At 55.4% G+C, this 230,686-nt stretch carries 231 protein-coding genes and 1 tRNA gene (2 of these 232 running past the window's edge); 101 read left to right on the forward strand and 131 right to left on the reverse strand.

Going from position 1 to position 230,686, the window contains the following annotated elements:
* Positions 1-188, forward strand: the end of a protein-coding gene (locus MWU61_RS06030) for a hypothetical protein (RefSeq protein ID WP_247127386.1). It extends 814 nt beyond the left edge of the window; 188 of the gene's 1,002 nt are visible here — the last part of the coding sequence; its start codon lies beyond the left edge, outside the window; it ends in the stop codon at positions 186-188.
* 72 nt (positions 189-260) lie between these two features.
* On the opposite strand, the gene MWU61_RS06035 is transcribed toward MWU61_RS06030, so the two are convergent.
* From MWU61_RS06035 to MWU61_RS06065, 7 genes are all read right to left on the reverse strand, one after another.
* The gene (locus tag MWU61_RS06035) at positions 261-1,904 is read right to left on the reverse strand and encodes an SPOR domain-containing protein (RefSeq protein ID WP_247127387.1); all 1,644 of its coding nucleotides are present in this window, start codon (positions 1,902-1,904) and stop codon (positions 261-263) included.
* Between the two features lie 85 nt (positions 1,905-1,989).
* Positions 1,990-2,625 (reverse strand): uracil phosphoribosyltransferase, encoded by a 636-nt coding sequence (gene upp, locus MWU61_RS06040; protein WP_247127388.1) that lies wholly within the window; start codon positions 2,623-2,625, stop codon positions 1,990-1,992.
* Positions 2,618-3,613 (reverse strand): adenosine deaminase, encoded by a 996-nt coding sequence (locus MWU61_RS06045; protein ID WP_247127389.1) that lies wholly within the window; start codon positions 3,611-3,613, stop codon positions 2,618-2,620. Before MWU61_RS06045 ends, upp begins: the two co-directional genes overlap by 8 nt.
* On the reverse strand, positions 3,610-4,797 hold the full coding sequence (locus MWU61_RS06050) for a phosphopentomutase (RefSeq protein ID WP_247127390.1): 1,188 nt from the start codon (positions 4,795-4,797) through the stop codon (positions 3,610-3,612). Before MWU61_RS06050 ends, MWU61_RS06045 begins: the two co-directional genes overlap by 4 nt.
* Positions 4,794-6,098: a thymidine phosphorylase gene (locus MWU61_RS06055; RefSeq protein ID WP_247127391.1), complete on the reverse strand. Its 1,305-nt coding sequence runs from the start codon at positions 6,096-6,098 to the stop codon at positions 4,794-4,796. The genes MWU61_RS06050 and MWU61_RS06055 overlap by 4 nt, the downstream gene beginning before the upstream one ends.
* Before the next feature lie 3 nt (positions 6,099-6,101).
* Complete coding sequence (locus MWU61_RS06060; RefSeq protein ID WP_247127392.1) at positions 6,102-6,494, reverse strand: cytidine deaminase; 393 nt, start codon at positions 6,492-6,494, stop codon at positions 6,102-6,104.
* A 57-nt stretch (positions 6,495-6,551) separates the two neighbouring features.
* The gene (locus MWU61_RS06065; protein ID WP_247127393.1) at positions 6,552-7,640 is read right to left on the reverse strand and encodes a cupin domain-containing protein; all 1,089 of its coding nucleotides are present in this window, start codon (positions 7,638-7,640) and stop codon (positions 6,552-6,554) included.
* Between the two features lie 132 nt (positions 7,641-7,772).
* Here MWU61_RS06065 and MWU61_RS06070 point away from each other — a divergent pair, with 132 nt between their 5' ends.
* The 3 genes from MWU61_RS06070 (at position 7,773) to MWU61_RS06080 (ending at position 12,871) form a co-directional block, all read left to right on the forward strand.
* Positions 7,773-10,052, forward strand: coding sequence for an NADP-dependent malic enzyme (locus MWU61_RS06070; RefSeq protein ID WP_247127394.1), 2,280 nt, complete (start codon positions 7,773-7,775; stop codon positions 10,050-10,052).
* Complete coding sequence (locus MWU61_RS06075; protein WP_247127395.1) at positions 10,045-10,848, forward strand: hypothetical protein; 804 nt, start codon at positions 10,045-10,047, stop codon at positions 10,846-10,848. Before MWU61_RS06070 ends, MWU61_RS06075 begins: the two co-directional genes overlap by 8 nt.
* A 130-nt stretch (positions 10,849-10,978) precedes the next feature.
* Entirely contained in the window at positions 10,979-12,871 is a 1,893-nt protein-coding gene (locus MWU61_RS06080) for a propionyl-CoA synthetase (protein ID WP_247127396.1), read from the forward strand.
* A 32-nt stretch (positions 12,872-12,903) separates the two neighbouring features.
* On the opposite strand, the gene MWU61_RS06085 is transcribed toward MWU61_RS06080, so the two are convergent.
* Positions 12,904-13,254 (reverse strand): DUF6614 family protein, encoded by a 351-nt coding sequence (locus MWU61_RS06085; RefSeq protein WP_247127397.1) that lies wholly within the window; start codon positions 13,252-13,254, stop codon positions 12,904-12,906.
* A 54-nt stretch (positions 13,255-13,308) separates the two neighbouring features.
* Positions 13,309-14,130 carry an NAD kinase gene (locus MWU61_RS06090; RefSeq protein ID WP_348106681.1) on the reverse strand — a complete coding sequence of 274 codons (822 nt, stop codon included), beginning with the start codon at positions 14,128-14,130 and terminating at the stop codon, positions 13,309-13,311.
* 119 nt (positions 14,131-14,249) lie between these two features.
* On the opposite strand from MWU61_RS06090, the gene glyA reads away from it, so the two are divergent.
* Both glyA and MWU61_RS06100 read left to right on the forward strand, forming a co-directional pair.
* Complete coding sequence (gene glyA / locus MWU61_RS06095; RefSeq protein WP_247127399.1) at positions 14,250-15,545, forward strand: serine hydroxymethyltransferase; 1,296 nt, start codon at positions 14,250-14,252, stop codon at positions 15,543-15,545.
* Positions 15,546-15,615: 70 nt separating this feature from the next.
* Positions 15,616-16,449, forward strand: coding sequence for a DUF817 domain-containing protein (locus MWU61_RS06100; RefSeq protein ID WP_348645573.1), 834 nt, complete (start codon positions 15,616-15,618; stop codon positions 16,447-16,449).
* Here MWU61_RS06100 and MWU61_RS06105 read toward each other — a convergent pair.
* Positions 16,446-16,805 carry a hypothetical protein gene (locus MWU61_RS06105; protein WP_247127400.1) on the reverse strand — a complete coding sequence of 120 codons (360 nt, stop codon included), beginning with the start codon at positions 16,803-16,805 and terminating at the stop codon, positions 16,446-16,448. The two genes, MWU61_RS06100 and MWU61_RS06105, sit on opposite strands and share 4 nt — an antisense overlap.
* Before the next feature lie 61 nt (positions 16,806-16,866).
* Here MWU61_RS06105 and MWU61_RS06110 point away from each other — a divergent pair, with 61 nt between their 5' ends.
* The gene (locus tag MWU61_RS06110) at positions 16,867-17,610 is read left to right on the forward strand and encodes an alpha/beta fold hydrolase (RefSeq protein ID WP_247127401.1); all 744 of its coding nucleotides are present in this window, start codon (positions 16,867-16,869) and stop codon (positions 17,608-17,610) included.
* 105 nt (positions 17,611-17,715) lie between these two features.
* Positions 17,716-18,126 (forward strand): BrnA antitoxin family protein, encoded by a 411-nt coding sequence (locus tag MWU61_RS06115; protein ID WP_247127402.1) that lies wholly within the window; start codon positions 17,716-17,718, stop codon positions 18,124-18,126.
* Between the two features lie 140 nt (positions 18,127-18,266).
* Here the strand turns inward: MWU61_RS06115 and MWU61_RS06120 are convergent, their stop codons facing one another.
* From MWU61_RS06120 to ugpC, 14 genes are all read right to left on the reverse strand, one after another.
* Positions 18,267-19,058: a DUF3800 domain-containing protein gene (locus MWU61_RS06120; protein ID WP_247127403.1), complete on the reverse strand. Its 792-nt coding sequence runs from the start codon at positions 19,056-19,058 to the stop codon at positions 18,267-18,269.
* A gap of 74 nt (positions 19,059-19,132) precedes the next feature.
* The gene (lepA, locus tag MWU61_RS06125; RefSeq protein WP_247127404.1) at positions 19,133-20,932 is read right to left on the reverse strand and encodes a translation elongation factor 4; all 1,800 of its coding nucleotides are present in this window, start codon (positions 20,930-20,932) and stop codon (positions 19,133-19,135) included.
* A gap of 85 nt (positions 20,933-21,017) precedes the next feature.
* Positions 21,018-22,025 carry a hypothetical protein gene (locus MWU61_RS06130; protein WP_247127405.1) on the reverse strand — a complete coding sequence of 336 codons (1,008 nt, stop codon included), beginning with the start codon at positions 22,023-22,025 and terminating at the stop codon, positions 21,018-21,020.
* Positions 21,982-22,635: a hypothetical protein gene (locus MWU61_RS06135; protein WP_247127406.1), complete on the reverse strand. Its 654-nt coding sequence runs from the start codon at positions 22,633-22,635 to the stop codon at positions 21,982-21,984. The genes MWU61_RS06130 and MWU61_RS06135 overlap by 44 nt, the downstream gene beginning before the upstream one ends.
* An 85-nt stretch (positions 22,636-22,720) precedes the next feature.
* Positions 22,721-24,148 (reverse strand): FAD-binding oxidoreductase, encoded by a 1,428-nt coding sequence (locus tag MWU61_RS06140; RefSeq protein WP_247127407.1) that lies wholly within the window; start codon positions 24,146-24,148, stop codon positions 22,721-22,723.
* Between the two features lies 1 nt (position 24,149).
* Positions 24,150-24,845 carry an RraA family protein gene (locus tag MWU61_RS06145; RefSeq protein WP_247127408.1) on the reverse strand — a complete coding sequence of 232 codons (696 nt, stop codon included), beginning with the start codon at positions 24,843-24,845 and terminating at the stop codon, positions 24,150-24,152.
* Positions 24,842-25,534: an alpha/beta hydrolase gene (locus MWU61_RS06150; protein WP_247127409.1), complete on the reverse strand. Its 693-nt coding sequence runs from the start codon at positions 25,532-25,534 to the stop codon at positions 24,842-24,844. The genes MWU61_RS06145 and MWU61_RS06150 overlap by 4 nt, the downstream gene beginning before the upstream one ends.
* Positions 25,531-26,655, reverse strand: a complete 1,125-nt coding sequence (locus tag MWU61_RS06155; RefSeq protein ID WP_247127410.1) for a cobalamin-independent methionine synthase II family protein — start codon at positions 26,653-26,655, stop codon at positions 25,531-25,533. Before MWU61_RS06155 ends, MWU61_RS06150 begins: the two co-directional genes overlap by 4 nt.
* A 59-nt stretch (positions 26,656-26,714) precedes the next feature.
* A complete protein-coding gene (locus MWU61_RS06160) occupies positions 26,715-27,680 on the reverse strand; it encodes an AraC family ligand binding domain-containing protein (protein WP_247127411.1) in 966 nt (321 codons plus the stop codon).
* Positions 27,681-27,730: 50 nt separating this feature from the next.
* Positions 27,731-28,714 (reverse strand): ester cyclase, encoded by a 984-nt coding sequence (locus MWU61_RS06165; RefSeq protein WP_247127739.1) that lies wholly within the window; start codon positions 28,712-28,714, stop codon positions 27,731-27,733.
* Positions 28,714-29,733, reverse strand: coding sequence for a LacI family DNA-binding transcriptional regulator (locus tag MWU61_RS06170; protein ID WP_247127412.1), 1,020 nt, complete (start codon positions 29,731-29,733; stop codon positions 28,714-28,716). Before MWU61_RS06170 ends, MWU61_RS06165 begins: the two co-directional genes overlap by 1 nt.
* On the reverse strand, positions 29,733-30,497 hold the full coding sequence (locus MWU61_RS06175) for an SDR family oxidoreductase (protein ID WP_247127413.1): 765 nt from the start codon (positions 30,495-30,497) through the stop codon (positions 29,733-29,735). Before MWU61_RS06175 ends, MWU61_RS06170 begins: the two co-directional genes overlap by 1 nt.
* A 56-nt stretch (positions 30,498-30,553) precedes the next feature.
* Positions 30,554-31,867 (reverse strand): histidinol dehydrogenase, encoded by a 1,314-nt coding sequence (hisD, locus tag MWU61_RS06180; protein ID WP_247127414.1) that lies wholly within the window; start codon positions 31,865-31,867, stop codon positions 30,554-30,556.
* A complete protein-coding gene (ugpC, locus tag MWU61_RS06185) occupies positions 31,864-32,913 on the reverse strand; it encodes a sn-glycerol-3-phosphate ABC transporter ATP-binding protein UgpC (RefSeq protein WP_247127415.1) in 1,050 nt (349 codons plus the stop codon). Before ugpC ends, hisD begins: the two co-directional genes overlap by 4 nt.
* Positions 32,914-33,181: 268 nt before the next feature.
* On the opposite strand from ugpC, the gene MWU61_RS06190 reads away from it, so the two are divergent.
* The 4 genes from MWU61_RS06190 to MWU61_RS06205 all read left to right on the forward strand — a co-directional run bounded on the left by MWU61_RS06190 (position 33,182) and on the right by MWU61_RS06205 (position 37,445).
* On the forward strand, positions 33,182-34,432 hold the full coding sequence (locus MWU61_RS06190) for an extracellular solute-binding protein (protein ID WP_247127416.1): 1,251 nt from the start codon (positions 33,182-33,184) through the stop codon (positions 34,430-34,432).
* A 78-nt stretch (positions 34,433-34,510) separates the two neighbouring features.
* A complete protein-coding gene (locus MWU61_RS06195; RefSeq protein WP_247127417.1) occupies positions 34,511-35,533 on the forward strand; it encodes a sugar ABC transporter permease in 1,023 nt (340 codons plus the stop codon).
* Between the two features lie 10 nt (positions 35,534-35,543).
* A complete protein-coding gene (locus MWU61_RS06200; protein ID WP_247127418.1) occupies positions 35,544-36,422 on the forward strand; it encodes a carbohydrate ABC transporter permease in 879 nt (292 codons plus the stop codon).
* A 3-nt stretch (positions 36,423-36,425) separates the two neighbouring features.
* A complete protein-coding gene (locus tag MWU61_RS06205) occupies positions 36,426-37,445 on the forward strand; it encodes an ester cyclase (RefSeq protein ID WP_247127419.1) in 1,020 nt (339 codons plus the stop codon).
* 75 nt (positions 37,446-37,520) lie between these two features.
* Here the strand turns inward: MWU61_RS06205 and MWU61_RS06210 are convergent, their stop codons facing one another.
* The 10 genes from MWU61_RS06210 to coxB all read right to left on the reverse strand — a co-directional run bounded on the left by MWU61_RS06210 (position 37,521) and on the right by coxB (position 45,959).
* A complete protein-coding gene (locus MWU61_RS06210) occupies positions 37,521-38,417 on the reverse strand; it encodes an alpha/beta hydrolase (protein WP_247127420.1) in 897 nt (298 codons plus the stop codon).
* 40 nt (positions 38,418-38,457) lie between these two features.
* A complete protein-coding gene (locus MWU61_RS06215) occupies positions 38,458-39,042 on the reverse strand; it encodes a GNAT family protein (protein ID WP_247127421.1) in 585 nt (194 codons plus the stop codon).
* On the reverse strand, positions 39,042-40,310 hold the full coding sequence (locus tag MWU61_RS06220) for a pitrilysin family protein (protein WP_247127422.1): 1,269 nt from the start codon (positions 40,308-40,310) through the stop codon (positions 39,042-39,044). The genes MWU61_RS06215 and MWU61_RS06220 overlap by 1 nt, the downstream gene beginning before the upstream one ends.
* Positions 40,307-41,692: a threonine synthase gene (gene thrC / locus MWU61_RS06225; protein WP_247127423.1), complete on the reverse strand. Its 1,386-nt coding sequence runs from the start codon at positions 41,690-41,692 to the stop codon at positions 40,307-40,309. Before thrC ends, MWU61_RS06220 begins: the two co-directional genes overlap by 4 nt.
* Before the next feature lies 1 nt (position 41,693).
* A complete protein-coding gene (locus tag MWU61_RS06230) occupies positions 41,694-42,389 on the reverse strand; it encodes an SURF1 family protein (protein WP_247127424.1) in 696 nt (231 codons plus the stop codon).
* A gap of 91 nt (positions 42,390-42,480) precedes the next feature.
* The gene (locus MWU61_RS06235) at positions 42,481-43,284 is read right to left on the reverse strand and encodes a cytochrome c oxidase subunit 3 (RefSeq protein WP_247127425.1); all 804 of its coding nucleotides are present in this window, start codon (positions 43,282-43,284) and stop codon (positions 42,481-42,483) included.
* Positions 43,285-43,308: 24 nt separating this feature from the next.
* Positions 43,309-43,908, reverse strand: a complete 600-nt coding sequence (locus MWU61_RS06240; protein ID WP_247127426.1) for a cytochrome c oxidase assembly protein — start codon at positions 43,906-43,908, stop codon at positions 43,309-43,311.
* Positions 43,908-44,117 (reverse strand): hypothetical protein, encoded by a 210-nt coding sequence (locus MWU61_RS06245; protein WP_247127427.1) that lies wholly within the window; start codon positions 44,115-44,117, stop codon positions 43,908-43,910. Before MWU61_RS06245 ends, MWU61_RS06240 begins: the two co-directional genes overlap by 1 nt.
* The gene (gene cyoE / locus MWU61_RS06250) at positions 44,117-45,061 is read right to left on the reverse strand and encodes a heme o synthase (RefSeq protein WP_247127428.1); all 945 of its coding nucleotides are present in this window, start codon (positions 45,059-45,061) and stop codon (positions 44,117-44,119) included. Before cyoE ends, MWU61_RS06245 begins: the two co-directional genes overlap by 1 nt.
* A gap of 67 nt (positions 45,062-45,128) precedes the next feature.
* Entirely contained in the window at positions 45,129-45,959 is an 831-nt protein-coding gene (gene coxB, locus MWU61_RS06255) for a cytochrome c oxidase subunit II (protein ID WP_247127429.1), read from the reverse strand.
* A gap of 194 nt (positions 45,960-46,153) precedes the next feature.
* Here coxB and tldD point away from each other — a divergent pair, with 194 nt between their 5' ends.
* The 7 genes from tldD (at position 46,154) to MWU61_RS06290 (ending at position 54,157) form a co-directional block, all read left to right on the forward strand.
* Positions 46,154-47,575 (forward strand): metalloprotease TldD, encoded by a 1,422-nt coding sequence (gene tldD / locus MWU61_RS06260; RefSeq protein ID WP_247127430.1) that lies wholly within the window; start codon positions 46,154-46,156, stop codon positions 47,573-47,575.
* Complete coding sequence (locus MWU61_RS06265) at positions 47,572-48,075, forward strand: hypothetical protein (protein ID WP_247127431.1); 504 nt, start codon at positions 47,572-47,574, stop codon at positions 48,073-48,075. The genes tldD and MWU61_RS06265 overlap by 4 nt, the downstream gene beginning before the upstream one ends.
* A gap of 64 nt (positions 48,076-48,139) precedes the next feature.
* Positions 48,140-49,273, forward strand: a complete 1,134-nt coding sequence (gene dprA / locus MWU61_RS06270; protein WP_348645577.1) for a DNA-processing protein DprA — start codon at positions 48,140-48,142, stop codon at positions 49,271-49,273.
* A 158-nt stretch (positions 49,274-49,431) separates the two neighbouring features.
* Complete coding sequence (topA, locus tag MWU61_RS06275; protein ID WP_247127433.1) at positions 49,432-52,077, forward strand: type I DNA topoisomerase; 2,646 nt, start codon at positions 49,432-49,434, stop codon at positions 52,075-52,077.
* Between the two features lie 110 nt (positions 52,078-52,187).
* Entirely contained in the window at positions 52,188-52,730 is a 543-nt protein-coding gene (locus MWU61_RS06280; protein WP_247127434.1) for a L,D-transpeptidase, read from the forward strand.
* 104 nt (positions 52,731-52,834) lie between these two features.
* A complete protein-coding gene (locus MWU61_RS06285) occupies positions 52,835-53,530 on the forward strand; it encodes a CoA transferase subunit A (RefSeq protein WP_247127435.1) in 696 nt (231 codons plus the stop codon).
* Between the two features lie 3 nt (positions 53,531-53,533).
* Positions 53,534-54,157 (forward strand): 3-oxoacid CoA-transferase subunit B, encoded by a 624-nt coding sequence (locus MWU61_RS06290; protein WP_247127436.1) that lies wholly within the window; start codon positions 53,534-53,536, stop codon positions 54,155-54,157.
* A gap of 100 nt (positions 54,158-54,257) precedes the next feature.
* On the opposite strand, the gene MWU61_RS06295 is transcribed toward MWU61_RS06290, so the two are convergent.
* Positions 54,258-55,079, reverse strand: a complete 822-nt coding sequence (locus tag MWU61_RS06295) for a transglycosylase SLT domain-containing protein (protein WP_247127437.1) — start codon at positions 55,077-55,079, stop codon at positions 54,258-54,260.
* Between the two features lie 355 nt (positions 55,080-55,434).
* Here MWU61_RS06295 and MWU61_RS06300 point away from each other — a divergent pair, with 355 nt between their 5' ends.
* The 15 genes from MWU61_RS06300 (at position 55,435) to pdeM (ending at position 70,914) form a co-directional block, all read left to right on the forward strand.
* Positions 55,435-55,617 (forward strand): hypothetical protein, encoded by a 183-nt coding sequence (locus MWU61_RS06300; protein WP_247127438.1) that lies wholly within the window; start codon positions 55,435-55,437, stop codon positions 55,615-55,617.
* A gap of 231 nt (positions 55,618-55,848) precedes the next feature.
* Entirely contained in the window at positions 55,849-56,013 is a 165-nt protein-coding gene (locus MWU61_RS06305) for a hypothetical protein (RefSeq protein WP_247127439.1), read from the forward strand.
* 95 nt (positions 56,014-56,108) lie between these two features.
* Positions 56,109-56,981 (forward strand): Flp pilus assembly protein CpaB, encoded by an 873-nt coding sequence (gene cpaB, locus MWU61_RS06310; RefSeq protein ID WP_247127440.1) that lies wholly within the window; start codon positions 56,109-56,111, stop codon positions 56,979-56,981.
* 260 nt (positions 56,982-57,241) lie between these two features.
* Positions 57,242-58,669, forward strand: a complete 1,428-nt coding sequence (locus MWU61_RS06315) for a type II and III secretion system protein family protein (RefSeq protein ID WP_247127441.1) — start codon at positions 57,242-57,244, stop codon at positions 58,667-58,669.
* 14 nt (positions 58,670-58,683) lie between these two features.
* Positions 58,684-59,340, forward strand: a complete 657-nt coding sequence (locus MWU61_RS06320) for an OmpA family protein (protein WP_247127442.1) — start codon at positions 58,684-58,686, stop codon at positions 59,338-59,340.
* Between the two features lie 276 nt (positions 59,341-59,616).
* Entirely contained in the window at positions 59,617-60,864 is a 1,248-nt protein-coding gene (locus MWU61_RS06325) for an AAA family ATPase (RefSeq protein ID WP_247127443.1), read from the forward strand.
* Between the two features lie 17 nt (positions 60,865-60,881).
* On the forward strand, positions 60,882-62,333 hold the full coding sequence (locus MWU61_RS06330; protein ID WP_247127444.1) for a CpaF family protein: 1,452 nt from the start codon (positions 60,882-60,884) through the stop codon (positions 62,331-62,333).
* A gap of 5 nt (positions 62,334-62,338) precedes the next feature.
* On the forward strand, positions 62,339-63,304 hold the full coding sequence (locus MWU61_RS06335; RefSeq protein ID WP_247127445.1) for a type II secretion system F family protein: 966 nt from the start codon (positions 62,339-62,341) through the stop codon (positions 63,302-63,304).
* 9 nt (positions 63,305-63,313) lie between these two features.
* Complete coding sequence (locus tag MWU61_RS06340) at positions 63,314-64,285, forward strand: type II secretion system F family protein (RefSeq protein WP_247127446.1); 972 nt, start codon at positions 63,314-63,316, stop codon at positions 64,283-64,285.
* Positions 64,286-64,300: 15 nt separating this feature from the next.
* Positions 64,301-64,861 (forward strand): tetratricopeptide repeat protein, encoded by a 561-nt coding sequence (locus MWU61_RS06345; RefSeq protein ID WP_247127447.1) that lies wholly within the window; start codon positions 64,301-64,303, stop codon positions 64,859-64,861.
* A 29-nt stretch (positions 64,862-64,890) separates the two neighbouring features.
* Positions 64,891-65,748, forward strand: coding sequence for a tetratricopeptide repeat protein (locus tag MWU61_RS06350; RefSeq protein WP_247127448.1), 858 nt, complete (start codon positions 64,891-64,893; stop codon positions 65,746-65,748).
* Positions 65,749-65,760: 12 nt separating this feature from the next.
* Positions 65,761-66,255, forward strand: coding sequence for a prepilin peptidase (locus MWU61_RS06355; protein ID WP_247127449.1), 495 nt, complete (start codon positions 65,761-65,763; stop codon positions 66,253-66,255).
* A gap of 125 nt (positions 66,256-66,380) precedes the next feature.
* Positions 66,381-67,691, forward strand: a complete 1,311-nt coding sequence (locus MWU61_RS06360; protein ID WP_247127450.1) for an ATPase — start codon at positions 66,381-66,383, stop codon at positions 67,689-67,691.
* Between the two features lie 82 nt (positions 67,692-67,773).
* Complete coding sequence (locus tag MWU61_RS06365) at positions 67,774-70,185, forward strand: ligase-associated DNA damage response DEXH box helicase (RefSeq protein ID WP_247127451.1); 2,412 nt, start codon at positions 67,774-67,776, stop codon at positions 70,183-70,185.
* A gap of 39 nt (positions 70,186-70,224) precedes the next feature.
* Positions 70,225-70,914: a ligase-associated DNA damage response endonuclease PdeM gene (gene pdeM / locus MWU61_RS06370; protein WP_247127452.1), complete on the forward strand. Its 690-nt coding sequence runs from the start codon at positions 70,225-70,227 to the stop codon at positions 70,912-70,914.
* Here the strand turns inward: pdeM and MWU61_RS06375 are convergent.
* The 17 genes from MWU61_RS06375 to ruvC all read right to left on the reverse strand — a co-directional run bounded on the left by MWU61_RS06375 (position 70,829) and on the right by ruvC (position 87,053).
* On the reverse strand, positions 70,829-71,509 hold the full coding sequence (locus MWU61_RS06375; protein ID WP_247127453.1) for a LytTR family DNA-binding domain-containing protein: 681 nt from the start codon (positions 71,507-71,509) through the stop codon (positions 70,829-70,831). The genes pdeM and MWU61_RS06375 overlap by 86 nt on opposite strands.
* A gap of 251 nt (positions 71,510-71,760) precedes the next feature.
* Complete coding sequence (gene folD / locus MWU61_RS06380) at positions 71,761-72,669, reverse strand: bifunctional methylenetetrahydrofolate dehydrogenase/methenyltetrahydrofolate cyclohydrolase FolD (RefSeq protein ID WP_247127454.1); 909 nt, start codon at positions 72,667-72,669, stop codon at positions 71,761-71,763.
* A 117-nt stretch (positions 72,670-72,786) separates the two neighbouring features.
* Complete coding sequence (locus MWU61_RS06385) at positions 72,787-74,463, reverse strand: formate--tetrahydrofolate ligase (RefSeq protein ID WP_247127455.1); 1,677 nt, start codon at positions 74,461-74,463, stop codon at positions 72,787-72,789.
* A 139-nt stretch (positions 74,464-74,602) separates the two neighbouring features.
* A complete protein-coding gene (locus MWU61_RS06390) occupies positions 74,603-75,205 on the reverse strand; it encodes an MOSC domain-containing protein (RefSeq protein ID WP_247127456.1) in 603 nt (200 codons plus the stop codon).
* 99 nt (positions 75,206-75,304) lie between these two features.
* A complete protein-coding gene (gene ftsH, locus MWU61_RS06395; RefSeq protein WP_281501976.1) occupies positions 75,305-77,224 on the reverse strand; it encodes an ATP-dependent zinc metalloprotease FtsH in 1,920 nt (639 codons plus the stop codon).
* 86 nt (positions 77,225-77,310) lie between these two features.
* On the reverse strand, positions 77,311-78,537 hold the full coding sequence (gene tilS, locus MWU61_RS06400; RefSeq protein WP_247127457.1) for a tRNA lysidine(34) synthetase TilS: 1,227 nt from the start codon (positions 78,535-78,537) through the stop codon (positions 77,311-77,313).
* A gap of 4 nt (positions 78,538-78,541) precedes the next feature.
* Positions 78,542-79,360 (reverse strand): tetratricopeptide repeat protein, encoded by an 819-nt coding sequence (locus MWU61_RS06405; RefSeq protein WP_247127458.1) that lies wholly within the window; start codon positions 79,358-79,360, stop codon positions 78,542-78,544.
* A 10-nt stretch (positions 79,361-79,370) separates the two neighbouring features.
* Complete coding sequence (gene pal, locus MWU61_RS06410) at positions 79,371-79,910, reverse strand: peptidoglycan-associated lipoprotein Pal (RefSeq protein ID WP_247127459.1); 540 nt, start codon at positions 79,908-79,910, stop codon at positions 79,371-79,373.
* A gap of 76 nt (positions 79,911-79,986) precedes the next feature.
* Positions 79,987-81,312 carry a Tol-Pal system beta propeller repeat protein TolB gene (gene tolB / locus MWU61_RS06415; RefSeq protein ID WP_247127460.1) on the reverse strand — a complete coding sequence of 442 codons (1,326 nt, stop codon included), beginning with the start codon at positions 81,310-81,312 and terminating at the stop codon, positions 79,987-79,989.
* A gap of 100 nt (positions 81,313-81,412) precedes the next feature.
* Positions 81,413-82,534: an energy transducer TonB gene (locus MWU61_RS06420; protein WP_247127461.1), complete on the reverse strand. Its 1,122-nt coding sequence runs from the start codon at positions 82,532-82,534 to the stop codon at positions 81,413-81,415.
* A gap of 6 nt (positions 82,535-82,540) precedes the next feature.
* Positions 82,541-83,008: an ExbD/TolR family protein gene (locus MWU61_RS06425; protein ID WP_247127462.1), complete on the reverse strand. Its 468-nt coding sequence runs from the start codon at positions 83,006-83,008 to the stop codon at positions 82,541-82,543.
* A 1-nt stretch (position 83,009) separates the two neighbouring features.
* Positions 83,010-83,678 (reverse strand): protein TolQ, encoded by a 669-nt coding sequence (tolQ, locus tag MWU61_RS06430; protein WP_247127463.1) that lies wholly within the window; start codon positions 83,676-83,678, stop codon positions 83,010-83,012.
* A gap of 104 nt (positions 83,679-83,782) precedes the next feature.
* Positions 83,783-84,169, reverse strand: coding sequence for a tol-pal system-associated acyl-CoA thioesterase (gene ybgC / locus MWU61_RS06435; protein ID WP_247127464.1), 387 nt, complete (start codon positions 84,167-84,169; stop codon positions 83,783-83,785).
* A complete protein-coding gene (locus MWU61_RS06440; RefSeq protein WP_247127465.1) occupies positions 84,166-84,789 on the reverse strand; it encodes a hypothetical protein in 624 nt (207 codons plus the stop codon). The genes ybgC and MWU61_RS06440 overlap by 4 nt, the downstream gene beginning before the upstream one ends.
* Positions 84,790-84,861: 72 nt before the next feature.
* Positions 84,862-85,881 carry a Holliday junction branch migration DNA helicase RuvB gene (gene ruvB, locus MWU61_RS06445; RefSeq protein WP_247127466.1) on the reverse strand — a complete coding sequence of 340 codons (1,020 nt, stop codon included), beginning with the start codon at positions 85,879-85,881 and terminating at the stop codon, positions 84,862-84,864.
* Positions 85,882-85,890: 9 nt separating this feature from the next.
* Entirely contained in the window at positions 85,891-86,550 is a 660-nt protein-coding gene (ruvA, locus tag MWU61_RS06450) for a Holliday junction branch migration protein RuvA (protein ID WP_247127467.1), read from the reverse strand.
* A complete protein-coding gene (gene ruvC / locus MWU61_RS06455) occupies positions 86,547-87,053 on the reverse strand; it encodes a crossover junction endodeoxyribonuclease RuvC (protein ID WP_247127468.1) in 507 nt (168 codons plus the stop codon). Before ruvC ends, ruvA begins: the two co-directional genes overlap by 4 nt.
* 346 nt (positions 87,054-87,399) lie before the next feature.
* On the opposite strand from ruvC, the gene MWU61_RS06460 reads away from it, so the two are divergent.
* The gene (locus tag MWU61_RS06460; RefSeq protein ID WP_247127469.1) at positions 87,400-87,606 is read left to right on the forward strand and encodes a DUF1127 domain-containing protein; all 207 of its coding nucleotides are present in this window, start codon (positions 87,400-87,402) and stop codon (positions 87,604-87,606) included.
* Between the two features lie 121 nt (positions 87,607-87,727).
* On the opposite strand, the gene MWU61_RS06465 is transcribed toward MWU61_RS06460, so the two are convergent.
* The 5 genes from MWU61_RS06465 to MWU61_RS06485 form a co-directional block, all read right to left on the reverse strand.
* Positions 87,728-88,075 (reverse strand): hypothetical protein, encoded by a 348-nt coding sequence (locus MWU61_RS06465; RefSeq protein WP_247127470.1) that lies wholly within the window; start codon positions 88,073-88,075, stop codon positions 87,728-87,730.
* A 100-nt stretch (positions 88,076-88,175) separates the two neighbouring features.
* A complete protein-coding gene (locus MWU61_RS06470; protein WP_247127471.1) occupies positions 88,176-89,048 on the reverse strand; it encodes a 50S ribosomal protein L11 methyltransferase in 873 nt (290 codons plus the stop codon).
* A 108-nt stretch (positions 89,049-89,156) separates the two neighbouring features.
* On the reverse strand, positions 89,157-89,807 hold the full coding sequence (gene msrA, locus MWU61_RS06475; RefSeq protein ID WP_247127472.1) for a peptide-methionine (S)-S-oxide reductase MsrA: 651 nt from the start codon (positions 89,805-89,807) through the stop codon (positions 89,157-89,159).
* Between the two features lie 146 nt (positions 89,808-89,953).
* Entirely contained in the window at positions 89,954-91,180 is a 1,227-nt protein-coding gene (locus MWU61_RS06480; RefSeq protein WP_247127473.1) for an MFS transporter, read from the reverse strand.
* 49 nt (positions 91,181-91,229) lie between these two features.
* On the reverse strand, positions 91,230-93,422 hold the full coding sequence (locus MWU61_RS06485) for a primosomal protein N' (protein ID WP_247127474.1): 2,193 nt from the start codon (positions 93,420-93,422) through the stop codon (positions 91,230-91,232).
* A gap of 111 nt (positions 93,423-93,533) precedes the next feature.
* On the opposite strand from MWU61_RS06485, the gene fsa reads away from it, so the two are divergent.
* The 5 genes from fsa to MWU61_RS06510 all read left to right on the forward strand — a co-directional run bounded on the left by fsa (position 93,534) and on the right by MWU61_RS06510 (position 97,377).
* Complete coding sequence (fsa, locus tag MWU61_RS06490) at positions 93,534-94,187, forward strand: fructose-6-phosphate aldolase (protein WP_247127475.1); 654 nt, start codon at positions 93,534-93,536, stop codon at positions 94,185-94,187.
* 71 nt (positions 94,188-94,258) lie between these two features.
* Entirely contained in the window at positions 94,259-94,807 is a 549-nt protein-coding gene (locus MWU61_RS06495; RefSeq protein WP_247127476.1) for a histidine phosphatase family protein, read from the forward strand.
* A 113-nt stretch (positions 94,808-94,920) separates the two neighbouring features.
* Positions 94,921-95,628, forward strand: a complete 708-nt coding sequence (locus tag MWU61_RS06500; RefSeq protein ID WP_247127477.1) for a DUF484 family protein — start codon at positions 94,921-94,923, stop codon at positions 95,626-95,628.
* Positions 95,625-96,539 (forward strand): tyrosine recombinase XerC, encoded by a 915-nt coding sequence (locus MWU61_RS06505; protein ID WP_247127741.1) that lies wholly within the window; start codon positions 95,625-95,627, stop codon positions 96,537-96,539. The genes MWU61_RS06500 and MWU61_RS06505 overlap by 4 nt, the downstream gene beginning before the upstream one ends.
* A gap of 142 nt (positions 96,540-96,681) precedes the next feature.
* Positions 96,682-97,377, forward strand: a complete 696-nt coding sequence (locus MWU61_RS06510; protein ID WP_247127478.1) for a CDP-alcohol phosphatidyltransferase family protein — start codon at positions 96,682-96,684, stop codon at positions 97,375-97,377.
* Positions 97,378-97,417: 40 nt separating this feature from the next.
* Here the strand turns inward: MWU61_RS06510 and MWU61_RS06515 are convergent, their stop codons facing one another.
* Entirely contained in the window at positions 97,418-97,858 is a 441-nt protein-coding gene (locus tag MWU61_RS06515; RefSeq protein ID WP_247127479.1) for a methylated-DNA--[protein]-cysteine S-methyltransferase, read from the reverse strand.
* A 22-nt stretch (positions 97,859-97,880) separates the two neighbouring features.
* Positions 97,881-100,871: an isoleucine--tRNA ligase gene (gene ileS / locus MWU61_RS06520; RefSeq protein ID WP_247127480.1), complete on the reverse strand. Its 2,991-nt coding sequence runs from the start codon at positions 100,869-100,871 to the stop codon at positions 97,881-97,883.
* A 243-nt stretch (positions 100,872-101,114) separates the two neighbouring features.
* Between ileS and MWU61_RS06525 the strand changes: the two genes are divergently transcribed.
* Positions 101,115-102,314, forward strand: coding sequence for an NAD(P)/FAD-dependent oxidoreductase (locus MWU61_RS06525; RefSeq protein ID WP_247127481.1), 1,200 nt, complete (start codon positions 101,115-101,117; stop codon positions 102,312-102,314).
* Here MWU61_RS06525 and MWU61_RS06530 read toward each other — a convergent pair.
* From MWU61_RS06530 to MWU61_RS06545, 4 genes are read right to left on the reverse strand one after another with little or no spacing between them, the layout of a single operon-like run.
* Complete coding sequence (locus tag MWU61_RS06530) at positions 102,311-103,219, reverse strand: extensin family protein (RefSeq protein ID WP_247127482.1); 909 nt, start codon at positions 103,217-103,219, stop codon at positions 102,311-102,313. The two genes, MWU61_RS06525 and MWU61_RS06530, sit on opposite strands and share 4 nt — an antisense overlap.
* A complete protein-coding gene (locus MWU61_RS06535) occupies positions 103,216-104,139 on the reverse strand; it encodes a prephenate/arogenate dehydrogenase family protein (RefSeq protein ID WP_247127483.1) in 924 nt (307 codons plus the stop codon). The genes MWU61_RS06530 and MWU61_RS06535 overlap by 4 nt, the downstream gene beginning before the upstream one ends.
* On the reverse strand, positions 104,139-105,224 hold the full coding sequence (gene hisC / locus MWU61_RS06540) for a histidinol-phosphate transaminase (protein WP_247127484.1): 1,086 nt from the start codon (positions 105,222-105,224) through the stop codon (positions 104,139-104,141). The genes MWU61_RS06535 and hisC overlap by 1 nt, the downstream gene beginning before the upstream one ends.
* 60 nt (positions 105,225-105,284) lie before the next feature.
* Positions 105,285-105,977 (reverse strand): rhomboid family intramembrane serine protease, encoded by a 693-nt coding sequence (locus MWU61_RS06545; RefSeq protein ID WP_247127485.1) that lies wholly within the window; start codon positions 105,975-105,977, stop codon positions 105,285-105,287.
* A gap of 91 nt (positions 105,978-106,068) precedes the next feature.
* Between MWU61_RS06545 and trpS the strand changes: the two genes are divergently transcribed.
* Positions 106,069-107,091: a tryptophan--tRNA ligase gene (gene trpS / locus MWU61_RS06550; protein WP_247127486.1), complete on the forward strand. Its 1,023-nt coding sequence runs from the start codon at positions 106,069-106,071 to the stop codon at positions 107,089-107,091.
* Positions 107,092-107,154: 63 nt separating this feature from the next.
* Here trpS and MWU61_RS06555 read toward each other — a convergent pair whose 3' ends face one another.
* Complete coding sequence (locus MWU61_RS06555; RefSeq protein ID WP_247127487.1) at positions 107,155-107,970, reverse strand: PRC-barrel domain-containing protein; 816 nt, start codon at positions 107,968-107,970, stop codon at positions 107,155-107,157.
* A 265-nt stretch (positions 107,971-108,235) separates the two neighbouring features.
* Between MWU61_RS06555 and MWU61_RS06560 the strand changes: the two genes are divergently transcribed.
* Positions 108,236-108,955: an SGNH/GDSL hydrolase family protein gene (locus MWU61_RS06560; protein WP_247127488.1), complete on the forward strand. Its 720-nt coding sequence runs from the start codon at positions 108,236-108,238 to the stop codon at positions 108,953-108,955.
* Between the two features lie 17 nt (positions 108,956-108,972).
* Here the strand turns inward: MWU61_RS06560 and MWU61_RS06565 are convergent, their stop codons facing one another.
* Positions 108,973-109,428: a universal stress protein gene (locus tag MWU61_RS06565; protein WP_247127489.1), complete on the reverse strand. Its 456-nt coding sequence runs from the start codon at positions 109,426-109,428 to the stop codon at positions 108,973-108,975.
* Positions 109,429-109,492: 64 nt separating this feature from the next.
* Entirely contained in the window at positions 109,493-110,350 is an 858-nt protein-coding gene (locus MWU61_RS06570; protein WP_247127490.1) for a branched-chain amino acid aminotransferase, read from the reverse strand.
* Positions 110,351-110,662: 312 nt separating this feature from the next.
* On the opposite strand from MWU61_RS06570, the gene MWU61_RS06575 reads away from it, so the two are divergent.
* The 12 genes from MWU61_RS06575 (at position 110,663) to MWU61_RS06630 (ending at position 120,311) form a co-directional block, all read left to right on the forward strand.
* Positions 110,663-111,226, forward strand: coding sequence for a NifU family protein (locus tag MWU61_RS06575; RefSeq protein ID WP_247127491.1), 564 nt, complete (start codon positions 110,663-110,665; stop codon positions 111,224-111,226).
* Positions 111,227-111,229: 3 nt separating this feature from the next.
* Positions 111,230-111,511, forward strand: coding sequence for a hypothetical protein (locus MWU61_RS06580; RefSeq protein ID WP_247127492.1), 282 nt, complete (start codon positions 111,230-111,232; stop codon positions 111,509-111,511).
* Positions 111,508-112,092 (forward strand): tRNA (adenosine(37)-N6)-threonylcarbamoyltransferase complex dimerization subunit type 1 TsaB, encoded by a 585-nt coding sequence (gene tsaB, locus MWU61_RS06585; RefSeq protein WP_247127493.1) that lies wholly within the window; start codon positions 111,508-111,510, stop codon positions 112,090-112,092. Before MWU61_RS06580 ends, tsaB begins: the two co-directional genes overlap by 4 nt.
* Positions 112,089-112,535 carry a GNAT family N-acetyltransferase gene (locus tag MWU61_RS06590; protein ID WP_247127494.1) on the forward strand — a complete coding sequence of 149 codons (447 nt, stop codon included), beginning with the start codon at positions 112,089-112,091 and terminating at the stop codon, positions 112,533-112,535. Before tsaB ends, MWU61_RS06590 begins: the two co-directional genes overlap by 4 nt.
* Before the next feature lie 155 nt (positions 112,536-112,690).
* Positions 112,691-113,686: a BMP family ABC transporter substrate-binding protein gene (locus MWU61_RS06595; RefSeq protein WP_247127495.1), complete on the forward strand. Its 996-nt coding sequence runs from the start codon at positions 112,691-112,693 to the stop codon at positions 113,684-113,686.
* Between the two features lie 77 nt (positions 113,687-113,763).
* Complete coding sequence (locus MWU61_RS06600; RefSeq protein ID WP_247127496.1) at positions 113,764-114,117, forward strand: molecular chaperone GroEL; 354 nt, start codon at positions 113,764-113,766, stop codon at positions 114,115-114,117.
* Positions 114,114-115,652 (forward strand): ABC transporter ATP-binding protein, encoded by a 1,539-nt coding sequence (locus MWU61_RS06605; RefSeq protein ID WP_247127497.1) that lies wholly within the window; start codon positions 114,114-114,116, stop codon positions 115,650-115,652. The genes MWU61_RS06600 and MWU61_RS06605 overlap by 4 nt, the downstream gene beginning before the upstream one ends.
* The gene (locus MWU61_RS06610; RefSeq protein WP_247127498.1) at positions 115,652-116,752 is read left to right on the forward strand and encodes an ABC transporter permease; all 1,101 of its coding nucleotides are present in this window, start codon (positions 115,652-115,654) and stop codon (positions 116,750-116,752) included. The genes MWU61_RS06605 and MWU61_RS06610 overlap by 1 nt, the downstream gene beginning before the upstream one ends.
* 3 nt (positions 116,753-116,755) lie before the next feature.
* Positions 116,756-117,724, forward strand: a complete 969-nt coding sequence (locus tag MWU61_RS06615; RefSeq protein ID WP_247127499.1) for an ABC transporter permease — start codon at positions 116,756-116,758, stop codon at positions 117,722-117,724.
* On the forward strand, positions 117,708-118,517 hold the full coding sequence (locus tag MWU61_RS06620; protein WP_247127500.1) for a purine-nucleoside phosphorylase: 810 nt from the start codon (positions 117,708-117,710) through the stop codon (positions 118,515-118,517). The genes MWU61_RS06615 and MWU61_RS06620 overlap by 17 nt, the downstream gene beginning before the upstream one ends.
* 127 nt (positions 118,518-118,644) lie before the next feature.
* Positions 118,645-119,559: a sulfite exporter TauE/SafE family protein gene (locus MWU61_RS06625; protein WP_247127501.1), complete on the forward strand. Its 915-nt coding sequence runs from the start codon at positions 118,645-118,647 to the stop codon at positions 119,557-119,559.
* Between the two features lie 2 nt (positions 119,560-119,561).
* Entirely contained in the window at positions 119,562-120,311 is a 750-nt protein-coding gene (locus MWU61_RS06630) for a TIGR02186 family protein (protein ID WP_247127743.1), read from the forward strand.
* Positions 120,312-120,314: 3 nt separating this feature from the next.
* On the opposite strand, the gene MWU61_RS06635 is transcribed toward MWU61_RS06630, so the two are convergent.
* The 8 genes from MWU61_RS06635 to MWU61_RS06670 all read right to left on the reverse strand — a co-directional run bounded on the left by MWU61_RS06635 (position 120,315) and on the right by MWU61_RS06670 (position 127,699).
* Entirely contained in the window at positions 120,315-121,031 is a 717-nt protein-coding gene (locus MWU61_RS06635; protein WP_247127502.1) for an SDR family oxidoreductase, read from the reverse strand.
* Positions 121,028-122,560: an AAA family ATPase gene (locus MWU61_RS06640; protein WP_247127503.1), complete on the reverse strand. Its 1,533-nt coding sequence runs from the start codon at positions 122,558-122,560 to the stop codon at positions 121,028-121,030. Before MWU61_RS06640 ends, MWU61_RS06635 begins: the two co-directional genes overlap by 4 nt.
* Before the next feature lie 39 nt (positions 122,561-122,599).
* Positions 122,600-123,232: an acyl-homoserine-lactone synthase gene (locus MWU61_RS06645; RefSeq protein WP_247127504.1), complete on the reverse strand. Its 633-nt coding sequence runs from the start codon at positions 123,230-123,232 to the stop codon at positions 122,600-122,602.
* A 106-nt stretch (positions 123,233-123,338) separates the two neighbouring features.
* The gene (locus tag MWU61_RS06650) at positions 123,339-124,115 is read right to left on the reverse strand and encodes a LuxR family transcriptional regulator (protein WP_247127505.1); all 777 of its coding nucleotides are present in this window, start codon (positions 124,113-124,115) and stop codon (positions 123,339-123,341) included.
* Positions 124,075-124,272, reverse strand: coding sequence for a hypothetical protein (locus MWU61_RS06655; protein WP_247127506.1), 198 nt, complete (start codon positions 124,270-124,272; stop codon positions 124,075-124,077). Before MWU61_RS06655 ends, MWU61_RS06650 begins: the two co-directional genes overlap by 41 nt.
* Positions 124,273-124,461: 189 nt before the next feature.
* The gene (gene ccrA, locus MWU61_RS06660) at positions 124,462-125,745 is read right to left on the reverse strand and encodes a crotonyl-CoA carboxylase/reductase (protein WP_247127507.1); all 1,284 of its coding nucleotides are present in this window, start codon (positions 125,743-125,745) and stop codon (positions 124,462-124,464) included.
* Positions 125,746-125,888: 143 nt separating this feature from the next.
* Entirely contained in the window at positions 125,889-126,254 is a 366-nt protein-coding gene (locus tag MWU61_RS06665) for a hypothetical protein (protein ID WP_247127508.1), read from the reverse strand.
* Between the two features lie 92 nt (positions 126,255-126,346).
* Positions 126,347-127,699, reverse strand: a complete 1,353-nt coding sequence (locus MWU61_RS06670) for a 1-acyl-sn-glycerol-3-phosphate acyltransferase (protein WP_247127509.1) — start codon at positions 127,697-127,699, stop codon at positions 126,347-126,349.
* A 157-nt stretch (positions 127,700-127,856) separates the two neighbouring features.
* Between MWU61_RS06670 and MWU61_RS06675 the strand changes: the two genes are divergently transcribed.
* The 3 genes from MWU61_RS06675 to MWU61_RS06685 all read left to right on the forward strand — a co-directional run bounded on the left by MWU61_RS06675 (position 127,857) and on the right by MWU61_RS06685 (position 131,065).
* Entirely contained in the window at positions 127,857-129,824 is a 1,968-nt protein-coding gene (locus MWU61_RS06675) for a protein meaA (RefSeq protein WP_247127510.1), read from the forward strand.
* Positions 129,825-129,918: 94 nt separating this feature from the next.
* Positions 129,919-130,254 (forward strand): H-NS histone family protein, encoded by a 336-nt coding sequence (locus tag MWU61_RS06680; protein WP_247127511.1) that lies wholly within the window; start codon positions 129,919-129,921, stop codon positions 130,252-130,254.
* 226 nt (positions 130,255-130,480) lie between these two features.
* A complete protein-coding gene (locus MWU61_RS06685) occupies positions 130,481-131,065 on the forward strand; it encodes a hypothetical protein (protein ID WP_247127512.1) in 585 nt (194 codons plus the stop codon).
* Here the strand turns inward: MWU61_RS06685 and MWU61_RS06690 are convergent.
* From MWU61_RS06690 to MWU61_RS06740, 11 genes are all read right to left on the reverse strand, one after another.
* Complete coding sequence (locus MWU61_RS06690; protein WP_247127513.1) at positions 131,062-131,910, reverse strand: DUF1989 domain-containing protein; 849 nt, start codon at positions 131,908-131,910, stop codon at positions 131,062-131,064. The two genes, MWU61_RS06685 and MWU61_RS06690, sit on opposite strands and share 4 nt — an antisense overlap.
* 104 nt (positions 131,911-132,014) lie before the next feature.
* Positions 132,015-132,794: a succinate dehydrogenase iron-sulfur subunit gene (locus MWU61_RS06695; RefSeq protein WP_247127514.1), complete on the reverse strand. Its 780-nt coding sequence runs from the start codon at positions 132,792-132,794 to the stop codon at positions 132,015-132,017.
* Positions 132,795-132,826: 32 nt separating this feature from the next.
* A complete protein-coding gene (locus tag MWU61_RS06700) occupies positions 132,827-133,120 on the reverse strand; it encodes a hypothetical protein (RefSeq protein ID WP_247127515.1) in 294 nt (97 codons plus the stop codon).
* Positions 133,117-133,542, reverse strand: a complete 426-nt coding sequence (locus tag MWU61_RS06705) for a hypothetical protein (RefSeq protein WP_247127516.1) — start codon at positions 133,540-133,542, stop codon at positions 133,117-133,119. Before MWU61_RS06705 ends, MWU61_RS06700 begins: the two co-directional genes overlap by 4 nt.
* 155 nt (positions 133,543-133,697) lie before the next feature.
* On the reverse strand, positions 133,698-135,503 hold the full coding sequence (gene sdhA, locus MWU61_RS06710; protein ID WP_247127517.1) for a succinate dehydrogenase flavoprotein subunit: 1,806 nt from the start codon (positions 135,501-135,503) through the stop codon (positions 133,698-133,700).
* A gap of 18 nt (positions 135,504-135,521) precedes the next feature.
* Positions 135,522-135,893 (reverse strand): succinate dehydrogenase, hydrophobic membrane anchor protein, encoded by a 372-nt coding sequence (gene sdhD / locus MWU61_RS06715; RefSeq protein ID WP_247127518.1) that lies wholly within the window; start codon positions 135,891-135,893, stop codon positions 135,522-135,524.
* Between the two features lie 12 nt (positions 135,894-135,905).
* Positions 135,906-136,289 (reverse strand): succinate dehydrogenase, cytochrome b556 subunit, encoded by a 384-nt coding sequence (gene sdhC / locus MWU61_RS06720; RefSeq protein ID WP_247127519.1) that lies wholly within the window; start codon positions 136,287-136,289, stop codon positions 135,906-135,908.
* Between the two features lie 219 nt (positions 136,290-136,508).
* Complete coding sequence (locus tag MWU61_RS06725) at positions 136,509-137,537, reverse strand: MaoC family dehydratase (protein WP_247127520.1); 1,029 nt, start codon at positions 137,535-137,537, stop codon at positions 136,509-136,511.
* Positions 137,537-137,740: a DUF1737 domain-containing protein gene (locus tag MWU61_RS06730; RefSeq protein WP_247127521.1), complete on the reverse strand. Its 204-nt coding sequence runs from the start codon at positions 137,738-137,740 to the stop codon at positions 137,537-137,539. The genes MWU61_RS06725 and MWU61_RS06730 overlap by 1 nt, the downstream gene beginning before the upstream one ends.
* Positions 137,741-137,743: 3 nt before the next feature.
* The gene (locus MWU61_RS06735; protein ID WP_247127522.1) at positions 137,744-138,289 is read right to left on the reverse strand and encodes an NnrU family protein; all 546 of its coding nucleotides are present in this window, start codon (positions 138,287-138,289) and stop codon (positions 137,744-137,746) included.
* Positions 138,286-139,128, reverse strand: coding sequence for a CoA ester lyase (locus MWU61_RS06740; protein WP_247127523.1), 843 nt, complete (start codon positions 139,126-139,128; stop codon positions 138,286-138,288). The genes MWU61_RS06735 and MWU61_RS06740 overlap by 4 nt, the downstream gene beginning before the upstream one ends.
* A 204-nt stretch (positions 139,129-139,332) precedes the next feature.
* Between MWU61_RS06740 and MWU61_RS06745 the strand changes: the two genes are divergently transcribed.
* Positions 139,333-139,644, forward strand: coding sequence for a hypothetical protein (locus tag MWU61_RS06745; protein ID WP_247127524.1), 312 nt, complete (start codon positions 139,333-139,335; stop codon positions 139,642-139,644).
* Here the strand turns inward: MWU61_RS06745 and MWU61_RS06750 are convergent.
* The gene (locus MWU61_RS06750) at positions 139,641-140,387 is read right to left on the reverse strand and encodes a sulfite exporter TauE/SafE family protein (RefSeq protein ID WP_247127525.1); all 747 of its coding nucleotides are present in this window, start codon (positions 140,385-140,387) and stop codon (positions 139,641-139,643) included. The genes MWU61_RS06745 and MWU61_RS06750 overlap by 4 nt on opposite strands.
* Positions 140,388-140,486: 99 nt before the next feature.
* Here MWU61_RS06750 and mdh point away from each other — a divergent pair, with 99 nt between their 5' ends.
* The 4 genes from mdh to MWU61_RS06770 all read left to right on the forward strand — a co-directional run bounded on the left by mdh (position 140,487) and on the right by MWU61_RS06770 (position 143,550).
* Entirely contained in the window at positions 140,487-141,449 is a 963-nt protein-coding gene (gene mdh / locus MWU61_RS06755; protein ID WP_247127526.1) for a malate dehydrogenase, read from the forward strand.
* A gap of 226 nt (positions 141,450-141,675) precedes the next feature.
* Complete coding sequence (gene sucC, locus MWU61_RS06760) at positions 141,676-142,869, forward strand: ADP-forming succinate--CoA ligase subunit beta (RefSeq protein WP_247127527.1); 1,194 nt, start codon at positions 141,676-141,678, stop codon at positions 142,867-142,869.
* A 115-nt stretch (positions 142,870-142,984) separates the two neighbouring features.
* On the forward strand, positions 142,985-143,188 hold the full coding sequence (locus MWU61_RS06765) for a hypothetical protein (RefSeq protein WP_247127528.1): 204 nt from the start codon (positions 142,985-142,987) through the stop codon (positions 143,186-143,188).
* 155 nt (positions 143,189-143,343) lie between these two features.
* On the forward strand, positions 143,344-143,550 hold the full coding sequence (locus tag MWU61_RS06770) for a hypothetical protein (protein ID WP_247127529.1): 207 nt from the start codon (positions 143,344-143,346) through the stop codon (positions 143,548-143,550).
* Positions 143,551-143,616: 66 nt separating this feature from the next.
* Here the strand turns inward: MWU61_RS06770 and MWU61_RS06775 are convergent, their stop codons facing one another.
* Positions 143,617-143,880, reverse strand: coding sequence for a hypothetical protein (locus MWU61_RS06775; RefSeq protein WP_247127530.1), 264 nt, complete (start codon positions 143,878-143,880; stop codon positions 143,617-143,619).
* Positions 143,881-143,984: 104 nt separating this feature from the next.
* Here MWU61_RS06775 and MWU61_RS06780 point away from each other — a divergent pair, with 104 nt between their 5' ends.
* The 8 genes from MWU61_RS06780 to lpdA all read left to right on the forward strand — a co-directional run bounded on the left by MWU61_RS06780 (position 143,985) and on the right by lpdA (position 152,251).
* Positions 143,985-144,176: a hypothetical protein gene (locus MWU61_RS06780; RefSeq protein ID WP_247127531.1), complete on the forward strand. Its 192-nt coding sequence runs from the start codon at positions 143,985-143,987 to the stop codon at positions 144,174-144,176.
* Positions 144,177-144,178: 2 nt separating this feature from the next.
* Positions 144,179-144,673, forward strand: coding sequence for a hypothetical protein (locus tag MWU61_RS06785; RefSeq protein ID WP_247127532.1), 495 nt, complete (start codon positions 144,179-144,181; stop codon positions 144,671-144,673).
* Between the two features lie 59 nt (positions 144,674-144,732).
* Positions 144,733-145,617 carry a succinate--CoA ligase subunit alpha gene (sucD, locus tag MWU61_RS06790; RefSeq protein ID WP_247127533.1) on the forward strand — a complete coding sequence of 295 codons (885 nt, stop codon included), beginning with the start codon at positions 144,733-144,735 and terminating at the stop codon, positions 145,615-145,617.
* A gap of 83 nt (positions 145,618-145,700) precedes the next feature.
* Positions 145,701-148,661: a 2-oxoglutarate dehydrogenase E1 component gene (locus MWU61_RS06795; RefSeq protein ID WP_247127534.1), complete on the forward strand. Its 2,961-nt coding sequence runs from the start codon at positions 145,701-145,703 to the stop codon at positions 148,659-148,661.
* On the forward strand, positions 148,658-149,842 hold the full coding sequence (gene odhB, locus MWU61_RS06800) for a 2-oxoglutarate dehydrogenase complex dihydrolipoyllysine-residue succinyltransferase (protein WP_247127535.1): 1,185 nt from the start codon (positions 148,658-148,660) through the stop codon (positions 149,840-149,842). Before MWU61_RS06795 ends, odhB begins: the two co-directional genes overlap by 4 nt.
* Positions 149,843-149,924: 82 nt before the next feature.
* On the forward strand, positions 149,925-150,401 hold the full coding sequence (locus MWU61_RS06805; protein WP_247127536.1) for a hypothetical protein: 477 nt from the start codon (positions 149,925-149,927) through the stop codon (positions 150,399-150,401).
* The gene (locus tag MWU61_RS06810; RefSeq protein ID WP_247127537.1) at positions 150,398-150,790 is read left to right on the forward strand and encodes an MAPEG family protein; all 393 of its coding nucleotides are present in this window, start codon (positions 150,398-150,400) and stop codon (positions 150,788-150,790) included. Before MWU61_RS06805 ends, MWU61_RS06810 begins: the two co-directional genes overlap by 4 nt.
* A 72-nt stretch (positions 150,791-150,862) precedes the next feature.
* Complete coding sequence (gene lpdA, locus MWU61_RS06815; protein WP_247127538.1) at positions 150,863-152,251, forward strand: dihydrolipoyl dehydrogenase; 1,389 nt, start codon at positions 150,863-150,865, stop codon at positions 152,249-152,251.
* A 1-nt stretch (position 152,252) separates the two neighbouring features.
* Here the strand turns inward: lpdA and MWU61_RS06820 are convergent, their stop codons facing one another.
* A complete protein-coding gene (locus MWU61_RS06820; protein WP_247127539.1) occupies positions 152,253-153,278 on the reverse strand; it encodes a sterol desaturase family protein in 1,026 nt (341 codons plus the stop codon).
* A gap of 180 nt (positions 153,279-153,458) precedes the next feature.
* Between MWU61_RS06820 and MWU61_RS06825 the strand changes: the two genes are divergently transcribed.
* Both MWU61_RS06825 and MWU61_RS06830 read left to right on the forward strand, forming a co-directional pair.
* Entirely contained in the window at positions 153,459-153,767 is a 309-nt protein-coding gene (locus MWU61_RS06825; protein WP_247127540.1) for a hypothetical protein, read from the forward strand.
* A 105-nt stretch (positions 153,768-153,872) separates the two neighbouring features.
* Entirely contained in the window at positions 153,873-154,469 is a 597-nt protein-coding gene (locus MWU61_RS06830; protein WP_247127541.1) for a TerB family tellurite resistance protein, read from the forward strand.
* Here MWU61_RS06830 and MWU61_RS06835 read toward each other — a convergent pair.
* Positions 154,466-155,113, reverse strand: a complete 648-nt coding sequence (locus MWU61_RS06835; RefSeq protein WP_247127744.1) for a GntR family transcriptional regulator — start codon at positions 155,111-155,113, stop codon at positions 154,466-154,468. The genes MWU61_RS06830 and MWU61_RS06835 overlap by 4 nt on opposite strands.
* A 31-nt stretch (positions 155,114-155,144) precedes the next feature.
* Positions 155,145-155,876 carry a SprT family zinc-dependent metalloprotease gene (locus MWU61_RS06840; protein ID WP_348645574.1) on the reverse strand — a complete coding sequence of 244 codons (732 nt, stop codon included), beginning with the start codon at positions 155,874-155,876 and terminating at the stop codon, positions 155,145-155,147.
* A gap of 69 nt (positions 155,877-155,945) precedes the next feature.
* Between MWU61_RS06840 and MWU61_RS06845 the strand changes: the two genes are divergently transcribed.
* The 7 genes from MWU61_RS06845 to MWU61_RS06875 all read left to right on the forward strand — a co-directional run bounded on the left by MWU61_RS06845 (position 155,946) and on the right by MWU61_RS06875 (position 163,928).
* On the forward strand, positions 155,946-156,284 hold the full coding sequence (locus MWU61_RS06845) for a TIGR02300 family protein (RefSeq protein WP_247127542.1): 339 nt from the start codon (positions 155,946-155,948) through the stop codon (positions 156,282-156,284).
* A gap of 118 nt (positions 156,285-156,402) precedes the next feature.
* Positions 156,403-156,478 (forward strand) — tRNA-Ala (locus MWU61_RS06850).
* 100 nt (positions 156,479-156,578) lie between these two features.
* The gene (locus tag MWU61_RS19860; RefSeq protein WP_247127543.1) at positions 156,579-158,327 is read left to right on the forward strand and encodes a site-specific integrase; all 1,749 of its coding nucleotides are present in this window, start codon (positions 156,579-156,581) and stop codon (positions 158,325-158,327) included.
* Between the two features lie 117 nt (positions 158,328-158,444).
* Positions 158,445-158,807 (forward strand): hypothetical protein, encoded by a 363-nt coding sequence (locus MWU61_RS06860; protein WP_247127544.1) that lies wholly within the window; start codon positions 158,445-158,447, stop codon positions 158,805-158,807.
* A gap of 928 nt (positions 158,808-159,735) precedes the next feature.
* On the forward strand, positions 159,736-160,371 hold the full coding sequence (locus MWU61_RS06865) for a recombinase family protein (protein WP_247127545.1): 636 nt from the start codon (positions 159,736-159,738) through the stop codon (positions 160,369-160,371).
* Positions 160,372-160,653: 282 nt separating this feature from the next.
* Positions 160,654-161,475 carry a hypothetical protein gene (locus MWU61_RS06870; RefSeq protein ID WP_247127546.1) on the forward strand — a complete coding sequence of 274 codons (822 nt, stop codon included), beginning with the start codon at positions 160,654-160,656 and terminating at the stop codon, positions 161,473-161,475.
* On the forward strand, positions 161,466-163,928 hold the full coding sequence (locus MWU61_RS06875) for a DEAD/DEAH box helicase family protein (RefSeq protein WP_247127547.1): 2,463 nt from the start codon (positions 161,466-161,468) through the stop codon (positions 163,926-163,928). Before MWU61_RS06870 ends, MWU61_RS06875 begins: the two co-directional genes overlap by 10 nt.
* 769 nt (positions 163,929-164,697) lie before the next feature.
* Here the strand turns inward: MWU61_RS06875 and MWU61_RS06880 are convergent.
* Together MWU61_RS06880 and MWU61_RS06885 are read right to left on the reverse strand one after the other, a co-directional pair.
* Positions 164,698-165,801, reverse strand: a complete 1,104-nt coding sequence (locus tag MWU61_RS06880; RefSeq protein WP_247127548.1) for a glycine cleavage T C-terminal barrel domain-containing protein — start codon at positions 165,799-165,801, stop codon at positions 164,698-164,700.
* A 10-nt stretch (positions 165,802-165,811) separates the two neighbouring features.
* On the reverse strand, positions 165,812-166,285 hold the full coding sequence (locus MWU61_RS06885) for a MarR family transcriptional regulator (protein ID WP_247127549.1): 474 nt from the start codon (positions 166,283-166,285) through the stop codon (positions 165,812-165,814).
* Positions 166,286-166,379: 94 nt separating this feature from the next.
* Between MWU61_RS06885 and panB the strand changes: the two genes are divergently transcribed.
* Positions 166,380-167,246, forward strand: a complete 867-nt coding sequence (panB, locus tag MWU61_RS06890; protein WP_247127550.1) for a 3-methyl-2-oxobutanoate hydroxymethyltransferase — start codon at positions 166,380-166,382, stop codon at positions 167,244-167,246.
* A complete protein-coding gene (locus tag MWU61_RS06895) occupies positions 167,243-168,331 on the forward strand; it encodes an aromatic ring-hydroxylating dioxygenase subunit alpha (protein WP_247127551.1) in 1,089 nt (362 codons plus the stop codon). The genes panB and MWU61_RS06895 overlap by 4 nt, the downstream gene beginning before the upstream one ends.
* A gap of 19 nt (positions 168,332-168,350) precedes the next feature.
* Here MWU61_RS06895 and MWU61_RS06900 read toward each other — a convergent pair whose 3' ends face one another.
* Together MWU61_RS06900 and MWU61_RS06905 are read right to left on the reverse strand one after the other, a co-directional pair.
* Positions 168,351-168,788, reverse strand: a complete 438-nt coding sequence (locus tag MWU61_RS06900; protein ID WP_247127552.1) for a PACE efflux transporter — start codon at positions 168,786-168,788, stop codon at positions 168,351-168,353.
* A gap of 131 nt (positions 168,789-168,919) precedes the next feature.
* The gene (locus MWU61_RS06905) at positions 168,920-169,984 is read right to left on the reverse strand and encodes a D-cysteine desulfhydrase family protein (RefSeq protein WP_247127553.1); all 1,065 of its coding nucleotides are present in this window, start codon (positions 169,982-169,984) and stop codon (positions 168,920-168,922) included.
* 105 nt (positions 169,985-170,089) lie between these two features.
* Between MWU61_RS06905 and MWU61_RS06910 the strand changes: the two genes are divergently transcribed.
* Positions 170,090-170,995, forward strand: a complete 906-nt coding sequence (locus tag MWU61_RS06910) for a LysR family transcriptional regulator (protein ID WP_247127554.1) — start codon at positions 170,090-170,092, stop codon at positions 170,993-170,995.
* A 27-nt stretch (positions 170,996-171,022) separates the two neighbouring features.
* On the opposite strand, the gene MWU61_RS06915 is transcribed toward MWU61_RS06910, so the two are convergent.
* Positions 171,023-171,391, reverse strand: a complete 369-nt coding sequence (locus tag MWU61_RS06915; RefSeq protein WP_247127555.1) for a helix-turn-helix domain-containing protein — start codon at positions 171,389-171,391, stop codon at positions 171,023-171,025.
* Positions 171,392-171,482: 91 nt separating this feature from the next.
* Here MWU61_RS06915 and MWU61_RS06920 point away from each other — a divergent pair, with 91 nt between their 5' ends.
* Positions 171,483-172,253 (forward strand): nuclear transport factor 2 family protein, encoded by a 771-nt coding sequence (locus MWU61_RS06920; RefSeq protein WP_247127556.1) that lies wholly within the window; start codon positions 171,483-171,485, stop codon positions 172,251-172,253.
* Between the two features lie 185 nt (positions 172,254-172,438).
* Here MWU61_RS06920 and rpsD read toward each other — a convergent pair whose 3' ends face one another.
* Positions 172,439-173,059 (reverse strand): 30S ribosomal protein S4, encoded by a 621-nt coding sequence (gene rpsD / locus MWU61_RS06925; protein WP_247127557.1) that lies wholly within the window; start codon positions 173,057-173,059, stop codon positions 172,439-172,441.
* 177 nt (positions 173,060-173,236) lie between these two features.
* Between rpsD and MWU61_RS06930 the strand changes: the two genes are divergently transcribed.
* The 5 genes from MWU61_RS06930 to MWU61_RS06950 are packed head-to-tail and all read left to right on the forward strand — an operon-like array spanning position 173,237 to position 176,472.
* Positions 173,237-173,701: a DMT family transporter gene (locus MWU61_RS06930; RefSeq protein WP_247127558.1), complete on the forward strand. Its 465-nt coding sequence runs from the start codon at positions 173,237-173,239 to the stop codon at positions 173,699-173,701.
* Positions 173,702-174,145: a DMT family transporter gene (locus MWU61_RS06935; RefSeq protein WP_247127559.1), complete on the forward strand. Its 444-nt coding sequence runs from the start codon at positions 173,702-173,704 to the stop codon at positions 174,143-174,145. It begins immediately after the preceding gene.
* A gap of 15 nt (positions 174,146-174,160) precedes the next feature.
* Complete coding sequence (gene ltnD, locus MWU61_RS06940) at positions 174,161-175,060, forward strand: L-threonate dehydrogenase (RefSeq protein WP_247127560.1); 900 nt, start codon at positions 174,161-174,163, stop codon at positions 175,058-175,060.
* A gap of 3 nt (positions 175,061-175,063) precedes the next feature.
* Positions 175,064-175,711 carry an aldolase gene (locus MWU61_RS06945; protein WP_247127561.1) on the forward strand — a complete coding sequence of 216 codons (648 nt, stop codon included), beginning with the start codon at positions 175,064-175,066 and terminating at the stop codon, positions 175,709-175,711.
* Entirely contained in the window at positions 175,708-176,472 is a 765-nt protein-coding gene (locus MWU61_RS06950) for a TIM barrel protein (RefSeq protein ID WP_247127562.1), read from the forward strand. The genes MWU61_RS06945 and MWU61_RS06950 overlap by 4 nt, the downstream gene beginning before the upstream one ends.
* Here MWU61_RS06950 and MWU61_RS06955 read toward each other — a convergent pair.
* The 4 genes from MWU61_RS06955 to MWU61_RS06970 are packed head-to-tail and all read right to left on the reverse strand — an operon-like array spanning position 176,446 to position 180,336.
* The gene (locus tag MWU61_RS06955) at positions 176,446-177,255 is read right to left on the reverse strand and encodes an alpha/beta fold hydrolase (protein ID WP_247127563.1); all 810 of its coding nucleotides are present in this window, start codon (positions 177,253-177,255) and stop codon (positions 176,446-176,448) included. The genes MWU61_RS06950 and MWU61_RS06955 overlap by 27 nt on opposite strands.
* Positions 177,230-177,826, reverse strand: a complete 597-nt coding sequence (locus MWU61_RS06960) for an amino acid synthesis family protein (protein ID WP_247127564.1) — start codon at positions 177,824-177,826, stop codon at positions 177,230-177,232. The genes MWU61_RS06955 and MWU61_RS06960 overlap by 26 nt, the downstream gene beginning before the upstream one ends.
* Before the next feature lies 1 nt (position 177,827).
* Positions 177,828-178,862 carry an LLM class flavin-dependent oxidoreductase gene (locus MWU61_RS06965; protein WP_247127565.1) on the reverse strand — a complete coding sequence of 345 codons (1,035 nt, stop codon included), beginning with the start codon at positions 178,860-178,862 and terminating at the stop codon, positions 177,828-177,830.
* A gap of 4 nt (positions 178,863-178,866) precedes the next feature.
* The gene (locus tag MWU61_RS06970; RefSeq protein WP_247127566.1) at positions 178,867-180,336 is read right to left on the reverse strand and encodes an aldehyde dehydrogenase; all 1,470 of its coding nucleotides are present in this window, start codon (positions 180,334-180,336) and stop codon (positions 178,867-178,869) included.
* Between the two features lie 101 nt (positions 180,337-180,437).
* Between MWU61_RS06970 and MWU61_RS06975 the strand changes: the two genes are divergently transcribed.
* Entirely contained in the window at positions 180,438-181,259 is an 822-nt protein-coding gene (locus MWU61_RS06975) for a LysR family transcriptional regulator (protein ID WP_247127567.1), read from the forward strand.
* A gap of 122 nt (positions 181,260-181,381) precedes the next feature.
* A complete protein-coding gene (locus MWU61_RS06980; protein ID WP_247127568.1) occupies positions 181,382-181,825 on the forward strand; it encodes a hypothetical protein in 444 nt (147 codons plus the stop codon).
* Positions 181,826-181,861: 36 nt separating this feature from the next.
* Here MWU61_RS06980 and xylA read toward each other — a convergent pair whose 3' ends face one another.
* The 5 genes from xylA to xylF all read right to left on the reverse strand — a co-directional run bounded on the left by xylA (position 181,862) and on the right by xylF (position 187,787).
* The gene (gene xylA, locus MWU61_RS06985; RefSeq protein WP_247127569.1) at positions 181,862-183,163 is read right to left on the reverse strand and encodes a xylose isomerase; all 1,302 of its coding nucleotides are present in this window, start codon (positions 183,161-183,163) and stop codon (positions 181,862-181,864) included.
* Positions 183,164-183,165: 2 nt separating this feature from the next.
* Entirely contained in the window at positions 183,166-184,602 is a 1,437-nt protein-coding gene (gene xylB, locus MWU61_RS06990; protein WP_247127570.1) for a xylulokinase, read from the reverse strand.
* A complete protein-coding gene (locus tag MWU61_RS06995) occupies positions 184,599-185,345 on the reverse strand; it encodes an ATP-binding cassette domain-containing protein (protein ID WP_247127571.1) in 747 nt (248 codons plus the stop codon). The genes xylB and MWU61_RS06995 overlap by 4 nt, the downstream gene beginning before the upstream one ends.
* The gene (locus MWU61_RS07000; RefSeq protein ID WP_247127572.1) at positions 185,345-186,625 is read right to left on the reverse strand and encodes a sugar ABC transporter permease; all 1,281 of its coding nucleotides are present in this window, start codon (positions 186,623-186,625) and stop codon (positions 185,345-185,347) included. The genes MWU61_RS06995 and MWU61_RS07000 overlap by 1 nt, the downstream gene beginning before the upstream one ends.
* A 127-nt stretch (positions 186,626-186,752) precedes the next feature.
* Positions 186,753-187,787: a D-xylose ABC transporter substrate-binding protein gene (xylF, locus tag MWU61_RS07005; RefSeq protein WP_247127573.1), complete on the reverse strand. Its 1,035-nt coding sequence runs from the start codon at positions 187,785-187,787 to the stop codon at positions 186,753-186,755.
* Between the two features lie 220 nt (positions 187,788-188,007).
* On the opposite strand from xylF, the gene MWU61_RS07010 reads away from it, so the two are divergent.
* Positions 188,008-189,288 (forward strand): ROK family transcriptional regulator, encoded by a 1,281-nt coding sequence (locus MWU61_RS07010; protein ID WP_247127574.1) that lies wholly within the window; start codon positions 188,008-188,010, stop codon positions 189,286-189,288.
* Positions 189,285-190,760: a CRTAC1 family protein gene (locus MWU61_RS07015; protein ID WP_247127575.1), complete on the forward strand. Its 1,476-nt coding sequence runs from the start codon at positions 189,285-189,287 to the stop codon at positions 190,758-190,760. The genes MWU61_RS07010 and MWU61_RS07015 overlap by 4 nt, the downstream gene beginning before the upstream one ends.
* On the opposite strand, the gene MWU61_RS07020 is transcribed toward MWU61_RS07015, so the two are convergent.
* The 7 genes from MWU61_RS07020 to MWU61_RS07050 form a co-directional block, all read right to left on the reverse strand.
* A complete protein-coding gene (locus MWU61_RS07020; RefSeq protein ID WP_247127576.1) occupies positions 190,757-192,085 on the reverse strand; it encodes a cytochrome c peroxidase in 1,329 nt (442 codons plus the stop codon). The two genes, MWU61_RS07015 and MWU61_RS07020, sit on opposite strands and share 4 nt — an antisense overlap.
* Positions 192,086-192,147: 62 nt before the next feature.
* Positions 192,148-192,981, reverse strand: a complete 834-nt coding sequence (locus tag MWU61_RS07025) for an NAD(P)-dependent oxidoreductase (protein ID WP_247127746.1) — start codon at positions 192,979-192,981, stop codon at positions 192,148-192,150.
* A gap of 17 nt (positions 192,982-192,998) precedes the next feature.
* Complete coding sequence (locus tag MWU61_RS07030) at positions 192,999-193,775, reverse strand: HpcH/HpaI aldolase/citrate lyase family protein (RefSeq protein WP_247127577.1); 777 nt, start codon at positions 193,773-193,775, stop codon at positions 192,999-193,001.
* Positions 193,775-194,983, reverse strand: coding sequence for an FAD-binding oxidoreductase (locus tag MWU61_RS07035; RefSeq protein ID WP_247127578.1), 1,209 nt, complete (start codon positions 194,981-194,983; stop codon positions 193,775-193,777). The genes MWU61_RS07030 and MWU61_RS07035 overlap by 1 nt, the downstream gene beginning before the upstream one ends.
* Positions 194,983-196,689 carry a hydantoinase B/oxoprolinase family protein gene (locus MWU61_RS07040; RefSeq protein ID WP_247127579.1) on the reverse strand — a complete coding sequence of 569 codons (1,707 nt, stop codon included), beginning with the start codon at positions 196,687-196,689 and terminating at the stop codon, positions 194,983-194,985. Before MWU61_RS07040 ends, MWU61_RS07035 begins: the two co-directional genes overlap by 1 nt.
* A gap of 3 nt (positions 196,690-196,692) precedes the next feature.
* Positions 196,693-198,765, reverse strand: coding sequence for a hydantoinase/oxoprolinase family protein (locus MWU61_RS07045; protein ID WP_247127580.1), 2,073 nt, complete (start codon positions 198,763-198,765; stop codon positions 196,693-196,695).
* 97 nt (positions 198,766-198,862) lie between these two features.
* On the reverse strand, positions 198,863-199,768 hold the full coding sequence (locus MWU61_RS07050) for a LysR family transcriptional regulator (protein WP_247127581.1): 906 nt from the start codon (positions 199,766-199,768) through the stop codon (positions 198,863-198,865).
* A gap of 301 nt (positions 199,769-200,069) precedes the next feature.
* Between MWU61_RS07050 and MWU61_RS07055 the strand changes: the two genes are divergently transcribed.
* Genes MWU61_RS07055 through MWU61_RS07065 form a run of 3 tightly spaced genes read left to right on the forward strand, consistent with a single transcriptional unit; the run spans position 200,070 to position 202,923 of the window.
* Entirely contained in the window at positions 200,070-201,038 is a 969-nt protein-coding gene (locus MWU61_RS07055; protein ID WP_247127582.1) for an NAD(P)-dependent oxidoreductase, read from the forward strand.
* A 17-nt stretch (positions 201,039-201,055) separates the two neighbouring features.
* The gene (locus MWU61_RS07060; protein ID WP_247127583.1) at positions 201,056-201,784 is read left to right on the forward strand and encodes a class II aldolase and adducin N-terminal domain-containing protein; all 729 of its coding nucleotides are present in this window, start codon (positions 201,056-201,058) and stop codon (positions 201,782-201,784) included.
* Between the two features lie 29 nt (positions 201,785-201,813).
* Complete coding sequence (locus MWU61_RS07065; RefSeq protein WP_247127584.1) at positions 201,814-202,923, forward strand: TauD/TfdA family dioxygenase; 1,110 nt, start codon at positions 201,814-201,816, stop codon at positions 202,921-202,923.
* A 69-nt stretch (positions 202,924-202,992) separates the two neighbouring features.
* Here the strand turns inward: MWU61_RS07065 and MWU61_RS07070 are convergent, their stop codons facing one another.
* The 3 genes from MWU61_RS07070 to MWU61_RS07080 are packed head-to-tail and all read right to left on the reverse strand — an operon-like array spanning position 202,993 to position 207,261.
* Positions 202,993-204,423: an aldehyde dehydrogenase family protein gene (locus MWU61_RS07070; protein WP_247127585.1), complete on the reverse strand. Its 1,431-nt coding sequence runs from the start codon at positions 204,421-204,423 to the stop codon at positions 202,993-202,995.
* Between the two features lie 13 nt (positions 204,424-204,436).
* Complete coding sequence (locus MWU61_RS07075) at positions 204,437-205,645, reverse strand: mandelate racemase/muconate lactonizing enzyme family protein (protein WP_247127586.1); 1,209 nt, start codon at positions 205,643-205,645, stop codon at positions 204,437-204,439.
* Positions 205,642-207,261, reverse strand: coding sequence for a GMC family oxidoreductase N-terminal domain-containing protein (locus tag MWU61_RS07080; protein WP_247127587.1), 1,620 nt, complete (start codon positions 207,259-207,261; stop codon positions 205,642-205,644). Before MWU61_RS07080 ends, MWU61_RS07075 begins: the two co-directional genes overlap by 4 nt.
* A gap of 161 nt (positions 207,262-207,422) precedes the next feature.
* On the opposite strand from MWU61_RS07080, the gene MWU61_RS07085 reads away from it, so the two are divergent.
* Positions 207,423-208,298: a LysR substrate-binding domain-containing protein gene (locus MWU61_RS07085; RefSeq protein WP_247127588.1), complete on the forward strand. Its 876-nt coding sequence runs from the start codon at positions 207,423-207,425 to the stop codon at positions 208,296-208,298.
* Between the two features lie 219 nt (positions 208,299-208,517).
* Here the strand turns inward: MWU61_RS07085 and MWU61_RS07090 are convergent, their stop codons facing one another.
* Positions 208,518-210,794 (reverse strand): adenosylcobalamin-dependent ribonucleoside-diphosphate reductase, encoded by a 2,277-nt coding sequence (locus MWU61_RS07090; protein ID WP_247127589.1) that lies wholly within the window; start codon positions 210,792-210,794, stop codon positions 208,518-208,520.
* 236 nt (positions 210,795-211,030) lie between these two features.
* Here MWU61_RS07090 and MWU61_RS07095 point away from each other — a divergent pair, with 236 nt between their 5' ends.
* Complete coding sequence (locus tag MWU61_RS07095) at positions 211,031-211,462, forward strand: DUF1489 domain-containing protein (protein WP_247127590.1); 432 nt, start codon at positions 211,031-211,033, stop codon at positions 211,460-211,462.
* Between the two features lie 72 nt (positions 211,463-211,534).
* On the opposite strand, the gene hisG is transcribed toward MWU61_RS07095, so the two are convergent.
* From hisG to hisS, 3 genes are read right to left on the reverse strand one after another with little or no spacing between them, the layout of a single operon-like run.
* The gene (gene hisG, locus MWU61_RS07100; RefSeq protein ID WP_247127591.1) at positions 211,535-212,224 is read right to left on the reverse strand and encodes an ATP phosphoribosyltransferase; all 690 of its coding nucleotides are present in this window, start codon (positions 212,222-212,224) and stop codon (positions 211,535-211,537) included.
* Entirely contained in the window at positions 212,218-213,279 is a 1,062-nt protein-coding gene (locus tag MWU61_RS07105; RefSeq protein ID WP_247127592.1) for an ATP phosphoribosyltransferase regulatory subunit, read from the reverse strand. The genes hisG and MWU61_RS07105 overlap by 7 nt, the downstream gene beginning before the upstream one ends.
* A gap of 8 nt (positions 213,280-213,287) precedes the next feature.
* Positions 213,288-214,769, reverse strand: coding sequence for a histidine--tRNA ligase (gene hisS, locus MWU61_RS07110; protein ID WP_247127593.1), 1,482 nt, complete (start codon positions 214,767-214,769; stop codon positions 213,288-213,290).
* Positions 214,770-214,881: 112 nt separating this feature from the next.
* On the opposite strand from hisS, the gene MWU61_RS07115 reads away from it, so the two are divergent.
* Together MWU61_RS07115 and MWU61_RS07120 are read left to right on the forward strand one after the other, a co-directional pair.
* A complete protein-coding gene (locus tag MWU61_RS07115; RefSeq protein WP_247127594.1) occupies positions 214,882-215,085 on the forward strand; it encodes a SlyX family protein in 204 nt (67 codons plus the stop codon).
* Between the two features lie 59 nt (positions 215,086-215,144).
* The gene (locus MWU61_RS07120) at positions 215,145-215,333 is read left to right on the forward strand and encodes a hypothetical protein (RefSeq protein ID WP_247127595.1); all 189 of its coding nucleotides are present in this window, start codon (positions 215,145-215,147) and stop codon (positions 215,331-215,333) included.
* A 6-nt stretch (positions 215,334-215,339) separates the two neighbouring features.
* Here MWU61_RS07120 and MWU61_RS07125 read toward each other — a convergent pair whose 3' ends face one another.
* The 12 genes from MWU61_RS07125 to MWU61_RS07180 all read right to left on the reverse strand — a co-directional run bounded on the left by MWU61_RS07125 (position 215,340) and on the right by MWU61_RS07180 (position 228,309).
* A complete protein-coding gene (locus MWU61_RS07125) occupies positions 215,340-216,413 on the reverse strand; it encodes an FAD-dependent oxidoreductase (protein WP_247127596.1) in 1,074 nt (357 codons plus the stop codon).
* Positions 216,410-217,342, reverse strand: coding sequence for an aldo/keto reductase (locus MWU61_RS07130; protein ID WP_247127597.1), 933 nt, complete (start codon positions 217,340-217,342; stop codon positions 216,410-216,412). Before MWU61_RS07130 ends, MWU61_RS07125 begins: the two co-directional genes overlap by 4 nt.
* Before the next feature lie 27 nt (positions 217,343-217,369).
* Complete coding sequence (locus tag MWU61_RS07135; RefSeq protein WP_247127598.1) at positions 217,370-218,215, reverse strand: hypothetical protein; 846 nt, start codon at positions 218,213-218,215, stop codon at positions 217,370-217,372.
* Between the two features lie 122 nt (positions 218,216-218,337).
* Positions 218,338-219,417, reverse strand: a complete 1,080-nt coding sequence (locus tag MWU61_RS07140) for a BMP family ABC transporter substrate-binding protein (protein WP_247127599.1) — start codon at positions 219,415-219,417, stop codon at positions 218,338-218,340.
* Positions 219,418-219,453: 36 nt separating this feature from the next.
* A complete protein-coding gene (locus MWU61_RS07145; protein WP_247127600.1) occupies positions 219,454-220,368 on the reverse strand; it encodes an ABC transporter permease in 915 nt (304 codons plus the stop codon).
* Entirely contained in the window at positions 220,368-220,688 is a 321-nt protein-coding gene (locus tag MWU61_RS07150) for a hypothetical protein (RefSeq protein WP_247127601.1), read from the reverse strand. The genes MWU61_RS07145 and MWU61_RS07150 overlap by 1 nt, the downstream gene beginning before the upstream one ends.
* Positions 220,688-221,770, reverse strand: coding sequence for an ABC transporter permease (locus tag MWU61_RS07155; protein WP_247127602.1), 1,083 nt, complete (start codon positions 221,768-221,770; stop codon positions 220,688-220,690). Before MWU61_RS07155 ends, MWU61_RS07150 begins: the two co-directional genes overlap by 1 nt.
* Before the next feature lie 42 nt (positions 221,771-221,812).
* Complete coding sequence (locus tag MWU61_RS07160) at positions 221,813-223,336, reverse strand: ABC transporter ATP-binding protein (protein WP_247127603.1); 1,524 nt, start codon at positions 223,334-223,336, stop codon at positions 221,813-221,815.
* Complete coding sequence (gene xdhC / locus MWU61_RS07165) at positions 223,333-224,085, reverse strand: xanthine dehydrogenase accessory protein XdhC (protein WP_247127604.1); 753 nt, start codon at positions 224,083-224,085, stop codon at positions 223,333-223,335. Before xdhC ends, MWU61_RS07160 begins: the two co-directional genes overlap by 4 nt.
* A complete protein-coding gene (xdhB, locus tag MWU61_RS07170) occupies positions 224,078-226,474 on the reverse strand; it encodes a xanthine dehydrogenase molybdopterin binding subunit (protein WP_247127605.1) in 2,397 nt (798 codons plus the stop codon). Before xdhB ends, xdhC begins: the two co-directional genes overlap by 8 nt.
* The gene (locus MWU61_RS07175; protein WP_247127606.1) at positions 226,471-227,820 is read right to left on the reverse strand and encodes a xanthine dehydrogenase small subunit; all 1,350 of its coding nucleotides are present in this window, start codon (positions 227,818-227,820) and stop codon (positions 226,471-226,473) included. Before MWU61_RS07175 ends, xdhB begins: the two co-directional genes overlap by 4 nt.
* A gap of 198 nt (positions 227,821-228,018) precedes the next feature.
* Positions 228,019-228,309, reverse strand: coding sequence for a metalloregulator ArsR/SmtB family transcription factor (locus MWU61_RS07180; RefSeq protein WP_247127607.1), 291 nt, complete (start codon positions 228,307-228,309; stop codon positions 228,019-228,021).
* A gap of 84 nt (positions 228,310-228,393) precedes the next feature.
* On the opposite strand from MWU61_RS07180, the gene dnaE reads away from it, so the two are divergent.
* Positions 228,394-230,686, forward strand: the 5' portion of a protein-coding gene (gene dnaE, locus MWU61_RS07185; protein ID WP_247127608.1) for a DNA polymerase III subunit alpha. 1,205 nt of this gene lie beyond the right edge of the window; only the first 2,293 of its 3,498 coding nucleotides appear in the window; it begins with the start codon at positions 228,394-228,396; its stop codon lies off the right edge, out of view.

The raw sequence follows: 230,686 nt of genomic DNA on the forward strand, positions 1-230,686 counted from the left end.
TAGACGTAACCCCAGCCAAACCGGACGATCTGCGCACGGCTTTTGATGCGGCGGACATACCGTTGGCCCCTTATGCCGCTATTCGTGATCCTGAAGGGGCCCAATTGGGCGAAATCACAGACGGTGACACAGCGCCGATCCTGACAGATAGCGAATGGGTCCGCTTGCAAGGCATCTGCGCCAGCTAAACAGCCCAATCCGACACCTGCGCAAGAAAAGACCCCGCGATAACGTGCGAGGCCCTTTCCCGGGAGAACCGATTAGTTCCGGGTAAACGCGTCTGAAAAGCCTGCGGCGCGCGCGGCTTGTAGACCAGTCTGAAGTTGTGATGCGGCTGCGAAAGGCCCTAGGATCACGATCTTGATCGCTTGGCCGCCGCGTGTCGTGTTCGCGAATGTGACAGGCCAACCACGCGATTGGAATTGTCCAGCGAGGCGATTTGCATTGGCGTGATCACCAAAGCTGCCGACCTGCACAAAACGGTGCGCTGTCGCCGCAGCCGCAGGTGCGCGGACTGTGGCAGGTGCCACGCTTTTTGATGATACAGTCGCGGTCGGTGCCGCCGCTGGTGCTGCGATCAGCCCCTCTGCAATGGCTTGTTCGCGCGTGATGCGGCGAACGCCGCGGTTCGGGTTGATCCGCCCGTCATTCCAGACACGGGTGTAACCCGCAGGTGGCCGGATCGGCGCAGCAGCACGCACAGCGGCTGGTGTCGGGTTAGACGCGGGAACGGCGGGCCCTGAAAATAGCGACGTCGGGGCCGTCGCACGGGCGCTATATTCGGTACCGGATGGCGATTCCGTTTGCGGCCCACAACGTACAGGGTTGCCTGGCGTCGCAACAAGATACTGGGCGCTGATGCCCGTCACACCCGGACACGCGCCGGTGCTGATAACACTCGTCGAAGCAGGCGCTTGAGCCGCTGGTGCACGCGGTGCCAGCGCCATCATTGGTGCAGACGGGGAAGCGGGGCCAGCATTCGTGGCAACCGCCGCGACGACAGTTGGCGCGGGCAATGGTGCAGGTGCTGCTGGGCATGCAACAGGTTGGCCCGTCGCGAAATCTGTAAACCGACGACCAGTCGCGGCGATTTCCGCGCAAATTTCTGCCAGAGTCACGCGGCGCGGTTCAGGCGCGGCGACCGCAGCTGGAACGGATGCGGCGATCACCTCTGGTGCAGGACCACAATCGATAGGTTCGCCGGTTGATCCACTGATAAATCCGGCCTGTATACCAGAACGCCCATCACAGGCTTGCGCCAATGTGATCCGTGGTACGTCGGTTACGGTCGCGACCGCAGGGACAGAAACAGTCGCTTGTAAAGCGGGCGGAAGCGGTAGTGGGGCTTCGGGAGCTGGTGCCGCTGCTGCAACAACCGGTGCCGGGCCACAATCAATGGGTTCGCCACTGGACGTCGCGAAACCTGCCTGAATACCAGAGTTTCCCTCGCACACCTCAGCTAAAGTCACACGGCGGGGTGCGGGCGCTGCTGGTTCTACAACCGGGGCAGGGACAGCCGCTGCAACAACAGGTGCGGGTTGTGGCGCAACCACGGGTGCTGGCGCCGGCGTAGGTGCGGGGGCCGTAACAACACGGGCTTCAGGCACGTCCGTGAAAGTAATGATAGGGCCAGACGCAGCCGTCGGACCGGAAGCACCTGAAATCTGAGTCGGTTGAAAACCGCAAAGCTGATTACGCTGACGGTCAACGCGCGGCACCCAATTCACAAGAACGCCTTGGCCTGCGCGCACAAACGCGCAGCCAGCGCTATCGACATACTGGGTTCCACGGTAAGATGTCGGCGGAAACTCGGCCGGTGTGGCAAGCGATTGCGCTTGCACTGCCAACGTTGCCCCAGCCGTCAAAGCCACAACACTTACAAAACCGAATGCCGCCCGTACCATATTGGTTGTATTCCCCACCATATTTTGTGTGAGGATGCCCCAATCGGCCTATTTTGTAAACAATCTGTTTACAAATGTACTGCGATTACTTCGTGCCAAACATCCGGTCACCCGCATCACCAAGACCCGGCACGATATAGCCCTGCTCATTCAAATGACTATCGACTGCAGCCGTGACGATTGGCACATCAGGATGGGCTTCTTTCATGCGGGCAATGCCTTCAGGCGAGGCTAGCAAGCAAAGAAAACGAATGTTCTTGGCCCCTGCTTTTTTGAGCAAATCAATCGCGGCCACAGACGAATTACCGGTCGCCAGCATCGGATCAACCGCAATCACCAGACGCTCTGACATCTCTGTCGGAACCTTGAAATAATACTGCACCGGCTCCAGCGTTTCTTCGTCACGGTACAACCCGACAAAGCCAACACGGGCAGACGGGATCAGTTCAAGTACACCATCCAAAAGGCCGTTCCCCGCCCGCAAGATCGACACCAGCGCCAGCTTCTTGCCGTCCAAAACAGGGGCATCCATCGGCTCAAGCGGGGTATCAATCCGCTTTGTTGTCATCGGCAGACCGCGTGTGACCTCGTAAGCCAAAAGCTGTGAAATCTCGCGCAGAAGCTGGCGGAATACGGCGGTAGATGTATCCTTCTGGCGCATCAGCGACAGTTTGTGCTGCACAAGCGGATGGGTCACATGGTTGAGATGTTGTTCAGTCATTTTTGGCATCCTCTAGGCGTTTGACAATCGCAGCACGCGTGGCGTCGTCACAAAAAGCGGCTTCAATTGCAGTCGTATTCAGCGCATCAAAGTCTGGGCGATCCCAGCCAAAGACGCGGTTCAGGTTTTCGAATTCTTCAGTCATTGTCGTGTGGAAGAACGGCGGGTCATCGGTCGACACAGTCACCTTCACGCCGCGATCGCGCAGTTTGGCGATCGGGTGGCTTTCCCAGCTTTCAACGGCTTTCAGAACAACGTTCGATCCCGGGCACACCTCTAGAACGACACCGTCTTCCGCCAGTTGATCCACCAACGCATCGTCATGGATCGCGTTAATTCCGTGACCAATCCGTTCGACTTTCAAATCGCGTAGAGTGTCAGCGACCATGTCCGGCCCACCCCATTCGCCAGCGTGACACGTCAACCGCAGTCCGGCTTCGCGTGCCATGTCAAAACTATAAGCATAATCGCCGGGCCGCCCGACCTGTTCAGCGCCAGCCATGCCAAATCCGGTCAAATAATCGCTTGCAGTTTCAGCCGCGCAATGCGCGGCTTTTTTGGCTTGTTCAGGGCCTTCGTGGCGCAGGCACGTCGCAATCGCACGATGCACGATGCCAAAATCTTTTTCAGCGGCATCAGCCCCCTCTTTGATCGCGGCCAGAAATTCACGCCAAGCGACAAGATCACATTTCCCGCAGAAATCGGGCGAAAGAAAGGTTTCTGCGTAGATCACACCTGACTTTGCGGTCTCTTCCAACGCAACATAGGTCAGACGCCGGAAATCTTCTGGCGTTGTCAGCGCAACAGTTGCCCCGTCATAGACCTGAATGAAATGCGCAAAGTCACGGAAGCTGTAGTTGCCGTCGTCGTCGAAAGACGCGCTCACGTCGATCTTCTTTTCCTGTGCCAACTGGCGGATAAACGACGGCGGTGCAGCCGCTTCGTGGTGCAAATGCAGCTCCACTTTTGGCATAGTCGCAAAGGTCATAAAAAGCTCTTTCCTTGGCCCGCGTAGGGCACGTTCAGATGGTCCGCAACACTGGCGGCCACATCAACAAAATCAATCTGCCCTAAAGGCTTGGCACCGATCCCGTGAACCAACACAGGCACCCGTTCGCGCGTGTGGTCCGTTCCAGGCCAAGTCGGGTCATTGCCATGATCTGCGGTCACGATCAACAGATCATCCGCACGCAGGCGCGGCAGAATTTCGGCAAGTGCTGCATCAAACCATTCCAGTTGTGCGGCATATCCTGCGACATCCCGACGATGGCCATATTCACTGTCAAATTCCACGAAATTCGCAAACGTCATGGACCCCGCCTCGGCCGTATCCACAAGCCTGTTCAGATCACCCATCAGGTCAACGTCGCGGCCTTTCGTAGTGCTATCAATGCCCCGCATTGAGAAAATATCGCCAATCTTTCCAACACCATGCACCATGCGCCCGGCATCATGGACATAATCGCAAAGCGTGGGCGAAGGTGGCGCAATGGCAAAGTCGCGGCGGTAAGCGGTTCGCTCAAATCCGGTTTCAGGGCTACCAATGAAAGGCCGTGCAATCACCCGCCCAATCTTCATCGCGTGCAACGTCGGCGCGATTTCTGCGCAAAGCTTCAACAGCCGCTCACGTCCGAACGTTTCTTCATGCGCTGCAATTTGCAGCACGGAATCCACGGACGTATAGCAGATTGGCCATCCGGTCTGCATGTGCCGCGCGCCTTCCGCGTCGATCACTGCCGTACCACTGTCGTGACGGTTGGCAAGAATGCCGCCCGTCCCCGCAGCTTCGCAAATCATCACGGTTAATTCGTCCGGAAAGGTAGGTTCTGTTTTGGGAAACGTATGCCAATCCCACGGCACAGGGACGCCCGCCAATTCCCAATGGCCCGAAGGCGTATCTTTCCCGCGTGAAATCTCGGTCGCAGCCCCCCAAGCGCCCGTTGGCAACGTGGTAAATCCATCAAGAACCTCGCCAGAGGCAAGCGTCACAGCCGCACCAAGCCCCAGCGCGTCAAGCGTCGGCACACGCAACCCGTGCTTTTGCGCAATATGGGCGACAGTGTTGGCGCCCGTATCAGGTAAATCGCCATTGAAATATTGATCCGCATCAGGTGCGCCACCAATCCCCACACTGTCGATCACAATGACAAAGGCACGGGCTTGATCGGTCATGGATCAATCCTTTCGATGATCAACGACGTGGGCGCGGGCATCTCGCCGATCGTGATCGCGGCGCGCACGGCGCTGGCCGCGGCATCTGCGGTGTCGTCATCTGCGGCATGAACAGTGCAAAGCGGCTGGCCCGCCGCAATCGCATCACCGACACCGACCATATTGGCCAAACCGACTGACGGATTAATCTGATCTGTCTCGACCTGCCGTCCGCCGCCCAATGCAACAACAGCAAGACCCAATGCTTCGCCATTGATCGCAGCAATATGCCCCACGTCAGACGCAACAATATCACGTACAACTTTGGCTTTCGGCAAATGCGTGTGCCAATCATCGGCCATGTCAGGTGGGCCGCCAAGCGCTGCAACCATATCCGCAAATCGGGTCATCGCAGCGCCAGAACTGATCGCGCTTTCCAACCGGACCTTCGCCTTTGCTTCTTCTTCGCCATGTAACGCCAAAACGCGCGCGCCCAGCGCAACGCTCAAGTCGTAAAGGCGCGGCGCAGCGGCACGATCACCACCCAAAACTTCCATACAAATGGCGATTTCCAACGCGTTGCCCAGCGCTGGCGCCAGCGGGCTGTTCATATCCGTGACCATCGCCGCCGTCTTGCAGCCCGCCCCATTCGCGGTGCCAACCAATGCGCGGGCCAATGCAGCCGCTTCGCCTTGGGTTTTCATGAACGCGCCGGATCCCGCTTTCACGTCCAACACCAGCCCATCAAGTCCCGCAGCCAGTTTCTTGGCAAGGATCGACGCTGTGATCAAATCCATACTTTCGACCGTCGCGGTCACATCACGGATCGCGTAAAGCCGTTTGTCTGCTGGCGCGATGCTGCCTGTCGCTCCGACAATCGCGCAGCCAACATGCCCGACGATCTTGCGCAGCTTGGCCTCATCGACCGAAGTCGACAAACCGGGGATCGCTTCCAACTTATCAAGCGTGCCGCCTGTGTGGCCCAACCCGCGCCCCGATATCATCGGCACGTAGACACCACATGCAGCCAATGCAGGCGCAAGGATCAGCGACACACAATCGCCAACACCACCTGTCGAATGTTTGTCCAGAACAGGCCCGTCCAGTTCCCACGCCAGCACATCGCCACTGTCGCGCATACCGGTCGTCAACGCCACGCGCCCCGCATCAGACAGGCCGTTCAGACACACCGCCATCGCAAAGGCGCCAGCCTGTGCATCGCTGACCACACCAGTCGCCAAACCACTGGTGAACCAAGCAAGTTCTTCTGGCGCAGGGGTTTGTTTGCGGCGCACCTTCGCAATGATCGCACGGGCATCCATAACTTACGTCCGCGTCATGTAATCAGCATCGAATGATCCGGGCAGCAGTTGACCGACGGTTGTCACCTCTTGCGGGCCGTCAGTCGTCAACATCGTCACAACCGCATCACCACCTGCAAATTCGGCCAGTTTTTGACGGCATCCGCCGCATGGCGTGACCGGCTTGGGACTATCGGCAATCACGGCGACTTCGACAATGTCGCGTTCGCCCGCGGCGACCATCGCGGCAATCGCACCAGCCTCTGCACAGGTGCCTTCAGGATAGGCCACGTTTTCGACATTGCAGCCGACATAGATATTGCCAGCAGCCGTTTTCACAGCCGCGCCGACTTTGAAATTCGAATAAGGGGCGTGGGCGTTTTCGCGCACAGCACGGGCGGCATCGGTCAATAACATACAAGGCTCCTGTCGTTTGATCGGATCAATGTGACGAAGCGCGCGGGGCGATGCAAGTCAGAGTTCGGTGCGGAAATCACCGCGCAGCGCAACTTCCAACAACTCCAGATCGTCGCTCGGCGCGCTATACCGCGTGCGCATCCCCGGCGGGATCACAAAGGCATCACCCGCGACCAAGGTATGTGGGGCCTGTCCGTCGCCTTCCAACACGAATTCCCCCTGCATAACAAAGGTAAAATAGATGTCAGCATCATGTGCAGCCCAGACCGGATCGCCCTGCCCGCGCCGGATCACTTGCACACCTGCGACATCCTTGGTGTTTTCCGCAATCGTCGTATCCCGTGCAATGAATCCCGGCAGCCGCGCGTCCACCCATGTGCCACCTTCCGCGACGTTATGCACAAAACGCTGGCCATCCCATTCACGATCACGGTTCACAACCGCAGTGGGCAAGGTCATCTCGTGATCGATTTCCGTCACGTGTTCAGCTGGCACACCGATCTCAATCACCTCGATGCCGTCAGACGCCTCTAACACGCGATGTCGGATTTCAGGCGGCTGGATAAAGCAATCCCCCGCCGTCAGTCGGATCGGTCCACCTTGATCTTCGTAGACGACATCAACCCAGCCACGGTAGCAGAAAATCAACTGAAACCCGACCTTATGATAATGCACCATGTCAGGGACCGGACCACCATCTGGTATACGAATGTGGCTCGCGATGATGGAACCGCCCAAACGGTCGGGGATCAAATCGCGATAATGCATGCCTGCGCGGCCAATCACCCACGGGGCCTGATCAGCAAGCCGACGCACAACGAAGCTATGGTTGGTCTCGGGCAAGATCAGCGGTGGATTGAGGGGCACGACAGAAACCTGCGTCCCGCCGGGCGATACAAGCTGCGTTTTCCCATCTGCAAACGTCTGATCATCAGTCGCAAACTGTAGCCTGCCAGCCGATTGTGCAGCATCCGCATCCAACTGAACCGCCAAGCCATGGCCGCGAAACGACGCGACTTTGGGATCATCGGCAGGATAAATGCGATCCATTTGCATGCCCAACACCTTCGTAAAAAAGCCGATGTCAGCAGTCAGGTTTGTGGTCGGCAGGCAGATTTCTGCTCTGATCTCTGTTTTTTGGGTCATAGGTCACAATTTGTCGCGCGCATTGATGATTTGCAAGCTAAGTTGATCCATGGTTTGAGCAGGCAAAACACGAAGCTTTCCTTACGTCAGGAAAAGTAGTTTAACGTTAAACAAATTATTTGGGATGGCGATATGACCGATAAAGCGAAAGAAGCACTGCGCGACGCGGCACTGCATTACCACCAGTTCCCTAAGCCAGGAAAACTGGAAATTCGCGCAACAAAACCGCTTGCCAACGGACGCGATCTTGCGCGCGCCTATTCCCCCGGTGTGGCTGAAGCCTGCATCGAAATCAAAGGTGATGCCGACACCGCCCGCGATTACACGACGCGTGGCAACTTGGTCGGAGTGGTCACCAACGGCACGGCTGTTCTGGGCCTTGGCAATATTGGTGCGCTGGCGTCAAAACCCGTGATGGAAGGCAAGGCGGTTCTATTCAAGAAATTCGCCAACATTGATTGCTTTGACATCGAACTGGACGAACCCGACCCTGAAAAGCTGGCTGAAATTGTCTGCGCTTTGGGGCCAACTTTTGGTGCGATTAATCTTGAAGACATCAAAGCCCCCGATTGCTTCATCGTCGAAAAAATCTGCCGTGAACGCATGGATATTCCCGTCTTCCACGACGACCAGCACGGCACCGCCATCGTCGTCGGCGCTGCCGCAACCAACGCGCTGCGGGTCGCCGGCAAGTCTTTCGAGGACATCAAAATCGTTTCGACCGGCGGTGGTGCGGCTGGCATCGCCTGCCTCAATATGTTGCTTAAGCTAGGCGTAAAGCGTGAAAACGTGTGGCTTTGTGATATCGAAGGTGTTGTCTACGAAGGCCGCGAAAAAGACATGACACCGCAAAAAGCCGAATATGCGCAAGGCACGACGCCCGCGACCTTGATGGATGTGATCGACGGGGCGGACCTGTTTCTGGGCCTGTCCGGTCCCGGCGTTCTGAAACCGGAAATGGTCGCGAAAATGGCATCAAAGCCGATCATTTTCGCACTTGCCAACCCGAACCCGGAAATTTCACCCGACGACGCACGCGCTGTCGCCCCCGACGCCATCATCGCAACGGGCCGCAGCGACTATCCGAACCAAGTGAACAACGTCCTGTGCTTCCCGTTCATCTTCCGCGGCGCATTGGACGTCGGCGCGACAGACATCAACGACGCGATGAAAATCGCCTGCGTTGACGGCATCGCAGCCCTCGCCCGTGAAACAACGTCAGCCGAAGCAGCCGCCGCCTATTCCGGCGAACAACTCACGTTCGGCGCAGACTACCTGATCCCAAAACCATTCGATCCGCGCCTGATGGGTGTCGTCGCGACCTCTGTCGCGAAGGCCGCGATGGAAAGCGGCGTCGCCAAACGCCCCCTCGCGGACGTCGACGCCTACAAAGCAAATCTTGACGGATCAGTTTTCAAATCTGCTTTCCTGATGCGCCCGGTATTCGAAGCCGCCCGCAGCGCCAGCCGCCGCATCGTATTTGCCGAAGGCGAAGACGAACGCGTGTTGCGCGCGGCCCAAGCGATCATGGAAGAAACCACCGAACAACCGATCCTGATCGGCCGCCCCGAAGTGATCGAAGCGCGCGCGGAACGTGCAGGCCTGAAAATCAAGCCGGGCGTTGATCTGCAAATCGTGAACCCTGAAAACGATCCGCGTTATCGCGATTATTGGAACACCTATCATGACATCATGGCGCGGCGCGGCGTCACACCAAACCTCGCCCGTGCCATCATGCGGACGAATACAACAGCCATTGGCGCAGTCATGGTGCATCGTAACGAAGCAGATTCATTGATCTGCGGCACATTTGGTCAATTCCTGTGGCACATGAAATACGTGACCGAAATCTTGGGGTCCGAGTCATTGCATCCCGTAGCGGCCCTATCTCTGATGATCCTCGAAGATGGGCCATTATTCATCGCCGATACTCAAGTCCACGCGGAACCAACGCCCGAACAAATTGCAGAAACCGTGATCAGCTGTGCGCGTCACATCCGTCGTTTTGGGATCGACCCCAAAATTGCGCTTTGTTCGCACAGTCAGTTCGGCAACCTCGACAATTCCTCTGGCCGTCGGATGCGCGCGGCAATGGAAATCCTTGACGCGGCCCCCCGTGACTTTGCCTACGAAGGCGAAATGCACGTTGATTCCGCTCTCGATGTCGAACTGCGCAATCGCGTGTTCCCCAATGCGCACCTGCCCGGCCCGGCGAACTGTCTCGTCTTCGCGAATACCGACGCGGCGTCTGGCGTGCGTAACATCTTGAAGATGAAAGGTGGCGGGCTTGAGGTTGGGCCGATTCTGATGGGTCTCGGCAACAAAGCCCACATCGTGACACCGTCCATCACAGCACGCGGTCTGCTGAACATGTCAGCCCTCGCAGGGACACCGGTTGCGCATTATGGCTGATACGCAAACGCCTGTTTTTCTTTGCTTTAAATGGGGTCAGGGGTATCCGTGCAAGTACACGAACATCTTGTATCGGGCCTTGTCCGATATAATGACGACCCCGTTTCGCATGGTCTGCATCACGGACGATACGACGGGTCTGGCCGACGGGATTGAAACACAACCGCTGCCCGAATTCGCGATTGATCGCGCGGATTGGGTCAAGGGCATGTGGCCCAAGTTATCTGCGTTTGCGCCTGGCATCATTGCGCCGGGCACACCCGTGATCATGGTCGATGTGGACGTGGTCGTCTTGCAGGATTTGACGCCCCTTTTCGATCACATCAAGCGTAAAGGCGGCCTGCATATCATTCAAGAAATCCCCGATACCCTACCCCGCATGTTCCCATCGATGTTCGGCAAACCGTTGATGTCCAATTCATCCGTCGTCGGCTTTGTTGCGGGCACGCAGGACCACCTTTTTGAGATGTTCCATGATAAGACCTACGATCAGTTACGCGAATTCCGGAACGATCAGAACTTTATCCATTACCATGCCAAAGATAAGCAATCTTGGCCCTTGGGCTGGATGCTCAGCTTTAAGAAAAGCCTCGCCTATCATTTCCCGCTCGGCCTTTTCCGACCGATAGCGCGGCCAAAGGATGCATATATCGTCATCTTCCATGGAAAACCAAATCCGGAAGACATGACCAAAGGGGCCTTCACCCGCTGGGGATCGAACGAGAAATTTGGTTATTTTCCGGTCAAATGGATCAAAGAGTACTGGCAAAAATACGTCCGCCCGACCGACATCTAATAGGCGGCACGCGCTACCCCCCATCAGATTAGTCAATAAGTTTACAATCCTTCGCTTTTCCGCGCGGACCAAGCTTGCTCCACATTACAAAACCAGCAACAAAGTTGCGTAGACTTCGGGGAGGAAGAATATGTCGTACAAAAGCGTTTATGCCGCAGCAAAAGCGGATCCTGATGGGTTTTGGCTGGAACAGGCGAAGGCCATTGATTGGGTCACACCGCCAACGAAGGCGCTGAACGACAGTAAGGCCCCACTTTACGAATGGTTCACCGATGCAGAGGTTAACGCGTGCTACAACGCCGTTGATCGTCACGTCGAAAACGGGCGCGCGGATCAGGCCGCGATTATCTACGACAGCCCGATCACGGGATCAAAAGACACGATCACCTTCGCGCAGTTGAAAGACAAGGTGGCAGGCTTGGCCGGTGCGATGCGCGACAAAGGCATCACAAAAGGCGACCGCGTTATCATCTACATGCCGATGGTGCCCGAAGCCTTAGTCGCGATGCTGGCCTGTGCGCGGATCGGGGCGGTGCATTCTGTTGTCTTCGGCGGATTTGCGGCCAACGAACTGGCCGTCCGCATTGATGACGCGACACCCAAAGCCATTTTGGCCGCCTCTTGCGGCGTCGAACCTGGGCGCGTCGTTGAATATAAGCCGTTGTTAGATAACGCAATTGAGCTTGCGAAACACAAGATCGACTTCACCATCATTCTGCAACGCGACGAACAGCGGTGCGATATGATCGCAGGGCGCGACTTCGATTGGAAAGATGTTCAAGACGGCGTCGCACCGGCCGATTGCGTGACCGTTTCGGGTGATCATCCTGCCTATATCCTTTACACATCCGGCACGACCGGGCAGCCCAAAGGCGTGGTGCGCCCGACGGCCGGTCATCTGGTCGCGCTGAACTGGACGATGAAAAACATCTATGACGTCGATCCCGGCGATGTGTTCTGGGCCGCGTCTGATGTGGGTTGGGTCGTTGGGCACAGCTATATCTGTTACGGGCCGCTGATCCACGGGAACACAACTGTTGTATTTGAGGGCAAGCCGATTGGCACGCCGGACGCAGGCACATTCTGGCGGGTCATTTCCGAACATAACGTGCGGTCCTTCTTCACTGCGCCTACTGCGTTCCGTGCGATCAAGCGTGATGACCCCACAGGTGCATTGATCAAGAACTACGATATCTCCTGTCTTCGTGCCCTGTACCTTGCGGGCGAACGCGCTGATCCAGACACGATCGAATGGGCGCAAAACGTCATGGGCGTTCCTGTGTATGACCATTGGTGGCAGACCGAAATCGGCTATCCCGCCGTTTGTAATCCAGCTGGTATTGAACCGATGCCCGTGAAAATCGGGTCCCCAAGTGTCGCCCTGCCCGGCTTCGACATTCAGATTTTGACCGATGAAGGCGAACCAATGGCTGCGGGCGAACTAGGGGCCATCGCTATCAAGCTGCCCTTGCCACCCGGAACTTTGCCGACGCTTTGGAACGCCGAAGAACGGTTCCTCAAGAGCTATCTCAACACGTTCCCCGGTTATTATGAGACCGGCGATGCAGGGATGATCGACGAAGACGGTTATCTTTACATCATGGCGCGGACTGACGATGTGATTAACGTGGCGGGCCACCGGTTAAGCACAGGCGCTATGGAAGAAGTATTAGCCGGTCACCCCGATGTTGCGGAATGCGCAGTAATCGGTGTGACGGATCAGTTAAAAGGCCAGCTGCCGATGGGCTTTGTCTGCTTGAACAATGGGTGCGAAACGCCCAACGAACAGATCATAGCCGATTGCATCAAACGTGTGCGCGATACGATTGGTCCGGTTGCGGCGTTCAAGCTTGTCGCTGTCGTCGACCGCCTTCCCAAAACACGCTCAGGTAAAATCCTGCGGGCGACGATGGTCAAAATCGCGGATTCCGAACCGTTCAAAATGCCTGCAACGATAGATGATCCTGCCATTCTGGACGAGATCAAAGCAGCGTTGCAGCCCATGGGTTACGCCGCAGACTGACAATCCAATAGCCCCCGCACTATGCGTGGGGGCTAGATCAGCGCCATACGTTCCGCCCTTTCCGGATCCGGAAACGGGCGGAAAAGCGCCATATCGGCAACCCCGACCATTTGATGAACCGTTGTATACAGGCGTTCCGTTTGTTCATCATGGGTGCCGGTAAATCGGAATGCCTGATCAAGCTGCGTCATATTTTCGACTGCGATCTCAAGTTGGAAATCACGGGCCACCGGCGCGCCAAAGCCCAATTTGCGCCGACACAATCGCCATGTCTGTATCACGCCATTGGATTGCAGGTGGGTCATCCACGCCTCGACCGCGACGGCAAAGGCCACCGCTTTTGCATCATCCTTCAGATCGATCGAGCATTGATAAAGATTCATAGACTTGTCCTTCGCTGGGTTATGCACCCTACGCAGAACTAACCTTCAAAACCGTTAAGCGAACTGTTCGCGGATCAGGCGTTCTTCTAGCCCATGGCCCGGATCGAACAAAATGCGATGCTGCACGCTTGGATCAGACCTGATTTCGACGCTCACCACATCCTTCACCGACTTGCCGTCTGCATCGGCCATCACCGGACGCTTTGCGCTGTCGATCACGTCAAAGCGCACAACGGCCCGCTTTGGCAATAACGCACCGCGCCAACGCCGCGGCCGAAACGCAGCCATCGCCGTCAAGGCCAGCACGTCCGATCCGATTGGCAGAATTGGACCGTGAGCCGAATAGTTATAGGCGGTCGATCCAGCGGGCGTGGCGACCAATGCGCCATCACACACCAGTTCCTTCATCCGCTCTTTACCGTCCACCGAAATCCGTAAACGCGCCGCCTGGGGTCCTGCCCGAAGCAATGAAACCTCGTTAATTGCCAAGGCTTCATGCATTTGACCATCGACGGTCAGGGCATTCATCACCAACGGGTTGATGACCTCTTCTTCAGCCTCTTCAAGGCGGGACCGCAAATCATCCGCGTGAAATTCATTCATCAAGAACCCGACAGTCCCACGGTTCATCCCGTAGACTGGCGCAGACAGTTTTTGGGTCGCATGCAGGGTCTGCAGCATAAAACCGTCACCGCCCAAGGCCACGATGACGTCCGCTTCTTCCTGCGGCACATTGCCATGGGCCTGCGACAAGGCAGATAACGCCTGCTGGGCCAAAGGCACCGGACTGGCAACAAAAGCGATCTGACGACGCGGCATAGCACTGAATTCCTTAACAAGTCCTATAGACATCCCCTGATCAAAGACGAAACGCAAGCAACGGATCGGAAACCAATCATGACGGGCTCATAACGATCATGGTCGTTTTGATGCTTTTGACGAAGCCCATCCTGCGTTAAGACGCTGCCAAACGTCACCAAAGGGGATTTCCCGTCATGAACGACACTGTCCGCGATACCGGCTTTTTCACCGAAACCATCGCCACACGCGACCCAGAACTGCACGCTGCCATGCAGTTGGAACTGAAGCGTCAACGCAAAGAAATCGAACTGATCGCGTCCGAGAACATCGTTTCCGCCGCCGTCATGGAAGCCCAAGGCAGTGTCCTGACAAACAAATACGCCGAAGGTTACCCAGGCCGTCGTTACTACGGTGGTTGCCAGCACGTTGATGTGGCCGAAAACCTTGCCATTGATCGCGCTAAGCAATTGTTTGGATGCGACTTTGTGAACGTTCAGCCGAACTCTGGCTCACAGGCGAACCAAGGTGTGTTTCAGGCCCTGATCAAGCCGGGCGATACCATTTTGGGCATGTCACTAGACGCTGGTGGTCACCTGACCCACGGTGCAAAGCCGAACCAATCCGGTAAAATTTACAACGCGGTTCAATACGGCGTCCGTAAACAGGACAGCCTGTTGGATTACGACGAAGTCCAAGAATTGGCGACTGAACACCAGCCAAAACTGATCATCGCGGGCGGCTCTGCGATCCCACGGATCATCGATTTCAAGCGCATGCGCGAGATTGCCGATTCTGTTGGCGCATATTTGTTGGTCGACATGGCGCACTTTGCCGGTCTCGTCGCGGCAGGCATCTACCCGTCGCCGTTCCCATACGCGCATGTGGCCACCACAACGACGCACAAAACCCTACGCGGTCCACGCGGCGGCATGATCTGCACTAACGACGAAGCGTTAGCGAAAAAGTTCAACTCTGCCATCTTCCCCGGCATCCAAGGCGGCCCGCTGATGCACGTCATCGCTGGTAAAGCTGTGGCTTTCGGCGAAGCACTGCGCCCCGAATTCAAGTCCTACCAAGAACAGGTTGTGAAGAACGCGCAAGCCCTGGCAGATCAGTTGATGAAGGGTGGCTTGGACATCGTATCCGGCGGCACAGACAGCCACCTGATGTTGGTGGACCTGCGTCCGAAAGGCGTGAAGGGCAACACAACAGAGGTCGCATTGGGCAACGCCCATATCACCTGCAACAAAAACGGCATCCCGTTTGACCCTGAAAAGCCGATGGTCACATCCGGTATTCGCCTTGGGTCCCCTGCAGGTACGACTCGCGGATTCACTGAAATCGAATTCCGTCAAATCGCAGATTGGATCGTCGAAGTTGTCGATGGCCTTGCCGCCAACGGCCCAGATGGCAACGGCGAAGTCGAAGCCAAGGTGCGCGCCGAAGTTGAAGCGCTTTGCGATCAGTTCCCGATCTATCCGGAACTCTAAAAACAGACGCCTTTCCCGATGTTTGATCGGGAAAGGCATCGCACGCAGGTCTTAACAAAAGACATACACCGTGCCACAAAACCGCATGACTGATATTGCGCCGCTCACGACGTTTCGTGGCTTTTTCCAACTCCTGATCCACTTCACGCTGAAACAGGCCTCCGCCTGCATATTTGGAATCTGTCTGCTGATCGCAATGATCGGAACGCGTATTATCTGGCAGGATGATTGGGGCTTCGCGCGGTATGACTGCTTGTTGCTCATTGCCATTGCGCTGCAAATCATCTTCCTGAAAACCGGCATTGAAAGCATGGAAGAGGCACGGGTCATCCTGCTGTTTCATATCACCGGTACGGCTATGGAGATCTTTAAAGTCCATGTAGGATCATGGGCTTACCCCGACCCCAGCCTCATCCGCATCTACGACGTCCCGCTGTTTTCGGGGTTCATGTATGCCGCCGTGGGCAGTTACATGGCGCGGGTCGTGCGGTTGTTCGATATGGAAATGACGCCCTTCCCTCCCGCTTGGATGCACTTCGGCCTCGCGTCGCTGGTCTACGTCAACTTCTTCAGTCACCATTTCGTCACCGACATCCGCTACGCACTATTCGCCGCGACCATCCTAATCTACGGGCGGACCCAAATCTGGTTCCGTGTAAGACGCCGCTGGATGTGGATGCCGCTGCCGCTGGCCGCGTTCCTGTCCAGCTTCTTTCTGTGGATCGCAGAGAACATCGGAACAGCAACCGGCACGTGGCTTTACACCGGACAATCGGCATTCGAAATGGTGCGGTTTGCAAAAATGGGGGCGTGGTATTTGCTGCTTTACGTGTCCTTCGCGACTGTCACTTTGGTCGTGCGGGTGACGCCTGAACCGGGGCAGGAAAAGCGCCCCTTAGGCTAGACCAGCCCGCGCTGCACCATCACGTAAATCACTGCAATAAAAGTGATAATCAAAACGGCAGAGACTGCGCCAAGCATATTCAGCAGCCGCCCTTTGAAACGATCGCGTGGGTCAATTGTCTTGAGGTAAGCGATGACCCTTGCGGCGGATTTACTGATCTGGCTTTGATCCACCATACGGGCCAATTTCGGGTTCTCGATCAGGGTGAGCGCATCCGCGACGCTGCGCGCGTCACGACGAATGCGGCGGGGCAAACGACGGCCCGCTTTGCGGATTTGAGCGTCGAGCGTTCGACCACGGGCACGAAGACGCGAATCGAGCAGTGCACGCATTTCATCCACTTGATTTTGAAGCATTTCTTCGGCCATTGTGGCAATATAAATGCTAGGCCTTTGGGGTCAACGCGAGAGAGGCACAATGCTGAATACCATCATTCATGGCGAACAAACTGACAAACCCACTTTGCTGATCGCGCATGGCCTTTTCGGGTCCGCGCGGAATTGGGGGGTGCTGGCGAAACGGCTGTCTGCAGACCGTCAGGTCGTCGCGGTGGACATGCGCAATCACGGCGCAAGTCCTTGGTTTGAAACGCATTCTTATGAAGATATGGCGGCTGATTTGGCTGATGTTGTGGACGCGCCTGTGGACCTTTTGGGGCATTCGATGGGGGGGAAGGCCGCGATGGTGATGGCGTTGGCGCATCCGGCAAAGATCAACAAACTGATCGTCGCGGACATCGCACCTGTCACTTACAATCACACGCAGATGGGGCCGCTACAGGCGATGCGGGATGTCGATATGGCGTCGGTCAATTCACGGGCCGATGCGAAGGCGCAGTTGAATTATCTTGATCCGGGTGTGGACGATTTTCTGCTGCAATCCTTTGATCTGAAAGAGAAACGTTGGAAGTTGAACCTTGATGTTTTGGCGACTGAGATGCCCAAGATCATCGGGTTCCCGCATGTGGATGGGACGTTTGACGGGCCGACGCTGTTCCTGTCGGGGGCCACATCGGACTACGTCAAACCGGACTACCGCCCCACGATCAAACAACATTTCCCCGCCGCTAAATTCGCGAAAATTCCGGGGGCGGGGCATTGGCTGCACGCGGAAAAACCACGCGAATTCGAGGCGTCAGTTTCGGCGTTTTTGGACATGTGATTTGCGTGCACAAGGCGTGCACAACCCGTGCACCGCGCGGTCGGGTCGCGGACGGGTAACATCTGCACCGCATAAACGGGGTTTTCCACGATAAGGACCCCCGCCATGCCGCCCAAGAAAATGACTGCCACCGACCAGAAACGCTATGCCGAAATGGTGCAGGTCGCGTCTGAAACGCTGTGGGATTTCCGGCACCCTGATTTCGTGAAATCGATCCTGCCGCGCGAATGGTCGGACATCCCGCTGGACGCAGTGCCGGAAAAAGTGCGGATCACGCTGCGGGTGGATACGGACGTGGCAAAGTTTTTCCGCAAGCTGGGGCGCGGAGTCTATCAGGACCGGATGAACACGGTGCTGCGGACGTTTATGCTGGCGCGGCTGACAGAGGTGCTGGGGACCGACGAAGGCTTCATGCTGGCCGAGACGGACGAGCTGGGGAAGCTGTACCTGTCACAGGAGGCGGATTTGCTGGCGGAAGTGGAGAAGCTGCGGCGGAAGCGGATGGGGATTGGGTGAGCATTATAAACGCGTTTCGTTCCTAGCGCTTTATTGACTTATTAAGAAAAGCACACCATATTCAGTTTAACCCAGTGCTACGGCGGCTGGTATCAGATGGTACATAATCCACCGAATGGAGCCTTTGGGCTCCATTTTTGTTAGGGGCAGTATTTAGTCCCGTAGCCATCAACGCGACCCCATGCCGATCTGTCGTATTTTACGTCTATCAATACCGGCAGAATACTTTCAGCAAAGGCTCCGAGTCGAACATCGTGCCTTTTTTGAGAACGGATATACATATGGCTAGGATGCGCGACCAAGTCACAAAGCTGCAAACCCGATATATTGTCTTTTTTGGTGCGAAATTTTAGTTGTGATCCGCGTATGCGAGAATGAATCCTCTCTACGCCTCTTTCTCCATTCAAAAAACGGGTACCATTCTGTTTCGCGTCACTGAAAACCTCTTGTAACTTCCTGTCTTTCTTTCCCTGTCGAGCTTCAGGCATTATGTCGCCAATATCGTCAACTCGTTCCAAGAACTGAACAAACTTTTCAACCATTATTTCCATCAAGTAATGGTAGGGATGCTTCTGCTCCCAATGATGCTGTCTTGTCATTTCTAGCTTGTCGATGACAACCGTAATCAATCTAAATTCAGTATTCTGAACCAAATTGAGCACTAACCCATCAAATAACTCGCGTTTCTTGTTGTCATTCAGCTGGCCAAACACAGACTTCCGCTTGACGATATCTGAGCGATGCAGATGTACTACATCATCTGGATCAAACTCAAAAACGCTATGTTTTAGTTGGCGTATTGCCGGATTAAGAAATCCCTCAACATGGGCCAATTCAACTATCACGCCGGAAAGACTCAAGAACCGGTGATTATCATTCTCTAAATGAGACAGATCATCGGTGCCAACTTCATCAAGATACAATCGGTACAAGTAACACTCCGTAAATGCCCACATCAATTAGCATGCGAGAACTACTTGAAAGCATAGCTACTAAAATAGGCTGATCAACTATCCATCTTCAACGCCGAGATAAACGCTTCCTGCGGGATGTCGACTCTACCGAATTGCCGCATCTTTTTCTTACCCGCCTTCTGTTTATCCAACAGTTTGCGTTTGCGCGATGCGTCGCCGCCGTAGCACTTGGCCGTCACGTCTTTGCGCAGCGCCGATAGGGTTTCGCGGGCGATGACTTTGCCGCCGATGGCCGCTTGGATCGGGATTTTGAACATGTGCCGCGGAATCAGGTCTTTGAGTTTCTCGACCATGGCCCGCCCGCGCTGTTCCGCACGGTCGCGGTGCACCATCATGGACAGCGCATCGACCGGTTCGTCGTTGACGAGAACGGACATTTTCACAAGGTTATCAGTCTCGTAACCGGTGAGCACATAATCGAAAGACGCGTAACCTTTTGTTACCGATTTCAGGCGATCATAGAAGTCGAACACAACTTCATTGAGGGGCAGATCATAGACAACCATCGCACGCGACCCCGCGTAGGTCAGGTCCTGTTGGATGCCGCGCCGGTCTTGGCAGAGTTTCAGCACGTCCCCGAGGTAGTCGTCGGGCACGAGGATCGTCGCCTTGATCCGCGGTTCTTCGAGGTGATCGACTGTGGTGACGTCTGGCATATCAGCCGGATTGTGCAGGTCGACCTGCGTCCCGTCCTTCATGTAGACGTGGTAGACAACTGACGGCGCAGTCGTGATCAGTTCGATGTCGTATTCACGTTCAATCCGGTCACGGATGACTTCGAGGTGCAGCAGCCCAAGGAAACCACAGCGGAAACCGAAGCCAAGTGCGGCGGAGGTTTCCATCTCAAACGAGAAGGACGCGTCGTTGAGCGCGAGTTTGTCGATGGCGTCGCGCAGGTCTTCGAACTGGCTGCTGTCCACGGGGAACAGGCCACAGAACACGACAGGCTGCGCAGGCTGGAAGCCGGGCAGCGGCGTTTCGGTACCTTTGCGTTCGGACGTGATGGTGTCACCCACCCGCGTGTCACGCACCTGTTTGATCGACGCTGTGATAAAGCCGATTTCGCCGGGGCCCAGCGTGTCGACGTTCTGCATTTCAGGCCGGAACACGCCGATGCGGTCGATCTGGTGCAGGGTGTCGTTGGACATGAAGCGGACTTTGTCGTTTTTCTTCATGCTGCCGTCGATGACGCGGACAAGAACGATCACGCCGAGGTAGCTGTCGTACCATGAATCGACGAGCATTGCCTTGAGCGGCGCATCTGGATCGCCTTTCGGCGCGGGCAGTTTTTGCACGATAGCTTCCAGCGTTTCGCGGATGCCGACGCCGGTTTTGGCCGAAACCTGGATCGCCTCAGATGCGTCTAGCCCGATGACGTCTTCGATTTGCGTCGCCACCTTTTCGCATTCGGACGCGGGCAGGTCGATCTTGTTCAAAACGGGCACGATTTCGTGGTCCGCATCAAGGGCGTGGTAGACGTTGGCCAGTGTCTGCGCCTCGACCCCTTGGGTGCTGTCCACAACCAGCAGCGACCCCTCAACCGCGCGCATGGACCGTGATACTTCGTAGGCGAAATCGACGTGACCGGGGGTGTCGATCAGGTTCAAGACATAATCCTGTCCGTCGTCCGCCGTGTAGTCGATGCGCACCGTGTTCGCCTTGATCGTGATGCCGCGTTCGCGTTCGATATCCATGCTGTCGAGCAGCTGGGCCTTCATATCGCGGGCAGCCACCGTGTTCGTCTCTTGGATGAGACGGTCAGCAAGGGTGGATTTGCCGTGGTCGATGTGGGCAACAATTGAGAAATTGCGGATATTTTTCAGGTCGGTCATGGAGCGTCAGGCCTATCAAAGAGGGGTGGTTTTCCATGGCCTGTGATGGGGGAATTTGCAAGGGGGGATAAATGCGCTTCAGCCCCTATTCGGTCCCGAAAGTACGGTCAGGAATGACAAATTGGGACGTATCCACTGTAACCGGTCGATAAACCGTTTGTTCCAGCGTCGCGTTCGTACCTTGCTCACAAGACAGGCTTGATCTTTTCGCCATCTGCATGAAATCTTCGCCGATTTCGTCCAAATAGCTACCTAAACTATAGCTATCCGAGTATGGGTCGCATTCGTGTTTATAATGCTGCTGATCGTATTCGCAGAGGTGTTCATTCAGTCGCGCGACGCGTTTGGCTTCGCAAATCACTGTTGTAGTCTCATCTTGATGTTCCGCCTCAGTGATTTCGGTCCGCTCCAGCTGAATATCCAAATTGCCGAGATACTGTCCCATTTGATTGACGTAGCCTGTCGATATCTCAGCGCGTTGCAAACCGTAGGCGATAGCGTTCGCCATGTAAGGTTGGCTTTCTTGAAATCCCTTGGCAATCAAGACTTGGGTTCCCAGATCAAACCACCGTTGGGCATTATATGGTTGAGCGGCAACGCGACGTGCTGTCAAATCAAGGGTGTCCCGCTCTAATTCGTCGGCTAGGCGGGCGCGACCAGACAAATTCGATGCCCTCTCGACCGCTTGCAGGAGCGTGTCGTTGAACGGATCGTAAGCCAAATACGTGCTAGCCGTTTCACCTGCCTGTTTTATGATATCCATCTCTAGCCAGCCCATTGGTGTGCCGCGAGTGTCAAAGACCCATCGCACGTATCTCTGGGCCAATTCGACATCTTTCGTAAATTTGGGTCCCTCTCTTTCTAGAAAGGCGCCGATTTCGTCCATGCGTTCGATGTGGTCTGCGGCAATGATCGCATTGTAGATTTCATATTCCAACTCGGGCGCTTCGGTCTTAGACAAGACCCGAGCGGCCGCCATGCGGGAAGGTTCATCGAAAGAGTTGATCCAAATCAGCAGAGCGATGCATGTGTCAACTGTCAGCCATTCTTCAGCTGGGATTTGCGGAACATAGGTTACACAGACGTTCGACACCTGATGTCCCCTCACCGCCCCATTGCGGCAAATGCATATATGCGGCACGCCTCACTGTTACAAAATTTGGCTCCAACGCCATTGTATTAGCAACAATTGCATCAATCCCTTCGGACCAGAATACTTGCATTGTACCGTTCAACATGATGACGGCATCAGACGCAGGCACATATCCCGGCGCCGCGGTGAACGCCTCAGAGGCAAGGCGAAAGGCTTCTTCTCGGAGGTAATTGAAACGGGTTAGTGCCTCGGGATGAGTATTGATAGCAGTTCTCTCACCTCGAATTCCCGATGATAATTGTCTGATTTGGAAAGACACCACCACTTTCGCGTAGATGGATTCCGGCATCGCGTCCAACCAATCGTATGTAACCGCTAAGACCTCAGGATCCGAAACGATGAGCCAGGTGTTTAATGCCCGCAGGTGGTTCGGCCGCAATTCGCCGGATGAAACGCGCCGATGAGTCTGCGCAAACAAAGCTTCGAGACCCTCAACGTCGCCTTCGTGAACCAAATCCATCAACGCATCGCGTTCGAGAAATACAGGTTCAGATTCTTGAGCCAGACAAGGCGAAGCCAAAATTAAAAGGATGAACAATAGTCGCTTCATCAATACACCTCTTAGTTAAGGATAACTGTGATCGACTAGTGCGGCTTTTTTTTCGACTAGATATCGTTGAATTTCGGGACGTGTTTCAGGCCTTATCAGGACCGTCTTGCGGCAAAACAGCCCCCGGATTCATGATGCCAACCGGATCCAGCGCATTCTTGATGCTACGCATCATTGCTAGCTTTACCGGATCACCGTATTTTGCGAGGTCACCAACTTTTAACCGTCCTATGCCATGTTCGGCACTGACCGATCCGCCAAACGAATGGCACAGGTCATGGACGCAGGTTTTGACCGCTTCGCGCATATCTTCGTAATCCGCACGGGTTTTCCCGGGCACCGGAAAGACGTTGTAATGCAGGTTTCCATCGCCCAAGTGGCCAAAGCAATTGATGCGAAAATCGCCGATCTTCGCGAGAGCGGCCGTGCCCTGTTTGATGAAGTCGGGGATGGCCGAAAGGGGAACCGAAATATCGTGCGAAGACACAGACCCGATCCGGCGGTTTCCTTCTGGAATGTTTTCGCGGACATCCCAAAACGCCTGCCGTTGTGCGACTGATTGCGCGATGACACCGTCTGTGACGAGATTCTGCGCAAGCGCTGCTTCAAACAGGTTCATCAATGCATCGTCAGGGGCCAGCCCTTTCGGCAGGCCGACGTCGATGAGCACCATCCAATCGGGTTGATCCGCGAACGGCGGCTTCACCTGCGGTCCGGTTTCCGACAAGAAATCAATCCCTTGGCGGTGGATTAGTTCAAACGCCGATAAGCCGTCACCAATGTGATCGCCTGCCATCACCAGCAGATCAAGCGCGGCGGATGGGGAATTTACGGCCATAAATGCCGCCCCAGTCTGCGCCGGTTGCGGCACCATTTTGAGCGCCGCGGCGGTGATGATCCCAAGCGTGCCTTCCGCACCAATCAAAAGGTCGCGCAGGTCGTAGCCGGTGTTATCTTTACGCAATCGGGTCAAACCGTGCCAGATTGATCCGTCCGGCCGCACGACTTCCAGCCCAAGACACAGCGCGCGCGCGTTCCCGTACCGCAAGACGTTCACGCCGCCCGCATTGGTCGCAAGCAGGCCACCGATCCGTGCGGACCCTTCCGAGGCGAGCGACAATGGGAACAAGCGGCCCACGTCGTCAGCCGCGGCCTGAACATCGGAAAGGATGCAGCCCGCTTCGGCAATCAGGACGTTTTCGGTCGGGTAGTTCGCCCGAATTTGCGTCATCCGTTCAAGCGACAGAACAATCGGTGCAGGGCCTTCTTGCATCAATTGCCCGCCGACCAATCCGGTCCCGCCGCTGTAGGGAACGACCCCGATGGCTGCGTCATTGCAAGCCTTGACGATATGCGCGACTTCTTCGGTCGTCGCAGGTGCCAGAACGATCCCCTGCCCTTTCCAACGCCCCCGCGGTTCGGTGAGATAGCTGTCAGATCCGTCTTTCACGGTCCCTTTTGAAAGGTTCAGGCCATCAATGAAGGATTTGGTCGCGGGGTTTAGAATGGACATTTCAGGTGCGGGCCCTTTCGAAAGCCGCCCACGCGGCTTCAAACTTTTCAAAATCGAACCCGGGCTCTCTTGCGGGCCCAAGGACGAGGTGTTCCGTGTCCTGCATCTTTTGAATGGCATCGGCCAATTGATCAACCACTTCCGGCGGGATCACAACGGCACCGTGACGGTCCGCGTGGATCAAATCCCCCTGCTGCACGGTCAAACCGAAGATAGTGACGGGCGTGCCAAGTTCAGTGACGTGCACAAATCCGTGGCTAGGCCCGATGGACCCCGCAATGACGGGATAATCGTCCGCCATGTCCCCTAGATCCCGCATCACACCATTCGTTAACGTGCCTGATAGCCCAAATCCCTTGTGGATCGTCGTGTTCACTTCCCCCCAGAACGCACCAATTGCATGTGGGAAATCAGCATCTTCCACGACAGCAACACTTGGCTTGCCGCCTTCAGCCATCGCTTTGTAGTACGCCATGCGACGGGCCCGAATGACGTCCGGTGGTTCGGTTGGTGGCTTCAGCGCTTGGATTTTTGCGGTGATGGCGTAGCCCACAATCGCAGGATCATCGGGCGCGGAACAGATCATCGTTCCACGTGTGAAAGCGTTAAAACCGCGTTGGCCCTGTGCCACTTCGATGGCGTTGCAAACGGTGGGCGTATCGACTGATCGCAGCAAGGTGAGCAGGTCGTCGTTCATGTATCCTCCAACCAGCGGCTCAACGCCGCCGTCGTTTTCTGGGGTTGTTCCAAAGTCGGCAAATGTCCTGCGTTTTCGATGACTTGCAGGACGCTACTTGAGAGTAGATCGTGCATAAGTTCATGTCTGTGGACCGGGCATAATGCATCATCGCGTCCACACAGCACCAAAGCGGGGACTGACGCCGATCTTAGCGTTTCGGTTTGGTCAGGACGGCTGGCAAGGGCCTTAGATTGGTTAATAAAAGTCGCGGGGCCGAGAGAGGCTGCCATGTCCATACACAGATCAAGGATATCTGCGCGATGCGGACCGTTGGCCAGATAGTGCGGTTTCATCTCGTCACGTATGACGTCCAAAAGATGCCCGTCTTGTACTTTTTCAATCTGACGCGTGCGTCGGGCGCGAATTGCATCCACCTCAGCCAATGGGTTGGTGTCGAGCAAGGCGATCCGGTCTACCCGAGACGGCGCCTGCCGCAGAATTTCCATCGCCACGATGCCGCCCATGGATAGGCCAGCTAGCGCGAACACAGGCGGCGCCCCCTGCAAAATATGGGCTGCACAGGCCGCGATGCTATCTGTTGTAAGAGCGGCCACGTGAACCGCGCGCTGCGCCGAGAACGTCGCGATTTGCGGCGCAAACAGCCGCGCATCGCACATCATTCCCGGCAGCAGCACAAGCGGTGTCATCCGACCAATGCCGCACCATCCGACATTGCTTTCAGCTTTGCATAAGCGATATCCGGATCAATTGAACCAAACCCAGCAAATGTTCCAAATCCACAATCTGATCCGGCAATGACGCGATCGGACCCTACGATTTGTTGAAAACGATCAAGGCGTTGCGCGACCAGTTCGGGGTGTTCCACAAAATTGGTCGTTGTATCAACCACACCAGGAACAAGAATTTTGGTGTCAGGGATGTCGGCCTTACGGTCGCGGAACGTTGTCCATTCGTGACCATGCCGCGGGTTGGACGTTTCGAACAAAACGTAATCCGCCTTCGCCGACATCAACGTGTCAAACATGGTATCCATCGGAATATCGCAAACATGGGGGCCTTCGTAATTGCCCCAACAGATGTGAATGCGGACCTTGTCGGACGGAATATCCTGCAGGGCATGATTCAGCGCTTCGACATGACCGGCCGCAATTTTCGTAAACTCCGCATCGGAAAGGTCGTTGAAAAGCATGTGCTTAGCAAGCGCAAGGTCAGGGCAATCCAGCTGCAGATCAAGGCCTGACGCTACGATGGTCTCATATTCCGCCTTCATGGCATCGGCGAGTGCTGCCAAATAGGCTTCGCGAGACTTATAGTAATCATTTTGTAAGAAAAGAGAGATAACACCGGGGGATGCGGCGTTCATGAAGCCGCGATCGACGTTATGTTTCACCATCGCAGCTTTCAGGTTTGCGATATCTTTTTGGAGTTCGCCTTGCCCTTTTGATTTCACTTCCCCGACGCACATCGGACGCGCATATTTTGGGGTCCCGCCATCGTCGGCGAGCCGTTTTAGGAATCCCGGAAATAACTTAAGATCGCTTGGCGCATTACGCGGGCTGTCGCCGTCAAAACCTGTGTAGCGGTCTTTCACGTATGTCGCATAGCTGATTTTGGACGTCTCACCGTCGCTGACGATGTCGACACCTGCTGCGACCTGCCGCGCGACTGTCGCGTCAACTGCTTCGGCCATCGCCATATTGAATGCAGTTTGGTCGAAGGGTTCGTTATTTTCGCGCGCGAAAATGAAGTCGACCACGTTCTGGGTACGCGGAAGACTACCAACGTGTGTCGTAAGAATACGAGCCATTTGTTATCCAAATATTTGTTATTGTTGCATTATAAATAGTGCATCGGTCAAAGCAGGTTCTACCCAAGCCATGTCGAACCGGCTGGATCGTCGTTCGAAAACACACGGTACAAGGACGCCTCGCCTGTCATTGCCGGATACAAGGCATGTGGCGTGCTGGGCGGAATGGCAGCTGTGTCGCCGGGATTTAGGCTGGTCGTGCCACCCGCAAAATCCAAACGCCAATGTCCGCGCATCGGCATCAGGATCGTGTGATGATGGTGTGTCTGCAGTTCATCCGAAATCGAATTGCGCGACAACAGCTCTACCTCGAAACCAGGTTTGTCGGGCAATACGCCGTCAACGCCGATGACTTTGGCAGGTTGTTTGTCGGCGAACGCCATCAAATCCCAGTATCGCGCGACGTGCCGCGGCACGACATCCAAGGTCGAAGGTTCGGGGAAATTGGCGAGCTCTGCTTCGGTCAAAACTGGCATCGGGTTTACACCATCGGGCAAAGACGCGCCTTTCTTGGTGTCGTATAATTGCCCGTTTTCGCCCAAGACGAGCCCATGTTCTGCTGCGTCTTCAATGACTTGCGGCGCCCATGTGACACCGCCGCCAGCGTCGTCGCCACCAAGGATCGCCATTATCATCCCGTAGTCAGTCCCGATGTTTTCAAAACCTCGGAAAATGCCGGTTGGAATATTAATGATGTCACCCTCTTCCAATACGACTTCGCCGGCAGTTCCCCAACGGCCCCAGAAGAACCGCCAACGGCCTTTCAGCGCAAAAAACACCTCGGCCGTTGTATGGCTGTGCAAGGAATTGCGGCACTTCGGCGGCTGGCCAGCCGCACCGATATTGAAACCCGGAGTGTCGGCGATATGCACATGTTGGTCAGCAGATTCGGACACACCACCGCCAATAATCGTGAAGTTTTCCTTCTGATCAGACCCCGGCGTATGGGCGTCGATGAAGGCGGTCTTGCACGGGCGCAGATCGCCGTAGCGCACGATCCGTGCTTCCATTTCAGCAGGCGTCATGATGTTTCCTCGCGACTATTTATTGAATGAAACCGTTTGAAAGTAGTCACTTACACGGCCCCCATCAAAATTTGCTTCCAGATTGCAACTTCGTCATAAAGCGCAAACTCGCGGCGCAGCCCCACGCCATCCGTCCCGAATGGGCCAAACTCTGCGTGGCACATGCCCATGATATGAACTGGCGCGCCGGTCGGTTCGCCAAACGTCCCCCATCCGTCGTGGATGCCATCGAGCGACCACCGGACGGCTGCCCGCGGTGAAAGCATGTCGGCGTCCATGCCAATCTGATGGTGGATTTTGAACGTCGCATTCGGGAAAGACGACCGCAGGCCAACCCAGAACGCGTCACACCCTTCGCGCCCGATAGACGTCACAGCCCCGGCGTATTCGCCGATCACGGCCCTGTCGTAATTCCTTGTAATCGTGGTGAAATCTTTATCCATGAGCCGTGTCAGGATGTCGGCGTAGCGTTGCCCCCAGGCGTTGTCATTTCCCGTGCCTTTGTAGTCACCGGCGATGTCGTTCGCAGGCGAAAAGACGGGTTTCGCAAGGGCTGCGCCACCTTCTTTGTCGATCAAGCCTGCCGCAAAGGTTTTCGGATCGAACCCCAATTGACGGACCAAACCACCGTAATCGCGCACCAACCATTCATCATAGATCGTGTCGTCTTTTGCTGCGCAATCGGCGATCACGCGCACAACCCATGATTTATTCGTGGCTTTGCCAAACTGGCCATCTCTTGTGTGCGTCGCCTTAGTCAAAAGCCTATGCGAGGACAGAAATCCGGCGTCTTCATCGCCTGACCAGATCACATCCTCACCGAACAATTCGCGGTCAGGAAATTCATTAATCGTCGCCATTGTCGCGGCAATCGTCGCTTGGTTGCCCACTGAAACGCCCATCGGCGTCCGTACAGGAATGTCGGGCGCGTAGTAACGATTGAGCGTTTCCACCCCGCGATCTTCCCAAATTTCTTTTGTCACACCAATGATATAGTCGGGAAAATCTTTCCACTTGGCCTGAAAACCCTTCATCATATCGTTCCTTTTGGTGGGCGCGTTGTGCCGCGCTGAATAAGTGGGCCGTCAAAGACGATGCGGCTTGGCGCGATTTCACCTTCGCCGATTTGCCCGATGATCATTTCAACCGTTGCGTTGATCATGCGGACCAAAGGTTGGCGGACCGTCGTCAAATTATAGGCTGGCCAAGCGGCAAGCGGTACATCATCGAAACCGATGATCGCCACATCGCGAGGCACGTCAAGGTTGAGTTCAAATCGACACGTATCAAGCACGGCAAAGGCCATATGATCGTTTCCGACAAAAATGGCATCGGGCGGTGACGGGCTGTTCATCAGGTCGCGCGCCGCTTGTGCCGCAATCGCACGGTCGTATTTTCCGTCGATGATCGCCGTCGGTTCTTGATTGTGGCACTGCAATCCTTCGATCAAGCCCTGTTGTCTATCGCGACCGGTCGATGACCCAGCCCAACCGGAAATGTGCGCGATGTTTTTATGGCCAGCCTCGACGAGGAAATCCGCAACTTTGCGCCCTGCTGCCACATTGTCAGAAGTGACAGAGCCAACGTCGGCGCCATCTTGGCTGCGGTTGAACATGACCACTGGAATGCCCGCCGCTTTGCAACGATCTGTTAAGTCGGACGACATACCGACAGACGCGGTGATGATCCCATCTACCTGATAATCAAGCAGTTCTTGGATCACTTCATCAATTTCACGCTTGGTGTTTGAAGCTGTGAAGACAAGGACATGATAGCCCTGTTCCTGCAATGCATTGGACAGATGTTCCAACGCCAGCGGGTAAAATTGGTTATCAAGGTAAGCGACAACTAGACCGATGATGCGGCTTTTGCCGGTAATCATCGCGCGCGCCATCATGTTGGGTCTGTACCCCAATTCGACAGCTGCTTTCTTAACCTTTGCGACTGTTTTCGCGCTCGCCGATGCACCGGGGGTGAACACGCGGCTGACCGCTGATTGTGAAACGCCTGCCCGTTCTGCGACCTGTAGGGATGTGATCCGATCATGCTGCATCAGTCAGCCGTCCACCCGCCATCAATCAACAGATGCGTACCCGTCATCAGCGCGGACGCGTCGGACGCTAAGTAAACAACGGGGCCCATGATATCTGTCACCTCACCTACGCGCCCTAATTTGATCTTTTCTTCCAGCCACTTAACCTTTTCCGGATCCTGAAACGTGGCTTCGGTCAGGGCCGTGCGGATAAAGGTTGGACAGACAGTGTTCACACGAATTCCCTTAGGGGCCCATTCAATCGCCATTGCTTTGGTGAAGCCTTCGACGCCGTGTTTTGTGCCGCAGTACACCGCCCGATCGATCCCACCGACATGCGCCATCTGCGATGTCACGTTGATCAATGACCCCGGTTTGCCCGCCGCGATAAGGTCTTTTGCGACGGCCTGCGTTAAGAAATACGCGCCCTTGAGGTTAAGCGCACTGACAGCATCAAAATCTTCTTCCGTCGTGTCGAGCGCTGGTCCGTGCCGCGCAAGTCCGGCCGAATTGACCAGAATATCAAAGGGGCCGTGTTCTGCGACTTGCGCTTGGGTCGCGGGAATATCGGACACGTCCATCTTGAAGGATTGCGCGCTGAGCCCTGCCGCCTGCATCGCCTTAACCACGTTTTCAAGTTTATCGGTTGAACGGGCGGTCAATGTCACATCGGCGCCCGCCTGCCCCAGCGCCACCGCGCAGGCCAATCCAATGCCGGACGATGCGCCAGCGACAAGCGCGCGCTTTCCAGAAAGATTGAAAGATGGGGTCTGCGGCAGTTGCATGTCGTGATCCTTGTGTCGCTTTTGGCAAGACCAATGAAGGCCCGCCCAAAGCGGAATTATTCGGCGGCGGTTCCATACGGCACGTTTTTACCGCCGTACCGACGGACGCGGACATTACATTGTTCGGCATGTCCCACAAATCCTTCCAGCATGCATAGCCGCGATCCGTAGGCACCAATTCGTGCTGCGGCTTCATCCGTCGTGATCCGCTGGTAGCTGTGTGTTTTCAAGAACTTGCCAACCCAAAGCCCGCCGGTGTACCGACCCGCCTTTTTGGTGGGGAGCGTGTGGTTTGTTCCGATAACCTTGTCGCCGTTGGATACGTTTGTGCGCGGCCCAAGGAACAAAGCACCGTAGCAGGTCATGTTATCGAGGAACCAATCGTCGCGGTCCGTCATCACCTGAACATGTTCAGACGCGATGTCATCCGCGACGGCGAGCATTTCGTCGTAGGTGTCACATACGATCACCTCGCCATAGTCGTCCCACGATGTTTTTGCCGTTTCACGTGTTGGTAAGATTTCGAGGATACGGTCGATTTCAGCCAAGGTATCCTTGGCCAGTTTTTCAGAATTTGTGAGGAGAACAGCGGGTGAATTATACCCATGCTCCGCCTGCCCTAGCAGATCAGTCGCGCAAAGTTCAGCGTCTGCGGCGGTTTCATCGGCAATAACCATGGTTTCGGTTGGTCCGGCGAACAGATCGATGCCGACGCGCCCGAAAAGCTGCCGTTTTGCTTCTGCGACGAATGCATTTCCCGGCCCGACAATCATATGCACTGGATCAATTGTTTCGGTCCCAATGGCCATGCCACCCACGGCCTGCATCCCACCAAGGACGTAGATTTCGTGTGCCCCGCCCATGTGCATGGCGGCGACAATCGCTGGATGCGGTGCGCCATTTTGCGGCGGTGCGGATGCCACGATCCGTGGGACACCCGCGACGGACGCTGTGAGAACCGACATATGGGCCGAAGCAACCATCGGAAATTTACCGCCCGGAACGTAGCAACCCACTGATTGCACGGGGATATTTTTATGCCCCAAGATGACACCCGGCTGGGTTTCAACTTCGATATCGGTCATGGATGCCCGTTGCGCTTCGGCGAAGGTACGGATCTGGGTTTGTGCGTATTTGATGTCTTCCATGTCGCGCGCGCTGACTTTGGACATCGCGGCTTCGATATCGGATGGGGTCAGACGAAACGAAGGGGGTGTGTAATTGTCGAACTTTGCCGACAAGTCACGGATCGCGGCGTCACCGCGCGCCTCGATGTCCTTGAGCGTGGTTTCGACAATGCCCCGCACCTTTGCATCATCTTCTTGGCGTTCCGTTTCCGGCTTGCCCGTTTTTAGATAACGAATGGTCATGACAAACGGTCTCCTGTTGTCGCGTCGAACAAGTGACAGATTTCGGCAGGAATGGTGGCATGTACGGTATCGCCGATCTTTGTGCGGTAGTCCTTGCCAGATTTCACGGACAAGATTGTGCCGCCTGCCCGCATCGTGACCATTGTGGCCTCGCCCAACAGTTCGAGCGAGTAAACCTTTGAATTTGCTTGTGCTTCGCCGTCGGCGACAGTCGCGTCCTCTGCACGGAAACCCAGCGTGACTGGCCCCGAATGCTGCGTCGACAGGCCCGTGATCACGACCTTATCCGCCGTGAATGTCCCGCCTTCCATGACGCCGTTGATCAGGTTCATCGCAGGTGATCCGATGAAGCCTGCGACGAATGTATTTGCGGGCTGATCGTAGATATCGGTCGGCGTCCCAACCTGCTGCACCACGCCTTTGTTCATCACGACAACGCGGTCGGCGAGCGTCATCGCTTCGATCTGGTCGTGCGTTACGTAGATCGTAGTTGTTTTGAGTTCGTGGCTGAGGTTTTTGATCTGCGCCCGCGTCGACACTCGCAATTTGGCATCGAGGTTGGACAGAGGTTCGTCCATCAAAAACACGTTTGGTTCGCGCACAACGGCACGGGCAAGCGCCACGCGTTGCCGTTGACCACCGGACAGTTCCGCAGGTTTGCGATGCAAGAATTCATCAAGTTCAACCATGGCCGACGCGCGTTTGACTCGGTCGTCATGTTCGCTTTGTGGAATCCCGCGCACCTTTAACGGAAAGCGGATGTTTTCGTAAACGTTCATATTCGGGTAGAGCGCATAGGATTGGAACACCATCGCCACGTCGCGATCTTTGGGTTCGAGGTCATTGATCCGCTTGCCGTCCACAAGGATATCGCCGCCAGACGCGTCCTCTAATCCCGCGATCATCCGCATGGTCGTTGTCTTGCCGCAACCCGATGGTCCAAGCAACACCAGAAACTCTTGATCGGCGATCGTCAGGTCAAATTCCTTCACGCCGACAAAGTCGCCCCAGCGCTTGGACACCTTTCGAAGTTGGATTTCTGCCATGATCGCCCCTCGCGATTGCATACGTTTGCAAAATCTTGGCGCGAATCTGGATGCGTGGCAAGACCCTTTTTTCATTGACGCAATTCTGCAGCGCGGCGAAACGAAATGTCTTGCCAAACCGCACATTGAGGAGGTTAACTTGCAAACGTATGCAATGCGGTCGCGATTCGATCACGGCCGATGACATATGACTTTGTGGTCGCACGGCCGCTTTTAAAATGCGCCGGACCAACCCGGCCACCACAGATCCAACCGGGAGTTTCTTGGAATGAAAATGTTAAAGACAGCACTGCTAGGGACCGCGATTGCCGCCGTCGCTGGTACATCTGCACTGGCCGACGGCCATGCCTGCGCCATTGATGCCGGACGCCTGAGCATCATCGGGAATGAGTTCCCGGCCATCCAATCAGTATCCGCCGCCGCGCTTGAATGTGCCGCTGGCGCCGATGAAACCGCGTCCAACCTGACTGCAGACCACCAGACGCTGAACGTCGCTGGCATGTCTGGCAATCCAGCAGAATACACATCTGCGATTGTAGCGAATTCGTCCATCGTGGCGCTGATCAACGAAGATGTCATACAGCCGCTTGACGGCTTGGTCGCTGAATATGGCGCAGATATCCCTGCCCATCAGTTGATCACAGTGGACGGCAAGATCATGGCCGTCGCATTTATGGCGAACGCCCAGCACCTTGTTTATCGTAAGGACGTGCTTGAGCAAATCGGCATGGATGCGCCCACATCTTACGAAGGCGTACTGGAAGCTGCCGAGAAAATCCGCGCCGAAGGCATTATGGAAAACCCTGTTGGGGGCGCATATGCGGCGGGTTGGAACCTCGCGCAGGAATTCACCAACATGTATATCGGGACCGGCGGTCAATTCTTTGAACCGGGCACCGCGAACGTATCCATCAACAACGCCCAAGGCGTTGAAGCGTTGGAAATGATGAAGGCGCTGACTGCCTACATGAACCCAGACTACCTGACGCACGATTCCAACGCGACATCCGCGGAATGGGAAGCGGGCAACGTGGCGTTGATGAACATGTGGGGCAGCCGGACAGGCGTTCTGATGGACGACGAAGGCGCGGAAGAAGTTGTGTATAGCAACACCGCTGTTGGCGGTCCATTGACTGTTGGCGACAGCGGCACGCCTGCGACGACACTGTGGTGGGACGGCTGGACTGTTGCAAAGAACATCAGCGACGCGGATGCGGCGGCCACGTTCCAGGCATTGGCACACGCCACATCACCTGCTTTGCTGAACGACGAAACCATGTCCCAAGCCGTATGGTTGATGGACGGATTTGAATCCCAGCCTGTGAACGAAGGCGTTTTGGCGTCCGTTGCAGCTGGTTCAACACCGTACCCGATGGTGCCGTTCCAAGGTCTGCTGCACACAGCGCTTGGCGACAACATCGCTGATTTCTTGCAAGGCGACGAATCTGCAGAACAGACGCTTGCGGACATCGAAGCGGCCTACACAGCCGCTGCGACCGAGCAGGGTTTCTTGCAGTAAGACAATTCTCGCGGGGGGCTTTGCGGCCCCTCGCACACCTCATTTCCAAGATCATTTAGATGGCCGGGGGCCCTTGCCATGAAACATTCATCTTTCTTCTGGTTTGTTTTGCCATCGGCCATCTTGATGCTCTTGTTTATCGCATCATCCGTCGTGTCCGTTGTGACCCAGTCACTTTACACGGCCCACGAACAGGTGATTATCGAGGTCGAAAACTGCGGCCCGTTTGGTTGCACCGTAGCCCAATCCGTTAACCAAGAGGCCACCCAAGCCCTGCGCGACGCTGAACCATTGGGCAAATGGGCCGGGCTCGACGTTTACAAGGACCGTAACCACCTTGCTGTCGAAGACGTAAAGACCGCGTGGATCGAATCCGACGGATTGCCTGATTTCGCGAACGCCTTGATGAACCTGCCGTTCTACGACGCGTTGGCCTTCACCCTGACCTACACCGCCATTGTGACCCCGCTGACGTTGATCTTGGGCTTTGCCATCGCGGTTGCCATCAATTCGGTCGCAACCGCCCTGAAAGGCCCGACGATCTTTTTCTCGTTGTTGCCATTTATCGTGACCCCGCTGGTCGGGTCGTTGGCGATTTTCTGGATGGTCGATGCGCGCGGTATTTTGGGCAGCGGATTACAATGGCTGTCAGGTGATCCGACCCTATCGGTCAAGGCAAACACGACGCTGATGTGGATCATGTTGATGTTTTACGGGGTATGGCATTCGGCGCCGTTCGCCTTTGTCGTCTATTACGCGGGCCTGCAAACGGTGAACCAAGACACGATCGAAGCAGCGATGATTGACGGGGCCAGCCGCTGGGAACGCATCCGTTACGTCGTGATCCCTCATCTGTTCCCGCTGACGACGTTCATTGCGTTGATCCAGCTGATGGACAATTTCAGGGTGTTCGAGCCGATCATATCGTTCAGCGCACAGGCCCACGCACGATCACTTTCAATCGCGATTTTCAGCGACTTGGGGGGCGAAACACGATTGCTATCGTCCGCCGCGGCCACGTCTGTGCTGACGATCATTGGCGTTGCGATCCTGCTGTCGCCGGTGCTGGTCCGCACCTACCGCGACTTTGGTAAAGACTAAGGAGACGACCATGTCCACTGCAACCCGCCGTCCCCTGCCCGTCCAATTGATCGCGATGGGGTTCCTGATCATCTGGTTGATCATGGCCGCCTTCCCATTCTTGTGGACCCTGTGGGGATCGTTCAAAGTCGAAGGCGATTTCTTTTCCAAAGCGGATTGGGCCCAATCCTTGACCGGCGAACTGACGCGGGTCGAAACCGGCGGGCCATTCACCGGCGATGGCTATCACGGGGCATGGGTGCAGGAAGAATTCTGGCGTGCTGCCTTTAACAGCCTGATCGTCTGCTTTTTTACGGTCACGATTTCGCTGACCTGCGGAACATTGGGCGGGTATGCCTTGTCGCGATCCACCTATCGCTACGCATTCTGGTTCCTGTTGTTCGCGCTGATCTTTCGGGCGATGCCACCGATCACGCTGGTGTCCGGCTACCTGCTGCCGTTTTTCGAATGGAACCTGTGGGGGCGGCTATCAACAACCATCATCGTATTGGTCGCGATCAACCAGCCATTCACGCTGTGGATGCTGCATGCGTTTTTTAAAAACATCCCAAAGGATTTGGACGAATCTGCCATGGTGGATGGTTGCACACGGTTCCAAGCGTTCCGCCATGTCATCATCCCTGTCATGTGGCCAGGGGTTATCACAACGGGTCTGTTCAGCTTCCTGCTGGCCTATAACGACTTCGCCGTGACCTCTATGTTGCTGTCAAAAGAGAACCAAACGATGGTGCCGAAACTGGCGTCCTTCCTTGGGACAACCCAAACAAAAGGCAATGTCATGTTCGCGGTCGCGGCCGTTGTGTCGATTACCGCACCGCTGTTTGTGATGATCATGTTCTTCCAGCGTCAGATCGTATCCGGTTTGACCGCAGGCGCGGTGAAAGGCTGACCCATGTCGTTCCAAGAAGCAAAGCAAGTCGTCCGCGACCATTATGCAGCGCTTGCATCCGCAACATCCGAAACCGTCGCTGATCGACTGGCCGAAAACACGACGCCAGACTGGCACTGGCGCGGGATGCATCCATTTTATGAACATCACGGGGCCGCAGCGGTCGCCGCGAACTTCTATGAACCGTTTTTGTCCGCGATGACAAAGGTTCAACGGCGCGAAGACATCTTCTTCGCAGGCTTGAACATGATTGACGGGTACACATCCACATGGGTCATGTCGATGGGGCACCTGATGGGGCTTTTTGATGCGCCATTTCTCGGGATACCGCCGACCCGCAAAATCGTCATGCTGCGCTACGCCGAATTCAATCGCGTCGAGAATGGCAAGATCGTCGAAACCGCGCTGTTTATCGACCTGTTGCACCTGATGCAGCAGGCGGGCGTTTACCCGCTGCCGCCGCAAACGGGCATGCATCTGATCCAACCCGGACCAATGACCCACGATGGTTTGCAATATGTCGACGCGCCAGAACAGGCTGGCAAGGACACGCTCGACCTGATCAATCGCATGATCGGTGATATCCAAGCCAATTCGAATAGCAAAGAAAATGCGGCACCCCGCGACGCGACCCCGCAGGAAGAATTAGCCCAATGCTGGCACGACGACATGCTGTGGTGGGGACCCGAAGGGATCGGTGCCACATACACGATCGACCGCTACATCGCGCAGCACCAACGACCTTTCCGCACCCAACTTGGGGAACGCGAATTCCACGGGCACATCACGCGGCTGGCCGAGGGCAATTATGGCGGATTCTTTGGGTGGTCGAACCTGTCCGTCGTGCCGCTTGGCGGATATATGGGCCTGCCTGGTGACGGCAAAACACGGGCGGAGATGCGGGTTGTCGATATCTACCGGCGCGATGGCGACAAATTAGCCGAGAACTGGATCTTCATCGACATTCTGCATTTTCTTCACATGCAGGGGCTGAACGTCCTTGATCGCATGCAGACGGTGTAACTGCTTCTTTTGGTCATAAATATCTCGGGGGATTGGGGGCTGGCCCCCAAATCGATTCTTCACGAAAAATCGTAGCTACTGCACGACAGGTCGATCTTCGACAAAGGCACGCATGTCGTCAAAAACATCCGGTCGTGTAAAGAACAACAGATGCCCCTGTTCGGGATAGCCATAAATCGCGACGTCGCCGATTTTTTTGGAAAAATCGTAGGTCTGGCGCGTTGAAAAGACGCGGTCATTCAGACCAACAAAGAACGCGACGGGGATCCCGTTCAAATCCAAATCGTCGGGCACCTGAAATCCCGGCAGGCCCAAGGTATGCGCCAACGCCACTGCCGGATCGAGCTTGACGATGATCTTTTCACCTGCCGCAATATCGCGGGACAAGCGGTCTTCGAATGACGGATCGTCTAGGGCATCCGGCCCGTACAAAAGGCCCGCCCAGAACCGTTTCCACACAGTTTGTCGCCGCAGCGACCCGGTCGCGATCATCGCTTTGACGATGTCTTCCACGCCGCGAAAAACGGTGCTCAACCCGCCGCCGTGTTCCACAGCCGTCGACATCGCTGCTACGCGCACATCACGGTCGCCGGTAATCTGGGGCGCGGTTAACAAGGCGATTGGTCCGCCTGTCGAATATCCGATCAGCGCGACGTCCTTGTCTGGATAACTATTGGCAAATGCAGCGATCCGTTCTGCTACGGTCGCGGGATGAATCAAGTGATCGTTCGGCATCCCGTCCAACCCCGGAAAACGGTACATGGCACGCGCATAACCTGCGTCATCCCAGTCACCGGTCGCTTCGAAAATGTCGATCGACGCAAGCGCCCCTGGAATAAAGATCGCGATTTTGTCTGAACGGGCGATATCATGGGCGTCGTACAAAAGCGGATCAATCGCGCTTTTGCGCGCTAAAGGCACCCCGCATGCGGTTACGCAGACCAACACCATCATGATCAGGATCTTTTTCATGTCGCCACGCTACTCTTGTTCAGCAATTGGTCAACCACCCCTAACCGGCGTCGGTCTTCCCGCGCCGATCAAATCGCAGGTTCGCGTATAGAACATGGTTACGCCAGCGCCCGTTAATTTGAAGATAAGACTGCGCCACGCCTTCGTATTTGTATCCGCATTGCTCCAATAATGCGCGCGACGGCGTATTTTCGGGCAGGCATCCTGCCTCGATCCGGCTCAGATCGAGTGACACGAAGGCATAATGTACCATCGCTTCAATCGCTTCGCGCATATAGCCCTGCCGCGCGAACCGTTCCCCGATCCAGTATCCTGTGGTCCCTGCTTGGGCGGGCCCACGCCGGATATGATCCAGCGTAATCGCCCCCAGCAGCATCTGATCTTCGCGCCGCGTGATGAACAACGGGACCGCCGTCCCGGACGAGATTGACCTTTGCGCCCAATAGACACGGTTTGTGAAGGATTTGCGTGTCAGGTGTTCGGGCGCCCACGTCGGTTCCCAAGGCGTCAAGAAATCGCGGCTTTCCGCGCGCAATGTCGCCCATGGCCGAAAATCGGCATGGGTCGGTGGGCGAAGTGTCAAACGTTCGGTTTCAAGCCGGACTTTCCGTTTGACGCCCAACATTACGCGGCAAGCCGCGCTTTGAGTGCCTCGAGCGTTGGTGCCGCTTCGGCGGGTCCATACAGCGCCATGGCCGCACCTGGGTTCGTGGCTAGATCACCTGCGAATGCTTTCACATCACCTGTTGTCACGCCGTCGATAAACCCGATGGTTTCTTCCAATGTCGGAATGCGATCCCAGATCGACATGAGCCGCGCCAGACGTTCTGCGCGGTTTGACGGGCTTTCGAGCCCCATCAAAAGACCCGCTTTCATCTGCGCCCGTGCGCGCGCCACTTCTTCAGCGGTCATATCGTCGGCTGCGCGTTTCATTTCGTCCATCGTGATATTGGCAAGCTGTTCGATTTGTTCGGCACTTGTGCCCGCGTAAATCGTCGTAAGGCCCGTATCTTCGTAGGCGCCGGCCTGCGCGAAGACCGTGTAGCACAGGCCCTGCTTTTCGCGCACTTCTTGGAACAGGCGCGATGACATTCCGCCGCCCATCACCGATGAATAGATTTGCGCCGTGTAGATCGCGGGATCGCGGTAGTTTGGTCCTTCAAGCGCCAAGGCGAAATGGACCTGTTCCAGATCCTTGATCTCGCGCCGTTCACCGCCGCCGAAGGCGGCTGGTTGGATCAGGTTCGTGGGGCGCTGGATTGGGGACAAGTGACCGAACAGCTGCTCTGCCTGTTTCACAATCGCGTCGTGATCAACGGCACCCGCCGCCGCGAGGATCATCTGGTTCGGCCCGTAATGTTCACCGACAAAGGTATTCAAATCCTCGCGCGAGAAGCTAGAGACCCGTTCAGACGGCCCAAGGATCGTACGACCCAGTGCCTGATCGGGATATGCCACTTCTTGCAGCCAATCGAAAACGATGTCGTCGGGCGTATCGTAGGCTTGACCGATTTCTTGCAGGATCACGCCGCGTTCGACTTCAATCTCTGACGGATCGAAAACTGGGTTCAACAGAATATCCGCGATCACATCCAGCCCAAGCGCCACGTCGTCTTCGAGAACACGGGCGTAATAGGCCGTCATTTCGCGCGACGTGTAGGCGTTGATGTAGCCGCCAACGTCTTCAATGGCTTCGGCAATTTGCAAGGCGCTGCGGGTTTTGGTCCCCTTGAACGCCATATGTTCCAGAAAATGCGCGATGCCGTTCTGTTCGATCCGTTCATGCCGCCCACCGGCTTGCACCCAAATCCCGATAGAGCTGGATTTCAGGCCCGGCATGCTTTCCGTGACGATCCGAAAACCGTTGGAAAGTGTGTGCAGTTCAATGCTCAAGATGTGATCCGTTCTTTGATGACCGCTTGCAGTGCGGAAAGGTCGTTGGCGCAACGTGTTACGCGTTCTGGGCGGTCATATAGGTCTGCCATGCGCGGCGGAAGGGGGGCCATCACGCCAGAGGCAGCTTTCACCGCATCGGGGAATTTCGCAGGATGCGCGGTGGCCAGCGTGATCATTGGTGTGGTGCCAAGATGGTCTTCGGCCACGTGGGTGCCGACAGCCGTGTGCGGGCACAACAATTCGCCGTGCTGCGCGAGGTATGTTTTGATCGTAGCAGAGGTTTCTTCTTCGGATGCGCGGCCCGATTTGAAGGTGTCTTTCAACATCTGATAGGCGCCTTGGCTGATCTGGAAACCGCCCGATTTCAGGTCTTCCATCTGGCCTGCAACGGCTGCGCCGTCTTGGTCGTATGCGTAGAACAATGCGCGTTCAAAGTTCGACGACACTTGGATATCCATCGACGGGCTGATTGTCGGTTGAACGCCTTCTTTGGTGTAGCTACCGGTTTCCAGCGTACGGTGCAGGATATCGTTGCGGTTTGTGGCTACGACCAAGTCTTTGATCGGCAGGCCCATTTGTTGTGCAATGTAACCTGCAAAGATGTCGCCGAAGTTGCCTGTCGGCACGGTAAAGCTGATGTCACGATGCGGTGCGCCAAGGGATACTGCGGAGGAGAAGTAGTAGACAACCTGCGCCAGAACACGGCCCCAGTTGATGGAGTTCACGCCTGCCAGCTTGACGTCTTCGCGGAAGGCGAAATCGTTGAACATGTCTTTCACGGCGGCTTGGCAATCGTCGAAATCGCCATCGACGGCAATTGCGTGCACGTTGGATTCGGACGGTGTTGTCATCTGCCGACGCTGCACTTCGGACACGCGCCCATGCGGGAACAGGATGAAGACGTCGACGTTATCGAGACCACGGAAAGCTTCGATTGCGGCGGACCCTGTGTCGCCGGACGTCGCACCTACGATAGTCACGCGGTCGCCCGAACGGGAAAGTGCGGCTTGGAACATTTGGCCGATCAACTGCATCGCGAAGTCTTTGAACGCGAGCGTTGGACCGTGGAAAAGTTCCAGCAGGAAATGGTTCGGCGCGAGTTGGACCAGTGGTGCGCGCGCGTCATGGCCAAAGCCCGCGTAGGCATTTTTGATTAGCTCGCGGAATTGATGATCGCTGAAGGTGTCACCGATGAACGGTCGCATGACCGTATAGGCGATGTCTTCGTAGGATTGCCCCGCCATGTCCGCAATTTGGTCTGCCGTCAGCGTCGGGATGGTTTCGGGCAGATACAGCCCCCCATCGCGGGCGAGGCCGGTCAACATGGCTTGTTCAAATGTCAGCACGGGCGCTGTGCCCCGTGTGGAAATATAACGCATTCTAGCGGTCCTCTTGGCGGATGCGGAAGATCAGATAGCCTGTCATGATGACCCAGACGAGGGCCAGCATGAACCATGTGATCGCGTAGTTCAGGTGGTCGTTCTTGATCACCCCAGAGTCAAGCGGAAGGGGCTGGAACGGATAGCTTTGCAGCGGCGTGACGAGATCAAGCAACTGCACGTCGCGCGCGACAATCAGGGTTTGTTCGGCGTTCAGGCCTGCGGCAATGGACGGCACGTCGCGGGTGAACCAAATGCCTTTAGGATCAGGGTCCGGCGTCCAGTCATCTTTGTCGTCGGGCCAATGCAGATTGCCAGTCACGTCGATGACGTGGAATTTGGTGAACGGGTTGCCAAGTTGCGCAAGCGGCACCCATCCAAGGTCGACCATCACAGTGCGCCCGTCTTCGGTTTCCAGCGCGTCAACGTAGCGATAGCCGGGTCCAAGCCCTTCGATAGTGACAAGCACATAAAGCGGCGTGCCTTTCAGGCGGCCCTGTGTCGCGACAGGTCGAAACTGATCTGTTGCGGGATCGGGATCAGCTGGGATCGCAACCGGATCGGATGCAATCGTGGCGTCAATCTCTGTCAGGATTCCCGTCTTCCACTGTAGGCGCTGCACCTGCCAGACACCAAGGCTAAGCAAGATCGCGCATCCCGCGATACCGAGTAGGATTGGAAAGAAAATCTTACGCAATTGTCAGCCTTTCAAAGCAAAACGCGCGAGGTGTGACCCCGCGCGTTTGTCTTATCTTTGATCGTGGTCGGGGTGAACCCCGATGTGGCGGTTAGCCGCCCCAGACGTAAACGGCTGCGAAGAGGAACAACCACACAACGTCAACAAAGTGCCAGTACCAAGCCGCTGCTTCGAACCCGAGGTGCTTTTCAGGAGTGAAGTGACCCTTTTGCAGGCGGACCAAGCAAACCAGTAGGAAGATCGTACCGATCAGAACGTGGAAGCCGTGGAAACCTGTCGCCATGAAGAAGTTCGCGCCGTAGATGTTGCCCGAGAAACCGAATGCCGCGTGGCTATATTCGTAGATCTGGAACACGGTGAAGATCGCGCCAAGAACAACGGCGAGGATCAAGCCCCACTTCATGTCTTCACGGTTGTTTTCATGGACCAAAGCGTGGTGTGCCCACGTCGCGGCCATACCGGAACACAGCAAGATCATCGTGTTGATCAACGGCAGATGCCAAGGGTCGAATGTTTCGATCCCGACTGGCGGCCAAACACCGTCAACGGCAGGCGACATCGGACCCATCGGGTACATCGCGTGTTTGAAGAAAGACCAGAACCACGCTGCAAAGAACATGACTTCGGACATGATGAACATGATCACGCCGTAACGCAGGCCGATGGCCACAACCGGCGTGTGATCAATGCCACCTTCGCCTTCGGCAACCACTTCGGACCACCATGCGTACATCACGTACAGCACAAGCGCGAGACCGATCAGGAACGCATATGGGCCGGAGCCGTGCATCCAAAAGACGCTGCCGCCCAACATGATGAAACCACCTACGCCGCCAAGCATTGGCCAGATAGAGGGGTTTAGAATGTGGTAATCGTGATTCTTTTCATGCGCCATGGCTGTCGTCCCTTGGGGTTCTTGCTAGTTCAATTCTATGGCGTCTTGCGCCGGTGTTGTCAAAGCTGCCTGTTCAAAAGTCTCAGGCAGATCAATCTGGTAAAACGTATAAGAAAGCGTGATCGTGTGCACATATTTGCCTTCACGGTCATCAACGATAGCCGGATCGACAAAGAAGCTGACCGGCATCATCACGGTTTCGCCCGGTTGCAGGACCTGTTCGGTGAAGCAGAAACATTCGATCTTGTCGAAAAATCCACCCGCTTCGTACGGCGTCACGTTGTAGGCCGCCTGCCCTGCGATTGGCACGTCGAACGGGTTGTGCGCTTCGTAGAAGGCCAGACCTGTTTCACCGATCCGGATTTCCATTTCACGCTGCGCGGGTTTGAATTCCCACGGCATGTCTTTTTCCAGTGACGCATCGAAGCGGACTGTAATCGTTTGATCCAGAACTTCGTTTTGGTTGGCTTCGACAACATTTGTTGCGCCGCCAAAACCGGTCACGCGGCAAAACCAATCGTAGAAAGGTACAGACGCCCAAGCGAGTGATCCCATCAGGATCACAACACCGCCAGCCTGAGCCGCCGTGCGTTGAGGGCCCTTTAGCTTAGGAAACATCCGCATTACTCGGTCCCCTCAGCTGCGAGAGGAACAGACGTATCAGGCCCATCAAGGCGACCACCAAGATCCAATTCGGTGATATTACCGAGCTGCAAAACCTTCACGACAGTCAAACCAAAGACAATCGCAATTGTGCCAGCAAGCAGAAGGCCCACACCCATGTTCCGGCCTTTGCGCCGTTCGTGGATTTCATGTTCGACTTTGATCGCCATTACACACCACCAACGTTCAAACGCAGCGCCGCTTCGATCAGCAGGGCGACGAAGTGGGCAAACAGGTAATAGAGCGAGACCTTAAAGACCGACTTTTCAACCGCGTAGTTGTCAGCGTCAGCCGCCGCATCATCGCGTTTCCAGATGTCGTAAGCGCCTTTGAGGAACCACGCGTTCATGATCGCGGCAACGGTCAAGTAAACCGGGCCACCGATGGATGTGAAACCAAGGCCAATCGCCACAGGTACCAGCAAAGCGGTGTAGGCAATCACATGTTTACGGGTGCTGTCGCGACCGTGCGTTTCGGTCAGCATCGGAACGCCCGCATCGCCGTAATCTGTCTTTACAAACAAGGCCAAAGCCCAGAAATGCGGTGGCGTCCACATGAAGATCAGCATGAACATCAGCACGGATTCGATGGTCACGGAACCAGTCGCCACGGCCCAGCCGATCATTGGAGGAAATGCGCCTGCAGCCCCACCGATGACGATGTTCTGTGGTGTCGACCGTTTCAGCCACATTGAATAGACGACGGCGTAAAAGAAGATGGTGAAGGCTAGCAGACCAGCGGCAAGCGCGTTGGTCGCGAGCAACAGCAAGATGACGGAGAAGAAGGAAAGCGCGACACCGATGCCCAGCGCTTCGCCCGGTGCGACTTTACCCGCGGGAATCGGGCGTTTCGCTGTCCGCTTCATCACCGCGTCGATATCTGCGTCCCACCACATGTTCAGCGCGCCAGAGGCACCCGCCCCCACCGCGATGCACAACACACCGACAAATCCGATGAACGGATGTACCGGCACGGGCGACACCAGCAAACCGACCAATGCCGTGAAAACAACCAGCGACATGACACGCGGTTTCATCAAGGCATAATAATCACCCATCGACGGCTCTTGGCTGGATGTGGTGTAGGTCGCTTCGTTCAGGCTCATGTCGCTCATGCGGATGTCCATTCAAAATTGCGATGTGGCGGGAAAGGTGCGCGACGGACGCGCACCCGTTTTTGATTTAGGCTGGGTTCTGTTCTTTCGCAGCAACCAACCATTCGTCGTAAGTTTCTTGGCTCACAACTTTGACCGTGATTGGCATGTACGCGTGGTCTTTGCCGCAAAGTTCGGAACACTGACCGAAGTAGATGCCTTCTTGTTCAGCAGCAAACCACAGCTGGGCCAGACGACCTGGAACCGCGTCTTGCTTCACGCCGAATGCCGGGATGGTCCAAGAATGGATCACGTCAGCACCAGTCACCTGCATCACAACAGTCGCGCCCACGGGTACAACAACGGCTGTGTCTGTCGCGAGAAGGTTCTGATCAGCTGTGTAACCGTATTCTTCAAGCTCGTCCTCGGCCAGCATGTAGCTGTCGAAGTAAACGGCTTCGTCAGTGTATTCGTAGCCCCAGTACCACTGGTAGCCTGTCACCTTGATGTTGATGTCCGCTGCAGGGATTTCCTGCTGCTTGAACAGAACCGGCAGAGAGAACGCACCGATGAAGACCAGAATGACAACTGGAATGATTGTCCATGCAACTTCCAAAGGAGAGTTATGTGTGAATGTAGACGGTGTCGGGTTTGATTTGCGGTTAAACCGGATGACGACCCACGCCAGCAGGCCTGTCACAAACAATGTGATGATCGTGATGATCACCAACAGCATACCGTCCAACCACTGCAGATCGCGGGCCAATTCGGTTGCTGCCGGCTGGAAACCAGTCGCACCCGGTGTTGGCTGGCCGATGATGTCCAGTTCTTGAGTGACCTCTTGTGCAGAAGCCGCAGCACCCGCAAGAATCAGTCCTGCTGAGGCCCAAAGTGAAGTCGCGATAGTCTTCAGTCGCATGTCATGTCCTGTCTGTCTTGGCGCGCGTGGGCGCAATCGTCTAGCTCCGTCATGGGCGAACACCCTTAAGAAAGACGGAATCCCGTTGTAACCTGCCGCCCATGTCCCATATTTAAATGAACAACTCAAGAACCGCTGTTGCGGCAAACGGACGCTTTTGTCCTTTGATCCATCCACCGATAAGGAAAACCTGCATGTCCGCTGATCCGTTCCGCCCGTTTGATACAAATCTAGACCGCGACACTGCGCTTTCACTGCTACAAGACGCCACAGCCGGGGCTGACGACGGGGAACTGTTTCTGGAACGCCGCCGGTCAGAGGTTCTGGCGTTTGACGATGGCCGCGTGAAGACCGCCAGTTTCGATGCATCCGAAGGATTCGGTCTGCGCGCCGTAAAAGGTGAAACCGCAGGCTATGCGCATTCAACCACGATTGACGAACACGCATTGAAGCGTGCGGTCAGCACTGCGCGGCTGGCTGTAGGCGATGGTGGCGGCACGATGGCCGATGGCCCTGTCGGCACCAATAAGAAGCTGTATTCTGACGAAGACCCGATGTTGCAGGCCACCTTCCCCGCAAAAATCGATGTCCTGCGCGAGATCGACGACTTTGCCCGCGCATTGGACAATCGCGTCGTGCAAGTGTCCGCCGTTCTGGCCGCGTCGCATCAGGAAGTTCTGATTCTGCGCCCTGATGGTGTGCTGGTCACTGATACACGCCCGATGTCGCGCCTGAATGTCAGCGTCATTGTCGAAGAAAACGGACAACGCGAAAGCGGCATGTCTGGTGGCGGTGGGCGTGCGGGCCTGATCGGCCTGATTTCCAGCGACAACTGGGAACCTGCCGTGCGTGAAGCGCTGCGGATCGCGCTAGTGAATCTTGACGCAGAACCAGCCCCTGCTGGTGTTATGGATGTTGTGCTTGGGCCAGGCTGGCCCGGTATTTTGCTGCACGAAGCGATTGGTCACGGGTTAGAGGGCGATTTTAACCGCAAGGGATCAAGCGCCTTTGCAGGTCTTATGGGTCAGCAGATTGCATCCAAGGGCGTCACTGTGTTGGACGACGGGACAATTCCGGACCGGCGTGGATCGATCACGGTCGATGACGAAGGCACGCCAAGTGCAAAGAATACGCTGATCGAAGACGGTGTTCTGGTTGGCTACATGCAGGACCGTCAAAATGCGCGCCTGATGGGGGTCGCCCCCACGGGGAATGGCCGTCGTGAAAGCTATGCCCACGCGCCAATGCCGCGAATGACCAACACATATATGTTGTCCGGTCCCGACACGCCGGAATCGCTTGTCGCTGATCTGAAGGACGGGATTTATGCGGTCGGCTTTGGCGGTGGTCAGGTCGATATCACAAACGGCAAGTTCGTCTTTAGCTGCACCGAAGCCTATCGCGTTAAGAACGGCGTTGTCGGCGCACCAGTTAAGGGTGCCACGCTGATCGGTGACGGGGCGACAGCGTTGAAGCATATCCGCGGGATCGGCAATGATATGGCGCTTGATCCGGGCATCGGGAATTGCGGCAAAGCGGGCCAATGGGTGCCTGTTGGCGTTGGTCAGCCAAGCCTGATGATTGGCGGGCTGACTGTTGGTGGCGCTGCGACTTGACACAAATACTGGCTGCAAGCGTGCGTGAACCTGTGACGTGGGGCACCGTGTTGCTTGCAGCGCTGTTCACTTGGGTTGGGACATCCGGTTGTGGGTGGGCTTTGATGACGATTGGATCGGCGTTGGTCGAGGTTTTGGCGTTTGAGCCTGCGCAGGTGTCGGCGATCCTTCAAACCATTGATTTTGTGGCAGTCGTTTTCTTTGCGTTGATGTTGTCTGGTGTTGTCAGCTGGATTCCGTTGATCGTCCTGACGCCAATTGTAAAAGCGCTGGCAAACGCTGATCATGATAAACCGCTTGTCGGTGCAGGGATCGGGATAGTGGCGGGTGCTGCGACATCACTTATCCTCTTTGGGAATGATTTCCCGGGAGATGAAATGGTCCTGCTCGGCATAGCTGTCGGGGCCATCATGGGGGCGACCAATATGGCGTTCTTGCGGTGGTTACGAATGCGAGCGGCGAAAGAGGCCCCCCAGAAATATTGGGGCAAATTGCCTTAAATTGTTCATATCCCGTTAAGAAGTTGGCCGTAACACTAGAGGTGTAGCAAACGGAGAACGAGACATTGGAGACGTGACACCTTCCACTCACCCCCCACTCCCACCCACCACGGAAGACGATTCTTTTCACCGTCTCCGTTTGCTGCGATCCCGACGCGTTGGCATCGCAACCTACCGCCGCCTGATCCGCGAACATGGCACGGCGGTGGACGCGTTACGGGCATTACCTGATGTCGCGCGTGCGGCAGGTGTGACGGATTACCAAATCTGCCCTGAAGGCGTGATCAACGCAGAACTGCGGGCGGGCAAAGCCGCAGGCGCCACGCTGTTAACGGAAGACCACCCTGATTACCCAGCCACGCTACTGGAAATCTCTGATGCGCCGCCGTTGTTATGGACGATCGGACAGACGGCGTTGCTACGGCGGCCGATGGTCGCACTTGTGGGCGCGCGCAACGCATCATCCTTGGGGACACGCATGGCCAAAGCGCTGGCAGCGGGGCTATCTGAGGCGGAGATCGTTGTCGTTTCAGGGTTGGCGCGCGGCATCGACACCGCGGCACACCTAAGCAGCTTACAGAACGGAACAATTGCGGTGCAGGCTGGCGGGGTCGATACAGTGTACCCCGTTGAGAACGCGAAACTCGCCAGCGACATCGCCAAACAGGGACTGCGGATTTCGGAAATGCCGATTGGCATGCAACCGCAGGCCCGCCATTTCCCAACGCGAAACCGGATCATTTCCGGTTTGTCGTCTGCTGTCGTTGTGGTCGAAGCCGCCGCAAAATCGGGCAGCTTGATCACGGCCCGCAACGCATTGGATCAAGCGCGTGATGTCTTTGCGGTCCCCGGCCACCCTTTTGATGCGCGGGCGGCAGGGTGCAATATGTTGATCAGAGACGGTGCGCTTTTGGTACGATCCGCGCAAGATATCATTGACGCAATAGCGACGCTCTCCCCGCAGCAAGCAGATCTTCCGTTGGAAACGCCAATCGAAAAACCATCGCGCAGCTTGCGGGAAACGGCCGCGCTGCACAGTCAAATCCTATCGCGTTTGGGACCATCGCCGGTCGCGGAAGATCAGCTTATCCGTGATCTTCAAACTGCGCCAACGACCATCGCACCCGTGATTATGGACCTCGAACTGGACGGCAAAATCACCCGTCATGCAGGCGGCCTTTTGGCACGTGTTGATTGACCTTCAGAATTCCCCCTAGATAAATTCAGCACTTTTCAACTACTTGATGGTCAAGAAAAAGGGATTGCGCTTGTCTCGAAACCTGCGCATTGACATTCAGTCATGCGCCCCCACATCTTGCGCAGACCTTGCGTAACTCGTTATTTGACAGGAATTTCATGCCAGTCGTCGTCGTCGAATCCCCTGCTAAGGCAAAGACAATCAACAAATATTTAGGCAACGACTATACCGTTCTTGCCTCTTTTGGGCATGTCCGTGACTTGCCGCCCAAAGACGGATCAGTCGATCCGGACGATGATTTTGCGATGAAATGGGAAATCGCAAGCGACAGCAAAAAGCATATTAAAGCGATTGTTGACGCGTTGAAGACCGACAACGAACTGATCCTAGCGACCGACCCCGACCGCGAAGGTGAAGCGATTTCGTGGCATTTGACCGAGGCGTTGACAGCAAAGAAAGCGATCAAAAAAGACACGCCGGTGTCCCGCGTTGTGTTTAACGCCATCACCAAAGCTGCCGTGACCGATGCGATGAAAAACCCGCGTCAGGTTGATGTGCCTTTGGTCGACGCCTATCTCGCGCGCCGTGCCTTGGATTATTTGGTGGGCTTTAAGTTGTCGCCAGTATTGTGGCGCAAATTGCCAGGCGCGAAATCAGCAGGCCGTGTGCAATCCGTAACACTGCGGATCATCGTCGAACGCGAAATGGAAATCGAAGTTTTCCGCGCGCAAGAATACTGGTCCGTCAAAGCGGTGTTGCAAACGCCACGCGGCCAAACATTCGAAGCACGATTGACGACGCTTGCGGGCGACAAGCTCGATAAATTCTCGATTGAAAATGAAACGCAGGCGGAAATGGCCGTTCAGGCGATCAATTCGCGCGATTTGGTCGTTAAATCTGTCGAGGCGAAACCCGGTTCGCGCAACCCGTCGCCCCCGTTTATGACGTCGACTTTGCAGCAAGAAGCATCGCGCAAATTTGGAATGGGCGCCAAGCAAACGATGTCCGTCGCGCAACGTTTGTACGAGGCCGGCCTGATTACATACATGCGGACCGACGGCATCGACATGGCGCCCGAAGCGGTCGCCGGCGCACGCGACGCGATCAAGGCCAAATTCGGCGATAAATATCTACCCGAAAAGCCACGCGTCTATAAGAACAAAGCGAAGAACGCCCAAGAAGCGCACGAATGTGTGCGCCCGACTGATCTAATGGTCGACACGGCTGCCGCAAAAATCGTCGATTCAGATCAACGCAAACTTTACGATCTGATCTATAAACGGACGATTGCGTCCCAGATGGAAGCCGCGAAATTCGAACGCACGGCGGTAGATATCGGCAGCGACGACGGTCAGGTTGTGCTGCGTGCCAACGGGCAAGTCATGGTCTTTGACGGGTTTATTGCGGTCTACGAAGAAGGTCGCGACGACGCGGTTGTCGATGATGATGACAAGCGTCTGCCGCAAATTCACGAAGGCGAAAAAGCTGTCAAAGAGACAGTCACGCCTGAGCAACATTTCACCCAACCGCCGCCCCGTTACACCGAGGCGACGCTAGTGAAGCGGATGGAAGAACTGGGCATCGGTCGCCCGTCGACCTACGCGTCCATCGTGACCACGATTCAGGATCGCGGGTATGTTGAAAAAGATAAGAACCGCCTGATTCCGCAGGACAAAGGACGGTTGGTGACGGCGTTCCTATCCAACTATTTCCGCAAATATATCGGCTATGATTTCACCGCCGATCTGGAAAACCAGTTGGATGAAGTCAGCGCAGGCAACGGCGACTATAAGAAGGTTCTCGCGAACTTCTGGCGCGACTTCTCTGCCGCGATTGGCGAAACATCCGAGCTGCGGATCACCGAAGTTCTTGAAAAAATTAACGAAGTTCTGGAACCGCATCTGTTCCCGCCTGAAGAAGACGGGTCCGATCCACGTGCCTGTAAGAATTGCGGCGTTGGTCGGCTGTCGATGCGGACTGCGCGCTCTGGCGGTGCGTTCATCGGGTGTTCAAATTATCCGGAATGCCGGTACACCCGCCCATTTGGCCCGCCAAATCCGGAAGCAGAAGCATCCGCAATTCCACCTGACGGGAAACTGTTGGGTGAAGATGCAGGTGATGAGATCCGTGTGTTCAAAGGCCGCTTTGGCCCGTATGTGCAGCGTGGTCCTGTGACCGAAGAGAACAAGAAACCGCCGCGGACAGGCGTGCCGGAGGGATGGAATCCCGAAGAGATCGATCTGGCCGACGCGGTGAAATTGCTGGAACTGCCCCGTTTGATCGGCGAACACCCTGAAGATGGCGTAAATGTTTGGGCGAATTTAGGCCGGTACGGGCCGTATCTGAAACATGCTGAAAACACGTCGTTTAGAGGCGGCACCAACGCAAATCTGCCCACGATTGACGACGTCTGGACTGTCGGCATGAACCACGCTGTGCAGTTGTTGGCCGAAAAGAAAGCGTCACGTGGCAACCGCGGGAAAGCCGCGACACCGATCCGCGAGCTTGGCGATCACCCAGAGGCGGGCGGTCCCGTTAATATTTATGACGGCAAATACGGTCCTTACGTGAAATGGGAAAAGATCAACGCGACGATCCCTGACACGATTGATCCGGCTGATCTGACGTTGGCGCATGCGGTTGATTTGCTTGATGAACGGGCTGCGAAGTCTGGCAAAACCATCAAAAAGAAAGCAGCGCCAAAAAAGAAGGCCGCTGCAAAGAAACCAGCCGCGAAGAAAAAGCCTGCAGCAAAGAAACCGGCGGCGAAGAAGCCCGCTGCGAAGAAAAAAGCAGCTGACTAAACATAAGGGGCCAGTGCGCTGGCCCCGCCCCTCTCGGGGATGTGACTGACCGTGCGTTGATCCTTTCCCGCGTAGTTCGTATCGCTTTGGAAAACAAAGCAGGATACAGCATGACCTCGACATTTTTGAACCGTCGCACGTTGATTGCCGGCGCTGCCGTGACACTGGCGACGCCCGCGCTGTCACAATCCGCGCCCCCAACGTCGCGCAATACCGCAAAATTCGTCGCGCAAAACTGGCAAGACCATTTTGATACGCTGGGCGTTGCGGCCATCGTCGCGGACACCCAAAGCCGCGCACTGCATTTCTGGAAGGGCGATGTATATCGTGTCTATCCAACGTCTGTTCCGGCCACGGATGAATTGACCAAACGCGGGTACACCGAAATCGTTCGCAAACGCGTAGGTCCGGATTGGACCCCGACAGCATCACAAAAGGAACGGTTCGGCTGGACATATATGCCGCCAGGTCCCGAAAACCCGCTGGGTACACATGCGATGTATCTGTCTTGGCCCGCCTATTTGATTCATGGGACACACGACACCCGCAAGATCGGTCGCCCGTCTTCTGACGGATGTATCGGACTATATAATGAACAAATTGCTGATCTTTTTGCAATTACGCCAGTCGGAACGCAGGTCCGTGTGATCTAGCCGGATTGCAACCGGTTGCAATAATTTACGCTGCACCGCCGCATTTCATTGACTCCATGTTCACGTAACGGCATCAACGCTGTGAACAACGGGAGAGGCTTGGCATGAAGAAGATTTACCCCAACGCGGCGGCAGCCCTTGATGGGTTATTGCACGACGGGATGTTTATTGCGGCGGGCGGCTTTGGCCTTTGCGGTATTCCAGAACTGCTGCTTGATGCGATCAAAGACGCAGGCACCAAGGATTTGACGTTTGCGTCGAACAACGCGGGCGTTGATGATTTTGGCATCGGCATTCTGCTGCAGACCCGTCAGGTTAAGAAAATGATCTCGTCATACGTCGGTGAAAACGCCGAATTCATGCGTCAGTACTTGTCTGGCGAGCTTGAGCTAGAATTCAATCCGCAAGGCACATTGGCCGAACGGATGCGTGCCGGTGGCTGTGGGATTCCCGGGTTTTACACCAAGACTGGTGTGGGCACCGTGATTGCCGAGGGCAAAGAACACAAAGACTTCAATGGCGAGACATTCATCATGGAAGAAGGCATCTTTGCTGATCTCGCGATCGTCAAAGCGTGGAAAGCGGACGAAACGGGGAACCTGATCTTCCGTAAGACTGCCCGCAACTTTAACCCGCCTGCTGCGATGTGCGGGAAAGTCTGCGTGGTTGAGGTCGAGGAAATCGTGCCAACCGGTTCGCTTGACCCCGATCACATCCATTTGCCGGGCATCTATGTGCACCGAATTATTCAGGGCGATCACGAGAAACGGATCGAACAACGTACAGTGCGGGAGGCTTGACCCATGTGGGATCGTAACCAAATGGCCGCACGCGCGGCACAAGAACTTGAAGACGGCACATATGTGAACCTTGGCATCGGGATTCCGACGCTGGTGTCCAATTACATCCCCGAAGGTGTAGAGGTGACGCTGCAGTCTGAAAACGGCATGCTGGGCATGGGCCCGTTTCCGTTGGAAGCTGATATCGACGCTGACCTGATTAACGCTGGTAAGCAGACGATTACGGAACTGCCACAGACTGCGTATTTCGATTCTTCGCAATCCTTTGGCATGATCCGAGGTGGCAAGATTGCGATGGCGATCTTGGGTGCGATGGAAGTTGCCGAAAACGGCGATCTTGCGAACTGGATGATTCCCGGCAAGCTGGTCAAAGGTATGGGCGGCGCGATGGATCTTGTTGCTGGCGTTGGTCGTGTTGTTGTTGTGATGGATCACACGAACAAACATGGTGACAGCAAGCTGCTGAAAGCCTGCACCTTGCCGTTGACCGGCCAAGGCGTTGTTGATCGGATTATCACGAACCTTGGTGTACTGGATGTTGTCGACGGCGGATTGCGGATCGTTGAATGCGCTGAAGGCGTATCAGAGGACGAACTGCGCGCCGCGACAGAAGCCGCCATCGTTTGAGGCCTATTATATAGTGACAAGAAAAGGCCGGGCCGCACTATGCGATCCGGCCTTTTGACTTTTTTGCTTTGGGCGCAGTGTAGAACAGGCAAAACCCTGTCTATCTGTTCGCGACCGCAAAGACGCATCCATCCGTCACAAGCTGCGGCGGCGTTTGACACAGCCCTTTTGCAACATTGAATGCGGCCAGCACCTTCGGCACGTAAGCCCGTGTTTCAGGATACGGCGGCACGCCGTTATTATCGCGCACAGCGCCTTCGCCAGCGTTATATCCGGCAAGCACCAAAATCGGGTCTTTATCAAAGTGCTCCATGAGCCAGGCAAGATACGCGACACCTGCTTTGATATTTTCGGCTGGGTTCACACGGTCTGTGACACCAAACCGTTCAGCCGTTGCTGGCATCAGCTGCATAAGACCAACGGCCCCTGCGTGGCTTTCTGCCTGCACCTTGCCCGCACTTTCGATCGAAATGAGCGCAAGGACCAATGCAGGGGACACATCCGTTCCCACGGTTTCGCGCAAAATGGTTAAGCCGTGGGCCTGCGCGATGTCTTGTAATGTCTGCAAACGCGGGGCGGGCACGGAATTGCCCCCCGGAGGGTTGTTGATCAATTGCAGCGCAGGCTGCAAACGCCCCGGTCCGCTGTCAGAACGGGCAGGAGATATTGTCGACCAGAACCATTCCATCCCAGAACTGCGGGGCTGGGCCTGCGGTTGGGCGGATACGGCTGTCCCTGCTGCGGCAGGTGTCGTCGGCGCACGAGGTGTCACCTGTACACGAATCCGGTTCGATGCACCTGCGGTTGGCACCGTGACACGGCGAAACGTAAAGTCTGGTTGTAGGCGCTTTATCTCAGCCACCACGGGCCCTGTCGCACAAACAAGTGCAAGCGCCGCTGCGAAAGCGGTTCGAATATACATTATGAATGTCCTGCCGACGTTTTTTATTCCTTCCAATCAAGCAACATTTGTTTTGTATTGCCAGCAAAACGCAAACAATTGCCTAATTCGATTTGGATTGGACGCAAATGCGCAACGAACGCGCAGGGGCAATACATAAAAATTGCCCTATAATTCGTATAAAAACATATACTTACGTATAAATCTCAATTTTTTTGGGGGCTGCGCAAAATTGCACCAACCAAGACAAACTCTCGCCGCATTCCAACGTCAAAACTTACTCATCCAAAGCGGGGATCGAGCCAACAAGAGGCCGGCAAGATACGATCCGCAGACGATAACTGAAAAACTAGCGACACCCTGAGGAGGGAATTTAATGCTTAACTTTATCAAAAACTTCCGCAACGACGAAGACGGCGCAGTAACAGTAGACTGGGTTGTTCTGACAGCTGCTATCGTTGCTCTCGGCCTGGTTGTCGGCAACGCAGTTTCAACTGGCGCGTCTACAAAAGCGACTACAATCGTTTCTGAAATGACTTCTTCCGGTACAACTCCTTAATCTGGAGTTGACGTAGTCAGGGTCTACCTGACTTCGCCACAAGAATTGAGGCCACACTGCAATCGTAGTGTGGCCTTTCTTCGTTTTCAGGGGCTCCGTTTTCCCTATAAAACGTCGAAAATGCGAATGACTTCGAAACACCAAATCCCTGAAAATTCATAGCTTGGCCACGTTTGCGCCACATAAAGGGTTCAAGAATGAAGCGGAAATTTAAGTGCGCGGAGCATCAAAATGTTAAAATCGATCAAATCCTTCTGGAGCAACGAAGACGGCGCAATTACTGTCGACTGGGTTGTTTTGACCGCAGCGGCTGTTGCGCTATGCTTGCTGGTATTGTCGACAATTCAAACCGGCGCACTGACGACCATCGCCGCTATGTGGGCAAGCGCGGGCTAACTTTACTGTCGGCTGCGCAGGTGACAAAACGCGCAAAGCGGGACTTCGGGCAAGAGTCCACTTTGTGATACAAATAAAACCTTGAGGTAAATGAAATGCGTGCAGTATTTGGTTTAGTCATGATCGTCGGGATGGGTCTCGCCGGTTTTGCTGTTTATATGGTGAACGGCTACGTCAGCGAAACGCAAAGCGAACGCGATCTGCTGTTGCAGCGTGCCGCTGAAGTTGTTCCGACCGTTGGCGTTTACGCCGTTACACGCCAAATGAAATATGGTGAGACGTTGACCGCTGATGACGTCGCCGTCATTCAATATGCAGAACCGTTCTTGCCCGAAGGCGTCTTTACGACCGAGGAAGAACTGTTCCCCGAAGGCGACGAAGAACTGCGTGTTGTGACCCGTCCGATGGAAATTAACGAACCCGTTCTGGCTGTGAAGGTCACCGAACCGGGCGATATCGCAGGTATTACGTCCCTGCTGAGCCCCGGCATGCGCGCCTTTACGATCAGCGTCGATGTGCAGTCCGGTGTGTCCGGCTTCCTGCGTCCAGGCGACCGTGTTGACGTTTATTGGTCCGGCAGTCTGCGCACGGCTGGCGGTGAAAACGAAAACATCACGCAGTTGATCCTGTCATCTGTTGAACTGATCGCGATTGACCAGACATCCGATTCAAACCGCAGCGACGCTGCAATTGCCCGGACTGTGACTGTACAGGTCAGCCCTGCCAACGTGGCGGCCCTGACCCAAGCGAGCGCGACTGGTAAGCTGTCTTTGGCGCTGGTTGGTGCCGGTGATACGGCGACGATCAGTTCCATTGCGATTGACCAAAGAACGCTACTTGGTGTCGAAGAAGAAGCACCCGAAGTTGTCGAAGAAGCACCTGTCGTAGTTGAAGCCCCAAAGCAGTGCTTTATCAAGCAACGCAGCGGTGGACAGGTTGTCGAAGTCGAAATTCCTTGCACGAACTAAGCGCTGACAAGGACTAATATAGACGGCGTCGCTGACATCAGCGGCGCCGTTTTCGCATAAATCTCTGTGGCGCAGCGGCCACGATGCTTCGTTTTGGTGTAACAGACTAAAGGGTTTAACCCCATCTGTTGCCAGTTATCCACATAAGGACCAGCCTCCAACGCATTGATTATTGCAATAAATGCTCATCCAATGCATCGTCACACCACATCGGGCGCTAAGACCCATTTAACGAGGCGTGATCGGAGAGGCAGGTCACCATGACATATACGAACCTTATCAAGGCCGCGCTTGCGGGCTTGGCATTGTCGTTCGCGACAGTTCCAACCTCAAGTGCAGCGGAAACACTACGCGTGTTGCGAGGAGCAACATCAAGTGCACTACAAGTGCCAATGAACCGCGCTGTGGTTGTAGAGAGCGACTCTGCATTTACCGAACTTTCTATCGCCAACCCCGGCATCGCGGACATCTCGTCCCTGTCGGACCGCACGATCTATGTGCTGGGCAAGGAACCGGGCCGCACGACATTGACACTATTGGGGGCCGATGGGCGCCTGATCACAAACGTCGAGGTCCACGTGACCCCCGACATCGCAGAATTCAAAGAACGTCTGGAGCAAATCCTGCCCGGCGAACATATTGAAGTCCGCACAGCCAACGACGGCATTGTTCTTTCCGGCACCGTATCTTCGATTGCCCGTTTGGATCGCGCCCTTGAACTGGCGAACCGTTACGCACCAGAGCGGGTTTCGAACCTGATGGTCGTTGGCGGCACACAACAGGTGATGTTGAAAGTCCGCTTTGCAGAAATGCAGCGGTCTGTATCCAAATCGCTTTCTTCGTCCCTCGCGGTTCAAGGCACAGGCCTTGGCGGTGATCTGGGCGTGTCAGCGGGTACAGGTAGCTTGAACAACTCTGGCGCAGTGGCCAGCACGTTCGGCGCGGCAATCCCTGCTGTGAACGAAAACAACGGGGCATTCCTGTTCGGGTTTAACGCAGGCGGCCTTGAAGTTGGCATTCTGCTGGAAGCCTTGGAAAGCCGCGGTGTTGTGCGGACATTGGCAGAGCCAAACTTGACCGCACTCAGCGGCCAAGAGGCAAAGTTCCTTGCCGGTGGTGAGTATCCGGTTCCAACAACGCAGAGTGAAGGTGGCATCGCCGTTGAATATAAGCCGTTTGGTGTTGAACTGAACTTTATTCCACGGGTTATCGACCAAGACATCATCAACCTTGAATTGGTTGCTGCGGTGTCTGCAATCGACCCATCAAACGGCGTTTCAGCTGGCGGGTTCTCGATCGACGCATTCACGCGCCGCGAGACATCAACAACTGTTGAAATGCGCGACGGCGAAAGCTTTGCCATCGCGGGTCTGTTGTCTGATGACTTCACCGATCTGAATGGTCAGGTGCCATGGCTGGGCGATGTGCCTGTGCTTGGGTCCCTGTTCCGGTCCGCTGAATATGCGCGCCGCCAGACAGAGCTGGTTATTATTGTAACGCCACATCTTGTGACACCAACACGCGGCGAAGCGCTTGCCTTGCCAACTGACCGTGTTCGCCCACCAACCGAGCGTGAATTGTTCCTGTTTGGCCGCGTTGCCGCAGGTGAAGCACCAACAGCCGGTGGCGCTGGTGAAGTTGCACGCCAAGACTTTAGCGGGTCTTACGGCTACGTGCTGGACGATTGAGAGGGAATGATCCAATGAAAATCTATCTGTCAGCCGTTGCAGCTCTTGCTTTGCTGGGTGCATGTGACCAAACATCAGGTGGCGCGTTTGATCGCCCGCTTGGATCCGAACTGGATAACGGCAACTTCGGTAATGCCACGATGAACAACCACCTGGTCCAAACAGGCCAGAACGGTTTGACCATCAACCTGCAGCGCCGCTTTGCGTCCGAAGTTGAATCAACTGTGAACTTTGCGTTCAATTCTGCCCAACTGGACGGTGCCGCACGTGCGACCCTGACCACGCAAGCAAACTGGATCAAACAGTTCCCAGAAGTCCGGTTTAAGGTCTTCGGCCACACCGATCTGGTTGGGCCTAACAGCTATAACCGTCGTCTTGGCTTGCGACGCGCACAAGCGGTTGTTTCGTTCCTTGCGTCACAGGGCATTAGCCGGTCCCGTTTGGAAGCTGTTGTATCCTTCGGTGAAGAACAGCCAGTTGTCGCGACACAAAGCATGGAACGTCGTAACCGTCGGACCATCACGGAAGTATCCGGTTTTGTTGACGGCGATGGCACAGAACTGAACGGCAAATACGCGCAGGTCATCTTCCGCGAATATGTCACCAGTGCTGTTCCACCAACAGGCGTGACCGCAGCGCAATCCATCAGCGAAGGCGCCGACGGCGGCTAAACTGCGATCGCGACATACCAAATAGCCTCTCTATTTGATGATTTTTTGTTGGCGCGGCCCGTATGGGTCGCGTCAACAACGTTTAAAAATATCCATGATCGTTGCCAAATATCGCACAAAGGCGATCTTTTGGCCCAAATGTCGACACGTTTCGGGGCCAAAACCACATCATAGGGATTTCTCCGCATGCGATTTGTGCGGGCCGAAAGATCAAGGGGGCCGGTACGAATCCTCCAAAGTCATCGGAAACATCCCGTAATGATGAGGATTTGAGTGATGAGCAGCGCAGTTTTGCAGCATGAACCACAGCCGATTGTTGCGTGTACAGTCAGCCGTGACGTCCAGATTTTCGATCTGCTGATCGAAGACATGGAAGCCGCACTGGGTGAACAATGGGGCGATCTGTCCTTTGACGACGCTATTCCTTTTCTGGCGCAGCCAGATGCCGCCTCCCTGAAATTTTTGACGATCGCGATGGACCACGAAGACGAGGACCGCCTCGCTTTGATCAGTCAGATTATTGCTGGCGCAAAGGCCCAAGGCATCAAGGTGATCCTCATCACCGAAGATGTGAGCCCTGCCGCATTGCACAATCTGCTGCGCGAAGGCGGCGACGAATTTGTCCCCTACCCGCTTCCTGAAAGCGAATTGGCCCGCGCGATTGAACGAGTCCTGACACCAAAAGAAGTTATGGATGTTGATCCAGTTGAAGGCGAAGCGCCCCGCAAGAAGAAAATTGGCGGTGGCAAAAATGGTGTGATCATGCCCGTGCACGGATTGTCCGGCGGCATCGGTGCGACGACCATGGCCGTCAACCTTGCGTGGGAACTGGCGACGCTTGAAAAAGTGGATGCGCCAAAGGTCTGTTTGCTGGATTTTGATTTCCAATTTGGCACGACGGCAACCTATCTCGACTTGCCGCGTCGCGAAACCGTCGTTGAATTGCTGACCGACACCGAATCCATGGACAGCGAATCCTTCATGCAGGCGATGACGACATACGAAGACACGCTGCACGTACTGACCGCCCCGTTCGACATGATCCCGCTTGATCTTGTTGGCCCGGAAGACATTCAACGCATCATGGATTTGGCGGCAAGCCACTTTGATTACGTTGTGATCGACATGCCATCGACGATGGTGGAATGGTCCCAGACTGTTCTCGATGCGGCCCACGTTTATTTCGGCATGATCGAATTGGACATGCGGTCTGCGCAGAACACCCTGCGTCTGAAACGTGCCCTACAGGCCGAAGACCTACCGTTCGAAAAGATCCGCTTTGTGCTGAACCGCGCACCTGGATTTACCGATCTGAACGGCAAATCACGGGTCAAACGTTTGGCCGACAGCCTTGGCATCAGCATTGAAGTTTTGATGCCAGATGGTGGCAAACCAGTTGCACAAAACGCGGACCACGGTCTGCCGTTGGGGGCTGGTCTTCCGAAGAATGCATTGCGCAAAGAAATCGCGAAACTCGCGAAATCGGTCCACGAAGTTGGTGCCGCCGAAGCCGTTGAAGGCTGAGGGGAAGGAACAAGACCATGTTTTCGAAGTATAAAAAACCAGGTGCAGGCGGCGATACCGCAAAGGCAGCAGCCAAACCGGCGCTATCCGCAGTTCCTGATGCCGTTGTAGAAGAGGCACCTAAGAAGTCTTTGATGCGCGCCATGCCGATTAAGCCTGCGGGCGACGTCGTTGCAGCGGACAAAGAAAAGCGCCGCAAAGTACGGCTTGGTGAAATCAAGCTGGAATTGCACAAAGCCCTGCTTGATAATCTGAACCTTGCCGCGCTTGAAACCGCGTCCGAGGCCGATTTGCGTGCAGAGATTAACGCGATTGCGACTGAATCCCTTGAGGAAATGGGCATCGTTCTGAACCGTGAAGAACGCACAACCCTGTCTCAGGATTTGTTCTTTGAGGTGACGGGTCTTGGCCCGCTCGAAACGCTTCTACAAGACGACACTGTGAACGATATTCTGGTGAACGGTCCGCAGCAGGTTTTTGTGGAACGCGCTGGTAAGCTCGAATTGTCTGACGTGACCTTTAAAGATGAAAAGCACCTGCTGCGGATCATCGATAAAATCGTTTCTGCCGTTGGCCGTCGTGTTGACGAAAGTAACCCTTACGTCGATGCGCGTTTGCAAGACGGGTCGCGTTTCAACGCCATGGTTCCGCCAGTGGCTGTGGATGGGTCGCTCGTTTCTATTCGTAAGTTTAAGAAGGATAAGCTTGGCATTGACGATCTGGTCAAGTTCGGCGCCTTTACCGAAGAAATGGCGGCCTATTTGCAAGCCGCCGTTGCCACACGTCTGAACGTCATCGTGTCTGGTGGTACGGGTTCCGGTAAAACGACGACGCTGAACGCGCTTTCATCTTTCATTGATAACAACGAACGTATCCTGACGATCGAGGATACAGCGGAACTTCAGCTGCAACAGACACATGTAGGTCGGATGGAATCACGTCCACCAAACGTTGAAGGCAAAGGCGAAGTTTCCCCGCGCGACTGTCTGAAAAACGCCCTGCGGATGCGTCCGGACCGGATCATCGTGGGTGAGACGCGTGGCGAAGAAGTTATCGACATGTTGCAGGCGATGAACACGGGCCACGACGGGTCCATGACAACAATTCACGCCAACAATGCGCGCGATGGTATTTCCCGTCTGGAAAACATGATCGCGATGGCGGGTATCGAAATGCCGCTGAAAGCGGTGCGGTCCCAAATTTCATCTGCGGTGAACCTGATCGTGCAGGCGTCGCGTCTGCAAGATGGTTCGCGCCGGATGACATCCATCACAGAGATCACAGGCATGGAGGGCGACGTGATTTCCATGCAGGAAGTGTTCCGTTTCCAGCGTGTGGGTCTGACGCCCGATAACAAGATTATCGGCCACTTTACCGCGACCGGTGTGCGCTCCGCGTATTCCGACCGCTTTAAGCTGTGGGGCTACGATCTACCGCCAGCTATCTTTGAACCCATGGTTGCGGAGTAAATCCAATGATTTCAGCACAACCCATTATCTATATCGTCATTTTCGCCGCTGTACTTTTCTTGGTGCAGGGTGCGTATTTGCTGATCTTCGGGAAATCCGTTCAACTGGATAACAAGGTGAACCGCCGTCTGGCCCTGCTTGAAAAGGGTGGTCAGCGCGAACAGGTGCTGGAACAGCTGCGTAAGGAAATGACGCAGCACATGAGATCGCAAAGCATCCCGCTTTATTCGATTTTGGCGTCCAAAGCCCAAAAAGCAAACATCGCGTTTTCACCGGTTCAGTTGATAATGGTGATGGCGGGCGCATCTGTCGCCGCATTTGTTGGCCTGACGTTCGCCACCGAAATAGAAACATTGACGCGAATCTTCGTGGCCGTCGGCATGGGCATCGGCGGGGTCTACATGTGGATCTCTAAAAAAGCGAACAAGCGCATGTCGATGATCGAAGAACAACTGCCAGAAGCGGTTGAACTGATGGTCCGGTCTTTGCGTGTTGGTCACCCGTTTTCCAGCGCGATCCAGATCGTTGCGAAAGAAATCGCTGACCCGCTTGGCACCGAAATGGGCATGATTTCCGATGAAGCGGCATATGGTCGCGACATGGGTGAAACGCTGAAAGCCATGGCAGAACGTCTGGACATGCAGGATATGCGCTTCCTTGCGGTTGCTGTGACGATCCAACAGCAATCCGGTGGTAACCTGGCTGAAATTCTGCACGGGTTGGCGCAGGTGATCCGCGCACGGTTCCGCCTGTTTCGCCGCGTGAAAGCGATTACGGCCGAGGCCCAATGGTCCGGCAAATTGCTGTCCGCTTTCCCGATTATGGCGCTGATTGCGATCAACCTGATCAAGCCGGATTACTTTGACGAAGTGATGGAAACCGACGTGTTTATCCCTGCTTGTCTGATTGTTGCTGCGTTCTTGGTCACGAACATGATCGTGATGCGGGCGCTCGTGAATATTAAGGTCTGAGGTTACCCCATGGAATTCTTTAACAACGCCAAACTGATGGTTGAAGACATGCTCGGTCCATTTGGTCCGGTCATGCTGGTCGGTGCCCTCGGGTTCATGATGATCCTGATCACCCTGCCTATTCTGATGAAAAAGCAAGCTGATCCGCTGGACCGACTAAAGGCCAACACGCGCACCGTGCAAAAGATGCCGGGCAAGCCTGAAAAGCTGCGTGCAGCGTCAGGTCGTGATAAACTGGAAAAGTACGCGAACTTCCTCGAACCACAGGACGAAGAAGAATTCAGCGCTGTGAAGCTGAAGCTGATGCAAGCCGGCTACCAAAGCAAAAACGCCGTGCGGATGTACCATTTTTCCCAGTTCGCACTGGGTGTGATCGGTCTGATCATCGGTGTGGTCTACGCTATGACCAATTCCGGCGACGAAACAACGACCCAAGATCTGTTGATTTGGGTTCTGATCCCGGGTGGTGCGTTCTACATGCTGCCGAAATACTGGGTCACGCGTCGTCAGGCCATGCGCCACGAAGCAATCACCAACGGCTTTCCAGATAGTCTTGATATGATGCTGGTTTGCGTCGAAGCAGGCCAATCTTTGGATCAATCCATCATTCGCGTCGCCAACGAACTGAAATCAGGCTTCCCTGATCTTGCTGGTGAATTCGAAGTGGTGAGCCACGAAATGAAAGCTGGTAAAGAAAAAGGCGCCGTGCTGAAAGACATGGCTGAACGGTGTGGTGTGCAGGATATCACCAGCTTTGTGACCGTGCTTGTGCAGTCCCAGCAGTTTGGTACGTCAATTGCCGACGCGTTGCGGGTCTATGCATCTGAAATGCGGGACAAACGTGTGATGCGTGCGGAAGAAGCCGCAAACAAACTGCCAACAAAGATGACATTGGCCACGATGATGTTGACGGTGCCGCCGCTTCTGGTCATTTTGATCGGACCATCGATCTACGGCATCTCCCAGAACTTGGGTGGCTAACTAAGGCAGGCACGCATGCACATCATAAAGGCCCTACTCATTTCGGGCTTAAGTTTTACAGCCGCCTGCACGTCAGGCGGCTTTGAACGTTCAGACGGCGACCCGTTTGCACCGGGTGTCGCGGGTGAATCCGATATCGACGGGCTAATCGTGGGGCACCGTTTGATGGCAGCCGGACAGTTTGAGCTGGCCTTGAACGCCTACACCCGCGCGGCAGCCCAACAAGGGTTAAACCCCGATACATTGTCCGCCCTTGGATCCGCGAACCTGCGATTGGGCCGACTTGGCCAAGCCGAACGGTGGCTACGCCGTGCTACCATCGAAGCACCTGAATTCGCGCCAGCATGGAACAATCTGGGCGTTATTTTGATGGAACAGGGCAAAACAGGCGAAGCAAGCGAGGCATTCCGTCGCGCTTTTGCCACGGATAACGGAAATTCGGACCAAATTCGGGACAACCTGCGCGCGGCGCTCGCAAAGTTAAACGACCCTTTCTATGCTCAATCACAAGAAAACCAACAATTTGAATTGGTGCGACGGGGTACAGGCGATTTCGCTCTCACAGCACCACTTTGAGGTAAGAGCAGTAAAAAGGACGCAAAAACATGCGCCACCCTATTCTTTTTCCGATGTGTATTGCCGCAATCGTGGCGCTGTCTGCGTGTGAAAAATCCGGCGATGCCGAAGTTCAACGCGCTTTGCAGGACCTGAACGTCGTTGACGAAACCAATTTGAACGATGTCTTCCTGACAGTCAGCGACCCCGACGAGGCGGTCAGCTACTTTTCCCGCGCCAACGAAAACGATCCGGGCCGGATTGATCTGATGCGCGGCCTTGCCAAATCTTACATCCGCGCAAAGCGCAGTTCTGAAGCCGTTTCCGCGTGGGAAGCCGTGACAAGCCACGCTGACGCAGGCAACGAAGACCGCGTTGAGCTGGCTGATGCCTATATCCGCACGAACCAGTGGGACAAGGCCGCCGCGACGCTGAATTCTATTCCGCCGACCCACGAGACGTTCAAACGCTACCGTCTTGAAGCGATCATCGCCGACAGCAACGAACAGTGGGAAAAAGCGGACAGCTTTTACCAAACGGCCGTTGGCCTGACGACGACCCCTGCAAGTGTTTATAACAACTGGGGTTATTCCAACCTGACACGTGGATCTTACCGTGATGCGGAACGTCTGTTCACAGATGCCCTGCGCCATGATCCACAACTGTTTACCGCCAAAAACAACATCGTTCTGGCCCGCGGCGCACAGCGCAACTACGATCTGCCTGTGATCCCGATGACCCAGACCGAACGTGCGCAATTGCTGCACACAATGGCGCTGACCGCGATCAAACAGAACGACATCAACATCGGCAAAGGCCTGTTGCGTGAAGCGATCGACACCCATCCACAGCACTTCGAGGAAGCAACGCGTGCCCTGCGCGCCCTCGAAGATAACGTCGCCAACTAAGGGCTTCACGACGTGGACGGTTTATCATCTTGGGCAGCGGCGTGGTTTCTCCTCGCCGCTGTTCCTATTTCAGGCTTTGTGATCTTTAGCGATCTGGCGCGGATGAAGATTCCGAACGTGGCCGTTGGCGCGCTTGTCGCCAGCTACGCCGTGCTTGGGCTGATTGCATTGCCTTTTGATCAATATCTTTGGCATTGGACCCATTTGCCCGTTCTTTTGCTGGTCGGGATTATCCTAAACGCTGCGGGTGCGATGGGTGCTGGTGACGCGAAATTCATCGCGGCTGCAGGTCCGTTTATCGCTACAGCCGACATCCAACTAATGATCCCATTGTTTTCGGCCTGCTTGCTGGCGGGGTTCTTCGCGCACCGTTTGGCACGCATGTCCCCGATCCGCAAAGCCGTGCCCCATTGGGAAAGCTGGACAACTGGCAAACGGTTTCCGATGGGTTTTCCATTGGGCATGACACTCGTGTTCTACCTGCTCATGGTGCTGGTCCTGCGCTAAGCCATCACAAATGCCACCGAAAACCAGTCATTTGTTCATCATTTCGCCATAATACCCGTGTTGTTTGAACCCTAAATCACCCCGCCAAAACGGGGTGTTTCGTGCAGTCAGACAGCAGGCCCATTATGAACGTACACACCCAATCCGTTATGGCACCCCCGGCCCCCAAAGGGCTGGCAGGGATGCAGTTGCCCATGTCGATGATGCGCGACATCCTGATCAAGACCATGTTCCGAATGAACCTCAATCAGGTTAGCGAACTCAGCCCTGTGATCTGTTTGCCGATCCCCGTTGTGCAAGAACTGGTCGATATGGCGCGGTCCCAACTGCTGCTGGAAGCGACAGGCACCATGTCTGCCACCGCTGGCAACGAAATGGGGTATCAGCTGACGGATGCCGGTAAATCCCGCGCACTGGATGCGTTATCGCAGTCTGAATATTTCGGCGCGATGCCTGTGCCGCTCGAAGTGTACCGCGATCAGGTACAACGCCAATCCATTCGGAACATTCAAGTATCGCGTGACCGTTTGACGTCCGCGATGGGCCATCTGATCCTGCCTGACGCCTTGCTAGACCAACTTGGGCCAGCGGTTGGTGCGGGACGTTCCGTGCTGATGTACGGACCACCGGGCAACGGTAAGTCATCAATTTCAAACGGTATTCGGGATGCGCTTGGCGACAAGATCTACGTGCCGCGCGCCATCGAATATTCAGGTCAGGTGATCACTGTTTACGATCCCATCGTGCATAATGCCGCCGAAGACGATGCAGACGATCCGAATTCGCTGCGCCGGACATCGGGGCGTTTTGATACCCGCTACGTCAAATGCGAACGGCCCACCGTGATCACGGGTGGTGAACTTTCACTATCGATGCTTGATCTTGTCTATAATTCGACCGCGCGGACCTATCAGGCGCCTTTGCAGCTGAAATCCAGCGGTGGCATTTTCATCGTGGACGACCTTGGCCGTCAGGCTGAACCGCCGCAGGCATTGATTAACCGCTGGATCGTTCCGCTGGAAGAAAACAAAGATATTCTGGCCCTACAATCTGGTGAAAAGTTCGAAGTGCCATTCGACACGCTCGTGATTTTCTCGACCAACTTCCACCCGAACAAGATCTTCGATAAGGCGGCTTTGCGCCGGATTTTCTATAAGATCAAAATTGACGGGCCGGATCAGGCGGATTTCTTGAAAATCTTCGCGATGGTCGCCCGCAAACGTCGGATGCCGTTAGATGAAGACACGTTGATCCACCTGCTGAACAACCGCTATCCGGAAATCGGCAACGCCTATGCGAACTATCAGCCGATCTTCCTCATCGACCAGATGATCGCGATTTGTGACTTTGAAGGTATTCCTTACCAGATGACACCAAAACTGGTGGATCGTGCCTGGGAAAACATGTTCGTCAAAGAAGAAGACATCATCCACTAACGACACGTCTTCATTTCGAGAAAACAATGCATTCCAGCGGCCGCCCCATTGCAGCCGCTGGCGTTTGCCATACCTTAAGCGCATGAGCGCCCTGCCCCCCCAATTCACCAACTGGTTCGCGCAACGCGGTTGGTCGATCCACCCGCATCAGCAAGACATGTTGGACCGCAAGGACCTGCCCGCGTTAATGTTGATTGCTCCCACTGGTGGCGGTAAAACACTGGCTGGTTTCCTGCCCACATTGGTGGAACTGGCGGATGGCGGGCACGATGGCTTGCACACGTTGTATGTGTCACCGTTGAAAGCCTTAGCCGCTGATATCAAACGTAATTTGCGCGCGCCCGTTGATGAAATGGACCTGCCGATCCGCATTGAAGATCGGACTGGCGACACGTCTTACACGCAAAAGCGCAGACAACGCGCTGACCCGCCACATATCCTGCTCACCACGCCCGAAAGCCTTGCGCTGCTGACATCATACGAAGATGCGCCGCGCATGTTTAAGGGTGTCCAGCGCATTATTGTCGACGAAATTCACGCGCTCGCGGAAAGCAAACGCGGCGATCAGCTGATGCTTGCCCTATCCCGTTTGCAAGCCATGTCGCCCGATCTGCGCCGCGTTGGTCTGTCTGCGACGGTCGAAGACCCTGCCGCGATTGCGCATGAACTGGCCTGCCATCCTGATCCCTGCCCCATCTTGCATGCCGATCCCGGCCCTGCGCCTGACATCCAGATGCTCGTCACCGAAGAACAACCGCCATGGACCGGTGGTGGCGGCAAATACGCGATCCCTGCGGTTCTCGAGCAGGTGAAAAAACACAATACGACGTTGATCTTTCACAATACCCGCGCACAGGCCGAAATCTTTTTCCACAATCTTTGGCTTGCGAATGAAGAGGCGCTGCCAATCGGTATCCACCACGGATCATTAGATAAATCCCAACGTGAAAAGGTCGAAGCGGCCATGGTCGCGGGTAATTTGAAGGCGATTGTTTGCACCGGATCACTTGATCTGGGCATTGACTGGGGCGACGTCGATCTGGTTATTCAAGTTGGTGCGCCCAAGAATGTGAAACGTTTGGTGCAGCGGATCGGGCGCGCCAACCACCGCTATAATGCGCCGTCCAAAGCGCTACTTGTGCCTGCAAACAGGTTCGAAGTTGTGGAATGCGTCGCGGCGTTAGAGGCCGTGCATGCCCAAGATCTGGACGGTGATCCAAAGGGACCGGGTCCGCGCGATGTGTTGTGCCAACACATCCTAATCATCGCCTGCGCGGGGCCGTTCGACGTGGACGACCTGTATGCTGAAGTGAAAACCGTGGGTGCGTTTTTCGGCCTGTCGCGTCCCGATTTTGATGCCTGTTTCGATTTCTGCGCCACCGGTGGTTATGCGCTGCGGGCCTACGACAAATGGCAGCGGCTGATGCAGCGCCCCGACGGGTTGTGGCAATTGCGCGATCCGCGTGCCGCACAGCGCATCCGCATGAACATCGGCACCATTCAGGACACTGAAACCCTCAAGGTTAAACTCAAGGGTAATTTCAAAGCATTAGGCGAGATCGAAGAAAGCTTTGCCGCCACGCTAACACCCGGTGATACCTTCCTGATCGGTGGGCAGATTGTACGCTATGACAGTCTGAAAGAACTGACCGTGCAGGTCACACGCGACGCCGCCAAAACGCCCAAGATCGCGACATTCATGGGCACCAAATTCGCGACATCGACCCAACTGCAGGCCCGCATCTTGCGCATGTTCCAGCAGGATAGCTGGCCGCAACTGCCCATGCACACCGCTGAATGGCTGCATCTGCAACGCGACATTTCCAAACTGCCCGAGGCAGATCGGATTCTTGTCGAAAGCATGTATTTCGATGACCGCCACTACACATGTGTCTACGGCTTTGCGGGGCGCAATGCGCAACAAACGCTTGGTCTGCTTCTGACACAACGGATGGAACAACTGGGTCTGCACCCCATGGGGTTTGTGGCGACCGATTATGCGACGTTGTTTTGGGGGCTTGATCCGGTCACCGATCCTGCCCCGCTGTTTGACACGACGGCCATCACCGACGGGTTTGAAACATGGCTGGGCGGCAATGCGGTGATGAAGAAGACGTTTCGTGGGGCCGCGACGATTGCTGGGCTGATCGAACGGAATCTGCCGCAAAAACGCAAAACCGGAAGGCAGGCAACATTTTCCAGCGATATCCTGTATGACACGCTTTATAAGTACGACCCTGACCACCTGATCCTGCAAATCGCACGGGAAGAGGCGCTGCGCGGGCTTGTCGATTTTGGCCGTATCGCCGAGATGATGGATCGGACTGCGGGACGCATTGACCATGTCATTCTGGATCGCGTGTCGCCATTGTCTGCGCCCATGTTGTTAGAACGGGGCAAAGTGATGGTCGCAGGTAGCGCGCAGGACAAGCTGTTGGACGACACTGCCGCATTGCTAATGGAAAGCGCAGGGTTAAGCCAACTGCCCCAATAACGCTTGCCAATCGCACGCACGCGCGGCACTTCCGTCCCTATGACCGCCCATGTTTTTACCTTCGCCGATCTGACGTTCCATGCTGAAGCCACCGGTGCGCTTTGGATCCCTGACCATCGTACCTTGGTTGTCTCTGACCTGCATTTGGGTAAATCAGATAGAATCGCGCGCCGAACTGGCACCTTGATCCCGCCATACGAAAATCTTGAAACGCTCAATCGGCTGGAAGCAGAGATCAACCGTCTCGATCCGCAGCAGATCGTTTGTTTGGGCGATAGTTTTGATGATCTTCTCGGTGTCGATGCGCTGGATGAGGCGAACCAAACGACGCTGCTGCGGCTGCAAGCGGGGCGCACGTGGGTGTGGATCGAAGGGAACCACGATCCGGGGCCCGTAGATTTAGGCGGTAGCCATCTAAGCGAAATGACTATCGGCACGGTGGCTTTTCGCCATATCGCCAGCGATGCGGTGCCCGAAGTATCCGGACACTACCACCCAAAACACGGTGTTCCCGGAATGGGGCGGCTAAGACCTTGTTTCGTCTACGATACTCAGCGTCTGATCCTGCCCGCCTTTGGGGCCTATACCGGTGGGCTAAAGGTGTCAGATGCCGCGATACGTCAGCTGTTTAGCAAACAGGCGATCACTGTGTTAACTGGGTCTCGCGCTGTTCCCGTGCCTCTGGGATTAGTCCGGCGGCAACAAGGACGGGGCGGTAGGTTCGGCTAATCGGGACACGCACTCCCGTAGTCAATTCCAACAGTTCGCGGCGACCTTCGTAGATAATGCCTTTGACGTGCGCCTGACTGACCCAATGGGACCGGTGTGTGATATAGCCCATGACATCATCCATTTCGGCAATCGCGTCTGATAACCGCATCAATAGGCGCTGCTCGCTGCCGTCGGACAGGCCGACAAGCACATAGTGATCGTTCACGGTGAGGCGGGTGATAGCGAATTCGTTCGAACAAATCCCTAACCGACTGAACAAACGTGGTGGTAGCGGGGCTTCTTCAACAGGTTCATCACGTGGATCAACAAAGACAGGTTCCGGATTAATCAGCGCAAACAGCGCTGTGCATGTCCCCGTGGTCAGCAAAACCCAAGATGACAAAATAGCCAGCGAAATATTGTCTGCGCCCCATGATACGGGACCCAAATTCAAAAAGGTGAAAAGAATGGGGGAAAAGACGCCGCTAAAAATGAGAAAATCAATTGTCCGACTTTCGGCCAAAGACCGTCCTTCAAAGAAGGTCGCCGTCAAACTGTGGGTAACTGCTTTTGTGATATAAGCGCCGATAAAAACGGGGCCCCAAAATAGCATTCGGGCCCCGACGCTTAAGTCCGAGAAACTGCCAAACGGTCCCGCGAATGAAAAGAAAATGCACCCGAAAACGACCATCGAAAAAATACGACCGTTCGTCAAAACTTTGGCAACTTGCCTTCCGAAATTTCGCAACACCTACCCCGTAACTAAAAAATCATACTGCACAATTATTGGTCACTAGGTTAAGTTCTCGTTTGACGATCTCCAAGTCTAAATAATGTTAGTCGCCAAATTATCGTTACGTAACTTTACGCAGTCAAACCTTCAGGCTCTGCTAAACCATTGGCACGACAGCATGCTGTCACGGTATTGGCCAGCAAACATGCGATCGTCATTGGTCCAACACCGCCCGGAACCGGCGTAATTGCACCCGCTACCGCAGCGCAGCTTTCGTAGTCAGCATCGCCAACCAAACGCGTCTTTGGTGTGCCATCGTCCGTAAGGCCTGCATCAATACGGTTAATACCAACGTCAATAACGGTTGCACCTTCCTTGATCCAATCACCCGGCACCATTTCAGGACGTCCGACTGCTGCGACAACAATATCCGCCTGTTTTACGGTCCCGGCCAAATCTTTTGTACGGCTATGTGCGATGGTCACAGTGCAGCTATCGTTTAACAACAATTGCGCCATTGGCTTCCCGACAATATTTGACCGCCCGATGACAACTGCATTCAAACCCGACAAAGAACCGTGATGCTCGCGCAACATCATCAAGCAACCTAATGGCGTGCAAGGCACCATTGATTTCTGCCCTGTACCAAGCAGACCAACGTTTGAAATATGGAAACCATCGACGTCTTTTGCAGGATCAATTGAATTAATCACCAAATCACTGTCGAGGTGATCAGGCAAAGGCAATTGAACCAGAATACCGTGGACCGCTGGATCAGCATTCAAATCAGCGATCACTTTGAGCAACGCTTCTTCCGTCGTATCGACATCCAATTTGTGCTCGTAAGAATTCATCCCGACCTCAACGGTCATTTTGCCCTTTGAGCGGACGTAAACTTGGCTCGCCGGATCTTCGCCAACCAGTACCACAGCCAGACCCGGCGTGATCCCGTTCACTTCTTTCAGGCGGGCAACATGCTCGCCTACTTGGCCGCGGACTTTGGCCGCAAAGGCTTTTCCGTCGATTACAGTCGCAGTCATGTCATACCTCAGTCTTAGGAAATGTAAGGCGCTTTTGGGGGATGTTTACCACGGTCGCAAGCACCTTTGGGATGGTGGGTGGGGCGTCGGCGCAGCCGCGCATCGCCCCACCATTCTTTAAAACAGGCCTTCGATTTGGCCGTCAGCGTTCAAGTGAATCGCCTCCGCAGATGGGACACGTGGCAAGCCAGGCATCGTCATAATCTCACCGCAGATCACAACCACAAAGCCCGCGCCCGCACTCAAACGTACTTCGCGAACAGGAACAGAATGCCCAGTGGGCGCGCCGCGCACGGTCGGGTCTGTGGTGAATGAATACTGTGTTTTTGCCATGCAAATCGGCAGGTTACCGTATCCTTGATCTTCCCAGTCCTTCAACTGCGTCCTCAATTTTTGATCCATCAACACTTCATCGGCATGGTAGATACGTTTTGCAATCGTATCGATCTTATCAAACAGGCTCATGTCATCTGGATAGATCGGCGCGAAATTCGAAATACCGGCCTCGGCGACCTCAGCGACCTTTTTCGCAAGGTCTTCAGACCCCTTTGATCCGAACTCCCAGTGCTGTGACAGCACCGCTTCGGACCCTTGTGTCGCGACATAGTCTTTGACGGCTTGGACTTCCGCATCCGTATCCGTGACAAAGTGGTTAATCGCGACAACAACCGGCACGCCGAACGATTTCAGGTTTCCGATATGGCGGCCAAGGTTGGCACACCCCGACTTCACTGCCTCAACATTCTCAGCGCCCAAATCTGCCTTTGCGACGCCGCCATTCATCTTCATGGCCCGGACCGTTGCAACAAGAACCACGCAATCCGGCGAAAGCCCCGCTTTGCGGCATTTGATGTTCAGGAATTTTTCTGCGCCCAAATCCGCGCCAAAGCCTGCTTCAGTCACAACGTAATCAGCAATTTTCAACGCCGTAGTCGTCGCCGTAACCGAATTGCAGCCATGTGCGATATTCGCAAACGGGCCACCGTGGACAAAAGCAGGATTATTCTCGAGCGTTTGCACAAGGTTTGGCTGCATTGCGTCTTTCAATAGGACAGTCATCGCCCCGTCAGCCTTGATATCACGACAGAAAACCGGAGATCGATCCCGACGATAGGCCACAATCATATCGCCCAAACGGTTTTGCAAATCTTCAAGGTTTTTGGCCAAGCACAAGATCGCCATCACTTCTGATGCAACCGTGATGTCAAACCCGCCTTCACGTGGGAAACCGTTTGCAACACCGCCAAGGTTTACGTTGATCTGACGCAGGGCCCGATCGTTCATGTCCAATACGCGACGCCAAGCAACGCGGCGAATGTCGATTTCTAGCGAATTGCCCCAGTATACGTGATTATCGAGCATCGCGGCCAACAAATTGTGGGCCGAAGTAATCGCGTGAAAGTCACCTGTAAAATGCAGGTTCATGTCTTCCATAGGCACAACTTGCGCCATCCCACCGCCAGCAGCCCCACCTTTCATACCAAAGTTCGGCCCAAGCGACGCCTCGCGGATACAAACAGCGGCCTTTTTGCCGATCCGGTTTAACCCATCGCCCAACCCGACAGTCGTCGTTGTCTTACCTTCGCCCGCAGGGGTCGGATTGATCGCGGTCACGAGGACAAGTTTACCGTTTGGCCGATCTTGGACGGAATCGATGAAAGATTGACTAACTTTCGCTTTGTCGTGGCCGTAGGGCAGCAGATCGTCGCTGCTAATGCCTAACTTCGCACCGATTTCTTGAATCGGTTGTTTGACTGCTTCGCGTGCAATCTCGATATCCGTCTTATAAGCCATGGTGCCTCCCTGATGCGCGGGCAACTGCCCGTGTTCTAAATCGCTTCTATCGATCGGCAAAGAAGATCAGCACCGCGATTGCGACATAACGCCTGCCGGAATCGTCGGTTTCATGGAGGATCGTTTCGGATTGGAAACCTTAGCCTTCAAAAAGGTCCGGTTGGGCCATCCACGCCCGTTGATCCGGGACATGTAAGGTCAACGTGTCGCCCAACCGCAATGTGCCCTCGCGTTCGACCCAGGCGGTGACCCCGCGCATACCAGCCGCGGCCGCTTTGAATGCTTTCCCATGGCCCGGTTTCGCCGCCTCAATTGTCTTGGCGGGAAAGATGCAGGGCCTGTTTTGCATGTCGACCGTCAGGGTCACCCCGTCTTGCGACTGCAGTCGTGATGATGGCGGCACATGCGAAAAATCCGGTATGCCGTCTACCACGATTGATGCACCCAACCAAGCGGGATCAATCGCATCCAAGCCCAACGTCGCTGCGATCTTTGCTAGTTCCGTCGCGCACACGATGCTGATTTGACGGGTATTCCGGATTTCGGTGTCACGCGGGTATTGAGACAAAACACGACTGCACGACGGACGGGTTAACCCTGCATGAACTTCGTTCTTCGCACCGGCAAAGGTCAACGGCATGTCTTGCAGCGCGTTGGTTTCAATCTCCGGCGTGGCCCGATTGGGCACCGACCCGAGCCACGTAATTTTTCCTGAAAATGATGTGGGGGTCAGTGCTGGCATTTGCGGTCTCCATTTTCGGACATGAAGACCAAGCCACTCAGAAAACACAACCCTTAGAAATGAAAAACCCCGCCACTAGGGCGGGGTCAATTCGTTTGCTTAGACTGACGGTTCAGGTTCCATACCACCGTCATTCGACTTTGGCTTTTTCGGCTTCGTCTTTGGAATTGCCGTCACTGAATTACCGTCACTTGGCGGCGTATCATCCGCATCATCACCACGGTTCAGGGCCTCACCTGCGATCACGCGTGTGATTTCATTGCCGGTAAGTGTTTCATATTCCAGCAGACCTTGCGCCAATCGTTCCAGATCATCCGCTTTTTCAGTCAGGATCCGTTTTGCAGTTTCATAGCCTTCGTCAATAAAACGGCGTACCTCTTCATCGATTGTCTTCTGGGTTTCGGCTGAATGGCTTGTCGCGCCTGCATAATTCCCAAGATGGCTTTGCTGTTCATTTGCGTAATCGATATGACCGATTTTTTCAGAGAACCCGAATTGTGTCACCATCGCACGGGCAATCTTTGATACCTGCTGGATGTCAGACGTCGCGCCGGACGTTACATTTTCTGGTCCAAAGATCAGTTCTTCTGCAACTTTACCGCCCATCGCCATCGCAATTTTGGAAGTGTATTTGGTGTAGCTGACAGACAGCTGATCGCGTTCCGGCAAGGACAACACCAAGCCCAACGCACGACCGCGTGGAATGATCGTGGCCTTGTGGATCGGATCGTGTTGCGGAACGTTTAGCCCGACAATCGCGTGCCCAGCTTCGTGGTATGCCGTCAGTTTCTTTTCGTCTTCCGTCATAACCATTGACCGGCGCTCTGCGCCCATCATGACCTTATCTTTGGCGGATTCAAAGTCGATCATGGTGACAAAGCGGCGACCAACACGCGCCGCCATCAAAGCGGATTCGTTCACGAGGTTCGCAAGGTCAGCACCAGAGAAACCAGGCGTCCCCCGCGCAATGATGCGTAGATCAACGTCAGGACCAAGCGGGACCTTGCGTGCATGCACGCCCAAAATCTTTTCGCGACCCTTGATATCAGGGTTTGGCACCTGAACCTGACGGTCAAAACGGCCCGGACGCAGCAACGCTGGGTCAAGCACATCAGGACGGTTTGTCGCCGCGACGATGATGATGCCTTCGTTTGCTTCAAAACCATCCATCTCAACCAGCAACTGGTTCAAGGTCTGTTCACGTTCATCGTTTCCGCCGCCGTAACCAGCACCACGGGACCGACCAACCGCATCGATTTCGTCAATAAACACGATGCAAGGAGCGTTCTTTTTGCCCTGCTCGAACATGTCACGGACACGAGACGCACCCACACCAACGAACATTTCGACAAAATCGGAACCAGAGATTGTGAAGAACGGCACACCAGCTTCGCCCGCAATTGCACGCGCCAGCAGCGTTTTACCAGTTCCCGGAGGGCCCACAAGCAGCGCACCCTTTGGAATTTTGCCGCCCAAACGAGAGAATTTCTGTGGGTTGCGCAGGAATTCTACGATCTCTTCGAGTTCTTCTTTCGCTTCATCAATACCAGCAACATCGTCAAACGTGACGCGACCATGTTTCTCGGTTAGCAGCTTTGCCTTGGATTTCCCAAAACCCATCGCACCGCCTTTGCCGCCGCCCTGCATGCGGTTCATGAAATAAATCCACACACCGATCAGCAATGCAAAAGGCAACAAACCAATCAGGAATGATTGTAGACCTGACTGTTCCTGCGCCCGCGCAGCAACGGGAATATCGTTGGCGATTAGAAGGTCAGTAACCTCTGCGTCGCGCGGCATGATGGCCACATATTCCTGACCGTTCGTACCACGGTAGCGGATTTGCTCACCATCAAGCGTGACCTGCGCCACAGAACCGCCTTCAACGGATGTGACAAATTCTGAATAGCTCTTCGTATTCGACATGCTTGAACTTTGCCCGCCAGAAAACAGGCTAAATAAAGCCATCACCAGCAGAAAAAGAACGACCCAGAATACAAGATTGCGTGCGTTGCCCAAGGCGACACTCCTTACAAATCGGAAAATCGGCACCGACAGAGTCGGGCCTAAGCGTTAAAGGTAAAATAGACGTTCACGCCGAGACTTCAATGACCTGACCCCGAACTTGGCAAATCAGCGACAATCTGTAACGACCATGCATTCGAAAAACCCGCCAACGGGGCCGAAACGAGCGTATCGTTGCGCCAAATCGCAGGGCTAGACCGCAACGATGCCCTTGGAAGGCGCGTTTGACGCCAGTTTGGGCAATCATCGACGGCATCACCCAACGCTGCGATGTGGATGTCGTCGGCATGTGGCCCGTCCAGCCGCCACCGACCGTCCCAAATTTCGTCCGTTTTGGCGACACGTTGCTGCACAGCACGATATTCGCGCGCAAATCGGACCATGCCCCAGCCATATGATAGCTTGCAGCCCGCAATGGTCGCGTCCTCACCACGCTGCAGTCGCCGCAATGCTTCGATTTGTTCAGTGCGGCGCGGCGCGGCTTCGCCGCTGTTGAGTGTGCGCATAATGGCGAGCACCAATCGCCGCGCACCTTCGCACCCAATCTTGGCCAACACATCCTGGCGCAACAGGTAGTCCCCTTGGTCTTCGATGACATGTTCCGTCAACAGATCAGCTGTCGCGTGGACCAGCATTTCCGTCGTTTGCGCCATGTTTTCAGCAATCTGTGAAAACGCGGTTAATGGAATACCGGCATCTTCTAATGGACCAAGAAGTCGCCGGACCCTAATCCGTTGAAAACGGGGATCTTCGTTAGATGGATCGTCGATCCAGTTCTGGCCTGCGGTACTTAATCCTTCTCTCAGTGTATCCCGCGACGTTCCCAAGAATGGCCGCAGGAACGCAACGCCGTGTTTGACGGTTCGCAATGGCATGCCGGACAAGCCTTCGGGGCCTGCCCCACGACCAAGCGCCATGAGAATCGTCTCGGCCTGATCATCCAACGTATGTCCTAACAAAACGTGTTGAATGTCCTGCGACTGCGCCCAATCAGCCAACAACCTGTAGCGGGCATCACGAGCGGCGGCCTGAAGGTTGCCGATGGCGCCCGTACCCTGCCACGATAATGTCGTGTGATGGATGTTTCGCGCGGCACACAACGTCGCGACGAATTCGCATTCGCTTGCCGCTTCTTTTCTGAGACCATGGTTAACCGACGCGGCATGTATCCGCGTGGTGCTGTTAGAAAAAGCGGCATGCACCGCCAACAAAAGTGCGACGGAATCGCCGCCACCAGAAACGGCGACCCCGATTTTTGGCAATTTCGATAGTAGCTTTACGGTTTCTTCAGGAAGTTCAGGCAGCATGCCGTCACGAGCAACCCAAATTGCGCATTGCCGATTGTGATTCAAGGACGCTTGGATCGCCGGGGAAGCGCACACCAACCTCAGCGAGTGTTATGCAACCATCTTGAACCTGCCCCACGGCACCCAAAGCAACACCAAGCTTTAGCAACGCTTCAGGCGCGTATTGCCCCTGTGGATTACCCGAAAATGCCTGCAAATACGCACGCGCAGCGGCGGTCGTGTCGCCAAGACCGTCAAGCGCTTTACCACGCAGCAATTCCGCTTGCTGACTTACTGGGCTGCCCGGGTAGGTCGCGCTGAAGGTCGCAAGGAGGTCAGCGGCGCTGCGAAAGTCACCTTGAGCGAGCGCCTCCTGCGCCCGCTCAAAATCGGCCTGTTCGCCAACGGCCAAAGCAGGGCCACCTGTCGCAGGGGCCGGTGTCGCCGCCGGAACATTCGCCCCGTTATCAACGCCACCCAAGGATGGCGTGTCGCCTAACTGCCCAATGTCGCAACCTTCTTCGAGTTCACACAGACGGAATTCAAGATCACCGATGCGATTGGTTCCATCCACCGTGATACGGTTTACGCGAAATTCGAGTTCCTCGGTTTTGGAGGTCAGCCGCTGCAATTCCGCTTCGATTGCGTTTAGGCGATCAAGCGGCGTATTCCCTGCGATACCAGTCGTCAGGGCACCTGTCGTCGACAGTTCCCCTTTCAACCCGTTGATATCGCTATAAAGCACAGAAAGTTGCTGGCGAATGTCCGCCAGTGTCCCATCCTGTGCGAAAGCCGTCAAAGGCGTGATAGCAATAACAGTCGCGATAGTCAGAAAACGCCGCATTGTCTTTTCCTTAGCTCGTGCCGCCAGCTGCGATCACAGTCACAGCACGTCGGTTCTGCGAATAACAGGCCTCGGATGCGCAAACCTCAATCGGGCGCTCTTTCCCGTAGGAAATCACCCGCAAGCGCGTCGATGGAACGCCTTGTGATACAAGATATTCACGCACCGCGTTTGCACGACGATTGCCAAGCGCGAGGTTATATTCCCGCGTGCCCTGCTCATCGGCGTGGCCTTCAATAATCGCCTGATAATCCGCGTTTGTTTTCAACCAGTTCGCTTGACCGTTCAATGTCTGCTGTCCAGCCGCAGTCAAGGTAGAGCTATCCACGACGAACAAGACGCGATCGCCAATTGTCTGTGTAAAGTACAGCGGGCTTTGCGGATCATTCGCGCCGGTTGGCGCAACGGGTGCGACCAATGGCGCACCTGTGTTTGCACCTGCACCAGCGCCCGCATCCGCACCACCACTGCCGCCGAAGCGATCAGGGTTCGTACACGCCGCAGTAGCCAAAATCAGCGTCGCCAGCGCTGCCTTCTTCAAAAATACCATATGCCCGTTCCTATTATTCTTGGTTTGTTGGCGCGATCTTAACATGTGTTTCGCATCATGTGAATCACGCTTTGTTTTATGGCTGTAATGGACCCCATGTCGGATCAGATGCGCCGCCTTGGACTGGTACGGCTTGTAAATTGCGCCCTGAAACATCGACCGAATACAGGGACGACGTGCCACCGGCACCCAATGTTTCGCGGAAAAACATGATGACGCGCCCGTTCGGTGACCATGTGGGGCCTTCGTCCAAAGGTGATGCGGTCAAAAGACGTTCTTCGCTGCCGTCGGTACGCATTACGCCAATGTGGAACCGGCCTGCGTTTTGTTTTGTGAAGGCGATCAGATCGCCCCGCGGTGACCAAACGGGTGTGCCATATCGACCTTCGCCAAAGGAAATGCGCTGCGCATCACCGCCATTTGCGGACATGATGTAAAGCTGTGGCGCGCCCGAACGGTCGCTTTCAAACACGATTTGGCTGCCATCGGGGCTAAACGACGGTGCCGTTTCAATCGAAGGGGCAGAGGTCAACCGCGTGTGCGCACCGCTGGCCAAGTCCGTCCGGTAAAGATCCGTGTTGCCACCATTCGCGAGGCTGTAGATCACTTGTGTCCCGTCACGCGAAAAGCGCGGCGAAAACGCCATTTCGCCTTCAGCGGTAGGAAGCTGCCGTTTTCCAACATTCGCCACGTCCAAAACGTTAATGCGCGGGAAGCCGGATTCATACGATGTATACAGGACCCGATCGCCTGTCGGACTGAAACGCGGTGCCAAAACAATCGCACTGCTGTCTGTTAAGAATTGCACGTTCGCACCGTCATAATCCATGATCGCGAGCCGTTTGGCACGGTTATCTTTTGGCCCTGCTTCGGCCACATAAACCACGCGACTGTCGAAATATCCGCCTTCACCAGTGATCCGCGAATAGGCTGCATCGGCCACTTTGTGGGCCATGCGCCGCCAGCCGGGCACGGTGCCTGCGAACTGCAATCCGCCGCCCAATTCAGCACCAGAGAACACATCATAAAGCCGGAATTTCACCGTCAGATTCTGTCCGCTGACCGTCACGGCCCCTTTAATCAAGGCCTGCGCGTTGATGGCGCGCCAGTCAGGATAGGACACTGGCTGCGAAAACGATGCTTCTTGCGCGATAAAGGCAGACGACGGAATTTCGCGGAACAGGCCCGTCCCGGTCAAGTCAGCCGCAACAAGGCGCGTGATATCGGCGGCGACCTGTGCGGCCTCCGGGTTTTCGGCCTCGAACGCGGGCACTGCGAACGGCAGCGGTTCGATCACACCATCGGTGATGGTTAATCGCAACGGACCATCTTGCGCCACAACGGGGGCCGCTAGCCCGCCGGACAAGGCCGCCGCTAGCAAAATGGTCAATAGTCGTTTCATTCTCTCGCCTCATTTTCGATAGGTGCGCCTGCACCTTCGTCTTAACTATTACACGCGTCACGGGGAAAAGGTTCCTGCCCCCCTGCGCAATTTCTTGCCGCTACCTTAATCGCATCCCTGAAGGGTCAAAGGTAATTTCGACATCTTTCCATTGCCCATATTTGTCCGCAGGCAACTGGTATCCATTTGGATTTTGGCACCGCAGGATGGCACGCCGCGCCGCCTGAAACGCCGTGCTTTGCGCAGAACCATCACCACCGGACGCGGAAATCTGACGCACGTCGCCTTGAACTTTGCCCGCTTGATCTAGGCTAAACCCAACAACAAGCGTCACACGTGCCGCCACTGATCCGGGGTCCACGTTCCAGCATCGGTTCACGGCGACACGGAAACCTTCACGTTCTGATCCGGTCATGGGCGGGCCTTGCGGGATATTTGGCGCGTCGCTGCTGCTGGCCGCATCCGCGAGCGCCGCTGCAACCGCGTCATCCACGTCGGTCGCCACGTTGTCGCTTGATGCAGTCGATGTCTCTGCTGGTGTCACAGGCGCGGGTGCTGGCCGGTTTGGGCGCACGTTGGGTCGCACGGATGTCTCGACCGCACCTGACGGCACGGCGTCTTCCAACACGATTTCTGTCGCGGCTTCTTCGGGTGCCGTTTCTTCGACCGCATCTTCGACGATCTCTTCGGGTGTTTCTTGTTCGGGCGCTGCGCTTTCGGTCGCAACCTCTGCTACAGCCACGTCTTCCGGCGGCGGCGCAACCTGTGTTGGTGCAATACGGTCCGCCTGTCGCTGTTGCGGTCGGGGCGAAGACGTCAAATCTGGCGCACCGGGTGGTGGCGTGTCTGGCACAGGCGGCAGTTCCGGGATCGCATCGCTGACAATGGCGGGTTCAGCGGCAGGAACAGGTGCAGGCGGTGGTGTATCTTCAGCCGGAGTTTCCACGGCTTCGGGTTGTGCTGGCACAGGCGTCGGATCATCGACCGCTTCGGGGGTTGGGGCCGCATCGTCGACTTCTGGCACGGGTGGCGCGGACGGATCTGAGGTGCCCGGCTGCGGCGTGGTGGCCGCCACGATCTGCGCGTATTCCTCGCCAGAAACGACCGAAACCTCGGATACCTCGAACGGCAATGGCTCCGCGTTGAAGCCCCAACCGGCGATCAGCCAGATCAGAAGTCCCGCATGCCCTGCGCCTGAAATGATGGTGCCCGGTGTCGCCATTTTGGCTTACTCGCTCGCGCCTGTTTGGGCCATGTCCGTCACCAAGCCGATGTTGGAAAAGCCACCCGCGTTCAAATCGCCCATGATTTCCGCGACCGCATTCCACGAATTCGCGCCATCAGCGCGCAGGAAGATGCGGTCAGATGTGCGTTCCGCGGCAATGGCGGACAATTTCGCGATCAGTTCAGCGCGCGGCGTTTCCGTCGTCTGGATCAACGTGCGCCCATCCGCAGTGATTGTAACCGTCAGCGGTTCTTCGTCGTCGGACGGCAACGCGTTCGCGCTGGTTTCCGGCAATTCGACAGGAATACCCACGGTCATCAACGGGGCGGCCACCATAAAGATGATCAAAAGAACCAGCATCACATCCACAAACGGCGTGATATTGATCTCGGCCATCGGCTGGCCACGCGATGACCGGCGACGCCGTCTGCGGCCCCCGCCATCGTCTGATTTCATGACACCGGCACCCATATCAGGAATCCAACTGACGGCTTAGGATCGTCGCAAATTCGTCGGCGAAGGCTTCATAGCCAGCGGTGATCCGGTCGGCATCAGCACTGAGTTTGTTGTAGTAAATCACGGCAGGAATCGCGGCGAGAAGGCCAAGACCCGTTGCCAAAAGCGCCTCAGCAATACCGGGTGCCACAACGGCAAGGTTCGTTGTTTGGGCTTCAGCGATTTCGATGAACGCGTTCATGATCCCCCAAACGGTCCCGAACAGGCCAACAAAGGGGGCGGTCGATCCGGTCGTTGCAAGAACCGGCAGGCCCTTTGTCAGCTTTGCGGATTCTTTCGCAATCGCCACATCCATCGACCGGTCAATCCGCGCCTGTGCACCTGCGATCAGATTGCCGTCCTGCTTGTGCGACCTGCGCCATTCCAGCATGCCAGCGGCGAAAATCTTTTCGCTTTGACCACGCGGGTTTGCACCGATCTGATCAAAAAGCGTATCCAACGGTTCGCCCGACCAGAATGCGCGGTCAAAAACCTCCGCTTCGCGCCGCGCTTTGCGGTATTGAATGATCTTGTCCACGATCACAGCCCAGCACCACAATGATGCGGCGATCAACATGATCATAACCAATTTGACGGTAATCGTCGCGCGCGCAAACAGCGCCCACATTGTGAAGTCGTGTTCCATATACCTGCTCTGCCCTTAGGCCCGTTGTCGGGCTCTGTTGCAGATAGTGTTAGCGCATCGAGAAAACAAAATCCACGACGCAATTGATCACGAATTGTTGGCGTTTATGCCAATTGTGCGCGAAGTTCCGCCGGAAGACGCACCGGACGCCCTTCATTCGTCATACAAACGGCCGTGACGTCGGCCTTGAACAGACATTGATCGCCGCGCCAGACCGTTTGATCGAACACCCACCGCAGCGGCGATGTCGCCTTATGCGTGGTTTTGACGTCCAACCGGTCGCCAAGTTTCGCAGGCGCCAGATAATCGGCCACCACGCGAGTCACGACGAAGACGTATCCGTCGGTCTTTAACACGTTTTGGTCAACGCCCAATTCTTCAACGATTTCGGATCGGGCCCGTTCGATGAACTTGAGGTAGTTGGCATAGTAGACAACCCCGCCCATATCCGTGTCTTCGTAGTAGACTTTGACTGGCAAAACATGGGTCATTGCACCATCCCAATCCTGGCGGACAGGCGCAAAGCATGGGACGGATCATGCGCAACGGCTGGCATAACCGGATCGTAGACCGCGCGGATGACGTTTGCGATTTCCGGACGCAGAACTGTTTGGTCATTCACAACGGCCAAAGGCGATGTTTCACGAAACGCCTGATCGGACCATAAAACAATCGTCTGAACCGCCTGCGAAAGCGCCAACGTATCGGCCGACACCTGTTCAAGATGCGCGTCCATCCGCAGGAAAACAAAGGCCGCGCGAATAGCGCCAGCTTCGTCAAAGCGGAAAATCCGGTATTGATTGGCGTCCGCCGCCTTCAGGCGTTCCACCAGCGGCACCAAATCCGGCACCAGCTTTTCCAGATGCGGCACCTCTGGCATCTCGTCCCAATCGCGACAGAAGAACACCATCAGGTTTGCACCCAATTCCATGTCCGTTTCATCCATCTTGTGGTTGGCAAGCGTTACGACAGCTTCGATCGCGCCTTTGAAAACGGCAAGCGTCGCGTCATCCACACCAAACACCACTGGCACAATCGGACGCCCCCACCGCGCGCACAGATAGCTGTCATCAGCACGCGTAAACAACGCAGCAACTTGATCAGGTTCCATTTTCATCTGTCCTTAACAATTCTCGCCGGAGGGTCTTACGTTTCGATTTTTCCAGAAAAATCGCGCATCCCGCTACCCGAACATATCCGTCTGCCCTTTGGGCGCATCCAACCCCAAATGGCGCCACGCGGCCTGCGCCAACATACGCCCGCGCGGGGTTCGTTGGATCAACCCTTTTTGCAGCAGATATGGTTCGATCACGTCTTCTAAACTATCGCGGCTTTCGCTTAACGCCGCCGATAGGGTTTCGACACCCACGGGGCCACCGCCATAGCTTTCCGCAATCAATCGCAGATACCGACGGTCGGCGCTATCAAGGCCGAGGTTATCCACGCCAAGCCGTGTCAGCGCCATATCCGCGATTTCCTGCGTCACGGTTCCGTCGCCGTCCACAACTGCGAAATCGACAACACGGCGCAGTAGACGCCCCGCAATACGCGGCGTGCCCCGCGCTCGCTTCGCAATTTCCCGGGCACCTAGATCCGCCGCAGGTGCGCCCATCAGGCGAGCACCCCGCGTGACAATTTCATGCAGTTCATCTTCGGTGTAAAATTCGAGCCGCGTCGGAATCCCAAAACGATCCCGCAAAGGGGTCGTTAGCAGGCCCATCCGCGTTGTCGCGCCGACCAGCGTAAAGGGCTGCAATTCAATCCGCACTGTCCGCGCAGCTGGTCCTTCGCCAATCACGAGATCAAGCTCGAAATCTTCCAGTGCTGGATAAAGCACCTCTTCAACAGCAGGGTTGAGACGATGAATTTCGTCGATAAACAACACGTCGCGGGCTTCCAGATTGGTCAGGATCGCGGCCAGATCGCCCGCCTTGGCCAAAACAGGGCCAGAGGTCATGCGGAAGTTCACACCCAATTCACGCGCCATAATCTGCGCAAGCGTTGTCTTCCCAAGGCCCGGCGGCCCATGGAACAACGCGTGATCCATCGCTTCGCCGCGTTTTTTCGCGCTTTCGATAAATACCTTCAGGTTCGCGCGTGCATCGCGCTGGCCGATGAATTCATCAAGCGTTTGCGGACGCAACGCGCGATCCGCATCTTCGGGCTGGCGGTCAGGGCGTAATGTGGGGTCCGGTTCTTGCATGGACACCCTTTACTCCTTCGGGGCCAGCAGCTTCAAGGCGGCGCGGATCAATCCAGCCGTCTGTAGATCAGGTTCAGCGCCCAACGCCTCAGCGACCGCACTTGCCGCATCACCGGGCGCATAACCAAGATTGCCCAGCGCCGACAGCGCCTCTGGCTGCGCAGGATTTGCCTTTGGCGGCGCTGCCCGTTTCTTTTTCGGGGCCTCAATGGGTTCCAAAACCGCGTCGTCCAGATTTTCGGCCAAGGTGCCACCCATTGCCATCACTGACGGCGCTTTGTCCTTTAAATCAAGGATCACCTTTTGCGCGGTCTTCGGACCAACGCCCTTGGCCTTCGCAATCGCATTCCAGTCGCCCAGCGCAATCGCGCGACTGACACCTTCATCGCCCAACGTGCCCAAAATCGCCATCGACGCTTTTGCACCGATCCCTTGCACCGACATCAGCAGGCGGTGCCATTCCTTTTCTACCAACGACGTAAAGCCGAAAAGTTGCAAATTCGTTTCTTGGACCAACAAATCGGTGAACAGGGCCACCGCTTCGCCATTCGCGGGCAATCCGGCTTTCACGCGGTCCGACACATAGACAACATAGCCCACGCCGCGCACGTCGATCAGCACGTGGTCCGATCCGCGATAGTCGATAATCCCTGAAATCTTCCCGATCATGCTGTGGCCTTTGCAATCGCGCGTGACAAATGGTTCGCCGATTGTTGATGGTGTGCGTGACAAATGGCAATCGCCAATGCGTCGGCCGCATCGGGGCCAGCCAATTCGACCCCCGGCAATTGCAGGCGGACCATATGGTCAATCTGCGCCTTCGCAGCGTGGCCCACGCCAACAACGGCCTTTTTAACCGCGTTGGGGGCATATTCGCCAATCTCGAGCCCCGCTTTCGACGGAACCAACATCGCGATCCCGCGTGCTTGGCCCAGTTTCAGCGTGCCCACCGCGTCTTTGTTCACAAACGTCTGTTCAACGGCGGCAGTTTCTGGGCCGTAAGTATGAATAACGTCCGTCAATTGTTCGTAAAGCGACAACAACCGAAACCCCAAATCCTTGCCCGTCGAATGGGCAATTCCGTTGGCGACATGGGTCATACGGCTGCCAGCCACGTCGATAATCCCCCAGCCCATGTTCCGCAGCCCCGGATCAATCCCCAATACGCGCATCTGATTTCCTCATCCTGCTCGGCTTTTTGTTGTTTTTTCACCGATAGCACAAAAGGCGAACATATACCAAGCGGGAACTGAATTGACCAAATCCGACATGCATCATGTCGCAATTGCAGCATGGCCCATTTTGAAGGTCAGAATGCGCCATCAGACCGCCAAAAAACGACATCATCCGCTGCCCCATTTCGCCTTATTTCAAAGGGTAAAACGACGAAATCTCGGGTATTCTGAAAACGCATATGACCTATGCAATAAAAGTCCCTAGTCAGACTCGGATAAGACTCCTAAGTGCGGCTTATCAGACATCACCGCTGCAATGCAGCACCAGCTAAGGAGCATGGCCATGGCCGCTTTTGACACCACCCGCCCAGTCGCCGTCCTGAACGCAGGCCGCTTTTCTAACATCTTCGCCTCCGTAATAGGCACTTTGGCAACTTGGAACGACGCGCGTATCACACGCAAAGCGCTCTCCAAACTGTCAGCACGTGAACTCGAAGATATAGGCCTGACTTACGCTGATCTGGACACCATTTCGGCGATCACGCGCTAATTTCCCAACACTTGGGACAAGCAAAAAGGCCGGCTAGAGAAATCTAACCGGCCTTTCGTATGTGGGTGTTCAAAACAATGAACAGACTCGATACTGACGGCATGCGCCTGCCGACCAGAAATTACCCGATAAACTTGTTAAGCAGCTCTGAAATCGCCAACGTCATAGGATCGGCAAACATGGCAAGTCCCCCGACTTGCTCAAACACTGTCCCTTCGGACAGGGCCGAAATGCGTTGGTTAAAATCAGCTTCCCCCAGTGCGTAATGCACGTACCCCTTAAACACAAACACCGCAAAAGTGAGCAGAACTAAACCGCGCCACGGAAAACGGGGCGCGTAAAGTCGTGGCTTGGCAACAACCAAACCATCCGATTGCATCTTATGAACTACGCCCGCATTCGCCATGCGATTATTCGTGCGCACAATTTTGCGCAGGCGTTTCTCAAATGGTGCATTAACATAAGCCATTACGACCTCACTCAAACATAAATCCTACCCTAATGGGTATACTCGAAAATTGACGCTGAATTGTGGCAATAATGGGGCAAGGCCCTGATTTACGAAGGAATTAAGTCTTTTTGGTGAATGTAAGCGTCGTCCATTCAACAATCATATCGCGATGCAAAAGACTGTATCCATTTCCTTCATAAACGTTAACCACATCATCAGCTTGTTCGTTCAAAATACCGGACAGAATCACATGCCCACCTGCGATTGTCGCGTTTGCCATGTCGGCAGAAAGGCCGATTAGTGGCCCTTTTAAGATGTTGGCGAAGATCAAATCGAACGGGGCCGCGTCTTTCAGCACCGGGGTTTCGAATCCGGGGGCTGTGACACAGTTCACCTGACCGTCCAGCTTGTTCGCCCGCACGTTCACTTCGGCGACATCAACGGCGACCGGATCGATGTCCGTGGCGATCACAACTTCGGGCACGACGGTTGCCGCGGCCATTGCCAAAACGGCGGTCCCACACCCGATGTCCGCGACCTTGCCAGATGTGAACCCTGCGTTGACCAGTCGGTCGAACGCCCGCAGACAGCCCAATGTCGTGCCGTGGTGCCCCGTGCCAAAAGCCATCGCCGCTTCGATCAGCAATGGCGTACAATCATCAGGCACTTTGTCCGCGTCATGTGACCCGTAGACGAAGAACCGGCCTGCGACGACCGGTGCCAGTTCGCGCCGCACATGTGCAACCCAATCGGTGTCGGGAACTTCGGACACGACAAACGGCTTCACGTCATACATCGCGGTTAACACAGCCATGCCAGCGACATCAGGTTGGTCGTCGAAATAGGCCCCGACTTCCCATAGGCCGGACCCATCTTCGACCTCGAAAACGCCCACGCCAGTTGGTTCAGGCGTCAGTGCCTCAAGCGCGTCGCCCAGTTTCGTCGCAAGCTCTTCGCCCATCAGTGTCGTTAGTGCAGAATAAGTGGTCATATCAGGTGCCCTTTGCGGTTTGCCCTCCGGTATGCCGTGGCGACGGGCAGGTCAAAACAAAAAAGCCTTCCCCGCAGGGAAGGCTTGTGATCGCTTATCGTGTTTTGCTTAGACCGCGACACCAATTGGACAGGTCACGCCAGTGCCACCGATCCCACAATAGCCGTCCGGGTTCTTTGACAGATACTGCTGGTGATAATCCTCAGCAAAGTAGAATGTGGGTGCCGGCGTAATCTCTGTTGTGATCGCACCGAATCCTGCTTTTGACAGGCGCGGGGCAAAATCCGCCTTGCTGGCTTCTGCCGCTTCGGCCTGCGCATCGGTATAAGTGTAGATGCCTGACCGATATTGCGTGCCGCGATCATTACCTTGGCGCATCCCTTGGGTCGGATCATGGCCTTCCCAGAACACCTGCAACAACTGATCATACGAAATCACCGATGGATCATAGACGACGCGGACCACTTCGTTGTGGCCGGTTTTGCCGGAACACACTTCTTCGTAGGTCGCGTTTGGGGTGAACCCGCCTGCGTAGCCCACCATCGTCGACGTCACGCCATCCAGTTGCCAGAACATCCGCTCAACACCCCAGAAACAGCCCATGCCAAACATCGCAACCTCTTGGCCTTCTGGCACATCTGGTGTGATTGGCGTGCCAAAGACATGGTGCGCTTCAGCAGTCGGGATTGGCACCGCACGCCCCGGAAGGGCCGCATCAGCAGAGATCATTTCGGATTTGTCGCGGGTCATAAAGAACATGGCAATCTCCTGTTCGAGTTCGGGTAGTATATAGTGCGCGGCACGCGACCTTTCCAGCAGCACACACAAGGGCGTGAATTTTAGCTTAAGACGCCGTACGAAAATACGTTAAAAATCATTTAAAAACAACAGTTTCGCCGCGAAACCTAGGCAACGCGCGCCAAGGGTGTCTGCAACCGTGTCTCGTACCCCGGCACAGGATGGCGCGGGATCAACAATGCCAGCGCAAACGAAACGCTCGCCATGCAAGCCGCCAACACGAAAACCGCCGTTGGTGACGTCAGCCACAAATAGCCCAGCCCTGCAGGCAGAAACACCGCCGCGATATGGTTGATCGTGAAAGCGACGGCAGCTGTGGGGGCAATGTCTTGGGGATCCGCGATCTTTTGGAAATATGTCTTTAACGCCAAGGCGAGCGCGAAAAAGATATGATCCACAACGTAAAGCCCCGCCGCGACGATGACGCCCCAGCCAAAGTAGTAGACGCCGCCATAGGCCAAAAACACCACTATCAGTCCCGCATATTCGAACAATAGCGCACGGCGTTCGCCAAACACGCTGACCAAACGGCCCATCAACGGGGCAAAGACGATGTTGACCACAAGATTGATCAAATACAGTTGCGTGATCTCATGGACCTCTAGCCCGAAAAGCTCGACCATCATAAAGCCCGCGAAAACCACGAAAATTTGACGGCGCGCGCCCGACATGAACTGCAGCGCGTAATAAAGCCAGTAGCGGCGACGCAGGACGAAAGTCTTCAACTGCGGATGCGGGCTTTCGAATTGAGGATACGCGAAAAAGGCGAAAACCGCGACAAACGTAGTAAACCCGCCAGCGGCCATGTAAACAAAAGCGTAGCTTAGGTCGTAGGTCTTCCACGTGCCCACAATTAACAGATAGGCCACAAGCGTCGCACCCGACCCAGCTGCGGTCAGCCAGCCCAACATCTGGGGCGCGCGTTTGATGTCGATCCATTGCAATTGCAGGGATTGGTTCACCGTTTCAAAGTAATGGAATCCGATCGAAGACAGCATCGTGATCGTCAGAATCCCCGCCATCGACGGGAAATAGGCCGTGATCGTAGTCGCAACGCCCAGCATCACAAGGGCCACAATCCCCAACACCTGTTCGCGCATAAACATGATCAAAGCAATCACGCCAATCGCAAAGAAACCGGGAATTTCGCGGACTGTATGCAGCCAACCAATGTCAGAGCCGTCGAAGTTTGCGACCTCAATGACAAAATTGTTCAGCAAAGCAGACCATGTCGCAAACGCAACCGGCAGCGCCATAGCGAACAGAAATAGCAGCGTCACAGGCCGCTGCCAGAATGGCAGGTGCCGGGCATCTTCAAGGCGGACGATATTCATGAGGCAGGCTTACGCCCCTTATACGGGATTGGAAAGCGCGGCTTACGCGTCAGTAAAAGCTTTGCGGATCGATATCGATGGCCATCCGCAATTCGCCGCGCAGCTTGAACTGACCGGCCCATTGCGCCAACGCTTGTTGAAGCGGCGCTGACTTTTCTGCTTTGACCAATAACCGAACGCGGTGCCGTCCGCGTACCCGTGCGATAGGTGCTGGTGCGGGACCAAAAACCTGTGCGCCAATCCGGCGCAATGGCCCGTCTTGGCGTGCCATCGCGTTGCCCAGATCGAACACCTCTTCCGCCGTCGTTCCGCTAAGGATGATCCCCGCCATGCGACCATAGGGCGGCACGCCAGCGTCTTTGCGTTCATGCGCCTCGGCCGCCCAGAATGCTTCTTCGTCGCCTGCCAAAATCGCGCGGATCACGCCGTGTTCGGGCTGATAAGTTTGCAGCAACGCCTCACCGGGGGTTTCGGCCCGTCCGGCACGCCCCGCAACCTGTCGCATCAGTTGGAACGTACGTTCGGCGGCACGCAGATCAGAGCCTTGCAATCCAAGATCCGCATCAATGACCCCCACAAGCGTAAGCTTTGGAAAGTTATGGCCTTTTGCCACCAGTTGCGTCCCGATGATGATGTCGGTGCCGCCCTGCGCGATTTCTTCGATATGCGCCTTCATAGCGCGGGCAGAGCCGTATAGATCGGACGACAGAACAGCGACGCGGGCATCCGGAAACAGGTCCGTAATTTCTTCGCCCATGCGTTCAACACCGGGGCCAACGGCGCTGAGTTTATCCTCAGCTTCGCAATGCGGACAGACGTTTGGCATCGGTTTGGTTTCACCACATTGGTGGCACATCAAGCGCTTGAGAAAGCGGTGTTCGACCATCCGCGCATCGCAATGATCACAGCCAATTTGATGCCCACAAGCACGGCACAGCGTGATTGGCGCGTAACCACGACGGTTCAGGAAAACGAGCGATTGTTCCCCTTTTTCAATGCGTTGCGCAATGGCTTGGCGCAGCGATGGGGACACCCATTTGCCGCCCGGCAGGTCTTCGACACGCATGTCGATAGCCGACATTTTCGGCATGATTGCCGGACCGTAACGCGATTTTAACTCGAGCCGTTTATATTTTCCCTGATCCGCATTCGCCCAGCTTTCCAGACTTGGTGTGGCCGACGCCAAGACAACCTGCGCCCCGTTAATCGCCGCCCGCAAAACGGTCATATCGCGGGCATTATAAAGGACACCATCCTCTTGTTTGTATGACGTATCATGTTCCTCATCGACGACGATGAGACCCAGATTTTGGAACGGCAGGAACAACGCGGATCGCGCACCCACGATCAGCTGTGCGTCCCCCTGCCCGACCATCCGCCAACAGCGGCGGCGTTCGGTCATCGTCACGCCGGAATGCCATTCGGCTGGTTTCATGCCGAACCGCGCTTCGACCCTGTTAATGAATTCGCCAGATAGCGCGATTTCCGGCAGCAACACCAACGCCTGACGCCCCATGCGCAGACATTCGGCAACCGCTTCGAGGTAGACTTCGGTTTTGCCGGAACCCGTCACGCCCTTTAGTAGCGTCGTCCCATACTTGTCGCTGCGCAGATCGGCGCGTAACGCATCCGCGCCCGCCGCCTGATCGGGGCTGAGTTCTTTGCCGCCGTAGTCCGGATCAAGTATCGGATAGGGCATGTCACGAGGGGCGTCGACTTCGGCGACCGCCCCCAATTTCACCAGTCCTTTCACCACAGAGGACCCAACACCCGCCATGGCGGCCAGTTCTTTTAGGGTAAACGACAGGCCACCATAATCGCGCAGCACCTCTAGTACCTTGGTGCGGGCCGCCGTCACGCGGTCGGGTTCTTGGTCGCCAAGACGGTAGACTTTACGCATCGACGGGGCATCACCCAATCCCGGTGCGCGGGTCGCGAGGCGTAGCATCGCGTGCAGCGGTGTCAGCGTGTAGTCGGCGGCGCGCGTCAGGAATTGCCGCATCTCGTCACGCATGGGCGCGACATCCAGCACCCGAATGACCGACCTTACCTTGTTGTAATCAAAGTCACCCTTGCCCGGTCCCCAGACAACACCCAGCACTTTGCGCGGCCCCAACGGGACTTCAACGAATGCACCAAGGTGACAGCCACCTTCGGTCGCCTTGTAATCAAGGAACCTGTCCAGCGGCTGGGCCGTCAAAACGGCGACCAATTCACCTTCGTGGAAGAATTCTTGGCTCAAGCGTGATCCCCTTCGGGCGATTGGCAGTTGCGGTATGGGCTTTTCGCCCTGTCCGTTCTGAGGTAAACGCTGGCGCAACAAACGCCAACCCATTCCCCGGAGGGATTACAGATGAAGTTTTTCGTAGATACGGCTGAAATTGACGAGATCAAGGAACTGCACGCCCTTGGCATGGTTGACGGCGTGACAACCAACCCGTCCCTGATCGCCAAATCAGGTCGCGACATTCTGGAAGTCACGAAAGAAATTTGTGACATCGTATCTGGTCCTGTGTCCGCCGAAGTGGTCGCATTGGACGCGGAAACCATGCTGGCCGAGGGCCGCAAGTTGGCTAAAATCGCTGACAACATCGCCGTAAAGGTGCCACTGACATGGGCCGGTTTGCAAACCTGCAAGGCGCTGTCCGACGAAGGCACGATGGTTAACGTGACGCTGTGCTTCTCTGCCAACCAAGCGCTTTTGGCCGCCAAAGCCGGTGCGACATTCATTAGCCCATTCATCGGCCGCTTGGATGACATCAACTTAGACGGTCTCGAATTGATCGAAGATATTCGGACAATTTACGACAACTACGGCTTCGACACACAGATTCTTGCCGCCTCTATCCGGTCGGCGAACCACATGTCCGAATGCGCGAAAATTGGTGCGGATGTCTGCACTGCGCCTCCTAAAGTGATCAAAGCGATGGCAAACCACGTTCTGACCGACAAAGGATTGGCCGGTTTCATGGCCGATATCGAAAAAGCAGGTATCACAATCCTTTAAGAAAACGCCGATTTATGGTAAACGAATGGCGGCCTAAGGGTCGCCATTTTCGTTTTATCGGGGCCAAGTTGGTGTCAGCGCACATCTATCTTTATCGTCATGCTGCTGTCGATTTTGACAATACGGAACGCGTTGCGTTTCGTGACTTTCGCGCCTTGGTTGATGCATATAACGCGGCCCCTTTGGTCGCGTTCCTACCGACGCAACCGACTCCGCGTTGCGATTACATTTTCACCAGCAGCCTCAGACGCAGCCCCGATACGGCGATGGAAGTCTTTGGATTTATGGATGTGAACGACCCGGTTTTCCGTGAAGCCGAATTACCTGACCTTCCGGCGCTTCCGTTTCGTGCGAAACCCAAAACCTTGTTTGCGATCTCTCGTGTTCTTTGGTTTCTTGGTCGTCGCAAGAATTGCGAAAGCCGCGACCGGTTTTTTGCACGTGTCGACCGTGCCGCAAAACTGATGGTCAGGGCGACCGGCGATCATCCCTGTGTTGCGCTGATTGGTCATGGCGTTCTGAACCATTTTATGTCCCGCGCTTTGCGCAAACATAATTTCCGCTCGGACAAGCCTCTATCCCGACGCTATGGTCACTATACCTTATTTGCCAGCGTGTAGCTGCGTATGTTGCACCGATACCCCGCTTTGTGCCGCAGTGCGAAAAAACTATCCCAAGGCATCTTCGCTCTGCTATGTCTAAAAGAAAATAATACCGTAGCGAGCAGGTTCTAATGACAAGCATTCCCCTGATGGACGCGGATATCCGCGCCAAAATTATTTCCGATCCTGAAGCATTGCTTGAGGACAAAGACATCATGAGCGCCCTCGTGGCCGCTAACGAACAGACCATGGGCGGCAATATTGTCGATCTGCGCGGTATTGCGATGGAACGTCTTGAGGCCCGTTTGGATCGTCTTGAGGACACCCACCGTTCAGTGATCGCCGCCGCATACGAAAACCTGGCTGGCACAAACCAAATCCACCGTGCAGTTCTGCGGATGATGGATGCCACTGAATTCGAAGCCTTTTTGCAGGATTTGTCCGGTGACGTTGCCGATACACTGCGTGTTGATGTAATGCGTCTGGTGTTGGAAAGCGAAGATGCCGAACCGAACGCCGCGGTCGCCAAGGTTGGCGAAGTTTTGCAGGTCGTGCCAGTTGGTGAGATTGACGAATATATCACCCATGGCCGCAACATGTCCGTGCGCCAAGTGACCCTGCGCCAAGTGACGGCAGACGACACCAGCTTGTTTGGCGACAAAGCCAGCTACATCCGTTCAGAAGCCTGTTTGAAACTTGATTTTGGTCCGAACCGCCTGCCCGGTATGTTGGTGATGGGATCAGAAGATCCACATCAGTTCACCCCGCAGCAGGGCACAGATTTGCTGACATTCTTCGGTGGCGTATTCGAACGCGCGATGCGCCGGTGGCTGGCCTGATTTCGCCAGCGCTGTCACATGCGCTTGCGGCGTGGTTGGACCACTGCCGCGCGTTGAACGATGCCGCCGACAATACGCTCAAAGCCTATCAAACAGACGTGATGGGTTTTCTGGCCTTCATGACGCAACACAACTGCGAGGCCCAAGGCCTTGGGCCAATTGCGAAGATCAGCGTCACCGATATGCGGGCGTGGATGGCGCATGAACGCAGCCGCGGTGTGGGTGCAAGATCACTGGCGCGTGCGCTATCGGCCGTCAAAACCTTCTATCGGTGGCTTGCGGAACGCGAGGGTTTTGAACCGACAGCTGTGCTATCCACCCGAAGCCCGAAATTCACCAAGAAACTGCCGCGTCCTTTGGCGATTGATGCCGCCTCTGCGATGATCGACACCGTCGAATTGCAGGCCAAAGACAGCTGGGTGGCAGCGCGCGACATGGCCGTTGTGACGCTGATGTACGGGTGCGGATTACGGATTTCCGAAGCCTTGGGCCTGACAGGTGCGTCGGTCCCACTGCCGGATACTTTGATGATCAAAGGCAAAGGCGGCAAGGAACGCATCGTGCCCGTGATTGATGCGGCGAAGGACGCAGTCGAAACCTACCTGCGTTTGTCGCCTCACCCGATTGAACCAAACGGCCCGTTGTTTCGTGGCACCCGTGGTGGCGCGCTTAATCCGCGTATCGTCCAAAAGGTTATGGAAAGGGCACGTCTTCAATTGGGTTTACCCGCAAGTGCGACGCCCCACGCGATGCGCCATAGCTTTGCGACCCATTTACTTACTGCGGGTGGCGATTTGCGGGCTATTCAGGAACTGCTGGGCCACGCAAGCCTGTCGACTACCCAAGCCTACACTGCCGTCGATACAGCCCATCTAATGGACGTCTACAACCGCGCCCACCCGAAAGCCTGATACCCCTTCTTTTGGCCTTAAATATCTCGGGGGTATGGGGGCTGGCCCCCATGCAAACGCGCTGCACAGGAACTGACCATCTTGTTGTTCCTTCTGCGGTCTTATTGTTGCCCCGACACGGAATTTCCTGCATGAACGCGGGATGACACTTTCACAAAAAGCTTTGGGCGTTCATTTACTGACGGCCTCCGGTGCGGTTTTCGCGATGCTTGCGATGCTCGCCGCTGTTGAACTGGACTGGTCCATGATGTTCGTGTGGCTCGTCGTAGCCTTTTTCGTGGACGGGATCGATGGTCCGCTAGCCCGCAAATACGACGTGAAGACCAACGCGCCGATCTTTGACGGCGTCTTGTTGGATCTGATCATCGATTATCTGACTTATGTGTTTGTGCCCGCCTACGCGCTGTTCAAATCGGGGCTGTTACCGGGTTGGACCGGTTGGGTGGCGATCATTGTCATCACATTTGCATCGGCCCTTTATTTTGCCGACACGCGCATGAAAACAAAAGATTATTCCTTTTCCGGCTTCCCCGGATGCTGGAACATGGTGGTGCTTGTTCTGTTTGCGATCCAGCCCAATTTCTACGTGAGCCTCGTGCTGGTGGCCGTGTTAGCCGCCGCCATGTTTTTCCCGATCAAGTTTGTTCATCCAGTCCGTACCGCACGTTGGCGTATGGTTACCCTGCCTGTGGCGATCGCGTGGACGGTGTTTGCAGGCTGGGCTGCATGGGTCAATTTCGACCCAGCGTCTTTGGCGCATTATGGTCTGATGCTGACGTCGATTTATCTGCTTGGCGCTGGTGCCATGCAGCAGGTGATCCACGGTAAAGACGGCTGAAGACAGCCGAGGTTTTGCTGCGATCGATACGTGGCCTTTGCTACAAAAGAAGCGAACCGGCGCCTTCAAGTTGCAACAGTTTCACCTTAGTCTCGACCCCGCCTGCCCCTGAATACCCGCCAAGACCTGTCGACGACAGAACGCGGTGGCATGGGATCAGGATAGCGATCGGGTTCGCCCCGCAGGCTTGGCCGATGGCCTGTGCCGGACGGTTAAGCTGTTTGGCAAGGTCGCCATAGGTCCGCGTTTCACCGTATGGGATGTCGCAAAGCGCTTTTCCGAATATCTTTTGGAAGTCAGAGACCTGCGGCGCAAAGGGTAGATCGAAATCCTGCCGTTTGCCGTCAAAATATTCGCTAAGTTGGTCCAATGCTGCATCGAGCACCGGATGATCGTCATCGCGCAATGGTTTCACCCAATCAAGCGCGACAACAGCGTCGTTTTCCACGACAATAGTCAGCGGGCCGACCGGCGATTGCATGCCGGCCCGCAGTTGGTTTGCTTTACGCAAGAGCCGCGTCGCAGCGTCCGCAGACACCTGCGTGGCTGTGCGTGCCCACGTCTGGCAGGATTTTCCAGCAGCGTTGGCATTTGTCGCCGTCCGCCCGTGCGAACACGACTGCGACGTCCGCGACATCGTCATTTGTGAACGCATCCGCTGGGGCCGCGTCGATGCTGACGGTAATGCCGGACGTGATGCACAGATCGTCAAAGGTTACTGTTTCTAGTACTCTAGCAACATCTGCGGTCACATAGACGGTCGGCGCTGCCTCGAGCGATGCGCCGATGACTTTGTTGGTCCGTTCGACCTCTAGCGCGCCGGTCACAACGCGGCGCACTTGGCGCACGGTTGCCCATTTTTCAGCAAGTGCCGCGTCGCGCCACGCCATTGGTGTTTCCGGCATGTCGGTTAGGTGGATCGAGACGTCGTCGCCTTTGTGACGTTCCAGCCAGACTTCTTCCATCGTGAAGACAAGGATGGGTGCCAGCCACGTTGTCAGGCGGTGGAACAGGATGTCGAGCACGGTGCGTGATGCACGGCGGCGTGCGGTGTCGCCGTCGCAATACAACGCGTCTTTGCGGACGTCGAAGTAAAACGCGGACAGTTCGACCGTTGCGAAGGCGAAGACCGCTTGGAAAACCCCTTGGAAATCGTAGGCAGCGTAGCCCTTGCGCACGGTCTCATCCAGTTCGGACAGGCGGTGCAGCACCCAGCGTTCCAGTTCTGGCATATCCGCCGGTTCAACCCGATCCGCGTCAGTGAAATCGTTGAGCGATCCGAGCAAGAAGCGCATCGTGTTGCGCAAGCGGCGGTAGCTGTCGGACACCCCTTTCAGGATTTCATCACCGATCCGTTGGTCGTTTTCGTAATCGACCTGCGCCACCCAAAGACGCAGGATATCCGCGCCATATTGGTCGGCTACGGTTTTGGGTGCGATGATGTTGCCCAAGGATTTCGACATCTTCATGCCTTTGGAATCCAAGGTAAATCCGCAGGTCATCACGCCGCGATATGGCGCACGGCCAATCGTTCCGCAGCCTTGCAAGAGCGACGAATGGAACCAGCCACGGTGTTGGTCTGTGCCTTCGAGATACAGATCAGCAAGCCCGTCTTCGGACCCGTCTTCGCGGTCGCGCAGGGTGAAGGCGTGGGTTGAACCGGAATCGAACCACACGTCGAGCACGTCCATGACCTGATTGTAGTCGTCAGGATTCACGATGCCGTCCAGGAACCGTTCTTTCGCCCCGTCCATGTACCACGCGTCCGCGCCTTCATCTTCGAATGCGGCGGTGATGCGGCTGTTCACCTCGTCGCTGCGTAACAAGAAATCAGCGTCGGTCGGCAGCGCACCCTTTTTGGTGAAGCACGTCAGCGGCACACCCCATGCGCGTTGCCGCGACAGCACCCAGTCGGGACGATCAGAGATCATCGCGTGCAGACGGTTGCGCCCTTTTGGCGGTGTCCATGTCACCAGTTCGTCGATGGACCGCAACGCGCGTTCGCGGATCGTGGTGCCGTATGTGTCCTGACCGTCGCCAACCGCTTTATCCACGGCCGCGAACCATTGCGGCGTGTTGCGGTAGATGATTGGCGCTTTGGATCGCCATGAATGCGGGTAGCTATGTTTGATTTTGCCACGCGCGAGCAGACCGCCAACGGCTGCCAGTTTCGAGATGACAGCGCCGTTTGCGTCGCCTTCCCAATCGCCCTTTTTGGCCTTGGCGCGCAGGATGCGTTTGCCGCCGAAGAAAGGCAGATCTTCGCGGAAAGACCCGTCGTCCATCACGTTGTAGGTGATCATCTGCTCAAGCATACCAAGGTCGCGGTAGAGTTCGAATTCCTCCATCCCGTGCGATGGTGCACAATGGACAAAACCGGTGCCTTCTTCGTCGGTCACAAAGTCGGCGGCACGGAAATCGCGTGGTTGATCCCATTCGCCATTGCCGCCTTCGACGCCGTTCAGCGGGTGGCGCAGGGAAATCGTTTCAAGCTCTGCCGCATCAACGGACCGGATGCGCCGCCACATATTTTCTTCCAGCCGTGCTTTGCTCAGCACGCCATCGGCCAATTTGTCGGCGAGGATGAACTTTTCGCCGATGGTGCACCAGCTTTCCTCGGGCGTGCCGATGACCTCGTAAAGGCCGTAGGCGTAGTCCGCGCCGTAGACGACCGCCTTGTTTGACGGGATCGTCCAAGGCGTGGTGGTCCAGATCACAACGCTGGTGTTCAGCAAATCCTCAGCGAGGTTCTGTTGCATGCCTTCGAAATCGCCCGCTTCGTCCAGCAGCGCCATATCGACGCCTTCGCCTTTGGCGCGGACGGCGAACTTCACCCAGATCGCGTGGCTTTCTTTGTCGTGGTATTCGACTTCGGCTTCGGCGAGCGCTGTTTGTTCAACAGGCGACCACATGACGGGTTTGGAGCCTTGGTACAGCGTTCCGTTCATCAGGAATTTCTGGAATTCCTCCGCGATCACCCGCTCGGCGTGGAAATCCATCGTCAGGTATGGGTTTTCCCATTTGCCGGTGACGCCCAAGCGTTTGAATTCTTCGCGCTGGATGTCGACCCAACCCGCAGCAAAATCGCGGCATTCTTGGCGGAATTCAACGACAGGTACATCGTCCTTGTCGCGGCCTTTTTCGCGGTATTTTTCTTCGATCTTCCATTCGATCGGCAGGCCGTGGCAATCCCAACCGGGGATATAACGTGCGTCTTTGCCCATCATCTGCTGGGACCGCACCACAAAATCCTTGAGGATTTTGTTCAGCGCGTGACCGATGTGCAGGTGACCGTTCGCATACGGCGGGCCGTCGTGCAGGGTGAATGGTTCGCGTGTTTCCACCTTCGCTTTGTCGCGCAGGCGGTCGTAAACGCCGATGGTGTTCCAGCGATCAAGCCATTCTGGTTCACGCTTTGGCAGACCAGCCCGCATCGGGAAGTCGGTTTTGGGCAGGTTCAGGGTCGATTTGTATTCAGGGGTGTCGGCGCACATGGGTGGCGTCCTTTGGGTCATATCACGTCATAGGGAAAGGGCGGCGCGCGCTCGCAACACCTGAAGCCCGGCTCGTCTGGTGGTCAGACAGCCGGGTGAATAATTCGTATCTGGATCATCATGTGATGTCTCATAAAGCGGCTTATAAGGCGCTGTCCAGCGCGGGTAAAGAGGCGGCGTTGCCCCATGGTTTGCGCGGATTTATGCGGTTAGTGTGCCCGAAAGTCAGGTGAGAGGGTCACGATGGGTTCTGTTCAAAAGATTGCGGTTGTTGGCGCGGGGATCGGCGGGCTGGCAGCGGCGTCGATGTTGGCGGATCAGGGCCATGATGTGACGGTCTTTGACCAATTTGATACGCCGCGCCCAGTTGGGTCGGGTCTGGTGATCCAGCCGATTGGGCAATCTGTGCTGGATTGCGTTGGCGCAGGTGATTTGGCGCGTGCGAAGGGCAATTTCATCAGCCGTATGTTGGGCCACGTGGAACCATCAGGGCGGCGGGTGCTGGATGTTCATTACGATGCCAAACACGGGCTGCAGCGCGGTTTGGCCATCCACCGCGCGAGCCTGTTTGATGCGTTGTTCCAAGCCGCAAAGAACCGCGACATTGCATTGCAAAGCAGCGCTGTGATCAAGTCAGCCTCTGCTGGCGTTTTGACCACCGCCGATGGGCAACAATTTGGACCGTTTGATCTGGTTGTGGATAGCGCTGGTGCCGGATCCCCTTTGTCGCCGATTGTGTCGCGCCCTTTGGCCTATGGCGCGATTTGGGGCACGGTCGATTGGCCGGAAACAGATTTGCCGAACGATTACCTGAGCCAGTGCTATCGCCGCGCGGACCGGATGGTGGGTGTCTTGCCAATTGGGACATTACCGGGTGACGACCGCCCGAAGGCTGCGATTTTTTGGTCGATGCCGTCCGGTGCGCATGCCGATTGGGTGGCGGGCGGCATCGATGCATGGCGCGATGCGGCGACGGCGTTGTGGCCCGCCTTTGCCCCTTTTGCCGCCCAAATCACGCAGACCGATCAAATGACGATGGCCCGCTACACTCACGGGACTTTACGCAAACCCTACGGCAACGGTATCGTTCACATTGGTGACGCCGCGCACCGTGCCAGCCCGCAGTTGGGCCAGGGGGCGAATATGGCGTTGCTGGATGCTGTTGCCTTGGCGAAAGCTGTCTCGGTCGCAGGTGTTGATGCCGCCCCTGCCCTATATGCAAAGGCCCGTCGTTGGCATGTTTGGGCGTTTCAGGCGATGTCGGCCGCGTTTACCCCGCAGTATCAATCGGACAGTACGTTCCTGCCGAAGTTGCGCGATCACGTGATGTTTCCGGTGTCACAAATTTGGCCAGCGCCGCATGTGTTGACGCAGATTGTGCGCGGGACAATCCTGCCGCCGATGGGCCGGCTCAGCCATATCGGCAAGCCGGACTTTCGTTAACGGCAGTACGATCCAGATCGGTAGCTTGCTGTATCAAAATGGAAATGATCACGGTGGAATCGGTTTGCGTTGGGGCCAAGCACGGTGCCGAACGGCCCGCAGGCCGCTTGCCACATACGTCGCAAAGCGTTGGAATCGCGCGATGAATTCCAACCGGTTAGAACAGTAATTTCGCGGCCGCTTTTCAGACCTATGCCTGCGATGTCGATTGCTTTGCCGAACGCATGTTCGGACAAACGGCCAGTCGAGGCCGCATTACGATTACGGCAGGCGTAGTGCGACACGACCCGTAGCGATGCCGCCTGCCCGCCCGTCGCGGGTTGCGCACCCGTCGTCACCCAGCGTTTCAGCGCTGATGCCGTGCGACAATCGATGGTCGCGGCTGGTTGCAAGGTCACACCAGCTACCGATCGCACGCGCACAGCGTTATCGATGCCACACCGTCCCCGACCGTTCACGCGCCCGATGGCTTCGCCCTGGATCGCGGGGTCGCCGCAGACTTGACCGCGCCGGATGGCGGCGGCGCGTTGTTGCGCGGCACGTTCAATCGCAGCTGGGCGTTGCGTCGGGCGTTCGGACAAGGCGGGTGCCGTCGGGCTAAATGCAAAGAGATCTTGTTCCGCCCGCAATTGCGGATCAGTCGCAGCACCATGGGCCAATTCAGGACGTTCGTAGGGGCGCGCTGTCGGGCGCAATTCAGCGGATGGGACCGTAAGGCGCGGGGCCATCGCGATCACACCGGGCGTGCGGGACAAAGGCCTAATGGCTGATAGATCAGGTTGAACAGGTGCTACCGGCGCGGTCGTTTGCGCTGCGGGCCGCGCGTTCGGGCGTTGCGTTGCGTCTTGCGCGAAGGCCGCGCTGCACCCGAGCGTGCACAGCAAAAGAGCCGCGCGAAAGATCAATCTTTCGTGCCCGGTGTCCGGCCAAAGTTCGGCTCTGATGTGTCTTGGCCCGCTTCGATAATCCCGCGCCGGATCGCCCGTGTGCGCGTAAAATAGTCGTGCAGATGTTCACCATCGCCTTGCCGGATTGCCCGTTGCAACGCAAAAAGTTCTTCGGTGAAGCGGCCAAGAATTTCCAGCGTCGCGTCTTTATTTGTGAGGAACACGTCCCGCCACATCGTCGGATCGGATGCTGCGATACGGGTGAAGTCACGGAAACCAGCCGCCGAAAATTTCACAACTTCGCTTTCGGTGACGCGGGCAAGATCGTCGGCGACGCCAACCATTGTGTAGGCGATCAGGTGGGGCGTGTGGCTGGTGACGGCCAAAACCAGATCGTGGTGGTCCGGCGTCATGGTTTCAACGTTTGCGCCCAGCGCTTCCCAGTATTGCGTGAGCTGATCGACCTTGGCCGGATCGGAATCTTCGAGCGGCACAAGGATATTCCAACGGTTGTCGAATAGCGTCGCGAAGCCAGAATGCGGGCCGGAGTGTTCGGTCCCTGCCAGCGGGTGACCGGGGATAAAGTGAACACCTTCAGGGACATGCGGGTTCACAATGTCGATCACCGCTTGTTTGACCGACCCGACATCTGTCAGCGTCGCACCCTGTTTCAGATGCGGTCCGATGTCGGCCATAACGGCTTCCATTGCCCCAACGGGCACACACAGCACGACCAGATCAGCGTCTTTCACAGCTTCGACAGCCGTTTCAGTGATCCGGTCACACAAGTTTATTTCGGTCGCAATTGCGCGTGTTTCGGCGGACCGCGCGGTGCCGACAATTTCGGTCACGCATTTCGCGCGGCGCATCGCATGCGCCATCGAACCCGCGATGAGGCCGAGGCCGATCAGCGCGACCCGTTCATAGATCACAGCCATTACCGCGCCCCTTTGAATTGCGCGATGCCGTGCACGACACGGCGGCATGCGCTTTCGTCGCCGACGGTAATCCGCAGGCAGTGCGGCAGTTTGTAACCCGCGACACGGCGCACAAGGATGCCTTCGGATTTGAGGTGGTCGTCGCAAGCGTTGGCTTCCTGTTCGGACCCGAAACGGGCCAGAACGAAGTTGGCTGTGGATGTGTCACAAGGCACGCCGATTTCGGCCAGGGCGTTGGCCAGCCAGTCGCGCCATTTGGCGTTCTCTGTCCGACATTTTTCGAGATAGTCGAGGTCACGCACTGATGCTTCCGCCGCTGCAAGTGCGGCAGAGGACAGGTTGAACGGGCCGCGGATGCGGTTGAGCACGTCGATGATTTCCTTGGGGCCGTAACCCCAGCCAACCCGCAATCCGCCAAGGCCGTAAATCTTGGAAAACGTGCGGGTCATGACGACGTTGTCGCGGGCTTCGATAATGGATGCCCCGCCATCGTAGCCATCGACAAATTCTGCGTAGGCACCGTCGAGCACGAGGATCGTATGATCAGGCACGCCGTCGGCCAGCCGCATCAGGTCGCCTTCACCGATCATGGTGCTGGTCGGGTTGTTCGGGTTCGCGATGAAAACGATTTTGGTGTTGGCGTTACAGGCGTCAAGGATCGCATCCACATCGGTGACGCGGTCGTTTTCTTTCACCTCAACGGGTGTCGCACCTGCGGCCAGTGTTGAAATGCGGTACATGGCAAAGCCGTGTTCGGTGTGAATGACTTCATCCCCTGGACCGGCGTAGCATTGGCACAGGAAGTGTATGATTTCGTCCGATCCGACGCCGCAAATCACGCGATCAGGGTCCACTTTCCACGTCTCGCCGATTGCGCGACGCAGTGGACCGTGGTCGGTGGACGGGTAGCGGTGCATGTCGTGGACCGACCGCGCCACTGCTTCTTTGGCCGCCGCTGATGGTCCGAGCGGGTTTTCGTTCGACGACAGTTTCAGCACGTTGGTCTGCCCGTCCACATGGGACGCACCGCCTACGTATAAAGCGATGTCCATAATCCCGCGCTTGGGCTTAATTTGGCTAGCCATTGTCGTCTTCCCCATTTCGTCTGGTGTTATTTAGCGGGCCTGCACCGCCCTGACCAGTGCTTATCCCCGCTGGCGCAGACGTGCGACCAACGCGCCCCAACCGCCCGGTACAAGGATGGTCGCGACAGCAAAGCCAAAGACGAAGCCCGCGAGTTCCGCGATCCACGATTGGCCACCGCCAAACAACAGACCAAAGACCAATTGCAGCCCCAACAGAAAACCAATCAAGCGGAAAGCTGTCAGTTGGTTTTGGCCCGTTTGGCCAAGGCGAAGCCACAGGATGTATGTGTATGACCCGATAAGTGCAAAGATCGCAGGGTATGCCCCGAACAGCGGACTGGAATCGCGGGCGAGCAGGCAGAATATGACCGCCCCGAAGATAGAACCGCCAAAGAAGACGACCAGCGTTTTGATTGATCCAAACGCGTCCCCAACGAATTTGCCCAACGCAAGCAAAAGCGCAATTGCAAACAATGCGTGGGTAAAGTCACCATGAACGAACGGATAGGTCACAAAGCGCTGCACCAGATCGCGGCCATAATCGCCACGGGTTGTGATCACCTCAAGCACGAGTGGCGAGATGCCGTAGTCCTGCAACGCCCCGATCCGCCAACCGATGCCAGTTGGCCCACCGATGATGCCAGCAGCCGCAAGCGACAACGCCCCTTCGACGACAACCATGATCAAGGCAAGCACGATAATCGCGGGCGGTAACGGGTTCACGGGTGGTTCAAAATCCGGATCGCTATGCATGGTCGTCGTTCCCCAAGGCCTGTTGAAAGTCGTGTATCTGTCTGGCATGGGTATGCGACCTCATTTCAGATGGCCAGAGTGGACCCGTCACATGACACAAACACAATTCACACCCCGCGTATTTTCGGGGATTAAACCGTCCGGCGGTCTTACGCTGGGCAATTACCTTGGCGCGATCAAACGGTTCGTGGGTATGCAAGGCGATATGCAGACGATTTACTGCGTTGTGGACATGCATGCGATTACCGTCTGGCAAGACCCTGCAGAGCTGGCAAATGCTACACGTGAAGTCGCGGCTGGGTATCTCGCGTCCGGCCTTGATCCCGCGCAATCCATTTTGTTCAACCAGTCTGCGGTTGCAGCCCACGCCGAATTAGGCTGGATTTTCAATTGTGTGGCCCGCGTCGGCTGGATGAACCGGATGACCCAGTTCAAGGACAAGGCCGGTGCGAACGCTGAGAAGGTTTCGCTTGGCCTTTACGCCTACCCTGCCCTGATGGCCGCCGATATTTTGCTGTACCACGCAACGCATGTGCCGGTTGGTGAAGACCAGAAGCAGCATGTTGAATTGACGCGCGATATTGCGAAGAAGTTTAACCACGACTTCAAAAACGACTTCTTCCCTGAGACAACCCCAGTGATCGAAGGCCCCGCGACGCGGATTATGAACCTGCGCGATGGCACCAAGAAGATGTCGAAGTCCGGTGAATCGGACATGGAACGCATCAACATGACGGATGGCGCGGACCTGATCGCGAAGAAGTTCAAGAAAGCCCGCACCGATCCTGATGCTTTGCCAGACACGATGGACGGTCTGAAAGATCGGCCCGAGGCGAAGAACCTCGTCGAGATTTACGCCGCTTTGGATGATCGCAGCGCCGATGATGTGATCACCGAATATGCTGGTGCCGGTTGGGGTAAATTCAAACCTGCGCTCGCGGATCTGGCCGTTGAGAAACTCAGCCCGATTTCTGGCGAAATGGCGCGCCTGATGGATGATCCAGCAGAGATCGACCGGATTTTGGCGGATGGTGCTGTAAAGGCGCGTGAAATCGCAGAGCCTATTTTGCAGCAAACCTATGATATCGTCGGGCTGCTGCGGCCACAGCGCTAAGCTGGACACCAAAAAGGGGTGGGAGTTTCCCCCCACCCCGATCAGTTCACAATTCAGAAGGTATTACCCTTCGTACTCTGGCTGTGCTTCCAGCGCTTCTTGGGTGCTGTCGATATAGACGCGGAAGTCTTCACCATCGTCAGAACGTGTGATGTTCAGTTCTTCCAGCGTCACCGCAACTGGGCGTTCACCCATGCCAAGGAAACCACCAACGTCGATCACCGCGCGGCCAATTGTGCCGTCGTCGTTCAGGATCAGTTCGCCAACTTCACCCACATCTTCGTCGTTCAGGCCGTAGACGCGTGCACCGGTCAGGTCTTCCGCTGTCAGATCTTCGTTGCTGACGCGTGTGTAGCCTTCACGTTCGATGTCTGGTGCCATCAGCATTGGACGATCAGCGTCGTCCGCCATTGCGGCTTCGTCATCCATCATTGTGTCTTCATCGGCATCGTTACCAATGTAGGCTGGCGCATCTTCGATACCCGCAACGCTGGACTGCACGACAACAAAGTATTCGTCGGCTTCTTCACCGTCACTGATAAACTTAAGCTCATCCATGCTGATTGAGACGTCTTTTTCGCCAATACCGATAAAGCCACCGACGCCTACGATCACGTTTTGCACATCACCGGCGCGGGACAGTACGATTTCATTGATCTCGCCAATGTCATCCCATTCTTTTTCACCATCTGCTTCAACGGTCATTTCGGCGTCAACTTCGTTTTCGGATGCGTAAACACGTGCACCGATCAGATCAGAGGCATTGAGATTGATAGCGGAGTCGAACTCCATGTCAGAAAACACGGCTGTGTGTCCGTCGGCGTATGCAGTCGTGCCAAGTACAAGTGCTGCGGCGGTTGTTGTAAGAAAGCGTTTCATCGTATTCTCCTCAGTAGTTATCCGCTGAATTCGTCAGCGGTTACGGCTAAGCAACGACAAGCCCGGCTAATCGTTCCAAGAAAATTTCATGATTTTTCGCGGAACCCAGAAACGCGAAATTTCCGTTTGCTCTGGCACCCTTAATATATAGTGCCCCCCATTTTCCGGCGTAATTGGCCCCGTATTTGCGCAGCTTTTCGGGAACCCAATTGCCGTTCTGAAGTTGCTCTTGTGAACCTGCGAAAAACTGCCTTGGAGAGAGAAGATGCTTGATGTCGTTGCCCGCTGTGCGCTGTCCCCCTACCTTGCTTGGCAGGCGTATAACGTCAGGAAATCCGCGCTGAAATTGCCGGATGCGTCAGGTGAACGGTCAGGCAAACGCGGCACTGGTCCTGATCTGCGGCTTTTGATTGTCGGTGATAGTTCAGCTGCAGGTGTCGGCGCATCCCATCAGGAAGAAGCGTTATTGGGTCATATGCTGCGCCGTTTGACACAGACCAACACGGTAACATGGGCCGTGAACGCAAAGACAGGATCAACCACACCGGAAACGATGGACCGCGTGCACGACATGCCGTCAGAGAAATACGATCTAATTTCGGTGTCACTGGGCGTGAACGACATCACAAGCCTGACGCCCGTTCATATTTGGATACGAAGCTACGCAGAACTGTTGGCCCTGCTGGAAGAAAAGTTCGCACCCGACGTGTTGTGCATCAATGGCATTCCGAAAATGCAATACTTTCCGCTATTGCCGCAGCCGCTGCGCTGGATCGTTGGCGCCCAAGCCGCCCGTTATGATCGCGCGCTGCGCAAGATGGTGCAGCATCGTAGTAACTGCCGTTATGTAGAATTGGATTTTGAACCGGAGCCAAGCCTGATGAGCCCTGACGGCTACCACCCCGGCCCCAAGATTTACGCCGAATGGGGGCGCAAAGTGTACCGTTCGATCAGGCATGATGTGCGTCAGATGACGCTCAACTGAACCACGCCGGTAACCTCTTATGTAATTGCTTCCAGCCGTTCTTTTGACATCTCGCCCGGGACGATCGTTAGCGGAACGGGCAAATCGCCCGCTTGGCGCGATAGCGACGTCACCAACGGACCCGGACCTTTTTTGTCCGCCCCCGCACCGAGAACCAGCACGCCGACTTCGGAATCCTCGTTGATGTAGTCCAGCAATTCGTTGATCGGTTCACCTTCGCGGATGACCAGTTCGGGGTCTACGTTTTGTTTATCGCGCATCCATTTGGCGAAGACTTCGAAATGGACTTCGATCCGTTCGCGTGCTTCGGCCCGCATGATTTCACCAACCCCGATCCAGTGGTTGAATTCATCGGGTGGAATGATCGACAGGACAGTCACGCCGCCGCCGGTATTGGCGGCCCGCATCGCTGCAAACCGCATTGCATTCAGACATTCACGGCTGTCGTCGAGCACCACTAAGAATTTCCGCATTGATGCCTCCCTCATGCGCCTTTGGTCAGAGTGTGCCGTAACCAAACCCTGCTGGCAATCGGTATCAGGCGGTTGCCGCCCAGTCCCAATACATATCTCTGACTTGTCGTGTGATCGGTCCTTGCTGGTATTCGACGTCATCAAAGGCCGTCACGGGGGTAACTTTGGACATATTGCCTGAGATGAAAACTTCGTCCGCTGCGCGGAAATCGTCGAAAGTCAGGATCGTCTCATGCACTTCCATGCCCGCGTCCCGCATATTTGACAGGTGCCGCGCCCGCGTAATGCCAGCTAGGAACGTTCCGTTAGGGATCGGCGTAAACGTGACCCCGTCGCGCACCATAAAGACGTTTGCCGTTGCTGTTTCTGCGACATTGCCCATGGCGTCCGCGACCAGCGCGTTTCCGAACCCTTTTGCCCGCGCTTCCATCAACATACGTGCGTTGTTGGGGTAAAGGCAGCCCGCTTTGGCGTTAACCACTGCGTCTTCCATAACCGGCCTGCGGAAGCGGGTGGTGGTAAGTGTCGTCGTGGCATTTGCGTGAAAGGGGATTTCTTCGAGGCAGATTGCGAAACCTGTCGCCCCTGGCGCTGGTGCAACGGCTGTCGGTCCACCATCCAGCGCCCAGTACATTGGCCGGATATACACCGCGGCGTCGGGCGCGAACATTTTCAGCCCTTCGCGCACGATTTGTACCATGTCACCCGCTTGGACCGTAGGTGTGATCAATAGTGCCTCTGCTGATCGGTTCACCCGTGCGCAATGTGGTTCTAAATCCGGCGTTAACCCATTCACCAGCCGCGCCCCGTCGAACACGGTCGTCCCAAGCCACGACCCGTGGTCTGCCGCCCGCATGATCGGCACATCGCCGTCATGCCATTGGCCTTCGAAGTAGGTTTTGATGTTGGTTCCGGTCGCCATGGTCTGCCCCTGTTTGTGCCAAAGCAGAGCGTAGGATGCAGATTGCGGTCGGTAAAGCCGAGACTTGTCACCGATACAAACGCGCCCGGCGGGGGAGCGCCGGGCGCAAATGGTCTGCTGCGATGTTTGTTGGGACGGGGTCGCAGCGGCCGACTATGGGGTATCGGTTGCGTTAGGTGTCGCTGATTCTTATGACGGTTCTGTGAAACAGCCGGAATTGCTGCTGCCCTACCAACTTAGAATGATTCCAAACCCTTGACACATTGCCGGGTCGGGCGCATATCTGTGGTCCAACCGAAGGGACCGCACCTCATGTTTATTCAAACCGAATCCACACCGAACCCAGCCACGCTGAAGTTCTTGCCGGGTCAGTCCGTTCTAGAGGTTGGCACCGCTGATTTCCCAACACCCGAGGCTGGTGAAGCATCCCCCTTAGCCAAACGCATTTTTGCGACTGGCGGCGTGACGGGTGTTTTCTTTGGTATGGACTTCGTGACCGTCACGAAAGCCGACGACGTTGAATGGGACCACATCAAACCCGGTATTCTGGGCGCGATCATGGAACATTACCAGTCTGGCGCATCTGTGATGGGTGCCGATCATCAGGTCACGTCCGGCCACGCCGAGCACACTGGTGAAGACGGCGAAATCGTTGGTCAGATTAAGGAATTGCTGGATACGCGCGTGCGCCCTGCTGTGGCCCAAGATGGTGGCGACATCACATTCCACGGTTTTGAGCGCGGGATCGTATATTTGCACATGCAAGGCGCCTGTGCCGGTTGCCCGTCATCCACGCTGACGTTGAAGATGGGGATCGAGAACCTGTTGCGTCACTATATTCCTGAAGTCATCGAAGTTCGTCCAGTCGCGGCCTAAGCCATGACAAAGATCGCCGTCGAAAACGTCAATGTCCCCGGTCAAGTGACCAATGTGGATGCGGCCAAGTACACGGCGATGAAGGACGCTATGATGCGCGTCATGTCCAGCGATCCGATGACAGCCGCCCAGATTAAAGACGCAGCGAAATCCCACTTGCCAGACGATTTGTTTCCCGCAGGGGCCACATCTGGCTGGTGGGTCAAATGCGTGCAGCTTGATCTGGAAGCGAAATCTGTGCTGACGCGTCATGCCACCAAACCTTTGACGTGGTCGATCACATGACGACGCGGGTTCTGGCGTTTGATACGGCCAGCGCGCATTGTGCTGCCTGCCTGATCGACGGCGACACAGTGGTTGTGCGTGTTGATCCGATGGCCAAGGGCCAAGCCGAACATCTGATGCCAATGCTGGAACAGGTTTTGTCGGACAACGGGCTGACTTGGCAGGATCTCGACGCGATTGGTGTGGGCACGGGTCCGGGCAATTTCACGGGTATCCGTATTTCCGTATCCGCAGCGCGTGGGTTGGCCTTGGGGCTTGATATTCCGGCTGTGGGTGTGACCCATCTGGAAGCGCAGGTGCATGGATTGCCCCGCCCCGTGGTCGCGCAGGTGAGCGCACCGCGTGATCAGGTTTACGTGCAAACCTTTGCCGATTTAATCAGCACGGCAGTTCTGGTGCCCGCGACGTCAGATATCGCACAGGCCGCCCCGCCGATTGTCGCACCCGAGACCATGATCAAGAACATCGCCTCGATTGCGCGTGACCGCGCCGCAAACGCAACCGATCGCCCCGCCCCTTATTATGTCCGCGCCGCAGACGCGGCCCCGCCGCGCGACGCAGCCCCTGTTCTATTGCCATGACACCCGATGATCTGGCGCGCGTTCACGCGGCGGCCTTCACCCAGAGCCGCCCATGGACCGCGAAAGAGTTCGCGAGCCTGCTTGATTCCTCAGGTGTGATTCTGCTGGGTGACGTGCGGTCATTTTTACTAGGGCGGTTGATCGCAGGTGAGGCAGAGGTCCTGACCATCGCGACAGACCCTGATTTTCACCGCCAAGGCCACGCCCAGCGCAACCTTGCCACATTTTTGGACGACCTGCGCAGACAACAGGCGACGTCGGTCTTTCTCGAAGTCGCCGAAGACAATACTGCAGCTAAGGCACTGTATAAAAACAATAGTTTCGAAAGCGTCGGGATGCGCCCAAAATACTACGCCCGCCCCGATGGACATGCCGTTGCTGCATTGGTCCTACGCCGCACGCTGATTGGTGATCATTCCGCAAATGGTCTGATTAAAAATTGACCGGTTGGTCAAAAAAACATCCCTCGAATTGAAAAACCGGTTGACCCTAGCGGGCTGGCAATGCCTTATCGTGCGATAAACCAGCACAGACTGGTTTGACTTTTGGGGGAAAGTCGTTGGCCTTCCCTCCTCACAACGACTTGGGAGACACCATTATGACCCTTACAACGAAATTCTTGGGTGCTACGGCCGCTTTGGCATTGTCCGCTGGCGCAGTTGCTGCTGACCCTGCTGTTCTGTTCGATCTTGGCGGCAAGTTCGACAAATCCTTCAACGAATCTGCTTACAACGGCGCACAGCGCTGGGCCGAAGAAACTGGCGGTTCATACGCCGAAGTTGAAATTCAGTCCGACGCACAGCGCGAACAAGCGATCCGTCGTTTCGCTGAAACTGGCGCAAACCCAATCGTTATGGCTGGTTTCGCATGGGCGTCCGCCCTTGGTGAAGTTGCTGGCGACTACCCAGACACTAAATTCCAGATCATCGACATGGTTGTAGACGCGCCAAACGTCCGTTCCATCGTGTTCGCTGAAGAGCAGGGTTCATACCTTGTTGGTATGCTGGCTGCGATGGCGTCCGAGACTGACACTGTTGGTTTCATTGGCGGCATGGACATCCCGTTGATCCGTAACTTTGCATGTGGCTACGCACAGGGCGTGAAAGCGGTTAACGCTGACGCGACTGTTGTTGCAAACATGACAGGTACAACACCTGCAGCATGGAATGACCCGGTTAAGGGTTCCGAGCTGACAAAAGCGCAAATCTCACAGGGTGCTGACGTTGTCTACGCAGCCGCTGGTGGTACTGGCGTTGGTGTTCTGCAGACAGCCGCTGACGAAGACATCCTGTCCATCGGTGTTGATGCGAACCAGAACTACCTGCACCCGGGTGAAGTTCTGACATCCATGCTGAAGCGCGTTGATAACGCGGTTTATGACGCGATGACCGCTGGTACTGATCTTGAGCCAGGTTTCAACGTAATGGACTTGTCCAACGGTGGCGTTGGCTACGCAGTTGACGAGCACAACGAAGCGCTGATCACAGCAGAAATGACTGCAGCACTTGACGCGGCACAAGCTGCGATCGTGGCCGGCGAAATTTCTGTCCACAACTATAACTCTGACGAGACGTGCCCAGCGCTTGACTTCTAAGTCAGCCAAATAGGCCAAACGATCAGGGCCGCACCGTTTGATTATGGTGCGGCCCATCTCATTTCAGGAATATGCCGATGATCCCCCAAATAGATGCCTTTTTCACCGCATGGTCGATTGCCGACGATGCAACCAGAGACGCGCAGGTCGCGGATTCTCTTTCGGATGAAATTGTCTATGCGGACCCGCGCACGGCTGACCCTTTGACGACAGTAGCTGCCGTTCAGGCCTATGTCGGACAGTTTTCCAAGATGGCACCGGGCATGCCTGTTGCCGTCATCAACACATCAACAACCCTGACTTACGCCCGTGCGACGGTCCAATTCGGTGAGGGCGATCAGTCCCAATTGGGTCAGTACACAGTTGATCTGGCCCCCGACGGCAAGATCACACGCATGGTAGGATTTGTAGGGATGGGGGCACCCGCATGACAAACGTAGCACCAGCCATTGAGCTGAAAGGCATTTCCAAGGCCTTTGGTCCCGTTCAAGCGAACAAAGATATTTCGATCAGCGTGATGCCCGGCACGGTCCACGGCATCATCGGCGAAAACGGCGCAGGTAAATCGACGCTGATGTCGATCCTGTTCGGGTTTTACAAAGCCGACGCTGGCGAAATTTTCATCAGCGGCACGAAAACCGCAATCCCTGACAGCCAAGCCGCGATTGCCGCTGGTATCGGAATGGTGTTCCAGCACTTTAAACTGGTCGAGAATTTCACCGTTCTAGAGAACGTGATTTTGGGCGCCGAGGATTCCGGACTGCTGAAACCGTCCCTGAACCGCGCCCGCAAAGAGCTGAAAGACCTCGCTGACGAATACGGTCTGAACGTCGAAGTTGACGCGTTAATCCAAGACATTGGCGTGGGTATGCAGCAGCGTGTCGAAATCCTGAAAGCCCTGTACCGCAAGGCCGACATCCTGATTTTGGACGAACCCACTGGTGTGTTGACCCCCGCTGAGGCCGATCAGTTGTTTCGCATTCTGGAGCGTCTGAAAGCCGAAGGTAAAACGATCATTCTGATCACCCACAAACTGCGCGAGATTATGGATACGACGGATACAGTGTCCGTGATGCGCCGTGGTGAAATGACCGCTACAGTGAAAACGTCCGAGACATCCCCGCAGGAACTGGCCGAATTGATGGTCGGCCGTAAGGTGTTGTTGCAGGTTGATAAGGTCCTTGCCCAACCGGGTGCAAATATCCTAGAAGTGAAGAACCTGAACGTGACCGACGATAAGGGCGTTCACCGCGTGAAAGACGTCAGTTTCAACGTCGCGGCGGGTGAAATCCTTGGGATCGCCGGTGTTGCAGGCAACGGCCAGTCCGAATTGCTTGAAGTTCTGGGCGGTTATGAAAAGGCGACCGGCACAATTTTGGTCAATGGCGTGGAGCTGGACCTAACCGGATCAAAATCTGACGGTCGGTCCCGCCGTGCCCGTGGAATTGCCCACGTGCCGGAGGATCGCCAGCGCGAAGGTCTGATCATGGATTATGCCGCGTGGGAAAACACCGCTTTTGGCTATCATCATGACGAGAAATACCAGCGCTCTGGTCTGTTCATGGACAACAATGCGATCAAACAGGACACCATCGAAAAGATGGAAAGGTTTGACGTGCGTCCGCCTGATCCGAAACTGGCTGCCAAGAACTTCTCCGGCGGCAACCAACAGAAGATCGTTCTGGCCCGTGAAATTGAACGCAATCCGGACCTGTTGCTGATCGGCCAACCGACGCGCGGCGTGGATATCGGTGCTATTGAATTTATTCACCAACAGATCGTTGCCCTGCGTGATCAGGGAAAGGCGATTTTGCTGGTGTCCGTAGAACTGGAAGAAATTCTGTCCCTGTCCGACCGCGTGGCCGTGATGTTTGACGGGATGATCATGGGCGAACGTTTGCCCGCTGAAACTGACGAAAAAGAACTGGGCCTGTTGATGGCCGGTATGACTGGGGATGTTGCGTAATGGATGTGATGCCAAAATGGGCCGAAGTGGTCCTTGTCCCGCTCATTTCATTGATTTTGGCCGCTTTTTTGTCGGCTCTCGTGATCCTCGCGATTGGTGAAAGCCCACTGGCTGCGCTGAAACTGATGATCGATGGCGCGTTGGGGTCGACCTATGGCTGGGGTTATACGCTGTATTACGCCACCAACTTTATGTTCACGGGTCTGGCCGTCGCCGTGGCGTTCCATGCCCGCATGTTCAACATCGGGGGTGAAGGTCAGGCTGTTCTGGGTGGCTTGGGCGTGGCCCTTGTCTGTCTTTATATCCCGTGGCCGCATTGGTCGATTGCGCTGGTGGGTGCCAGCCTTGGTGCGGCCCTGTTTGGTGCCGCTTGGGCGGCGATCCCTGCGTTCTTGCAGGCGAAGCGCGGTAGCCACATCGTGATTACAACGATCATGTTCAACTTCATCGCCGCTGCATTGCTGAACTACCTGTTGATTGGCGCGTTAAAAGTCAAAGGGTCGATGGAACCTGCAACGGCGAAATTCGCGGAAAGCGCCCATCTGCCTTCGTTCCAAGACATGTTCAGCTTTGGCGAAACAACCTTGTTCCGTGGTGCACCTGCGAACGTTTCATTCTTTGTCGCTGTTGCTGCATGTTTCGCGGTTTGGGCGCTGATCTGGAAAACCCGTTTGGGTTATGAAATCCGTGCCTTTGGCCATTCTGAAAGTGCTGCGAAATACGCAGGGATCAGCCCGACGAAAATTATCATGATCTCGATGATGATTTCCGGTGGTCTGGCTGGCATGATGGCAATCAACAACGTGATGGGTGAGGCCGAACGCCTTGTTCTGAATGCTGTCGAAGGTGCCGGTTTCATCGGGATCGCTGTGGCGTTGATGGGCCGGTCCCATCCGTTTGGCGTATTCCTTGCGGCGATCCTGTTCGGGTTCTTGTACCAAGGCGGCGCAGAACTGGCTCTGTGGACATCAATCCCACGCGAATTGATCGTTGTGATCCAAGCGCTTGTGATCCTGTTTACCGGCGCGCTGGACAATATGGTCCGCAGCCCGCTTGAGAAAATGTTCCTCGCCATGCGGCGCAATAAGGCGGAGGCATAAGCCATGGATCTGTTAACTCTTCTTCAAATCCTCGATTCCACGATGCGCCTGTCCACGCCTTTGTTGCTGGCCTGTCTTGCGGGTCTGTTTTCCGAACGTGCGGGTATCTTTGACATTGGTCTTGAGGGCAAAATGCTGGCCGCCGCGTTCCTGTCTGCTGCTGTCGCATATGTCAGCGGGTCGGTCTGGGTGGGCTTACTGGCAGGTATCGCCGCCTCATTGGTGCTGTCTGCGATCCACGGCCTTGCGTCGATTACATTCCGTGGGAACCAGTTGATTTCTGGTGTTGCGATCAACTTCCTTGCCGCTGGTCTGACTGTTGTTGTCGCCCAAAGCTGGTTCAAACAAGGGGGCCGGACACCGCAATTGACGGACGGCGCACGGTTTGAACCAATCACACTGCCATTCGCGGACGCGTTGCGCGACGTGCCCGTGCTTGGCCCGATCTATTACGAACTGATCTCTGGCCACACTGTGTTGGTTTACATCGCCCTGCTTTGCGTCCCTGCCACGTGGTGGTTGCTGTATCGCACCCGTTTTGGTCTGCGTCTGCGCGCTGTAGGTGAAAACCCTGCCGCTGTGGATACGGCTGGTGTGTCGGTTGTTGGTCTGCGTTATGCAGCTGTTGCGATCTGCGGCGTGCTGTGCGGCATTGCGGGCGCTTATTTGGCGACCGCGCTGCAAGCTGGTTTTGTGAAGGACATGAGCGCTGGTCGCGGGTACATCGCGCTGGCTGCGTTGATCTTCGCGAAGTGGCGTCCGTGGTATGCGCTTTATGCGACGTTGCTGTTCGGCTTCTTGCAGGCGTTGGCGCTGCGTCCCGACCTGATCGAAAGCATTCTGTCGTTCAAGGTGAACGGTCAGCTGCTGGACGTGCTGCCTTACATCCTTACCGTGATCATTCTTGCCGGTTTTGTCGGCAAAGCGATCCCACCTCGCGCTGGCGGAGAACCTTATGTCAAAGAACGCTAAATCCGTTGCGGACGTGATCCGCGCAAAGGCGGGCGACGCCCCTGTCAGCGTTGGCCTGATCCTTGGGTCAGGTCTGGCACATATCGCTGATGAAGTGGACGGGGTTGCGATCCCTTACGCGGAACTGGACGGGTTTCCGCATGCGGGCGTGTCTGGTCACAAGGCCAGCCTGACTGTGGGCGATCTGGACGGTGTCCGTGTCGCTGTTTTCGGCGGGCGGTCGCACTATTACGAAAGCGGTCGCGGCGATGCGATGCGTCATCCGTTAGAGGTTCTGAAGGAATTGGGCGCTGACACGTTGGTCGCAACCAACGCGGCCGGTTCCATGCATCAGGAAATGCCGACAGGGTCGATCATGTCGTTGTCTGATCACATCAACTTTTCCGGCCTGAACCCGTTGATCGGTGAACCGACTGATGCCCGCTTTGTCCCGATGAAAGACGCCTACGACCCAAGCATCCGTGCGGCCATGCGCCATGCGGCCGACGCTGAAGGTGTGGATATGCATAGCGGCGTCTATGCGTGGTATTCGGGTCCATCATTTGAAACCGTGGCGGAAATCAAAGCGATCAAAATGCTGGGGGCCGATGCCGTTGGAATGTCTACCGTACCTGAAGTGATCCTTGCGCGGTTCTTGGGACTAAAGGCCGCTGCAATTTCGTGCATCACAAACATGGCCGCTGGCATGTCCGATGAAAACATCAGCCACGAACACACAAAGGCGATGGCCCCGATTGGTGCTGCAAAGCTTGAAAAAGTGTTGCGCCGCTGGTTGCGTGACAAGGCCAATTAAGCCGCACAATTAGGTCCAATCCCCTGCCAATGCCGCGTTTGCACAAAAATGTGTCGCGGGGGGTTTGACTTAATCCACCTAGTCGGGTCATGTGAAGACAGCGGACTTAAACGCTCGGAACAGCCCAATGCAAATATACCTTCCTATCGCCGAGGTTTCGGTGAACGCCTTCCTATTACTTGGACTAGGCGGCATTGTGGGTATTTTGTCGGGAATGTTCGGCGTTGGTGGCGGGTTCTTGATGACCCCCCTACTGTTCTTTATTGGCATTCCACCTGCTGTGGCCGTCGCCACAGAGGCAAACCAAATCGTTGCCTCATCGTTTTCGGGGGTGCTTGCCCATTTCAAGCGAAAGACCGTGGACCTCAGGATGGGGACGGTGCTGCTGATCGGTGGTTTGATTGGTGCGGCACTTGGTATCGTGGTGTTCAACTACCTGCGGTCGCTGGGCCAAGTCGATTTGCTGGTACAACTTTGCTACGTTGTTTTCCTTGGCATGATCGGGTCGCTGATGTTTGTCGAAAGCCTACGGGCGATCCGCAAATCCGGCAAAGGCGCCCCGCCAACGCGTCGTAAACACACATGGATTCATAACCTGCCATTCAAGATGAAGTTCCGGGTATCCGGTCTTTATATCTCTGTCATTCCGCCGCTTTTGGTTGGGATCACCGTAGGTATTCTTGCCGCGATTATGGGTGTTGGCGGTGGGTTCATCATGGTTCCGGCGATGATTTACCTGCTTGGCATGCCAACCAAAGTGGTTGTCGGCACATCCCTTTTCCAGATCATTTTTGTGACTGCGTTCACGACAATGCTGCACGCGACAACCAACTACACCGTTGATGTTGTTCTGGCCGTATTGCTGTTGGTCGGCGGCGTTGTTGGCGCACAGATCGGCACGCGGATCGGCGTAAAGATGAAGGCCGAACAATTGCGTATTCTGCTGGCCATCATGGTGCTGTTGGTTTGCGGCAAGCTAGCCTTTGATTTGCTCGTGCAACCGTCAGAACTGTATTCTCTTGGCGGCGGGGGTGGTCACTGATGTTGATCCGTCTGCTGTCCTTGCTTTGCCTGTTATCCATGCCTGCCAAAGCCGAAGAAATCGTTCTTGGTCTCAGCCGTGACGAGGTCGCGATTACCGCGAATTTCGACGGCTCAGACATCCTGATCTTTGGCGCGATCAAACGCGATGCACCTGCACCGACGGGCGACAAACTGGGTGTTATTATCACCGTTGCAGGGCCCGACGGTCCGGTCACTGTGCGCCGCAAGGCACGCAGGCTTGGTATCTGGGTGAACACGGATTCCGTGAACGTAGCGGTTGCACCATCGTTTTATGCCGTCGCCACGAACATGCCATTGGCCGACGTTCTGAACGCTGAGGTCGACAGCAAAGCCCGCATCAGCATTGCGAATGCAATCCGGACATATGGGCAGATGGATGGCAAAGAGGTTGATTTCGAGGATGCCTTGATCCGCATTCGAGAGGATCAGCGTCTTTACCAAACACTGCCGGACGCTGTTCTGGTCGAAGACGAAACCCTATTCCGCACCAATATTTCGATGCCTGCAAACCTGACCGAAGGCGATTACCGCGCCGAGATTTATCTGACCCGTGGTGGCGAGATCGTCGATGTTTATGTGACGGATATTCCCGTGAAGAAGGTCGGGCTGGAACGGTGGCTGTACAATCTCGCGCATGACAACGCGCTTCTGTACGGCTTGATGTCGCTGGCGATTGCGATCGCTGCCGGTTGGGGTGCGTCTGCCGTGTTTTCCGTGTTCAAACGGTAAACACTATCCCCTACCGATGTAGGGCATCTTTGTCGCCATCAGCGTTTGGAATTGCACGTTTGCCTCGGGCGGCAACATCGCCATGTGATAGATCGCTGTGGCTACGTCTTCCACGGCCATGCTTGGTAACGGATCAAGACCCTCAGCCGCCCGTTTTTCTTCAAGCTGCTTTACAAGGTCGGTCCGCGCGTTGCCAATATCGATTTGCCCGCACGCAATGTCATAGGGTCGCCCATCAAGGCTCAGCGTTTTGGTAAGCCCCGTGACCCCGTGTTTTGTCGTCGTGTAGCAGATCGCCCCTTCCCGCGGGCTATACGCTGAGATCGAGCCGTTGTTGATGATCCGGCCACCTTGCGGTGTTTGCTTGCGCATCAGCCGGAACGCCGCCCGCGCGCACAGAAACATGCCAGTTAGGTTCACATCGACCACGGACTGCCAATCGGCGAGGCTGATCTCGTCGATAGTGGTTTGTTTGCCGAACATGCCCGCATTATTGAACAACACATCAACCTGCCCGAAGGCGTCAAAAGCGGCGTCAACATCCGCCTCTTTTGTAACATCACAGGGCAGCGCGACGGCGGTGTCATAGGCAGCAGCAAGATCTTCCAGCGGTTCTGCACGACGCGCGATCATGCCGACACGCCAGCCTTCGTCGAGAAACTTTTCAGCGGTCGCTTTGCCAATGCCGCTGCTGGCGCCCGTGATAATGATGCTTTTCATAGTTCTCCCCCGCCCGTCAGTTCCAATGGTGCCGCTGGTGCGCGTAGGTCGTCCACACGCAGTTCACCCAATGGCTTGGCAAGACGGTTACGCACCACCCAGCGCAACTGGTTCTCCGCCCGCGTAATTGCAACGTATGTCAGGCGTTTCCAAAGCGGTTGGCCCGCCTCGACCCGCCCCATGCGGGCGGCGATTTCGATATCGGGTGCGAAGACTTGCACTGTATCCCATTGCGACCCCTGCGCTTTGTGGATCGTGACAGCCGCGCCATGCAGGAACGTAGCACCCATGCGTGCCGCGAACGGGATAAACGGTTCTTCGTCGCCTTCCTGTTCGATTTTCACGATAGACGCTGCCGAGATTTGCGGCTCTTCCGCCCCCATCACGTGCAAGCGCGAAAAACCGGGTTTGCGACCCGGCCCAAGATAAACGACCTGCGCGCCCTTGATCAGTCCGCGTGCTTCGAGGTCGAGCCGCTTTTTGCGGTGCTTCATCGGCAGTTCGATACCGTCACAGATCAGCGGTTCGCCTTCCAGCAGTTCGTCACTGGGCGCGCCATATGCGGCCCGAAATGCGTGGATCAACCGAATACGGGTTTTGTTGGTCCAGACCAGCACGGGTGACCGCGCCATCAGGTCAGATTCAACCCGTTGGGCCATGACAACCCGTTCGTCTTTTTGCGCGGCTTCCGCGACCATTTTTTCGAAATGATAGAAATCCAGCATCGGGTCGGCCAGCGCATGTGCCAGATCAAGGATTGGGTTGCCTGCTGTTTGCCGGTGAACCCGTTCCAGAACTTTGACCTTCTTTTCAGGCAGCGTTTCGAACACCATCCCGCCAGAGGATTGCACCGGCGGCAGCTGTGCGGGATCACCGAACAAGACAAGCGTCGGGAAAATCTCTTGGAGGTCTTCGAACTGTTTGGCGTCCAACATCGAACTTTCGTCGATGAACCCGATATCAAGCGGTTCTTCGCGACGCTTCCAGCCCGTGATAAAATCCGATCCGCGCAATCCGGCAGCGGCGAGCGCCGCTGGCACCGATTTGTTCGCCTCGAACGACGCAAAGGCACGGTCCAATGCGACGTCTGTCAGACCTTCGATTTCAGGTTTTTCGCCTGATCCGGCCAACCATTCGGCGACCTTTTCGTATTCTGGGTCATAGACCGGCGTGTAAAGAATACGGTGGATTGTTGTCGCAGGCACGCCACGATTGCGCAGAACGGACGCGGCTTTGTTGGTTGGTGCAAGAATTGCCAACGTCCTGCGATCTTTGCGCTTTTTGCCTTCCCAGTCGCCCGAAATGACATCAACACCAGCCTCTTCCAAGGCTTTGTAGAGCTTGGCCAACAACAGCGTTTTACCCGACCCTGCCTTGCCGATCACAGCCATCACAGATGACTTGTCGGAAGCGGGCGGCATCAGCAGGCTGTCGTCCAGATGCACCCCCGATTGACGAAGGGTCTGAGCAACAGCATCCCAGGCTTCGGCCTGATCTTCTGAGAAGGTGACTTGGGTCGGCATATTCATGCGCCGACCCTATATGGCACGCGGCGAAGGTGCCAGCGATCAAGCGGCTTTCGGTAGGATTACGGGACGCCCCATCGACCGCTGGAACCAGTGTTCGGACACGTCCGACGACACCGCGGCGCGGCGCAACACCTGCACACGATCAATCGGTCTGTATTGCCACAGCCCGACGCTGATCTGGTCGCGCCCTGTACCGCTTGATCCCAAGACTTCGGGACTAGACCCGATCATGCGATAAATGCGGATCATACGCGCATCAAAGACACCAAGCAGGTGCGTCAAATGAAACGCGCGCATCAATTCGCCACCGCCAAGCATAAGTGCCGCCGCAACACGGGATGGCACCCCTTCGCGTAGACAATATCGCGTGCATTCCCAAATCAACGGATCGTCGATCACACGATCCCCCAGCAGGTCGCTAAAGTGGTCGTTCACCATCGTCTGGCCGGATGATGGAACGAACCGCATGGACCCGCCATGCGTCCCGTCGGGCATCACCCAGATGACATAAAGGGTATCGTCACGGTCGTATTCGTCGATTTCCCAGCCACGGTCATCAACGGTAACTTCCCATCCAAGACGTCGCTTAAACTGGTCCGCACGATCGCGGTGCATTGACGCCTGTAATTTGGTGTCCAGACCGATGTCCCGTCCATAAATATATCGCAGCATCTGCCGCATCCTAACCTGTCTATAAAAAGATGGTTAAGATTGCGATGTGCGGGTCTAGGAAGGATTACGGCACCGTACGCTGGTCCTTAAGAAATCATTGACTGCGTTAATGACCGGAATGTGTATCACGCCCCGGCCAGCCACCCACGGAATCGCGCGCAGCACCGCCGACGATGATGTGCCCGTCTGCCAGCGCCTTGGCGACAGCATGGATCGTATTGGACGCCCCGAGTTTGAACCGCGCGCTTTCGATATAGGCCCGTAACGTGTGTTCCGAGATCGACAGCATGTCCGCAACTTGCGCACGTCCATACCCCATCGCAAGGAACGTCAAGGCATCTACCTCGCGGGGGGAAAGAGGGCGGGTTGCTTCTGGCACGCGATTTTTCTCTAACTCCAACGCTTTCTGGTTCAAGAAATACGCGATCAAAACGAGATCACGTTGATGTTCTGCGGTGAATGCTTCCCAGACGTCGTCCGAACACGTGTGAGACACGCTAAACACTGCAAATTGTCCATTTGGCCCACGCAGCGGGATTGAATACCCTTGGTTCCCAATACCGTGGGCGATTGCATCTACTTGGAATTGCCGGGCGGCTTTGCTGCGCCAGTCAAGGCGCTTCCAATTAACTGGATGAGCGCCCTGAAAACAGCCTATGACGACCGGATCGATACGAAGATATTCCTTATCGACGTAGTGTTGAACCCATTTGGGTGGATACGTCCCGAACCCATATTGATCACCATCAGCACTGACCCAGTGGTAAACCACATGGTCGATTTTGTAGTGATCACGTAAACCTAATGTCAGCCCATGAATTTCTTCAAGAGCCGTAACCTTCTCAAGCTTGCGTAAGAATTCGTCTAGGTTCAGTTTCTTCACTTCGTGCCAAATGCGGCACGCCCCTCTTGTCCGGGTCTATTTCAGCTTCTGCCACGACCGCGACCCGATCCAATTCTTCGGCTAGGTCGGGCAATTCGTTCTGCTGAGCAAAACTTTTCAAATCAACAATGACGTCAAGAATCCATTGGTGTCCCATGTTACAGCCTTTGCATTTAAGGTTAACAAATCGCTAACCCTCAATACTTACCATCTTCAGGGCCCCCGCATCACCGGCGGTTTCGGCACCCCCATAAATAGCGGGCCGACTATCAAACAAGTATTTGAAAACATTAAGGGCGCAACCAAAATGGATGCGCCCCCTTTCGATTAACACAACTTATAGTTGTTATTCGGGCGCAATGCAATCTTCAAAGGTGCGCAGCCCCATTTTGGGAGATTGAACCAGCACGGCCATATTGCCGGGCTTGTGTTCATTCTTGCGCATCTTCGTATGAGCGGCCGGAATCTCGTTCCACTCAAAGCATTCAGACATACATGGATCCAGTCGACGTTCGACCATCAGGTGGTTCGCGGCGGACGCCTGTTTGAGGTTTGCGAAGTGGCTCCCCTGCAGGCGCTTCTGATGCATCCACATGTATCTAACATCAAACGTACAATTGTACCCAGAAGTTCCCGCACAAATGACAACCATGCCACCTTTTTTCACAACGAGGCTCGAAACTGGGAAAGTTGCTTCGCCCGGATGTTCAAAAACCATGTCCACATTCACGCCTTTTCCGGTGATATCCCAGATGGCTTTGCCGAACTTGCGCGCAGCTTTGAGCCATGCGTCATATTCGGGTGTGTTCACGGTAGGCAGTTGCCCCCAGCAATCGAAATCGTTCCGGTTGATCACACCTTTCGCCCCGAGCGACATCACGAAGTCACGTTTGCTTTCGTCGCTGATCACGCCGATTGCATTGGCCCCGGCCGTGTTGATCAACTGGATCGCATAGGACCCCAGACCGCCGGACGCGCCCCAAACCAGAACGTTCTGACCCGGTTTCAGGTCATGTGGTTCGTGACCGAACAACATCCGGTAAGCTGTCGCGAGCGTCAGTGTGTAGCACGCCGCTTCTTCCCAGGTCAGGTGCTTCGGACGCGGCATCAGTTGCTGCGCCTGCACACATGTGAACTGCGCAAATGACCCGTCAGGGGTTTCATAGCCCCAAATCCGTTGAGACGGGGAATACATCGGGTCGCCACCGTTACAGTGTTCGTCGTCGCCGTCGTCTTGGTTGCAATGGATCACAACTTCATCGCCGACTTTCCAGCGCTTCACCTTGTCACCTACGGCCCAAACGATGCCAGAGGCATCCGAACCGGCAATGTGGTATTCGGCTTTGTGTACGTCAAACGGGCTAAGGGGTACGCCCAAGCCAGCCCAAACACCGTTATAATTAACGCCAGCGGCCATCACCATAACCAACACTTCGTGGCTGTCGGGTTTCGGTGTTGCGACTGTTTCGATTTCAAACGCTTTGTCTGGTTCGCCGTGACGTTCACGACGGATGGTCCATGCCTGCATCTGCTCTGGGACATGGCCCAAAGGTGGCATTTCACCGACTTCGTAAAGATCTTTTTTCGGGGCTGCGTAGGCGTCTGCGCCTGCTGTCAAATCAAGGGCCATGGTGCGCTCCATCTCGCTTTATTCCTGTGTCAATGCCGCGCCGCAGAATCGGGCGTCTGACCTAGCAATAAGATCGGCAGAGAAACAAAGCAACACCAAGGCCGCATTTTTTGTAATTTAATTACCGCCGCATCGCAGAAACGTTAGGGGAACGAGACGAGCGACACCGTACAAACGTCGATATTGTTCTTCACGATGCTTGTTCCATCTTGGAATTCGGCGCGCATATCGTAACCGCAGCTTGTCCGGCCATCTGCAAAATCAATGTTGCGCGACGTGCCTGCTGGGAACACTTCGGACCCAAGAATGTCTTCTTCCCAGCTGTTGGTCGTTGTCGGGGATCCGTAGAACCGCCAAATGGTCCGCCCTGTGTTGTTGCTAACCGTGACGACTTTGTTCGCGAGAATAACGGCCTGGCTGCCACCGCCGCCTGAAGAAACGTCTGCACACCCGGCAAGACCGCCCGCCACGATCCCAGCCGCAACCAAAGATTTAAAATGAAATGCCATTAATGAGCCCTTTCTAAGACGATAAAATGTATACGTTATTAGGCACATTAACCCGGTTTCAGGCAAGACTGGATTCCCGTACCTGACGCAGTTCAGGACGGGAAATGGTGCTTAATCGAATTCGCGTAGTAGCCAAGCAAATCAGCACCATCACCCTTGACGCGAACCTCGTCAGCATCACGTTCCAGCAAGTTGCGCAACACAAACCGCCCAAGTGTTTCATCCACGATCGCCGCGACATTCCGTTTCGGCAACGGCATCCGTTTTTCTTTCAATCCGTCCAGCATCCTGCCAACGGACGCTTCGAGATCGGAAATTGACGTAGCACCTTCCACAACGATGGCCCGCGCCACAAGAGGTGCTGCCAGAACCGGCACGACGGCCCTAATCCGAGACATCAGTTCCTGCGCGACTTCGCTGGTCAAATCCGATTGAACATCGAATTTTGACAGTGTCAGCGGTGCGCCAAATGCGACGGACGCTGTCCCGAAACCTTTGAATTGCCCCGTCAGGCGCCGCCAGAAATAGGTCGAAACGCTGCTGATAACCGTCCATAGCGGCGGCCGAAAGCGGCGATTGCCGCCCTTGCCCGCCTTAATCAGAAAACGGTCTTCGAGAACTTGATCGTAATTTAAGGCCACAGGAACGAAAATCACGTCTCGGTCCCCGTCTTCAAAACTTTCGACGATGTAGTTCAACAGGCCCAGCTTCGGATTACCGACCTCGCCCGTTAGGCTTAGCCCGCCTTCGGGGAACATTGCTTGGGTCACGCCACCATCGGTCGCCAGCTGGACGTATCTTGCAAGAACACGACGGTACAAAGCCGTGCGTGACCGGCGGCGGATAAAGTATGCCCCCATCATGCGGATCACGCCGGACAACGGCCAAACCCGCGCCCATTCGCCCACCGCATAAGACAACGCAGAGGCCCTGCTGACCAGATAAGTCACCAGAACATAGTCCATATTACTGCGATGGTTCATGACAAAGATCACCGTCGCGTCTTTGTCCAAAGACTGCAGCGCGTCGCGGTCAAACGACCCAAGGCGGACCCGATACAACATGCGCGATAGCCATTTGGCGATGCGCATGCCGAAGGTAAAATAGACTGTCGCAGAGAAAGACGGCACAATTTCGCGGGCATAATGCTGTGCTTTTTCAAAGGCCACGTTTTCAGGCACGTTATTTTCGCGGGCGTGGTCTACGATGGCTTGGGTAATTTCTGGATCGTACAGCAAACGCTGGATCATGTCGTAGCGTCGCGCCAGTTTGAACGGTTCAATCGGACGTTCAAGCCGCGTGTTCAACTGTGCGATCAGCTTTTCTGCCCTACGCCGGAAAAACCAACGCACAGATGGAAACAGGAAATGCGACGCAAACGTCACTGCGGCGAAAAGCACGATCAGAATGAACGCCCAAAGGGGCAGCGTCACAGGTTGCGTCATTGCGGGACATTGCCACGGGCGGCCGCCTAGGTAAATCCCACCGGTTCCTCAAGAAAAACGGGGATGCCGCAATGCAGCGAATTGACAGCGCCACAAAATGTCTCATATTAACCCCACAGCGAAACAATATTACCTGACCTGATTCCGGAGTAGCCTTATGTCGCAGACGCAGAAAACGAGACCATGGTTGTTCCGGACCTATGCAGGGCATTCGACTGCGGCGGCGTCTAATGCGCTTTATCGTGGCAATCTGGCAAAGGGCCAAACCGGTCTTTCTGTCGCCTTCGATCTACCTACACAAACCGGTTACGATAGCGACCACATTCTGGCAAAGGGCGAAGTCGGTAAGGTTGGCGTTCCTGTTTCCCATCTCGGGGACATGCGCGCGTTGTTCGACAACATCCCGCTTGAACAGATGAATACGTCCATGACAATTAATGCGACCGCCCCTTGGTTGTTGTCGCTCTATATTGCGGTCGCCGAAGAACAGGGTGCGGATGTGTCTGCCCTTCAGGGCACCGTTCAGAATGATATCATCAAGGAATACCTGTCGCGCGGCACATATATTTGCCCGCCAGAACCATCCTTGCGGATGATTACCGATGTCGCGGCCTACACCCGTGAACATTTGCCGAAATGGAACCCAATGAATGTCTGTTCCTATCATTTGCAAGAAGCAGGAGCGACGCCGGAAGAAGAATTGGCTTTTGCATTGGCGACCGCAACCGCCGTTTTGGATGATTTGAAAGACAAAGTTCCCGCAGAGCATTTTCCAGCGATGGTTGGCCGCATTTCGTTTTTCGTGAACGCAGGCATTCGTTTTGTGACAGAGCTTTGCAAAATGCGCGCATTTGTCGAACTGTGGGACGAGATTTGTCAGGAACGTTACAGCGTCGAAGATCCGAAATTCCGCCGTTTCCGTTATGGCGTGCAGGTCAATTCACTCGGCCTGACCGAACAGCAGCCTGAAAATAACGTTTACCGCATTCTGATCGAAATGCTTGCGGTGACCCTATCCAAGAACGCCCGTGCGCGCGCGGTGCAATTGCCTGCGTGGAACGAAGCGCTTGGGCTACCCCGCCCATGGGATCAACAATGGTCGCTGCGCATGCAGCAGATTTTGGCGTATGAGACAGATTTGCTCGAATACGATGATCTGTTTGACGGCAATCCTGCAATTGATCGCAAAGTGAATGCGCTAAAAGACGGCGCACGTGCCGAACTTAAACAGATTGACGGTATGGGCGGCGCGGTAGGTGCGATTGGTTATATGAAATCCCGCCTCGTCGAATCCAATGCAACCCGTATTGGTGGAATTGAAACGGGTGACACAACCGTTGTGGGCGTCAATAAATGGCAGGCCGGTGAAGCATCCCCGCTGACCGCTGGTGATGACGCAATTATGGTTTCCGATCCAAAAGCCGAAGCGGATCAACTTGCGCGTTTGGCCAAATGGAAATCAGATCGTGATGCAAATGCTGTTGATCAATCGCTTGCCGCTTTGCGCGCTGCTGCAATTGACGGCACGAATATCATGGGCCCTTCAATTGCCTGCGCAAAAGCCGGTGTCACAACGGGCGAATGGGCGGATGTCGTGCGCGACGTATTCGGCCAATATCGTGCACCTACGGGCGTCAGCAGCAATCCGTCAAACCGGACCGAAGGGCTAGATGACATTCGCGAACAGGTCGACTTGGTCAGCGCGGCACTTGGTCGTCGGATGAAGTTTCTTGTTGGAAAACCTGGACTTGACGGCCATTCAAACGGCGCTGAACAAATCGCTACCCGTGCCCGCGATTGCGGTATGGATATTGCCTACGACGGCATCCGCCTGACACCCGAAGACATTGTGTCAGCGGCCCGATCTGAAGACGCACATGTTATTGGCCTATCAATCCTATCTGGGTCCCATTTGCTATTGATTGCCGAAGTCATGTCGCAATTAAAAGCTGCTGGCTTGGATCATATTCCAGTGATTGCGGGCGGAATTATTCCCGACGACGATGCACTTAAATTGAAAACAATTGGCGTCGCCAGAGTCTACACACCGAAGGATTTTGAATTAAACAAAATCATGTTCGATATCGTTGCTTTGGTCGACCCACGCAAAATTGCAGCGGAATAGACAACAGACGTATTTTTCGTGTATGGCGGAAAGACATGTGTAAACCCCACGGGAGTCGGGGCGATTTATGCATGAATTTCTAACGGAGCTACCGATGAAAATTAACCTAAAGGGTATGTCTCGTAAGGAGCTCGAAAAGCTCCAAAAAGACGTGGACAAAGCGCTTGCGCGTATTGGTGACAAAGAACTGAAAGCGGTTCGGGACGAAGCCGCAAAACTTGCGGCCAAGCACGGCTATACGCTTGCTGACATTACGGGTGATGCACCTGTGAAAAAAGCACGTAAAGCAGCGGGGCCAAAAACGAAGGCACCTGCAAAGTACGCGAACCCGTCTGATAAATCTCAGACATGGACCGGCAAAGGGCGTCAGCCTGTTTGGTACAAAGAAGCCGTTTCATCAGGCACTGCGCCTGAAGCTATGGAAATTTAAGTCTCGACAATATTCCGAGTATTTTTCTGATAGGGTGGCTTGCGAGCCACCCTTTTCTTTTGCGATCTCTGCACCTTTTGCGATTAGATCACAGCATGGCTTGAGCTTGCGAACAAAAAAACGCATCTTCGCGCCACGGTTCATCGCGGGGTCGGGCGGATCACTATGCGTCTTCGTCATACTGGCCCATGTTTGTGTAATTCATGTATGTAAGATTGATCTCGTTATGCGTTTTGCCAGATGGCCAGTTCTTACGACAGTTTTCATTGCGTCGTCATGCGGCCCCGCCGCCCAAAAAGGCGCATCAGGCGGTTTCGAAACACCTGCCCCAAATGGTCAATTCCCCGTCGCTTTAGTCGAAACACAGTCAACCGTTTTGGATGACACCGTTTCATTGATTGCCGGCCGCGAAGAAGGCGTCGGATTGCGCGCCTTTGCCGGCATTATCCCCGACCAGCCGATTCAATCCGACCTAACTGGAAACGCGACGTTCACTGGTCCCTATGCCGTCGCGTTTATTGAAGATATAACGATTACCGACAATTTTGTTCGTGGCCGCAATTCTCTTTTGCGCGGAACGATCACATTAGATGCTGACCTGTCGACCTTTAGTTTTAGTGGCACCGATCAGGTTCTAACCGTCGATGCCCAGATCAAGGATGACAACGTTTTAGAAGGTCATGTCACCGTGCTCGGCGTCGCTGGAACGTTGCTGGGCGAGATCGGCGAAGATCGCGCATTCGGTGCCTTTCACGGGGCGGATGAGACCCATTTGATGTCCGGCGGATTTGTCAGCTACCCCGCGCCTTAACGTCCGTGGCTGCGATCATATCCGTTCTGTTCGGGTGACCTCCATTGCGATAGCGCCCCGTCCAGCGGCGCGATCACATCCATTTGCAACGGATAGCACGCTGCCGTGTCTGACGAATGTTCAGCGCTGCAATCACCACCCGGACACGCGCTAAGCACGGCAAGCAGATCAATTTCCGCGAATAGATCAAGGTGGTCACCTGGCCGCACGGGACTGGCCTTCATAAAATATTGCCCCGTATCGCGCGTGAACCCCGTGCACATGAAGACGTTGAGAACATCGTGCACAAAGGGTTCCGCGTCACGCAGAGACATCCCAGTCGCATCCGCCAAGGCACGCGTCAGATTGGAATGGCAGCAATGGTGATACTGCGTCCCGTTCAGCAGGTTACCGGTATAAGGATCGCAACGCGTCCCGATAACATCGTGCACGGACCCGCCGAAATCATCGATGCCGTACCAATCGAGCGTGTCATTGATCACGGTGGCCATCGGCCGCAGCTGTGGGAAACTGGACCAGAGCCGGTCACCCGTGCTGACATGTGTGCCGTGCAAGGCACGTGTTTTCCCTGAATAAAACCGTTCATTCAGGTCATTGGCGTTGAATAGATTCAGATCACCCACCTGCGGTCCATTCACGCTCGTGATCCGCAACATATGTCCTGCGGGCACACGAATTGCTGCGGCGTCACGCGGAGCTGCTGTTTCGGTCGCGATAACCGACGCCCCGTTGAAGGCCGCCTGATAACCGGCCAGCGGCGCAGGTGCCAGCGCGTCTACAGGATAGCAAATCACAGGTTTGATGGCGCGACGCGCGTAGGCATCAGATGGTGGGGTATGTGTCATGTGGCCAATCAATCGTACTCCGCGAACGTTAGCAATCGCAGATGATCCCACAAACAAAAAAGGCCCACCAAACTGGCGGGCCCTTTAAGACTATTTCGAATGAATTAAACGACGCGTTCAACCATCATGCCTTTGATGCTCGCAATCGCTTTGGCTGGGTTCAGACCCTTCGGGCAGGTCTTTGCGCAGTTCATGATCGTGTGGCAACGGTAGAGTTTGAACGGATCTTCCAATTCGTCCAGACGTTCGCCAGTTGCTTCGTCACGGCTGTCGATGATCCAGCGGTAGGCATGCAACAGCGCTGCTGGTCCAAGATACCGATCGCCGTTCCACCAGTAGGATGGGCAGGACGTTGAACAACATGCGCACATCACGCATTCATACAGTCCATCCAGTTTTTCGCGGTCTTCAACAGACTGCTTCCATTCCTTCGCAGGGCGGTTTGTCTTCGTATCCAGCCACGGCATGATAGATGCGTGCTGTGCATAGAAGTGCGTCAGATCAGGGATCAAATCCTTGATCACAGGCATGTGTGGCAGCGGGTAAATCTTCACGTCGCCTTCAACGTCATCCATACCGTAGATACAGGCCAGCGTGTTGATCCCGTCGATGTTCATCGCACAAGATCCGCAAATGCCTTCGCGGCAGGACCGGCGGAACGTCAGCGTCGGGTCAATCTCGTTCTTGATCTTGATTAGCGCGTCCAGAACCATTGGACCGCATGTGTCCATATCCACGAAATACGTGTCCAAAGACGGGTTTTTGCCGTCTTCTTCGTTCCAACGATAAATCTGCACTTTGCGCAGGTTCGTCGCACCTTCAGGTTTTGGCCAAGTCTTGCCAGTCACCATGCGGCTGTTCTTAGGGAGTGTCAGTTGTACCATGTCTTCTCTCCTTCTGGGGCAGGCCCAGTCTTTTATCTATTGCGCAGAACAGGTGGCCGGATCGGCAATTCACCCGTGCGCTGAAACACACATCTTTCGTAGACCGCAATCGGGTCCAATCCACGCAGGAAATCAGACGTGACCCCTACGCTTGCATCTGCAAAACCGCCGGAACGGTTATTAAAACCAACTGTTACGTCACCAGTCGGTCCTTGGGCATCGCGCGCCCGTTGTTCACACTGATCCGCGACAAGCGCCGGATCGGGCGGTGGCAATGCGCATCCTGCAAGCAAAGCGATCGATATGATGGACAACCGAAACTTCATCTACCGACACAATACCCCGCACCGCCATACAGAACCGACGCGCCCGGTGGGCAATGTGCAGGTCTGCGCGGCGGCAGTGGTTCCAGACGTGGGCCAGTCTGGCCCAATTCCCTATTTTGCGCCGAATACGCATCAACGTTCGTGACACCCAACCGTTCCAAACATGACCGATACCGCGCGTCAGCAACACCAGGGGCCGTCGTGAACGCTGCGAAGCTATACAAGAACCGCAGCATCAGCTCTTCAAAATCAACGGCCTCTTGGACGGTGCCCGTCTGGTTCGATTGACGTTCTCTTAGCCAGTCAGAATGGCATTCGGCCCGTGTTTGCGCCGGTGCGCCTCGCATGTTCGCCACCGAACACCCCGGCAATATCAACGCAGCACATACAGCACTAACTGTTCCAATTTGTGTAACGCCCATCACGCTATCCCCCCAGATATGGTGTGGTAATAAAAAAACTACACCATTCCTGTGGCAATACCGCCTTTGGGTCAAGTTGGAGGCCAACCTTACACATCATTAAAACGAACAATCCTTTACCTGATCACGTGAAACACGCGCCGCGTGCGCGGGTATTAATATACCCGTGCTTTTGGTGCGATTTTCTTAAGGTCGATCCCGCCTTCGTCGTGGTTTGTCAGCGGATCAAGGTGCACGGGACGTGTTGTCAGTGTGGTTTTCGCCCCATCGACAACCGCCAATGAATGAACACGCCAGTTCTTGTCGTCACGATCAGGGTAATCCTCGTGGGCATGCGCCCCGCGACTTTCCTTACGTGCTTCAGCAGCCACAATCGTCGCCAATGCGTTTGGCATCAGGTTTGTCAGCTCAAGCGTTTCCATCAAGTCAGAGTTCCACACCAGCGACCGGTCGGTCACTTTGATGTCGTCCATCTTACCTGCGATCCCTTCCATCGCGGTCACACCTTCGGCCAGCGTTTTGTCTGTCCGGAACACAGCCGCGTCTTTTTGCATCGCTTTTTGCATCTCAAGCCGCAGTTCAGCGGTGGATGTTTCGCCTTTCGCGTGGCGCAGCCCATCGAAACGATCGAATGCGTAATCCACGGACGCTTGGTTCAGCGTCGGGTTGGCAGAATTCGGATCAACAACTTCACCAGCGCGGATCGCGGCAGCACGGCCAAAGACCACAAGGTCAATCAAAGAGTTGGACCCAAGACGGTTCGCACCATGCACAGATGCACAGCCCGCTTCACCAACAGCCATCAAGCCCGGCACAATGCGGTCGGGATCATCGGCAGTCGGGTTCAGCACCTCGCCCATGTAGTTCGTTGGAATACCGCCCATGTTATAGTGAACAGTCGGCAGAACAGGGATCGGTTCTTTGGTCAGATCAACGCCGGCAAAGATGCGTGCGCTTTCCGAAATACCCGGCAGACGCAGATCCAGTGTTTCTTTCGGCAGGTGGTTCAGGTGCAGGTGGATATGGTCACCATCTGCGCCAACACCGCGACCTTCGCGGATTTCCATCGTCATACAGCGGGACACAACATCACGCGATGCGAGGTCTTTATATGTCGGTGCGTAACGCTCCATAAAGCGTTCGCCTTCAGAGTTGGTCAAATAACCACCCTCGCCGCGCGCACCTTCGGTGATCAAACAGCCAGCGCCATAAATCCCAGTTGGGTGGAACTGAACAAATTCCATATCCTGCAATGGCAGACCCTGACGGGCCACCATACCGCCGCCGTCACCTGTGCAGGTGTGGGCAGATGTGGCTGAGAAATACGCACGGCCATAACCACCAGTCGCCAGAACAACGGTTTTTGCGTTGAAGACATGCATCGTGCCGTCGTCAAGTTTCCATGCGATGACGCCTTGGCAGACGCCGTCTTCGGACATGATCAGGTCCATCGCGAAATATTCGATGTAGAACTCAGCCTGTTGCTTCAATGACTGACCATACAACGTGTGCAGGATCGCGTGACCAGTCCGGTCAGCAGCCGCACAGGTCCGTTGCACAGGCGGGCCTTCACCAAATTCGGTTGTGTGGCCACCAAATGGACGCTGGTAAATCTCGCCCTTTTCCGTGCGCGAAAACGGCACACCGTAATGCTCCAACTCGTAAACAGCCTTCGGGGCTTCACGGGCGAGATATTCCATCGCATCCGTATCGCCCAGCCAGTCAGACCCTTTCACAGTGTCATACATGTGCCACTGCCAGCTATCGGGGCCCATGTTGCCCAGCGACGCCGCGATACCGCCCTGTGCCGCAACAGTGTGCGACCGCGTTGGGAAGACTTTGGAAATACAGGCCGTCTTAAGACCCTGTTCAGCAAGACCCAATGTCGCGCGCAGACCAGCACCACCGGCACCAACCACAATCGCGTCATAGTAATGGGTTTCATATTCGTAAGCAGCCATCAAAAATCTCCGGCAGAATTAAAGGGCAAGGCGCAGGATGGCGATCACGCCAAGCGCTGCGGCACCATAAGACAGACAAATCATCGCAATGATCAGCGCCTTGCGGGCGATACCATGGACGTAGTCTTCGATCAGGGTTTGAACACCTTTGCGGAAGTGGAAAAAGCTAACCACAAACGTCAGCGCTGCAATCGCGGCAGGCACGGGACGGGCGTAGTAGGCCACGACTTCCTCGTAGGACGACCCCAAGGTCGCGCCAAAGGTGAAGATAAAGAGCGGGATCAGCACCACAAGCGCCACAGAGGACACCATCATTTTCCAGTGGTGGTCTGTGCCTGTTTTGGCAGAGCCCATGCCGACGACGCGTTTACGATCAGTTACAAATGCCATGTCAGTGATCCCTTACAATACGACGGCGCAGAAGATGGTCATCAGGACAGAGCCGATGATCATCAAGATGCCCATGGTTTCGGACTTTTCGACCTCAAGGCCGTACCCCATGTCCCAGATCAGGTGACGGATGCCGCCAAATGTGTGATACCAGATCGCCCATGTGGACAGGAACAAGACCAGATCGCCAAACCAGCTGGTGACGAAACCGTTGGCGGTCGCGAAGGCCTCTGGCCCTGCTGCGGCGGCAACGAACCACCATGTGATCATCAACGCCGCGACGATGACGGCATTGCCGGTCAAGCGGACGAAGATAGAGGTCATAGAAGTCATTTGCGGACGATAAATCGTCAAATGCGGTGACAGAGGGCGATTACCCCGGTTCACATCGGCCATGGCTGTTCCCTTTTGTGGCTAGCGCAGGCGGACTGCGCGCAGGCTTTGAGGTGTTCTAGCAAGAATCTTAGCGCGGAGTCACGCAGAGGTATCCAAAGAAACTGTGAATAATTGTCCCATGCGGTGACTTTTTTCGATCTTGTGATCACAGCGGCAAAATGTGTGATCACAAAATGGGACGGTGGGTGGGGCGTCGCTGAAAGCGCGCGTCACCAAACGTCACACCGGCATCAGCGCCCAATAATCCAGATCTAGCAGGACGTCAGGCAGATATTTGCCATCCTCCCCCTTCAATTCTCCCGCTGCTCCTTTCGTCGCAACAAGCCGCAACCGGATTGCACCCACGCCTGGTTCAGATGTTTCGGCAGTATCAAGCACTTCGGACCAAGCCCGCACAGTGTCGCCTGCAAAACAAGGGTTCGCATGTGCACCACCGTTTAGCGCCACGATCATCTGCGCATTCGCCAGCCCGTTAAACGACAGCGCACGCGCCAACGAGATCACATGCCCGCCATACATCAACCGTTGTCCATCAGGGCGGAATGTCGCGTCGAAATGCACTTTCGCCGTATTTTGCCACAACCGCGTCGCCATCATGTGTTCGGCTTCTTCAATCGTGACGCCATCCACGTGGTCAATAATTTCGCCGACTTCATAGTCGCTTAGCTTATGTGGCTCGCCCGCCAAGGCATAGTTATACCCCGTAAAATCAAGGCCCTTGGGGATGATCAAATCCGCAGGATCAACAACTTTTGTAAGCTCCGGGATGACCGCCGCGGGCGCTTCACCTTCGCCCCGCTTGCGCACCATGACCCAACGCACATAGGACAGCAGCAGTTCGTCATGCTGATTCCGCCCTTCGGTGCGCACCCAAACAACGCCGGATTTCCCGTTAGAGTTCTGCTTGATCCCGATGACCTCTGACGTGGCTGTCACAGTATCGCCGGGCCACAAGGATGTGTGCCAGCGTCCCTCGGCATAACCCAAATTCGCGACCGCATTCAGGGATACGTCAGGGACAGTTTTCCCAAAAACCGTATGAAACGTGATCAGATCATCTAGCGGGCTGAACGGCAGCCCGCAGTCTTGCGCGAACTTATCAGACGAATGCAACGCATGCCGCGCAGGGTAAAGCGCGTGGTACAGCGCCCTTTCACCCATCTTGATGGTGCGTGGCACCGCGTGTGTGATCACATCACCAACGGCATAATCTTCGAAAAAGCGGCCTGCGTTCGTCTTGGGTGCCATTATTGCTGACCTAACTTCATATCTGGGCTGTAAGGCGCATCGACATCTTTGGTCACTGCCTGTCCGCAGCGCATGACGCCGTTGGCATGGTCATAAGCATAGGTCGGGTCACCATACAGTTCCCATCCTTTGGACAGGGCCAGTGATACTTTGTGACAAAATTCGGAACTGTCGTCTTCGGTGAGCAGGCGGTAAATTTTCATGTCTTATCCAAACGGGTTGTAGCCAAGTAGAATATGAATGGTCGCGACAACCAAGAAGACGACCACTGTGGCGATGACGGCGGTGATTTCTTTCTTGATCGGCACTTCGTGATACGGTCCGCGCTGTCCTTCTGCGCGGTTGATCACAAGCATTTCGGCAATTGCCCAAGCGGCCATGCCCCCAAACAACAGGAACGACGGGCTATCCCCGTTCACGAGGATATGCGCCACAGACCAGACCACAACGGCGGTCAATTGCGGATGCCTGATCGCCCTGGTGACGCGGGTTTTCGCGCCGGACGCCGCAAATAGGTAAAAGGCGAAGAGCATAAGCAGATTGTTGATGCCCGTCATTGCCGGACTGCGGCCCCAATAAAGGGTGCCATCGGCGACCTTATATCCGATCACCATCAAAACGATGCCCGCGACAGACCCCAAGGCGACAATGCCTTTGCCCTTATCGCCAAATTTGGCCCGCTCTTTCGGGGCAATGCGTTTCCAGAAGTGAACACCTGACCAAAGGATCAGGCCGGCAAGAATATAGATCATGAATTTTCCAACGTGGCGATTGCTGCGGCTTTCGCCAGCGTCGCCCGTGCGGTCACAACATGCAAGTTCTCGACGATCTTTCCGTCGACAACGGCGACCCCCTGCCCTTCGGCCTCTGCGGTCTCGAAAGCGGCGATCTGACGTTCGGCCAATGCGATTTCATCCTCTGACGGACCAAATGCGGCGTTACAGATCGCGACCTGCGCCGGATGGATCAGCGTTTTGCCGTCAAAGCCCATGTCGCGCCCTTCGGCGCATTCGATCGCTAAGCCATCGTCGTCTTTGAACGCGTTATAGACTCCATCAAGCGCAGTGATTCGATTTGCACGCGCCGCAAGCAGACAATGCTGCAGCGCCGTCATCATGGCCGGACGGGTGCGCGCATTCAGGTCTTTCGCAAGATCGTTTGTCCCCATAACAAAGCCCGCAAGGCGCGGATGTGCCGCGATGCTTTGTGCGTTCAGGATACCCAGCGGTGTTTCCATCATTGCCCAAATTGGCAGGTCCGGAATAAGCGCAGCCAAGGCATCCAGATCCGCAGGGCTATCGACCTTAGGTAGCAGCACAGCATCACAATCCATGTTTGCGACAGCGGCTGCATCGTCAGCACCCCACTGCGTATCTAGCCCATTGATCCTGACAATCTTTTGACGCGGCCCGTACCCACCCGCAGCCAAGGCGTTGGTTAGTGTTTCGCGCGCGCCCACCTTCGCATCAGGCGCCACCGCATCTTCGAGATCGAAGAGAATGATATCAACAGGCAGGCCCCGCGCTTTGTCCAAAGCGCGATCCTTTGATCCGGGAATATAGAGGGCAGAACGGGCTGGGCGGGTTTCCATCGAATCTTCCTTCGCAATAATGTTGCGCAAACATGACCGCAAACCACACAATCATTCAACCCGAAATGCGCCGCACCGCAGCAAAAACTGTTGCGCAGTGCACCGTCACGGAGAATTAACCCTTTCCGGTCATAGTTATCTCAATACTTCATCATTGCCGGACGCAGGGTTTGCGTCCCCCTCCCAGCATACAAGGTGAATACCATGAAACGTCATTTCTACCTGCTCTCATTTGGCATCGGCGCCATGATTTTAGCCACCGCGCAAGCCCATTCAGCCCCCGCATGCGCGGACCACGCAGCTGTCGTATCACGGCTTGAAACGCTCTACGGCGAAGGTCGCCAAGCTATGGGGCTTGGGGCGAACAACACGGTCGTAGAGGTCTACGCTTCTGCTGAAACTGGCAGTTGGACAATCACCGTGACCCAACCCGGTGGTCCGACGTGCCTTGTTGCAGCAGGTGAATCGTTTCAGCTTGAAACACCCGAACTGATTATCGACGGCAACGACGCCTAAATCCGCGTGAAGCCATCCCAGATCAGCTTGATCGAAAGAAACAACAACGCCCAGATGATGATCCGGAAGAACAGCTTTTCGGGCATCACCTTGACCAGTCGGAAACCGACAAACACCCCGATAATGGCAGGGATCATAAGACCGAATGCCATCTTTAGGTTATCGAGCGATAGCTGACCCAACGCATAATAAGGGATCAGTTTCACAATATTGATGTAGGCAAACGCCACGGTCACGGTGCCCGCGTATGTGATTTTATCCATACCCAATGGCAGCGCGTAGACCTGATAAGGCGTTGATCCTGAATGGCTGACAAAGCTAGTAAAACCCGTAATCGTACCCCAGAACAAACCTGGTTTCCATCGTGGCTCCACCGGTTCTGATGTGATCGGTTTGCGCAGAATCATGTTCAACGCAAACGACGCGCCGATGAGCCCAATCAGGATTGTAACCACGCCTTCGGACACATAAGCGGATGTCGCCCAGCCGATCAGAACGCCGATTGGCATCGCAACCATCATTATTTTCAGGACACGCGGATGAAACATCCGGCGGTAGGCATAAAGCCCGCCCATGTCCGCCGCGATAAAGACCGGCAGCAACAAACCCGCGGCAAGAATCGGCGACATAACAAGGGACATAAGCGGCACGGCCATGGCCGTAATAACCGGCACACCGCCTTTTCCCAACCCGACGCAAAAAGCGGCAAAAGTGGCCATGAACCAAAATGTTAACCCATCCATGTGACACCTGCTTTGGATTGCTGCACCGCCGCACACTTGCACCGCGCCGCGCAAAAGACTAGGCATCTCGCCAAATTCACACCTCAGAGGATACCTCTCATGGCTAGACCTAAAATTGCCCTTATCGGCGCTGGACAAATCGGCGGGACGCTCGCGCACCTTGCCGCAGTGAAAGAATTGGGCGACGTCGTCCTGTTCGACATCGCCGAAGGCGCACCACAAGGTAAAGCGCTCGACATTTCCGAATCTGGCCCTGCGGGCAAGTTCGACGGGTCTTTCAAAGGGTCCAACGACTACGCTGACATCGCGGGCGCGGACGTCTGCATCGTGACAGCCGGTGTTGCACGCAAGCCGGGCATGTCCCGTGATGATCTGCTGGGCATCAACCTGAAGGTCATGAAATCCGTTGGCGAAGGCATCGCAGCCCACGCGCCAAACGCCTTCGTTATCTGCATCACAAACCCGCTGGACGCGATGGTTTGGGCGCTGCGCGAATTTTCCGGCCTGCCCCACAACATGGTTTGCGGCATGGCCGGCGTGCTTGATTCCGCACGGTTCCGTCACTTCCTTGCCGAAGAATTCAACGTTTCCATGCGTGACGTGACTGCGTTCGTTCTGGGCGGCCACGGCGACACGATGGTCCCACTGACACGCTATTCCACAGTTGCGGGTATTCCTTTGCCTGATCTGGTCGACATGGGCTGGACCACACAGGACAAACTGGACGCAATCGTACAGCGGACACGCGACGGCGGTGCCGAAATCGTTGGCCTGTTGAAAACAGGGTCCGCGTTCTACGCGCCTGCGACATCCGGTATCGAGATGGCCGAAGCATACCTGAAAGACCAGAAACGCCTGCTGCCATGTGCGGCGCATGTTGACGGCGCATATGGCTTGAACGGCACATATGTTGGTGTTCCAACCGTGATCGGTGCCGGTGGTATCGAACGCGTTGTCGAAATCAAAATGAACAAAGAAGAACAGGCGATGTTCGACAAATCCGTCGATGCCGTCAAAGGTCTGGTCGACGCTTGTAAAGGCATCGACGATTCACTGTCCTAAGTGACCGGCACGGCAAATTCGAAAGGCGCCCCTTCGCGGGCGCCTTTTTTTTTGGACTTAGACCAAACCGAATCGCTTTGCATTCATCCCTTGTAAATTTGTGATCACACGTAAAATGACTGTGATCACAAATGTCGCTTTTTTAGCGCTATCACGATTTTGGCAGTTTTTTATTAAACAATCTTGTGTTTCAGTCGGGGAAACTCACCCCAACCGAGGGACAGACATGAACATCCACGAATACCAAGCCAAAGCCCTGCTGAAATCTTTTGGCGCCCCCGTCAGTGACGGTCGTCCGGTTTTGAAAGCCGAAGATGCCAAAACAGCCGCTGGCGAACTGGATGGCCCACTTTGGGTTGTTAAGGCACAAATCCACGCAGGTGGCCGCGGCAAGGGTTCGTTTAAAGAAGCCGACGCTGGCGACAAAGGCGGTGTACGCCTGACGAAATCTGCGACGGAGGCTGCAGAAGAAGCCAAAAAGATGCTCGGCCGTACATTGGTCACGCACCAGACTGGCCCTGCCGGTAAGCAAGTGAACCGCATCTATATCGAAGACGGCTCTGGCATCGAAACAGAAATGTACCTTGCCCTGCTCGTCGATCGTCAAACATCCCGCATTGGTTTTGTTGTATCGACCGAAGGCGGCATGGACATCGAAGAAGTTGCCGAAAACACACCTGAAAAGATCCTGAACTTCACAGTTGATCCTGCAACCGGATACCAAGCCTACCACGGCCGTCGCGTCGCGTTTGCGCTGGGTCTGACTGGTCAGCAGGTCAAACAATGTGTTGGCCTGATGGGCATCCTTTACAAAGCATTCGTCGAAAAAGACATGGAAATGCTTGAGATCAACCCACTGATCGTCACTGATAAGGGCGACCTGAAGGTGCTGGACGCTAAGGTATCCTTCGACGGCAACGCTGTTTATCGCCACCAAGACATCGCCGCCCTGCGCGACGAAACGGAAGAGGATCCAAAAGAATTGGCCGCTTCTAAATACGACCTGAACTACATCGCGCTTGACGGTGAAATTGGGTGCATGGTGAACGGTGCGGGTCTTGCGATGGCCACCATGGACATCATCAAACTCTACGGTGCTGAACCTGCCAACTTCCTGGACGTTGGTGGCGGCGCGACAAAAGAAAAAGTAACCGAAGCGTTTAAGATCATCACATCAGATCCAAACGTCAAAGGCATCCTTGTGAACATCTTCGGTGGCATCATGCGCTGTGATGTGATCGCCGAAGGCGTTGTCGCCGCGGTGAAAGAAGTTGGCTTGAAAGTGCCACTGGTTGTCCGTCTTGAAGGGACAAACGTGGAAGAAGGCAAAGCGATCATCAACAATTCAGACGTTGATGTAATTGCGGCTGACGACCTGAAAGACGGGGCGCAAAAAATCGTGTCTGCCGTCAAGGGCTGAGGCAGGATCAGGCAAGATCCAGAGCGGTGATCAGGGTGGGGCCTGATGTGACACGACGGTGTCAAAATATGATCAGATGCGGGACCCTAAACCGCACGACTTGGGAAGTCTTACGATGAAGTACATTTGCATATTCACCATGCTTACCGCTCTTGCTGCCTGTGACGCAGGATTTGGCGCGAGCCGGATTGGCGATACAATCCTTGAAACCGGCACACTGAACTGCACAGAAGGATCACCTCAGGAGCAAGCTCTCGTGGTTGGTACAGAAGCTGATCCAGTGCGCTGCGGACCACAAACACAGCCAATCGTTCAATAAGTTTAAAAGTCTGTCTTTTAGACCTTCAATCAAACTGAATAGGAGTGGATTTTAACTGAATTGAGACTGCAACATCTCGTCAACTTTTGAACCGTAGTTCTGTTTTCAAGGCACAATACTGTGCCACTGGACTACGACTTCAAAGGAAGATTGTCATGTTAAAGCCAATGCTCGCACTGCTTACCCTCGCCGCAACAACTGCTTGTATGGATGTCGATAGGGCGGATGTATCCCGGAACTACACAGGCAGTTTGAATGGCTGCCCGGGATTGACCGGAATCAGCGCGCAGTATTCCCAATCCGTTGCAGGCATGCCTGTACGGTGCGGTCCGCAGTCCGCTTCGCCAGTGACTTTCCGCTAAATACACAACGTTCCGGCGCGCCAATAGCGCCGGAACAACCACCAAAAAGCAGCTTAGGCAGCACGACTAAAAACGAAAGGACAAGAAAAAACCAGAATTGGGCCAAAGTTTGGCTACATCGCCCCACCATTTCAATTTTAAGACAAAATCGAAACGAATGGTGGATGTAATCATGATCAAGCAATCAATTCTTGTTCTTTCAGCTCTAACTTTGACCGCATGCGTCGGGTCAGGCACAGAAACAGCAAACTTCGACAAGCCAAGCACACAAAATGTTTGCCCAGGTTTGACCGGCGTTAGCGCACAATATTCGGTCGCAGTTGCAGGCATGCCTGTGCGTTGCGGTCCACAAACAGAGAGCCCGGTTACCTTTCGATAAGGTTCGGGCCCCTTTGCCGCAAACCGCGGCGAGGGACGAACCAGAAGGGTGAAACATGCGGGGCACACCGATTAAACTGTTGGCGACAGGCTTCATGGCCTGTGGCCTTTTCGCATGTTCCAGCCCCGAACTCGTCGAACTACCAGTTCGTTCATCCCCCCAAGACCAAGCCCCCTATTCCCCTGACGTCGGCGATGCACCTTTGCGTGGCACTGCTGTGGCCATCGCATTGGCACCGGGAGAATGATGATGGTGCGCACATTTTCAATCACTTTGTTGATGGGATTGTCGAGCACTGCTTTCGCGCAGGACCTCGCAAACGCACCATGGACAGCCGACGAATTGAAGACGGTGTTCCATACCGCCTGCGTCGCGTCACAACCCGCTTTACTGGAACGCCACACTGAAGACATGGCCGCATCCCTTGGGTATGCCACAATTGACGGCGACGCTGATCTGACTGTGACGTCGGCCGATGCTGCGTTGACGATTACAGTTGACGGCAACCCGATAGACGCATCCTGCACGATGACCCTGCCCGTCAGCGCACACACGACTGATCCCGTTCAGATGCACGGCGCCCTTGGTGCGTTGTTTGCAGAACTGAACGCGGACGAACGCCCCAACGAAGAAATGATCAGCTCTGGTTTCAATTGGAACTGGGCATCTGACGACACCTACTACGACGCAATTCTCACACAAGATCAGGATCAATTGACCGTCTCCTTGACGGTCAGCCGCTAACCAAACCTGCGCCGGAAACGGGGCAATATCGATGACGACATAACAATTCGGAGGGCCCAATGGCCATTCTCGTAGACGAAAACACCAAAGTTATCTGCCAAGGCCTGACAGGGTCTCAGGGGACATTCCACTCCGAGCAAGCAATTGCATACGGCACCAAAATGGTTGGCGGCGTGACGCCCGGCAAAGGTGGTCAGACGCATCTGGACCTGCCGATCTTCAATTCTGTGCACGAAGCCAAATCCGTGACCGAAGCAAATGCGTCCGTGATCTATGTGCCTCCGCCCTTCGCTGCGGATTCCATCCTCGAAGCGATCGACGCGGAAATGGAACTGATCATCTGTATCACCGAAGGCATTCCAGTGCTGGACATGATGCGCGTGAAACGTGCCCTTGAAGGCTCTGCATCCCGTCTGATCGGGCCAAACTGCCCGGGCATCATCACACCTGACGCCTGCAAAATCGGCATTATGCCCGGCCACATTCACAAACGCGGGAGCGTGGGTGTTGTGTCCCGGTCCGGCACGCTAACTTACGAAGCAGTGAAACAGACATCTGACAGCGGTTTGGGCCAATCGACGGCCGTAGGCATCGGTGGTGACCCGATCAAAGGGACCGAGCATATCGATGTGCTCGACATGTTCCTCGACGATGATGAAACACATTCCATGATCATGATCGGGGAAATCGGCGGTTCTGCAGAAGAAGAAGCAGCCGAATTCCTGGCCGAGCAGCGCAAGAAGGGCCGCTGGAAACCAACCGCTGGCTTCATCGCTGGCCGTACAGCGCCTCCTGGCCGCCGTATGGGTCACGCTGGTGCGATTGTTGCCGGCGGTAAAGGCGACGCAGAAAGCAAGATCGAAGCGATGAAATCCGCAGGAATCGTCGTAGCAGACAGCCCGGCCACGCTTGGCGAAGCTGTGCTGGAAGCGATTGCGAAGTAAGAAAACGCAGGCGGGGGCAACCCCGCCTCACCCCTTTTCGAAGGGAACTCCATGCCCGACCTAACCCCCAATGAGGTCCCCTCATGAACGACCAATCCCCCAACGACGTTTTCCACGCCTCTTCCTTCATGCAAGGGCATAACGCGGAATATATCGAACAGCTTTATGCCCGCTATGCCGACAATCCCGGCGCTGTCGACGAAAGCTGGCAGGCTTTCTTCCGGTCGCTTGGCGACGCACCTGCGGATGCAAAGGCCGAAGCCGCTGGCCCGTCTTGGGGTCGCACCGATTGGCCGCCCGTGCCAAACGACGATCTGACAGCAGCACTTGATGGCCAATGGGCCGCCGAACCAGAGGCCGCTGGCAAAAAGATCAAAGGCAAAGCTGCCGAAAAGGGTGTTGGTCTGTCCGAAGAACAGGTGCGTTCCGCCGTTCTGGATTCCATCCGCGCGTTGATGATCATCCGCGCATACCGGATTCGCGGCCACTTGATTGCGGACCTCGACCCGCTTGGCATGCGCGATAATGACCCGCATCCGGAACTTGATCCGGCGTCTTACGGTTTCACCGCCGCTGACATGGACCGCCCGATTTTTATCGACAACGTGCTGGGCCTTGAAATCGCGACGATGAACGAAATCATCGCGATTGTCCGCCGCACCTATTGCGGCACATTTGCCCTGCAGTACATGCACATCTCGAACCCTGATGAAGCAGGCTGGTTGAAAGAACGCATCGAAGGACTGGGCAAAGAAATCAGCTTTACCCAAAACGGCCGGAAAGCGATCTTGAATTCCTTGGTGGAAGCCGAAGGTTTTGAAAAGTTCCTGCACGTCAAATATATGGGCACGAAGCGTTTTGGTCTGGATGGCGGCGAAAGCCTGATCCCTGCGATGGAACAGATCATCAAACGCGGTGGTCAATTGGGTCTCGAAGACATCGTGATCGGCATGCCGCACCGCGGTCGTTTGTCGGTCCTCGCCAATGTCATGGAAAAGCCGTACCGCGCGATTTTCAACGAATTCCAAGGCGGGTCGTTCAAGCCCGAGGATGTCGATGGATCGGGCGATGTGAAGTACCACCTTGGTGCGTCATCTGATCGGTCTTTTGACGACAATACGGTCCACCTGTCCCTGACTGCGAACCCGTCCCACCTTGAGGCTGTGAACCCTGTTGTTCTCGGGAAAGTCCGCGCCAAGCAAGACCAAAAGAACGACGAAGACCGCACAAAGGTCATGGCAATCTTGCTGCACGGTGATGCAGCCTTTGCTGGCCAAGGTGTTGTCGCCGAAGGTTTCGGTTTGTCTGGCCTGAAAGGTCACAAAACCGGCGGCACGATGCATATCGTTGTGAACAACCAAATCGGTTTTACAACTGCTCCGCATTTCAGCCGGTCCAGCCCTTATCCGACGGACATCGCCCTGATGGTCGAAGCCCCGATTTTCCACGTGAACGGGGATGATCCAGAGGCGGTTGTGCACGCGGCCCGCGTCGCAACCGAATTCCGTCAGAAGTTCCACAAAGACGTCGTTCTCGACATCATTTGCTACCGCCGCTTTGGTCATAACGAAGGCGATGAGCCGATGTTCACCAACCCGGTGATGTACAAGAAGATCAAAAAGCAGAAGACCACGCTGACTTTGTATACCGAGCGTTTGGTCAAGGACGGCCTGATCCCGGAAGGCGAAATTGAAGACATGAAGGCCGCGTTCCAAGCGCACCTGAATGCCGAATTTGAAGCTGGCAAGGAATACAAACCGAACAAGGCCGATTGGCTCGACGGGAAATGGTCGCATTTGGATCGTCACAAAGACGACTACCAGCGCGGCGTGACCGCGATTGATGAGGCGACGTTCAAGGCTGTTGGTAAGGCGCTATCGACCGCACCGGAAAACTTCCCGCTGCATAAAACGGTTGCCCGTCTGCTGGATTCAAAAGCGAAAATGTTTGAGACCGGCGAAAATATCGACTGGGCCACGGGCGAAGCCTTGGCTTTCGGGTCGCTCCAGACAGAAGGCTACCCTGTCCGCCTGTCCGGTCAGGATTGTACGCGCGGCACTTTTAGCCACCGTCATTCCGGCCTGATCAATCAGGACAACGAAGATCGGTACTACCCGCTGAACAACATCCGCAAGGGTCAAGCCCAGTATGAAGTCATCGATTCCATGCTGTCGGAGTACGCGGTGCTTGGGTTCGAATATGGCTATTCGCTGGCTGAACCAAATGCGCTGACACTCTGGGAAGCCCAGTTTGGTGATTTCGCCAACGGTGCCCAAATCATGTTTGACCAGTTCATCAGTTCTGGTGAAAGCAAATGGTTGCGGATGTCCGGTCTCGTTTGTCTGTTGCCACATGGGTACGAAGGCCAAGGGCCCGAGCATTCAAGCGCCCGTCTGGAACGTTTCCTGACGATGTGTGGTGGCGACAACTGGATCGTTGCGAACTGTACAACGCCTGCGAACTACTTCCACCTGCTGCGCCGCCAGCTGCACCGGACGTTCCGTAAGCCGCTGATCTTGATGACACCAAAATCTTTGCTGCGTCACAAGTTGGCTGTTTCCAAAGCCGAAGAATTCACGACAGGATCATCGTTCCACCGTGTTCTTTGGGATGATGCCCAGCAGGGCAATTCGGACACGGAACTGGTTGCGGACGACAAGATCAAGAAGGTCGTGATGTGTTCTGGTAAGGTCTACTATGACCTGCTGGAAGAACGCGACGCGCGCGGCATCAAGGACGTCTATATCCTCCGGTTCGAACAGTTCTATCCGTTCCCTGCGCAGTCTGCAGTGAACGAACTTGAACGGTTCAAGAATGCCGAAATGGTTTGGTGTCAGGAAGAACCGAAGAACCAAGGTGCTTGGTCCTTTATGGAACCAAACATCGAATGGGTTCTGACCCGTATCAAAGCGAAAAACACCCGTCCGGCTTATGCCGGTCGTGCCGCCGCCGCATCCCCTGCGACCGGTTTGGCCAGCCAACACAAAGCACAGCAAACAGCCCTCGTTGACGATGCGCTGACGATTAAAGGATCAAACAAATGAGCACCGAAGTTCGCGTCCCAACACTGGGTGAATCCGTGACAGAAGCCACGGTCGCCACATGGTTCAAACAACCCGGCGACACCGTCGCGGTTGATGAAATGCTGTGTGAATTGGAAACAGACAAGGTGACCGTAGAGGTGCCATCACCCATCGCCGGTACGTTGTCTGAAATCGTCGCTGCAGAAGGCGAAACTGTAGGCGTCGACGCCCTGCTGGCACAAATTAGCGAAGGCGACGCAGCACCAGCGCCCGCTGCCAAGAAAGAAGAACCAAAGGCAGAAGCCGCACCAGCCCCGGCCGCTGCAACAAAAGACGTCGAAGACGCGCCATCCGCGAAAAAACTGATGGCCGAAAACAACCTGACAGACGTGCAGGGCACTGGCAAAGACGGCCGTGTGATGAAAGGCGACGTGCTGAACGCGCTGGCCACACCTGCCCCTGCTGCCGCCGCCCCACGTGCACCCGTTGCTGCGGATCAGGCTGCGCGCGAAGAACGTGTGAAGATGACACGCCTGCGCCAGACCATCGCAAAACGTCTGAAAGACAGCCAAAACACCGCCGCGATGCTGACCACCTACAACGAGGTCGACATGACCGAGGTGATGGCGCTGCGCAACGAATACAAAGACCTGTTCTTGAAGAAACACGGTGTGAAGCTTGGCTTCATGTCCTTCTTCACGAAGGCTTGCATTCACGCGCTGAACGAAGTGCCCGAAGTGAACGCTGAGATCGACGGCACCGACGTGGTCTACAAAAACTACGTCAACATGGGCATCGCCGCAGGTACGCCAACGGGTCTTGTCGTCCCAGTGATCAACGATGCCGATCAGATGTCCTTTGCGGGTATCGAAAAGGCAATCGGTGCGATGGGCGCAAAAGCCCGCGACGGCAAGCTGTCCATGGCAGAAATGCAGGGCGGGACCTTCACGATCTCCAACGGCGGTGTCTACGGCTCCCTCATGTCGTCCCCTATCCTGAACCCACCGCAGTCCGGCATCCTCGGCATGCACAAAATCCAAGACCGCCCGATGGCGATCAACGGTCAGGTCGTGATCCGTCCGATGATGTATCTGGCACTGTCCTACGACCACCGGATCGTCGACGGCAAAGGTGCGGTGACGTTCCTCGTCCGCGTGAAAGAAGCGCTCGAGGACCCACGGCGGTTGTTGATGGATCTGTAAGGAACGGTAAACGCATTTGTGGTGCTTGAAAGACTAAAAGGTCTCTCAAGCACTTAGTTCTGCAAGCGTATCGGATGAACCTATGAGGCGATCTATCTCCACAATAATCGCGGGCGCACTATTTGGCTTGTTCATTGGTTCGTCAATGGGATTGGCGTTTGGTGGGTCCGCGTACAATGCCGCTTGGTTTTTTACTCCACTTGGCGCTTACATTGGCTGGCTAGTTCACAAATCGAGTGCTTCAGAAAGTGTGGATCTGGAACAGACAAGAGATTTCGATGCGCTCGATTCCAGTGCGGAGAAGGTGGGGAAGGCTTCGGCAAATATCTTTACCTCGCTATTAAAGATCTTGGCCTCGCTCTGGAATTTTCAAATTGACCTTTTGGACACGCTTGGGCTTCTTCAGACTTTCTTGAAACAACCACTTTTGTTCGCAGGGTTATGTGTGGTCATTTCAGTGTTTTTTCCTCCATTTTTGGTGTTGTATTTTTTATCGTGGTTGGGCGCGAGCCATTTTGGCGCAACAGAGAATACCAAGTATAGAGCAAAAGTCGCATGACCCCCGAACTCACCGTCCTCGCCCTTGCCGCCGTTCTCCAAGCAGTTCAGTTCATGCTCTATTCCGTCTTCGCGAACCTGCAGGTCGGCCCGAAAAAGGCAATGGGTCCGCGTGATACGCATATTACCCTGACAGGCGCCGCTGGTCGTTTGCAGCGCGCCATGAACAACCATTTCGAAGGGTTGATCTTTTTCACCATCGCCGTCGTTGTTGTTGTGCTTGGCGACAAGGCGACCGCATTCTCCGCAATTTGCGCGTGGACCTATCTGGGTGCCCGCGTCCTCTATGTCCCTGCTTACACATTTGGATGGACCCCTTGGCGGTCGCTCATTTGGTTCGTAGGCTTCACCGCAACCATGCTGATGATCCTGTCAGCGCTCTTGTTCTAACATCGCGGTGCACGCGTTGTGCACGTATTGTGCACGCGAGTCACAGCCCAATTTCGCCCTAGGAGATCCCCCATGGCTAACTACGACGTCATCATCATCGGTTCAGGTCCCGGCGGCTATGTCTCCGCCATTCGTTGCGCCCAGCTTGGTCTGAAAACGGCCATTGTTGAGGGGCGCGAAACGCTTGGCGGGACCTGCCTGAACATCGGCTGTATCCCATCCAAAGCATTGCTTCACGCCACCCATATGCTGCACGAAGCCGAACATAACTTCGGCGAAATGGGCCTGAAGGGCAAAGCCCCGTCTGTCGATTGGAAGCAGATGCAAACCTACAAAGCCAACGTCATCGGTCAGAATACCGGCGGTGTTGAATTCTTGATGAAGAAGAACAAAATCGACTGGCTGAAAGGCTGGGGATCAATCCCTGAGGCGGGCAAGGTTAAAGTCGGTGACGACGTCCACGAGGCGAAAAACATCATCGTCGCCACAGGGTCCGAACCATCTGCCCTGCCGGGTATTGAAGTCGACGAAAAGACCGTCGTGACATCAACCGGCGCGCTTGAGCTTGGCAAAATTCCAAAGAAACTGGTCGTGATCGGCGCAGGCGTCATCGGGCTGGAACTTGGGTCCGTTTATGCCCGCCTTGGTGCCGAAGTGACTGTGATCGAATTCCTCGATGCAATCACACCGGGTATGGATGCCGAGGTTGCGAAGACGTTCCAGAAACTGCTGATGAAGCAGGGTCTGAAGTTCACGCTGGGCGCTGCTGTTCAAGGCGTTGAGACCAAGAACAACAAGGCCAAAGTGACGTATAAACTGCGCAAAGACGATTCCGAGCACACAGTTGATGCGGACACCGTGCTGGTCGCCACAGGCCGTAAACCTTACACAACCGGTTTGGGTCTCGATGCGCTTGGCGTGGCGATGTCCGAGCGTGGCCAGATCAAAACGGACGCGAAATATGCGACCAACGTGGCTGGTATCTATGCGATTGGCGATGCGATCGACGGTCCAATGTTGGCCCACAAAGCCGAAGACGAAGGCATGGCCGTCGCGGAAGGCATCGCCGGCCAGCAACCGCATGTAAACTACGATGTTATCCCGGGCGTAATCTACACGCATCCAGAGGTTGGCAGCGTCGGCAAGACTGAAGAACAGCTCAAGGAAGAAGGCCGCGCATACAAAGTCGGCAAATTTCCGTTCTTGGGCAACGGTCGGGCCAAGGCGAACTTTGCCGGCGACGGTTTTGTGAAAATGTTGGTGGATGCGTCATCCGACCGGATTTTGGGCGCACATATCATCGGCCCAATGGCGGGCGATTTGATCCACGAAATCTGCGTTGCGATGGAATTTGGCGCGGCTGCCGAAGATATCGCACGTACATGCCACGCGCACCCGACCTATTCCGAAGCGGTGCGCGAAGCCGCCCTCGCCTGTGGCGACGGCGCGATCCACATGTAAATCAATCTTTGCTGGCCTCTTTCGCGGGGCCAGCAACACCCACATGCTTGCGCCACAAATCGCGAAACGGCAGCGTGTAAATCTTCCAAACGGATGTATATTCCGTTTCTTCCACACCATAGAGCCCGAATTTCACGTCCCGATCATCGTCGGGCATGTGGTAGGTTTTGAACAGTACATCCCATATCGGAAACATGAACGCGAAGTTCTTGTCGAGGTGATCAGGATGGCAGCTGTGGTGCACGTGATGGTGCGCGGGCGACGGGAACACCTTTGACCAGTTCCCTTTCCACCGTAGCCAGACATGCGAATGACGCAGGTGGTAGCCGCCGACGTTAAACAAGAAGAAGAACAGAGGCACGCCCAACACCTCTGGCGGGCGTGGCACATATCCGAAGACAAGGGCGACGACGCCCATCAAAACGCCGTAACCAGCGCCGATTCCGATGCTATAAGCGATGTTATCAATCGGGTGTTCGCGGAAATTCGACAGCGGATGCATCACCTCTGGGCTGTGGTGAACCTTGTGAAAATTCCACAAAAACGGGATCTTATGCTGCAAGTAGTGGATGAAGAACCCGATGAAGTCCCCGACCGCGATCGCGATGATCAGGTAAGCCAACGAAATCGACATGCCTTTGATCGTCAGCACTTCGTTCCAGTTGAAAGCGACCAGTTCGTTTGATCCGGTGATCAGCTGAAACGTGAACGCCAATGTGCCAGCCAGTAGTCCGATGTGGATCAATTTCATTGTCAGTTCGTTGATCACGAAGAAACGAAGGTCAAGCCAAGCCGATGCATTGCTCCAGACCTTTTTTGGGAACAGAAACGCAAGAAACGACGGTGTATCGTCGCCCTTGCGCGGCCATGTCTTGCGGTAGACGAACAACGCGAACAAAGCGCTTGTCATCAGGTAAACCCAAAACAGACGGTGATCCGAGCTTGTTGGGTACGCGATCACAGCCCAGAACCGATCCGACAACGTGGTCGAAATCCGCTCGAACAATGCGAGTAGTGTGTCTGTCATGCTCTATGACCTGCTTTTGATATTTCTTCTTTTGTCATTAAAATCTTAAAAAATGGGCTCAAATACAACGAAAATGGGTCGATACCGCGCCAACCCGTAGATATGCGACCCATCAGACACGCACTGGCGCGATCGCATTGCATTTCATATCTATGATATGCCCAACGAAGGATCCTTGATGTGTCCCCCGAAGCTACAATTCTGATCATCAACGCGGCTTTGTTGGCCTTCGCATATCTGTGGGCCTACCCGAGCTTGCCGCACAAGAGCTGGAATGCCATCATGTGGCGCGACGTTGTTATTTCAGTCGCGGCCCTGGTTCTGGCTGGCGCATTATTTCTAGGGCGCGATCTGGCTTTTGATATGATCCTATTCAACACGAATTGGTTCATATTTTCTTTTGTGACCATGAGTTTAATGGAAATACCTTTGTTCATCTGGTTTGCCCGCAAACATGGTTTGCGTTTTGATGAAACGGATGAATCCTAACAGACGAGCAGGTAGAATTTGTCATACTCATGTCTGACTGCAACCACACGTTAACCACATTGCCGCGCTAACCTTGCTCAACTTAAACCTTTGTTGGACAGGCAAATGCAGCGTTTATTGATGGCTCTCCCGATCCTTATGCTCGTGGCAACACCTGCGTCTGCGGCAACTTTGACGACACTTTGGGTGGTGACGAAATACGGCGGAATCGTTTTGGGGATCGTTCTCATTTTGTTTGTTGCGATGCGCAAACGCCCCCGTGAAGAGACAAAAATCGAAGTTCCATCACTGCCTGAAACACCGATGTTCTCCGAAACATTGCTTACGATGATGTTCCACACCGCACGGCTGAGCGGCGACATCAGCCAGAACACCCTTCAGGTGTTGTTGCGGTCCTACAAGCATTTGACCGGCAATACTGTCAGCCAAAAGATGATCACTGCGAAATATGCACAGACAACAGAAGCTGACGAACTGCTTGGAATTGTGGCGCCATTTTCCCGGATCGAACGTGATACGATCATGAGAGCCTGCGTTGACGTCGCCGCCGCCGACGGTGCGTTGACGAGCGCCGAGCACGATTTTTTGATGGCGCTTAGCACGGCCTTGGGCCATGACGCTGCCGTCTTCCGTGATCAAATTCGCATGGCTTTGCATACCGATAGACCACGGACCATCGTCCCGACTGCGATGCCTGCTTAGGCTTTCAACATCCGCAGCCCTTGTGTTGCGTCTGTCCGGACTGACAATCGCAAACCGGGTTCATCCCCTGCCTTCAACGCCGCGAGGATCAGTTTGTGGTGATAAGGCGGTTCGGTCCGATTGAGCCGCCCGTAAAGCGCACGCATCGTCGGGCCAAGTTGCAGCCAAACCGTTTCCATCACCGCCAACATCGCGGGCGCTTGGGCCCGCAGGTAAAGCGTGCGGTGGAATTCAAGGTTCATACGGATGTAGCCCGATGCATCGTGCCGCGCGACCATCTGACTGACACCTTGGTTGATCACCTCAAGCCGTTCGATCAGCGCAAAATGCGCCCGTGGCAAGGCACGGCTGGCCAATTCCGGTTCGATCATCGCGCGTAATGTCGCGAGTTCTTCGATCCGGTCGTTGGACAGTTCGGGTGTTGTTACACGCCCCGATGACGAAAGCGACAAAGCCCCTTCCGCCACCAAACGCCGCACGGCTTCGCGCGCGGGCGTCATGGAGACATCAAAATCCTTACCGATTCCCCGCAACGTCAGCGCCGCCCCAGGATCAATTTCACCATGCATAATTTGGGTACGCAATGCGCGATACACACGTTCGTGGGCAGCAGCGGTTGGATCTAGGGGACGTGGCGCAATCATGTGATCTTTGTGATCACAAAACCGGATCAGGTCAATCGCCGAACTGTACCCGATGCAATTGATCACCGTTTTCACGTAACCAACGACGTGCCGGCATGTGATCCCCATACAGCCGTTCCACGACGGCCCAAAACGCAGGGGAATGGTTCATCTCAGCCAAATGGGCGACTTCGTGGGCGGCGACGTAATCCAGCACCTCTGGCGGGGCCATAATCAGCCGCCATGAATACATCAGCGTTCCCTTGGACGAACACGACCCCCACCGCGACCGCGTATCACGCAGCGACAATCGGGCGTAGGTCTTACCAATCTGCGCAGCATAACGATCCGACGCGGAGGCCAGCACATTACGCGCCTGCGCTTTTAACAACGCTTGGGCTTTCTGGCCCGCAGTCTGTTCATTTGGGACATGCAATGCATCTTCGGTCAGCATCGCCCGCCTGCTGCGCCCTGCCACAACGGGGATCAACCGACCGGCAAAAGGGACCGTGCCGCCTGCTTCAACCACGTGTAATTCGCGGACCTGGGACAGATGCCCGCGCAGCCACGATTCGCGTTCTTCGAGGAATGCGACCGCCTCTGGCACCCGCGCGCGCTTAGGAATCGTCAGTGTGACGCGCCCATCCAGCCGCGACACCCGTAAAGACAGGCGTTTGGCGGTAGATGACCGGCGTAAAGCGACCTCAATCGGGGGGTTGCCATGCAGGGTATGGTGGCCCATATCCATAGTTCCGTTGTTGACCTGTGCCAAAGGCTTTGACACCACTGTTTGCTTATGGCAGTTGGCAGCGATCCGCTGCAAGAGCACGACCAGATTTATAAGGAATAGCCAATGCCTAAGGAAGAGTGGGGCACGAAGCGCCTCTGCCCCGAGACCGGCAAACGCTTCTACGATTTGAACGCCACGCCGGTGATCAGCCCGTACACAGGGAAAGAAGTCCCTGTTGAGACTGGCAAGACACGGACGATGGTTGCTGATGCCGAAGATGCGCAGACCAAGAAAATGAACGCCAAAGACGCGGATCAAGACGATGATCTGGTGTTGGACGACGAAGACGCGGACGACGATGATGATGTCGATCTGGGCGACGACGTTCTGGAAGATGATGACGATGATACCGTTTCATTGGAAGAATTAGCTGATGTTGCCACTGGCGACGACGACGATTAATTCGTCTCAGAAGATTTTCGTGATGGGCGAGATTTTTGATCTTGATCTCGCCCGCCACGCTGCATAGACAGCAGCACGCGACGCAAGTCGTTCCCATGTGGAAATATCCACATCTGATGGGGCCTTAGCTCAGCTGGGAGAGCGCCTGCATGGCATGCAGGAGGTCAGCGGTTCGATCCCGCTAGGCTCCACCATCACCTCTCGAACCCCTTATTTTACTGTAAAACCTTTGATTTACAGGTGATTGATGTCCAAGTGTAACGGGAAAGTGCTACAGTGAAGAGGCTAGAAGCCGTGGCTGGACACACCCGATTGTACCGCAGAGGTGCGGTCTATTATCATCGTGCGGCAATCCCAAACGATATCAAAGAGACCTACCCAAAGACCGAAGAAGTTTTCTCATTGAAGACGAAAGACCACGCTGAAGCGCTCCTGAGGGTGCGCGTGGCCGCTGTCGAAGTTGACCAACGCTTCGCCGATCATCGTCTCGAGTTGGCACGTGAGAACGCTGATGTGCTGGACGCTCTTACACCAGACCAAATCAACACGGTTCGTGATGCGTACTACCGCCACCTGCTGGAGGAAGATGAGGAGGTTCGGCTAGATGGCTTCGTTGAACTCGATGATGACGGCAAGGTGATAGATGCGCTCCCAGATGAGCCGTTAACCACCTTTGCAGAGCATGGCGAACGGATTGACAACTTTGACAAGGATGCGCGTCATCTGTCCGCACAGGGTAAGTCCGACCCTTTCTGGGATGGTGAAGTTGATGAGGTGCTCAGCTGGAGTGATATCAATCTCAAGCTTGCACCTGCGTCACCCGACCGAAAGCGCCTAGCTCAGGCCCTGCAGCAAGCTGTTGTGCTGGCCTCCAAAGACACGAAGGCCCGTCAACAAGGGGATGTGGTCCTGACCCCTCAAGCCCCCGCGCCCGCCGTGCAGCAGGCCAGTCTGTTGTCATTTAAAGTCGCGGATTGGGTGGAAGAAAAGTCGAGGTCAGATTGGTCCGAGCAAGCACAGGCCGATTATCCGCATTGGCTAGCAGTCTTTATAGAAATCGTAGGAGATCGCCCTTACACCGACTACGGCAAAGCAGACGGGCTGCGGTTCAAGGCAGTGCTCTCCAAGCTTCCCGCCAATGTTAGGAAACTAAAAGAGACACGTGACTTGCCCCTGCTACAAGCAGTCGAGAAGGCTCAAGAATTAGGGTTAAAACCTTTATCCATTGCCACCTACAATAAAGCCATGACGCGAGTTGGGGCCTTCTTCACTTGGCTTGAGATTAATAGCATCGAAGACATCTCTAACCCCGTGCATAAGCTACGCTTAAAAGACAATGTTAGCGCCAAGAACAAACGCGCTCCGATCTCACAGGCCGACCTGACGACCCTTTTTAGCAGCCCAGTTTGGCGTACTTGTCATTCCGCACGATTTTGCGCGAGACGCGGCAATTTTGAGATGACTAGCCATTGGAAGTTCTGGCTGCCGATGATTGCTGTCTGGACCGGAGCAAGGTCGAACGAAATCGGTCAGCTACTGATTTCAGACATAAAGACCGAGGATGGTGTCGACTATCTTCACATCATTGATGAGATGGCGTTTCAACGGACCAAAAGCAACGCATCACGCCGGAAGGTCCCAATACACAATCAACTAAAGCAGTCAGGCCTGTTAGAGTTAGTTTCTGACCGCGCGGGCGCTGCTACTCCAGAAGCAAGACTTTTCCCTGATCTGAAAGTTGGCGCGAAAGGCTACTTCTCAGCGAACGTCACGACGTTTTTCTCGGAGTACATGGAGAAGATTGACATCAAAACGGACAAGACTTCATTCCACAGCCTTCGGCATAACTTTCAGGACGCTTGTCGCAATGCCAAGGTCTATCACGGCCATAGAGAGGCCATAGCTGGCCGCGAGGAGGGCGGGACTGGTGGCGCATATGGTGGTGAAGGCTACGACATCAGCGACCTCAATGCCTCGTTACAGCTTATCTGCTACCCTTCTGTCGATTGGGCCGCGATACCAGCCTATCGCTCAGATCGCTAAAATCCTAGAAGACCGCTGACGCACCGCTCGGGTAAGTGCGGAACTAGTAATCCTAAGGCACTCCAGAGGCGGGAATTACCCCCTCCTTTGAGAAGGAACCCACACAGGATTACCCCAATGAAGACCCAATGCCCGGTCTGCGGCCTTGCTTTTGCCCGTAGACGAAAGGACCAGACTTACTGCGGCCCGAACTGTCGCAAGGCTAAGTATCAGCGCCAGAAACGCGCACAGACGCCAGCTAACAGCGCACATAGCCACAGTAAAAGGCAAGACAACGAACTGCTGTTTGATCGCTCAAAACGGCTGGCTGAGATGTATTACACGACCGCCCCTGCAGCGCGACTAGGCGTACTGAAAGACTTCATAGACCAAGCCCGTTCGGGTCACTCAGGTCTCCGCCAAATCTTGACGAACAAGATGCTGCTGAAACCACCAATTCAAAAGAAGCAACTTTTCTACTGCAACAGTCCCAAAAGCTAAAAAACGATCAGTCAGCTTGCCAATCGTTACTGTTGGCGTTTCTGGAAACACAGTGTGAAATGCGTCGTCTACGGCAAAGCTCCCGAACCTAAAACTGGTGAAGTGATCTCTGCACCATATCGCTATCTGATCGCCGCATAACTTGTTCTGACCACCATGCTTCAATCGTGGCGGTCAGAAAGCGTCGTCACCATATTATAATAAGGGGTGAAGGCTAAGGTGATGCGGCACTAGGCTACGATGATTTTTCCGACAAAAATGTCTTAGGTCATCTAATATATAGGAGCGTTGCGATCCCCCCCCCCCTTACCCCCATGAACTATCGTCACGTACCACGACCAACGCGAAGCGAGGAAGCACGAACCTATGTGCTTGGGTCTGTCACCACGGAATGGGTACTAGCTCCTCTGGTGTGAGCTGGGCGGGCGTTTAATTACCCCCACCTTATAGAGAAAGGAGATTACCCCCACTGCCCGGCGGGCTAGAGCCCGAAGACCAAGAACCAAGAACCAAGAACCAAGAACCAAGAACCAAGAACCAAGAACCAAGAACCAAGAACCAAGAACCAAGAACCAAGAACCAAGAACCAAGAACCAAGAACCAAGAACCAAGAACCAAGAACCAAGAATGGATGAGAGGATCACTAACATAGATCAAGAGCCATGATGACCATGATGACCATGATGACCATGATGACCATGATGACCATGATGACCATCAAACTACCTATGAAATTGGTCAAGCCTGTAATGGGTCAATCCGATGTAAGGCATAGCCTTCATTAGGAAGTGACGAAGTAGTTGGTCATAAGCCCCAAGGTGTACGTTAAGGTATACCTTTGTGGTCACGCTGAATGGACAGTGATTAAGTGTACGTAAGACTTGACATACATCAACGGACACCAACCTAACGTACACCCAAGGTCATCATGTCCCAAACCGTTTTCTATGCCCGCGTGTCCACCAAAGACCAGAACTTCACTCACCAGAAAGACCAAGCAGAGGCTGCTGGGTTCACCATCGACAAGGTAGTAAGTGACCACGGCGTCTCAGGCATCCACACACGCCTTTCTGAGCGGTCTGAGGGTAAGAGGTTGTTCGACATCCTTCGGTCTGGAGATGTCCTTGTTGTGCGCTGGGTTGACCACTTAGGCCGCAACTATGAGGACGTCACCGACACCATCCGAGACTTCATGCGGAGGGGTATCATCATCAAGACTGTTATCAACAAGATGACCTTCGATGGGGCAACCAAAGACCCCATGCAAGCGGCTGTGAGAGACGCTCTCATTGCCTTTATGGCCGCTACAGCACAGGCGCAAGCGGAAGCCACCAAGGAGGCTCAGAGGGCCGGAATTGAGGCCGCTAAAGATGACCAGCAACGTTATCGCGGCAAGAAGCCAAGCTATGACCGCAAGACCTATCAGGCTGTCATAGACCGGCTTGCATTAGGTGAGGGGGCCTCAAGTATCTCCAAGGCTACCGGCCTGACCAGACAGACGGTTTTGCGTATCAGAGACAAGCCTGAAACCGCTGAGGCGGCACTTTCCAAATGGAATATTTAAGTCTGTTAGAGGATTTTGCTCTTTTCTAATCCCAAATGGTAGCAGCAACATTGCTACGCAACAATCTAAACGTTAATCATACATTTCGACACAATCTATGCGCGGGCAAACTCGGAGACACGCCCAACTCCCGAAATTGCCATAAATTGTTGTTTGTATTGCAAAATCCCCCTAGACCCCCAAGCATCAAATCCGTTAGGGTTGAATCAAAGAAATTCAATACACGCATTTCAAATTAAAGATTATGACTTAGAGACAATACAGTTAGTTGAGTGAAAGATAATGCCATTAGCTAAGGAAACAAAAGACATCGAAGGAGTGAAGGTTTTTCAGAACCCTGCAATTACTGTGGTCTCCATTGATGAGTTTACCGTCGAACTCCAAGACCTTCTAAAAGAGAGGCTTGCAGAGATTTGTTGGGGTCCAACTGCAAACGGATCGAAACTAGTTGCTGAAAGCTATGAGTACACGATGCAATCGCTATGGGGTCGGGTCTCCAATAAGCATTTCAAGACGCAAATTGGAATGGCGGGCGAACTGATAACTCACCTCTTTCTTGCGCGACCTAGCGCTGGATATGTATCCGTTAACCGCATGTTCAATCTAGAAGAATCTAGTATAAAAAAAGGCTTTGATCTTGTTCTAACTAAGCAAGAAAGCGGCGAATTGTTCCTTGTAGAAGTGAAGGCAAGCGGAATTTTGACCTCAGACTCTAAAAAAAAGGTCTTGAATCTTCTGAAAGTATCTAACAACGACATGAACGGCAAACTCAACAAACCTGCTGATAACCTGTGGAACAATGCTTTGTCTCACTGCAGTAGCGCACTAAAAAAAACCGACCTTCGAGACAAGATTGAAGCAATATTAGAGGTTTGTCGTGATGAGGCGCTGACTTTCCCCTCGGCCAAAGATCAGAATGTCATTCTAGCTGGTATCAACTTCAACGGTGATAAAGGTTTCTGCGATCTGGAGGAGATTGCAAAAAGCATAGCAGCCTATAAAAAATGGGGGCAATATAAATCCCTTACCTACTTCGTCGCACAGAAAAAAACCTATACCGCCGTCCTGACCTTTATCGAGAGTGAGGCCGCGCTATGTCCATGATCAGCAAATTGCGAAAAGGCACATTTTCTTCCCTTTATGTGAAGCTGTTTAATGATTCAGAAATATCAGATAAAGAAAAAATCGCTCTTTTGGCTATCTCTTTAGAATGCCATCGAGATGGTGATCAGATAATGAGAGATCTCGCATATCGCATTTTGATTGCATACAGCATTAGATTCAAAACCTATAACGCACTTTTTGACATTGCCGCTAGTGAAGGATTTGCACCTCTCTTAAGCGTAATTCTGAATGATATCCCTGCTGAAGATCAGCCACACATGGGATTGTTCTCAGAGGCAGTACTGAGATCAACGCTTGAATCCTATCAGTCAGATGGCATCACCCTGACAAACGATCAATGGGAATTAAAACAGTTCTTCGAAGAAAACCTTAACACAAACGTAGCGATCTCCGCCCCAACTTCATTTGGAAAATCAGAACTAATTGTCAATTACTGCCGCAGCGCATCGAAATCAAAGATCTGCATTATTGTTCCTACGAAGGCACTAATTGCACAAACAAAACGCAGGTTATTGGCGAATTCAAGAGAAACAACCGAACAAGACACTCCTTGGGTTCCACAAATCATCCTGCATCCAGACTCACATGGCGCATCAAATCAGGAGGCTATCTGCGTTTATACACAAGAACGTTTCTTTCGACACTTTGTTAAATACCCTAACGACACGTTTGACCACTTACTTATTGATGAGGCGCACAATATTTTCGGTTCTGGGCCACGCGAGGTATTGCTCAATCAAGCAATAATCCTGCACTCCAGCAGGGCAGAAAGGGCTGGACGAAAGTCTGTCATAAAATTTTTTACTCCATTTCTCGCAGACCCACAAAACATTAGCCTGAGACACCAAGACCAAGAAAAAAAAGGTATGCGAGTCAGGCGTACCGTAAAATCAGAAAAATTCGTAGTTTGCAACCTAAGAGACGATGGAGTTGTGCACCTTTACGATCAATTCTTCGATAAACTGTACCCCCTAGGTCATCATCACAACACTTCGGTTGATAGCTACATCATCGACAACTCTGGTTGCAAAAACATCATTTATCAAAACCGCCCCGTTAAGATTGAAAAAATGGTGCGGTCGATGTTGCTTGCGCTTCCGCCACTGGATGATGAAAAAATTGAAGAAGCAGCAAATGCAATCGCTGAATATGTTCACCCGGAATATTTACTCGCAAAATCACTAAAAAAGGGTGTGCTCTACCACCATGGTTCGGTTTCCGACATCGTGAAGCTATATGTTGAACACCTCTTTTCGAGCCTCACTCACACACGGTTCATTATTTGCAACTCAACACTGCTAGAAGGGGTAAACATTCCCGCGAGCTGCATCTTTTTACCTACATTAAGTATCGGGAAAGGCGTCCTAAATTCGTCGCAACTCAAGAACCTAGTAGGTAGAGTTGGTCGTTACAAAGAAATCTTCAGTTCAGAGCGGTTCGAGGCTGCTCTCTTGATGCCGGAAGTGCATATCATAAACAACGATGAGTATATGCATAAATCCGTAAATATCAAAAACTACCTTCATGAACGCCTACGCGTCGATACCAAACTAAAGGACGAGAACAAGAATCCCTTAGTCGATTTAAACCAAGAAAAAATTCATGCCTCAGTGCGTGATACAGCGGACACCTTTCTTGACGTTATCGATCCTACAACTAGAGACGTTCCGAGCTCCGATGTCAAATCTGCAAAAACCAAGTTTGGTTACCTAGCATTTGTCCACAACCTGACAGAATTGGACATTCTAGAATTTGAACACGAAATCAGTATTGAAATTGCCAAAACAAAAGAGCTTAAATCAATCGATGAGTTCTTAGATCTTATATGTACTAGCTTTATTTCTCGGATTTCTGAGACCCATGATACTTTTGAGATCCGGCGGCTCATTAAAATGGGCCCGCGAAATTTCTACTCGATGCTTTTACGCTGGAGGATGGAACATCTACCCCTACCCTTGATGGTCAAGACGTATTTGGACTACTGGTCCGACATGGAAGGACTGATCTACGTTGGGCGTTGGGGTGATATTAAGTTGGAGAATTCGTTCTCAGAACAATGGGTCGACCTCAGCCAAAAAACAGACGCAGAGAAAATCAATATCGCTATTGTTCGCATTAAGGATGATTTCGATTTCATTGAAGCTAATTTGCATAAATATGTAGAGTTGACTTATGACTTGGGCCTAATCGCCGAAAATCTATACAACGAGTTAAAGTATGGCACAAATGATGGATTTGCCATCGAGTTGATAAAAGCTGGCTTCAACAATCACCTTGCTGTTCGACTTCTTGAGGAATATTCTGACTTCGTAACTCTTGTAGATGACGAGGACCGTCAATTGGTCTTTGACGAGAGAATCGTTGCCGCGATGCTAGAAAAGCAGGAAAATCCACTAGTCATTTTTGAAACGAAATTGATGGCAGGACTTTGATTCAGAGCGGTATCGCAATTCCTTATTGAGCATTTGCAGTACGGAAGGTGACCTATAGCACTACAACACGTGCCCCCTCTTGATAAGATTGTGAGTGACACCACGAATTTTGAGGCTGTGAATGAAAACACCACGGTCTCCGCATTATGCAAATGTTGTTCCTAGGTAGCTTAGAAATATTGACATTGAAGCTTTGTGGACATCCATCAAATTGAACGGCTACTTTAATCAGATCCGATCACCCCGATGCCCGATTATGGGCAGCTCATGTCCGCATTCCGTCTCCCAAGGCGAAACAAGTACTACACAATCACTACACAACGGTCTAAAGTGTAGCCTAGGAAAACCAATGAAATAAGCGTTTTGTAGTGGGTTCGAGTCCTCTTCTGGGCACCCTCTTGTTCGCGATAAGGCTTATACGCCCGAGTCTAACAAACACCGCACCAGTCGTTTTAGCAATCGAGTGCAGAAGAGGCATTTCCTCAATGGTGATGCCCCATAACACTTCGTATGACGTCACCCAAAAAGTGCTACAGAGACCCGCTACATTGACACCAATCAGAAGCCCGTATATCCCTTATAAATAAGAACTTTATGAAACCCGATAGCGCCCCCGCTAGGCTCCACCAACATCCTCAAAATATGCGCGAACTTTGGTTGCCTTCAGGCAGAATAGCTTTGCCTTTTGCCGGGGTGGCTCAAGTCGGCAGCCGATGGCGGCCATTTGCAGGCCGCCGATTGGTTCGCGGGAAGAATCCCGTTCAGGACGCTAGAAAAACGGTAATTCGCAGAGCCTCGCGCGATCGACGTACCCGCCACGCACGACGTCAACCTCATCACCGACGGTAAGGTCCGTATGGACCAATCCAAATCCGATCATCGCCCCCGCACGTGGCGACCATGCCCCGCAGGTCATGTGCCCAACACCCCTATCGCCCTGTTGAACCGCGTACCAAATCGCATGGCCGGGTCGGCATTCGGGGTTATCGAAGACGATTCCTACCTGCTGGCGTTTAACACCTTCGGCCTTAATTTGCCGCAGCGCCTGTATGCCGACCACCTCGTCATCAAGATCCAGATCAACATATTTGCCAAGACGAACCTCGAAAGGATTTGTCTGGTCATCTGTGTCGCCACCGTAGGACAACAACCCGCTCTCGATCCGTTCGATAGGGCTCGGGTTTCCGGGGCCGATCCCCCATGGTTCACCAGCTTCCTTGATGATGTTCCACAGATCGATCCCGCGCGTGCCGTCGCGCAAATAGATTTCAAACCCGCCCTGTTTGGAATAGCCCGAACGCTGGATGATCAGCGGGATGCCGTTGATTTCTGCCGGGGCGAACCAGAAATATTTCAGCGCGCGCACCCAATCACCAAAGACGGACGCGACCACATCTTCGGCTTTGGGCCCCTGAATCGCCATCGGAGAGACATCAGGCTCACAAATGTTGACGTCTAACCCCCGTTCGGCTGCAATGGCCCGCGCCCACATGAGGATGTTGTTGTCCCCAATAGACAGCCAGAACCGGCCGTCTTCATGTTTAAGCACAACGGGATCGTTAATCAGCACCCCGCGATGGTCGCACATCGGCACATATTTGCCCTTCCCCACTTCGATCTTGGACAGGTCCCGCACTGACAAAAGTTGGACCAATCGGGCAGCATCTGGCCCTATGATTTCCACCTGCCGTTCGACGCTGACATCCCATTGCGACACCCCGTTCATCAGACGGTTATATTCGGCATCTGCGTCACCAAAGGACACCGGCATGAGCATGTTGTTGTAGGGAGAAAAGGCAGTCACGCCTTCCCCAATCGTCGCTTCGTAGAAAGGTGACACGCGTAGACGGGTGTTTGGTCCGATTTCAGCCATTTAGGGTGCCTCAGTCGTCAAGTTTTGCGGAATTAAGGGCCGCCTTTTTCAGGAGCGCCCCAAGGGTTGCGCGTTCGTCGGCGCTAAGCGCCGCCAAAACGTCATCTTGCCGGCGGCTCAAATAGCCGCTGATCTTTTCATGCAAAGCCCGACCGTTTGGGGTGATCTTGAGCTTTGATTGCCGCCCGTCCGACGGGTCAGGGGCGCGGTCCAAATAGCCATCGTGCAACATGCGATGCACTGCGCGGCTGATCGTGTTGCGCGGGCGGCGTGATATGCGGGCCACGTCTTGTGCCGTGAGAACGTCAAAGTGCGACAGGCAGGCCAGCAGGATGTATTCAGCACGCACGAGGCCAAAGTCCCGTTTGATCTCGGCGTAGGCCGGGAACACGATGGCATTCGCGAGATAGGTGATGCGGTACGCCTCGGGATATTCGATCGTGTCGAATATCCGCGTCAGGTCTGTGTCGTCTGATCTATCCATGATCGGTTGCCCATTGCCAGTTACGCCTGTCCTAGCGCATATTGTTCCAATTGGAACAACAAATGCGACGATTCCATAGTCGCAAAAGGCTGAAATGACGCAGGACCGCAAAAAACTGACCTTACCGGAACTGGCCGAGAAGAAGGCTGCAGGCAAACGGCTGGTTATGGTCGCAGTTGGCGAAGTACTGACGGCCACGTGGGCCGAACGTGCCGGCGTTGATATTGTTGGTGTCGGCGACAGTCTGGGCATGACTTTGCATGGCCATGAAAATACGCTGGCAATGACCGTTGATCAGATGATCATGCACACGCAAGCGGTGCGGCGGGGTGCGCCAAACACCCTGTGTCTCGTGTCGATGCCCTATGGGTCCTACGCGACACCTGACCTCGCCGTGACAAATGCCGTACGGATGATGAAGGAAAGCGGCGCTGACGCGTTGAAGCTGCAGTTGGGCCGTGAAGGCACTGACATTATTCGCGCGGTCGCCGATGCAGGCGTCCCGGTGATGAGCCATGTTGGACTGCTGCCCCACAAGATACATCAAATGGGCGGTTTTAAGATGCAGGGCCGGACGGCTGAGGCGGCGATGGACATTGTTGCGGATGCCCGCGCGATCGAGGCTGCAGGTGCGATAGGGCTTGAGATTGAGGCGATGCCTTATGAGGTCGGCAAGGCTGTGGATGACGCCGTGGACATCTTCACCTTTTCGATTGGTGCGGGCGCTGCTGGCACATGCCAGTTGCTGAACGGCTACGATCTGCTGGGTGCGTTCGATACGTTTAAGCCCAAGTTCGCCAAACGCTATGCCAACCTTGCCCAGGACGCGACCGATGCCTTCGCGGCTTATGCTGACGATGTGCGATCTGGCCGCTTTCCAGATGCCGAACATAGCTACCAAATGAAACCCGACGAAATCGCGCGTTTTGAGACGCTTTTGAATAGCGAGGATGCGACATGAAAGACTATGCCAACCGGACCAACGGCCAAACGATTCCCAACGGGATGCTTGAGGACAACTATCCCCGCAACATGTGGTGGGTGGCGGCGCACCGCGATGAGGTGACGACGAAACCGCTGGCGCGATGGCTGCTGGAAACACCTGTGGTGCTTTACCGGCTAGAGGATGGCACGCCCGCCGCACTTTATGATCGCTGCCCGCATCGTTGGGCACCGCTGTCTGAAGGACATGTTCGTGACGACAAGATCATCTGCCCCTACCACGGGATGGAGTTCAATACCGCGGGGCGCTGCACCAAAGCACCGACGCAGCACATGAAACCCAAGACCGCCGAAATTCCGTCTTTTGCAGTGCGCGATGCCGGGGCTTATGTCTGGATTTGGATGGGCGATCAGGATGCCATTGATTGTGACCCGCCAGAAGTCGGCTATCAGACAGACCCCGACTGGACGCCAGTGCATGGGTATTACGAGGTCGCAGCCAACTGGGTGCTGATCCGCGAGAATGTTTTGGACCTGACGCACATCGCCTTTCTGCATAAGAACACCTTCAAGCAGGACGATTGGATCACGGCGCCCGACACCTACATGGACGGCGAGACAATTTGCTACGAACAGGAATTCGACCTTGCGCCGCTGTCACCGCTGTTCTGCGCAGGCATGGGGCTGCCCGAAGACAAGCCGATCAAGCGGGTGCAAAAGGGACGAATGCCATCGCTGGCGATTTCGTTTTCGGACTGGAATGTGCATGACCCTAACCCAGATGCGGGCAAACGGTCCGATTTCATCGTGCGTGGCTGCCATATCGTGACACCTGCCCAGCGCGGCAAGACGCACTATTTCTGGATGGCCGCGTTTGATGTGCCTTCGCTGACAGATGAGGTTGCCGAAAAGACACGCGCGAGCGTGACGGCCGCGTTTGACGAAGACAAACACCTGCTTGAAAAACTGCAAGCCAGCGTTACTGCTGATCCACGCGGGCTCGACTTCCTAGAGGTGACGCTGGGGGCTGATGGCGCAGGGATCAAGGTTCGGCAAATCCTGAACAAAAAGCTTAAGGCCGAAGGGCGGTCGCTTTCGCGTTGATTGGGTGCGTAGCGCGCATTTAACGGGATCCAACCGGGAACTTCCGATCATAGACCAGCGAAAAGACATAGGTGTACCCAACGACGAAAGTTGTGACGACGATATCCGTCGATATCGCCTGCAGCATGCTAAAATCGAACCACCACATGTAAATCGGAATGGACGTGATCAGCAGCGACATTTCGAAACCGACGGCATGCAGGATTCGGCCCATGGTCGAACGGTCGGACGCAACGCGGCCCGATTTGGCGTCAAACCTGTCAAAGACCCAATTATAAATCAGCCCCATCACCATTGCCTTTAGCACAAGAATGACCCCGAGCACGCCAACTTCGGCGATGCTTTTATCCAAGAGCAAGGCACCGGCGGGCACGAGAATTGCCATGAGGATAACTTCAAAGGCCACCGTGTATTGAACGCGTTCGCGCCCGCTGCGCAAAGCCGTATTGCTAGGCATTTGCCAAGCTCCTGTTTTGTATTGCCGCCCGCAACATGTCAGGGGCGGCGCGCTGGTAGTTCAGTTGATCGCCGCTTGCGATCAAAGCGTCTTAGTCCGATGTGATTTGTGTCGTAGGGCGGTCGTTGTCGTTATTTTGTGTTGAATGGCGTCAGGGCGATGTCGCCGAATTGGCCCGCATAGGCATGAACCGCAGGCGAACCGCCAAGATGCATCAGCAGGATTTTCGCGTCCGACGCGAACCGGTTCTGTGCGGCTAGATCCAGAAGACCGCGGATCGCGCGGCCTTCGTAAACCGGATCGGCGATAAGCCCTTCTGTGGTGGCCATCAGGCGAATACCCTCTTTGATCGCATCATCGGCATAGCCGTAGTCAGCATCGTTTGAGGCAATCACCGTGACATCATTTTCCTCGACCAACTCGGGTAATTCTAAGACCGCGAGGGCTTCGTTCGCTAACTCGCGGACCCGCCGCGTTTTGATTGCTGTCTCGCCGTCATCGGCGATCCCGATAATCTTGGTTGGGACGCCGAGCGCCTTGAAACCTGCAACCAGACCCGCCTGCGTGCTGCTCGACCCCGTCGTATGAACCAAGTGGTCGAAGAACACGCCCGTCTGCTGCATTTGCATCGCTAGTTCGATGGCGCAGTTCATGTACCCCATACTGCCAAGGGGGTGTTCCGATGCACCCCCAGGTATCAGGTAGGGTCGATGACCCTGCGCGCGTAAATGAGCCATGAATTCTTCCAGCGGTCCCTGATCTTCGATCGGGCGTTCGGTTTCGTCGACATACAGCTCTGCCCCCAACATATGGCTCAGCAGTATGTTGCCCACATGACGGTAGTTCGGGCCTGCGTCCTTGGTCCAAGCGCAATGCAGCAACGCGCATTTCATGCCCGCTTTGGCGGCTGCCGCTGCAGTCTGGCGGGTGTGGTTGGACTGGATTGCACCAACAGTCACCAGCATATCGCACCCTTTGCCCAGCGCGTCCCCTGTCAGAAATTCGAGTTTACGTGTCTTATTTCCGCCCCCTTCAAGTCCGGACAGATCATCGCGTTTCATCCACAATTCAGGACCGTTCAGCAGTTGGCCAAAATTGCGCAGTGGGTGCAACGGCGTTGGCAGCTGCGCCAACGCGAACCTAGGAAGGCCGGACAGGCGTGTAGTTAGATCAAGGATAAGGGATTCATCGAACATATCGGAACCTTTGGCCAGCATAGAGGGTGGTCTATTCTGAATTTTGCTACCTGTTTTTCTGTTGCAATCCAGTTAGTATCTGTCTGAAAATAAGACAGGTTAAACATGCCGAATACAGAAACCCTGCGTGCTTTTGTCTATGCGGCTGACCTTGGATCGTTCTCCGCTGCGGCGCGGCGTCTGGGCAAAGCCCATTCAGCAGTTTCAACGGCGATTGCGAATCTTGAAATTGATTGTGGCGTTCCGCTTTTTGATCGCAGCGGCCGCAGCCCTGTCCTGACCCCACAAGGACAGGCGCTATTGCCGCATGCACGCGGCGTTCTGCTGGGTACGACCGAATTCATAGCGATGGCAAATTCCATGGCCGAAGGGATCGAGACCCACGTGTCCCTTTCAGTCGAAAAAGGCATTAGTACAGAACCGCTTATGCCCTTGCTGCGTGCGTTCACAGAGCGGTTCAGTTCGGTTTCACTGGAAGTCACGACGCCCAGCTCCAACGATTCAGCCGACATGCTACGCAACGGCAGAACAGATATTGGCCTTATGGCGGAGCAAGAGGGTTACCCGATTGGCCTGCAATTTCGCGGACTTGGTTATTCTAAACTGATCCCGGTCTGCGCACCTGACCATGCGTTGGCGCAGAACATTGACGCCTCTTATCGTGACCTACGGCGCTATAGACAAATCCTGCGCCACAAAGATCCCGTCAAAGGAACATCACAGCAAAACGAAAAGAAGAGCGCCGCAGTTTGGCACGTGGAAGATCCCGATTTGATCATCGACTTTGTCCGTGCCGGATTTGGTTGGGCCGAATTGCCACTATCGCTCGTCAAGCAACCGATTGAACGCAAAGAACTCGTTCGGCTCAATTATGCGTTTCAGCAAAACGACCTACTGGAAGGCATTGATCTGGTTTGGACAGAACGACGGGCATTGGGGGTCGCGGGGCAATGGCTGCGGGATGAAATGCTAAAGTTTCCTCAAACGACTTGGTTGGAAGAACCGTTCTAAGGCCGATGCTTTTACCCGCCTCAGCTATTATCTCGCGTCGAAGATCTCGCGCGAGGCTTGAACATCTGCATGGCGATGTGCCGCCCATTCGGTCAGGCCGCGCAGCAATGGCAATAACTCTTCTCCGAGGTCGGTCAGTGTGTAACGCACCGCAACAGGTGGTCCCGGATCGACATCACGGCGCAGGTAGCCGTCGCGTTCCAAACTGCGCAGGTTCTCGGTCAGGACGCGCTGTGTGACGTCGCCAATCCTGCGTTTCAACTCACCGAAACGGAGCGTCCCGTCTTCCAAGGCTAGGACAATCAGCACCTGCCATTTGCCCGTGACTTTCGACAGCACCTGCCGGATCGGACAATTCGCAGCATCATCTTTGGTCAGCGCGGTTACGTTAAGCATACTTGGTTCCTAAATTGTGCGTAATTGATACTAGGTGCGAATTTGATACCAACATTTGCATAACGAATCAATTGTCATAAAGGAACAGAAAATGACACCTACAGACCTAGTTCTGGCTGCCGTCGCAGCTATCTTCGTAGACGCAGATGTTGACGCCGCCCGCGCGCTTGTTGCCCCCGATTATATTCAACACAATGTCGCTGTGCCGACTGGAGCGGACCCGATCCTTGGCTTCATTCCCGCTTTGAAAGAAAGCGGGATCGCGCTGACGACCCACCGCGTGATCACCGAGGGTGAGATGGTTGTTTTGCACAACACTTACGATAACGCTCAGGCGCTTGGGGCTGAAACTTTGGTGGCGTTTGATGTCTTCCGCGTGGCTGACGGCCAAGTGGTCGAACACTGGGACAATCTTCAAGTGCCCCCCGCCGAAAGGGTTTCAGGACGTTCGATGACCGATGGCCCGACCGAGGTCGTTGACCTTGAACAGACAGCTGCGAACAAGGCGCTGGTCGAAGGGTTTGTGAAGGATGTGCTGCAAGGTGGCGCGCCGGAACGCATTACGGACTATGTTTCGACCGAAACCTATTTGCAGCATAACCCAATGGTTGGTGACGGGCTAAATGGACTTGGTGCGGCCTTAGCGGCGATGGCAGAGGCCGGACAAGCAATGGCCTATGCGGAAACGCATATCGTGGTGGCGGAAGGCAACTTTGTCTTCGCGGCATCAGAAGGCACGATTGGCGAAACACCGACCGCGTTCTTTGATCTGTTCCGCGTCGAGAATGGCCTAATCGTGGAACATTGGGACACGGTTTCCGAAATTCCAGCAGATATGCCCCACGACAACGGCAAGTTCTGAATCACGACGGATGTGGCTTCGGATTTCCGGGGCCGCATCTGCCAACGAAGATAGGTCAAGGATCAGACGACCTGCCTGATTTCGAAATAAAACGTCCCCAAGCAAAGGCACGCTGGACCAGTCCCCCCAAACAAAAAAGGCCGTAGCGGATGCTACGGCCTTTCCAGAAATCATATGAAGAACGATTAGTTCTTCGCGTAGAATTCGACCACGAGGTTTGGTTCCATCGCGACTGGGTAAGGAACGTCGCCCAGTGTTGGTGTGCGTGTGAATTCACAAGTCATTTTGTTGTGGTCAACAGCCATGTAATCAGGCACGTCGCGCTCTGGCAATTGGGATGCCACGAGAACGATTTCCAACTGACGGGACTTGTCGCGCACTGCGATCACGTCGCCTTCGGACACACGGTAAGACGCGATGTTCACTTTCTTGCCGTTCACTGTCACGTGGCCGTGGTTCACGAACTGACGTGCTGCGAAGATTGTTGGAACAAACTTGGCGCGGTACACAACAGCGTCCAAACGACGCTCAAGCAAACCAATCAAGTTTTCACCAGTGTCGCCTTTTACACGCTCAGCTTCGGCGTAGATGCGGCGGAATTGCTTCTCTGTCAGGTCGCCGTAGTAACCTTTCAGTTTTTGCTTAGCACGCAGCTGGATACCGAAGTCGGACAATTTGCCTTTGCGGCGCTGACCGTGCTGGCCGGGGCCGTATTCGCGACGGTTCACTGGGGACTTAGGACGACCCCAGATGTTTTCGCCCATACGGCGGTCAATTTTGTACTTGGCAGCGGTACGTTTAGTCATACGCTGATCTCCTTCTTTTGTTACGAAGGGCGTTGTCCTTTTTGCGGATTTTGCCGCAATGACAGGGTTCCTCTTGCGAGGTCCACCAACACCAATGAATGGGCGGCTTATAGAGGTGCCCGAGACAGAGTCAACGGCTACTTGCGCCCATCTGAAATTAGCGTCAGGTGTGGCGCCATGACTGACCAGAACACCCCCCGATTACTAGATTTTATTGGTGCATTTGCCACAGGCGGCCTGCTGACCTTGATGGTCTGGTTCAACGGCACATTGGCGGTCACCGGATCGCTTCTGTTTGCGTCTTGGGTCCCGCATGTGACCGGATCACTTTTGGCCATTATTGTATTGCTGGCGATGCGCCCGAAGAAGGCCAAACCAACGGCCAAAGTTCCATGGTGGGCTTATCTTGGTGGCATATCGGGTGCTGTCACTGTCATGCTGACATCGGCCACTATGAATTCGGCACTGGCGATTTCGGGCACGATTGCTTTGGGTTTAGCTGGGCAGATGGTCTTTAGCCTTGTGGCTGACAAATGGGGAATGATGGGTCTGCCGCAGCGCAATCCGACCGTCCGCGACATGCTGGCGCTGGGGTTGATCATGGCTGGATCGGTCATTCTTATCTTCTTCGGGGGCGTATAGATGCTTGGTTTCGCAGCACTCGCCGTCTTGGGTGGCGCATTGGTATCGTCGAGCCGTCAGATCAACGGCAGCTTGTCGATGTACACATCCGCCCTGCATTCATCATATTGGAACCACGTGGTTGGGTTTGCCTTTATCACTGCAGTTGGGATCGCCTTTGGCGGCTTGTTCATGGGTGATCCGTGGGGTGCGCCATGGTGGGCCTATCTTGGCGGTCCGATCGGTTTTGTGTTTATCGCCGCATCCAGCTGGGCTGTGCTTAAGATTGGCGCTGCGCAAACGGCGATGTTGATTATCGCAGGTCAGATGATTTCCGGCGTCGCTGTCGATATCGCATTAGGCACCGAGGGTAACACGACCACACGGATTATCGGGGTTGCACTTATTCTTGCGGGTATGCTTGTCGCCCGATCTGGTGCTAAACCTAAAGCCAATGGGACATAACGACGGAATACAACGATGATAGACACAACGGTTGCCGTGATCGGATTGGGGTCGATGGGATATGGCATCGCATCATCCGCCCGCAAAGCTGGGCTTCAAGTACATGGCTTTGACGTCAACGAAGCCCAAGTCACACGGTTCCAATCAGAAGGCGGCGCGCCAGGCACGCTTGCCGAAGTGGCCCCGACCCTATCCGCTGCTGTGATAGTCGTCCTGAATGCCACCCAAACCGAAACCGTTTTGTTCGGCGACGATGGCATCGTGCCGAAGATGCCCGCAGGCAGTGTTGTAATCGGATGCGCGACGGTTCCCCCTGCATTTGCCCGCGACATGGCCAAACGTTGTGCTGGACACGGTGTTCATTATCTGGACGCCCCGATTTCCGGCGGCTCTGTAAAAGCCGCGAGCGGAGCGCTGAGCGTGATGGCCTCTGGCACGCCTGACGCTTTCCTTAGCGCAGCCCCCATTCTTGATGCGACCGCTGAAAAGGTCTTTCGTCTCGGTGATACCGCTGGCGCAGGTTCTGCGATGAAAGCGGTGAACCAGCTTCTAGCTGGCGTTCATATTGCCGCGATGGCCGAAGCCATGACATTCGGGATAAGCCAAGGGGTCAGCGCTGAAGACTTCATGGAGGTGATCCCAGAATGTGCAGGTACGTCATGGATGCTGGAAAATCGTGGACCGCATATTGTCGACGGCGATTACACGCCCCATTCCAGCGTGAACATTTGGCCAAAAGATCTGGGCATCGTGCTGGATATTGCGAAGGAAACGAGCTTTGACGCGCCGATTACCACTGCGGCACTGAAACAGTTCGCCGCGGCAGCAGATGCAGGGCTAGGTGGCCAAGATGACGCCGCAGTCGCCAAAGTTTACGCAGCCCAAGCCGGCCTTGATCTGCCGAAGGGCGGATAAGCGATGTCGGACACCCAGCTTCGCGAACAGATGTGCCTGCTTGCCAAATCGCTATTTGACCGTGGTCTCACCGGCGGCAGTACGGGCAACATTTCGGCCCGCACCGACGACGGCGGACTTTTGGTATCCCCGACGGGCACCAGTTTTGGCAGACTTGATCCCGGTCGGTTGTCACGTTTCGACGCTAAGGGCGTCCTGATTGCGGGCGATCAACCAACCAAAGAAATGTCGCTGCACAGTGCGTTCTACGATACCCGCAGCAGCGCTGGTGCCGTGGTCCATTTGCATGCCTGTCATTCGGTCGCGTGGTCGATGATGCCTGATGCGGATCTTGATAATTTCCTGCCGCCACTGACCCCTTACGCGATCATGAAGCTGGGCAAGGTGAAACTACTGCCGTTCTTCATGCCTGGTGATCCGGCGATGGGTGATGCGGTACGCGGGCTGGCAGGGAAACGGTCTGCGGTCATGCTGGCCAACCACGGCCCCGTTGTGGCTGGCAAAGATGTTGAAGCGGCGTGCAACGCGATTGAAGAACTCGAAGATACGGCAAGGCTGGCGATGATGATGCGCGGCATATCTGCGCGCGCGTTGACGGATGCCCAAGTCCAAGGCCTTGTGACCAAGTTTGATGTGGAGTGGGACGATTGACGCAGTTTTCAGCGAACCTTGGCTTTCTGTGGACCGACCTTGCGCTTCCCGATGCTATTCACGCAGCGAAAGCTGCAGGATTTGACGCGGTTGAGTGCCATTGGCCTTATGCGGTTGATCCTGCGGATGTGAAAACAGCGCTTGATGCCACAGGTCTGCGGATGCTGGGTATAAATACGGATCGCGGCGACGTGGCAGGTGGTGACAACGGGTTGTCCGCCCTGCCCGACCGCATCCATGAAGCCCGCGCCGCGATTGATCAGGCGATTGCTTACGCCGTACAAATTGGATGCGGTGCCGTGCATGTCATGGCCGGATTTGCGGCCGGGAGCCCGGCACACGATTGCTTTGTGGCGAACCTGAAATACGCGGCGACACAGGCGGCAGCCCATGACATCACGATCCTGATTGAGCCGCTTAATCGCTACGATGCCCCCGGCTATTTCCTGACCACCACGACGCAGGCGATAGCGATTATCGACGCCGTGAACGCGCCTAATCTCGGGCTAATGTTCGACTGCTATCATGTTCAGTTGATGGAAGGTGATTTGACGCATCGACTGGCGTCCCTGTTGCCCAAGATCGGGCATATCCAATTCGCGGGCGTGCCCGCGCGCGGCAGACCGGATGAAGGCGAAGTCGCCTATAGACACGTGTTCAGGGCCATCGCGGAAATGGGATACACCGCGCCGCTGGGGGCCGAATACAAACCGGGTGGCGATACCGATCAAACGTTAGGTTGGATGGCTACGCTGCGCTAAAAATGCGCAAAGCGGGGCCATAAATGCGGCTGGATCTTCCATCAAACCAAGGTGCTGAAGGCGCGGCAAAATAATTGTCTGCGCGCCCGCAATTTCCGCCGCAATATCGCGCGCCATCTGCGGGGTACTGCCGCTATCGTTTTCGCAGGTCATCACCAAAGCAGGCGCCGTGATCGGCAACTTTGGCCCAATCAGTTCACGAACACCATTGGCCAGTACCCAAGCAGTTTGCGCATAGCTTTCGGCGTCCACCTGTCCGCGCCAATCACGCACATGTCGGGGTCCTTCCCCTGTCACCAGATAATCGGGCGTGAACCACCGCTTCAGCGCGGCGTCAAAGGTCGCAAACGCCCCTTGTTCGCGCACGGCCTTGGCCCGCGCTTCTACCGCATCTTGCGCTGCCGCACCCCGATTATGGGGCGAATTCATGATCACGAGCGACGCTATTTTGTTGGGGAAATCCAACGCAAAGCGTCGATTGATCATGCCACCAATGGAAAACCCTGCGATATGCGCTTGGGCCATCCCGACATGATCCATCAGATCCGCCAGTTGTTGCGCAAACACCTGCAATGAAAGCGGTTCTTTCGCAGGTATGCTTTCACCGTGACCGTAAAGATCGTAACGCAAGACGCGACAACCTGTCAGGGCGGGCAGGTGGCTGTCCCACAGCCGCCGCGACAGACCAAGACCGTGGATCAACACGACTGCAGGCCCTTCGCCGCTTAGATCGAAAGCCGTTCCATCTGGCGCGACCTCAGACACCCGCCGGGTTCTCCACATCGCCGCCCATTTCCGCGATATCTTGATAGCGATTGCCGATCCGATGGTTCGGGTGCCCTCCAATCGACGCGCCAAGCGCCATGATGATTTCATCCTCTGCGGGCGCGTCCTGCACTGACACATGGATCGTTTGGTAATGCGACCGCTGCCCCCCATCATCCTTGTGCATCAGTGGAATCATCAACGACGTCCCAGCCGCCCCTCGCGTGTTCGAAAAGACCAGATAGGACTGCGCATTGACCGCGCGCCGGTAGGCATTCCCGAACCAAAGCGTGTGCGTTAACGCTTGGGCGTGTTCCAGTTCACCGCCCATACCAACGACGGACGCCTTCCCGTACCCTTCGACTTTGTCGCCTGCGACATCCAGGATCATGTCTGTCAGAAGTTGCCCCAGTTCCGGACCGACATCACGAATGACGGGGCGCAAATCTTCGACATGGCCCTGCCCGAACCACGGGTTCTTGATGATCGCCATGGCGGTGATCAATTTTGTCGGAACAGGTGGCGCCTTCCAACCTTCAATGAATGTGGTCTGGATATTTGTAATTGTACGGCGAATTTCAGCGGGCATGTTATGCGAACTCCGGCATGACGTGATTGATAAACAGGTCCATGGATCGTTTCTGACGGTCCATATCGAGCCCCATGGAGGCGTAATAGATGAAGGAATCGACGCCTAGCGCTTCGTAAGCTTTCAGCTTGGCGATGACCTGTTCGGGCGTTCCCAACATCAGGTTCTCTTCGAGCATATCAGGATCAACACGTACGTTGCCTTCCAATGCGGACAGCGGGACTTCTTCGGGGAAGCCGTTCACGACCTCGCCTTTTTGCATCATCAGGTTGCCGAACCGCCCCAAGACACGGCGCACTGCGTCCAAGGTGACCTGACGGTCGGCGTCGTTATTGTAAAGCGCAGTATGGCGCATCAATGCAAAGGTTCCGGACCAACCACCGCCCGCCGCTACGATGCTTTCATCAAGCTGCTGTTTATATTTCTCGGCCTCCGCCATGGGCAAGGTGAATGGCCAGCACATCACATTGCAATCGTTCGCAACGGCATAAGCGAACGTTCCCGGCGACCGCGCGGCAACCCACATCGGAACGGTATCTTGCAAAGGCTTCGGACACGACGTTGCCGCCGGAAATTGCCAATGCGCGCCATTGTGGGTGACATCGCCTTTCCATAATTCCCGAACAAGCGGCAGCATTTCTTGTAGATATTTGTGCCCGTCCTTTTGGCTGACACCCGGCTTCATTCGGTCAAATTCACGCTGATAGGCACCGGACCCAAGGCCCAATTCCAGCCGACCACCTGACAGCAGGTCAACCATAGCCGCTTCTCCGGCCAGATTGATCGGATGCCAATAGGTCGCGTTCGCCACACCACATCCCAGCCGGATGTTTTCAGTATGGTCCGCCCACCACGTCATGATCTGGAACGGATTGGGCGCGATCGTCATTTCAAGCGCGTGGTGTTCGGCGGCCCACGCCACCTCGAACCCAGCCTGATCAGCCATTTTCACCATTTCAAGCGTATGATCCCGCACTTTCGTGATCGGTGTGTCTTCGGACATACGTTCGAGGTTGATCGCTAAATGAAACTTCATGGGGTCACCTCATTTTGAAAGGGTTGGCAATGGGATCGTCTGACAGGTTCATCCAGACTGTTTTGGGGCGGGTGTAGGCGTAGACGGATTGCATGCCTGCCTCGCGCCCGTAACCGCTTGATTTCACGCCACCAAAAGCCGCAATCGGACTAATCGCGCGATAGGTATTCACCCAAACGATCCCCGCCTTCACACGCTTGGACATGCGAATTGAACGGGCGCTGTCGCGTGTAAAAATACCCGCAGCAAGACCGTGCATCGTATCGTTGGCCATCGCGACGACCTGATCTTCGGATTTGAAGCGCTGCACGGTGAGAACCGGACCAAACAGTTCCGTATCGAGAATGGTCATCTCGGGGCTTGGGCACGCGATGATCGTGGGTTCAAAATACAGCCCTGCCAAATCTGCAGGCTTGCCGCCCGTCAGAACCTGCCCGCCTTGTTCAATCGCCAAAGCAATCTGGCGCTGGATGTGATCGATCTGGCCTTGGGTACAAAGCGGGCCCATTTCGGTGGCATCATCTTGCGGATCACCGATGCAGATATTCTGCGCGATATGCACCAGTTTTTCGAGGAACTCGTCCGCGATATCATCATGTACAAACAGCCGAGATCCCGCGACGCAAGACTGCCCTGTCGCGCCAAAAATGCCGGCCACGCAGCCATTTACAGCACTTTCAATATTCGCGTCGTCAAAAACAATGAACGGCGATTTACCACCTAGTTCTAGCGACACCTCCGCGAAATTTTCGGCAGAGTTGCGCACGACATGACGGGCTGCATTTGGCCCGCCTGTAAAAGCGATTTTCGCGACCTGTGGATGCGATGTCAGCGCTTTGCCGCAGGTCGCACCACCGGTCACGATGTTTACGACGCCATTGGGGATGCCAGCCTGAGCGACTAGTTTGCCGAACTCCAACAAAGGCGCAGAGGCATGTTCAGACGCCTTAAGCACAATCGTATTTCCCGCCGCCAATGCGGGACCGATCTTGACCGCGCTGAGAAACATCTGACTGTTCCAAGGCACCACAGCTGCAATAACGCCGATGGGTTCGCGTTCGGTGAAAACAAACATGTCTGGCTTATCAATAGGCAGCGTTTCGCCGTGAATTTTGTCCGCAGCGCCTGCGTAGAATTGCAAATACTCAGCGATATACGTCGCTTGCCATGCTGTTTCTTTGAACATCTTGCCGGTATCGGTTGTTTCGACCCGTCCGATAGATTCAGAATTTTCGGCCAATAGATCGCCCAACCGCCGCAGGCATTTCCCCCGTTCGGTCGCGGTCATTTGCCCCCAAGGCCCGTCCAATGCGGCGTCTGCGGCTTGCACTGCGCGGTCAACGTCCTGCGCCGTCGCTTCGGGTACGTTTGACCACACGTCGCCAGTCGCAGGATTTACGCTGTCGAACCGCGCGCCGTCAGCCGCATCACACCACGCGCCGTCAATTAGCATCTGATAAGTCGATATCGCCATCGCACAGTCCTTTTTTGAATTGGGCAAAGGCTATCCGAAGAAATGAAACCAAGATAACGAATAAATATGGACATTAAGTTCGAAAAATTCGAACTTAAGTGATGAACTTACAAGAACTACGCACCTTCCTGACCATCGTCGAAACCGGCAGCCTTGTCCGCGCATCAGAGGTGCTGAACGTCACGCAATCCACCGTGACCGCTCGTCTCAAGACGCTGGAAGATGCATTGGGACAAACACTTTTGATCCGCAGCAAATCAGGGGCAACGCTGACGGCGGCTGGCCAACGGCTTTTTCGCTATGCCGACACGATCACCGAACTTTGGCAGCAGGCCCGACAAGAAGTGTCGTTACCCGCAGGGATGGCTGGTGTCTGCAATCTGGTGTGCGATCACGACCTTTGGCCACATCTCGGGGATACGCTTTTTCGGCAGATTAAAGACACTGTGCCTGATTTTGCGTTGACCGTTTGGCTGGGTAGTCAAGCGGATATCGCGACATGGCTGGACAGTGGGAAGGCCGACTTGGCGTTGACCTACAGATCAGCCACATCAGCGCGGCAGGACCAAATCACCTTAGCGCCTGACCAGATCAAGCTTTTTGAAACACCACAAGGCATCGCATCGGATTACGTATTTGTTGAGGCAGGCACGGTTTTTGGCCGCGATCACGCCGCAGCCTTTCCTGGTGACATCGGCACAAGGATCAGCTTCGGCAATGCAAAGACAGGGCTTGATTATATCTTACGCGAAGGTGGCAGCGCCTATTTGCCTGAGAGATTGGCAATGCCGTTTGTCGCGTCAGGTACGCTGACCCTGTCAGCCGATGCACCAACCTTCCAGCGCGATATCTACCTGTCCTTCAACAAAGCTGCGCGTTGCAAATGGGACTGGTTTGATCGCGTCGCCGCATCGTTCCCATAAAAGAACCCGACTGAATAGAACATGAAATTTCTCGGACGGCCCACGCGTTAGGTGCCACGATAATCCTTCGTTAACGCCAATCACATAGAATTACCCAAACGATCATAGACTGGGTTCAACACATGCAAGTGCGCCGTAAATCGAAGAAAGTCAGTCCACAGTACGAAGATGCCGGTCTATTCCAGAACACCGTTTGTCATGTGGACGTCGAACTGATCCCTGTCATGCGTAAGAATAATCGTGACGATGTGATCATCACGGGGCTTGTGAAAGGTGATCTTGAAATTGCGGTGACGTTCGCCGGACGCAGGGCTACGGAAGCCGCTGCAATTATCGCGCGGCTGGAAGCCTTACGCGACGGACAGAAACACATGGCCGACGTCAAGAAAAGCCGACTGCCCATGAAGATCGAAGGCGCGTGGCGGCCGCAGTTTGTTGCTGAAGACAGTGGTTTTGAAACGCGTACGTTCCATTTGATCGCCGCAAAATGGACGGTTCAGGGGGACAAAGGAAAACCCGTCGAATATGGCCAACCGCCCGCGCATACGCAGCCCCCAACATTTTGACGCGCCCCACCCGATCTGGATGAGGCGCGCAATTTATCAAGTGTAGCGGTTCACGAGGTTTTCCAACCGCTCTTGACGGCCTGACCGCGGCGTTGGGTTAATCCCTTCGACCTCCACACGGGACGTGATGCTATCTAGGTCAGAATTGAGCAGTGCTTTCCCGGCATCTGTTTCCCACCCCGCGTAACGTGCGTCACGGGCTGCTTCCAATTTCCCGTCGTCCAGCATTGCTGCAGCCGCTTTGAAACCTGCCGCGCAGGCGTCCATGCCACCGACATGCGCGAGGATCAGATCCTCTGGATCAATTGACTGACGGCGCAGCTTGGCATCAAAGTTGGTCCCACCCGTTTTGAAACCACCGGCCCGCAGCACTTCGTAATAGGCCAACGTCATTTCAGGAACATTATTCGGGAACTGGTCGGTGTCCCAACCGGATTGGTAATCGTTGCGGTTCATGTCGATGGACCCGAAGATGCCAAGCTCGCGCGCCAAAGCCAGTTCATGTTCGAACGAATGCCCTGCCAAAATCGCGTGGCCTTGTTCGATATTGACCTGCACTTCGCCTTCCAAACCAAAGTCTTTCAGGAAGCCGTAAACAGTCGCAACGTCGAAATCATACTGGTGTTTTGTCGGCTCTTGCGGCTTGGGTTCGATCAGGATCGCACCCTTGAATCCCATCTTGTGTTTGTAGTCGACAACCATCTGCAACATGCGCCCAGCTTGCTGACGTTCGCGGCCCATGTCGGTATTCAGAAGCGTTTCGTACCCTTCGCGACCGCCCCAAAGGACGTAGTTTTCACCACCCAGTTTGATCGTCGCGTCCATGCAGGTTTTGATCGTCGCAGCCGAAAATGCAAATACGTCCGGATCAGGGTTCGTCGCCGCCCCCCCCATGAAACGACGGTGAGAGAACAGGTTCGCCGTGCCCCACAGCAGTTTCATGCCGGATGCGTCCTGCTTTTCCGCGAAATAATCGACGATTGCTTCCAGATTGCGCGTGTTTTCCGCGAAATCAGTGCCTTCAGGCCGCACGTCCGCATCGTGGAAACAGTAGTAAGGCACGCCGAGGATATCGAACATTTCGAACGCCACATCGGCCTTCAGTTTTGCCAGTTCAAGCGTGTCACCAAACCAAGGACGCTCGAACGTTTCGCCGCCGAACGGATCACCACCGGGCCATGCGAACGAATGCCAATAGGCGGCACCAAAACGCAAGTGATCTTCCATGCGCTTGCCCAAGACAACTTCGTCAGGGTTGTAATGGCGGAAGGCAAAATCGTTGTCCGTGTTTGGACCTTCGTATTTGATTTTAGAGATGCCGTTGAAGAAATCAGTCATGATTACAGGTCCTTAAGTACGGAATATGCTTTACGATAGCGTGCGTGACCCGCTTTGAGGTCGTCGTGCAACGCAAGTGTTGGGTCAATTGTGGTGGCGATGGGCGGCAGCGTGGCGATCTCTGGCCCTGCGTCGGTTGACGCCATCATGCCAAGGCGTGCGGCCCCCAATGCAGCGCCAAAGTCGCCTGCTTCGGGCAATTGCAGCTGAATGTTCAGCGTCGTGGCAATCAGATCGAGCCAGTAGCGCGACCGCGTACCGCCGCCCATCGCCAGCGCTGCCGTGATCGTAGTGCCGGTTGCGGCCAGCGCGTCTTGGCAGTCTGCAAAGGCATATGTGACGCCTTCCAGAACGGCACGCGCGGCCGCTTGCGCGTCGGTCGCTTGATCAAGATGCAGAAACTGACCGCGGATGTTTGCGTCATTATGCGGCGTGCGTTCGCCACCAAGGTAAGGAAGGAACAATGTGCGCGAGGGGGCCTGTAAAGGCCCAAGGTCCCCCGTCAGTTGCGCCGCTGTTTGCCCTGTTAGACACGATAACCATTCGAGCGCATCAGTCGCCGCTAAGATCACACCCATTTGGTGCCAAGTATCTGGTACAGCGTGACAAAACGTGTGTACAGCCGTCGCCGGATCAGGCCGGTAGCGGTCGTTTGCGGCGAACAAGACGCCGGATGTGCCGAGCGATACAAACGCCGTTCCGTCTTGCACAACGCCTGCCCCGATTGCGGCAGCGGCGTTATCCCCTGCGCCACCTGCGACGATGGCCTGTGGCAGTCCAGTTTGCGCGGCGATCTCGGCACGCAATTTGCCCGATGCGGCCGATCCTTCGACAAGACGCGGCATCTGTTCGCGGGTCAAACGGCAGGCCGAAAGTAGGTCGTCTGACCAGTCCCGTTTGCCCGTGTCCAGCCATGATGTACCCGCAGCATCGGACAATTCCGAGACGTGTTCACCCGTCAGAAACAGGCGCAGATAATCCTTTGGCAACAAAACCTTGGCAATCCGCGCAAAGTTATTCGGTTCGTTTTCGCGAACCCAGTCAACCTTTGGTGCCGTAAAGCCCGGAAAGACGATGTTGCCTGTCAGATCGCGGAACGCGGGGGTTTTGTCCATTGCAGCTGCTTGCGCGTGGCTGCGTGTGTCATTCCACAACATGCAGGGACGCAGGACTTCGTCGTTTTTGCCGATCAACGTCGCGCCATGCATGTGTCCTGCCAGCCCGATCCCAGTCACATCGCTGCAATCATGCGCTGCCGCCAATGCGGACAGGGCCGTGATCGCCGCGTCGCACCAGCTTTGCGGGTCTTGTTCGGACCAGCCTGACTGAGGACGCGTGACCGTCAAAGGCACCGCATGTTCGCCCAAGATACGTTCATCTTCGTCGACCAGAATGGCCTTCAAAGACGACGTTCCAAGGTCGAGACCGATGAACTTCATGCCGCGGCCTTTGGGTTTTTACCGAGGATGATCATCGAAAGAATGTCGTCTTCGGTGACGTCTTCGACCCGTTCTGCCCCGACCATCTGCCCGTTCTTCATCACGGCCACTCGGTCGCAGAGTTCCATCATTTCGCGGGTATCGTGCGAAATCAGGAAGATGCCGAGACCTTGCTTTTTCAGCTCTTGAATCAGTTCCGCCACCATGGCCGTTTCGTGTACGCCCAGCGCAGCGGTCGGTTCATCCATGATCAGGATTTTCGCGTTGAAATAGACCGCGCGCGCAATCGCCACCGACTGTCGTTGACCGCCTGACAGCGCCGATACCGGTTCTTTCAACTTTTTGAAATTCGGGTTCAGGCGCGCCATGATTTTGCGGGTTTCCGCTTCCATCCGGTCGTCATCCACGAACCCGATAGCGTTTGTCAGTTCCCGTCCCAAGAACAAATTTGACGCCGCATCAAGGTTATCGGCCAAAGCCAATGTCTGGTAAATCGTCTCGATAGAATTATCGCGGGCATCACGGGGTGAATTGATCTGCACCTGTTTGCCGTTGATCCAAATCTCGCCGCTGTCCATTTTATAGGCCCCGGAAAGCATCTTGATCAGCGTTGATTTACCCGCGCCGTTGTGCCCCAACAGCCCAACAACCTCACCGGGGTTCAACGTGATAGAGACATTGTCGACCGCCTGCACACCGCCAAAGGCAATCGAGACGTTTTTCATTTCAACCAAAGGTGCCATTATTTCGCCCCCACGCGCTTACGGTATTGGATGTCGATAAAGACGGCGAAGACTAGAACCGCGCCAACGACGATGTTTTGCAAGGGCGCATCGACCCCCACCATGGCCATGCCCGATTGCAGCGATTGCATGATCAGTGCGCCCAAGATGGCCCCGTAAATCGTGCCGATCCCGCCAGACAACGCCGTGCCGCCGATAACCGCGGCCGCGATCACACGCAGTTCGTCCAGCGTACCAAGGTCATTGGAATGGTTCGCCAATCGCGCCGAAGCGACAACTGCAGCGACAGCACAAAGCGCACCCATCAAGGCGAAGATTTTGACCGTCAGCAAACGTGTGTTGATGCCGGACAGCTCTGCTGCGTCAGGATTGCCGCCAGTCGCGAAGATGTAGCGCCCAAAGCGGGTGCGGCGCGCGATGACAGTCATGATGGCCGCGATGCCGATCAACAAAAGGACTGAGATTGGCAAGCCATAGACGGCATTACAGCCTTCCGCGACCTCACAGCCATAACGCGACGGATCACGTGCAACGACGCGTTCCGGAACGGTGTAATTCGTCAGGATCGCGATGAAGCCCGCAATGGCCGCGACACAGATACCCGCGATTGTCAGTTCCGCCCACATCGGTTTCACCGGAAAGCCATGCGTTGATTTAGTGTGACGCGATTTGAAGATCGCAAAGATCGTAAAGATGATCGCGGCAATCCCCAGCGCCCAGCTGAGAGGACCACCAAGCGTCCCGTTAATCCCGCCGAATGTCATGAAGGTTTTATCAAGTGGCCCAATCGTTTGGCCGCTGGTTTGGTACCAGCCGACGTTGCGCCAGATCAGGAACCCACCAAGCGTGACGATAAATGCGGGGATGCCTTGATACCCGACCAGCCAGCCGTTGAATGCACCGATCAGCGCGCCTAAACCAATGCCAACGGCGATTGCGATCCAAGGAATGGCCCAGTGCCCAATTTCCAGAATTTCAGGCAGCCAGCGCACTTGCGTCATCGCCATCAGCGCCGAACACGCGGCGAGGATTGCACCAACGGAAAGGTCAATGTGGCGCGTGACGATCACGAAAACCATACCGGTTGCCATGATACCAACACTGGCCGTTTGGATCGTCAGGTTGAAAATATTGCGCGGTGTCAGGAAACGCCCGCCAGTCAGGATATTAAAGGCCACGGCCACGACGATGAACGCGCCGATCATGCCTAAAAGGCGCATGTCCAATTCTAAAGTTTGCGCAAAACTGCGCTTCTTTTGCGGTTCGGGTTGGTCTGACATAACGCTCGCTCCATCTGGGCCCACGCACAGTATAGTGGGGCCAACAGATTTCTGTAAATTTTGGTGGAAGGTGGTGAAAGCCTAGGGCCCGCGTCCAAGAACGCGGACCCCAGTCGGGAGGAACCCCTTAGTTACAAGGTGCTGGGCCGTCTACGACGCCTTGGCACAATGCTTCTTGTGTGATCCAGCCTGCGTCAACGACAGCGGACAGGTTGTCTGCAGTCACAGGAACAGGCGCGAGGAACATTGCGTTCAAAGTCGTGCCCGCAGGTGACGTCCATTCCATGCCGCCTTCGATGGCGACCATGTCACCGTCTGCTGCGGCCAGTTCTGCCGCGATTGCGCCAGCTGCTGCACCAAGGGCGCGCGCGTCTTTCCAGACGGATACAGTTTGCGTACCCAGTGCGACCCGGTTCAGCGCTGCATGATCACCGTCTTGACCAGACACAGGAATGCCTTCCATGCCCTGTGCAGTCAAAGCCGCGACCACACCACCAGCAGTACCGTCGTTCGACGCCACAACAGCGTCAACGCCGTTGTCGTTTGCTGTCAGGATCTGTTCCATGTTGCGCTGTGCGTTCGCTGGCAACCAACCGTCAGTGTATGCTTCATCAACGATCGTGATGTCGCCCGCGTCGATCGCCGCTTGCAGCACTTCTTGCTGACCGCCACGCAGGAAGTCTGCGTTTGGATCGGTTGGTGACCCTTTGATCATGACGTAACGGCCTGAAGGCGCTGCTTCCAGAACGGCACGTGCCTGCATCCGGCCCACTTCGACGTTGTCGAATGTCAGGTAGAACGCGCGACTGTCTTCGATCAGGCGGTCATAACCTACGACAGGAATGCCTTCAGCGTCGGCTGCATCAACTGCTGGCCCAATGGCAGAGCTGTCTTGTGCAAGAATAATCAACGCATCAACGCCCTGTGCGATCAGGCTTTCAACGTCAGACAACTGCTTTGCAGAAGATGATTGCGCGTCTGCGGATACGTAGTTTGCGCCAGCAGCTTCCAAAGCGCCCTTGATGGCGGCTTCGTCTGTCTTCCAGCGTTCTTCTTGGAAATTGGACCAGCTCACGCCGACAGTGATGCCGTGGCCATCAGCGAACGCGGCAGAGCCGAAGCCCGCCACTGCGATTGCGGCTGCGATAACGTGTTTATGCATGTTTACCTCCCAGATAATGCATTCCTCACCGTGATGCGGCGAAGATTCGGACCTCGCGGCTCCGATACAGTAACGTTGCCGCATTTAATTTAGTTGTCAAAATAAAAATTCGATATGCTGCGCAAATTTTTCAAAATAGGTCTATGCTAATGCCACTTTTGCGGGCAAACTCGTACAAACAAGAACGGGAAAGCCCCTGTTTCTTTAAGGGTTAAACTTTATGCGGATCGCCTCAACGCTCGAATCTTACTTTGACGTCTCTACGCCGCAGGGAAACGGTTGTGGCCCGAGGTTGAAATCAACCACGGGCGGAAAGCGGACCCTAAAACAACGTATTTTCGAATTTGTGCGGTCAAGCGGACAGACCGCGCGCACAGACATCAGCCGCGCACTGGACATCAGTCCCGGTTCGGCCACGACGCTGACGGCGGACTTGATCGAGGCGGGATACCTACGCGAAGTGGCCGGTCTGACGCGCGAAGCAGGGCGCGGACGCCCGCCAGTGGCATTGGAAGTCGTGCAGGACGCCCATTATGTGATCGGAATTAAGTTATCCGACGAAAAAAACACTGCTGTTCTGGCCGACTTTGCCGGAAATATGGTGGCCGATTGCAGCCTGCCAAACGATCTTGGACGGCGGGACCTTGAGGCACTGCTAGACGAAATTAGTGCGTTGATGGAAACGCTGCTAGAGGAATCCGGAAACGTCATGGCCGACGTCAAATCAGTCGGCATCGGCGTGTCAGGTATCATCGATCACGAAGCCGGGACCGTCTTGTGGTCGCCGTTGTTGCAACTGCGAGAGGTCGCACTGGGTGACGCCTTTATCGCTCGATTTGGCATTCCTGTGTCACTGGACAACGACGCTAACGTGCTCACGCTTGCGGAACTGTGGTTTGGCGCCGGCCGCGACATGGATAACTTTGCCGTTGTGACGATTGAACACGGTGTCGGCATGGGAGTTGTGGTCAACAAACAGCTGTATCGCGGCGCACAGGGCAAAGGCCTGGAATTGGGCCACACAAAGGTTCAACTGGATGGCGCGTTGTGCCGCTGTGGGCAGCGCGGTTGTCTCGAAGCGTATCTGGCCGACTACGCACTGGCCCGCGAAGCAGCAACCGCCCTTGGTCGTTCGCTGGACACCGACCAAAGCCCGCAAGAGATGTTGGAAAACCTGTTCTTAAAGGCGAAGGCAGGCGATCTTGCCGCGCAGACAATATTTAACCGCGCTGGCCGTTATTTGTCCGCAGGCCTGTCCAACGTCATCCAGCTGTTCGATCCGCCGCTGATTATCCTGTCGGGCGAACGGATGCAGTACGATTACCTATACGGCCAAGAAGTTATCGCAGAAATGCATTCGCTAACATTATCCGAAGGCCGGACTCCATGTATGGTCGAAACCCACGCGTGGGGGGATTTGATCTGGGCACGCGGGGCATCTGCGTTGGCGTTGTCTGCGATGACCGACCGGTTGTTTTCAAAAGAAACACAACCCGCATGATCCGGGCGACGATTGCGCTCTGCCTCATGGCTGGCATTGTCAGAGCCGATCCCATTTTCGAGGATCGTTCATCTGCACTGCCCCACCACGTCTATGACGGCGGCTGGGATCATTTTGTGGGCGGCGGCGTCGCTGTGTTTGATTGTAATAATGACGACTTGCCTGACATTTTCGTTGCGGGCGGGACCAACCCCGCGAAACTAATCCGCAATGATAATGACTTTGCCTTCACAGACATGGCCCTGCCCCAATTGACGGGCGTCACAGGTGCCTATCCGCTAGATCTGGATAGCGACGGGATCATGGATCTATTTGTGCTGCGTGTTGGTGCAAATGTTGCGTTGAAAGGCGGGCCCGATTGCTCCTTTACCGACGCAACAGCGGCCTTTGGCATTCCACACACCGACCAATGGAGCACAGCGTTTTCCGCATGGTGGGACGGCCCGCGTCCGACGCTCGCGATTGGGAATTACGTCGATCAAACTGACCCTGACGGCCCGTTTGAGGCCTGCGACACGAACACTATCCTGCGCCCTACTGGTGGCGGATATCGTCGCGAAGACCTATCGCCCGGCTTTTGTCCGCTGTCGATGCTGGCCGCAAATGACGCACGCGGCAAGCCGACGTTGCGTATTTCGAACGACCGCCATTACTACGTCAAAGGCGGCTTTGAACAAATGTGGGACATCGGCGAGCAACGCTTTTTGGGCGCTGAGGATGGTTGGGAAAATGTGTCGCTTTGGGGTATGGGTGTCGCGTCGCGCGACCTGAATGGCGATGGCCGTGACGAAGTGATGCTGACATCGATGGGTGATCAATTGCTGCAAATCGCTCAGTCGGATGGCACATATGCCGCCGCCCCTTACAGCATCGGGACCTACGCGCAGCGCCCGCATATTGGCGATGACGGCAGGCCATCGACAGGGTGGCATGCTGAATTTGGCGATGTGGATAACGATGGGTTTCCCGATCTGTTTATCGCGAAAGGCAACGTTGATCAGATGCCGGGGATGGCCACGCGTGATCCGAACAACCTGCTGATGCAAAACGCTGATGGAACCTTTGTCGAAAAGGCTAATGGTGCGGGTATTGCGACCACGGATCGGTCACGCGGTGCGGCATTTGCCGATTTTGATAATGACGGGCGGCTTGACCTGATTGTGACGAACAGGCGCGCGCCACTGGAACTTTATCGGAATGCAACGCCGGACACGGGCCACTGGCTCCGGGTGCGCCTTGTTCAGGACGGCCCCAATCCCGATGCCATCGGTGCTACGGTCCGGTTTGAAACGGGCGTCAGCGTACAATCGCAGCAAAAAGTCGTGGGCGGCGGTCATGCTGGCGGGCAAGCGCTTCCCCTGCATTTTGGGCTGGGCGATGCCGACGCTGTTACGGTCATTGTGACTTGGCCCGACGGCGAAGAAACGTTTCTTCAGACCGACGTTGATAAGACCGTAACGATCCGTCGCTAATTCGGCATCGGAACTGGCAAGCCGCTTGGCACGTCTGACGGACTACCAAGCCTTCCCGTCGTGGCGACCGGATCGGTCAAAGTGTCCAAGAAGGCAATCAACGCGGTGATGTCTGCATCGGTCAGCTTGATGGACGGGGTCACGACAGCCTTCGTGATCTCGGCTACCTGATCGGGATCATTCATGACGGCAAAATCGTCTACATCAAACGCAGGCAAAACCGCTTGCTTAGCGTCGTAGTTTTCGAGCCCCGCGACTGGATTTGCATGCGCAGCGATAAAAACGTCTAAATCTTTGTGTCCTCCCGCGTGCCCGTAAGGTCCCGTCAAAGCGACATTGCGCAACGAAGGTGTACGAAACGCGTACAAATCGGCGGGGTCACCAGTGACGCGAAAACGTCCTTCGTCGCGATGATGATCTTCGAATGTCGCAGATTTTCCGGGGCCGATTTGTGCAGCGCCCATTGCGTGAAAATCGTGATCCGTCAGAAACGGACCGCTGTGACATGACGCGCATCCAGCGTCACCATAGAACAAATCCATCCCGCGCGCAGCGTCGCCCGCCAGTTCGCGTTCACCACGCAGAACCGCGTCAAAAGGTGCCGTATCAGATCGCCATTCATGCGCCATAAAGACGGCGATTGCGTTCGAAATATCCGTGAAAGCAATATCTTGTGGTTCGTCGATGTGTGGATAGACCTCTGCCATCCGTTCTGCGTAATCAGGGATGTCCGCGACCCGCCGCGCAATCATGTCCCATGCGCCGCCCTCACCCGCGATCAGCCCCTGCCGAACGGCGCGACCGATATCATTTTCGCGATGCGATCCGGCCATTTCATCGCGACTTAGCACCGGAAACATCGTCTGCGCGGACAGGACTGAAGCAAAGCCCACGACCATATCCGCATCCATTGGCGTCCGAATACCACCCGATTTGGTCGGGTCAGCCTCGAGCCTGCCATCATGAAACATGACCGTAAATTCATGTGCACCAAGATTGAACAGCGCTGGGGCATTACGGGGGATGCGTTCTTCGGGGGTGTTTTCGGGATCAAACTGCCGATCGGCGCCAAGCCCAATCCCGCCATCACCGAATGACAAGGAAACGCCGTCTGCAGTGCCCAAAGCCGGATGGTGACAAGTCGCGCAAGCGACGGATTTATTCCCCGATAGGATCGGATCGTAGAACAGCAATTGCCCCAATTTCGCTTCGGCCAAATCGATAGGCGCATAGTCATCATTCATGACGGGGGCTGGCAGATTTTGTGCTGTTGACGCGGTCGCCAGCGCCACAAAACAGACCGATAATTTCAACGCAAAATTCATGCGTGATCATCGCATTTTTTGCCCCTTCCGCCCAGTAAAATCCGGGCGAAAGGAGTAATAATTCAGGTCTTTTTCGTATCGTCGATGACGTTCATGCCGGCCAATCCGGAATTGCCAAGATCGACGCTGGCGAAGGGCCCGCCGTGACACATATGACCGACATCATGCGGGTCGAGCGGTTCCGCCTCGGCAAGCACTTGTTCCGCGAATTGTTCGGCGTTGTCTTTCGGGCGGTACCCCAAAAACGCGGCTTTTGCGTTATCGACTGGTGCGCGGTCGTTGTTGGAAACGCCGTAAATGATCGCGAAACCGGTGACAGGCGTGTCGATGCAGCGTGTGACCAGTTGGATCAGGTCGTCGTATGACAACCACGAGCCCAATGCCCGCGGATTATTGACCTGCGCGGCGGACAGGATGCGCATATGCACGCTTTCAAGACCCCGTTTTTCCCAATACATGCGCCCCAAATCTTCGGTAAAACATTTCGCCAAGCCATAGAATGTATCAGGCCGATGCGGCACTTCGGTATCGATGAATTCGTTCTTTGGGTACATGCCAACCGCGTGGATCGAACTGCCGTAGATTACGCGCCGCACACCATGTTTGTGCGCCGCTTCCCACACGTTGTAGGACCCAACAAAATTCGGACCAAGAAGCTGTTCAAACGGGCCTTCATCGACAAAAGCGCCCATGTGGACGACCATGTCCGCGCCTTCGATCACGCCCATCATATCATCAAAGCTGGCAAGGTCGGCCTTGATAAAAGTCTCTCCTTCATAGAGCTTTCCAACATCATTGATGTCTGTCGAGACGAGATCATAGCACAACTTTGACAGCGGTTCGCGTAGGTAGGAGCCAAGGCGGCCAGCAGCCCCTGTAAGGACAAGTTTCTTCAGTTTCATTCTGGGCCTTTCTATGTGTTTATTTGCGCTTTTACTGTTGCAAGTGCCGCATCTGTCGCTTTTGCCAGCAACGACGTATCCTGACCACAGGCAACAAACGTAAAGCCGTCGTTCAGCAGGTTTGCCGCGAAATCCGAGTCCATAACAAGCGTTCCCACAGGGACGCCTTTGTCCATCAGCTTACGGGCAGCGGGCATCACCAAATCCCAAACGGCCGGGTCAAGCGGTTTGCCAAGCTTTCCAATATCGGCGGCGATATCACCGGGGCCAAAGAAGATGCCATCAACACCATCCACGGCAGCAATCTCTTCGGCCAAACTAATCGCATGGGCAGTTTCAAGCTGGATGATAACGGTCAATTCGTCATTGATGCGGTCGGTATAATCCGTGATCCGGCCGAACCCTGTTGCGCGCGTTGATCCTGAAATGCCACGGGTGCCGTGCGGCGGATAGCGCGTTGATGCGACTGCTTTTTCAGCCTCCTCAACGGACTGGATCATCGGAAACAATAGCCCCCGCGCGCCCATATCAAGCAGCCGCTTCACGACGACGGGATCATTCCATTCGGGCCGAACGATTGCGGTGGTTTGCGTGGCGGCAAACGCCTGCATCTGGCCTGTAACCGTGAAGTAATCGCTTGGCGTATGTTCCATATCCAGCAACGCCCAATCAAACCCGGCAGGCGCCACAACCTCAGCAGCAAATGCGCTAGACAGGCTTACCCAAATACCGACCTGTTTTTGCTTCGCGGCGATGGCGTGGGTGAACGGATTGGTGGGGTAGCGCATCAAATGACTGCCTTTTCAACAAATTTACGGCCTTCAAGCACTCGCTCAAACCCAAACGGCGCCATGTCGAGACTACGGTATTCGCCGTAAGCGATCCATTCAGCGATGGCACGTCCCATCGCAGGGGATTGCTGTAAACCGTGCCCTGAAAATCCGTTCAGGAACACAAAATTCGTAATCTCTGGATGCGGACCAAGAACGGCATTCTGGTCGAGGGTGTTATAGGCATAGTGGCCTGCCCATTCTGTCACGACTTTGATCGCTTCGAATTGCGGTATCCGTGTCGCAATAATCGGCCAAACGTGGTTTTCCCAACGCCCGTGATCCATTGTGAAATCATCCGGGTCAACGGCGATGTCGTCTTCATCATCAGGCGGCCCACCGGCCAGATAGGTTGTCGGTCCGTCCTGCCGCATGTGCACGCCAGACGGATCAATCGTCAAAGGAAGATCGCGATCCAATGGCTTTTCAGCGCTAAATATCCATGTGAAACGCTTGCGAGGCTCTACAGGAAGTGAAATTCCCGCCATTTTCGCCGTCAATGCAGCGCGTGGTCCAGAGGTGTTCACCACTTGTCCACAGCCAATCACCTCACCGGTTTCGAGCGTCACGGACTGAACGCGGCCACCAGACACGTCCATGCCAACGACACGGTTGCTGATGTATTCAACCCCGTTGTCGGCTGCACCCCGCCGCCACCAATCAAATACGGAACCACCGTCCCAATACCCTTCGTCCTTCAGGTTGATAGACCCAAGTTGAATATCGTCCAATTGATAGAAAGGGTACCGCGCCTGAATTTCATCAGTTCCCAGCAGTTCAGTCTCGGCACCTGCCGCGATCTGGACTTTTTGGTTCTCGCGTAAGGTCGCGGTCAATTTATCATTGTCCGACAGATACATGTACCCGTAGTTCTGGATCGTCAGTTCGGGCACGCGGGGATCATCCCCCATGTAACTGCGCATATTTTTGACGAAATCAGCCGCAAACTGAGATATTTTGACGTTTAACTCATTCGAGAACTGTTGCCGCATGCAGCTGTTCGTATGAGCCGTTGACGATTTTGCATAGGTGCGATCCATCTCGACAACTAGGACTTTGCCTTGAAACCCGGACATTCTGCTCAAAAACCAAGCCGTCGATGATCCCATCATAGCGCCGCCAATGATGACAACATCGTAGTTTTTGTGCTGCGGTAGTTGCCCCATTACAAGTCCTCTCCCCGTTGGACGGCCGCCTGAACGGACGCGATATCTGCCGCGCTTAGTCCATAGTCATCTGCCGCCGATGCCGCAGAGATATACCCGCGCGCCAAATCCTTTTTGACCGCGTTAGCGGATCGGTCCTTGGCTTGACCGTAGCCAGCACCACCCGGAAACGCCATCATCACTTTTCGTCCGTGTGGGACGAATTGTTTACCCTTCCCACGCATCGGTGTGCCGTCATCCTGCGCAATCGTGCTCGATCCACCTGATGCGCCACCTCGCCGTCCGCGCGCGGGATGATCAACACGGTCAAACATGGCTTGGATGTCGAATTCGTGCCCCTCGCGGGCCCCAACTTCCATCATCTGCCCAAGGCCACCACGTTGCTGTCCGGCACCGCCAGAATCGGGCCGCAATTCCTTGCGCCAAATTATCACCGGGCCCGCATGTTCAGTCGCTTCAATTGGCATGGTCATCACACCGGATGGAAAAGCCGTCGCGTTAAGCCCGTCAAAGGCAGGACGCGCGCCAGAACCGCCTGAATTGAATGTTAAAACTTCACGCCGCACAGCGTCGCTCGGTGCAGGCGCATCCGTACGCGGGCGCAAAGAGACTTGAAAATTGCACAAGCATCCAGCCCCTTCAGCTGGCACCACACCCGGCAAGATTTTGTCGAGCGCATTGTAAACCGTATCAGGCACAAAGTGACCGACGATATGGCGCAAGGCAACCGGCGCGGGATGCACTGCATTCACGATTGAATTGACCGGTGCGGCAATTTCAAAAGGGGCTAAGGACGCGGCATTGTTGGGTATTTCCGGCGCGATGGCACATTTCAGCGCGTAGCAGGCATAGGCCTTAGCGTAGACAAGCGGACAATTGATGCCCTTTTTATCAAGTCCCGACGTCCCTTCGAAATCCGACAAAATACGATCTTTCGAAATCGTCAGTTTTACCTTCAACGTGATGGGTGCGGCAAAGCCGTCCACGGTCATTTCGCCTGTTGCCGACGTCTGGGGCAATGCGGCGATCCGTTCAATTGTTGCACGGCGCGAATTGTCCAGAATGAAGGATGCGATCCCTGTCAGATCGGCAAGGTCAAATTCATCCATCATGTCGATCAAACGGCGATGCCCAATCTCGTTGCATGTGGCCAGCGCATACATGTCGCCGATCAGCTGATCCGGTTCGCGGACGTTGCCGCGCACGATGCGAACAAGTGTTTCGTCCACGACACCGCGATCTGCAAACTTCATGATCGGGATGTACAACCCTTCTTCGTAGACGCTGGCGGCATCGGCCCCAAAGCCGCGCCCGCCGATGTCAACGATATGTGCAGTACATGCGAAAAAGCCGACCAAATCGCCACGATGAAAGGACGGCGTCACCATCGTAATGTCGTGTAAGTGGCCAGTGCCTTCCCACGGATCATTTGTGATATAGACGTCGCCGTTATGAATATTATCGCGGCCAATCCGGCGGATGAAATGCGCAACGGCATCAGCCATTGCATTCACGTGTCCGGGTGTGCCTGTCACGGCTTGTGCCAGCATCTGGCCTTGCAAGTCATACACGCCCGCGGACAGATCACCCGCTTCGCGCACAGAGGTGGAAAATGCCGTACGGACAAGTGCTTGCGCCTGTTCCTCCACGACCGAAATCAAACGGTTCCACATGACTTGATAGGCGACGTTGGATGGGGTGCTCATGGTCTATCCTTTCACGCGTAAGTCGATGCAGCCGTCGGGTTGGCGGGTCGCAACACGCGATGACGGCACGATGATCGTGGTTTCGGCTTCGACAACCACGGCAGGGCCTGCGGACTGCTGACCTATCGTCATATCGCCGCGCGAAAACATGTCGGCGACGACGAAGTCGGCGACCGCGGGATCAAACATCTGCCGTTGACCCACAGCCTTTGCGGGTGTCGTCGCTTTTGCTTCGTCGACACGTCCGACGGGTTCTGGCGGTGTCGTCGCATTCACAGACCAGACCGTGATTTCGATATCCATACCAGCGACGGCCCGCCCGAATAACTTGGTGTAATCCGCAATAAACCGTGCTTCGAATGTGGCGACGTCGGGGTGCATCGCCTGCTCTTCCGTCAAGCTGATCGGGATTTCCCAGCCTTGGCCAGAATAGCGCATGTAGACTTTGAATTCCGAAATGATCGGGCTTTGCGCATCGCAGTTTCGGACAAAACCTGTAGCTTCGGCCTTCAAATCAGACAGCAACGTTGTGATTTTCGCGGGGTCGAAGTCCGTCAAGCGCATGTAGACAGACCTATTCGCCTCGAACGAAAACGGTGCGCGCAGGAACCCGATCGCCGATCCCACGCCAGCCCCCGGCGGCACCAATAACCGATCAACACCCAGTTTTTCGCACAGCCGTCCCGCGTGCAACGGGGCCGCCCCGCCAAAGGCGATCATCGTGTAGTCTGACAGGTCTTCGCCGTTTTCAACCGCGTGGACCCTTGCCGCGTTTGCCATGTTTTCATCAACCACCTCGGCCACGCCGAAGGCCGCTTGCGCCGCGTCCATGTCCAACGTTTCGCCAATTTCCGCGACAAGGGCCGCAGCCGACGCATCGCCGTGCAACTGAATTGATCCGCCTGCAAAGTTATCTGGATCCAACTTACCCAAGACCAAATCCGCATCTGTCACCGCCGGTCTGCCCCCTCCGCGACCGTAACAGGCCGGCCCCGGTTCGGATCCCGCGCTTTCTGGGCCGACGCGTATCTGCCGCATCGCATCCACATGCGCGAGCGACCCGCCCCCTGCTCCGATTTCCACCATATCGATCACGGGGATCGAAATCGGCATCCCTGATCCTTTTTTGAACCGATAGGTCCGCGCGACTTCGAACACACGGGATGTCTTTGGCGTTTGGTTTTTGATCAGGCAAATCTTGGCGGTCGTCCCGCCCATGTCAAAGGATAGCACCTTGTCCAGACCGTACCGCGCCGCAATGTGTGCCGCAAAAACAGCCCCGCCTGCCGGTCCTGATTCAACCAATCGCACAGGAAAATCAGCCGCGTTTTCTAGTGATATGATCCCACCGCCTGAATGCATCAGGAAGATATTGCAGCCGACACCTTCATCCGCCAAACGCCCTTTCAAACGCCCTAAATAGGACTTCATCAACGGCTTGATGTAGGCGTTTGCAACAACCGTATTGAACCGTTCGTATTCGCGCATTTGCGGCGATACCTCGGACGACAGCGATATCATGACGTCCGGCAGCCGGTCGGCCAGCACGTCGCGCACCAGCTTTTCATGGCTGTCGTTCAAGTAGGAATGGATCAGTCCAATCGCGACGCTTTCATACCCCGCCTGCGCAATCGCATCGACAACGGGTTCGATATCAGCGCGCGTCAGCGGCTTTAGCTCAGCCCCCGTAGCATCAATCCGCCCAGGCACGGTATACCGCATCTGACGCGGCAAAAGTGGGTCCGGCAGCACGAGGTTCAAGTCATATTGTTCAAACCGGCTTTCCGTCCGCATCTCGATCACATCTCGAAAGCCTTCGGTCGTGATCAGCGCAGTTTTCGCCCCACGCCGTTCGATCAAAGCATTGGTGGCCAGAGTCGTCCCATGAATGATTTGCGTCACGTCCGCAGGCATTACGCCCGCCTTGGTGCAGACCTGATGCATTCCATCAATGATCGCATTTTCAGGCGCAGCGTAGGTCGTCAGTACCTTCGTGGAATAGCTTTCACCGTCGGCTTCCAGCACAACGTCCGTGAAAGTCCCGCCGATATCTACGCCCAATCTGACAGATGACATGCTGTTCGCCTTTATGCTGTGATGTCGTCATCCTAGCGGCGCACGCATGATATGTTCCAATTATTTCTATAAATATCTATGATCAAAATTTGTGATCTTATGTGCGATACATCTCCGCAATCTCTGCGGCTATTTGCGCGGCTTGCGCGACGTACCCTGCGACCTTGTCGGCATGAAACCGTGCTGCAACCTGCAGCGGCCTTGCTATCCAGTCCGCATCAATCACGACCAGCCGACCGGCTGTAATGTCGCGCTCTGCCATGGCAAGTGGGACTAGTGCGACCCCCATCCCTTCGACCGCCATTTGCAAGCACGATGATAGGCTGCTGGACGGCACAAACCGCGCCTTGGCGATGCCCGTTGTGTCAGCATGTTCCGCCAGTTCAACAAATGACTGCGTGTGCCGCGCATGGGTCAATACATTGAACGCAGTCAGGTCTGCGACTGTTACCTTGCCAGACAGCGCGGCGGCAATCGTGGGATCGGCCACCCAGCCGTAGGGATAATCACCAAGCGCGATGGCGCCAGGTACAGGCGACGCAAACGGAGCCGTTTGAATAGTTAAATCAAGCGCATGGCTGCTAAGCACCCGGTCCAGATTACGCGACAAATCAACGGTTAATTCAACCGATATCCCGGGGTATGTTTCCTTAAGTTTGCGCAGATAGGGATGCAACCACGTCCCAGCGATGAGTTCGGTCACGCCGAGCCTTAGGCGATCTTGCATCAAATCAGGACGTTCGGCGATAGTAATCAAATCTTCAGATTGGCGCAGCACGCGGCGGGCGGCTTGCACGATTTCTTCACCCTTTTCGGTCAGCCGCACAGACCCCGCATCCCGCTGCATCAAAACCGTACCTAGCGTCGCCTCTAGCCCAGCAATACGCGCAGAAATGTTCGGCTGAGTCGTATTCAGATGCGCAGCCGCTTTGCGAAAACTGCCAAGGTCGGCGACCCAAACGAGCGCCTCAAGCTGCTTCAAAGTAAAGATGTGTCCAATCATACGCCTATGCATTGCCTATCAACGCCCAGTCGTAAAACGAAAACGGCCGCGTCACGGGAAAAACATTACCCCATTGTCGACGTTCTCAGCGCGCCAGCACGCTGCGACGCCGTCGATGGATTTTTTGTTTTAGGCGCTTGGCACGTCATGGAAAAGTACGCGCAAAACGTGTTGGTCTTTTGGGCGATAGAGACGCTTAAGTAAAACGGGCCCAAAGCCATTGAATCCGTTGCTTTATATTCACCCACCCGTCACCGAAAACTGGAGGCTTATGAAGCAGCGGTTCAGGGATTGAAACGATATGAGGATGGGATTTGTAGGGCTTGGGAATGTTGGTAGCAAACTTGCGGGCAGTTTACTGCGCAATGGGTTTGATCTGACGGTTTGTGATCTCAACCCTGAACTGGTGGCCGGATTTGTCGCCAAAGGCGCAAAAGCGGCGGAAAGCCCCGCAGAGCTGATGCAATCGTGCGATGCTGTCATCACCTGTTTGCCATCCCCACAGGCCTGCGCGGCGGTGGTCGAGGCGATGTTGCCGCATGTTGGCGACACAAAGATCTGGATGGAGATGTCCACCACAGAAGTCTCTGAAGTGAAACGCCTCGCGACGCTCGTGACAGAGAAAGGCGGCTCTGCCATCGAATGCCCTGTCTCGGGCGGGTGCCATCGCGCTGATACTGGCAATATCTCGATCTTTGCGGGCTGTGATCGCGCGACGTTTGAGCGGATGCTGCCAACCCTGACGACCCTTGGTCGCCGTGTTCTGCATACCGGTGAGATCGGGTCGGCATCGACGCTGAAGGTGATGACAAATTATCTGGCGACCGCCAACTTGCTGACGTGTTGCGAGGCGCTTGTGACGATGAAGGCCGCAGGCATCGATATGAACACGACCTATGAGGCGATGAAAATCAGCTCTGGGACATCTTTTGTTCATGAAACCGAAAGCCAACTGATCCTGAATGGATCGCGCGACGTGTCCTTTACGATGGACCTTGTGAAAAAGGACATTGGCCTGTTCCAATCTCTGGCTGAGGCCGCAAATGTACCGCTGGAAATCAGCCCCCTGTTGGTTGAGATTTTTAATGACGGGATTGCAAAATACGGCGAACGGGAACTGTCGCCGAACATCATCCGCCGCCTTGAAGATGCCACCGGTCTGAAGATCACAGCACCCGGTTTCCCGACAGAGCTGGTCGATGACGAACCCGAGGAAGCTGGTTACGAAGTCATCCCGACGGGCCTGTCGAAACCTGTGTGGGCGCGCTGACCATGGGGGGCGCAAACATGGAACACTGGGCCGAACGGACCGACCTTGCAGCGACCTTTCAATGGGCCGCCCGTCTGGATATGCACGAAGGGGTCGCCAATCATTTCAGCCTCGCGGTGAATGAGGACGGCACGCAGTTCTTGATCAATCCCAATCAGGTGCATTTCTCGAACATCCGCGCGTCCGGCTTGCTGATGCTCGATGCCAATGACCCTGACGTGTTGACGGGCCCCAATGCCCCTGATCCCACGGCGTGGGGGCTACATGCGTCGATCCACCGACAGTGCCCGCATGCGCGATGTGTCATGCACACGCACTCGATCTGGGCGACTGTTCTGGCCTGTCTGGACGACAGCACTCTGCTGCCTATCGATCAAAATACTGCGACCTTCTACAATCGTTATGTTGTCGATGATGCCTTTGGCGGACTTGCGTTCGAGGACGAAGGTATCCGTTGTGCGAAAATGCTGTCTGATCCAGCCAAGAAAGTCATGGTAATGGGCAATCACGGCGTTCTCGTTGTGGGCGCATCGGTCGCGGACACATTCAACCGCCTCTATTATTTCGAACGCGCTGCAGAAACCTATATCCGCGCGCTTCAAACAGGACAGAAACTGCGCGTTCTGTCCGATGAAATCGCGGAGAAGACAGCGGCTGAACTCGACGATTACCCCGGTCAGGCAGAAGCGCATCTGCGCGAAATTCGCACCCGTCTTGATGCGGAAAAAAACATCTACGCCCAGTAACCAACGACCTCCAGAATGAGATAGAGATTATGGCTCAGACACAGTTTGATCTTCAAGACACCGGAGCGGTGATCCCGCTTTCCAATGGTCCCAAATACTTCAATTACTACTGGCTACGCGACGCGAGCACGTCCAGCATTGATCCTCAAACCCGCGAACGGATTTTTGATGTGTCCCAGCTCGCGAGTGCGCCGAAGGCAAAGTCACTGGCCTTTCGGGAAGACGCGTTGGTGATCGATTGGGAGGCCGAAGAAACCCCTAGCGAAGTTCCTATTCATCTTCTTGAAGACATTGCCACCACGGGTCGCCCCGCTGATGTAGCCGCCTTACCGCGGCGCGTTTGGTACAATGACCACCTGCCCAAGATCAAACGTGTCGCGCAGGAAGAGGTCATCGGTACTGCGGCAGGCCGCGTAGCCCTGACGCGTGCTCTTATCGAAGACGGGATCGCCATCGTCACGGACATGGAGCCGACGGAGGAAAGCCTTCCCAAATTGGTCGAGGCAATCGGCCCAGTTACACCGTCAGGTGAAGGCCTATTCTTTAACGTTCGCGTTGAAATCAACCCAACCAATCTGGCGTTCACGGCTGGTCCGCTTGAGATGCACACCGACCTTCCCGGTGAGGAAGCAGCACCCGGCGTTCAGTTCCTGCACTGCATCGAAAATACCGTTGATGGGGGGGCATCCCTGTTCTTGGATGGTATCGCCGTCGCCATGGCGCTGAAAGAGGAAGATCCGGCCGCATTTGACCTGCTCGCGTCCCACAAAATTCCGTTTTTCTACCGCCATGAAAAGATTGATTATCTTTCCCACCAGCGGGTCATTGAAACCGATCAGGATGGGAACGTGACAGGGGTGACGATTTCCCAGCACTTGCAAGACAATATGGACCTGCCGCAGGAGCTGTTGGATGTTTACTATCCCGCCTTCATCAAGTTCATCCGCATGATGCAAGACGACCGTTTCGTGATGAAATTCCGGTCTGAGGCAGGCAATTGCATTGTTTTCGACAATCACCGCATCGTGCATGGCCGCGAAGGTTATGTTGCCGAAAGCGGAAGTCGCCATTTGCGCGGCTGCTATACCGACCGCGCTGCAATGCGCAGCACCTATCGGATCGCGTCCAAAGCGCTGTAATTTCGGTTATCACCAATAGAAAACGGCGCGGGGATCTTCGCGCCGTTTTTGTTTGTCAGGGGCTTGGGCTTACAACGCGAAAGGCGGACGTACCTTCACTTCGAGGTAATCCTCAAGGCCGAAAACGCCGCCTTCGCGCCCGTTGCCCGATTGCTTATAGCCCCCGAACGGAGACCCATAATCCGGCCCGCGCCCGTTAATCTGGATCGTCCCCGCACGCAGACGACGTACAACACGTGACACGCGTGCCTCATCGCCGGATTGCACATAGGCGGCCAGACCGTATTCGGTGTCATTGGCCAGTGTGATAGCCTCCTCCTCACTGTCGAAGGGCGTGATCACCAGCACAGGGCCAAAGATTTCCTCGCGGGAAATGCGCATATCGTGGTCAACATCATAAAAGATCGTAGGCTTCACGAACCAGCCGTCTTCAGGACCTTCAGGCTTGCCCAGACCGCCGACCAGCAGCTTGGCCCCTTCATCGATCCCAACTTGGATCATTGCTTGCACACGATCGTATTGGATCTTGTCAAACAAGGGGCCGATGTGATCGCCGGGCTGAGCAGGATCGCCGACCTTTTGCGCCTCGCCTGCCGTTTTGGCGAGACCCAGAACTTCTTCATAACAGCTGCGCTCTACAAGAAGGCGGGTCGGTGCATTGCAAGACTGGCCCGTGTTGTAAAAGCAGCCCTCGACGCTTTCGGTGACACGTTTGGGCAGGTCAGCATCGGCGAACACAAGGTTGGGTGATTTACCGCCAAGCTCAAGCGTGACACGTTTGATATCGCTGGCCGCGTCGCGTGACACGGCAGTGCCCGCGCGGGTCGATCCGGTGAAGGACATCATGTCGATGTCGGGGTGTTGCGACATAGCGGAGCCAACGCTAGGGCCACCCCCCTGCACAAGGTTAAACACACCGGCGGGGTATCCGGCGGCTTCGACAATTTCGGCGTAGATTTGTGCGGAAATCGGTGTGTGCTCTGACGGTTTCAGAACACAGGTCGCACCCGTGGCAAGCGCTGGGATGACTTTAAGCGCGATCTGGTTGATCGGCCAGTTCCACGGTGTGATCAAGCCGCAAACGCCGATCGGTTCGCGGGTGATGATGTCGCCGTTTGGCAAAACCTCTTCCTCTTCCATCGCCTCAAGAGCCTTGATGAAATCCTCAAGGTGGCCAAGTCCGGAATCGGCCTGCACCTCAAGCGACATCGTCGCAGGTGCGCCCATTTCGGATGTCATCGCAGCCGCGAGGTCACCCAGGCGGGCTTTCGTTTCCACGCGCAGCTTGTACAAAAGCGCGAGCCGCTCTTCTTTGGACGTCATGGAAAACGTCTCAAACGCGCGTTTGGCAGCGGCCACGGCGCGGTCAACATCGGTGCTGTTGCCCATGCTCACCGTGCCGATTTGTGCAGCGGTGGCGGGGTTCATGATCGGCATTGTGGCATCAGACGCGGGATCAACCCAAGCGCCATCAATGTAGAATTTATCAAGTGTCAGCATAAGGTTTCCTGTCTCATGGTGTGATAGGCGTTTGCGCCATTTCAAGGTGAAGCTTTGTCCCCTCGTATGGCATTGTTGCGATGGCAGCATCGTCAAGTTCCAGCCCCAAACCGGGGGTGGTTGGCGGAATAATATAGCCGTTTTCCCACGTGATCCCACCTTTGACGGCGGACATATAAGGCCCATCAAAAGTTCCGATACTTTCGAGGATCAGGAAATTCGGGGTGCAGGTGGCAATTTGAATGTTGGCCGCCGCGACGATGGGTCCACAATAAAGGTGCGGCGCTATCTGGGCCGAACGCGTTTCCGCCATCGACGCGATCTTCTTGGCCTCCAAAAGGCCGCCGACGCGTCCCAGATTAATTTGCAGGATCGATGCAGCGCTTACCTCGAGCATACGGGCAAATTCGTGCTTGGTGCACAATCGTTCGCCTGCCGCGACAGGGATGGATGTATAGGCCGCGACCTGAGCCATATCTGCGGGGTTTTCTGGCGGAATAGGTTCCTCGAACCACAGCGGATCAAACGGCTCAATCGCGCGCGCCATGCGTTTCGCACCCGACACGGTGAATTGACCATGGGTGCCAAACAACAGGTCCGCGCGCGTCCCAACAGCAGCACGAATTTCACGGCAGAACACTTCGCTAAGCGCGATATCATCCAGTCCGGGTTGACGACCATCATAAATAGAAAACGGTCCCGCAGGGTCGAATTTAAGCGCCGTGAACCCCTGCTCCACCATCCCAAGCGCCACTTCGGCGGCGATGGCAGGGTCGTTGTAGGCATTAGGCGTGTCAGGGTCTGGATAGACGTCACCGCTGGCGGGATAGATGTAGGAATAACTGCGCAAACGATCATTCACGCGCCCGCCAAGCAGCTCATAAACCGGTTTTTCTGCGGCTTTCCCAACGATATCCCAACATGCCATTTCCAAGCCGCTGAAAACGCCCATCACGCTGACATCTGGCCGTTGGGTGAAGCCCGCGCCGTAGGATTTGCGAAACAACGCCTCGATGTGGTGGGGGTCTGCGCCGTCAAAATGACGGGCGAACATATCGCGAGCCATGGCGCAGCAGATGTCGGGGCCGAAGGTGGCGTTGTAGATTTCACCAACGCCCGTGATACCGCAAGCGGTCGTTATGCGGACAAAGATAAAATACCGACCACCATGGCGCGGCGGTGGGTTGCCCACCACAAAGGTCTCAAGGTTCGCAAGTTTCACGAGGCATCCTCCAGGATCAGATCGGCGGCACGCATGGCCAGCATCATTGTTGGTGCGTTGGTATTTCCAGACGTAATATTTGGGAAAGCCGAGGCATCCACGACACGTACACCCCCTACCCCATGCACCCGCAAACGGGCATCCAGAACCGACGTCTGATCATCGCGCCCCATCCGGCAAGTGCAGGTGGGGTGATACACGGTCGACGCGCGTTGTCTGAAATCATCCAGCAAGCCGTCGTCGTCCAGCGCCATCAGATCGGGGGCCTTGGCCCGCAATGTGACGGCCTTCAGGCTGTCAGCCGCTGCAAACTGCTGCAAGACCTTACCTGCTTGAATGGCCGCGTGTTTGTCCGCGTCAGTCGAAAGGGAATTGGGCTGGATGCCGGGGGCAACATATGGATCGGGCGACACGATCTCGATGCGGCCTCTGCTCGTCGGGCGACAGGGTTGTGCAGAGATTTGAAACCCGGGGGTACGATCCAGCACCGCTTTGCCCGAGGACGTCATCGCATAGGAGGCTGGATTGAAATACATCTGCATGTCCGGGAAGCGATTGTCAGGGGAAGAACGGACAAACCCGCCAACCTGATTGACCGGTACGGACAGTGGGCCTGATCGCGTCAGCAGATATTTCGCTCCCATCATCAGCTTGCCCAGCATCCCGCCCAACTGCGTGTTGAGCGTCGGTTCAGTTGCAGCGAATTGATAGGAAACAGCCAAATGGTCCTGCAACCCTCGCCCGACTTCTGGCAGGTCGCGCACCACCGGAATACCGTGTGATTTCAGCAGTGCGACCGGACCAAGACCGGACAGTTGCAATAGCTTGGGTGAATTGATCGCACCAGCACACAGAATAACCTCCTTGCGGGCCGTGATCTGGCTGGTCTTTCCCGCGCGCACAAATGCAGCCCCAGTGACCTTGCCGCTCGCAACCGTCAGGCGGGTGACATCGGCATCGCGGATGATCGCCAAATTCTGGCGCCGTTTCGCAGATCGCAAAAACGCATCCGCCGCAGACCACCGAAAACCGCCGCGCACCGTGCTGCGGTAATAGCCTATGCCCTCGGCCCCTTCTGCGTTCAGGTCGTCGACCACTTCGTAACCAACGTCACGGCTAGCATTCAAAAAGGTATCCGAAAACGGCAACATTCGGTCTGACAGGTCCGACACCCAGACCGGCCCCGTACCACGGGTGCTGCGGCCCGTCGGTGTAAGTTCGCTGTGGGTTTCCATGCGGTCAAAGACTGCACGCACGTTATCCCAGTGCCAGCCCGTGGCGCCCGCCTGCGACCAATCATCGAAATCCTGCGGCAGACCTCTTATGTAGGTCATCGCGTTTATCGAACTCGACCCGCCGATGACCCGCCCTCTGGGCCAACTGATCGAACGGGCGTTCAGTCCTTCGTCCGCCTCGGTGCGATATCCCCAATTCAATTTCGGGTTTGCGACGTTAATGGCATAGCCCAACGGAACCTTAACCCAGAACCGCGCATCGCTCCCCCCGCTTTCGAGCAGTGCAACCGTGAACTTACCGTCCTCGGACAGCCGGTTCGCCAACACGCAACCGGCAGATCCCGCGCCCACAATGACGTAATCAAATTCACAGGTATCCAAGGTCTACGCCCGCCTTTCTAAGAGCCGCCAAAAAAGCGGACCAGAGACGCCTGCGCAAACAAACAAACTTGCGGCTTAGGCCTAAATTTGATTGTGCATGCAGGGTTGATTGGCAATACAAATGCAGGCAACTGTGGCAGAAGAACGATTGGGATACCGCCATGAGACGTCTTCCGCATGTGACTTGGCTGAGCACCTTTGAAGCTGCCGCGCGCCATGGATCTTTTGCCGCCGCTGCGGATGAGTTAAATCTCACGCCCGCAGCAGTCAGCCAGCATATCAAGCTGCTCGAAGAAACGCTCGAGATGAAGTTGTTCAAAAGGCTACCGAAAGGCGTTGAGTTGACAGACATCGGGCAGGCCTACGCCCAACCTGTACGACAATCCTTTGTCGATCTTCAAACCGCGACAGATGGGCTGTTCCAAACCAAGAAACAAACGACACTGCATGTCCGTGCGTCGATCTCGTTCGGTGTGATTGTACTGGCCCCCAGATTGCACGAGTTTCGCGCCTTGCACCCCGAGATCAACGTCGTGGTCTCGACCACCGTATGGTCGGACCGGCTGAATGACGCAACGATTGATGTGGATATTCGCTACGGCAATGGCGATTGGCCAGAACGGGATATTTGGCAGCTCAGACGCGGTCAGGCGTCTCTAATCTGCAGCCCTCAGGTTGCCGATGCGCTACAAAGGGATCCGGCCCAACTTAAGGCCGCAGACATTGTTAGTATTGTCGGTTCCGAAAACGACTGGCCGCGTATGTTTGGCGCATTGGGGCTGAAAAGCGTGGTGCCTTTGACTTGGCTGTCAGTTGAATCCTCGCTGCTTGCGCTCGAAAGTGTCACAGCAGGGCGCGGCATCGCAATTGTCGATACTTTGTTCACAAAGAACTACGTCAATCGAGGCGATTTAGTTATTCCCTTCGAAGAAGCCGTCCCTACCAGCCAGAACTTCTATCTGGTCGCCTCCCCAGACCGCAAAATCTGGTCTGCAGTCGCATGCTTTCACGATTGGATCGGCTCTATTGTAAGGTAATTTGGTTAGAAGCCATCTTATTGTTATCTTGATCAGCTGATTTACGATCGCAACGAGGCTCAGTTTGCCGCCCCTGATCAATGAAGTAGAATTGGCACATTGGCTAAATTCAGTTCTTGGAAAGAATTTAGCCAATGGCAAATTTATGAGTACAGATCGGCACCCGCTAGGGCCAAATTGCAATATTCATGGGCATATCCACAAGCGCGACAACCTAGCTTAGCCGCATTTGGAGTAGCCGCATGATCCGCACGTCATGCAGCCTTCGACCATGCGCAGCTCGTAGCCGCCGCAGGATGAACAGGCCTTACCTTTTGGCGCGTTGTTCAGCGCTACGACGTCTGCTTGTGGGTCTGACTTCAGGCCCATCCCTTCGCCGGCCAAAAAACCCGTTGCAATCATATGCTTTTCGATCACGCCGCCGATGGCTGCCAAGATGGACGGCACGTATTTGCCCTGCATCCATGCACCGCCGCGCGGATCGAACACCGCTTTCAGTTCTTCAACCACGAACGACACGTCACCGCCGCGCCGGAACACAGCAGAGATCATGCGTGTCAGCGCCACAGTCCACGCGAAGTGTTCCATGTTCTTCGAGTTGATGAAGACCTCGAACGGACGACGGTGCCCTGCGACGATCAGATCGTTCACAGTAATGTAGATCGCGTGTTCGGAATCAGGCCATTTCAGTTTGTAGGTCGCACCATCGAGTTCTTGCGGGCGGTCCAACGGTTCGGCAAGATACACAACCTCGGCCTTTTCTCCGTCCGTGCTAACCTGAACGGGTGCTTCTTTGCTGTCTTCGGACACAGACAGAACCGAGCCAGTCACATCATTTGGACGGTATGTTGTGCAGCCCTTACAACCTTGATCCCATGCCGCCATGTAGACCTCTTTGAAATCATCAAAGCTGATATCTTCTGGGCAGTTGATCGTCTTGGAAATCGACGAGTCGATCCATTTCTGAGCTGCGGCTTGCATGCGCACGTGATCCAGTGGGGCGAGCGTTTGGGCGTTGACGAAATAGTCGGGCAATTCTGCGTCACCTTTCAATTCGCGCCACAATTGCACAGCGTAATCAACGACTTCTTCTTCTGTACGGCTGCCATCTTTTTGCAAAACCTTGCGCGTATAGGCGTAGGCGAAGACAGGTTCGATGCCCGATGACACGTTACCCGCGTACAGTGAAATTGTACCAGTTGGCGCAATCGACGTCAGCAAAGCGTTGCGGATACCGTGTTCGCGGATCGCGTCGCGCACGTCGTCATCCATGTCCTGCATCGCACCGGACGCAAGGAATTTGTCCGCATCGAACAGCGGGAACGCGCCCTTTTCTTTCGCCAAATCGACCGAGGCCAGATAAGCGGCCCGTGCGATCGCGTGCATCCATTTGTCGGTTTGGGCTGCCGCCTCTTCCGATCCATAGCGCAGGCCAACCATCAGCAACGCATCAGCAAGACCTGTGACACCAAGACCGATGCGGCGCTTGGCGGCGGCTTCTTGTGCCTGCTGTTCCAGTGGGAATTTCGACGCGTCCACCACGTTATCCATCATCCGCACGGCCGTCGCGACTAGGTCGATCATCAACGCTTCGTCCATTTCAGGCGCGTCACCAAACGGGTCTTTCACCAAACGGGCCATGTTGATGGACCCGAGCAAACACGCGCCATACGGCGGCAAAGGTTGTTCACCGCATGGGTTCGTCGCTGCGATAGTTTCGCAGTAGGACAGGTTGTTGGCCTTGTTGATCCGGTCGATGAAGATGACGCCCGGTTCAGCGTAATCGTAGGTGGATTGCATAATCGCATCCCACAATTCACGCGCCTGAACAGTTTTGTAGGTCTGGCCGTTAAAGACCAAATCCCACGGTTTGTCGGCCTTCACCGCATCCATGAACGGATCAGTGATCAGAACGGACATGTTGAACATCCGCAAACGGGCAGCGTCGGATTTTGCAGTGATGAAATCCTCAACATCAGGGTGGTCGCAGCGCATCGTGGCCATCATCGCACCACGACGGGACCCCGCAGACATGATCGTCCGGCACATCGCATCCCAAACATCCATGAAGGACAGCGGGCCAGATGCGTCCGCTGCCACACCTTCGACCAACGCGCCTTTCGGACGAATCGTAGAAAAGTCGTAACCGATGCCACCGCCCTGCTGCATGGTAAGTGCAGCTTCTTTCAGCATGTCGAAAATACCGCCCATGCTGTCCGGCACCGTGCCCATGACAAAGCAGTTGAACAACGTCACAGAACGGGCAGTGCCCGCACCTGCAGTGATCCGGCCAGCTGGCAGGTACTTAAAGTCTTCTAGGGCTTCGTAAAATTTCGGCTCCCACGCCTTCGGATCCTTTTCGACGCTCGCAAGCGCACCGGCGATGCGGGACCATGAATCCTCGACCGTGTTATCAATCGGGGTGCCATCCGCCTGTTTAAAACGGTATTTCATGTCCCAAATTTGTTCGGCGATTGGGGCGGTAAAACGGGACATGGTCAGAACCTTTCGTGACAACGGCTGGCAAAGGGAGACATCCACACTAAGTGGATTCTCACAAGATGAAAACGGGTATTACGCTGCTCAGCGCCACAAGGGACGCTTTGTTATTGCGGCAGTCATACATCAAGATATGGTGTTCGCAATCTGAAAAATTACCAAATATGGTGAATTCTTTTCTTGAAGTCACCTATATCACGCACTACGACAGGGAACGCAATTGGGGACGGCACGTGAGTAAAACTGTTAACCTTATTAAGCTATCCGTCGGCACCGAAGATGTCGCAGGTCTGGCAGCATGGCAAGCTACGCGGCGGGCGCAATCGGATGATGGTTACCCACAGCACGTTACCCGTATGTGGCCAAAGCGCGAATCGGAAATCCTGAATGGCGGCTCGATTTACTGGGTCATCAAGGGTGTCATCCTCGCGCGGCAGGAAATTGTTCGCCTTGATGAATATAACTCTGCTGACGGTATCCGGCGGTGCGCGATTGTCTGTGACAATCCGCTGATCCGAGTGGCTGCAACCCCGCGTCGGGCGTTTCAGGGCTGGCGGTATCTCACACCGGAAGACGCCCCAATCGACCTGCCAGAAGGGCGCGACGACGAAGAACCGCTGCCCGCCGCCCTTAGCGAAGCGCTCGCCGCGATTGGTGTCCGCTAGGCCGCTTTTCTTTTGGTCTTAAATATCCCGGGGGTGTGGGGGCTGGCCCCCACCCTGCCCGCCGCCACACATTCAAATGTCGAGCAATGCCACCAGCCGTTTCAACGTCGCCCTTTGGTCATCGGACCAGTCACGCCGCGTGCCTCGGAACAGCGTCGCCTGAGACGCGTGAATGAGCCCGTCGTCGAGGATCTTCAGACCGTTCGCCCGCAACGTCTCGCCCGTGGATGTGATATCCGCAATCGCCTCAGCCGTTTCGTTCTTGACCACGCCTTCGGTCGCGCCTTGGCTATCAACGAGCCTGTAATCGGCCACGCCTTTTTCGCGCAGAAATTCACGGACAAGTCGGTGATACTTCGTCGCAATCCGCAAACGCATCCCGTGATTTTGACGAAATGCAGCCGCCGCCGCGTCCAAATCATCTAAAGTATCCACATCAACCCAGCCCTGCGGAACTGCGATAATCAAATCAGCACCACCAAAGCCCATCAACGCAAGTTCGGCCACTTGGCTATCCCAAAGCGCTAATTTCTCGCGGACCAGATCAGATCCGGTGACACCAAGGTGGATGTTGCCCGCAGCCAATTCACGCGGAATTTCACCTGCGGACAGCAAGACCAGTTCCACCCCGTCGATCCCGTCAACCGCGCCTGCATATTCACGATCTGACCCAGACTTGCGCAGCGTCACGCCGCGCGCGCCAAACCAGTCAAACGTCTTTTCCATCAGCCGCCCTTTAGACGGCACGCCCAGCTTCAACATTGGCGGACCTCCAGCAGTAGATCAGGACGGATGACGGCACCAACGGCAGGCACGGCACGCCCATCGCCTAACACTTGGGTCAGCGCATCGTAGCGCCCGCCTGTGGCCACCGGCCTGTTGTCTTTCACTCCGTAGAACCCGAAGACGAAGCCATCGTAATATTCCAGTGACGTGCGCCCATAGCTGCCTTCAAAGGCCAACGCATCAACATCAACGCCGCGCTCGGCCATCGCATCAAGGCGCGCTTCGTAGGTTTTCACAGCCGTATCAATCGCAGGCATGTCGACCGCGATATCGTACAGTGCAGACAGGATATGTGGGGCTGTTTCGCTCAGGTTCAGAAGGGATTCAATCACACTGATTTCTTCGTTCGAAATCGGTGCCGCCGCTGCATCAGCACGCAAGGCGTCGATCCGCTGCTGAACTTCGCCGCGCGACCGCACACCGACCTCGGGGCCTGCATCCGCAAACGGGTCACTGGCACTAAGCAGCGCAACGCGTTTGGCGGGAGCGGCAATACGTCCGCCGAACCGATCGAGTAAAGATTTGAATCGCTTAGGCCGCCAAATATGACGCATCAATGCCGCTTTACGCGCTTCTGTCGTTTGCAGCCCTGCGACTGCTGCTTTGAGCAAACCGATGTCGCCAGTCGCTGCCCGCACTGGCGCATCGGCAAGTGCCGTTTTCACCGTCGCAAACACCTCTGCATCGGCAGCGGCCGGATTTTGACCATCGAACACCTCGAACCCGACCTGCGTATATTCACGCGCACGGCGCGGGTCTTCGTCCTGTTTCCGGAATACGGGGCCTGCGTAGGTATAGCGCGCAGGGTCCGCGTGGCTTTGCATATGCATTTGCACGACAGGCACGGTGAAATCAGGCCGCAGCATCATTTCGCCCTGCACCGGATCGTTCGTCACATAGGCGCGACCACGGATGTCTTCGCCGTAAAGGTCCAGCAAAACATCAGCAGGTTGCAGGATCGCGGCCTCGACTGGTTCTGCCCCCGCAGCCTGAAACACCGCCGAAATACGGGCGGCCTCACCTTTGATCATGGCTGTGGTCACTTTGCTTGCCCCGCCAGAATTTCGCGGACTTTTGCGACCAGATCACCGCGGGCGACCTCGTACTGCGAAGGACGGTCTTTCCATTCTTCAAGCGTCGCGTTCTTCGCGATCTCAGCACCAAGGATCAGGTCCTTGATCTGCACGACACCGCTGTCGAATTCGTCGCCACCCGCAATCACCGCAATCGGCGACTGGCGTGCATCTGCGTATTTCAACTGGTTGCCGAAGTTCTTCGGGTTGCCAAGATACACCTCGGCCCGAATGCCATTGTTGCGCAATTCCGCAACCATCGCCTGATAATCGGCCATGCGGGTTTTATCCATGACAGTCACGACGACAGGGCCGACCGACGCCTTGGACAAACGCCCCTTCGCATCAAGTGCGGCGAGCAAGCGATCTACGCCGATAGAGACACCTGTTGCAGGGACTTCCTGCCCGGTAAAACGCTTCACGAGATCATCATAACGACCACCTCCAGAAACAGACCCAAAGTTGCGCGGGCGGCCTTTTTCATCGGTAACTTCGAACGTCAGTTCCGCCTCGTAGACAGGACCAGTGTAGTAGCCAAGGCCACGCACAACGCTTGGATCAATCTCGATCCGGTTTGCGCCGTAGCCTTGGGCGTCCAGCAGTTCAGCGATAGTTTCCAATTCATTGACACCATCAGCGCCGATCTTGGAGCCGATCACCAATTCGTTCAAACGCGCCACTGTGGCGGCACCTGTATCGCGTTTGGCGGACATGAAGCCCATCACAATCTCAGCTTGTTCTGCGCCAAGACCAGCACCTTTGGTAAAGTCGCCGCTTTCGTCCTTACGGCCTTCGCCAAGTAGGGCACGCACGCCGTCATCACCAAGTCGGTCAAGCTTATCAATCGCGCGCAGCACGATGCCGCGTTCGGCTTCTTTATCGTCGCCGGACAGGCCTGCAACTTCCATCACGCCATTCAAGACTTTGCGGTTATTGACCCGCACGATGTAGTCGCCGCGGTCGATGCCCACGGTTTCCAAAGTGTCAGACAGCATCGCACAAATCTCTGCATCAGCCGCCACGCTTGGCGCACCAACGGTATCCGCATCACATTGATAAAACTGGCGAAAACGGCCCGGTCCGGGCTTTTCGTTCCGCCATACTGGCCCCATTGCGTAACGCCGATAAGGCGACGGCAGGTCATTGCGGAATTGCGCGTAAACACGTGCCAACGGGGCGGTCATGTCATAACGCAGCGCGAGCCAATCGCCGTCTTCTTCCCACGCAAACACACCTTCGTTCGGGCGGTCCACGTCGGGTAGGAATTTGCCCAATGCTTCGACCGTTTCAACAGCAGATGTTTCCAGCGCATCAAACCCGTAATGATGGTAGACGCCAGCGATCTGATTAAGCATTTCAGTGCGCTTGGTCACCTCAGCGCCAAAATAGTCGCGGAACCCTTTTGGGGTTTGCGCCTTTGGCTTGGGTGCTTTTTTCATCTTGGCCATTTCGGGTCCTATGGGTTTTTCGCTTAATTGCGCCTGCCGTTTAACGCGGACTGCCAGTTGGGGCAATGCGCATTGGCTTTGCAGCGCTCTGCGGGCGTGATAGGCGACGAATATGACAGACGTGACACACCTAGAAGAACAGATCGCCCACCTCACGAAGACGGTCGAAGACCTGTCGGATATCGTGGCGCGTCAGGAAAACGAACTCGCCTTGGCGACTCGCCGTTTGGCGATGCTGATGGAACGCGAAGCAGGCCGCGAAATGGACGCTGGCAGTAGCGTACCATTGGCCGATCAACGCCCGCCGCACTGGTAAACCACGGAACCAATCTGCTGCTGCAAAGTTGTCCTGCTATTCCAAGCATGGAGACAACAGTGGCACATACAGACTGCGACACGTCCGATAGAATCGTCCAACCCATTGATGCGGTCAGTGCAATCGTTCTGACGGTTTTGACCGCAATTGTTGCAATCGGAATTTATGCATACACGACTGATATGTTCATTAATGATCAGCTCAATACAGGCGAAGACATGATCGTCGACCTGCCCGGTTTGGAATGATTAGGGTTAAGTAAAGCGCGATGGGCTGAGCGCCGCGACGATGTCCGCCCCAAGCTCTGACGGCTTACCTGCTATCGAATCCGACACCAATTTACTGGCAGCCGGTGCGGTTGCGAACCCGTAGCCACCCTGCCCTGCACACCAGATAAAACTGTCGTCTTGTGTCGACGGCCCCAATACCAATGCCCGATCCGGCGCAAAAGTCCGCAAACCGGCCCAAGATGCTAAAAGGCGTGTCACAGGTTCGGTCACCTGTTGGCTATAGCGGTCCAACCCTTCGGCCAGTACCATATCATCCGCCCATGCATCATGCGGTTCAGCCGGTTCTTCGTCCGCCGGTGATACGATCAATGCGCCTGCGTCCGGTTTCGCGTACCATGCTTCGTTTACGCCAAAAACCATCGGCCAGTCCGACACATCATGCCCGCCCGGCGCAGGTATGCGGGCCATGGATCGTTTGTATGGTTGGAATACCAACGGAGAAATGTCCGCCATTGCTGCAATCTGGTCCACCCACGCGCCAGCCGCGTTAATGATCACTTTGGCATCATACATCTCGCCCGCGTAAACCTGCCAGCCATGGTCCGTGCGCGATATACTTGTCACGGCAGCATTTGTGACGATGGTCCCGCGGTGCGCACGCAGATCGCGCGCGAAGTTCTGCGACAGCAAATCGGTATCAATATCCAATGCGCCCGCGTCATACGCAGCATGCGTCAGGACGTTTGTATCAAGAATCGGGATCATCCCTGCGGCATCTGTCACGGTGATCTCGGTCAAATGCATGTTTTGAACGTCGTCCGCGAACGCCGCCTCTTCGCCAGTCCGCCCCACAAGCATCAATCCGCGGGGCGACAGCACACCGCCATGAGCCGTCTTGTGGTACTTAGTGCTGGCCTTGTTCAGCGCCTTCACTGCCGCATTGCCGTAATTTTCTTCGAACAGCGCCGCCGACCGGCCAGAGGCATGATGGCCAACCGAATTCTCAGCTTCCAGAACCGTGACTTTTCCGTGGATGGCAAGCCGTGCCGCCACGGACAGGCCCGCGATCCCGCCGCCAATCACAAGAAAATCGATCATGCCTCTTCAAGCCGATCCGTGGCCGGTGCAGGGCTAACCGATAGCGCCGTGATCCGGTCGTACAGCGTTGCATACATCGCAAAGCCTTCAGCCGCCAATGATGGCCCCAATTGTTCTGTTGATCGCGCGGAAATGATTGGCGACGGGTTTGCAGCATGTTTTGCCGCCCAAGCCACGGCAAGGGTCGCGGGGTGCGTCCCCAGTTCAGCCGCAATGTCCGAAAGCGCCTTTGCGCATTCATGCATCCAATCCACGCTATACCGTTTTTTGTACATGGCGTCGTCGGTCAGACGCCCCGTTTCGCCAGCGGCATATTTGCCCGTCAGTAATCCGCCACCCAGCGGCGAATAAGGAACGATTTTGATCCCCTGATCAACGGACATCGGGAAAATTTCGACCTCGGACTGGCGTTTGACGAGTGAATACATCGGTTGGATAACGTCAATCTTGGTGCCCAGCGTCGCACAAATTGCCTGTGCTTTCATCACCTGCCAAGCTGCGTAATTCGACACGCCGATATGGCGGATTTTGCCCGACTGTTGAAGTTCGGCCATCGTCGCGAACGTTTCTTCCAGCGGCGTGTCATCATCGAACCGGTGGAGGTACAACAGATCGACCGCGTCCAACTGCAACTGACGTTGGCAGGTTGCGAAATGGTCGAGGATATTGGCGCGGCCAGCACCGCCCTTATACGCCACCTTGGTCGCAAGATAGATGTCGTCACGTTTTTCCGCGACCATCGGGCCAAGCAGCGTTTCAGACTGCCCGCCCGTGTAACCAACAGCCGTGTCAAAATGGTTGATGCCCGCGTCAAATGCCGCATCGAACATCGCGCGGGATGCCGTTGCATCAGCGTTCCCGCCAAACTGCATGGTTCCAAATGTCAGGCGGGAAAGCGGGGTGCCGTTGGCAGTATCAAGCTGGGTCATTTCGCAATCGTAGCGCGTCTTTGACCGTTATGACACCATATTTGACAGGATCATCGACAACGACGCCCCATCATCACGATCAAAACCGTAGGCTACGAAATCCTGATGGGCACCACGTGAAACCGACGACCAGATTTCCGCAAAATGGGTTTCGCGCGTGTTGATCACCTTCTTCGCGTTGCCGTTTTGGCGTAGTTCTGTCGGTGCGACGGTTTCTCCCCATGTCGCAACGTAGATGAGCGTCGCCTCGGCAACCGCAAAGTTTTCTTGCTGGGTCTGACTTTCGGCATATGCTGTCATCTTGCCGGACACGTAGTTTTTGTAGCGTGCAAAGGCCGAAGGGCTGATCGCAGCGGCCCCATTGGCCATATTCGTCAGCATTTCACGGCACAGCACACCATGGGCTGTATCGACCACGCGGTCAGGTCCAATATTGATCCGTTGCGGCATAAATCGGGTCGCAGCACTGATCATTGTCAGCGTTTCGTAAATGGCCACGGCACGCGGATCACCAGAACGCGTGCATAATGTTGCAAGCGACGGCGCAAGGCCAAGATTGCAAAAATGGGCGGCATCAATCCTGCGAAACAGGCTGGCCGAATGATCAAGGATGCCGACGTCATCCTTTTGGAAACTCAGGTCCCAATCGCTATCGCGGCGGGCGCCTGTGTTAAACTGATGGGTCGCCTTAATACTCACATATTGCGGCCATTGATCACTTGGGATCTGCAATACATGCATCAGCATCCGGTAGCTATACATGTACAAAAAGAAAAACCGCATCCGCGCTTTACTGTGCGCGACCAACGCATCACGCAAAATCCCGGACTGCGCCAATGCCGTTGGACTTGGGTCTGTGTGAATACGGCCCATGATCATTACCTCTTAAGCTACAATTTACGATTGCAACGCTAACGATCACACACGCAATGTCACGCAAAAAGGGCCCCCGCATTCCTGCAGAGGCCCCAAAATTATGTCGCGATGCAACTGTTTTACTGTGGAACGTCGCCCACAATGCCTTCAACGTAGAAGTTCATGCCCGCAAGACCATCGTCGCCGTAGTCGGACGCGACTTCGCCTTCAGCCAACCAAGCAGACCCGTCTTGCTTGTTGATCGGGCCTGTGAACGGGTGGTAGTCGCCTGCGCGCATTGCTTCGACCATGGCTTCCGCAGATGCTTTCACGTCCGCAGGAACTGCGTCAGTGATTTCACCGATACCAACCATGCCCGGTGCGATACCGTCCCATGTGCTGGTGCTTTCCCATGTGCCGTCCATGACCGCCTGTGTGCGGGCGATGTAGTATGGGGACCAGTTGTCAATGATGGATGATACGCGTGGGAACGGACCAAATTCGGCCATGTCGGACGCCTGCCCGAATGTCACAACGTTACCAGCGGCTTGTGCGGCGGCTTGTGGTGCTGTGGAATCGGTGTGCTGCAGAACAACATCAGCGCCTTGTTCGATCAGAACGGTGGCTGCTTCCGCTTCTTTCGCAGGGTCAAACCATGTGTAAGCCCACACGATTTTGAATTCGACGTCAGGGTTTACCTCTTTGGCGTGCAGGTAGGCAGAGTTAATGCCACGGATCACTTCTGGAATTGGGAAGGACGCGATGTAACCTACGATGTTGCTTTCAGTCATATGACCCGCAATGTGGCCTTGAACTGCGCGACCTTCATAGAAACGTGCAGAATAAACGGACACGTTGTCTGCCTGTTTGTAACCAGTTGCGTGCTCAAACTTCACGTCTGGGAATTTGGCAGCGACGTTGATGGTCGGATCCATGTAACCAAAGGATGTCGTGAAGATCAGGTCAGCGCCGTCCAGCGCCATCTGTGTCATCACGCGCTCTGCGTCCGGGCCTTCTGGAACGCTTTCCACGAAGACGGTTTCAACCGCATCGCCGAAGTGTTCTTCAACCGCCAAACGGCCAACGTTGTGTTCGTATGTCCAGCCGCCGTCGCCCACTGGGCCAACGTAGACAAAGCCGACTTTTGTTGGGTCTTCGGCATGGGCGGCTGTCGCCATCCCAAGGGCCAGCGTGGCCCCCGTCATAAGTGATTTGATCATTGTTTTTCCCCTGTTGGTGGTCTTGATCGTATGCCTCTATCGCGAGGCGTGAAAGATTCGGCCCAGTGATCCGGGTGCGCGTCCAGCACGCATAATAACCAGAACCACAATGGTTGCCAGATATGGCGACATTGAAAGATATTCGACCGGAATGGCCATGCCAGCGGCTTGCAGGTTCAGCTGCAAAACAGTCACCCCGCCGAACAAATAAGCACCCAGCAAAAGACGCCCCGGTTTCCAACTGGCAAAGACAACAATCGCCAATGCAATCCAGCCCGCACCAGCGGTCATCCCTTCGGTCCACTGCGGGACACGGACAAGGCTGAGGTACGCGCCGCCAAGACCAGCACAGGCCCCGCCGAACATGATCGCTAGCATCCGCACACGTTTGACCTTGTATCCCAAAGCATGGGCCGCATCATGGTTTTCACCCACCGCCCGCAGGATCAATCCCGAACGGCTAAAGGTGAGAAAAGCCCAGACCCCAAGCACGATCAGCAGGCCCACGTAGACCATCGGATCATGCTGAAACACGATCGGACCGATCACCGGAATGTCGCCCAACAGCGGAATATGCCAATCTGGAAAGCTAGGTGCTTTTATCCCGATATACCCCTGCCCCATCAGGGCACTCAGCCCCAAACCGAACAGCGTCAGCGCGAGGCCCGTCGCCACTTGGTTCGACAAAAGATACTGTGTCAGAAAGCCAAAGAGCATCGCCAAAATGGCGCCACCAATGGCAGCGCCAATAAACCCAAGCCATGGTGATCCAGTGTTCACGGCGACGATAAATCCACAGACCGCACCCGTGATCATCATACCTTCAACACCCAAGTTCAGCACACCGGAACGTTCGACAACAAGTTCCCCAATCGCTGCGAGCAAAATCGGGGTAGCAGCGACCATAAGCGAGGCCAGCAAAAGGATCGGGTTGATAGATGACAGATCCATTACGCTAATCCCCCGCGCAGAATATGCTGCAAAGCCGGGTTATTCATCAGCGCTATCCCAAACAAGTTGGCAACATATAGGCAGACGCGTAGCCCGCCAAGGTTCCCTGAGCTTTCGCCGCTAACTACATGAACCTTTCGCAGTCTTGCGATGAAGAACCCAACCACTAACGAATTTATCAAAACCGCGATAATCAATAATTGATAAACTCCGATCTGCCCCCCTAAACGAGCTGTCCCCACTTCATTCAAGACGACTAAGAAACCCGGCAAAATTAAGCATATGGTCACGCCGACCACACTCATCAGAAAAGTGTTCATTACGCGACCTCCCGTTTACCAAATCGGACGCGGTAATGTGTCAGCACATCCACGGCCAGCAGGAAGAACAACAGCATCCCTTGCAGCAATTGGATCGCCGCACCAGGTAGGCCCAACTGGCTTTGCGCGATTTCGCCACCGATATATGTCAACGCCATCAAACCACCCGCCAGCAGAATTCCCACTGGATGCAAACGGCCAAGGAACGCAACAATGATCGCGGTAAAACCGTAGCCCACGTTGAAATCGATGCTGATCTGGCCAGCAGGTCCCGCAACTTCAAACAATCCAGCCAATCCGGCAAGCCCGCCTGAAATTGCCATACAAATCAGAATCAAGCGGCTTGGGTTTACGCCGGAAAATGCAGCAGCGCGCGGGGCAAGCCCTGACAGTTTAACCTGAAACCCAAAGATATGGCGGGACAGCATGACATAGGCAAAAATCACAGCGATCAACGCTGCCACAACGCCCCAATGCATGCCTGACCCGCTGATCAATTCGAGGTTCGCTGCCGATGGATATTGCGCAAGGTTCCGCGATCCGGGGAAGCCCATCCCGTCAGGGTTGCGCAACGCGCCAAGCGCCATCGACGCCAGCAATTGCTCGGCCACATAGACCAACATCAGCGACACCAAAATCTCGTTTGTGCCAAATTTAACCCGCAAGATGCCCGGGATCATCGCCCACAGCATCCCGCCCAATGCCCCCGCGATCACCATCGCAGGGAAGATCAAGATGCTTTCGGCTGGATACATGGCCAGCCCAACCGCAGCGCCGCAAATCGCGCCGACGATATACTGGCCCTCTGCCCCGATATTCCACACACCGGCCCGAAACCCGAACGACAACCCAATGGCGATCAGCACCAATGGCGCGCCTTTCACCAGCAATTGCGGGCGGTAATACCAAGCGAATTCAGAGAATAACGGATCAAAGAAGATCACACGGATCGTTTCAATCGGATCATTGCCAAGGACCGCAAACAATGCGCCCCCTACAATCATAGTCAAAACAACGGCCAAAACGGGTGTGGCAAACGTCCATCCCCGCGACGGTTGCGGTCGCTTTTCAAGCATGATCATGGCCGCGCCCCCAGTTTCATCCGTTCCAAATAAATCACTGCGTTACGCGTCAACATGCGCCACCTCCATGTCGTGCGCTCCACCGAGCATCAAACCGATTTCTTCAACCGTTAGCCCGTTCGCAGGACGCGGTTCAGACAACCGCCCTTCGTTCAATGCCGCGAAATGATCGGATATTTCCATCAGCTCGTCCAAGTCTTGCGAAATCACAACAACTGCAGCGCCGTTCGCCGCCATATCCAGCAACGCCTGCCGGATCGCGGCTGCAGCGGCGGCATCGACACCCCAAGTCGGCTGGTTCACAACCAACACGTCAGGGGCCTGCAAAATCTCGCGCCCAATGACAAATTTCTGTAAATTCCCGCCGGACAATGACCCTGCCGTATTCACGGCGTCAGGTGTCCGCACATCAAAATCACCGATGACCTTTTCCGCAAAAGCACGTGCCCTGCCCCATCTTAAAAACCCGCGTGCCGTTAAGTCTTGGCGCACAGCGCCTGTCAGAACAGCGTTTTCAATCAAAGACATATCGCCGGCCGCCGCATGACCGTTGCGTTCTTCAGGGGCAACGGACAGCCCGCGCTTACGCCGTGCATTTGGCCCAAGTTTACCAATCGGCGCATCATCCAACATCACCATGCCGGCAGCAGTGCGCATTTCCCCGGACAGCGCCGCGATGAGTTCATCTTGACCGTTGCCAGCTACACCGCCGATCCCCATCACCTCGCCTGCACGTACGCGCAGATTGATGTCGCGCAGTGGCGTCCCGAATTGATGCGGTGCCGGTGCGGACAATCCGTTCAGCACTAGAATACCACGCCCAACAGCGCGATCAGCCTTTGTTGGGACCTTCAGTTTCGCACCCACCATCAGTTCAGCCATGTCGCGTGCCGATGTGTCACGCGGAATGCAATCACCCACAACTGCGCCCAAACGCAGCACGGTAGCGCGATCACACAGGGCGCGGATTTCTTCCAGCTTATGCGAGATATAAAGGATCGCAGTGCCTTCCGCCGACAGCTTGCGCAGCGTTTCAAACAAGATATCAACCTCTTGCGGGGTCAGCACCGACGTCGGTTCATCCATGATCAACAGCTTCGGATCCTGCAAAAGACAGCGAATGATCTCAACGCGTTGGCGTTCACCTGCAGACAATTCGCCCACAATCCGACTTGGATCGAGCGGCAGGCCGTATTTCTCAGATACTTCGCGGACACGCGCCGCGATTTCACGTTGTGGTGGCGGGTTTTCCATGCCCAGCGCGATGTTTTCAGCCACGTTCATCGCGTCAAACAGTGAAAAATGCTGAAATACCATCGCGACACCCGAAGCACGCGCCGCACGCGGTTCCGCAGGCGTAAAGGCAGCCCCGTTCAGCGTCATCGTGCCCGTGTCAGGTTTCACCAAGCCATAAATCGTTTTCACGAGCGTCGATTTACCCGCACCGTTTTCGCCCAACAGTGCATGGATTTCGCCACGCTCAATATCAAAAGATACGTCACTGTTCGCAACGACACCGGGATAGGCCTTTGTTAGGCCCTTCAGCGATAGCAAAATGTCACTCATCCGGTGCGCTCCTCTTTCACGCGGTGTTCGGTCAACATCGCAGTTGCGACGCCAAGTGCAATCGCTTGGGGGTGTTTTCCAAGGCTTGGATCGCCGATAGGGCACGCAATACGTGCAACCTGTTCAACTCCATGCCCCATGCCGTGCAGGCGCTTGCGAAACCGCGCCCATTTCGTGTCGGATCCGATCAAGCCGACGCTTCCAAAATCACGCCGCAGAAGCGCGTCGCATAGGGCCAGATCAATGTCGTGCGAATAGGTCAGGATCAGATGATCCGCATCTGCAGGCGCCAAACCTACAACCCGTAGCGGATCAGCGGCCACCAAGGGCGACACCGCACGTGGCAGATCGTCAGGCATCCGGTCTGCAGTTGTATCTACAACAGTGATTGCACGATCCTGAAACGGGGCCATGACTTGCGCAATCGCACGACCCACATGACCACCACCCCAAATCCAAAGCGGAGGCGCTGTCAGCTTAGCGTCGACGGCTCCGCGATCAAAATGTAGCGTCACGGTTCCCCCGCAACATTGCCCTAGATCAGGCCCCAACGGCATTACCCGATGCATATGTTGCGCATCACCCGCCAACATCTCGCGCGCAATCGCGGCCGCTTCATATTCAAGTGCCCCGCCACCAATCGTGCCGTCCTGACCCTGCGCATCGACACGCATAATCGTGCCCACATCGCGTGGTGCGGACCCTTGGACCCGTACAACACTGACGGTGATTTGGTCGCGATCAGCCATTGCGCACACGGTTCACGGCGGCCAAGACGGTTTCTGCCGTCGCAGGCGCATCCAATGCCGGATAGGCATCACCACAGGCAGACACAGCGTTGGACAGCGCCAAGAACGCAGAAATCCCTAACATAAATGGCGGTTCACCCACGGCTTTTGACCGATACACGGTTTGCGCAGGGTTTGGTTGGTCCCAAAGTGCGACGTTGAAAATATCAGGGCGATCCGAACAGGCGGGAATTTTATAGGTCGCAGGCGCATGGGTGCGCAGCCGGCCTTTCCCGTCCCAGACAAGCTCTTCCGTCGTCAGCCACCCGGCCCCTTGCACATAACCGCCTTCCACCTGTCCAATGTCCAAATCAGGGTTTAGCGACGCGCCCGCATCATGCAGCACATCGGCCCGCAGAATCCGGTTTTCGCCTGTCAGCGTGTCGATGACGACCTCGGTCACGGCACAGCCATGCGCAAAGTAAAAGAACGGCCGCCCTTGGCCCTTGATCCGGTCCCATTCCAGCTCCGGCGTTTTGTAATACCCCGTCGCCGAAAGGCTGACACGGTTAGTATAAGCCAGCGTCGCAGCCTCTGCGAAGGTCATGACCACATCGCCCGCACGCACCTGACCGTCTGCAAACACCACATCTGCGACCTCAACCCCATGCACCCCAGCCACACAGTCAGCAATCCGGTCACGGATCGTATCGCAGGCAATCTGCACAGCCATCCCGTTCAGATCGGTCCCAGATGACGCGGCAGTCGCGGATGTATTCGGAACCTTCCCCGTATCCGTCGCCGTGATTTTCACTACATCCACATCGACGCCAAAGCGGGACGCGGCAACTTGGGCCACTTTTTGAAAAAGCCCCTGCCCCATCTCGGTGCCACCATGGTTCATCCGGATCGACCCGTCTTGATACACATGCACCAGCGCACCGGCTTGGTTCAAATGGGTCAACGTAAACGAAATCCCGAATTTCACCGGTGAAAAAGCAATGCCACGCTTCAAAACACTGTTCTCGGCATTGAACTGGTCAATCGCGGCACGCCGCGCCGCATAGTCCGCGCTTTCCAACAATGCGTCCGTCATCCCATGCAGAATGAAATCCTTCACCTCCATGCCGTAGGGCGTAGTCTGCAAGACAGGTTTCGGGGAATGCGCGCCACCAAATGGCACGCCGCGCCCCTTCTTTTGGTCCGAAATACCTTCGGGGCTGTTGGTGGCAGGCAGCCCCCCAGGTGCCGCAGGCACATCTCGCTTCATCTCGGTATAGTAATTTCGTTGGCGCACGATCACAGGATCAAGGTCCAGTGTATCGGCGATATGATCCATCACCCGTTCAATCCCCAAGACACCCTGCGGGCCACCGAATCCGCGATAGGCCGTCGCAGATTGGGTATTAGTTTTATAGCGGTGCGACGTGATCCGTGCGGCAGGCAGGTGGTAAGCATTATCAGCATGCAACATCGCGCGATCCGCCACCGGGATCGACAGATCAAGCGCCCAGCCACACCGCGTGGCCTGCGTAAAATCAACGCCCGTTAACCGTCCGTCAGCATCAAATCCCGCATCGTAATCAATCCGAAAGTCATGCCGTTTACCGGTGATCATCATGTCGTCGTCGCGGTCATACCGCATCTTGCAGTGCTTGCCCGTCAGCCGCGCCGCGACAGCACAGCCCACAGCTAACGCGTTGCCCTGACTTTCCTTGCCGCCAAAACCACCGCCCATGCGGCGTACTTCGCACCGAACATCATGCATAGAAACGCCCAGCGCTTCAGCGACCTTATGCTGGATTTCAGTCGGGTGCTGCGTGGAAGAATGCACAACCATCTCGCCATCATCTTGCGGCAAAGCAAGTGCGGCTTGGCCTTCAAGATAGAAATGTTCCTGCCCACCCATGTCGATGGTGCCTTGCACGCGGTGGGTCGCCGCGGTCAGAGCAGCATCAACATCGCCTTTGCGCCAGATACGCGGCCCATCCTCGAAACGGCTGTCGGCGGCCTGCGCGTCTTCAATCGTCAAAATCGGTGTGCCCGCGTCGATCGCCACATCACCAAGACGCGCCGCTTTGCGTGCCAAAAGGTGCGATTTCGCCACGACCATAAATATGGGCTGACCAAGATAATGCACCTGCCCCGTCGCCAGTAGCGGTTCGTCATGTGCCGATGGGGACACATCGTTCGCAAAAGGCAGGTCATCGGCAGTGAGGACAGCCACGACACCTTCTGCCGCGCGCACCTTGTCTAAATTCAGATCGGTGATTGTCCCGCACGCCACACCAGACATGCCAAACGCCAGATGCAGCGTCCCTGTAGGTGTAGGAATATCGTCGATGTAACGGGCCGCCCCGGTCACATGCAGTTTGGCCGCGTCATGGGGCAGTGATTTTGTAACGCTCATGGCTGGACCTCCAAAACATTGGTGGCGGCACCAGTAGTCTCTGCAAAGTAGCGGCGCAGCATGTTTTGCGCAGCGGTCAGGCGATAGTCGGCAGAGGCACGCATGTCCGTCATCGGGGTATAGTCTTCTCCGAATTTTGCGGCAGCGGCTTCCACGGTACTCGCGTTCCATGGCTGGTTCACCAACGCCGTTTCAACCATCGCGGCCCGTTTCGGGGTGCCCGCCATGCCCCCAAAGGCGATCCGCGCTGATGCGACTACGCCATCTTTGACAACGATGTTGAACGCACCACACACCGCAGAGATATCCTGATCAAACCGTTTCGACAGCTTGTAGCAGCGCAACGCGTCTTCGCCCAACGGCAGGGTCACACCTGTGACAAGTTCGCCCGCCGCGCGATCTTGCTTCCCATAGTCGATAAAGAAGTCCTCAATCGGCAGATCACGGGTCACGTCCCGCAGTTGCAGGTGAAGCGTTGCACCCAGTGCGATCAACGCATGTGGGTTATCGCCAATCGGAGACCCGTTCGCGATGTTGCCCCCAATCGTCGCCGCATTACGCACCTGCACCGATCCGTAGCGACGGATCATTTCAGCGTAAGACGGGTAATCATCTCGGATCGTTTCCAAAACTTCCGTCATCGTGACGCCCGCACCAAAAGTCACGCGATCGGCGTGGCGTGTGATCTGGCGCAGTTCCGGACAACGCCCGATAAACCCGACCTGATCCAGTTCGCGCAGCTGCTTTGTCACCCACAACCCCACGTCCGTGGCACCAGCGACCAGCGTCGCATCTGGGTTATCAGCGTACCATGCCGCGAAATCGGTCAGGCTGATGTCGGGCGCTTTCGCCGTGGTACCAGCCGTGTCTTTGACCCAAACTGGAACAGGCTGCTCGGCTGCCGCTTTCGCCGCGCGAATGATCGGAGCGTAGCCCGTACAACGACACAAATTACCCGCGAGCTGATCATCATGATCCGCGCGACCATTGCGATGGGCAGTTGCCATGCTCATCACAAAGCCGGGTGTACAGAACCCGCATTGCGATCCGTGGTGGTCTACCATTGCCTGTTGAACAGGATGCAATTCACCATCGGGGCTCGCCAACCCTTCCACCGTGCGGACCGCTTTGCCGTCCAACTGCGGCATGAAAAGGATACAAGCGTTGAGCGCCCGTGCGCCATCCGCGTCCGTGACCATAACAGTGCAAGCGCCACAGTCGCCTTCATTGCAGCCCTCTTTGGTGCCACAAAGACCTTGGTCCTCGCGCAACCAATCAAGCAGTGTGACCGTCGGCGCGGCCTCAACGCTGATCGCTTCTCCGTTCAGAGAAAACGCAACTTTCATGATGTAAAACCTGCCGCCTTACCAAAGTCATCGTAGGATCTGGCACAGCGTCGATGCGGCGTAGACGCGTCTGCCCCCTTGGGTTGGACCGATCAAAGCCCGCCTATCGACGTTTGGCAAGGATAAACGCGGGGCTGACCACAGGTTAAATGCGAATTTCGCGAGCAAATGCCCAAAAATCAATCAGACTATGGACATTTAGTTATCGATTTGGCCCTCCCACACGGTTCGCTGCCAAGCAAGCCAACCCTGCGCTTCCAGCAAAGGTGCAGGTTCAAGGTGACAGGTCCGCACCCGTCCTTTCTTGATCGACCGAACAAGACCCGTACGTTCCAGCACACCCAAATGGCGCATAAAAGTCGGCAAGGCCATATCATGTGGTGCTGCAAGATCGCTGACGGTTGCGGGCCCACGCACAAGCCGTTCCAGAACAGCCCGACGTGTCGGGTCGGCCAATGCCGCGAAGAATTCATTCAGATGTGAGCCCATGCATCGGTTATTTCCCGCCGCGAACGCGTGGTCAATTGCGTTTCACACCTTCCCCCTGCCGACCACGCGGCATAGGATCAGTTCATGTCTGATCCCCGCTTTATCCACCTTCGCCTGCATACGGAATATTCCCTTCTCGAAGGGGCCGTTCCGGTTAAGAAACTGATCGGTCTCGCCGCTGGCATGGATATGCCGGCAGTCGCGGTCACCGATTCGAACAATATGTTCGCGGCCTTGGAGTTTTCCGAATACGCGTCGAAAGCAGGCATTCAGCCGATCGTCGGCTGTCAGGTCGATATTCGCTACACAAAACCCGATCCCGGCAAAAAACCGGAAGCCCCAGCGCCCATCGTCCTACTGGCCAAATCCGAAGCGGGTTACATGAACCTGATGAAGATCAATTCATGCGCCTACCTTGATCAAGGCAACGAAGTCCCGCAGGTCGATGTGCAGGAATTGGCGGAATTCAGTGACGGTTTGATCTGTCTGACCGGCGGCCCTGACGGGCCGTTCGGGCGGCTTTTGCGGCAAGGGCAACGGCCTAAGGCCGAATTGCTGATGGACCAGTTTCAGGACATCTACGGCGATAACCTTTATGTCGAACTGCAACGACATCCCGGCGAAAACGGGCTGACTGACGCGGAAAAGCAATCGGAGCGCGGGCATGTGGAAATGGCCTATGCCAAAGGCATTCCGCTGGTTGCCACCAACGACGTCTATTTCCCGAAATCCGAACTGTACGAAGCGCACGACGCGCTGATCTGTATCTCGGAAGGCGCCTATGTCGATCAACAAGAAGACCGTCGCAGGCTGACCCCGCAGCATTACATGAAAACACCGCAGGAAATGGTCACGCTGTTTGCGGACCTTCCTGAGGCGATTGAGAACACTATCGAGATCGCCAAACGCTGCGCCTTCAAAACGTACAAACGTGACCCGATCCTGCCTAAATTTGCCGATGACGAGGTCGCCGAATTGCGTCGGCAGGCAGAAGAAGGCCTGAAAGCCCGTCTCGCCGTGATCCCGCATGCCGCAGAGGTCAAAGAATACGAAGACCGGCTCGAATTCGAACTCGGCATTATTGAGGGCATGGGGTTCCCCGGCTACTTCTTGATCGTTGCCGACTTCATCAAATGGGCCAAGGATCAAGGTATCCCTGTCGGTCCGGGCCGTGGGTCCGGTGCGGGGTCGCTCGTGGCCTACGCGCTGCTGATCACCGACCTTGACCCGCTACGCTATTCGCTACTGTTCGAACGGTTCTTGAACCCCGAACGGGTTTCCATGCCCGATTTCGATATCGACTTTTGCATGGACCGCCGCGAAGAAGTCATCCGTTTCGTGCAAGACAAATACGGACGCGATAAGGTGGGACAGATCATAACCTTTGGTGCGCTTTTGTCCAAGGCCGCCGTGCGTGACGTCGGTCGTGTTCTGCAGATGCCGTACGGTCAGGTGGATCGCCTTTCGAAAATGATCCCCGTCGAGGGCGTCAAACCCGTATCGATTGAAAAGGCGCTCGCCGATGAACCGCGTCTGCGTGAAGAGGCGAACAACGAAGAAGTTGTCGACCGCCTGCTGACCTACGCGCAGCAGGTCGAAGGATTGCTGCGGAACGCATCCACCCACGCGGCGGGTGTCGTGATCGGCGATAGACCGCTCGATGAACTCGTCCCGCTGTATCAAGATCCACGATCCGACATGCCTGCGACCCAGTTCAACATGAAATGGGTGGAACAAGCGGGGCTGGTAAAATTCGACTTCTTGGGCCTGAAAACCCTGACCGTCATTCAGAACGCCGTGAATTTGGTCGTAAAATCAGGCCGTCCGCTGCATGTGAATGCCGCAGGCGATGAATTATTCCAGCCCCCCGAAGGACTGGTCAACGACATCGGGACAATCCCGCTGGACGACGAAAAATCCTACTCGCTTTATTCTTCTGCCAAAACCGTCGCGGTGTTTCAGGTGGAATCCAGCGGCATGATGGATGCGCTCAAGCGGATGAAACCCAACTGTATCGAAGATATTGTTGCTCTCGTGGCGCTTTATCGTCCGGGCCCGATGGAAAACATTCCGGTTTATTGCGAGGTCAAAAACGGCCAACGCGAAATCGAATCCGTGCACGAATCCATCGACTATCTGCTGGCCGAAACCCAAGGCATCATCGTTTATCAGGAACAGGTGATGCAGATCGCGCAGGTCATGGCGGGCTATTCGCTTGGCGGCGCTGACCTGTTGCGCCGTGCGATGGGTAAGAAAATCGCCGAAGAAATGGCCAAGGAACGTCCCAAGTTCGAAAAAGGGGCGATGGAAAACGGCGTCGACAAAAAGAAAGCCTCAGAGGTTTTCGATTTGCTCGAGAAATTCGCGAACTACGGCT

Origin of the sequence: Loktanella sp. F6476L (assembly GCF_023015725.1) — a bacterium.
Lineage (GTDB): Bacteria > Pseudomonadota > Alphaproteobacteria > Rhodobacterales > Rhodobacteraceae > Yoonia.

Coding starts and splice junctions, on each gene's coding strand:
- MWU61_RS06035 (WP_247127387.1), bottom strand. CDS start 1,904: ATGGTACGGGCGGCATTCGGTTTTGTAAGTGTTGTGGCTTTGACGGCT.
- upp (WP_247127388.1), bottom strand. CDS start 2,625: ATGACTGAACAACATCTCAACCATGTGACCCATCCGCTTGTGCAGCAC.
- MWU61_RS06045 (WP_247127389.1), bottom strand. CDS start 3,613: ATGACCTTTGCGACTATGCCAAAAGTGGAGCTGCATTTGCACCACGAA.
- MWU61_RS06050 (WP_247127390.1), bottom strand. CDS start 4,797: ATGACCGATCAAGCCCGTGCCTTTGTCATTGTGATCGACAGTGTGGGG.
- MWU61_RS06055 (WP_247127391.1), bottom strand. CDS start 6,098: ATGGATGCCCGTGCGATCATTGCGAAGGTGCGCCGCAAACAAACCCCT.
- MWU61_RS06060 (WP_247127392.1), bottom strand. CDS start 6,494: ATGTTATTGACCGATGCCGCCCGTGCTGTGCGCGAAAACGCCCACGCC.
- MWU61_RS06065 (WP_247127393.1), bottom strand. CDS start 7,640: ATGACCCAAAAAACAGAGATCAGAGCAGAAATCTGCCTGCCGACCACA.
- MWU61_RS06070 (WP_247127394.1), top strand. CDS start 7,773: ATGACCGATAAAGCGAAAGAAGCACTGCGCGACGCGGCACTGCATTAC.
- MWU61_RS06075 (WP_247127395.1), top strand. CDS start 10,045: ATGGCTGATACGCAAACGCCTGTTTTTCTTTGCTTTAAATGGGGTCAG.
- MWU61_RS06080 (WP_247127396.1), top strand. CDS start 10,979: ATGTCGTACAAAAGCGTTTATGCCGCAGCAAAAGCGGATCCTGATGGG.
- MWU61_RS06085 (WP_247127397.1), bottom strand. CDS start 13,254: ATGAATCTTTATCAATGCTCGATCGATCTGAAGGATGATGCAAAAGCG.
- glyA (WP_247127399.1), top strand. CDS start 14,250: ATGAACGACACTGTCCGCGATACCGGCTTTTTCACCGAAACCATCGCC.
- MWU61_RS06105 (WP_247127400.1), bottom strand. CDS start 16,805: ATGCTTCAAAATCAAGTGGATGAAATGCGTGCACTGCTCGATTCGCGT.
- MWU61_RS06110 (WP_247127401.1), top strand. CDS start 16,867: ATGCTGAATACCATCATTCATGGCGAACAAACTGACAAACCCACTTTG.
- MWU61_RS06115 (WP_247127402.1), top strand. CDS start 17,716: ATGCCGCCCAAGAAAATGACTGCCACCGACCAGAAACGCTATGCCGAA.
- lepA (WP_247127404.1), bottom strand. CDS start 20,932: ATGACCGACCTGAAAAATATCCGCAATTTCTCAATTGTTGCCCACATC.
- MWU61_RS06135 (WP_247127406.1), bottom strand. CDS start 22,635: ATGAAGCGACTATTGTTCATCCTTTTAATTTTGGCTTCGCCTTGTCTG.
- MWU61_RS06140 (WP_247127407.1), bottom strand. CDS start 24,148: ATGTCCATTCTAAACCCCGCGACCAAATCCTTCATTGATGGCCTGAAC.
- MWU61_RS06145 (WP_247127408.1), bottom strand. CDS start 24,845: ATGAACGACGACCTGCTCACCTTGCTGCGATCAGTCGATACGCCCACC.
- MWU61_RS06150 (WP_247127409.1), bottom strand. CDS start 25,534: ATGACACCGCTTGTGCTGCTGCCGGGAATGATGTGCGATGCGCGGCTG.
- MWU61_RS06155 (WP_247127410.1), bottom strand. CDS start 26,655: ATGGCTCGTATTCTTACGACACACGTTGGTAGTCTTCCGCGTACCCAG.
- MWU61_RS06160 (WP_247127411.1), bottom strand. CDS start 27,680: ATGACGCCTGCTGAAATGGAAGCACGGATCGTGCGCTACGGCGATCTG.
- MWU61_RS06165 (WP_247127739.1), bottom strand. CDS start 28,714: ATGAAGGGTTTTCAGGCCAAGTGGAAAGATTTTCCCGACTATATCATT.
- MWU61_RS06170 (WP_247127412.1), bottom strand. CDS start 29,733: ATGCAGCATGATCGGATCACATCCCTACAGGTCGCAGAACGGGCAGGC.
- MWU61_RS06175 (WP_247127413.1), bottom strand. CDS start 30,497: ATGCAACTGCCGCAGACCCCATCTTTCAATCTTTCTGGAAAGCGCGCG.
- hisD (WP_247127414.1), bottom strand. CDS start 31,867: ATGACCATTCGTTATCTAAAAACGGGCAAGCCGGAAACGGAACGCCAA.
- ugpC (WP_247127415.1), bottom strand. CDS start 32,913: ATGGCAGAAATCCAACTTCGAAAGGTGTCCAAGCGCTGGGGCGACTTT.
- MWU61_RS06190 (WP_247127416.1), top strand. CDS start 33,182: ATGAAAATGTTAAAGACAGCACTGCTAGGGACCGCGATTGCCGCCGTC.
- MWU61_RS06195 (WP_247127417.1), top strand. CDS start 34,511: ATGAAACATTCATCTTTCTTCTGGTTTGTTTTGCCATCGGCCATCTTG.
- MWU61_RS06200 (WP_247127418.1), top strand. CDS start 35,544: ATGTCCACTGCAACCCGCCGTCCCCTGCCCGTCCAATTGATCGCGATG.
- MWU61_RS06205 (WP_247127419.1), top strand. CDS start 36,426: ATGTCGTTCCAAGAAGCAAAGCAAGTCGTCCGCGACCATTATGCAGCG.
- MWU61_RS06210 (WP_247127420.1), bottom strand. CDS start 38,417: ATGAAAAAGATCCTGATCATGATGGTGTTGGTCTGCGTAACCGCATGC.
- MWU61_RS06215 (WP_247127421.1), bottom strand. CDS start 39,042: ATGTTGGGCGTCAAACGGAAAGTCCGGCTTGAAACCGAACGTTTGACA.
- thrC (WP_247127423.1), bottom strand. CDS start 41,692: ATGCGTTATATTTCCACACGGGGCACAGCGCCCGTGCTGACATTTGAA.
- MWU61_RS06235 (WP_247127425.1), bottom strand. CDS start 43,284: ATGGCGCATGAAAAGAATCACGATTACCACATTCTAAACCCCTCTATC.
- MWU61_RS06240 (WP_247127426.1), bottom strand. CDS start 43,908: ATGCGGATGTTTCCTAAGCTAAAGGGCCCTCAACGCACGGCGGCTCAG.
- MWU61_RS06245 (WP_247127427.1), bottom strand. CDS start 44,117: ATGGCGATCAAAGTCGAACATGAAATCCACGAACGGCGCAAAGGCCGG.
- cyoE (WP_247127428.1), bottom strand. CDS start 45,061: ATGAGCGACATGAGCCTGAACGAAGCGACCTACACCACATCCAGCCAA.
- coxB (WP_247127429.1), bottom strand. CDS start 45,959: ATGCGACTGAAGACTATCGCGACTTCACTTTGGGCCTCAGCAGGACTG.
- tldD (WP_247127430.1), top strand. CDS start 46,154: ATGTCCGCTGATCCGTTCCGCCCGTTTGATACAAATCTAGACCGCGAC.
- topA (WP_247127433.1), top strand. CDS start 49,432: ATGCCAGTCGTCGTCGTCGAATCCCCTGCTAAGGCAAAGACAATCAAC.
- MWU61_RS06280 (WP_247127434.1), top strand. CDS start 52,188: ATGACCTCGACATTTTTGAACCGTCGCACGTTGATTGCCGGCGCTGCC.
- MWU61_RS06285 (WP_247127435.1), top strand. CDS start 52,835: ATGAAGAAGATTTACCCCAACGCGGCGGCAGCCCTTGATGGGTTATTG.
- MWU61_RS06290 (WP_247127436.1), top strand. CDS start 53,534: ATGTGGGATCGTAACCAAATGGCCGCACGCGCGGCACAAGAACTTGAA.
- MWU61_RS06295 (WP_247127437.1), bottom strand. CDS start 55,079: ATGTATATTCGAACCGCTTTCGCAGCGGCGCTTGCACTTGTTTGTGCG.
- MWU61_RS06300 (WP_247127438.1), top strand. CDS start 55,435: ATGCTTAACTTTATCAAAAACTTCCGCAACGACGAAGACGGCGCAGTA.
- MWU61_RS06305 (WP_247127439.1), top strand. CDS start 55,849: ATGTTAAAATCGATCAAATCCTTCTGGAGCAACGAAGACGGCGCAATT.
- cpaB (WP_247127440.1), top strand. CDS start 56,109: ATGCGTGCAGTATTTGGTTTAGTCATGATCGTCGGGATGGGTCTCGCC.
- MWU61_RS06315 (WP_247127441.1), top strand. CDS start 57,242: ATGACATATACGAACCTTATCAAGGCCGCGCTTGCGGGCTTGGCATTG.
- MWU61_RS06320 (WP_247127442.1), top strand. CDS start 58,684: ATGAAAATCTATCTGTCAGCCGTTGCAGCTCTTGCTTTGCTGGGTGCA.
- MWU61_RS06325 (WP_247127443.1), top strand. CDS start 59,617: ATGAGCAGCGCAGTTTTGCAGCATGAACCACAGCCGATTGTTGCGTGT.
- MWU61_RS06330 (WP_247127444.1), top strand. CDS start 60,882: ATGTTTTCGAAGTATAAAAAACCAGGTGCAGGCGGCGATACCGCAAAG.
- MWU61_RS06335 (WP_247127445.1), top strand. CDS start 62,339: ATGATTTCAGCACAACCCATTATCTATATCGTCATTTTCGCCGCTGTA.
- MWU61_RS06340 (WP_247127446.1), top strand. CDS start 63,314: ATGGAATTCTTTAACAACGCCAAACTGATGGTTGAAGACATGCTCGGT.
- MWU61_RS06345 (WP_247127447.1), top strand. CDS start 64,301: ATGCACATCATAAAGGCCCTACTCATTTCGGGCTTAAGTTTTACAGCC.
- MWU61_RS06350 (WP_247127448.1), top strand. CDS start 64,891: ATGCGCCACCCTATTCTTTTTCCGATGTGTATTGCCGCAATCGTGGCG.
- MWU61_RS06360 (WP_247127450.1), top strand. CDS start 66,381: ATGAACGTACACACCCAATCCGTTATGGCACCCCCGGCCCCCAAAGGG.
- MWU61_RS06365 (WP_247127451.1), top strand. CDS start 67,774: ATGAGCGCCCTGCCCCCCCAATTCACCAACTGGTTCGCGCAACGCGGT.
- pdeM (WP_247127452.1), top strand. CDS start 70,225: ATGACCGCCCATGTTTTTACCTTCGCCGATCTGACGTTCCATGCTGAA.
- MWU61_RS06375 (WP_247127453.1), bottom strand. CDS start 71,509: ATGCTATTTTGGGGCCCCGTTTTTATCGGCGCTTATATCACAAAAGCA.
- folD (WP_247127454.1), bottom strand. CDS start 72,669: ATGACTGCGACTGTAATCGACGGAAAAGCCTTTGCGGCCAAAGTCCGC.
- MWU61_RS06385 (WP_247127455.1), bottom strand. CDS start 74,463: ATGGCTTATAAGACGGATATCGAGATTGCACGCGAAGCAGTCAAACAA.
- MWU61_RS06390 (WP_247127456.1), bottom strand. CDS start 75,205: ATGCCAGCACTGACCCCCACATCATTTTCAGGAAAAATTACGTGGCTC.
- tilS (WP_247127457.1), bottom strand. CDS start 78,537: ATGCTGCCTGAACTTCCTGAAGAAACCGTAAAGCTACTATCGAAATTG.
- MWU61_RS06405 (WP_247127458.1), bottom strand. CDS start 79,360: ATGCGGCGTTTTCTGACTATCGCGACTGTTATTGCTATCACGCCTTTG.
- pal (WP_247127459.1), bottom strand. CDS start 79,910: ATGGTATTTTTGAAGAAGGCAGCGCTGGCGACGCTGATTTTGGCTACT.
- tolB (WP_247127460.1), bottom strand. CDS start 81,312: ATGAAACGACTATTGACCATTTTGCTAGCGGCGGCCTTGTCCGGCGGG.
- MWU61_RS06420 (WP_247127461.1), bottom strand. CDS start 82,534: ATGGCGACACCGGGCACCATCATTTCAGGCGCAGGGCATGCGGGACTT.
- MWU61_RS06425 (WP_247127462.1), bottom strand. CDS start 83,008: ATGGGTGCCGGTGTCATGAAATCAGACGATGGCGGGGGCCGCAGACGG.
- tolQ (WP_247127463.1), bottom strand. CDS start 83,678: ATGGAACACGACTTCACAATGTGGGCGCTGTTTGCGCGCGCGACGATT.
- ybgC (WP_247127464.1), bottom strand. CDS start 84,169: ATGACCCATGTTTTGCCAGTCAAAGTCTACTACGAAGACACGGATATG.
- MWU61_RS06440 (WP_247127465.1), bottom strand. CDS start 84,789: ATGGAACCTGATCAAGTTGCTGCGTTGTTTACGCGTGCTGATGACAGC.
- ruvB (WP_247127466.1), bottom strand. CDS start 85,881: ATGCAAGAACCGGACCCCACATTACGCCCTGACCGCCAGCCCGAAGAT.
- ruvA (WP_247127467.1), bottom strand. CDS start 86,550: ATGATCGGGAAGATTTCAGGGATTATCGACTATCGCGGATCGGACCAC.
- ruvC (WP_247127468.1), bottom strand. CDS start 87,053: ATGCGCGTATTGGGGATTGATCCGGGGCTGCGGAACATGGGCTGGGGG.
- MWU61_RS06460 (WP_247127469.1), top strand. CDS start 87,400: ATGGCCGCTTTTGACACCACCCGCCCAGTCGCCGTCCTGAACGCAGGC.
- MWU61_RS06465 (WP_247127470.1), bottom strand. CDS start 88,075: ATGGCTTATGTTAATGCACCATTTGAGAAACGCCTGCGCAAAATTGTG.
- MWU61_RS06470 (WP_247127471.1), bottom strand. CDS start 89,048: ATGACCACTTATTCTGCACTAACGACACTGATGGGCGAAGAGCTTGCG.
- msrA (WP_247127472.1), bottom strand. CDS start 89,807: ATGTTCTTTATGACCCGCGACAAATCCGAAATGATCTCTGCTGATGCG.
- MWU61_RS06480 (WP_247127473.1), bottom strand. CDS start 91,180: ATGAATATCGTCCGCCTTGAAGATGCCCGGCACCTGCCATTCTGGCAG.
- fsa (WP_247127475.1), top strand. CDS start 93,534: ATGAAGTTTTTCGTAGATACGGCTGAAATTGACGAGATCAAGGAACTG.
- MWU61_RS06500 (WP_247127477.1), top strand. CDS start 94,921: ATGACAAGCATTCCCCTGATGGACGCGGATATCCGCGCCAAAATTATT.
- MWU61_RS06510 (WP_247127478.1), top strand. CDS start 96,682: ATGACACTTTCACAAAAAGCTTTGGGCGTTCATTTACTGACGGCCTCC.
- MWU61_RS06515 (WP_247127479.1), bottom strand. CDS start 97,858: ATGCAATCGCCGGTCGGCCCGCTGACTATTGTCGTGGAAAACGACGCT.
- ileS (WP_247127480.1), bottom strand. CDS start 100,871: ATGTGCGCCGACACCCCTGAATACAAATCGACCCTGAACCTGCCCAAA.
- MWU61_RS06525 (WP_247127481.1), top strand. CDS start 101,115: ATGGGTTCTGTTCAAAAGATTGCGGTTGTTGGCGCGGGGATCGGCGGG.
- MWU61_RS06535 (WP_247127483.1), bottom strand. CDS start 104,139: ATGGCTGTGATCTATGAACGGGTCGCGCTGATCGGCCTCGGCCTCATC.
- hisC (WP_247127484.1), bottom strand. CDS start 105,224: ATGGCTAGCCAAATTAAGCCCAAGCGCGGGATTATGGACATCGCTTTA.
- MWU61_RS06545 (WP_247127485.1), bottom strand. CDS start 105,977: ATGCATAGCGATCCGGATTTTGAACCACCCGTGAACCCGTTACCGCCC.
- trpS (WP_247127486.1), top strand. CDS start 106,069: ATGACACAAACACAATTCACACCCCGCGTATTTTCGGGGATTAAACCG.
- MWU61_RS06555 (WP_247127487.1), bottom strand. CDS start 107,970: ATGAAACGCTTTCTTACAACAACCGCCGCAGCACTTGTACTTGGCACG.
- MWU61_RS06560 (WP_247127488.1), top strand. CDS start 108,236: ATGCTTGATGTCGTTGCCCGCTGTGCGCTGTCCCCCTACCTTGCTTGG.
- MWU61_RS06565 (WP_247127489.1), bottom strand. CDS start 109,428: ATGCGGAAATTCTTAGTGGTGCTCGACGACAGCCGTGAATGTCTGAAT.
- MWU61_RS06570 (WP_247127490.1), bottom strand. CDS start 110,350: ATGGCGACCGGAACCAACATCAAAACCTACTTCGAAGGCCAATGGCAT.
- MWU61_RS06575 (WP_247127491.1), top strand. CDS start 110,663: ATGTTTATTCAAACCGAATCCACACCGAACCCAGCCACGCTGAAGTTC.
- MWU61_RS06580 (WP_247127492.1), top strand. CDS start 111,230: ATGACAAAGATCGCCGTCGAAAACGTCAATGTCCCCGGTCAAGTGACC.
- tsaB (WP_247127493.1), top strand. CDS start 111,508: ATGACGACGCGGGTTCTGGCGTTTGATACGGCCAGCGCGCATTGTGCT.
- MWU61_RS06590 (WP_247127494.1), top strand. CDS start 112,089: ATGACACCCGATGATCTGGCGCGCGTTCACGCGGCGGCCTTCACCCAG.
- MWU61_RS06595 (WP_247127495.1), top strand. CDS start 112,691: ATGACCCTTACAACGAAATTCTTGGGTGCTACGGCCGCTTTGGCATTG.
- MWU61_RS06600 (WP_247127496.1), top strand. CDS start 113,764: ATGATCCCCCAAATAGATGCCTTTTTCACCGCATGGTCGATTGCCGAC.
- MWU61_RS06605 (WP_247127497.1), top strand. CDS start 114,114: ATGACAAACGTAGCACCAGCCATTGAGCTGAAAGGCATTTCCAAGGCC.
- MWU61_RS06610 (WP_247127498.1), top strand. CDS start 115,652: ATGGATGTGATGCCAAAATGGGCCGAAGTGGTCCTTGTCCCGCTCATT.
- MWU61_RS06615 (WP_247127499.1), top strand. CDS start 116,756: ATGGATCTGTTAACTCTTCTTCAAATCCTCGATTCCACGATGCGCCTG.
- MWU61_RS06620 (WP_247127500.1), top strand. CDS start 117,708: ATGTCAAAGAACGCTAAATCCGTTGCGGACGTGATCCGCGCAAAGGCG.
- MWU61_RS06625 (WP_247127501.1), top strand. CDS start 118,645: ATGCAAATATACCTTCCTATCGCCGAGGTTTCGGTGAACGCCTTCCTA.
- MWU61_RS06635 (WP_247127502.1), bottom strand. CDS start 121,031: ATGAAAAGCATCATTATCACGGGCGCCAGCAGCGGCATTGGCAAAGCG.
- MWU61_RS06640 (WP_247127503.1), bottom strand. CDS start 122,560: ATGAATATGCCGACCCAAGTCACCTTCTCAGAAGATCAGGCCGAAGCC.
- MWU61_RS06645 (WP_247127504.1), bottom strand. CDS start 123,232: ATGCTGCGATATATTTATGGACGGGACATCGGTCTGGACACCAAATTA.
- MWU61_RS06655 (WP_247127506.1), bottom strand. CDS start 124,272: ATGGGACACCAATGGATTCTTGACGTCATTGTTGATTTGAAAAGTTTT.
- ccrA (WP_247127507.1), bottom strand. CDS start 125,745: ATGGCCCTTGATTTGACAGCAGGCGCAGACGCCTACGCAGCCCCGAAA.
- MWU61_RS06665 (WP_247127508.1), bottom strand. CDS start 126,254: ATGGCATTTCATTTTAAATCTTTGGTTGCGGCTGGGATCGTGGCGGGC.
- MWU61_RS06670 (WP_247127509.1), bottom strand. CDS start 127,699: ATGACGCAACCTGTGACGCTGCCCCTTTGGGCGTTCATTCTGATCGTG.
- MWU61_RS06675 (WP_247127510.1), top strand. CDS start 127,857: ATGTCGCAGACGCAGAAAACGAGACCATGGTTGTTCCGGACCTATGCA.
- MWU61_RS06680 (WP_247127511.1), top strand. CDS start 129,919: ATGAAAATTAACCTAAAGGGTATGTCTCGTAAGGAGCTCGAAAAGCTC.
- MWU61_RS06685 (WP_247127512.1), top strand. CDS start 130,481: ATGCGTTTTGCCAGATGGCCAGTTCTTACGACAGTTTTCATTGCGTCG.
- MWU61_RS06690 (WP_247127513.1), bottom strand. CDS start 131,910: ATGACACATACCCCACCATCTGATGCCTACGCGCGTCGCGCCATCAAA.
- MWU61_RS06695 (WP_247127514.1), bottom strand. CDS start 132,794: ATGGTACAACTGACACTCCCTAAGAACAGCCGCATGGTGACTGGCAAG.
- MWU61_RS06700 (WP_247127515.1), bottom strand. CDS start 133,120: ATGAAGTTTCGGTTGTCCATCATATCGATCGCTTTGCTTGCAGGATGC.
- MWU61_RS06705 (WP_247127516.1), bottom strand. CDS start 133,542: ATGGGCGTTACACAAATTGGAACAGTTAGTGCTGTATGTGCTGCGTTG.
- sdhA (WP_247127517.1), bottom strand. CDS start 135,503: ATGGCTGCTTACGAATATGAAACCCATTACTATGACGCGATTGTGGTT.
- sdhD (WP_247127518.1), bottom strand. CDS start 135,893: ATGGCATTTGTAACTGATCGTAAACGCGTCGTCGGCATGGGCTCTGCC.
- sdhC (WP_247127519.1), bottom strand. CDS start 136,289: ATGGCCGATGTGAACCGGGGTAATCGCCCTCTGTCACCGCATTTGACG.
- MWU61_RS06725 (WP_247127520.1), bottom strand. CDS start 137,537: ATGGCACCCAAGACGAACGCAGGCCGCTTTTTCGAAGATTATGCCGTT.
- MWU61_RS06730 (WP_247127521.1), bottom strand. CDS start 137,740: ATGAAAATTTACCGCCTGCTCACCGAAGACGACAGTTCCGAATTTTGT.
- MWU61_RS06735 (WP_247127522.1), bottom strand. CDS start 138,289: ATGATCTATATTCTTGCCGGCCTGATCCTTTGGTCAGGTGTTCACTTC.
- MWU61_RS06740 (WP_247127523.1), bottom strand. CDS start 139,128: ATGGAAACCCGCCCAGCCCGTTCTGCCCTCTATATTCCCGGATCAAAG.
- MWU61_RS06745 (WP_247127524.1), top strand. CDS start 139,333: ATGAAACGTCATTTCTACCTGCTCTCATTTGGCATCGGCGCCATGATT.
- MWU61_RS06750 (WP_247127525.1), bottom strand. CDS start 140,387: ATGGATGGGTTAACATTTTGGTTCATGGCCACTTTTGCCGCTTTTTGC.
- mdh (WP_247127526.1), top strand. CDS start 140,487: ATGGCTAGACCTAAAATTGCCCTTATCGGCGCTGGACAAATCGGCGGG.
- sucC (WP_247127527.1), top strand. CDS start 141,676: ATGAACATCCACGAATACCAAGCCAAAGCCCTGCTGAAATCTTTTGGC.
- MWU61_RS06765 (WP_247127528.1), top strand. CDS start 142,985: ATGAAGTACATTTGCATATTCACCATGCTTACCGCTCTTGCTGCCTGT.
- MWU61_RS06770 (WP_247127529.1), top strand. CDS start 143,344: ATGTTAAAGCCAATGCTCGCACTGCTTACCCTCGCCGCAACAACTGCT.
- MWU61_RS06775 (WP_247127530.1), bottom strand. CDS start 143,880: ATGCCTGCAACTGCGACCGAATATTGTGCGCTAACGCCGGTCAAACCT.
- MWU61_RS06780 (WP_247127531.1), top strand. CDS start 143,985: ATGCGGGGCACACCGATTAAACTGTTGGCGACAGGCTTCATGGCCTGT.
- MWU61_RS06785 (WP_247127532.1), top strand. CDS start 144,179: ATGGTGCGCACATTTTCAATCACTTTGTTGATGGGATTGTCGAGCACT.
- sucD (WP_247127533.1), top strand. CDS start 144,733: ATGGCCATTCTCGTAGACGAAAACACCAAAGTTATCTGCCAAGGCCTG.
- MWU61_RS06795 (WP_247127534.1), top strand. CDS start 145,701: ATGAACGACCAATCCCCCAACGACGTTTTCCACGCCTCTTCCTTCATG.
- odhB (WP_247127535.1), top strand. CDS start 148,658: ATGAGCACCGAAGTTCGCGTCCCAACACTGGGTGAATCCGTGACAGAA.
- MWU61_RS06805 (WP_247127536.1), top strand. CDS start 149,925: ATGAGGCGATCTATCTCCACAATAATCGCGGGCGCACTATTTGGCTTG.
- MWU61_RS06810 (WP_247127537.1), top strand. CDS start 150,398: ATGACCCCCGAACTCACCGTCCTCGCCCTTGCCGCCGTTCTCCAAGCA.
- lpdA (WP_247127538.1), top strand. CDS start 150,863: ATGGCTAACTACGACGTCATCATCATCGGTTCAGGTCCCGGCGGCTAT.
- MWU61_RS06820 (WP_247127539.1), bottom strand. CDS start 153,278: ATGACAGACACACTACTCGCATTGTTCGAGCGGATTTCGACCACGTTG.
- MWU61_RS06830 (WP_247127541.1), top strand. CDS start 153,873: ATGCAGCGTTTATTGATGGCTCTCCCGATCCTTATGCTCGTGGCAACA.
- MWU61_RS06835 (WP_247127744.1), bottom strand. CDS start 155,113: ATGATTGCGCCACGTCCCCTAGATCCAACCGCTGCTGCCCACGAACGT.
- MWU61_RS06845 (WP_247127542.1), top strand. CDS start 155,946: ATGCCTAAGGAAGAGTGGGGCACGAAGCGCCTCTGCCCCGAGACCGGC.
- MWU61_RS06860 (WP_247127544.1), top strand. CDS start 158,445: ATGAAGACCCAATGCCCGGTCTGCGGCCTTGCTTTTGCCCGTAGACGA.
- MWU61_RS06865 (WP_247127545.1), top strand. CDS start 159,736: ATGTCCCAAACCGTTTTCTATGCCCGCGTGTCCACCAAAGACCAGAAC.
- MWU61_RS06870 (WP_247127546.1), top strand. CDS start 160,654: ATGCCATTAGCTAAGGAAACAAAAGACATCGAAGGAGTGAAGGTTTTT.
- MWU61_RS06875 (WP_247127547.1), top strand. CDS start 161,466: ATGTCCATGATCAGCAAATTGCGAAAAGGCACATTTTCTTCCCTTTAT.
- MWU61_RS06880 (WP_247127548.1), bottom strand. CDS start 165,801: ATGGCTGAAATCGGACCAAACACCCGTCTACGCGTGTCACCTTTCTAC.
- MWU61_RS06885 (WP_247127549.1), bottom strand. CDS start 166,285: ATGGATAGATCAGACGACACAGACCTGACGCGGATATTCGACACGATC.
- panB (WP_247127550.1), top strand. CDS start 166,380: ATGACGCAGGACCGCAAAAAACTGACCTTACCGGAACTGGCCGAGAAG.
- MWU61_RS06895 (WP_247127551.1), top strand. CDS start 167,243: ATGAAAGACTATGCCAACCGGACCAACGGCCAAACGATTCCCAACGGG.
- MWU61_RS06900 (WP_247127552.1), bottom strand. CDS start 168,788: ATGCCTAGCAATACGGCTTTGCGCAGCGGGCGCGAACGCGTTCAATAC.
- MWU61_RS06905 (WP_247127553.1), bottom strand. CDS start 169,984: ATGTTCGATGAATCCCTTATCCTTGATCTAACTACACGCCTGTCCGGC.
- MWU61_RS06910 (WP_247127554.1), top strand. CDS start 170,090: ATGCCGAATACAGAAACCCTGCGTGCTTTTGTCTATGCGGCTGACCTT.
- MWU61_RS06915 (WP_247127555.1), bottom strand. CDS start 171,391: ATGCTTAACGTAACCGCGCTGACCAAAGATGATGCTGCGAATTGTCCG.
- MWU61_RS06920 (WP_247127556.1), top strand. CDS start 171,483: ATGACACCTACAGACCTAGTTCTGGCTGCCGTCGCAGCTATCTTCGTA.
- rpsD (WP_247127557.1), bottom strand. CDS start 173,059: ATGACTAAACGTACCGCTGCCAAGTACAAAATTGACCGCCGTATGGGC.
- MWU61_RS06930 (WP_247127558.1), top strand. CDS start 173,237: ATGACTGACCAGAACACCCCCCGATTACTAGATTTTATTGGTGCATTT.
- MWU61_RS06935 (WP_247127559.1), top strand. CDS start 173,702: ATGCTTGGTTTCGCAGCACTCGCCGTCTTGGGTGGCGCATTGGTATCG.
- ltnD (WP_247127560.1), top strand. CDS start 174,161: ATGATAGACACAACGGTTGCCGTGATCGGATTGGGGTCGATGGGATAT.
- MWU61_RS06945 (WP_247127561.1), top strand. CDS start 175,064: ATGTCGGACACCCAGCTTCGCGAACAGATGTGCCTGCTTGCCAAATCG.
- MWU61_RS06955 (WP_247127563.1), bottom strand. CDS start 177,255: ATGTGGAGAACCCGGCGGGTGTCTGAGGTCGCGCCAGATGGAACGGCT.
- MWU61_RS06960 (WP_247127564.1), bottom strand. CDS start 177,826: ATGCCCGCTGAAATTCGCCGTACAATTACAAATATCCAGACCACATTC.
- MWU61_RS06965 (WP_247127565.1), bottom strand. CDS start 178,862: ATGAAGTTTCATTTAGCGATCAACCTCGAACGTATGTCCGAAGACACA.
- MWU61_RS06970 (WP_247127566.1), bottom strand. CDS start 180,336: ATGGCGATATCGACTTATCAGATGCTAATTGACGGCGCGTGGTGTGAT.
- MWU61_RS06975 (WP_247127567.1), top strand. CDS start 180,438: ATGAACTTACAAGAACTACGCACCTTCCTGACCATCGTCGAAACCGGC.
- MWU61_RS06980 (WP_247127568.1), top strand. CDS start 181,382: ATGCAAGTGCGCCGTAAATCGAAGAAAGTCAGTCCACAGTACGAAGAT.
- xylA (WP_247127569.1), bottom strand. CDS start 183,163: ATGACTGATTTCTTCAACGGCATCTCTAAAATCAAATACGAAGGTCCA.
- xylB (WP_247127570.1), bottom strand. CDS start 184,602: ATGAAGTTCATCGGTCTCGACCTTGGAACGTCGTCTTTGAAGGCCATT.
- MWU61_RS06995 (WP_247127571.1), bottom strand. CDS start 185,345: ATGGCACCTTTGGTTGAAATGAAAAACGTCTCGATTGCCTTTGGCGGT.
- MWU61_RS07000 (WP_247127572.1), bottom strand. CDS start 186,625: ATGTCAGACCAACCCGAACCGCAAAAGAAGCGCAGTTTTGCGCAAACT.
- xylF (WP_247127573.1), bottom strand. CDS start 187,787: ATGCATAAACACGTTATCGCAGCCGCAATCGCAGTGGCGGGCTTCGGC.
- MWU61_RS07010 (WP_247127574.1), top strand. CDS start 188,008: ATGCGGATCGCCTCAACGCTCGAATCTTACTTTGACGTCTCTACGCCG.
- MWU61_RS07015 (WP_247127575.1), top strand. CDS start 189,285: ATGATCCGGGCGACGATTGCGCTCTGCCTCATGGCTGGCATTGTCAGA.
- MWU61_RS07020 (WP_247127576.1), bottom strand. CDS start 192,085: ATGAATTTTGCGTTGAAATTATCGGTCTGTTTTGTGGCGCTGGCGACC.
- MWU61_RS07030 (WP_247127577.1), bottom strand. CDS start 193,775: ATGCGCTACCCCACCAATCCGTTCACCCACGCCATCGCCGCGAAGCAA.
- MWU61_RS07035 (WP_247127578.1), bottom strand. CDS start 194,983: ATGGGGCAACTACCGCAGCACAAAAACTACGATGTTGTCATCATTGGC.
- MWU61_RS07040 (WP_247127579.1), bottom strand. CDS start 196,689: ATGAGCACCCCATCCAACGTCGCCTATCAAGTCATGTGGAACCGTTTG.
- MWU61_RS07045 (WP_247127580.1), bottom strand. CDS start 198,765: ATGTCATCTGTCAGATTGGGCGTAGATATCGGCGGGACTTTCACGGAC.
- MWU61_RS07050 (WP_247127581.1), bottom strand. CDS start 199,768: ATGATTGGACACATCTTTACTTTGAAGCAGCTTGAGGCGCTCGTTTGG.
- MWU61_RS07055 (WP_247127582.1), top strand. CDS start 200,070: ATGAGGATGGGATTTGTAGGGCTTGGGAATGTTGGTAGCAAACTTGCG.
- MWU61_RS07060 (WP_247127583.1), top strand. CDS start 201,056: ATGGAACACTGGGCCGAACGGACCGACCTTGCAGCGACCTTTCAATGG.
- MWU61_RS07065 (WP_247127584.1), top strand. CDS start 201,814: ATGGCTCAGACACAGTTTGATCTTCAAGACACCGGAGCGGTGATCCCG.
- MWU61_RS07070 (WP_247127585.1), bottom strand. CDS start 204,423: ATGCTGACACTTGATAAATTCTACATTGATGGCGCTTGGGTTGATCCC.
- MWU61_RS07085 (WP_247127588.1), top strand. CDS start 207,423: ATGAGACGTCTTCCGCATGTGACTTGGCTGAGCACCTTTGAAGCTGCC.
- MWU61_RS07090 (WP_247127589.1), bottom strand. CDS start 210,794: ATGTCCCGTTTTACCGCCCCAATCGCCGAACAAATTTGGGACATGAAA.
- hisG (WP_247127591.1), bottom strand. CDS start 212,224: ATGTTGAAGCTGGGCGTGCCGTCTAAAGGGCGGCTGATGGAAAAGACG.
- MWU61_RS07105 (WP_247127592.1), bottom strand. CDS start 213,279: ATGATCAAAGGTGAGGCCGCCCGTATTTCGGCGGTGTTTCAGGCTGCG.
- hisS (WP_247127593.1), bottom strand. CDS start 214,769: ATGGCCAAGATGAAAAAAGCACCCAAGCCAAAGGCGCAAACCCCAAAA.
- MWU61_RS07115 (WP_247127594.1), top strand. CDS start 214,882: ATGACAGACGTGACACACCTAGAAGAACAGATCGCCCACCTCACGAAG.
- MWU61_RS07125 (WP_247127596.1), bottom strand. CDS start 216,413: ATGATCGATTTTCTTGTGATTGGCGGCGGGATCGCGGGCCTGTCCGTG.
- MWU61_RS07130 (WP_247127597.1), bottom strand. CDS start 217,342: ATGACCCAGCTTGATACTGCCAACGGCACCCCGCTTTCCCGCCTGACA.
- MWU61_RS07135 (WP_247127598.1), bottom strand. CDS start 218,215: ATGGGCCGTATTCACACAGACCCAAGTCCAACGGCATTGGCGCAGTCC.
- MWU61_RS07140 (WP_247127599.1), bottom strand. CDS start 219,417: ATGATCAAATCACTTATGACGGGGGCCACGCTGGCCCTTGGGATGGCG.
- MWU61_RS07145 (WP_247127600.1), bottom strand. CDS start 220,368: ATGGATCTGTCATCTATCAACCCGATCCTTTTGCTGGCCTCGCTTATG.
- MWU61_RS07150 (WP_247127601.1), bottom strand. CDS start 220,688: ATGAACACTTTTCTGATGAGTGTGGTCGGCGTGACCATATGCTTAATT.
- MWU61_RS07155 (WP_247127602.1), bottom strand. CDS start 221,770: ATGATCATGCTTGAAAAGCGACCGCAACCGTCGCGGGGATGGACGTTT.
- MWU61_RS07160 (WP_247127603.1), bottom strand. CDS start 223,336: ATGAGTGACATTTTGCTATCGCTGAAGGGCCTAACAAAGGCCTATCCC.
- xdhC (WP_247127604.1), bottom strand. CDS start 224,085: ATGGCTGATCGCGACCAAATCACCGTCAGTGTTGTACGGGTCCAAGGG.
- xdhB (WP_247127605.1), bottom strand. CDS start 226,474: ATGAGCGTTACAAAATCACTGCCCCATGACGCGGCCAAACTGCATGTG.
- MWU61_RS07175 (WP_247127606.1), bottom strand. CDS start 227,820: ATGAAAGTTGCGTTTTCTCTGAACGGAGAAGCGATCAGCGTTGAGGCC.
- MWU61_RS07180 (WP_247127607.1), bottom strand. CDS start 228,309: ATGGGCTCACATCTGAATGAATTCTTCGCGGCATTGGCCGACCCGACA.